Genomic DNA, 211,508 nt, shown 5'->3' on the forward strand with positions numbered 1-211,508 from the left:
TGAAGATCTAATCTTAACATGATTTACACCTCCTGCTTGATTTCTTTTATGCGAATATATTTGCCATAGTCCATTTCGATTGTTTGTAAAGAAACGAGCATCCCTTCTAAAAGAAGCTGTGCTTTCTCAAATGAATTGTTCTCCAAATCACTTGGGAGCTCATACTTCAGAAAGCCGCCGTCCTTTCCAAGCTCGATGGTTGCCACTGCGCCTGTGAGCGCCTCCACTGCGTTAATCGAACCGAACACAACAGCTGAAGCGCCGGCACAAACAAGATCTTGTCCATGCGGTGCATAATTGGCATGTCCCTTCATCGTAAATGAACCAATAGCGTTTGTTTTTTCGCGATGTATCGTAACCTGTATCATATCTTATGCGTTGATTTTTTCAATCACAAGCTTCGTGTATGGTTGACGATGACCTTGCTTTTTGCGTTGGTTCTTTTTCGCTTTGTATTTGAAAACGATGATTTTTTTCGCGCGGCCTTCTTTCTCAACCTTCGCTGTTACAGTTGCGCCAGCTACTACTGGGCTTCCAACCTTCACGTTTTCACCACCAACAAAAAGAACTTTGTCGAAAGTAACTGTTTCACCAGCTTCAACGCCAAGCTTTTCTACGTAGATTGCTTGACCTTCTTCAACTTTGATTTGTTTTCCACCTGTTTCGATGATTGCGTACATAATTGCACCTCCTCATAAGTATACTCAGACTCGCCGCAATCGGTAGACATCTGTCTTTGAAAACCTAATGCGTGCGGTTGTAGCATATAGCCATAGGTGCTATAAACTATAACAAAAGAATCCTATCATAGATAGAAGCACTCTGTCAACATGGATTTTACAATCTTCGCTGCATAACCTCTTGTCTTGTTCCCATATGACGAATATGGCACACAGACGATGCACTATCTATAAAATATACCTCTACCGTCAAGGCCTCCTGCAGCCGACTGTCTCGGAAGATTGCCTGCACCTCTGGGCTGCACTCGACAAGGACCGCTTCGTAATCCGTCCCCTTGTAAGCAAGCAGCTCACGTTGTAAACGATACGCCTCCGTTTCAGAAGAAGAAACGAAGCCGCGACCATTACAACTTCCACATGAAGACTCAAGCATATCACGCAGCGGCTTTCTCTTCCGCTTTCTTGTTACCTCTAAAATGCCAAGTGCGGTGAATCCGAACACCCTTGTTGGCGTATGATCTCGCTTTAAAGCAGATATCAATAGATTACGCACGGTTTCTTTATCATGCTCATTCTTCATATTAATAAAATCAATTAAAATCATGCCGCCAATATCACGAAGCCGCAACTGCCTTGCAATTTCTATAGCAGCCGCCTCATTCGTTTTTCTCACCGTATCCTGCAGCGTTTGCTTACCTGTAAATTTTCCTGTATTTACATCAATAACTGTCATCGTTTCTGTTTGCTCAATTAGAAGATATGAACCATTTTCAAGCCACACAATTTTTTTTAATGCCTTCTCGATTTCATGCTCGACGCCGTAGGAGTGGAATATGTTTTCTTTTCCGGTATACAAAGTAACGCGCTCCTTACTGACTCTTTCAGCGAGCTCACGTACGCTCAAGCGATCATCAACAATGATATGGGAAACGGTTTCTGTTGGAATCTCCCGGAACAGACGGGCAAACAACGATTGTGAGGAGTAGAGAAGAAATGGTATCTTCTCTTGACTGCTTTCCTGAAGCTCCTCAGCTGTGTGACGAAGCTCCTCCATCTCAGCTTGCACATGTGCAATAGGAGCCGTTTCGCAGGCGGAACGAAACACAAAGCCTCCCTGTTTTCCGAGCTGCAGTAATTCATTTCGCTTTCCTTCGTTTCGAATTTTTTTGGATACCGCAGAATATGAGTCAGATGGGATATAAACAACATATTTTCCTGGGAACTCTATCTTAGTTGTAACCTTCGGACCCTTTGTATCCATAGCTTCCTTCACAACCTGCACAATAATTTGCTGTCCTTGATGCACTAGCTGGCTGATGGATGCCCCCTCTGTAAAGGATAGAAGATCCTCGCGGCGGAGATATGCGTGCTTTTCCATTCCAATATCCACAAACGCAGCCTGCATGCCCGGCAATACATTGACAACACGCCCCCGATATATATTCCCGACAATCTCTTCCTTGTTAGGGCGATGTAAAAAAAGCTCTGCCAGCTTGCCGTCCTCTTCTACCGCAATACGTTTTTCTTCTCCAAGCAGATTCATATATAGCGTTCTCACTTTTTTACCTCTTTTCTTCTTGTCTAGCGGATGTGAACAGACTGTATCCGCTTTTCCTTTGACACTTTAAAAGTATACATTTTGCCCAAGGGCAGGGCCCGCCAATCGGCGAGTTTTCTTTACACTGTAAGAACATATAAATTTCTAGCTGGAAGATCATTCGACGTAGCGAGAAATTTTAGGAATACAGTATAAGAGCAACTACGCCTCTGTCTTCGCCCAAGGGCAGGGCCCGCCAATCGGCGAGTTTTCTTTACACTGTAAGAACATATAAATTTCTAACTGGAAGATCATTCGACGTAGCGAGAAATTTTAGGAATACAGTATAAGGGCAACTACGCCTCTGTCTTCGCTCAAGGGCAGGGCTCGCTAATCGGCGAGTTTTCTTTACCATACAAAAAGGCTAGTGTCTGCGTCAACACTAGCTAATAAGTTCTCCTATTGAGGAGCTGATTCGCTTTTCTGTGAAATATGCGTATAGCAGCTCATTTTCGTCTAACGTATATTGCTGCCGTTCCTTCCCTTTAATAACAACCGAATGCTTATATCCCCGGCGGAATTGCATGAATACGGTATAAAGCGGATCATTTGCATTAGCGTTAATGAGAGTGAGCTTTTCAATATCCCGTTTTTTCCCATAGTAACGCTCTAATAAAAAACGAACGAAGATATATTGTCGTTGCTTCCATTCTAAGTATAGAGACACGGCTAAAAAAATGACAACAATCCACATCGTTACATTAGAAGCATTCCAAAGGAGAGCGGCAACCGTTAGGCCTAGGAAACAAGCTCCAGACGTAAGAAGCGTTAAGCGATGTGCCTGCAAAAATGGAACGAAGGCCGAGTAAATATTTAATACAAGCTTTCCGCCATCAAGCGGCCAAATTGGGAGAAGATTAAAAAAGAAAATAGTCATATTATTCCACATAAAAAAAGAGTAGGATGCTTCTGAAATCCAACCTCCAGTGTATAAACCATAAACCGCTAAGCCCATCCAAATATGCTGAAGAGGCCCCGCTAACACAACAATGCATTCTTCCTTTAAAGGCTTGTTGCCGTGCTCCTCAAGCTCTGCCACTCCACCGAACGGCAACAGCTGAATTCTTTTAATCCGCCAGCGGAAATGAGCAGCTGCTAGACCATGTCCTAGCTCATGCACTAATACAATTCCAAATAACACAAGCAGCTCCTTAAAATGAGCAGTCAATACTCCGATTGCTATCAAAGCCCAAAACAATGGATGAATCGTCACCTTTGTGAATGTCTCTATATATCTATTCAAATGATATCACCTGAATCGGATCAATAAATTGGTTCTCCTTCTTCAAAGCAAAATAAAAGGTACCTGATTTTCCGTCTTCACTGTTTGCGACTACACCGATTTTTTGCTTTTGTTTTACATAATCATAAAGTGCGACTGTTGCTTCTGATAAATTGCCGTACCATGATTCTGTTCCGTCAGCATGCTGAATGATAATTGTATTTCCGAGTCCTTCTTTCTTCCCCACAAATACAGCCACCCCTTCATTCATAGCATCTACCGGGGCATTAATGTTTGTTTGTACAAACACGCCTTGCCCGTTCGCTTTAAAGCTTTGCAACACCTTTCCAGACGCAGGCACAGCATAGTTCTTCTCCTTCTGCGTTGATTGCGTCTGAGAAGTTGGCAGCAAAGTAAGCGGCTTGCCAAATTGCTGCTCATACCAATTAGAAACGGTAGCAAATTGAAATTCCTCTTGCATGGCCTTTTGGACAACTGTACGAGCCTGTTCTAAAGACGGATTATTACTTTTAAACACAATACCTGTCCCTAGCACAAGAGCAACGGAACAGAGCAGCTGCATGAGAAACACTTCCTTTCGAAATAACGAACGTGTCTCCTCCTTTGGTTCCTCAAACACAACATGTCCAAACTCATCTCCAAACTCATCTCCAAACTCTGCTTCCCCTTCACCTAGTTCTGGAAACAGTTCTTCTACTTGTTCAAAGGGTGCATAACGCTGCTGCTCCACATGTCGCTGTTGTTCCGCTTTTCGCTTAGCAATTCTCTTACGAATGTCTTCAATTTTCCTTTTCCGCATGCTGTCCCCTTCCTCATTTACATAGTTTGTACATATGTATGAGTTGTCCAGAGGAGATATTCGTCTCAGCATAGACCTTTTTTAAAGCGAACATGTCCTAGTTGCACTTATACTGTATTCCTAAAATTTCCGACTACGTTGAATTCACTTCCAACTGGAAATTTATACTTATTTAAAGTATAAAAGAAAAACATCCCGCGCTTGTCCGCGAGATGTTTAGCGAATACCAAAAAATTTCTTCACTTTTGTTAAAACTGTCCCTTTTTCTTGCTCCAATGATTGAAGAGGGACAGACTCTCCAAGCAATCTGCGAGCAATATTGCGATATGCTATAGAAGCTTTGCCATTCGGAATAAGAGCTACTGGTTCTCCCTTATTTGTAGCCTTGATAACTTCTTCATCGTCCTCAACGATCCCAATTAACTCAATAGAAAGGGTTCGCACAATTTCATCTACATCGAGCATCTCTTGATTTTTCAGCATATGACTGCGAACGCGGTTAATAATAAGCTTAGGAGGCTCAATTTCTTCATTTTTTTCTAACAGTCCGATGATACGGTCTGCATCGCGCATAGAAGAAACCTCAGGTGTTGTGACAACGATCGCCTTGTCAGCTCCTGCAACAGCATTCTTAAAGCCTTGCTCAATTCCGGCTGGACAGTCGATTAATACGTAATCAAAATCTTGGCGGAGCTGACGAATAATATCAATCATCTGCTCTGGTGTGACCGCTGACTTATCGCTCGTTTGGGCAGCAGGCAACAAGTATAATTCTTCAAATCGTTTGTCCTTAATCAAAGCCTGCGGCAAACGGCAGCGGCCTTCCACTACGTCTACAAGGTCAAACACAATACGGTTTTCTAGTCCCATCACGACATCCAAGTTGCGGAGTCCGATGTCTGTATCGACAAGGCAGACCTTTTTGCCGGATAAAGCGAGGGCTGTTCCAAGATTTGCAGAGCTCGTTGTTTTCCCGACTCCGCCTTTTCCAGATGTAATAACAATTGCCTCTCCCACAGCTATATGATTCCCCTTTCTAACCTTGTTAAATTAGGTCTGAGGTGAGTAAGAATTTGAATGCGGTCGACCATAATTTGGTTGTTTTGGTTAACATATGCGCATTCCATTTCGTTCTCTTTCCCTTTATAATCGGGGGTTCGATTCGTCACATCACTAATTCGGAGCTGTAACGGATTCATGATTGACGCTGCGATAACAGCTTGCTTATCACCGGAATATCCAGCATGGGCAATACCTCGTAAAGCCCCGATAATAAAGATATTACCGCCAGCAATGACGGTTCCTCCCGGATTCACATCCCCGATTAATAGTAAGTCCCCTTTTACATGAAGAACTTGACCGGAGCGAATAATTCTCGTAACAGATGCAATCTCTGTCTCCCGTTTCCACTCTAATGCCTGTTCCTTTGTGACTACGTTACTTTCCACTTCGTTGACTACAAGATTCTTTTTATTTCGAACAAGAGTACGCAGAGCTTCCTCCTGCTTTCCTGTCAAATAGCGGTTGCCCACCTTTACATGCACTTCAATCAGTGAGCGTTCACCGCTATCATATAACGCTGTAGACAACCGCTCCTCAAGCTCTTGTAATAACTCGTCAAAAGAACAGGTATCATCAAGATGTAACGTTAAACCGTCCTTTGTTCCTTTAATTGTTACATATGGTTGCTTTCGTTCCTTCACTAACGCTCACCCCACCGATTCATTTCGACACAAAGTCAGAAAATCCTTTTTATTTTTCTTCTCTCGCCTCAGCAAGACGCAAGAAATATTTTTTCAGCGGGACACAAAACAGCAGTAAAAATATACCGTTTAAAACGAGAGTAGCAAGGATTCGCTTTTCAAAAAATATGCCCGGCGTCAAATCCACTTGCCCAAGTAGCAGCAGCAATCCATACACCGCGTATTCTAAAGCTGTAACTCCTACTAATACCAGTACTGAGACTATGAATACATTGACCTGCAAAATTCTCATTGCATTAATAACCAGATAAGTCAATACAGGATAAAGAAATAAGTAAATACCAATAAGTTCCGTATTTACAACATCAAACAAAAAACCGAACAATAAAGAAAAATATACAGCCTGTAACGAATGATAATATATAGCTATAAAGAATAGCACGATAATCAAAAAGTGAGGAACCGCTATGCTCCCTTTCCATAGGAAATCTGCAGGAAAACTAAAGGAAAATACATTCTCAAGCAAAAAGACAGCGACAAGAAACAGGGAAAGAATCCATTTTTGCATTTGTTTCTCCCCCTACTCTTGCAGCTCTGCTTCTGCTGTAGGCATCGTCCGTTTTACTACTATAACATGATCGATATCATTTAAATCAGCAGCAGGTTTGACATAAGCAGTTTGTGTTAAGCCATACTCATCCGGCGTTACATCAGTAATTTGCCCGATAACAAGCCCTCTTGGAAAAATGCCGCCAAGACCAGATGTTTCAACGTACTGCCCCTTCTTTACCTGTGCATCTGATGGAATTTTTGTAAAGATGAGCATCTGCTTTTCTGTATCATATCCTTCAATTAAGCCAAATACTTTTTCATCGCCCTGCGCAACGGCGGAAATACGATTTGTACGATTTAAGGAACTAAGTAGCTCAACCGTAGAGGTAAACTGCGATACACTCTTTATCTTGCCTATGAGCCCTTTTTCTGTAATAACCGCCATATCCTTTTTCACACCTTGCTGCTCTCCCTTATCAATTGCAACTAAATCATACCATTTATCAGGGTTCCGTCCAATGATTGTGGCTTGCAATGGGTTATAATCATCAAGAGAATCTTTTTTCCCTAAAATAGCCCGCAGCTCTTCGTTATCCTGCTGTAAATTCTTAACATCCACTGAAAGCTTCGCATACTTATCCAACTTTTCCTTTAGCAGTTGGTTTTCTTCATATGTATGTTTGATATCTTCAATACTCTCGAAAAAACCCGCCACAGCGTGCGCAGGTTTTTCCAAGACCCGTTCCATTACTCCAACTGTATCCTGTATAAATTGCTCCGGCCAAGTTAACCGTTGCCTCTCTTTTAAGGAAATACCGATTAGTGCTACAAGAAGGATAATGCTTACTAATAAAACGATCAACCGTTTGTTTAAGAAAAACTGCGGCACACTTACACCCTCTTAATCAGCTTAGTTTTGTTTTAAACAAATCGATATTATCAAGCGCTTTTCCTGTTCCGATTGCCACGCAGTCAAGAGGATTTTCTGCTACAAGCACAGGCATTTTTGTTTCGTCACTAATGACCTTGTCCAAATTGCGAAGCAGCGCTCCTCCACCTGTTAATACAATACCGCGATCCATAATGTCTGCTGCCAACTCAGGAGGTGTCTTCTCAAGTGTATTCTTTACAGATTCAACGATGGCCGCCACCGTATCCTTCAACGCATCTGCGATTTCCTCTGCTCGAATCAATACTGTCTTCGGCAATCCTGTAATCAGGTCACGTCCACGGATTTCTATCGGTTCAATGCCCTCTCCAGTACCAGCAGAACCAACTTCCAGCTTCAACGTTTCAGCTGTCCGCTCACCAATCATCAAATTATAATTCTTCTTAATATACTGGATAATTGCTTCATCCATCTCATCACCTGCTACGCGAATCGATTGACTCGTTACAATTCCGCCGAGCGAGATAATCGCTACTTCTGTTGTACCGCCACCGATATCTACGACCATGCTGCCAGTCGGTTCCCATACAGGTAAATTTGCACCAATTGCTGCCGCAAACGGCTCTTCAATCGGATACGCATCACGTGCACCAGCCTGACGTGTCGCATCAATTACAGCTCTCTTCTCTACAGCTGTAATTCCAGATGGCACACAAACCATCACATATGGTTTGCGCGAAAAGAAACCGTTCGATTTTTGTGCTTGTCTAATATAATATTTCATCATCGTTGCTGTTGTTTCATAATCTGCAATTACACCGTCTCGCATCGGGCGAAGTGCCACAACATTTCCTGGTGTACGTCCGATCATTTGCTTAGCATCGTTACCGACTGCCACGATTTGCTTTGTATCCGTCTGCATCGCGACAACGGAAGGCTCGCGCACAACAACACCTTTTCCCTTCACGTATACTAATGTATTTGCAGTTCCTAAGTCTATTCCGAGATCACGAGTAAAGCCACCTAATCCTAACATATGTGTATCTTCCTTTCCAAAACGAAAATACTTTCCTTATTTTTATTTATATATTTAAAAACAACACGTTTCTATCTATATCTTTCTTTATTGTTCGCTAAACCCTATAAAAAACTCATAAAATACATTATAAAACAAAACAAAAAAAATGGATAGACTTAAATATAACCTTTTTCCTTTAAACTAACAAAGCGATGCTCTCCGATGATAATATGATCAAGCAAATCAACACCCATGATCTTTCCGCATTCTGCTAATCTTTTTGTCACTTCGATATCTTCACGGCTCGGGGCCGGATCGCCTGAGGGGTGGTTATGAAGGCATATAATAGAGGCAGCAGAGCGGCGAAACGCTTCGCGAAAGACCTCGCGTGGATGTACTATGGAGGCATTTAAACTGCCGATAAACACCGTTTGCCTGTGCATTACTTGATTTTTTGTATTTAAATATAAACAGACGAAATGCTCCTGCTGCAGAAAGCGCATCTCCTCCATCATATAGTTTGCACAATCCTCCGGGCTGCGGATGCTATAGCGCTCCTTGTATTCAATCCGTACCATTCTGCGCCCCAGCTCAAAGGCTGCAATGAGCTGCGCTGCTTTTGCAATCCCGATGCCATTTATATTTGTCAGCTCCTCCACTGTTGCGTCTTTTAGCATCCGAAGACCATCAAAATGATGTAAAATACGACCTGCAAGCGCTAAAACAGACTCCTCCTTTGTTCCCGTTCTTAATAAAACAGCAAGCAGCTCTGTATTAGACAAGCTGCTTACCCCCTCTATCAATAAACGTTCCCTTGGCTGATCATCCTTTACTACATCACGAATCTGGTTTATACGCATCGTTCCCCTCCCATATAAAAGATCGGAGCTCACGTACAATACGTGCCACTGGAAGACCGACAACCGAGTAATAATCACCATTAATTTTCTTAACTAGCGTGGCGCCCTTTCCTTGAATGCCGTAGCTCCCTGCCTTATCAAGAGGCTCTCCTGTTTCGACATATGCTTGTATTTCCTCTTCAGATAATTTCCAAAATGTTACCTCTGTTCGTTCATAAAAAGTAAAGGTTTCACCCTCGGAAATGAGCGCTACTCCAGTATACACCTCATGTATGTTGCCTGATAAAAGGCGCAGCATTTCCACGGCTTCTTCCTTACTGTTTGGTTTTCCTAGCATCCGTGCGCCGTATGTTACAATTGTGTCTGCTCCTAACACAACAGCATGAGGATAATGCCGTGCAACATCGGCTGCCTTTTGCGCCGCTAGGGACATCACAACCTCTGCCGGAGACGCGGTTTCTTCAATCTTTTCCTCTACCTCGCTCACATGAATTTCAAATGGAATTTGCACAAGCTCTAGCAGCTCCTTACGTCTTGGGGATGCCGAAGCTAAGATAAGGGGTTTTGTCATCCTATCACCTTTCCTATGTTGTTTTAGAAGGAAGATACGCTTGTATCGTATCAAATATACAACTTCCTCTCAATTTTACAAAATGTCACTTTATTCATCGATTTCTGCGAATCTCGTCTTAGAAAACAAAAAAGGAAAGAAGGATTCTTTCTTCTTCCCGTTCGTTATGAGTCCTTTCCTGTGAGAACTGTCTCATAGGAAACAAGTCCGTCCAACAAAAGCTGCTGCAGCTTTACAAACGTCTTTTCATCTTTTGTTTCCTTATATTCCTGCAGAGCATCGCAGGAAAGAGACACGTACGTAAGCAGCTTTTTCACTTCAGCCTTCTCGACAGACTTCCCCTCCTTGGTAAGCTCCTTCACACTTTTATCCAGCTCACTCCACTGCTCATTGCTGATTTTCCCTGCCGTATACACAGTTGAAGTTTGCTCAATAAGAGTACGAAGTGACTTCTCAGTTTTGCCTATCAGTCCCTCATATTTTTTGAATGCTGCCGGTACCTGTTTATCTGTGAGAACCCGCCGCTTTTCCAGTACAGCAAAACCCTTCGCTTTATAGGAGGCGGTGAGTTTCTTCGCTCCTTTTTCATCATTCGCTATGCCGATAAACAAAAAGGTTTTTCCATCAGAGTTGATGAGAGCCCCCGGCATTCCCTTTTTCTTCATATCATCTAGTGCTGCTTGTCCCCTTTCCGCTGTGGAAAACACATTTCCTTGTATAACATACACAGCAAGCTCCTCTAATGCTGCAGATTGCTGCGTTTGTTGCTCCGAGGATTTCGTTTGCTTCTCTGCAGGAGCAGTTGTTGTTGTAGAAGTTACACTAGCCGCTGCTGGCATGCTTTTTTCTTCCTTCGTACCATCTAACACATGTAATACTCCAAAGCCAAAGCCTGTCCCAAGCAAAATTGCCGTTCCAACAGTGAGAATCATCTGCTTACGGCGCCCTTTCCTTTTTTTCGGCTCTACTGAAAGTTCATTCCCTGCACGAAATGGTACTACATTATGCTGTAAAATTTGCTCGGAAGGAAGCATCCATTGGAACTCCTCCTGCGGGGGAGCATCTTGCTTTGTCGGCTCCTCCTTATAGTTTGTTTCGGTACCGTTCACTTTAATTAAGATTTTTGGAGAACGCTTGTCCATGGCTTCATCCCCTTCTTATTGCTTTTTAGAATGGTAGCACAGTTCTTCTAAAAAAGAACATGAGATTTGTCAGGAGAAGGAAAATCATTTTCGTCAATTTGTTTCATATTTCTATGTTTATTCTCACATAACGCTTAGCAGAACAAAGAAAAAGAAAAGATTAAGCATTATTCCTAAAATTTCTCGCTACGTCGAATTGGCTTCCAGCTAGAAATTTATACTTTCTTACAATGCAAAAAAGCAGACAGCTTGCGCTATCTGCTTTCTGTTATATATTTACGAACACCGGAAATAAAATAGAGTGAACCTGTAATCAGAAACAAATCCTCCTCTGTAAGAATCGGTTTAATTTTGTCTATAGCTTCTTTCCAATCCTGATATATCTCCTTTTGTTCCATGCTGCAATGCTTGGCTAACAGCTCTGGTGAAATAGCACGAGGAAAATCGAAGGTTGTAAATACCATACGATCCGCGATTGTCTCAAGTCCTGCTACCATTTCAGCTATTTTTTTATCCCCAAGTGCACTGAACAATACCGTTATACGTTTATCAGCATAATGAGACTGTACCGTTTGCACAAGGCTAGTGATTCCTTCCGGGTTATGAGCACCATCGATTACGATCCGAGGGTGATCAGACAGCTGCTCAAAACGGCCCAGCCAAAAGGCTTTCTTTAATCCATGATGAATGTCCTCATCCTTCACCAAAAATGATTGATATGTTTTTAAATAATACACCGCCATTAATGCAAGCGCAGCATTTTGTACCTGATGTGTTCCCTTCATCGTAATGCTTAAGTTTTCCATAATACCAAACGGGCTTTCGAAAGTGAATGTTTCTCCATCCGCTGTCGATTGCGTATGCCCTGCAGAAAACTCTTTACCGAGCGTATACACCTTCGCGCGTCTTTTCTGTGCCTCTTCCGCAATCACCGCAAGAGCCTCCTGTTGGGAAACGCCAGTTATAACAGGTACGCCGGATTTAATGATGCCTGCCTTTTCTGATGTGATTTCTTCAAGTGTTTCTCCCAACACATGCATATGATCATATCCAATTGTTGTGATGATAGATAGGACAGGATATATAACATTCGTCGAATCAAGACGTCCCCCAAGCCCTGTTTCCAGTAGGACAATATCACACGGATTGATCTTGCCGAAGTAATAAAAGGCCATAACAGTTAAAATTTCAAATTCGGTTGCCGCTCCGAATTCCGTTTCATCCAAAGCTTCTGCAATAGGCTTCACGATACGTACAAGTTCTGCAATGTCCTCGTTTGGAATTGGCGTTCCGTTTATGCTAATACGTTCATTAAAACTTTCAATATACGGTGAAGTAAACGTACCAACCTTATATTCTGCTTGCTCTAAGATCGAGCGTATATATGTAAGTGTGGAGCCTTTTCCATTTGTACCGGCAAGATGAACGCATGTAATTCTTCTCTCTGGGTTGTCCAATTGCTGAAGCATCCAGTTCATCCGTTCTAATCCTGGCTTAATGCCGAACTTTAATCGGTTGTGGATCCAACTTACCGCTTCTTCATATGTCATCCTAGTCTCCTTTCTGAAAAAAGCGAACCCGGGCTTCACATCTGTCTTGCCGGGTTCGCATATCAGCTTATTTTTTTAATTCTGCCAAACGCTGACGAACCGCCTCACGTTTTTCTGTATAATCCTGCTGCTTCTTGCGTTCTTCTTCAATTACCTGAGCAGGTGCCTTTTTCACGAAGCCTTCATTGCTAAGCTTCTTCTGCACACGCTCTACTTCACTGTCTAAGCGTTTCAGCTCTTTTTCAAGACGGGCGATTTCCTCGTCTAAGTTAATTAAATCCTCAAGAGGCAGGAATAGCTCCGCTCCTGTGATAACTGCTGTCATACATTGCTCTGGCGCTTGTACATCTGTTTCAATCACGAGCTCGCTCGGGTTACAGAAACGCTCAATGTAGGAGCTGTTTTTCTGAAGACTTGCAAGAGTTGCCTCGTCCTTCGCCTTAATGTACAATTGAACCTTTTTACTAAGCGGCGTATTTACTTCCGCGCGAATATTGCGTACAGAACGAATGATTTCCACAAGCTGACGCATTTGCTCCGCCGCTTCCTTATCCGCTAAATCCTCACGAATTGTCGGCCACTGCGCTACCGTAATCGATTCGCCTTCATGCGGAAGGTGCTGCCAAATTGTTTCTGTTACAAACGGCATGAACGGATGAAGCAGCTTCATCGTTCCTTCAAGTACATATGCAAGTACGGAACGAGTTGTTTTCTTTGCGGCTTCCTCTTCACCGTAAAGCGGAAGCTTCGCCATTTCAATGTACCAGTCACAGAAGTCATCCCAAATAAAGTTGTACAGCGCACGGCCGACTTCGCCGAGCTCATACTTATCAAGATTTTTCGTCACGCTCTCAATTGTTTCATTAAAGCGCGTTAAAATCCATTTATCCGCAACGGACATCTCACCCGTTAAATCTAGTTCCTGATATGTCATGCCGTTCATGTTCATTAACACGAAGCGGGATGCATTCCAAATCTTATTAATAAAGTTCCAAGTAGATTCTACCTTTTCGATACTAAAGCGTAAGTCTTGACCTGGTGCACTTCCTGTAGATAGGAAGAATCGAAGTGAGTCAGCACCATACTGCTCAATCACATCCATCGGGTCTACCCCGTTTCCAAGCGATTTGCTCATCTTGCGACCTTGCGCGTCACGAACTAAGCCATGGATCAGTACATCGTTGAACGGACGTTGACCTGTAAACTCAAGACCTTGGAAAATCATGCGTGATACCCAGAAGAAAATAATATCATAGCCTGTTACCAGAACATCAGTTGAGTAATAACGCTTAAAGTCTTCAGAGTCTTTATCAGGCCAGCCAAGCGTTGAAAACGGCCAAAGCGCTGAGCTGAACCAAGTATCAAGAACATCATTATCCTGCTCCCAATTCTCAGAATCAGCAGGCGGGTTTGTATCTACATACACTTCCCCTGTTTCTTTATGATACCAAGCCGGAATACGGTGTCCCCACCAAAGCTGACGGGAAATACACCAATCACGGATGTTTTCCATCCAGTGCAAGTATGTTTTCTCAAAGCGCTCCGGCACAAAGTTTACCTTTTCCTCCTGCTGCTGAAGCTTGATCGCCTCATCCGCTAACGGCTGCATTTTCACAAACCATTGTGTTGATAAATACGGCTCTACAACAACACCGCTGCGCTCACTATGACCAACGGAATGTGTATGCTCTTCAATTTTGACAAGTACACCCTGCTCTTGTAAATCTTTCACAAGCTGCTTGCGGCATTCAAAGCGGTCCATTCCTTGATATACTCCAGCATTTGCGTTCATTGTGCCGTCCTCATTCATGACAAGGATACGCGGCAAGTTATGACGATTTCCAATTTCAAAATCGTTCGGGTCATGAGCTGGCGTAATTTTTACAGCGCCAGAGCCAAATTCCATATCTACATAATCATCGCCGACAATCCGGATTTCACGGCCAACGATTGGAAGCACTGCTGTTTTACCAATTAAATGCTGGTAGCGTTCATCTTCCGGATGAACCGCAATCGCTGTATCACCGAGCATCGTTTCTGGACGAGTCGTTGCAACTTCAATGTAGCCAGATCCATCAGAAAGCGGGTAACGCATATGATAGAATGCCCCTTGTACATCCTTATAAATAACCTCAATATCAGACAAGGCCGTGCGTGTTGCCGGATCCCAGTTAATGATATATTCACCTCGGTAAATGAGACCCTTTTTATATAAAGTAACAAATACATGGCGTACTGCTTCGGATAATCCTTCATCCAGCGTAAAGCGTTCGCGGGAATAATCAAGACCTAGGCCAACCTTCGCCCATTGTGCGCGAATATGGGATGCATATTCTTCCTTCCACTCCCATGCCTTTTCCAAGAACTTTTCACGTCCAAGGTCATAGCGCGTTACTCCTTCCTCACGCAGCTTCGCTTCTACCTTTGCCTGTGTCGCAATACCGGCATGATCCATACCAGGAAGCCATAGCACATCATAACCTTGTAATCTCTTTGCACGCGTTAAAATGTCCTGCAGCGTTGTATCCCAGGCGTGCCCTAAATGAAGCTTACCCGTTACGTTTGGCGGTGGAATTACAATTGTGTATGGCTGTTTCTCAGCTTCGCCCTTTGCTTCAAAATATTTTCCTGCAAGCCACCATTCATAGCGGCCTTCTTCTACGGATTTATGGTCGTATTTCGTTGGTAAATTATTGTCCGTATTTGTCATATAAATTCCTCCTTCTCAAAATAAAAAACCCCACTCATCCAGAAAAGGACGAATGGAGTTATATTCGCGGTACCACCTTTTTTTGCAAGCGAAGGCTTGCACACTTTATCTGGTAACGGGTTACACCCGGCTTCCTCTACTGTAATATTCAAAGAAGCAGCTCAAGGGCGACCTTCCGACGCTGTCATCTAAGAAATCTCCCAGCTGCTGATTTCTCTCTCTGAAAGATGCAAACACATCGTACTCTTCCCTATCTAAGCATTTTGTTATTATTTTATACAAACTATAGTCTAAAAAAAGAAAGTGCAATCGTCAATAAGCTTTGCCAAGTTTTTTGTAATATATGCAGAAAATCGAAAAAAGTGCACGAAATGCACACTAGGTGTTTACCCCGCATAGGGTACTATAAACCCGTTATTTTCGGAGGAATGCAGAATGCGACGACTTAAACGTACTTATAATTTCGCAACACCCGGCTGGATGCGGAATATTCAAACCCTGCTATATGACTTCATCATTCCGCTCACAGTCTTTCAAGGTATTCGAACATTGCTGTTCCCTACGTTTTTGGATTTTATCTTATTGATTGTTTTTATTGGCTTGACGATTAAAATGCATTTCCAAGCATAAGCACGGCAGCATAGATTCCTGAATCTGTACTTAGCAAACATACAGAAAGCTCGCCGACTGGCGATCCCTGCTCCCCGAGCAAAGACAGAGGCGTAGTTGTACTTATACTTTATTCCTAAAATTTCTCGCTACGTCGAATTGTCTTCCTGTTCGAAATTTATATCTTTTAAAGTGTAAAACCTCTCCGGCTGGAGAGGTTTTATGTTTGCTGCTGACTTTGCTCAGCTTGATGCTCTGCTGCTTGAATTTGGGATACAAAGTATTCAGTATTACTTACCAGCCAATGGGTTTGCTGAAGATTCTTCACAAATTGCAATTCATTTCGTTTATCCCGCTGTTCCCCATTTTTCACATAGCGGGCAATTTGCCTGATAAAGTTTTGTGGATACGCCAGATAAGCAAGCATCAGCTTTTTTTCTTCTTTTGTATAGGGAAAGTGCTTCTGATACACTTGATACCATTCATAGCGGTCATTTCTTGCAATGGGGTATGTGTTAAACGAACGCTGATAAAATTGTACAAGATCCTGTATCGGTGTGGAAAACTGTGAATTTTCCAAGCTAATAAAATAACCGTTTCGCTCATGATCAAACAAAAAATGACTTTGAGACACGTTTCCATGAATTAAAGAGATTCGTGTCGTTTCCTTTTCCTTCATGAGCTCTTGCCATTCCTCCAGCTGCTTTGCAGCAAACTCATGTGCACGTAAAACATGGTGATAATACGTACAATATTGCAGCTCTAACGGAGACATATACCACTTCGCTTCAGATTGCGTCAGAAACGTATCAAGCATATCGCGATCCTGCTCCCAACGTCCTGACAGCGCGTTATAATGACTGTCAATGGTTTCCTCTGTAATACTTTCTTCCTTCACTGTCTTTTGATGCATAGCAGCAAGGGTTTGAAACATCTGATGGTAATGGTCGTTCTCCTCACCCTTTTGTTCTGCGCTGTCAAGCCAAGGCATTAAATAGTACTGATGTTGTCCGTCCGATAAGAAATACTCTCCGTCGCTTGCATGATATACAGGCGCGTAATTTGTAAATCCCTTCTCAGAAAGAAGGCGAAGATGGTGTACAAAATTGCTCCGTTCAAGTCGGCTCGGACTCAGCCTCTTTAACGCATAAGGACCCTGGTTTGTATAAACCTTTAACACACTTCCATGCTCTTCTAAATGTTCCGGATTCAAACGATACATTTGTAAAAGAGGTTCATATTGCTCTCTCACTGCTGTTTCCATATAATGATGACCCCTTCTAACAGGATGGGCGTAAAGAAAAACTGGGGCGTCTTAATTAGCTACCAACATAAGCATCATGATGATTTAGACTTTGTTTTTGATACTGGAACATATAAGACCTGACCTTGTGAAACATATAGGTCATCTAGCTGATTGATACGCGCCAGATGCTGGAGATTTGTATCGTACCGCTCTGCAATCGATTCGACTGTATCGCCCGGTTGCACAAAATACATGCGCAGCTTCGTAAATTGCTCTTCCTGATTCCTTCCGAATAATCTTGTTAGATATAGTGCATTTTCATCACGGCTGGAATACGCAAATTCCTCCTTACCCTCTTCAGAAGCAGGCGGCTGCTTTGTCTCCTCAGCACGACCAAACAACTCAACCTGCATAACAGGTTCTTCCCTTTCTACTTCTTCTAGCACAGGCTCTTTACGCACTTCAAATTCAAAAGGCTCAAAAACATCCTCTTCCTCCTGTACAAAGGCAGGAGCGGCATACTGATCTTCCAATTCCTCCAATAATTCTTCCTGTTCTTCTACTCGTCCCTCGATTTGCTCCTCCGCAGTTGCTTGGTCGGTTAGCCCATAGATTGCAATATCAGCAAGAAGCTGTAAACAGCCCTGTTCTGGAAGTTCATAATCAAACATTTCAATCTCTACATATAAATCATCCGCCTGCTTCACACGAGAGCGCGGAATCGAAATTTCTAAAGGAAACGAGTGCGATAATTCATTTACGCCATCCTCTCGTACATGTACATAATCGACCGTACGTACAGGAGATAGTTCACGCAATGAGAAGGATGCTTCCTCACTGTCCTGCGGAATATATTCTCCAGTTAGCTGTAATTGCCCCTTTACAACAATTTCATAATCTCTATCCTGTACCACAATGTCTGGATCAAGCGCGATGGAAAGCAATTGCTCAACTTCCTGTCCCTTTTGGAACCATACCGATTCTTTTAAGGAAAAGCTAAGTGATGTTTGATGATCTGCTGCCATTTTGAGTTCCCCCTCTCAAACGTATATGACATTACAGGTTTATGTGCAAAATGGAGGTTTTATGATAAAGAAAATCAACAATGTTCCTTAACAGAGACTCATAAAAAAAGAGCTAACCTAATCCGTCTTCCTCAGACGATTATTAGATTAGCTCTTTTTATCAACCCTTCAGCTTAGAAAAGGCAATTTCTGCTGCCTGAATTGTTTGTTCAATATCCTCATCACTGTGTGCAGTCGATAAGAATAATCCTTCAAACTGGGACGGAGGAAGGAAGACACCTTGCTCAATCATTTCACGGTAATACGCTGAGAAATACTCCAGATTCGATGTTTTGGCTGTTTCGTAATCAACAACTTTTTCATTTGTAAAGAAGAAGCCAACCATTGAGCCCACTCGGTTTATGCAATACGGGATATCATATGTTTCTGCCGCTGCCTGCAAACCGCGCTCGAGCAATTCCGCTTTTCGTTCAAACTCTCGGTAAGAGTCTGGCGTTAACTGGATCAACGTTTCGTAGCCTGCTGTCATCGCAAGCGGGTTCCCTGATAAGGTTCCTGCCTGATAAATCGGACCGCTTGGCGCAATGCGCTCCATAATGTCCGCTCTGCCTCCGTATGCTCCGACCGGCAGACCACCCCCAATTACCTTTCCAAGACATGTAAGATCTGGCGTTACACCGAAATAGCCCTGACCGCAATGATAGCCAACGCGGAAGCCCGTCATGACCTCATCAAATATCAGCAACGCTCCATGATCCTTTGTGATACTGCGTAGTCCCTCTAAAAAGCCAGGAAGCGGCGGAACAACCCCCATGTTTCCTGCTACAGGCTCGACAATCACAGCTGCAATATCATCGCCATATTGCTTAAATGCCACGCGCAAGCTCTCCAAATCATTATATGGGACTGTAATTGTATTGCTAGCCACTCCCTCTGGTACACCAGGGCTGTCTGGCAACCCGAGCGTAGCTACACCAGATCCGGCTTTAATCAATAAGGAATCTCCATGACCATGATAGCAGCCTTCAAATTTTACGATTTTATTTCTGCCTGTATAGCCGCGCGCAAGACGCAACGCACTCATGGTCGCCTCTGTTCCGGAGTTTACCATCCTCACAATTTCCACAGAGGGAACACGCTCGATAACAAGCTTTGCAAGTTCATTTTCAATGGCAGTCGGCGCTCCAAAGCTTGTACCCTTTTCAGCAACGCACTTTAGCGCTTCTACCACTCTATCGTTTGCATGTCCATGAATAAGAGGTCCCCATGATAGCACGTAGTCAATATACTCATTTCCATCAAGATCATAGACCCTCGATCCTTTGCCGCTCTCCATAAAAATCGGATTCATACCGACCGATTTAAAGGCGCGCACTGGGCTATTTACACCTCCGGGCATCAGACGTTTTGCCTCTTGAAAGGCTGCAATTGACTTACCAAAACTTCTCATTTGCTAACGTCTCCTTCCTTCAACCATTTTGCTGCATCCTTTGCAAAATATGTAAGAATTAAATCAGCTCCTGCACGCTTCATGCTAACAAGCTGCTCAAGTACAATTTCACGTTCATTAATCCACCCGTTTTGTGCAGCCGCTTTGACCATTGAATACTCACCGCTTACATTGTAAGCAACTATTGGCAAATTAAAGTTATTTTTCACATCGCGAATAATATCCAAATAAGAAAGGGCCGGCTTCACCATCAGGAAGTCTGCTCCCTCTAGCACATCTGATTCCGCCTCACGCAATGCTTCTAAACGGTTAGCCGGATCCATTTGGTACGCCTTTCGATCCCCGAACTTCGGTGAGCTATGAGCTGCATCGCGGAACGGACCATAGTGAGCGGAAGAAAATTTTACAGCATAAGACATAATCGGCACATGTGAAAATCCATTTTCATCAAGAGCATGGCGAATCGCCGCGACAAATCCATCCATCATATTGGATGGTGCGATAATATCAGCCCCTGCTTTCGCTTGGCTAACAGCTGTTTTAGCTAACAGCTCTAATGATTCGTCATTTACGATTACACCATTCTCAATGACGCCGCAATGACCGTGGCTTGTAAATTGACATAGGCACGTATCCGCAATGACAACAAGCTCTGGAAATTGCTCCTTCACCTGGGAAATTGCCTTTTGTACGATGCCATGGTCACAGTATGCAGAAGAACCCACCTCGTCCTTTTCATGTGGGATACCAAACACGATAATAGACTTGATGCCTAAATCTACAGCTTCCTGGATTTCCGCATTCAGAAGGTCTAACGACACCTGCTCCACACCTGGCATAGAAGCAACTGGATTACGCTTGTTTTCCCCTTCCACAACAAAAATCGGATAAATAAAATCTTCTGTATGCAAGTGCGTTTCTCTAACAAGCGCACGCATATTTGCTGTTTGCCGCAGGCGGCGGTGACGCTGAAATTGCAAATGCTTCATCGTTTTCCATCTCCCATTCATTTTCAGTTTCTCTTCCTATTGTATCCCGTTTGCAAAATGTTTCTCTAATCTTCGGAGTAAACCGTCAATCGTATATGTATCCGGGACGAGAACAGAAGGAAAATACGCTAGAGCCTCTCTCTCCGTAACTGGCCCTATACAAGCAATTGTACAACGTTTCGTCCATTCTCTCCAATTTGTTTCCTCAAGCAAAGCGGCAAAGTGGACAACAGTGGAGGGACTCGTGAAAGTCAAAACATCTGCTTGTTCAGAACGAAGCACCTCCATCAATAGCTCTTTAGCTGCTTCATTCCGTCTCGTTTCGTATACTACAATCTCATCAAGAAGAATGTGATTTGCCCGCAGTTCATTCGGAAGGATATCTCGCGCTAGATTCCCTTTTGGAAATAAAACACGCGCTCCCGGCTGAACAAATGAGAGAAACTCTCTTGCAAACACCTCAGCGACGAATTTCTCTGGCATAAAGTGGACCTGAAAACCATACGCTTCAAGCTCCTGTTTGGTTTTCTCCCCGACAGCCGCAAGCTTGACAGCAGACGGAATGTTGCCCATTCCGATTCCTTCCAGAAAAAAACGAACACCGTTTGTGCTTGTAAATATAATCCAATCGTATTCTTGCAAAGGTCTTGCCAGTTGCATGGCAGAAGGCTCAATCTGCAGCAGCGGTATTTCAATTGGAATGCCGCCGCGGTTGCGCACAGCCGCGGCCATTTCTTTCGCCTGTGTCTCCGCCCTCATAATTAGAACGGAGATATGGGAAAGAGGAGCAAGATGATTCATCCTACTCCTGCTCCTTTGATTGCTGCACTAACTTATCCGCGCCGCGGGCAATTAACAATCGAGCCACTTCTTCTCCTGCCTGCTGCGGATTTTGATTTGTTACTGTCTCTTTTAAAAGGACGGATCCATCCTTTGCACCAACAAGGGCTGTAAGCGTAAGCCCACTCTGTTCATTTATCGTCGCATATCCACCAATCGGAACTTGGCAGCCTCCCTCAAGCTTATGAAGAAACACACGTTCCGCTGCTACTGTACGTTCCGTTTCCTCATCGTTAAAAAGCTGCAATGCCTCCAATAATTCCTTGTCATCCGAGCGACATTCAATCGCAAGTGCCCCCTGCCCGACTGCCGGGATGCATGTAACGGGTTCCAGGTACTCAGTAATTACATCTTCAGCCCAGCCCATTCGCTTCAATCCTGCAGCAGCAAGCACGATTGCATCGTATTCTTCCTCCTGCAGCTTTTTAAGACGTGTATCGATATTACCGCGAATCCACTTTACCTGTAAGTCAGGGCGGGCAGCCAATAGCTGCGAGCTGCGTCGCAAGCTGCTTGTACCAACAACTGACCCAGCCGGCAGATTTGCAAATGAAACATGTTGTTTGGAAATGATAACATCACGAGGATCCTCTCTCTTTGGTACACAACCAATAGTTAATCCCTCTGGCAGCACAGCCGGCATATCCTTCATACTATGTACCGCCATGTCAATTTCCTGATCAAGCATCGCCTGCTCAATTTCCTTCACAAATAAGCCTTTGCCGCCTACCTTTGAGAGGGTAACATCTACAATAACGTCTCCCTTTGTAACAAATTCCTTTACCTCAAACTCAAATGGCAGACCGAGCTGCTTTAATTGTTCAATAACCCAATTTGTTTGTGTTAATGCAAGCTTGCTTCTTCTAGAACCTACAATAATTTTGCGCATATACTTTCTCTCCTACCGTTATGAGTACCAAAAATGAAATGATGACAAGCTGCTAAACAGAAAGATATTAATTAACATAATCAGAAAGGCACCAACATTCCAGTGCGCTACACTTCTTCCTTGCAGTTTATCAGATACCCTCAAATAAATGCCAATACAATATACGAACAATACGATAAATGACCCAATTACCTTCGGGTCATACCAATGGAAGTGATCAAGTTTCGCGTACGCCCAAATACATCCTAACAAAAGGGCGAGAAAGAAAAATGGAATAGAAAATAGGTTTAATATGTACGATAACGAGTCAAGCTTCGTTAAATTGCCAAGTCTCTGCAAACGAGCATTCCATTTTTTCTGCTTTAACAGCCGGTATTGCAGTAAATACATCACCGAAAAAATAAAAGATACTGTAAATGTCGCATATGAAACGACAGCCATGCCGACATGAACATACAGCAATTCTGAAACTAATTGATTTGCTAACACGGGCGGTGTTCTTCCCATCGGTGTAAAGATGGAGAATGCGCTCACACCAGCAGCGATAACATTTGTAAAAAATACGAGAAAATCAATACGCAATAGGCGATTTATCATCAAAGATAAAGAAATTAACAACCAAACGTAAAAATAAATACCTGAAAACAATGTAAGCATCGGGTTTGCATTCGTTTCTATCGTCCGCATCACCATAAATACTGTATGCAACACCCAAACAATGGAAAGTAACCAAAAGGCGGTCCGATTTGCCTTTTGGTTACTTTGCAAATAATCTATGAAATACAAGCTCACGCTGCAAGCATACAAGATAATAGCAACGTGATAAATCATGCTCCCGCCGAGAATACTCATTCCTTTATCCTCTCCGGACTATACAAGATGCTGAGCGGACAACGCCCATTTCTGCTCTTGCTTAACCTGCTCTTGTCTGCTTTCCTGCTGCGGAAACGATGCTACATTGAAAATTTTCGCAAACAGTTCTAACTTTTCCTCTGCATCATGTTCAGCCGCTAGTTCTTTTGCAACTAGAATCGGATCCTTCAGCATCTGGTTAATAATGCTCTTTGTATGCTTGTTAATGACCTTGCGCTCTCGCTCTGTCAATGTGGGAATTTTACGCTCGATGCTTTGCATCGTCTCGCTTTGAATCGCGAGCGCTTTTTCACGAAGCGCAGAAATAAGCGGTACAACACCAAGTGTATTCATCCAAGTTTTGAAAATCACAATTTCCTCTTCAAGCATAAGCTGAATTTTTTCCGCTTCCTTCAGACGCTCCTCTTTATTTGCCTCTACAACACCCTGCAAGTCATCGATATCATATAAAAATGCGCTCTCCAGCTCGCTAATGGCTGGATCTAAGTCACGTGGAACAGCAATATCCACCATGAAAATCGGACGGCCACGTCTTGTTTTTTCCACCTTTGCCATCATGTCCTTCGTAACAACATAATGCGCTGCTCCTGTTGAGCTAATTAAAATATCTGCTTTCTCTAATACACGCTGCAGGTCCGTTAATGGCATTGCCTGTCCCGCGTACTTTCTAGCCATCAATTCTGCCTTCTCAAACGTACGGTTCATTACTGTTACTCTGCCGACGCCGCTTCCGTACAAGTTTTGCAGAGCAAGCTCTCCCATTTTACCTGCTCCAAGAATCAGAACATGGCACTCTCGTAAATCCCCAAAGATTTTTTTTGCGAGCTCTACCGCTGCGTAGCTAACAGAAACAGCATTGCTGCCAATCGTTGTCTCTGAGTGTGCACGCTTGGCAGTAGTAACTGCTTGCTTAAACAATTCATTGAAAATTGTACCCGTCGTTTTCATATTCTGCGCCTGTAAAAAACTTGAGCGAACCTGCCCAAGAATTTGTGTTTCTCCAACTACCATCGAATCTAGTCCACAGGACACGCGGAACAAATGCTCAATTGCACTATCTTCCTCACGAATAAACAAATAAGGAGAAACTTCCTCAAGCGGAAGACCAAACCAATCAGATAAAAATTTCTTTACATAATAACGCCCTGTGTGAAGTTGATCAACAATTGCATAAATTTCCGTACGATTACAGGTTGATACAATCACATTCTCTAGTATACTCTTTTGCTGCTGTAGTTGAGTCATCGCCTTTTCCAGGTCTGAATCTTGAAACGACAGCTTTTCACGAATTTCTACAGGCGCCGTACGATAATTTACACCAACAGTCAGAACGTGCATGATTTGTCCCCCCTTTTCATCTGATTTTTCATCTATTTCCTATCATAATACAACTTGACCTGTTCAAACCTGACAAATATGTGAACATTATTTATTTCAGATCACAATTACACATTTCCGCAAAGCGTAACAAAATAAAATCATTCTATCTTGTACGTTATCAAAAAATGCCGGCATAATCAAGCAATGGAAACGATTCTACAGAAAAGAGAGCTGCTCCAAATAATGCTTGTCTAGCATACAAATATTTTTTTCAACCTCACCCTTTTTATTCCACTTTAAGAAAGCTGAAATTAAAGAAAACTCGCCGACTGGCAAGCCCTGCTCTTGGGCGAAGACAGAGGCGTAGTTGCACTTATACTTTGTTCCTAAAATTTCTCACGACGTCGAATGGTCTTCCTGCTAGAGAAATTTATACTTTCTTAAAGTGTAAAGAAAACTCACCGACTGGCGAGCCCTGCCCCTGGGCAAAGACAGAGGTGTAGCCCTACTTATACTGTATTCCTAAAATTTCCGACTACGTCGAATTCACTTTTAGCTGGAAATTTATACTTTTCTACAGCGTGAAAAAACGTGTGATGAATCCATCACACGTTCTCCTCTTCGCGTTCATGTATATGTGTAAATGTATGAATTGCTTTCCAAGCTTCCTCTTTACCAAGCCCTGTTTCGGAAGAAAATAACACAACAATATCTCCCTTTTCAATGTCCAGCGTCTCCTTGACAACCTTCAAATGCTTTTGCCATTTTCCCTTTGGGATTTTATCAGCCTTCGTTGCGATCACAATAACAGGAATCTCATAATGCTTTAAGAAGTCATACATCATAACATCGTCATTTGTAGGGGGATGACGTAAATCCACAATCTGAACAACTGCCTTAAGCTGCTCACGTCCGGTAAAATACGTTTCAATCATTTTACCCCACGTCTCTTTTTCTGACTTTGATACCTTGGCATAACCGTAACCAGGCACGTCTACAAAATACATGACATCGTTAATAATATAAAAATTCAATGTTTGTGTTTTTCCAGGCTTAGAAGAAATACGGGCTAGGCTTTTTCGGTTAATCATCCTGTTAATAAAGGACGATTTTCCGACATTAGAGCGCCCTGCCAAAGCAATTTCCGGAAGATCACCTTCTGGATATTGCGCGGGCTTCACAGCGCTGATGACAATTTCTGATTTCGTTACTTTCATTGCTTCACTCCTACTAACGCATGCTTTAGCACCTCATCAAGATGTGATACCGGCACAAAGGTTAGGTTTTCCTTTACACTCTCTGGAATATCATCGAGATCCTTTTCATTGTCTGCCGGGATAATCACCTTTTTCAGTCCAGCGCGGTGCGCACTCAGTGATTTTTCCTTTAGACCGCCAATCGGTAATACACGTCCGCGCAGAGTAATTTCTCCTGTCATGCCAACCTCTCTGCTAACAGGCCTGCCTGTGAGGGCTGAGATAAGTGCCGTTGCCATCGTAATCCCGGCAGACGGTCCATCCTTTGGCACGGCTCCTTCTGGTACATGGATGTGAATATCATTTTTCTCATGGAAATCAGGGTCGATATGCAGCTCAGCCGCACGGGAACGAATATAGCTGAATGCCGCCTGTGCTGATTCCTTCATAACATCGCCAAGCTTTCCTGTCAAAATTAACTTTCCTTTTCCAGGATATAGCGACACTTCAATTGCAAGCGTATCTCCGCCCGCTGCCGTGTAAGCAAGACCAGTTGCTACACCAACCTGATCCTGATGCTCTGCTTCTCCATAGCGGAATCTCTTTTTGCCAAGAAACTCTACCACACTCTTCTCTGTTACAACAATGCGCTTTCTATCTTCCGTAACAAGAATTTTAGCTGCTTTGCGACACACTGTTGCGAGCTGACGTTCAAGTGTCCGAACACCGGCCTCACGTGTGTAATAACGAATAATATCTAATAGGGCATCTTCTCGAACCTGCAGTTTTCCTTTACTAAGGCCATGCTCCTGCACCTGCTTTGGAAGCAAGTGGTCGCTTGCGATATGCACTTTCTCTAGTTCCGTATATCCGGCAATCGAGATAACCTCCATCCGATCCAACAGCGGGCCTGGAATGCTAGAGAGCGTATTAGCGGTAGCAATAAACATCACCTTCGATAAATTGTACGGCTCTTCAATGTAATGATCGCTAAAATTATGATTTTGTTCCGGGTCCAACACCTCCAGCAAGGCTGCAGACGGATCTCCTCGGAAATCACTTGACATTTTGTCGATCTCATCTAATAGAAACACTGGATTAATCGTTTTCGCTTTCTTCATCCCTTGAATAATGCGGCCAGGCATTGCTCCAACGTACGTTCTTCGGTGACCTCGAATCTCTGATTCGTCACGCACACCGCCTAGGGAAATACGAACAAAATTACGGTTTAATGATCTTGCAATCGAACGGGCAAGCGATGTTTTCCCGACGCCTGGAGGACCAACAAGACAGAGAATAGGTCCCTTTAAGGAGCGGGTGAGCTGTTGTACGGCAAGATACTCTAGTACACGCTCTTTTACCTTCTCGAGTCCAAAGTGATCTTCATCCAAAATTCCTTCAGCACGCTCAATGTCCAAAATGTCTTCTGTTGCTTCCGTCCAAGGAAGCGACAACAACCAATCAATATAATTACGAATAACTCCGCTCTCAGCAGAGCTAGCTGGCAGCTTTTCGTAACGATCCAGCTCGCGAAGCGCCGCTTGCTTTGTCTCGTTTGGCATGCCGGAGTTCTCAATTTTATCCCGCAGCTCTTCTACTTCCCCGCCTTTTCCTTCCTTGTCGCCAAGCTCCTTTTGGATTGCCTTCATCTGTTCACGAAGAAAATACTCTCTTTGTGTTCGTTCCATTGAACGCTTTACACGCTGCCCAATCTTCTTTTCAAGATTTAACAGCTCCTGCTCGTCTTGAATGAGAGCAATAAGCGTCTGCAGCCGTTCTTTAATATTAGTAATAGCCAATATTTCCTGCTTTTCCTTTGTTTTCAACGGCAGATGAGAGGAAATTAAATCAGCTAAACGTCCAGGCTCATCTATATCTGCAACAGTCGCAAATACCTCGTTGGAGATTTTCTTAGATAACTTGATGTATTCGTCAAATTGTTCAAGCAATGAACGCATCAATGCTTTCTCCTCTAAGTCTCCTGCTTCCTCATCCTCTAAGATGCGAACAGCAGCATTCGTAACATCTTCTTCCTCCAAAAGTTCCTGTATTTCTGCCCTATGTAAACCTTCTACAAGCACACGTACCGTATTATTCGGCAGCTTTAGCATTTGCTTCACCTTTGCCAGCGTACCGATCGGATACAAATCATCTTTATGCGGCTCGTCAATATTTACATCTTTTTGCATCACTAAAAACACAATATTGTCGTCTATCGCTGCATTTTCGAGCGCTTGTATCGATTTTTCTCGTCCTACATCAAGATGTAGAACCATCGTTGGATACACAAGAATGCCTCTCAATGGCAGGAGGGGAATAACCCTTTCGTTATCCTTCATGTTGTAATAGCACCTCCGATTTATAAATTCCCTGTTCAATTATTGTATATTACAACAGAACTGTTATGCAATTTCTGAGACATAAGAAAAGCAGATACGGTTTATTTTGCTGCGGGAGCCAAACAAACCGTGGACAAAGACAGGGGTGTAGTTGCCCTTATACTTTATTCCTAAAATTTCTCGCTACGTCGAATGATCTCCCAGCTAGAAATTTATACTTTCTTAAAGTGTTAAAAAGGACGAAAAACGAAAAATGGACTTCGCTTCAGCAGCAAGGCCTAAACGAAGTCAAACACAAGTAACCAGCTGGGCAGCCGATTGCTGTTTCTTAAAGCTAGCCCTGCCCTTGGGCGAAGACAGAGGCGTAGCTGCACTTACACTATATTCCTAAAATTTCTGACTACATCGAATAACTTCTAGCTAGAAATTTATACGTTTCTACAGCGTAAAGAAAACTCGTCGATTGGCGAGACCTGCCCAATTATATAGATTGAATATCCCCCTCATTAAAGGAAGACTGAATAGCTTCGATACTAGTACGCGTAGAGGAAGGAGCAGAAACAATCGCTCGTGCCAGTACCTCCTTCATATGCCGAACGGGTACAATTTCAATACCTTTAATGGAATATAAGATTGGCTGCATATTTTCTGCAGGAATGAGAACCATTTTGGCTCCTGCTTTTTTTGCCGCTTTAATCTTCGCATACACACCGCCTACCGGCTTTACTTCTCCATGAATGCTTATTTCACCAGTCATTGCAATTTCATTTTTCACATATACGCCGTGTACCGCAGAGTATACACCAACCGCCATTGCAATACCCGCAGATGGACCATCTACCGGTACTCCTCCTGGAAAGTTAATATGTACATCATACCCTTGCGGAAGTAATTCAAGTGAGCGAAGAACTGTCGTGACATTGTCAACAGACCCTTTGGCCATACTTTTACGACGAATCGACTTTGTCTGGCTTCCGATACTTTCCTCTTCTACAATTCCTGTAATCATAAGCGACCCTTTTCCATCCGTCGGTATCGCTGTTACTTCAATTTCTAAAAGAGCTCCCATGTTCGGACCATATACGGCCAAGCCGTTTACCAGACCGATTCTCGGAATTGGATAAATACGTTTTTCATGCTTTGGTGTAAGCTGGCTAGAGTGGATAACCCACTCAATATCTTCATCCTGAATATACGAACGATTTTCATTAATCGCCATCCCAGCTGCAATTTGCACAAGATTAATGGCTTCACGACCGTTTCGGGCATATTGCCCAATCATAGTCAGCCCTTTCCGCCCGATTTCTAGATTTACTTTAGATGCCGCATTTAAAGCAACCGCTTCAACCTCTTCCGTATCAAGCTCCCGGAAAAAAACTTCCAGACAGCGGGAACGAATTGCCGGAGGGATTTCCTCTGGTGATCTAGTTGTTGCGCCGACGAGACGAAAATCAGCTGGTAAACCATTTTGAAAAATGTCGTGAATATATGTAGGAATCATTGTGTTTTCTTCGCTATAATATGCACTTTCTAAAAAGACCTTTCGATCCTCAAGCACCTTAAGCATTTTGTTCATTTGAACCGGATGCAGTTCCCCAATTTCATCAATAAAGAGGATACCGCCGTGTGCATCAGTTACTGCTCCCTTTTTCGGCTGCGGAATTCCGGCCTGCCCCATCGCTCCGGCTCCCTGATAAATCGGGTCATGCACTGAACCAATCAGGGGATCTGCAATTCCTCTTTCATCAAAACGTGCTGTTGTTGCATCAAGCTCAACGAAGACAGATGCTGCACGAAATGGAGATTTCGCATTTTTTTTCGCTTCCTCTAGCACAAGCCTAGCAGCAGCTGTTTTGCCGACTCCCGGAGGGCCGTATATAATGACGTGCTGCGGATTTGGTCCGCACAGCGCTGCTTTTAGCGCTTTAATGCCATCCTCTTGACCAATAATATCAGCAAACGAAGATGGCCTCACTCGTTCAGCAAGCGGCTCTGTCAAGGAAACCATCCTCATTTTTCGGAGCTGCTCCATCTCTTTTCGTGACTCTTTATCAATTGAAACCTTTTGCGTGCGCTGACTTCTAAGCAAATGCCAAAAGTAGAGACCAACAATTACACCAAGCGCCAACTGAATGAGCAAAATGATGTTCGTCCAGCTCATCACAATCCCTCCCAAACCCTACTATTTTCTTCTAGTATCTCCGAGTAAGGTGTAGGATAAACATAAGAAGAAACAGCAATTGTGGACAATTGCTGTTTCTCTCTATACATTACGCTGATGTTTTTGTGCCTTGCTCTAATATCGTACCGTCATGAAGCACAAGCTTTGGCGGTGCTCCATCAGCAACGGTTTCTTGTGAAATAATGCATTTCTCAATATCATCGCGGGATGGAAGTTCAAACATCACATCAAGCATAATGCCTTCAATGATGGAACGTAATCCACGTGCACCCGTTTTGCGCTCAATCGCCTTTTTAGCAATTTCAAGCAGCGCTCCTTCTTCAAACTCTAATTCAACATCATCGAGTTCTAGAAGCTTTTGATATTGCTTCACAAGCGCATTCTTCGGCTTTGTCAAAATTTCAACAAGTGCATCCTCATCCAATTGCTCCAAGTTTGCAATTACTGGAAGACGACCGATGAATTCAGGAATCAAACCAAACTTCAACAAATCCTCTGGAAGCACATGTGATAGAACTTTTTCGTCATCTACATGTTTCTTTGCCGTACCTGTCTCAAAGCCAATAACCTTTTTGCCTAGGCGGCGCTTAATGATTTGTTCGATGCCATCAAATGCTCCACCGCAAATAAAGAGAATATTTGTTGTATCAATTTGAATAAACTCCTGATGCGGATGCTTGCGGCCTCCTTGTGGCGGAACGCTGGCAACCGTACCTTCTAAAATTTTCAAAAGTGCCTGCTGCACACCTTCTCCTGACACATCGCGTGTAATTGAAGGATTTTCAGACTTACGTGCTACTTTATCAATTTCGTCTATGTAGATAATCCCTTTTTCTGCTTTCTCTACATCGTAATCAGCTGCCTGAATCAGCTTTAACAAAATATTTTCTACATCTTCTCCGACATACCCGGCTTCTGTTAAAGAAGTCGCATCGGCAATTGCAAACGGAACGTTCAAAATACGTGCCAAGGTTTGTGCCAATAACGTTTTACCGCTTCCTGTCGGTCCAATTAGGGCGATATTGCTTTTCGACAATTCAACATCATCAATCTTGCTGTTAGAGTTAATACGTTTATAGTGGTTGTATACTGCAACTGCCAAAGCTTTTTTTGCCTTATTTTGTCCGATTACATATTCAGCCAAAATCTCGCGGATCTCTGCTGGTTTTGGAACATCCTTGAATTCTACTTCATCGTCCTTAGATAACTCCTCTTGAACGATTTCAGTACAAAGTTCAATACACTCATCGCAAATATAAACTCCTGGTCCTGCTACAAGCTTACGCACTTGCGTTTGCGTTTTACCGCAAAAAGAACATTTTAATTGCCCTTTTTCATCATTAAATTTAAACATACCTTCACACCCCTTAAAAAGTGCTAGAAACAGTACCCACTATATGTAGAATGAAATTACTACCGTATGTAAATACATATTATGTCACTATGTGCTTAGAAATACAAATTATATGGTTTCATATGTACAGGGCAAATTTTTTACAACCTTTAAAAAATATATATTCTGTGTCACTTAAGCGTTTTCCTGCAATCCAAGAAAAATGGTTATAAAGAAAACTCGCTGTTTGCGAGCCCTGTCCCTGGGCGAAAACAGAGGCGTAGTTGTACTTACACTGTACTCCTAAAATTTCCAACCACATCAAATTTGCTTTCGGCTGGAAATTTATACTTTCTTACAGTGTAAAGAAAAGCAGCCACAGTCCAGTTTGCTCCTGCAGTAAACTATTCCCCTCTATCAGAAAAGCTTTTCGATCCTTATATGTATGGCGAGTCTTATATCACTGATCGAAACAAAGTTCTCTTCTCAAAAAAGGCTTTCCTTATAAAACAGGGCACGATCAAACATCGCGCCCTGTTTATATATAATTTACGCAGTAACTTTGCTGCTTTCCACTAGGAAATCAACTGCCTTGCGAATTTTCAAGTCTTCTTTTAGTCCTTCAAGACTTCCAAGAGCTTGTGTTACAGCCTCAGCTGTCATGTTGTACATTTCAGCCATTTTTTGTACTTCTTCATTTACCGCTTCGTCTGCTGCTTCGATACCCTCTGCCTCAATAATCGTTTCAAGCACAAGGTTTGTTTTTACGCGGGATTGCGCATCTTCTTGCATTTGCCCTTTCAGAGCAGCCTCGTCTGTACCTGTGAATTGGTAGTACAATTCTAGGTTCATGCCTTGATATTGAAGGCGTTGCTCGAATTCACGAAGCATGCGGCCTAGTTCTGTTTCAATCATCGCTGCTGGAATTTCAACTTCTGCATTTGCAACAGCTTTAGCTACCGCATCGTCACGAAGTTTGTTTTCCGCATCGCGTTTTTTGCTTTCTTCTAGGTCAGCACGAAGCTTCGCTTTTAATTCATCAAGCGTTTCAACTTCCTCGTTTACGTCTTTCGCGAACTCATCGTCTAAAGCAGGAAGCTCTTGTGCTTTAATTTCGTGTACTTTTACTTTGAATACAGCAGGCTTGCCAGCTAAATCAGCAGCATGGTATTCTTCAGGGAACGCTACTTCTACATCCTTCTCTTCGCCTGTTTTTAAGCCAACTAATTGCTCTTCAAAGCCTGGGATGAATGTACCGGAACCGATTGTAAGAGAATAGTTCTCGCCTTTTCCGCCCTCGAATGCTGCACCGTCAACAAAGCCTTCGAAATCAATTACAGCTGTATCGCCGTTTTCAACTGCGCCGTCTTCTTTCACAACAAGCTCAGCTTGCTTCTCTTGCAGCTTTGTCAATTCGTTTGCTACATCTTCATCTGTTACAGTTTCGTCTTCTTTTGTAAGCTCTAAGCCTTTGTATTCGCCCAATTTCACTTCAGGCTTTACTGTTACCTTCGCAGTAAAGATTAGATTTTTTCCCTTTTCTAATTGCTCGACGTCAATTTCAGGGTGCGCAACAGGGAAGATTCCTGTCTCATCCACTGCACTTGAATATGCTTGTGGTAAAATAATGTCTAACGCATCTTGATATAAAGACTCTACGCCAAAGCGTTGCTCGAACAATGGACGAGGCATTTTCCCTTTACGGAAACCAGGTACATTAATTGTTTTTACAACCTTCTTGAATGCTGCATCTAACGCTTGGTTTACTTCTGCAACGTCAACCTCTACTGTTAGTACGCCAACGCTACCTTCTAATTTTTCCCACTTTGCAACCATTTATTCTTTCCCTCCAACAACGATATTAATAAACTATTATGACTCGGTATGTATGTCCGAGAACAATACGAAACTGAGTAAAGTGCTGTTGCTTTACTTGCTTCACGAAAAAGGCAGGAATCTGCCTCCTGCAACCATTACATTATAACATAGAATATTATCGTTTCAACATCACCGTACGTTCTTTTTCTTTACACTGTAAGAAAGTATAAATTTCCAACTGGAAGTCATGCGACGTAGTTGGGAATTTTAAGAATACAGTGTAAGTACAAATATGCCCCTATCTCCGCCAATCGGCGAGTTTTCTTTACAGCGGCAGCAGCCCTTCCTGCTCAATCTTCAAAAGCTGTGAATAAGCTTCTTCCATGTCAGCTTGGGAGATGCCGTAACGGGAAACAATTTGTTCATCAATCGGTGACAGCATAAAACGCTCATTTCCAATTTTCTCAAGAACAGCTGCCCAAACTCGAACATCAAGAGGAAGAAGAGAAAATGGAAAAACAAGGAACATGATTTCATACCAATACTCCGCTAAGGCCTGGATCATCGTGGGGTTTTGTCCGCCTGTTCCTCTCTCCGCCTCAAGCAGTACACCGGTAACAAAAGTATCTTCCTTTATATCGGGAAGTTCACAAGGAACAACAGACATGGTTCTGCCAAACTTCGTCACGGAAACCTCATCACGAACACCGCTTTCCATCAAGAGCTGCAACAAAACGGACTTTACATACGGATGATTCGTTTCATCCTCAAGAAAGCGTGCAACGAATGGACCGGCTGGCATAGAACCGCGCTGCCTCAAACTATATAGAGCTTGCAGCTGCTTAGCTACATCACGTGTCCCTAACGCTGTCTCTACCTCTTCCTCCTCAGGTGATTTCGGAATCTCACTTTCTAATCCTTCCATTTTTTCGGCAAACGAAAGCAACGGATATAGCTTTTCTCTTTGTTCATTAGAAAGCTCACGATCTGCTAAAGCAAAATGAACTACTTCTGCAACCGCTTGATAGTCATGCTGCTGCAGCAAAACGGAAAGATACATCTCGAGTACCTCAAAAAATAGTCTGTCACTCCTCTTTAATAGCGCTCCGCACCGCTTTCTCGCTTCCTTTAAATCATGAAGCTCTATTAGACAGACAACTGCAGCAAACTCTGACTCCTCATCCTCAAACCCATATTCACCTAACTGGTTAAAACAGTCTAGCGCCTCAGAAAATTGTTTGTTATGTAAAGAATCAAAACCTTTTTCCCGCAAACGGTCACTCAGGTTCGGAAACATAATGACCGTTTTCTCTTTTTCCTCCATACCTTCGCCTCTTTTTAAGGTTTTCTACACTTAAAGGTACTATAGCAGAAGAAGGTTTGAAACACAATATATGGCATATTTCGCATAGAAATTTATGGTTTCTTCCTTGTAATGATGGTTCTATCTAAACTATGCGTAAAGCCTTGTAGTTTGTATCCCACAAGGCACGCAAGCAACAAGACTTCTTATTTATCTGCTATCTCAAATACTCAACTCAACGCCTAGCCTTTCCTGTATGAAATCCACTCTCCGCCGAAAGATAGCCATTACAATTGATTTCTTCCAACACCTTTTATGCCACATCACTTTAAAGAAAACTCGCCGATTGGCGAGCCCTGCCTTTGGGCAAAGCCAGAGGCGTAGCCCTACTTATACTGTATTCCTAAAATTTCTCACTACGTCGAATTGGCTTCTAGCTAGAAATTTATACTTTTTTAAAGTGTAAAAAAACCCCGAATGTAGGTTCTTATACTATCGCTTTTCTAATATCTTTGCAATTTATAGGAATAAAAACAATTATCTTTACTAAGCATTTCATTTTCTAGCTATAAATGGGCATCCTATCAAAGTAAAATGGGGGGTGAATCCACTGAAAGAATCCTATCCAAGCTTTAAAGAAATACAAGACCTCCAACATAAATTACAGAAGATGCTTACAGACTACTGGCTTCATCACGATTTATTTACTTTTCAATGGTGGTTGCTTTTATGTATCTGGATTGTTCCCTGGATAATATGGTGGAGGTATGTACAACGAAAGAGAATCAAGGAAATTTTATTGTTTGGGTCTCTGTTAATCGTACTGTGAACGGAGATATTTCCTCCGTGTTTATGTATAGTTGTAAACACTTGAGTTAGAGTTAGACCCAGACCTGTCCCTTCGCTTTTAGTAGAAAAAAATGGTGTTCCCAGCATTTTCACTTTATCTTCAGGGATTCCTACTCCTGTATCACTCACTTTTATATGAATCCATTCATTTTGATAGTAATGTTCAATTTTAATTTTTCCTGTGTCCTGAATAGCCTCAATCGCGTTCTTTATTAGATTAAAAAATGCTTTTAGAAATAAGTTTCTTTTTCCAATGATTTTTCTCTCCGAATCCCTTAAATCCATTTCTAGTTTCACGTTATAAAGTCTTTCTTGGAATAAAAACAATAGAGACTCTAACTCCTGACATAGATCAATTGGAACAAGCGATTCCTCATGCAAATTAGGTTTGGATACCTGTAACAGATTTTGGAGAGTCGTCAACGCTTTTTCTAATTCAGATTCCATCCAATTGTAAAATGCAAGTTTTATTTCACCCTTCCCCACTACACTATGTAAACATTATTCCGCTTGCGTTATAATGCTTCGGTCGAAGAACAGACTATCATTTTTGCATAAACTCTTAGTGCAATACGCTGTTTATCTCGGAAAAAATTACAACAAATAGGAAACTCTTCCTATTTCAAATTCACAAAACTGTAAAAACATTGGGTTATTTTACCGTTATGTTATTTTTATACTGCAATGACTTTATACCACTTAGTCAAAACAAAAGACCTTCTATATCATTCAATGTTGAAGTCAATAACAGGTGTAATTTCTTACATGACCGTTAAGCCCTACACTATCTAATACCACACGAAACTGACTGTTTTGACACTTCTGCGAAAGTTTTTTTTCGAGCGGTGGAGCATACTATCGGTGGAGGTGATAAACATGGGAAACAATCAAGATCCGCATGTAAAAAAGAAAAAGCACGCTGATGGTCAGTATCAGGAGCAAACTGCTGTTGTAAATACAGAAGGTTATTTCGCTCCTAAGAATTCCAATACCGAAGCTCTTAATGCTGTAAAAAAACAATAAAAAAACTGAGCACGGGAAAATCACCCGTGCTCAGTTTTTTTATTCCAGCTAATTTTACTGTCTATTCTAATAAACGTGCCAAAAACGCCCACAGAAGCGTTCGACAGCTACATCAAAAAACAACAAAAAAGGCTGGTATACATCGGACAGTTCTAGTTATGACTAACCATGAACATCCTTGACATACCAACCTTTTCTCTTATAAAGCGTCCCAGGAGAGATTCGAACTCCCGACCGACGGCTTAGAAGGCCGTTGCTCTATCCTGCTGAGCTACTGGGACATATAAAATTATTGGAGCGGGTGATGGGAATCGAACCCACGCTATCAGCTTGGAAGGCTGAAGTTCTACCATTAAACTACACCCGCACTTAGTATTAAGTGCTGTCGTCCTATCGACAATTCTTATTATATTCACATTCAAAGTGAAAGTCAACACCTTTTCAGGTGGTTAGAGAATTTTTTTCTCTAACCAAGCTGAAAAGTTTGCTGCGCAGCAAGTCTTCCATTCAAATCATAAAAAGCAACAGAAGCATCATGACCTTCCACTTCTACAATTGCATATGTTTTTTCTCTGCGCAAGCGCGGCAGTAATATGCTTCCCGGATTGATGAGAAGAACGCCGTCTACAACTTCTGCACCCATAATATGCGAGTGTCCGAAGCACGCGAGATGCGCTCCAGCTTCTTTTGCCCGGTACAGCAGGTTTTGCATTGTAGCCTTTACATTGTACAAATGACCGTGTGTGACAAAGAAGCGAATACCTTGTACATCCTGTATGATTTCATTCGGATACGAACTGCCGAAATCACAATTTCCATTTACGACCTGATAACCGTGCAGTTCTGTCTGCTGCGGCGAAAGCTCAGAATCACCGCAATGAATCATGATATCTACCGTATTCTCGTACTTTTGCTTCAATTCTTGCAATTCCCCAGTTAAACCATGACTATCACTTACAATTAAAGCCTTCATTCTTCTCCCCCATTACAAATCATCAAAATCGTCGGACTTCTCTCCTAAAAACCACACCGGAATTTTTTGCTCAAGTTTGCGAAGCGCACGACCACGGTGGCTTACTTTATTTTTTTCTTCGGGGGATAATTCTGCCATCGATCGTTTAAACTCTTCTACGTAAAAAATAGGATCGTAGCCGAATCCTTTGTCACCGCGCTTTTGCTCTAGGATTTTCCCTTCGCATGTCCCATTTACAATCACTGTTTTTTTGTCTTCTTCTGGAAACGCAACGGCAAGGGCACAGTAAAAACGGGCTGTCCGCTTTTCTTCCTGGACATTCTTCAATCCTTGCAGCACCTTCTGCATGTTTGCTTCATCATTCTTATCTTCACCCGCATAACGCGCAGAGCGAACACCCGGCTTACCATTTAAGGCGTCCACGATGAGACCAGAGTCGTCGGCAATTACAATTTGTTGGATTTGCTTGCTTAAGGCTTCTGCTTTAATAATAGCATTCTCTTCAAATGTATCGCCTGTCTCCTCTGCCTCTTCAACATCCGCGTAATCATAGAGAGATTTCACCTCTAGATCAAATTTCTCAAATAATCGTTCGAATTCACGAACCTTACCTGCATTTTTTGTTGCTATGACCACTTGCTTCATATTCGCCCCAACCTTTACCCAATTTTTTGTGCAATTTCACCTAACGCTTCTTTTTGCAGCTCAATTAGCTGTTGAATGCCGAATTCTGCCGTTTCTAAAAGCTGATGCAACTCTTCTTTGCTGAATGTCGCTTCCTCACCTGTTCCTTGCAATTCCACGAACTGTCCTTTCCCTGTCATTACAATGTTCATATCAACCTGTGCCTTGGAATCCTCGGCATAATTTAAATCAAGCACAACCCCCGCATCCTCTATCATTCCTACAGATGTTGCGGCTAGGTAATCCTTAACAGGAACAGCTGGGAGCTTTCCTATTTCAACAAGCTTTTGAAATGCCAGCACCATCGCGACAAATGCTCCTGTAATAGAAGCGGTTCTTGTGCCGCCGTCCGCTTGAATGACATCACAATCAATCCATACCGTCTTCTCCCCAAGCGTATCCAAGTCCACAACTGCTCGAAGTGCGCGGCCGATCAAACGCTGAATTTCCATTGTGCGTCCTGATACCTTGCCTTTACTGGATTCGCGAATCGTGCGCTGTTCTGTCGCGCGAGGCAGCATCGCATACTCTGCCGTAATCCAACCCTTCCCTTTTCCCCTCATAAAAGGCGGAACACGATCATCAATACTTGCTGTACAAATTACCTTTGTATCCCCAACTTCAATGAGGACAGAGCCCTCAGCATGCTTTATGTAATGCGTTTGCATATGTATAGGGCGCAATTCATCCTTTTGGCGTCCATCCACTCTCATAAAAATACCTCCTTGCCATCCTACTCTATCTGTAGTATAGCCTATTTACACTTATGTATGATAAAGAAAACTCGCCGACTGGCGAGCCCTGCCTTTGGGCGAAGACAGAGGCGTAGTTGCACTTATACTGTACTCTTAAAATTTCCGACTACGTCGAATTCACTTCTAGCTGGAAATTTATACGTTCTTACAGTGTAAAGAAAACTCGCCGACTGGCGAGCCCTGCCTTTGGGCGAAGACAGAGGCGTAGTTGCACTTATACTGTATTCTTAAAATTTCCGACTACGTCGAATTCACTTCTAGCTGGAAATTTATACGTTCTTACAGTGTAAAGAAAACTCGCCGACTGGCGAGCCCTGCCTTTGGGCGAAGACAGAGGCGTAGTTGCACTTATACTGTATTCTTAAAATTTCCGACTACGTCGAATTCACTTCTAGCTGGAAATTTATACGTTCTTACAGTGTAAAGAAAACTCGCCGACTGGCGAGCCCTGCCTTTGGGCGAAGACAGAGGCGTAGTTGCACTTATACTGTATTCTTAAAATTTCCGACTACGTCGAATTCACTTCTAGCTGGAAATTTATACGTTCTTACAGTGTAAAGAAAACTCGCCGACTGGCGAGCCCTGCCTTTGGGCGAAGACAGAGGCGTAGTTGCACTTATACTGTATTCTTAAAATTTCCGACTACGTCGAATTCACTTCTAGCTGGAAATTTATACGTTCTTACAGTGTAAAGAAAACTCGCCGACTGGCGAGCCCTGCTCCCGGGCGAAGACAGAGGCGTAGTTGCACTTATACTGTATTCCTAAAATTTCTCCTTACGTCGAATGATCTCCCAGCTAGAAATTTATACGTTCTTACAGTGTAAAGAAAGCTCGCCGACTGGCGAGCCCTGCTCTCGGGCGAAGACAGAGGCATAATTGCACTTATACTGTATTCCTAAAATTTCTCCTTACGTCGAATGATCTCCCAGCTAGAAATTTATACGTTCTTACAGTGTAAAGAAAACTCGCCGACTGACAAGCCCTGCCTTTGGGCGAAGACAGAGGCGTAATTGCACTTATACTGTATTCTTAAAATTTCCGACTACGTCGAATGACTTTCAGCTGAAAATTTATAGTTTTCTACAGTGAAAAAGAAGAAGGAGAGTCACTCTCTCCTTCTTCACAAGTATATCAAATTCTATTCCTTAAAAACTACCTGTATTCACATTTTGTGGTCGTGTCACCGGCTTTGTCAGCTTCTGCCCTTGTTCATTTGCAATATCAGACTTGCCATTCACCTCGATAGATACACTGTCAACGCCTTTTTGTTCAGTCAACGATAGCACAAGTGAATTTAGTACGTATGTCGAAATAATATTTTTATCTGGGCTGCCATAAATATTCTCATTAAAATTCAACGTGACTTTGCCGCCTTCATACTTCGGCTCCCCTAGCAGCTTTACATCAGGATTCAAGTCGCTTGAAAGCATAGACTCCGGAGATGGTCCCTTAACCAATTCCTTGACAACCGCTGTTAGCTCATTCTTCTCACTGTTTGCGATGCGGCGTGTAACCGGAACATAATAATATGTTTGCTTATTTGTTTGTGCTAGGAAATAGAGTGTCACCGGTTTCGTATTCGTAACATCCGCTACCTGCTCATCATCAAAGTTGATGCCGTCTGCACGGCTCACGCCATTGCCAATTGGTGTTTTATTCACTGGCATCGCCGTAAGATCTTTTCCATTTATACGGAACTTCACCTGCTTCACTTCTTTGAATTGTGTCAGCGTCCATGTAACAGCTTCTACAATACGACGTTCCTCGTCCTTTTTATAATTTTTAAACTCCTCAGAGAAATCAGCTATTGCTACACCATCTTTTACATCTACACCGTTAATTTCTGTATCAGCTGGCAGCACTGCCTTAAATCCGTTAGGCAGCATTCCTGTGACAGGACCCTCCTTGACTAAATATTGCAGCGCTTGTTTGATAACAGCATTATCCTGCGGAGTAGGAATTGCCAACGTTTGCGGAACAACATAGCCGTTTTTATCTACTAAATAAAGCTCTCGATTGACCGCTTGTTTCTTTTCCCCTTGTTTAGCTGTTGGCTCTGTTTTCGTGCTTGCTCCTTCTTGATCCTTATATGTTACTTCCTTTGGCGGGTCAATTTGTTCCGTTGATGTTTTGTTTCCACCTATCCCACAGCCTGCCAGTACAGCAGTGCATATAATGGTGCACACAACCCATTTTCGCATGCCATTCCCCTCCTCATACGGTTTGTACTATATGTATACGAGCCCTTTTTTCGTTTAGACCAGAAGCTCTGAAATTTCTTGTCCACATAAAAATCCGGCTGGACGTTTATGTTTGCAAAGGGAATTTTATACTTTCCTACAGAAAAAAACACACGGTGCTCAGTAAAGCTTACCGTGTGTCACTATAAAAGCCGTTTTTCTTTTCGAATTAGTCTCTTGAAGAACTTTCCCTATTCTCCTAGGGATATATGGTGGACATTTTCAATCGGTTGTCCGAACCAGCTGGATGCAATTTCTTTAAATTTCTCTGTTGGGCCAGTTGTTAAAAATAGATGATCCGCCTGTTCATCCTCTTGATGTAATAAACCGCTGTGATACAAAATGGTACTCACCTCTCGGGCAGTTTCATCCCCAGAACTGATTAGCTGAACATCATTTCCCATGACTCGTTGAATCACAGGCCCAAGGATTGGATAATGCGTACATCCAAGAATTAACGTATCAATATTCGTATTCCTTAGCGGCTCAAGTGTGCATTCAACAATTTCCAGTGCCTCTTCTTCTCCAAACATTCCATTTTCCACTAAGGGAACGAACGGTGGACAAGCGAGACTTTCTACTGTAACACCATTATGGATTGCATACAACGCATGCTCGTATGCCCTGCTCTCAATGGTCCCTACCGTACCAATAACACCTACGTTATGATTTTCAGTCACCTTCAGCGCTGTACGCGCTCCTGGATGAATTACACCGATAACCGGAATAGACAGCTCTGCCTGCATTTCTTCGAGCACAACAGACGTTGCTGTATTACATGCGATAACAAGCATTTTAATATCATACGCTAGCAGGTAGTTGGTTAACTCCCAAGTAAATTTCCGTACCTCCCCGCGCGGACGCGGACCGTATGGACATCTTGCCGTATCTCCTAAATAAATGATGCGCTCCTTCGGCAGCTGACGGATGATTTCTCTCGCTACCGTTAGTCCGCCAACACCGGAATCGATAACACCGATTGCTCTATTCAAAAAATCGCCCCATTTTCTATCTGTATACTGTTGTCAGCAGGTATAATCCTCCCCCTGGCAAACCATTGTCTATTTTCCGCTGTTTCCAATAAAATTGCAAGGCTTTATGTACAGAGAAAAACCGGCCTTCCTGTGGCGGAAAGAAAGCCGGTCGGTTCCTATAATTCCAGCTCCCCCATGCGGAGAAGCTCTACAACTGCTTGAGAGCGCCCCTTCACTCCAAGCTTTTGCATAGCATTTGAAATATGATTGCGGACAGTTTTTTCACTGATGAACAGCTCTCCTGCAATCTCCTTTGTTGTCTTATCTTGAACGAGCAACTCGAATACCTCTCGTTCCCGCTTAGTAAGTAATGGTTTGGATACAAAGTCTTTTTCCGTCAAGTCCTATAACCCTCCTTGCTTAAACAGCACTCCACATGTTTGGGATGGGTATCTATTTAGTCATAGCATTGTATGAGATGAGTGCTTGCAACGTGCATGAAAAAAGAGGTTTTTTCTAAAGCGGTTACGAAAAAATTCTTTTGATGATGAAGAAGCTTATACGCTTTCTTTATTCGACATTGATTGTAATCACGAAATACTTTTTATCTTGAACTAACCGATATAAATCCTCGTAAAGCTTGCTGGGCACACACCAGCACTTCGATAAAGAAAACTCGCCGATTGGCGAGCCCCACTTATACTATATTCCTAAAATTTCTCGCTACATCGAATAGGCTTCCTGCTAGAAGTTTATACTTTCCTACAGTGTTAAAAAATAAATTGCACCAAAATCATGTAAACAATAGTACCTCCTGATATAGATAGGAACATGTTTTTCTTCCAGAAGTGAAGAAATGCAACCACCGTTATGATGTCAGATTTTCGAAAGTTGGAATTAGCGGCGGTCATCCGTAAGCATCGTTTAATTTTGATTGAGGATGATATCCATGCATTTCTGACGGCAGGTATTATCCCCGATTATCAGCAACCCATGTTCAATTTACTTCCAGAACAAAGTGTTTATATTTGCGGCACCTCTAAGTCCATCTGTTCTGGATTAAGAGTGGCCTATATGGTCTATGGGGATGCATTGCGTGAGAAAATTTTGCAGGCTATTTTTAACATCAATGTAAAAACCTCCTCCTTAGATGCGGAGATTATCACAGAGAGTATCTTATCAGGAAAAGCTCATGAAATTGTTTCTCAAAAGCAACAGCTTGCACAGTCTGCAAATGATATGTATTTAGAATATTTCCCGCTTAACAAGCCTGTTGGGCATCCCCTTAGTTTCTATCGTTGGCTTCCCATTGAAGGGCATAATGATGCCTTAAAATTGGAAATGGATTTAAAAAGGAGCGGTATTCGAGTTTTTCATTCTGAACGTTTTCTCAGTGGGCAGACCACACCTGATAAGTATTTGCGTATTTCGCTTTCTTCTACAAGCTCATTAGATGAGTTGAAAATGGGATTAGAAATCCTAAAACAGTATCTCGGTTAATTCGGGATAAGCAAAAATCCAATCTTTAAGCCTTGTAAAAAGTTGATTGCTAACATTACTGAACCTGATTTTATCAAAGGATAAAGTTTTTATAATTCGATGCAGAAACGGTGACACTATGGCAGAAAGGAGCTGATACAAGTGGCAAACAAACAACAGGATGATTTACAAACACAAAGCAGCAATATCTCAGACAAGCAGTATGATCCTACGGACTACAAAAAAAATGATAGCTTATCTCAATCGTTCGCTGTTACGCATGAACAAGTAAGTGATACGTACACAGAAGGAACTGTTGATGGAGCTATAGAGAATGTGGCAGGGAAGGATGTTAAGCTTGAGAGAAAAGGCTATGACCTCAAAAAAATGTAGGTTGTATAAGAAGGAGACAAAAGTGCGCCCTTGAGTAGACAATGATTTGTACTTATGTTTCCCGCGTACTTGCCGCACATTATCAAAGGTTGCAGATAAAACTATACACGAATTAGGAGGGATTACAATGTTTCGACGAAATGGAATGGGAACTTTCTCTACTTTAACAGCTGTTGGAATTGGGATTGGAATTGGCGTAGCTGCGTCCCGCATGATGAGAAACGGCGGTATCCAGTTAACAGATATGATGTCCATGAACAAACAAAATCAGTCACAGCACAGAAACAATCAAAGTCAACAATAATAGCAGATAAGCTCACCCCTTTCGTAAAAGGGGTGAGCTTATTCATTCCCGCCACTACCGCAACAACAGCTAACACGCTTCCCCTCAACGTTACGGTATCCATTCGCTGTTTCCTTAGCCATAACTATTATGCTGGTTTTCTTATCAAATTTAATTGGCACCTAGTTAAGGAATTGTATTTGTAAAAAAACTCGCCGATTGGCAAGCCCTGCCTTTGGACGAAGACAGAGACGCAGCCCTACTTATACTGTATTCCTAAAATTTCCGATTACGTCGAATTGACTTCTAGCTGGAAATTTATACTTTCTTCCAGTGTAAAATAATGAATGATTTCCCATTATTTGTTTATCCTATAGCTTGGGTGATGAAATATGCTGTTAAAACTTCGAGAACACCGCGCTGTTTTACTGGCATGCGTGATAATTGCTCTGTTTCTTCTCCCTCTATACGTACTGGGAGAGAATGCGCATATTCGTATGCACGATAATTTAGATTCTAATATCGCTTGGTACAAGGTGCTCCGGGAAAGCGGACAGCTTTTTGGGGCAATTGATGCAACCATTCCCCAGGTTATCAATGGGCTGCCACGCAATTCATTTGGAACAGAATTTAGCCTTCTCGTTTGGCTTCATATGCTGTTCCCTTCGATGATTGCTTATGCGATTAGTCAAACAATTGTCCGCTTCGTGGCTTTTTTTGGAATGTATTATCTGCTTCAGGATCATATTATTCCTCAAAGGGAAACGAGCTGGATTTCTGTTGGGGCTGCCTTGGCCTTTTCCTTAACTCCTTTTTGGCCATCCGGCATGTTAAGTACGTTGGGGCACCCGCTTGCTCTATGGGCATTTTTGCATATTCGCCGTCACACAGCCTCTTGGAAGCACTGGCTGGTCATCCTTCTATTGCCGCTGTATTCAAGCTTCGTGTTAGGCTTTTTCTTTTTTCTCGCTGCAATGGGAGTGCTATGGTTGGTTGACGTACTGCGAACTCGACGCATCAATCCTGTATTTGCGGCAAGTATCGTTACGATGACAGCTTTATATTTACTTATTGACTATCGACTTGTCTACTCTCTTTTATTCCCGCAGGGGCCGACAAGCCGAAATGAGTTTGTCTCGTCTATCCTCCCATTTTGGAAAACCATTCGGCTCGTGGGAAAGAACTTCGCAATTGGGCATACACACGTACTAACTGTTCACACATACGTTCTTCTCCCGCTTCAGCTGTTTACACTTGTTATATTGGTTTTTCAGCGCAAAAAGGATATGCTTAAGCGCAGCTTTTTAGGTTGGTTTGCTCTTAACATTTGTTTATCCGTTTGGTATGCCTTTTGGTTTTATGTTGGCTGGCAGCCTCTCAAGGAACGTTTTGCATTTCTGAACACTTTCAACTTTGCACGCTTCCACTTTTTGCGGCCGCTTGTCTTATATGTCCTGTTCGCCCTTTCTCTCGCATTTCTTTGGCAGCTTGGAAAGAGATGGAGGAGCCTTGTAAAGCTGGCTGTTATCGCACAATGTCTTATCTTATTTTATTGTAACGAAGAGTGGTATTACAGACGCGTACATGCTCCGTCCTTCAAGGAGTTCTATGCAGTTTCCCTATTCGAGAATATCGCGGATTATATCGGGAAGCCAAAACAGAACTATCGCGTTGCAACCATTGGGCTTCACCCAGCTATTGCACAATATAATGGCTTTTACACATTAGATACATACAATAACTTTTATCCGCTATCCTATAAGCGGCAATTCCGAAAAATCATTGCAGCTGAGCTCAAGAAAAATAAACGTTTAAAACGGTATTTTGATCATTGGGGCGGACGCTGCTACCTATTCTCTGCCGAACTTGGAAAATGGTATGACTATCGGAAAACATCCAAGAAAAAAATTCGTCATCTGCAGTTAAACACAGCGGCCTTTTCCTCATTAGGGGGACGCTATATTTTCTCAGCTGTTCCGATTCAAAACGCAGCTTCCAATCATCTTCGTTTCAAACGATCCTTTGAACATCCAGAAGCTCTTTGGCGCATTTATCTATATGAAGTGGAAACACAAGGAGAGTGACATCATGACAGAACCTATTTTAACAATTGTGGTACCTTGTTATAACGAAGAGAAAGTAATGAAAGAAACCATTGGACAGCTTTCAGTTGTACTGGCAAAGCTAATCCGAGAGGAGCTTATCCACGCAAGGAGCAAGCTTCTATTTGTAGATGATGGAAGCAAGGATGCGACATGGAATCTTATAGAGGAAGTTAGCAGGATAAATCCATTTTTAACGGGTATTAAGCTAGCGCGCAACGTCGGTCATCAACGTGCGCTCCTTGCCGGCATTTTATTGGCAAGGGAATATTCTGACTGCGTCATTTCCATTGATGCTGATTTACAAGACGATATTGCCGTTATTCGCGATTTTATTCTAAAATATCAAGAAGGCAATGATATTGTATATGGTGTACGAAGCAAACGGGATACAGATACATTTTTTAAGAGAACAAGCGCTGTTTGGTTTTACCGCTTCTTACATAAGGCAGGCGTGAATATTGTACATAATCATGCCGATTATCGCTTGCTTAGCAAACGTGCCCTTGATGAACTAAGCCTGTATGAAGAGCGCAATATATTTTTGCGCGGCATTATGCCGCTTCTTGGCTTCCGTTCCACTTTTGTTACATATGAGAGAAAAGCACGTTTTGCGGGCGAATCGAAGTATCCGTTAAAAAAAATGCTGTCATTTGCCTTTGATGGCATTACATCCTTTAGCATAACGCCAATTCGCTGGATTACGATTATCGGAATGTGCGTCTTCTTGCTAAGCCTGGTTTGCGGGGTCTATGCGCTCGGTCAGCGTTTCCTTGGTTTTACAACGCCAGGATGGACATCCATCGTCATTTCAATCTGGTTATTAGGCGGTATTCAGCTTATGAGCATCGGATTAATTGGAGAATATATCGGAAAAATGTATGTAGAGGTGAAACAACGACCTCGTTACACAATTGAGACTGATCTGTACTCTAGACAAATTCAAACACAGGACTGGTCCGTATCCTCCTCTCAAGAGGAACAAGAAAAAACATCCTGAATCTCTTCATAAGAAAAACGGACACAGGCAGCAAAACACCCCACACAAAGGGAAGATGATTTTCCGTTGTGTGGGGTTGTACTAAAAACAGAAACTAGACAATGTCCCAAACCGAAATTCCTCGCTTCATCAAATCTTTTTCTTCTACTTATATAGGGTGGTAGAGGAACTATTTTTCAGAGAATGAAGAGAGGTCTTTTATATGAATTATCTCTCAAGCAATTTCACTTTCCATTCGTCAGACCACGGCAAACCTTTTCCTGTTGTTCTCGAAACCTGCACAATAGTCCCTCTTGCTGCAAGACAGATTTCTCCGGCTTCATTTTTCACCATATAATGCAAGTCAGCAGAAGAGGTTCCCACAGACTGTATCTTTGCATACACCCGTAGCTGTTCATCAAAATACACCTGCTTCAAATAATCGCATTGCTGGTTTGCCACAACAATCATTGCTTCCGTCTTTTTATCCATCCACTTTTGCATAAAACCAAGCTCCTTAAAAAATTCAATCCGTGCCTCTTCAAAGTATGTAAATGGAGCTTTATTATTAAGGTGACCAAACATATCCGTTTCTGAAAAACGAACTTTTACCGGTATAAAAAAGCTAAATTCCTTTTCCCATTCCAGAGCATTTTCAACATATGATATGTGTTTCATTCCAGCGCCCCCTAATCATTTCACAAGGTGAAGCATTATATAAGAAACCTTTTTTACTGCTTGCAGCTAGAGCATCTTGCATTGTAAGAAAGTATAAATTTCTAACTAGAAATCAATTCGATGTAGTGAGAAATTTTAGGAATACAGTATAAGTAGGGCTACGCCTCTGTCTTCGCCCAAAGGCAGGGCTCGCCACTCGGCGAGTTTTCTTTACACTGTAAGAAAGTATAAATTTCTAGCTAGAAGTCAATTCGACGTGGTGAGAAATTTTAGGAATACAGTATAAGCGCAACTACGCCTCTGTCTTCGCCACTCGGCGAGTTTTCTTTATGAAAATCGCCTCTTCTGTAGGAAGAGGCGATAGCTGACAGATTAATAGTTATTGTCACTGCCAAAGAAATCCTTGAACGATTGGAATGTTGTATCGCGGTTCAAGGCAGCGATTGATGTTGTGAGCGGAATTCCTTTTGGACAGGATTGTACGCAGTTTTGCGAATTTCCGCAGTTTGCAAGTCCACCATCGCCCATCAGGGTACGCAGACGCTCTGCTTTATGCAGAGAACCTGTTGGATGTGCATTGAACAGACGCGCTTGCGATAATGGAGCCGGCCCAATAAAGGAAGATTTCTCGTTTACGTTCGGGCAAGCCTCTAAGCAAACGCCGCAGGTCATACATTTTGATAACTCATACGCCCATTGACGTTTCTTCTCTGGCATACGTGGTCCTGGACCAAGATCGTACGTACCGTCGATTGGCACCCATGCTTTTACGCGTTTTAAGGCGTTGAACATGCGGCTACGGTCAATTTGCAAATCACGTACAACCGGGAATGTTTTCATTGGCTGCAAACGGATTGGCTGTTCAAGCTTATCAACAAGCGCAGTACAGGATTGACGCGGTTTGCCGTTAATAACCATAGAACATGCGCCGCATACTTCCTCCAAACAGTTCATATCCCAAGCAACTGGTGTTGTTTGGTTTCCCTTTGTATCAACCGGGTTACGACGAATTTCCATCAATGCCGAGATAACGTTCATATTCGGACGATAAGGAATTGCAAACTCTTGTTCATACGGTTGTGCGTCCGGCGAGTCTTGTCTTGTAATAATGAGGCGGATTTGTTTATCAGACATGTTGCTTATCCCCCTTCTGTTCTGCCGTTTCATTTTTCTTCTTCTTATCTGTAGTATAGTCGCGTTTACGCGGTGCGATTAAATCTACATCTACATCTTTATAAGAGAATACTGGCTCCTTCGTCTTTGCATCGAAGCTTGCCATTGTATGCTTCATAAACTGTTCATCGTTACGCTCTGGGAATTCTGGTTTATAATGCGCTCCGCGGCTTTCATTACGGTTATATGCGCCAAGCGTGATGACACGAGCTAAGTGCAGCATGTTTTCTAACTGACGAGTAAAGGAAGCTCCTTGGTTGCTCCATTTTGCTGTATCATTAATGTTGATGCGCTGATAACGTTCCAGCAGTTCCTGGATCTTATTATCCGTTTGCAGAAGCTTTTCGTTGTAACGTACAACCGTTACATTGTCCGTCATCCATTCTCCAAGCTCTTTATGAAGCACATACGCATTCTCAGTTCCGTTCATAGCCAAAATGTTGTTGTATCTTTCAATTTCCGCAAGCTCGTTTTGCTCATAAACAGAAACAGATAGAGCATCAGCCGACTTTTCAAGACCCTTCATGTACTCAATCGCATTTGGTCCTGCTACCATACCGCCGTAAATAGCGGATAATAAGGAGTTTGCTCCTAAACGGTTTGCTCCGTGCATAGAGAAATCACACTCACCTGCCGCGAACAACCCTGGAATATTTGTCATTTGGTTGTAATCTACCCATAATCCGCCCATCGAATAGTGAACAGCCGGGAAGATTTTCATCGGCAGCTTGCGCGGATCGTCGCCCGTGAACTTCTCATAAATTTCAATAATACCGCCCAGTTTGATATCAAGCTCTTTTGGATCCTTATGAGATAAATCTAGATACACCATGTTTTCGCCGTTCACACCAAGCTTTTGATTTACGCACACGTCAAAGATTTCACGAGTTGCAATATCACGCGGTACAAGGTTTCCGTACGCTGGATATTTCTCCTCCAAGAAATACCAAGGCTTGCCATCTTTATATGTCCAAACACGTCCGCCCTCACCGCGTGCAGATTCACTCATGAGACGAAGCTTATCGTCTCCAGGAATTGCTGTGGGATGAATTTGGATAAACTCACCATTTGCATAGATTGCGCCTTGCTGATAGACAGCAGAAGCCGCTGTACCCGTGTTAATAATTGAGTTTGTAGATTTTCCGAAAATAATACCAGGGCCGCCTGTCGCCATAATAACAGCATCAGCTTGGAAGCTTTTAATTTCAGATGATTGTAAGTTTTGAGCCACAATTCCACGACAAACACCCTCATCATCTACAACAACACGTAAAAACTCCCAGCCTTCAAATTTTTCAACAAGACCGGCCACCTCATGACGGCGCACCTGCTCATCTAATGCATATAACAGCTGCTGACCAGTCGTCGCGCCTGCAAACGCTGTGCGGTGGTGCTTCGTACCTCCAAAGCGGCGGAAGTCAAGAAGACCTTCATCCGTACGGTTAAACATAACACCCATACGATCCATTAAGTGAATAACTCCAGGAGCCGCATCGCACATCGCCTTAACAGGAGGCTGATCCGCTAAGAAGTCGCCGCCGTATACCGTGTCATCAAAATGCTCCCATGGAGAATCCCCTTCACCCTTTGTGTTAACAGCGCCGTTAATACCGCCCTGCGCACAAACAGAGTGAGAACGTTTTACTGGAACAAGCGAGAACAGGTCAACCTTAACTCCTGCTTCCGCTCCTTTAATTGTTGCCATTAAGCCGGCCAAGCCGCCGCCAACTACGATTAGTTTCCCTTTCATGCTCTCCACTCCTTACATATTTGCTAACTGAGGATCCACGAATGCGAACAAAGCACGAATTCCTACTATAGATAGTGCAAAGAAAATCGCCAATGTTACATAAGTAGATATGCGCTGTGAACGCGGTGAAACTGTAATGCCCCAACTAATGAAAAATGACCATAATCCATTAGCAAGGTGGAATACTGCTGATAACACGCCTATTGTATAAAATATAAACATACCAGGATTGCTTAAAATATTTTCCATCATTTCGTAATCCACTTCTTGTCCTAATGCAGCGGCAATACGTGTCTGCCAAACGTGCCAAGCGATAAAAACAACGAGGAATACGCCCGTAAAACGCTGAATCGAAAACATCCAGTTACGGAAATAGCTGTAAGCATTAACATTATGCTTAGCAGTGAATGCAATATAAATTCCATATACCGCGTGATACAACAATGGTAAAAAAATCACAAACGTTTCTAAGAAAATTCGGAATGGTAGGTGTTCCATAAATCCGGAAGCTTTGTTGAACGCTTCTGCGCCCGCCGTAGCAAAATGGTTTACTACTAAGTGTTGTGTCAAAAAAATACCGACAGGAATGACTCCTAATAAAGAGTGCCATTTACGGTAAGCAAATTCTTGCCCTTTCATCTTCCCATTACCCCCCTTGAATGTTTAGCTCACATCATAAATTATTATTTTCAGACAATAGCATTTCTTTCATTCTCTGAAAAAGATTGTAAAAACTATTCAAAATATTACAGTATAATTTATGACAAATCCATTTTACTCCTAACTTCCTAAGAGCGTCAAGAAAACGGATACACAATATCTGTATAAAATTTCAAGAAGTGCATTAATACCTGTTAAAACATCGTAATGCTTTTGTAACATTCTAGCGAAATTATGTGTTTCTTTTATCAAAATGTTATATAATAACGACAGAAAAGAAAGAGGGGAAATCTCGTGAGCAACAAAACAAATATAGAACAATTACTAACAATTCCAATAAATGCTTTCGCCTACGAGTTAATTCGTGAAGAGCTTCTTCCAGATATTATTGGCAAAGAATTAGATCGGATACTATATTGGGCAGGAAAAAACCTTGCCAGGAAGTACACACTAGAAACCTTTGAAGATATTATCGTTTTTTTCCGGCAAGCCGGCTGGGGTGACTTAAGCATCGTTGAGCAAAACCGACGTGAGCTGCAATTACAACTAACGAGTCCTCTTATTGGGGAACGCTACAAGAATAAACAAAATACAACCTATCAATTAGAAGCGGGTTTTCTTGCACAGCAAACGCAGCAGCAGCGCCAAGTAATTGCTGAAGCATATGAAGACCCGAAAAAACGCTCTGAAAAAGTACTATTTACCGTGAAATGGGATGCAAAGGATCCTCTTAATACATAAGCCGGCTTTTGCTGGCTTTTTATGTTTTATACGGTAGACGAAGCAAGCAACTGCTCAATTGTTTCGTCTACCTATTGTAACAGTTGCAAATTTCCGTGCCAACACGGGAAACACTTCCGTTTTTTCCATCTGCTCATCATTTCTTCCTTGTCCTGCACACAAGCCCTTCGCGCCAAGCTATCAGCTGAAAATGAAATAAGCATCTATTACCATTATAGCATCATGGAAGTTATAACCGACTAGCGAGTCATTAGGCAAAGACAGAAGCGAAGTTTCGCTTCTACTTTACTCCTGTCAAATGACTTCTAGCTGGAAATTTATACTCTCCTATAGTGCTAGAAGGAAGCTTGTTCAAAGTGACTTCGTACTGCTTCAGCTACATTCTTCGGCACACCGGCTGCTGTAATTTCCTCGATTGATGCTTCCTTTAGCTTTTTAACAGAACCAAAATGCTTCAAAAGCTGCTTTCTTCGTTTTTCTCCTACACCTGGGATCTCGTCAAGTACAGATTGAATGGCTGACTTACCGTGCAAATGACGATGAAACGTGATCGCAAAACGGTGTACCTCATCTTGGATCCGCTGCAGCAGATAAAACTCCTGACTGCTTCGTTCCAGTTCTATTGGTCGCGCGGACTCTCCTATAATAAGCTGCGATGTACGATGCTTTTCATCCTTCATCAGACCGGCAACAGGAATAGACAAGCCAAGTTCATTCTCCAATACATCTATCGCTGCGCCAAGCTGTCCCTTTCCCCCATCAATAATAATAAGATCCGGAAGCGGAAGATGCTCGCGCAGCACACGAGAATAACGGCGCCGTACAACCTCACGCATCGATTCATAATCGTCAGGTCCTTGCACCGTTTTAATTTTATATTTCCGATACTCTTTTTTATCCGGCTTGCCATCGACAAACACAATCATTGCAGAAACAGGATTTGTTCCTTGAATATTCGAATTGTCAAACGCCTCAATTCGGCTCAGTGTTGGAATCCCCAGTGCCTTCCCTAAATTCTCCACAGCTTTAATCGTGCGCTCCTCATCACGTTCAATAAGAGAAAACTTTTCCCTCAAAGCAATATCTGCATTCTTGGAGGCTAAATCAACAAGCTCCTTCCGCTTGCCCGTTTTTGGCTGTGATACGTCCACCTCTAGAAATTGCTGTGCCAGCTCTTGGTCGATAGCATTTGGGAGTACAATCTCCTTTGGCTTAAAATGATTATCCTGTGCGTAAAATTGTCCAATGAAGGTGAGAAATTCCTCCTCAGGCTCATCATAGATTGGGAACATGGAAACATCGCGTTCAATTAGCTTTCCTTGGCGAACAAAAAATACCTGTACACACATCCAGCCTTTATCTATCACATAGCCAAATATATCCCGATCAAGTAAATCGCCCATAATCATTTTTTGCTTCTCCATGAGCGCATCCATATGAGCCATTTGATCCCGCAGTTCCTTTGCACGTTCAAACTCTAGCTTTTCAGCCGCTTCGTACATTTTAACCTCAAGCTCCGAGCGAATATCCTTATGACCGCCATTTAAAAAACGGGTAATTTGGTCAACAATTTCCCTATTTTGCTCTTCCGTCACATCCTTGATACAGGGAGCTAAGCATTGTCCCATATGATAATACAAGCATACCTTGTCTGGAATGTTTGTGCATTTGCGCAATGGATACATGCGATCAAGCAGCTTTTTCGTTTCATGGGCTGCCTGTGAATTTGGATATGGTCCAAAATATCTTCCTTTATCCTTCTTGACGGTTCTCGTGATAACGAGACGCGGCTGCTTTTCCGCCGTAATTTTCAAAAACGGATAGCTTTTGTCATCCTTAAGCATAATATTGTATTTTGGATCATGTTTTTTTATTAAATTTAATTCTAAAATAAGCGCCTCTAAATTTGAGGACGTAACAATATACTCAAAGTCAGCAATCTCATTGACCAGACGATACGTTTTCCCGTCGTGCGTTCCTGTAAAATAAGAACGCACACGATTTTTGAGCACCTTTGCTTTGCCTACATAAATAATCGTGCCGTGCTTGTCCTTCATTAAATAACAGCCCGGCTGATCTGGCAAAACCGCCAGCTTTTCACGTAGCTTCTCTTGCATACCTCTCCCCCTCTAGTTGCTTCTCCATTCATATAAAATAATTTCACTGTAAACTGGGTCGAATAAAGGATTCGATCGGAACTCTGCCACCTTTTTCAGATTCCCTTCTACCCGCGCCCCTTGCTTGCGAAATCCATCTATGAGGTGGTTCGTAACGTATATTGTATCATTTTGCCGATATTTTTTGTCTTGTAAATAATAGTCATATGTGTAAAAGCGCTCATGTTCATATGATACACGCAAATAATCCATCACTCTCGTTTCCTCCCATGTGTATACAATAAGCGGCTGTTTCCGCTCCTCTAGGTAGCGTGCAAGTTGATAGGTAGCCGGTTCCTGTGAAGCCTGCTCTTTCACAAAAGCCAGCCCGGTCACCAGCTGTGCGATAGAAAACATCAAAAGCAGCCACTGACTCACGGGACGTGCCTTTACAGAGGAAACGGCGAACAAAAACAAGAAGAGCATAACAATTGGATAGGAATGTCTCGGTTTATCAATATTTTGTGCAAGTAAATTCCAGAGAAAATAAACTGCTGTTATCGCAACAAGCAGCTGCGTCTCCCATTTCATCTCCCTATGAAAGTGCCTCTTCTTAGGAACCACCAAGAAAGCAACGAGCAAAGCAAGGATAACACCTGAAACAAGCGATTTGGAAAGAACGCCAACGTATACAATATTGGTAACAACAAGACGATACAGCCTCGACACAATCGGTTCTTTTGTTTCTGTCACAGCCCCGCCCCACTCTGTAAAGTGCCCCTCTACAAATCCGAAGGCTAGCTTTAAAAGTCCGTCTATTCCTCCCACATTCCAGACAAGCGCACTTACCCAAATCAACTGCAGCAAAGCAGCAAGCAAAATGAGGGAAACAACCCGCATTGTATTTCGATTGTGCCTGCAAAATAAAAGAAACATAATGCCAATCCCAAACGGAGCATACGATAAGCGGATTCCCATGAGAAGCGCAAACAATACAAGCGGCAGGACTTGAAAACGAAATCCCCTCTGTTCAAAAGCAATTATGAGCACCCACATATACCACCAAACAATTGACAGCGCAGCTCCCTCTGACATAGATTGCGTGACGAGAATCGAAAAATAGCTGCTTGTTTGCAATAACGCAACAACAATGAAAGATTGTGTAACTGTTACATAACGGCGTGCCAGTTTGTACATGGGAAAAATCGCGGTTACTGCCAACGCGGCATTCAGGATAGCGAGTGCCTGCGTAGGGTTGCCAATCCAATGATGGATCGCCATTCCTCCCAAAATAAAAAACGGATATCCAGGAAAATGCGGCTGCATATTCGCTATATCATACTCATCAAGCGCGAGAGCAAAATCCACTTCATCCCACGTTGAAGCAAATGGACTTGCATATAAAAAGCGGATAATGGCTGCTGCTATAATCAAAACAATTGCTGCTCTCCTTACAAAATGCATAATAACTCCCCCTTACTTACCTGCTAAAAAAAGTACAAGGCGCATGCCTTGTACTTTTAATTCATTGATTATTTGCTTGTAATACTTTTTTCGCCGGTTCCGCTTTGATCTTTGTGCTTGGCTGCTTCGATGAAACGAACAAATAAATTACAACATAGTAGCCAAGATACACAATCACCTCTTCAATCGACGGCATCGAAGAATAACCGAGAAACGCTTTTAGGAAAATACCGATATCACCAGATAACAGCGGTGCAGTTCCTGTATCGCGTAAATAATGATCATAATCAATTGGATGCTCCGGAAGCAGCCATGTAATATCATATAAATGAGGGATTACGCTGCCCAAAAGCTTGATATCCTGTAAAATGCCTACTCCCTGCACAAGTAAACCAGCTGCAATAAGAACGATAAACACTCCTGTCGTTTTGAAAAAAGCCTTTAGTGAAATACGCATCGTTCCTTTAAAGAACATATAGCTCACCAGTGCAGCTGCAACTGCACCGGAGATTGCTCCCCATCCTTGCATCGCCTGACCAATGTTGCCGCCCGTAATCGCCGCAAAGAAAAAGACTGTTTCAACACCTTCACGTACTACAACAAGGAAGGAGTGCATAACCATACCAATAACGTTTCCAGCTGTAATGAACTGCCCCATTTTTCCTTCCACGCTAGACTTTATGTCCTTACTATGCTCTGCCATCCAAAACACCATTTGTGTGAGCAAAATGGCTGAAACAAACATAATCCCAATCTTCAAATAAATCTCGCTGCCCATGGCCGCAAAGCCCGTGAATACAACTTGAAAAAGAAGGGCGATGAAATAGCTCGCTGCAACCGCAAGACCTGCCCCCATCCAAACATATTTCACAAACTTCTTATTGTCTGTTCGTTTTAAGTACGTTGTAATAATGCCAACGATTAGCAAAGCCTCCAGCACTTCGCGAAACGTAATGAGAAACGCCTGCAGTTGCATTGCTCTTCCTCCCCTTCATAGTCCTTCATTATTTCCCTCTTTTTCGTACTGCATATACAATAACACCAACAAGCACAATCACAATGATGACAATTGGCAGCCAGTTCTTCAAGCTGCTGAGATCTGTCCACTCTGTCTTTTTCGCTGCTGATGTCGTTTCCTCACCAGCCGCTGTAAAGTGACCAGACTTTAAGCTTTCGACTTTAAATTCCGTCTGCAAATTGCTTAAAATGATTTTTTTGCTTTCTACGAACTGATCCTTGTTTGCTTCCTTTTTTCCAACTCCGAACAATCCTGGATTTCCAAGTGCTTCAAGTGCCTTGTTAAATTCACCGCGCAGCTTTGTATCAAGCTCTTTATCCTTGCTTGCGATTATTGGCGAAAGTGTTTCATAGGTTGCAAATCCCTTTGCCAGCAATCGCTTGCCCGTATCATAATCGGTGAAGTTTTCCTCAATACTCGACAAACGGCGGTTAATATTGAGGACAAGGAGCTTTTGCATATTTTGTGTAAGCTCATCTTTTTGCTTTTTTTCAAAGTTTTGCATAATTGCTTTAGAAGGCTCTGGTCCCATATGCATATCAATTTCTTCACGAACCGTTTCATAAATCTTTTTTGCTTCTGTATAGTTTGGCGGATTCTCATCAAGCTTCGTGGCCATTTGCTTATAAGCCTCAGCAATGGCTTCCTCGTTCGGATTTCCGTACGAATACGCAAAGATGCTCGTATGTATAGAAAATATTGCAAAAATTGCGACTAAAAAGGATAAAATAAACTTTTTCATAACTAGTTCCCTCCCGCGTTTAATGATAATGATTATCAATTTTATTGTCAAGAGAAGAAATACTCATTAGGAGCATTTCTTCTCACTTGTTAACAAATGTGCCTCATAATCAATGGGCACCTGCCGTACAGGGCGGCTTATTTCTCGAAAAATAGCTGGCAGCACATTGAACAGATACTTTCGAAATTTAATGAAGGACTCCCCGGTTTCTCGTACCTTATACGTAATGGGAACCTCTTGAACACGAAATCCTTTTCTTACCAAATTCAAGGTTAGCACCTGCGCATAATTGTAATCATGCACAATTTCCCCATGCTCCATCGCCTGGCGAGAAAAGGCACGCATACCAGACTGTCCGTCATAGATCCATTTTCTAAGAAGCAGAGATTGTAAAAGTGTAAAGCAATAGTTCCCAAGCCTTCGATGCAGCTTCATGCCGCGAATCGTTCCTAAAAAACGCGATCCCATCGTATAATCAGCTTTCCCTTCAAAAATGGGCAGCAAAATATCAGGAATTTCATCCGCCGGATATTCGTTATCGGCATCAATCATGACTCCAATGTGAGCCCCGAGCTTACAGCACTCCCCAAGTGCAGTCCGTACCGCTGCACCAAGACCCTCATTTACAGGCTTTGATACGATATAATCGGCTCCTGCTTCTCTTGCAGCTCGTACTGTTCCATCGGTTGATCCATCGTCAACAACTAGCACCTCTACGAAAACATCCGGATGAAAATAACGCGGCACATTGCGAATCACCTCACCAATAGCCTCTTCTTCATTATGTGCCGGTAAAAATACAATCACATGCTGCTTCATCCTTTTTTTCTCTCCTCAACAGCATCCAACAAAACAGGGCCGCGGCTGTGTGACGGATACGGAGCCCCAAGCAAATACGCGATTGTCGAAGCAACGGATACTAAACTTTGTTTTTCTTCAATCCGAACGCCTTCCTTAATACTTGGACCGTACATAAAAAACGGTACAATCCGCTCTCCCTCATCTAAATGGCCATGTCCGCCGATGCCATCCGCTTGTCCATGATCCGCACAAATGATAAAAGTCGTATTTTCTGCTTTTCCTGTTTTCTCCAGATGCCCAATAAAATCTTTTACATGCTGATCCGCTTCATATATTTTTTGAAGATACTCATCATATAATACCCCGCGACTGTGACCAGTTTGGTCTGTTGAAATAAGCTGTACAATGAACAAATCCGGGTTCTGTTCATCCATAATTTTTTTGGCTTTTTTCATAATTTGCGAATCTACAATATCATTCTTCATCACAGCTGTGTATGTTTCTACATCATCGCCAAATGCATCAACAAGGTGGGCTACTGCAAGCATTTTCCCCTTTTTCCCAATCTTGCGAAGCGAGTCAAAAATACTTTCCACATTTACGCCGTGCTTCCAAACCATATTAGATTTAATTCCATGCTCAAATGAGTACGTACCGGTAAACATGGACGAGAAACAAACGACTGTCCGAGCTGGATACACTGTTTCCATATTTGTAAACTCCGTACCATTTTTTCGAAGAGAGTCCAAATACGGTGTATGCGCAACATCAAAACGGTCCTTTCTCATACCGTCAATGACAATGACCACAACCTTATCGCTAATAGCTTCTGTTGGAACAGGCGCATTGTTCGTATATGTCGCAATCGCCTTTGGCTTCCAATCAAATAAATTACGATGCAAAATGATTGTATATAGCAATAATCCGCCGTAAAACATAAGAAGCAACGAAATATCAACAGAGGCAAAGCCGCCCGCAGAGAGTGCATTAAAACCATATTGCCAAAGTGACAGCACAAGCAAAAACTTAGGCAGCTGTTCTTGCGCGTTGCCGCTTGTAGAATCGCTGTTTTTTAAGACAAGCTTCCAAAAACGCGTGAAATTGAGCCACGACGTGCCAATGCGTAAATGATAATAAAACGTTCCCCAAAAAAAGACGGTAAAAAAGAAGTACAACCCGATTGCCAGCAGCAAAAGAGATAATGTAAACTGTCCAAACATCATCAAATAAGCAATGAACGGAATCCATAAATAGTTTCGCAGAAATAATGGAAAATCAAATATATAGTATAAAACAAGGAGCGGCAGCACAAGAAGAAGGCTGCCGAGCATATTCCCCCAAAAGCTTCCCGTTCCAACTTCTGCGATATGGAACAAAAGGAATGTTCCAATAACAAATATCGGCGTAAACGGTTTTCCTTCATTTAATAAATTCCAACAACGTGCCGCCACTTTCTCAAACTTTGATGCTTTTTTTACTTCCTCCACTCGTTAGTCTCTCCCTTCTTTTTATAGCGCAGATACGAGGCAAGCTGAATTGGATATATAAGAAAGACAAGCAATCCCGCTCCATATGAAAACAAAAATTTAAAGCCGTGACTAAGAAGCGCCCATTCATACGCCTTTTGCACGGGCACACCAACAGCCCTAAGCGCAAATGTCATCACAGTTTCATATGTACCGACCCCGCCCGGTGTTAGCTGAAATACTTGACCGGCAATGGTAACGCTATTTACCCATACAGCCTCCCAGAAGGAAACATTGCTGCTTATGCCAAAAATAACGAAAGCTTCAAAAATCCAGCTCACCGCAACGAGCAAAACGATAGCTGCGCCGCGCCCTCCTTGCAAAGCACTGCTTAGCTGCTGGAGCTGCTTCTGAAGAAAGCTAGGGGCTTTATGGCGCAAAAATAAGGCGATGATTAACATCAGGACACTGCCCAACACAAACAGCAGCACACGGACACTCAGCTGCTGAAACAGGAGCAGCGTCCCAAAGGCGCCGAACAAGCCAAGTATTAACAAATCGAGCAGGCGCATCACAATAACAGATTGCGCTGCTTCCGCCCAGGAAACACGCCCCCGTTTCGTCACAGCAGCAATGCGGACAGCATCACCGATTTTCAGTGGTGACAAATGATTTACAAGCAGACTATACAACAAACCGTACAATCCTTCACGCAACGTAATCTTCTCATGCAAATATAAACGCCAGGCATAAGTCTTCAGCAAAAATGAAGCTCCATACAAGCCGACGAGCAAAGCAAGTAAAATGGGACGATGCAACAGAGATCGCATCTGCATGAAAAGGGACTGTAAATCCAACACATGAAAGGACAACCCAACAAACAAAAACAAGCAAGCAACACCAACAATCCTAAAGAAGATGCGCATGCTTTCTTGCCCAGACAACTGTCCGTTCTAAACCTTCCTCAAACGAAACACTCGGTTGATAGCCTAGCTTCGTTTGTGCCTTTGTAATATCCGCCCATGTTGACGTCACATCACCCATTCTCCCTTCTTCTTGCTTTACGCGCATAGCTGGGAAATAACGGCGGAGCTCATCTAATAGCTCCGTCATCAGTACAGGAGCATGAGAGCCGAGATTGTACACATCGCTATGTTTAGATTCTAGCGTAAGCACGATGCCGTTTACAATATCATCAATGTATGTATAATCGCGGCCGGTTCCTGTGCCATACACGCTAATCCCCTCTTGCCGAAGCAGCTTGCGCAAAAAAATCCCAATCGCCATATCAGGTCGGCTCCAAGGTCCGTATACCGTAAAAAAGCGCAATATGTTTACTTGAAAGCCGTACATATATTGAAACGCATAGCAAAGCGACTCTGCGCCAAACTTGGAAGCGGCGTACGGAGACAATACTTTTCCATTAGCCATATGCTCGGCAAGCGGCATTCCCACTTGCTCTCCATACACAGAAGAGGAAGAAGCGAATACCACCTTCTTAACTCCCTCTTCTCCTGCACATGAGAGAATATTAGTTGTTCCTTTTACATTTACATCTATATATAAGGACGGCATTTCCAAAGAAGGACGTACACCGGGCAAGGCAGCTAAGTGAACAACTGTATCAATTTTTTCCTGCTGTATGACAGCCCTTAGATCTTCTTTATGCAGCACATCGCACTCATAAAAAGATACTGCTCCATGCTGCTGCACCTGTTCAATATGATATTGCTTGCGCTCCCTTGAATAGTGCGGATGAAAGCTATCTAATAACACAACTTTCTTTCCATCCTGCAAAAGACGAAGCGCCAAATGGCTGCCGATAAACCCAGCGCCTCCCGTAATAAGAATGTTCACGTGCAGTTCCTCCATTTCTATAAAGAAAACTTGCCGACTGGCGAGCCCTGCCTTTGGGCGAAGACAAAGGCGTAGTTGCACTTATACTTTATTCCTAAAATTTCTCGCTGCGTCGAATTAGCATCCAGCTAGAAATTTATACTTTCTTAAAGTGTAAGAAAAGCGTAAGCGCCCTAGTTAACGCCGACAGACAAACAACCTGCGCACAAAACGCATGATTCGGACGGAACAAATACACAGAATTATTGCTTGTGTTCTTCACCATGAAAAGCGATTTTTTTTCCTTCTGCGGTGAAGATTATTTGACTGCGAGGGTCTGAGCGCTGGAGCTAGACAGCAATTTAAAAACTCTGCTTTCTTACTGTTGTAACAAAAAGAAGCAACCTTGCTTTCCAACAAGGTTGTCCTTTCATCTTAGTATAAACGATTTTTGTAAAAGCGCGTCCGATTTCTGCTTATTTTGTCGCTTGTACGACTTTATCAAGCACAGACTTGATTTCAGCTAAAGCCTTATCAGCTGCTGCTTTGTCCTTCGCTTTCGCAGCATCAAGGTACGCTTGTGTAGATGCTGTTAAAGCTGCTGTTTCCTGCTCGCCGATTAATGTCTTCAAGTCGCTCTCAATCATGTTGATGAACAATGCGCCTTCCATGGCTGTAATGGCACCTTTATCTTCATTGAACATTTCTTGGCTTTCTTTATACTCAGAAAGCGCCACATTCACCCAGCCACGTACAAATGTTTTGTTCACCAATGCTGGATCTAATGTTTTCACATCTGTTTGCAGATCAAATTGCTTTAAGATTGCATCGCCCTCTTCAGGAGAGTTCTTTTTCAAGTATGGATAGATTGCCTGGTAGAAAGCCCAGCCTTCTGCCTGCTCAATCTTTGCTGCTGTTGCATCAGTTTTTGCCTCCTCAGCTGCTTTTGTTGCATAACCGTTCGGCAGAGCACCTGTTGCAAAGTAGAATGTTTTCATAATTGTTTTATCAACCACCTGCTTGCCAAGTTGGAATGCAAGCTTATCTCCTTTGTCAATCGCTGCCTTCATTTCGCTGAAGCCGCCATTGATTGTATCTACCATCTTCGTTCCGTACGCTGCATCACGCTTTGTTACTGTGCCTTCAAGCACTTTATAGAACGTTAATGCTTCCTCATACTCTTCCTTTACTTCCTCTGTCTTGCCCCAATTTTCATCAATTTCTTTAAACTCATGACGCAATGTTTGGAACAATTCCTTTTGCATCAATTTATCAAATAGCTGACGCGTGATAATTGGATCCATTTCTTTCTTTTTGCCCGCTTCTAGCGCTGCTGTAATCGTTTGGTCAATTTGCTCTGTAAATTCAGCATCACGTGCTTGTACAAGAGTTTGCAGGTTTTCTTTGTATAAAGTTGTTACCTTATCAAAATCAACTTCTTGTCCTGCCTTTGCTTTGTCTAGCTCTGTAACTGCATCCTTATACGCCTGCACGATTGCTTCTTTTGTTACTTCTGCTGTTGTCTCTTCTTTTTTCTCTGCTTGCTCTGTCTTTGTCTTTGTCTCTGTTGAGCCTGCAGTCTCCTGCTTAGCACATCCCGCAAATAAAATGGATGTTACCGCTGCTGCTGATAATACCTTTAACTTCCAATTCATGTCTTGCTCCCCCTATTTCTGTACGTGATAACGATTTTCACTTTAACTATCGTCATTATAGGAGAGAATAATTATCATTGTCAATGAGTTTTTCTTAGAAATGTTTACATTTAAACTTAGCAAGATTAACAATATTCGTATAATACATATATTTTATGTATAACAACATACTTAAAAATCATTTTATTATGTTATCAAGAGTCGATTATTCATATTCGCGAGATTTGTGACAACGAAAAATCTACAGTCTCCTTAACAAGATAAAACAAACTATAGTAAGTTGACCCAAAGGTCACTGAAAACGTGACCTTTTGGGAATTAGCGTTACCCTTGAGGATCGGACGCGTCTACTTCATCCAATGACAGCTTGAAAACCTTCGTATACTCGCCTCGTTCTACCTCTTCCGGCGTTGCGCTTCGCTCAAGCTCCTGCCCACGGTCCAATCCAGGAGCAAGAACCGGTTCAGCTTCATTTGTGTTTTTTCGTTTCATAAGCCTGCACCCCTTTCATGTTATCCGTTCCCTTTTAATATAAGGAGTATACATGATAGCTTAACAACAGGACATGCCCCACTATGTTTTTAACCAAGTTGTCCACCTGGTCATTTACTTCATATAATGAAGGAATAAAAAAAGAAATCACCTTTTCTAACCCCTTGCTTCAAATCTGTCCATAAAGAAAACTCGCCAATTGGTAAGCCATTAGGCGAAGACAGAGGCGTAGTTGCACTTATACTGTATTCCTAAAATTTCCTGCAATATAAAAAACCTGGCACTAAAGCTCACCTTTAGTGCCAGATTTTTTATGAACCGCATTTGAAATTAGAAGTGCTTGGATACTAGCTCCACTAATGCTTCCTTCGGCTTATAGCCTAATGCTTTATCAACGATTTGGCCATCTTTCATAACAAATAAAGATGGAATGCTCATTACTTCGAATTTTGCTGCTGTTTCTTGGTTTTCATCTACGTCTACTTTTACAACCTTCACTTTTCCGCCTAATTCTTCGTCAATTTCAACTAATACAGGAGCGATCATTTTGCAAGGTCCGCACCACGGTGCCCAAAAGTCAACTAGTACTAGACCTTCTCCTGTTTCATTCGTGAAAGTTTGATCAGTTGCGTTTACAATTGCCATTTTAAGTTCCTCCTTATAGCGAATCTAACCAAAAGTATATCACTATCTTTTCAGCGTGGCGAATATTATGTACCGTTATGTATTGTCTCAATTTGCTTTTTATTTATTCATGACTTGCATTCAAAAAGCAAAGCCTGAAAGAGATTATCCCATAGGCAAATGCAAAAAGCGAGAAGATCATCCCCTCTCGCCCTTTAGATCATCCTATGAACGAACCGTCAGCTTTTTGAACTCCTCTGTGAGAAGCGGTACAACCTCAAATAAATCACCAACAATGCCATAGTCTGCTACTTTAAAAATATTCGCTTCCGGATCCTTGTTAATTGCTACAATTACCTTTGAGTTGGACATGCCAGCCAAATGTTGAATGGCTCCGGAAATACCGCAAGCAATGTATAGATCAGGGGTTACGACCTTTCCTGTTTGCCCGATTTGCAGCGAATAATCACAATAGTCAGCATCGCATGCGCCGCGAGAGGCTCCTACTGCCCCTCCGAGCACCTTTGCAAGCTCCTGCAGCGGCTTAAAGCCTTCCGCGCTTTTCACACCGCGTCCGCCAGCAATAATTACCTTCGCTTCTGATAAATCTACACCCTCTGCTGTTTTGCGGACAACCTCCTTAATCGTCGTACGCAAATCCTTAATCGTAACCGCAAGAGACTTCGTTTCACCTGTGCGGGACTCATCTAATGCAAGAGGTGCAATATTATTTGGCCGTACGGTCGCAAGAAGCAGGCCAGCTGTTATGATTTTCTTTTCAAATGCTTTACCGGAATAAATCGGGCGTGTAAATACAACATTTCCTCCTGCAACCTCTAGGGCTGTTACGTCAGAAATGAGACCTGCGCCTAGCTTTGCGGCAATCCTTGGCGACAGATCCTTTCCAAGTGCTGTGTGCCCCATTACAAGACCTTCTGGCTGCTCTGCTTCCACCGCTGCTAAAACTGCCTGCGCATAACCATCAGATGTATAAGACTTCAGCTTTGCATCTTCTACTGTTATCACGCGGTCGGCACCGTATTGAATCAGCTGAAGAGCCAAGGAAGCCACACTCTCACCGATCAGAAGACCGATGACATCACCGCCCTCCGCCATTGTTTTTGCTGCGGACACGGCCTCAAATGACACATTTCTCAACGAACCGTCACGTACCTCTCCTAAGACCAGTACCTTACGAGCCATCTCATCCACCTCCGAGATATGTTTGGCGCTCTTCACAAACTTAGACGACCTTTGCCTCCGTATGCAGCAGAGACACTAGCTCCTTCACTTGCTGAGCAAGATCACCCTGCAGCACCTTTCCTGCAGCTTTTTTTGGCGGTACGTACACCTCAATCGTCTTCGTTTTCGCTTCTACATCATCCTCTTCTAAATCAAGGTCATCAAGATCCATTCGGGCAAGCGGCTTTTTCTTTGCCTTCATAATTCCCGGTAAGGATGGATAGCGCGGTTCGTTTAAACCTTGCTGCGCAGTTACGAGAAGGGGAAGCGTTGTTTCCACCACTTCCGTATCTCCCTCTACATCGCGTTCGATGCGGACGTTCACGCCATCAATCTCCAGCTTTGTAATTGTCGTTACATATGGAATGCCAAGTGCCTCTGCGACACGCGGACCAACCTGGCCGGATGCACCGTCAATTGCCACATTGCCCGCTAAAATTAAATCGGCAGCTTTATCTTTTAAATACTCTGACAATACTTTCGCCGTTGTATACTGATCACAGATTTCTACATCATCTTCAATATTTATGAGTGCAGCCTTATCACAGCCCATCGCAAGCGCTGTACGCAGCTCCTTCTCCGCATCCTCGCCGCCAACTGTTACAACGGTCACCTCACCGCCCTTTGCGTCACGGACACGGATCGCTTCTTCAATCGCATACTCATCGTATGGATTTATAATAAACTCAGCTTCCCCATCATAAATACTGCCATTTTTAATAACAATCTTCTCTTCTGTATCGAACGTTCGCTTCATCAGTACGTAAATGTTCATTCCACATTCCCCTTCCGAAATGTAAAACATACAATGAATTACAAATATTCAGTTTATTTTTTTCGAAAAAATATAGGGAATTATTTACCGCTGAACATAGGCTTACGTTTTTGTATAAATGCTTCGACTCCTTCTCGGCCATCCGGTGAAGTGAAGACGTTACCAAACAACTGGGCTTCGCGCTGCACGCCCTCATAATACTCAGACGTTTTCACTGTCTGAAGGAGCTCCAATACGGCACGAACAGAGGCTGTGCTCTTGCTTGCAGCCTTCTTCGCGAGCTTCATTGCTGCCTCCAGGTATTCCTCTTCTGGGTACGCAGCATTCGCAAGTCCCCACTGCACTGCCTGCGTTCCTGTAATCGGTTCGCCCGTTAGCATCATTTCAAGCGCCTTTGCTTTACCGACATAACGAGGTAAACGCTGTGTTCCCGCAAAGCCTGGAATAATACCAAGGTTTAATTCTGGTAAGCCGAGCTTTGCATTTTCGCTTACGATACGCATATGACACGCCATTGCCATCTCTAAGCCGCCGCCCAGTGCTGCACCATGAATTGCCGCAATAACAGGCTTTTGATACTTCTCCAAACGCTCAAACACAATCTGACCGTTTTGCGCCAATTCCTCTGCATCCTTTGCCTCTTCAACGACTGTGAACTCTTTAATATCAGCGCCAGCAGAGAAAAAACGACCTTCGCCATGAATCACAATCGCTCGTACGCTATCGTTTTGCTCCAGTTCATCAAGCACTTCAGACAATCTGCGAATAATTGCCGCCGCCATCGCATTTGCAGGCGGATTTTGAATTGTAAGGACAGCCACATACTCTTCCACTTTTACAGTAAGGAACCCCATATGTATTACCCCCTTTTATTTTCGGCAGCCGCAAGCGTTTGCTAAAAGTTCATGCACCGTAGGAATCAAGGAAACCAAATCATATTTCCGCTCGCTCATCACCCAGTTGGTCACCACTTCATCCAGCGTTCCGAATATCATTTGCCGTGCAATACGAACATTCAAATCGCTCTGAAACTCTCCTTTTTCAACACCCAGCATCACAATCTCATCAATCACCCGTAGATATCCCTTTAGCACCTCATTAATACGCCAGCGAATTTCCTTATTCGACTGACGAAGCTCAAGCTGCGTCACAACGGCAAGATGATGATTTTCCGCAAGCAAGGATAAATGGCTCTCAACTAACATAAATAACTTCTCTGCAGCACTCTCAATTCCTGCTGTCCGCTCTTTGATTATTTCGACAAACTCTCCCATCTTCTCCTCGAACAAAGACACTAGAATATCTTCTTTATTTTTAAAATAAAGATAAATCGTACCATCTGCAACGCCCGCCTGCTTGGCGATTTTTGAAATCTGCGCCTGATAGTATCCATTCTCTGCAATCACAATTACAGCTGCATCAAGAATTTGAGAATATTTTGGCTTATTTTTCTTCACATTTAACTTCTCCTCTAACAAAAAATGAATGACTATTCATTCATGTTATCATCATACTGATAATCCCTTTTATTGTCAATATGATCCTACCAAAGGAATACATGGAAGCCATCCTCCCAAAAGAAAAGGCTTCCATAATTCCAACTAATCTACCTTATCATTTGTATCCTCCTCTGCTAATACACGCCGCAAAACTTTTCCAACTATTGACTTTGGCAGCTCCTTCCGAAATTCATACACCCTCGGAACCTTATACGCTGTAAGCAGCTTACGAGCAAACTGATCCAGCTCCTCCTCCGTGCATATCACATCGTCCTTTAATACAATAAACGCCTTCACCGTTTCTCCCCGATATGAATCCGGTACCCCTACGACAACAGCTTCCTTTACCTTCTCGTGCTCATACAGCACTTCCTCAACCTCACGCGGGTACACATTAAATCCGCTTGAAATAATCATATCTTTCTTCCGATCCACAATATAGAAAAACCCTTCTTCGTCCATATAACCAAGATCACCCGTATATAACCAGCCTTCCTTCAATACAGCAGCTGTTTCCTGCTCATTCTTCCAATATCCCCTCATCACCTGAGGACCTTTCACAATCAACTCGCCAATTTCTCTAGGAGACAATCTCTCTCCTGTTTCAAGCGAAACAATATGTGCATCCGTATTCGGCCATGGTACCCCAATACTCCCCTTCACCCGCTCTGACCAAAGAAAATTAGCATGCGTAATCGGCGATGATTCGGTTAAACCATAGCCCTCAACCAATTTTCCGCCTGTGAGTGACTCAAACTGCTCCTGCACTTCAATAGGCAGCGCAGCCGATCCGCTAAGACAAGCACGTATAGAAGATACATCAAAATCTGTCAGCCTTGGATGATTCAGCAGGGCAATGTACATCGTCGGTGCACCTGGAAATAACGTTACACGCTGCTCCTTAATCTCCTTTAACATCATATCAATATCAAACTTTGGAATCAGTACCATTTTATATGCCTGCATAATGGAAAGATTCATTACCGCTGTCATGCCATACACATGAAAAAACGGCAGCGCTCCAAGTATAACCTCCTTCCCCTTCTCACAGTTATACAGCCAGTGAATGGCCATTACAGTGTTAGAAACAAGATTCTCGTGCGTAAGCATCACGCCTTTTGGAGCCCCGGTCGTTCCACCCGTATATTGCAACAGTGCTAAATCATTTGCAGGATCACATGGTACATCCGTGTGCTTTGGCGATGTATGCATAACTGTTTTCCACAAACGGACCGTCTCTGTTTCTCGTATATTTACAATCAGCTTCGTCTGCTTCTTTTGAACGAACGGATACAGCACATTCTTCGGAAACGGCAAGTAATCACCAATACTTGTCACAATAATATTCTGTAAATATGTTGAAGGCACAACAGCTGATACCTTCGGATATACAAGATTCAAACATAAAATAAAGGTAGCGCCGGAATTCCGCATCTGGTACTCTAGCTCTCGCTCCGTATATAATGGATTTGTCTGCACAACAATGCCGCCTGCAAGAAGTACACCATAATACCCGATCACTGCCTGCGGACAATTCGGCAGCATAATTGCCACCCTATCTCCCTTCCGAAGCCCATTCACCTGTAAAAACAACGCAAAACGCCTTGCCTTTTCATATATCTCTGAAAACGTCACATCTTTTCCTAAAAAATGAATAGCCTTCTTATTTGGATACTGAGAAGCAGTTTCCTCCAAATACGAATGCAGCGGCCGAAGATCATACTTTATAACAGGAGGAATTTCCTTGGGGTAGTGACGCAGCCATGGTTTCTCCATTTTGAATCTCCCCTTATATGGCTCTTTTATATAAGGTATTCAGCGGCTGCAAAAAACAAAACGGAAATATGCATATCTGTATAAAGAAAACTCGCCGATTGGCGAGCCCTGCTCTTGGGCGAAGACAGAGGCGCAGTTGCACTTATACTGTATTCCTAAAATTTCCGACTACGTCGAATTCACTTCTAGCTAGAAATTTATACTTTTTACAGTGTAAAGAAAACTCGCTGATTGGTGAGCCCTGACCTTGGGCGAAGACAGAGGCGCAGTTGCACTTACACAGTGTTCCTAAAGTGTAAAAAGAAAAATGTCAGCTTAGGAATCCCATATATCCCCAAACTGACATTTGTTTACTCAATAATTTCAAACATTCCAAAGCCTTGCGAATTTCTACCGCCAATTCCGGTATCGTACGCAAAAGTCAGCTGCTCGGGCGATGTATCTACCTCAAATGTCCCAAGCCAGCCAGTGATAATATAACCCTTAAACGTTGTAACAACCTTGGACAATTCCCCCTCTGCAAGGGGGGATACTTTAAACTCATGCTCAGGCACTGTCCCATAGTATGCTTCATACTTATTCACAAAATTTGCCTGTACTAAGTGAGGAAATGCAGGATCCGGCGGCTGAAAATAATGTGTTTTCTTCCGTTCCTCCTGCTCGTATGTACTATACACTGTCACTGGTGACAACATCTTAATTTTATAACATCCTTCTTGCATGCTCGTCTTGCGCACTTCAACCTTGCTAATATACAATGTTTGTCCGTTTAGCTGCACTGTTTCAGACATAAGAAAATGCTCCCTGAGCTGTTGAATCAAATCCTCCAGCACGCTGCTTACATGCCATGTAATAGTGTCAGTAAACTCAATCTGTTTCTGCTTCGTATAGATTCTATGTGGTCCGAACAACCGGCTAAACGTAAATAGCTTAAATGTCCGTTTTCCCTTTTGGAAACCGACCTCATGGAGGAAGCTAGCAAAGCTTGTCTCTGTTAATGAACGGTACAGAAACCCTTGCAGGGCATACTGATAATTAAGAGGCAGCCTTAAAGAATTGTTAACAGGCCGCATCGTTACCGTTAACCTCACGATTCACTCTCCTTTGTGATAAGATTTTTTCTCTCTTCTGATAATTCAAAATTTGGTAAATACTCTCTCTCCTATAAATAAAGGCTTACGCCCACTACATTTTAATTTAACTTAGCTTACAAACTATTATGTATTATATTGTTTTTTGGATTAATGCTAGCTATTAAATTCATTTAGCATCTGAAAACTGTATCTAGCCAATGTACCCTTTCTGACATATCCATTCAACAAATCTATTCTCATTATTGATACGCCAATACATCAGAATGGATTTATATAGTAATTTTTAATTATATCGTATCAAATACATCTAATATTGTAAATGTACGAAATTGACAATTCTTGCATACTTATAGGGTTTGGATGGAAGGGGTTTCAAATTTCTGCTTGCATTGTTTAAAAAGGAGATTTCTTAATATAGGAAAAAGATGTCTGAAGGTATAAAAAATCCCACCTTCTCCCATTCCGAGAGCCAAGCGGGATTTCTATCTCACCTTACGCAAAAAACATCCAATACACAACCCCAACAGCCATAAATCCCCCGCAAAGCACAAGCAAAACCTTCGCCAATTTCTCCATAAACATACGCCGATACCCCTTTTTGCGAAGAATATTACTTAGATTCTACCACAGTTACGAGTTGTCTAGCAGGGATTTTAATACACATGCAGTGAATATTATTTAAATTCTACCACCGTCACACCGAGACCACCTTCTCCTGCATCACCGTAACGGAAGCTTTTCACAGCGCGGTGCTTCTTCAAGTATTCCTGTACGCCCTGCCGGAGCGCACCTGTTCCTTTGCCGTGGATGATCGAGATGCGAGGGTAGTTCGCAAGTAAAGCATCATCTATATATTTCTCTACCCGATGCAGCGCTTCTTCATAACGCTCCCCGCGCAGGTCCAGTTCAAGGCCAACATGATAGTCTTTTCCTTTGACGGTTGCAAGCGTGCGCTTTTCTGTTTGCTTTGGGCTGCTGATGTATTGCATATCCTTTTCTTTTACCTTCATTTTTAAGATACCGATTTGCACAGACCATTCCTTGTCACTGACCTTTTCCAGCAGCTGTCCTTTTTGGCCGAATGTGAGCACCTTTACTTCATCACCAGGTCGAAGTGCTTTCTGCGGTGCTGTTTGCACTTGCTGTTTCTGCTTCTTCGTCACAAGCTGCGGCACAGCCCCCTCTAGGCGGCTTTTTGCTTCAATAAGTTCATGCTCTTTCACATTAGCTAACTGCTCTTTGCGAAGATGGCGAAGCTCGCGAATAATTGTTTCTGCTTCCTTCTTTGCTTCTTCTACTTTCTCTGCCGCTTCGTTTTGCGCCTTTAGCAGCATATTGTCGCGCTGCTCGTTGAACTCAATAATTTGATTCTGCAGTTCCTTATGCAGCTTTTCAGATTGCTTGCGGAAATCCTCTGCCTCTTCCCAGGCGCGTTCCGCATTTTTTTGACTTTCCTCTAGCTTGCTGATCATATTGTCGATTGTGTTCGTTTCCGTGCTCACATGTCCGCGGGCACGCTCAATTACACGTTCGATCAAGCCAAGGCGTTTGGAAATTTCAAATGCGTTGCTTCGTCCTGGTACGCCAATTAATAGCTTATATGTTGGGCTAAGCGTATTAATATCAAATTCCACACTCGCGTTAATAACCTTTTCACGGTTATAGCCGTATGCCTTCAATTCTGGATAGTGCGTTGTTGCCACAACTCGGCAGCCTCGATTATAGACTTCATCTAAGATCGAGATTGCAAGCGCCGCCCCTTCTTGCGGGTCTGTTCCCGCACCTAGTTCATCAAATAATACTAGGCTTTCGAAATCAGCTTCCTCGAGGATATCAACAATGTTAACCATGTGCGAAGAAAAGGTACTTAAGCTTTGCTCAATTGATTGCTCATCGCCGATATCAGCGAATACATTGCGGAAAACGCAAATCTCCGAGCCATCGAGCACCGGAATTTGCAAGCCGGATTGCGCCATGAGTACGCACAAGCCAACCGTTTTAAGTGTAACTGTTTTACCGCCTGTATTTGGACCAGTGATAACAATCGATGTAAAATCGCCGCCCAGTTCAACATCATTTGGTACAACAACCTCTTGTGCAATGAGCGGATGACGCGCCTTTTTCAGCATCATATAGCGCTCATTGTTGATCTCCGGCCTTGATGCCTTCAATTTCTTTGCATAATGTGCCTTTGCAAAAATAAAATCAAGCTCCGCCAAAACTTCCACATTTTCAAGAATAAGCTCGGCATCGTTCGCAACCTCAACGGTTAACATCTGTAAAATGCGTTCGATCTCCTGCTTTTCTTTTCCGCGTGCTTCCTGCAGTGTGTTGTTTAAGTCCACTACAACCTGAGGCTCAATAAACAAGGTTTGCCCTGAAGCAGATTGATCATGTACAATCCCGCCGTAATGTCCGCGGTACTCCTGCTTAACCGGGATAACATATCGGTCATTACGGATTGTAATAATCGCGTCCGAGAGCATTTTGGATGCATTGGAGGAGCGCACCATCCCTTCCAGCTTTTCGCGGATACGACTTTCGGCAGAGCGGATTTGCTGGCGAATTGTGCGCAGCTTGTCACTTGCGCTATCAAGTACCTCGCCGCCTTCACCGATACAGTTATTAATCGTACGCTCTAGGTTTTGCAAAGACAAAATGCGCTCCACGTAGGTTAAAAGAATTGGCAGCTCCGGCCCGTTCTCTGCCAAATCCTCAATAAAGTTTTTCATTTGCCGGCTCGCACGCATCGTACTTGAAATATCAAGCAGCTCATGCGGCCCCAGTACGCTGCCGATTTTTGCGCGCTTTATGTTCGCCCGAATATCAAATACGCCCCCAAGCGGCGCATTTCCGCGCAGGCGTACGACAGTTGCGGCTTCATCTGTTGTTTCCTGCAGCCGGACAACTTCATCGTAATCCGTGCTTGGCTGCAAGGCTCTGACCTTATCCCGTCCAAGTGAGGACGCAACATGCTCCATGAGCTGTTCTTTTACTTTATCGTACTCTAATACACGTAATGTTCGTTCTAACACAGCTTTAAAGCCCTCCCTATTTATTGCGGCGAATATATGCTAGCAATTTGTCTGTCTCCCAAGCGTTCAGGACCGTATCCTTTTGAATCCAGCCTTTTCTTGCCGCCGCTACCCCAATTTCTATATGCTCCAGCATATCCAATGTATGCGCATCCGTGTTAATTGCAATTTTCACACCCGCATCCTGTGCTTTTTTAAGCAGTTCAGCGCTTAAATCCAATCGATTCGGATTGGCATTAAGCTCAAGTACCGTTCCGGTTTCCTTTGCCAGCTCAATAAGCAGATCCGTATCCACATCATATCCTTCCCGTCTGCCGATTAAACGACCGGTCGGATGGGCAATCATTGTAACATGATTGTTCTCAATGGCAGCACGAAGACGCTTCATAATCGTCTCCCGATCCTGCGAAAAGCTAGAATGAATAGCACCAATTACAAAGTCCAGCTGTGCCAACACTTCATCATCAAAATCTAACGCAGCATCGGGCAAGATATCCATCTCTATGCCGCGCAGAATCGTAATGTCTCTATATTTTGCCCGCAGCTTCTCAATTTCTTCCCCCTGCTGAAGCAAGCGTTCCTTCGTGAGGCCATTTGCGACCTTCAAATATTGCGAATGATCTGTAATGGCCATATATTGATATCCTCTTGCAATACAAGCTTGTACCATTTCTTCTATTGAAAAAGCACCATCGCTCCACGTTGTATGCATATGCAGATCGCCTTTTATATCCTCTAGCTGGATAAAGTTTGGATATTGCTCGATCCAGTCGATTTCCCGTCCATCCTCGCGTACCTCAGGCGGGATATAGGGCAATCCAAAATGAGCAAAAAAATCCTCCTCACTCTCGAATGTTACAATCTCGCCTGTTTCAAGATTCTCTACACCATATTCACTAATTTTTTTATTTTGTGCTTTGGCAATCTGTCTCATTTTTACGTTATGATCCTTCGATCCCGTAAAATGATGCAATGTTGTAATAAATTCCACCGGCTGAACAAGACGAAAATCAACTGAAATCTCATATTCATATTGAAGGCGAAGTGAAACCTTTGTATCGCCGCTTGCAATCACTTCTTCAATACGAGGAAATTGCAGCAGCGCATCCCGCACCGCAGAAGGATTGTTCGTAGCAATAATAAAATCTAAATCCTTTACTGTTTCTCGTACGCGCCGCAAACTCCCCGCACGTGAAAATCGCTCCACTTCTAAGATCTCCGACAATCTTCGTTCAATTTCCGAGGCAATAGGAAGAACATCAGCAATCGGCAGCCGTTCCGGACGAGTTCCAAACTGGGCAATTGCTTCTAATATTTTCTCTTCCGTTTTCTTTCCAAAACCAGCAAGGGCCTGAACACGCTGCTCTTCGCACGCTTGTTGTAAAGAAGCAATGTCTGTTACACCAAGCTCCTTGTATAGCTTAGCCAGCTTTTTGCCGCCAAGACCCGGCAGCTTTAATAAAGGAATGAGCGTACTCGGAACCTCCTTTTCCAGCTCCTCTAAAACGGATGATTCTCCTGCTTCTATGTACTCGATAATGACAGCGGCCGTTCCTTTACCAATACCGCCAATTTTTGTGAAATCTTCAATTTCAGATAAACTGCGGTCATCTGTCTCCAAAGCAGCCGCCGCTTTACGAAATGCGGAAATTTTAAACGGATTTTCCCCTTTTAGCTCCATATATAACGCAATTGTTTCAAGCAGCTTAATAACCTGTTTTTTATTTACACTCACCATTACCCCGCCTTTCCTGCCATCATTCTCCTCTAATCATAGAAAAAAACTTCTCCTTATGCAAAAGAGAAGTTATACACTATCTTCTTGAACCCATAATTCCTTCATCTTGTCCGACAAAACTGGTGTATCGTCTATAATTGTCTGGCAAAGCACAGAAGCATTCAAAGAGGATTGAAGCGGCTGAATCGGTACAAGCGTTCCGATTAAAATTACAATAAACAGCACGATATACACCTCAACAAACCCGAGCACACCGCCGCCAAGCGAGTTTAACTGCTTTAGTATTGGAATTTGCGCAATCATATTAAGGAGTTGTCCCAAGAGAGAAAACGCAAATTTTGTAACAAAAAACAGCAGGATGAAGGCAATCACACTGTAAAACATGCTTTCCACATCCGTGCTTTTTAACCAATCTGGCACATCGGCATGCTCCTGAAGCGGATACGGAATAGCAGTATGTAGCACCGCCGCCAAACGTTTGTAATACAAATATGCCACAATATATGCCAAAACGTAGCCTACTAGACGTATAACCTGAAGAATGAGCCCCCGTTTCAAGCCGATAAAAAATCCTATAAGCAGCAGGATAATAATAACAATATCGATCATGATTCACTCATTCCTTTTGATTCAATTTTTCTTGCAGCCTTTCGTGTTCGTCTTTCAGTTTTATATAATCGTGCACAACGTTCACCGCAGTTAGCACTGCTAGCCTGTTTATATCAAGGGAAGGATTCTTAGCATGTATCTCACGCATCTTATCATCCACAATTGCGGCGACCATGCGAATATGACTTGTACTTTCGTCGCCAACAACAGAATATTGCTGGCCGTAGATATCCACTGTAATTCGCGTTCTATTGTCTTTTTGCTGTGACAACTTACTGTCCTCCAATCAACTTTCAGAATCCTAAACTTTATCATACCATGAAGTAGACTTAGATGGAAACACTATCACATATGAGGTATGATAAAATTGTAAGTAAACGGAAAAGGAGAGAACAATTTGTCTAATCAAGTTATTCAAGTGAGCGCTGCAACAATCGAGCAAATGAAACAGCATTACGCAAGCATGCTAATTCCAAAGGTACCCCAAGGCGGCATCTTTTCCGCTAAAGCTCCTTCATGTAACATTACAGCCTATAAGTCTGGAAAGGTACTGTTCCAAGGAGCACGGGCCGAAGCAGAAGCAGCTCGTTGGCAAGAAAGCGCTAAATCTTCTGCATCATTGAAAACAAGTACGAATAAGCAAACGCCATACTCTCCTCCTTCCTCCATCAGCACCATGTCTATTATCGGCTCAGACGAGGTCGGCACCGGGGACTATTTCGGACCGGTTACAGTCGTAGCTGCTTACGTCTCTAAAGAACAAATTCCTCTTCTCAAGGAATTAGGCGTAAGGGACTCGAAGGATTTAACAGATGACCAAATCACAAAAATTGCAAAGGATTTGCTCTCGATCCTCACATACAGCTCGCTCGTCTTACATAATGAAAAATATAACGAGCTACAGCAGCGTGGAATGAACCAAGGTGAAATCAAAGCATGGCTTCATAACCAGGCAATCGGTAAAGTATTAGAAAAACTGAAGCCAACGAAACCGGAAGGCATCCTAATAGATCAGTTTGTCCAGCCTGCTACATATTATAAGTATTTAGCTAAACAAAAAACGGTTCACCGTGAAAATGTGTATTTTTCCACAAAGGGCGAGAGCGTGCATCTTGCAGTTGCGGCAGCTTCCATGCTCGCACGCTATAGCTTCGTAAAGCAATTTAATGAGCTTAGTAAAAAAGCGGGCTTTACCTTGCCAAAAGGGGCGGGAGCACAGGTGGATGCGGCGGCGGCAAAATTGATACGCACACATGGAAAAGAAAAATTGAAGGAATTTGCGAAGCTGCATTTTGCGAATACGGAAAAGGCATTAGGATTACTGAAGTAGGATAAAGAAAACTCGCCGATTGGCGAGCCCTGCTCTTGGGAGAAGACAGGGGCGTAGCCCTACTTATACTGTATCCCTAAAATTTCTCGCTACGTCGAGCTTGCTTCCAACTAGAAATTTATACTTTCTTAAAGTGCAACAAAAAAATTGTTCTAGTGCCATAAACACTAGAACAATTCATTATTTTATACTTCCACTTTTTCGAAAAAATTAGGTAAATGCTCCTTATGCGCTTCTAGCATCTCATCCAAGATCGCTTTACCAACTTTATCAGAAGGAACAAGCGGATTAATTGTCATTGCAAGTAAAGCTGTATCATAGTTGCCTGTTACAGCGGCCTCAGCGCCCACACGTTCAAATGATTTGATTTGCTGTACTAATCCTCGAACGGCAACTGGAAGATCTCCGTTGATGATTGGTTTTGGACCTTCTTTTGTAATCACACAGCTTACTTCAACAGCAGAGTCATACGGAATACTTGCAATAGCCCCATTGTTAATTGTGTTAACCGGCTGAATATCACGTTTATCATTATAGATAGACGAAATAAGACGAACCGCTGCATCACTATAATACGCTCCTCCACGTTGCTCTAATTGAGGCGGTTTAATTGCTAAATTAGGATCCTTGTATAGCTCGAATAGTTCCTCTTCCAGTTTCTGAACTACTTCAGCTCTCGTTGTGCCCTCTTTAAAGTTTTTCAGTTCTTTTTGCAGCATTTCATCTTTCTTATAATAGTATAGGTGATATGGACAAGTTAAGACGTTTAATGCTCGAATAAATTCTGGCTCCCAGCCTTGTCCTTCTATATTTTTAACAAAGCTGCTATTCTCCGGATTTGATAACAGATCAATTACCTTATCTTTTACACTAACTCCGTCTACATACACATCTAATCCATATACCATATGATTCAGACCGGCAAAATCAATACGAATGCGGGAGTGGTCAACATCCAATAGCTTCGCAACCCCCATCTCAATGCCGATCGGAACATTACATAAGCCAACGATTTTCTTATGGTCAGTGTAACGAAGAACAGCTTCTGTCACCATGCCAGCAGGATTTGTAAAATTGATTAACCAAGCATCTGGACATAATTCTTTAATGTCTTTTACAATATCTAAAATAATTGGAATGGTACGCAAACCCTTAAACAATCCGCCTGGTCCATTTGTTTCTTGTCCTAACACCCCGTGGCTTAAAGGAATTCTTTCATCTTTAGCACGAGCATCCAGTAACCCTACCCGAAATTGAGTCGTAACAAAATCAGCATCCTTTAAAGCTGCTCTTCGATCAAGTGTTAGATGAACCTTGGTGGGAAGACCTGCTTTTTCAATCATTCTTTTTGCAAGGTTTCCAACAATCTCTAATTTTTCTTTTCCTGCTTCAATGTCTACTAACCATAGCTCTCTAACCGGTAATTCATGATAGCGTTTTATGAATCCTTCTACTAATTCAGGCGTATAACTAGATCCCCCGCCAATCGTTACAATTTTAATACCTTGTGTCATACTCTATACACCCCCGGGTAATTTAATGAATAAATAGCCATTACGATTTGAAGAATCCTACCGAAAAAATGGTAATGGAAAGTATCTTTTTAACTTTCTCTTATTTAATAAAAGAAAATTAAATTACCTATGACTGAATTGTATCTGTATTGCGTAAGACAGTAAATAAGCTAGGAACATCTAGTTTTTAATAACACAAGAAGTCACTTGTTACACAGATGTAACAGCCTGTAACTTACGAAGAAGATGTGTTAAGATTGGGCTATAAGAGGAGATATAACAATTCACAACGGAGTTAAAGAAAACTCGCCGATTGGCGAGCCCTGCCCTTGGGCGAAGACAGAGGCGTAGCTGCACTTATACTGTATTCCTAAAATTTCCGACTACGTGGAATTTGCTTCCAACTGGAAATTTATACTTTCCTACAGTGAAAAATATACTTTTTATAGAAGGAGAACTCTGCACAAATGTTTACACACGATATCATTGCTTCATTTAATGAGTTAGAAACTTCTTTATACAATTATATTTGCCAAAATAGTGAGAAAGTTGCTTATATGCGAATCCGTGAATTGGCAGATGAAACCCACGTATCAACAGCTACTATTTTACGCTTTTGCAGAAAATTAAATTGTGAGGGTTTTTCAGAATTTAAAGTAATGCTTAAAATGCATTTAGGGGAAAATAAAAAGACTATTTTAAAAAGTTCCGAGCATTCCGTAGCCGAATTTTTTGAGAGGACGTTAAAAGGCGATATCGAGGAAAAAATTAGGCAGGCTGCAAGTCTAGTTAACCAAGCAGAAAGTGTAATTTTTATTGGAATCGGGAGCTCAGGCATTCTTGCCGAATATGGGGCAAGATACTTCTCAAGCTTAGGTACATTTTCAATGTATATTAAAGATCCCCTCTTTCCGATTCACTCCCAGCTTCGTCATAATAGCGTAACAATTGCTTTATCCGTCTCGGGAGAAAATAATTTTACAGTCACTCATCTTCATCAGCTTAAACAAGAAGGAAGCAAAATTATTAGTATTACAAACAATAAACACTCGACCATTGCAAAAATCTCTGATATAAACATTCCATATTATGTGACTGAAGAGTGGTTTGAAAATGCTAATATTACTACACAAGTACCCGTTTTGTATATTCTAGAATCAATGGCTCGTGAAATATATAAACGTAAGAAATAGGAGAATGGAAAAAAGGTTATTGCTTTCTAATGGCGTTAACCTGTTTTCTTTATTTCCCATTACTGCCATTCATTTCTCCTTGTGTACAAAAACTCATCAATTTCTGTACACAAGGAGAAGAAGATCTATTTATCAAAATAGTTGATTCCTCGTTATAATGTTTGGAAGGAAACTAACCCATACTGCTTTGCCTTCATCAACGCTTCCGTTCTAGAACGGGCCCCGAGCTGTCCAAACAGCTTTGTTAACGCATATTCTACTGCCCGTTGGCTCATGTATAAAGCTTCGGAAATTTCGCGGTTTGTCAATCCTTCTGCAATCAGCTTTAAAAGATTCTGTTCCTTCTCAGTTAGCTGAATCGATTCTTTCTCTCCTGCTCCCTTCATATGAGAGCCTTCTACTTTTTTTGTTAGCTGCCGCAATATGCTGACCGGAAGTATCGACAATCCTCTTGCAGCCGCTGTAATACTCATCATAATATCTTCAGTGGAAGACGCCTTGCTGATAAAACCATATACTCCCGCTTCGATTAAAAGATTCATATGAGATGCCAAATCAAAGCCTGTCCAAACGACAATTTTGCTCTCTGGCTTTTCATGCAAAATGCTTTGCGCAAGCTCCATTCCATTTAGTTCCGGCATATGTAAATCAAGTAAAATTACATCGAAATCTGCTGCTTTCACCAGCTTCATCGTCTCTAAGGCAGAAGAAAGCACCGTTACTATCATGTCCGCTTTATGCTCTAGCACCGCTTTCATCCCCTGGCTTACCGCAACGTGGTCATCAACAATCAAAACTCGGATTGCCATAATTGTTTTCCTCCGTGTTCTCTTTTTTTGGCAACGGAAGTTCTATTCGAATGAGCATTCCCTCATTTGGCGCAGATGAAATAGAAAGCTCCCCGTTCATTGCTTGGGTTCGCTCCTTTATTCCCACCAAGCCAAAATGCTGCTTTGGTTTGGTATTTGCAAGACAACTCATCTCCATGCCCACGCCATCATCCTCATAAACAAGCAATAATCGGTTTTCCTTCTTGTACAGGGAAATAAAGATGCAATTTGCCTCAGCATGCTTTCTTGCATTGTGAAGCAATTCCTGCATAATTCGATATAAATGTACGGTGTACCATTCACCAAGTCGTTCGGCTGTATCTAGATTGGAAGCAAACTCAATCAAAACTTGCTCTTTCATCCTATGATTTTCTATTAATGTCTGCAGTCCATCAACAATCCCCATTTGCAACAAAAATGGCGGCCGTAGCCGATAGCATTCCTCACGAATATACTGAATTTGTTGAATTAGCTGGTCTCTTGCAGCATCTATAGCCATTCCTTGCCCAAGCTCCTGATAGATGAGGATCAGCTCCTGCAGCAGCGTATCATGAATATCTCGCGACAGACTTTCCTTCTCTTGTTCAGAAACCATAAATAACAGCTTTGACAACAGCAGGGAGGAAGCCCCCTGTTCATCACGTGTACGTTCAAACTCCCGTAATATCTCCTGCACATGAACAAAGCTTTGTAATAAAACATTCGTATGCAGTGCAATAGTATGTAGCCAGACAAGGTCATCGTGATTAAAACGAACCCGATCTTTTTTATAGCTGATGAACATACAAGTATATATCTCTGGAGTTTCACCTACCAATAGAAAATACCCGCTTTTTCCACGCATCACCGTCCCTATGACCATTTCTTCACGAATTAGGGTTTCCCGCAAAGAAACTAAATCGATTTCACAATCGTCCTCTGATAGACAAAAACGTTGCCCAGTCTTTAAAAATTCCAGCTTAAAAACCCGCTTCACAAACAATACCTTTTTCATCTCGTTTATTAAGTTATCTATTATGCTATTCGCGCTTGTACTGCTCATCCCGGCTTTAGAAAATCGTAATAAGCTAGCTTCATATCTTGCTTTATTAAACACTAGCCTGCTTTCAATCCCTACATCAGCCTCCTCCTTTATAAATAAAAGAGACGCCATAATCGCCCAGCATAAAAGATAGATTCTCAAGTAAGACAGCCATTCAAAAGAGGCTGGATGCAGAACATAAAACCCTAATATAAGTGCTAAAGCGGGAAAACATGAGAGAAGCGCATAATAGAACATTCTTTTTAGCATATAATCTATATCATGCAGTTCCTTGTTCATGACAATATATAAGGCTGCAAACGGCAAAAACGCTAAAAAGCAGGCTGTATATTCAGCAGAAACAATTACAATTCCTGTCAAAACTTTAGGAAGTGCATAAAATAAACAAAATGGAAGAAACGCAAAAAGGATTGTATAAAAAACCAGTTTTAACTTAGCAGGATTGAGCACATGTTTATAGCCTCGGCAATTCTTGTAAATAAGAGCGGCCACGGCTGCACTCATAAGTAAAAATAGGAATAGGTATATTTCCTCTGAAATATGAAAGGAACAAACAAGGATATAGCTAATGGTTGAAAGCAACACAGCACATATATATAAGGTATAGAGAACTATTCTAGAAAATAGCGTAATAGAATGCTCACGGTATATCTGATACATAAAATGACTCACTACAACAGGGCACATTATTAGAGATAGACCCATTACATACACACCGATTCGATCAAACCGAGCGGAAACCTCGCTGCTGACATAACACATGCTTACAATTAAAAGAAAGACAGAAAGAAGGAGAACACTTTCTGTCTCTTTAAATCTTCGATAGACATACAAAACAATAGCTAAAGTAAGCACGAACAATACAAGCGGAAAAAAGGTATAAAACAAGTATGAAATAGGGGCTCGTTCATAATTGATAAAAAAGGAGCTGTATATTCCTTTTCTTTCTATAAGTAAAGCACGTATTTTCTCTACCCTGCCATGTGTGCGTATCGTATCTACACGATCGTCCGAAATCACAATATGATCCCCTGCTCGAATGCCGTGTATGTAAGCCCAGCCGTTCGGATACACATCTGTCACGGTATAATGGTGTTCCTTTATTTGCTGCGCCTTCATTCCCATTAAAGGATAGGTGCTAATAACATACGTAAAATAAGTGGCAATACATGCAATCAAAGCGATGAAGATCATATACAACGTTGGCTTCTTCATAGATTCTAAAAAAGGATTAAGCCCAATAATATAGTTTCTCTTGGTTTCCTTCAAAGGATTTCAAAATAGCTCTTTGTTCTTCTACCGATACACCTAGCAAGTTAGACTGACCATTTTTCACACTTTCCAAAGCTTCTAGATTTTCCGTTAAATATAAAACCATTTCTTGCATAATTTGCACACTCCCCATTTATAATTTTTGCAAAAAGATCTCTTTTAAAGCCTGTTTGCTTTTCCTATTAACCTGCAAACTATCAATTGCAGCGATAGCTTGATTCTGATGGAGCTCTCTTACAGCGTTGGCATATACAAGTGCTCCCGAGGATTTCACAATATGTACAAGTTCCTCTTCCCTCTCTGCCAATTCCTCAAAGGAAATAGTCCCTGCAAAATAATCACGAACAAGCTGGCCTTTTTCTACCTTTGGATGCAGTAAATATAAAATAGGCAATGTTCGTTTTTTCTTTCTCCAATCACTTTTCCCTGTTATATTAACGGCATCTCTCATATCATTGGCGATTTGTGCCGCTACTCCCATATCGCTCGCATATGAAGCAATGCAAGCGGGCACATTATCCGTTGCAAGCAAGCTGCCAAGTAAGCTGGCTAACGTAAGCAGGGAACCGGACTTCTTACGGCACATGATGATATATTGTTCTTCATTGCTAATTGCATTTTCGATATCTAAGTATTGTCCTTCTATAGAGATGTTAAGGCATTGATGCATGCAGCGTGCAGCTGCATTCTGATTTTGGAAGGATGAGGCTATAATGTGATTCATAGAGGAATTCAAGAATAATAAAGCGATATTCAAGGCTTGTGCCTTCTCGATTTTCATCCAAGGAGCTGCTTCGGCAAGATCTTCATCCTGCCAATCATCTATAATATCAAGCGATAAAATAAGCTGTTCTACCGCATCAGCAATTTGCTGGATATCGGGAGATGTTCCTCCAAAGACCTTGTAATGCTGCAAGGTTATTAACCGAAATGGCGAGCCTTGCTTCTTCTTATAAGCAAAACAATCTGCATACAGCTGCTGGAGCTGCTTTTCTTGAATAAGATGCTCTGTAGTAATCATGTTTTTCTACATTCCCCCTTTCTAAAACATTATCCAAAACAAAATTACCATTTATAAGGGTTTTTTATAAATTTTTGATAAATTTTTTATAAATTTATCACTAAAGCAGTTATTTTTCCTAGTGCTTCTTGAGCTGCCATTATTTCTATTGTACTGTTTGAATGAGCACCTACGCTCTCCAGCAACTCCAGCGCATCGTAGGTCAGGCAAGAAGGATTAATCAATGAAATGGACCAAGCTGCCCAAAAACGACCGCTTTTATTTTCTGAAGCCAGCTCTTTCATTAGGTATGGTACACTCTTCCCTCCAATCCTTACTAATGCTAAAGCACTTGCCATTCTTGTTTGCTCCTTTGTATGAAGCAGTAATGGAGTAATTACAGGTATGGCATCTGAAAATTCCTCACCTAGCTGCTCCATCATCCTTACCGCCAGCATTTTTATAGCATCATGCTCGTCTTGCAAGGCATCTACGATAAATTGAATGACTTGTTCCTTTTGCAAGCTTTGAATCACCTTCCATGTCTCCGGAATGCTGGAACTTTCGAATTGTAGCATTTGAAGATCCACCGGAGCCTTGCTCATTCACAGATTCACCTCACTTCGTTTAGTTTGTTCATTGCATACTTGGGCAGGAATTAAAAGCTCTCCAAGGAAATCATGAGCAGCGGAAGAACTTTCACTTGGATTACCTTTATATTAACAGAACTACGCTTGCGGGTTTCCGCAAACCTCTCTTCGGAAAACCGCAATTTTTTTGTAGGTTTCCGAAATCAGACTGCCATAAAAGGCGGGCCTTAGGAGAGGGCAGAGGCGTAGCCCTACTTATGCTGTATCCCTAAAATTTCTCACTACGTCGAACTGTCTTCCAGTTAGAAATTTATCCTTTTTTACATTGGAACAAAGCATGTATTGTATGGTATCCTTCCTCCTAAATAATCATAATATTTTGAATACAACCGCTTTTCAGATGGTATATAATAGCAGTAATCATCATAGGAAGGTCATGTATGCTTTTTTTAATGAAAGGAGACGATGTATGGAACATGTAAAGGGAAAGGTCGTCATCATTTCTGGAGCTGGGAGCGGTTTAGGGAAGGAAACAGCACTCGCCTTCGCAAAAGCTGGGGCGAATCTTGTGATTTGCGGTCGTAATTATGCTAAGCTCGAACAGGTGGAGGACTTAATTACAAGTCAGTATAATGTTACAGTGCTGCCAATCCGCGCAGATGTATCATCTGAGTCTGATGTAAAAATGCTTGTGCAGGCTGCATTGGCTAAGTTTCAAAAAATTAATGTGTTAATTAATAACGCAGCCGTTTTCCAGCAATATCCTCTTATTGATAGTCCGCTAGATTCATGGGAGTACCAAATCCATAATAATGCTACGAGTGTGTTTTTAATGATGCGGGAATGCATTCCGATTATGCGAAATCAAAAATCCGGTCATATTATTAATATTACGTCCGGGTTGGTCCGCGAAGGTGCAGCGGGCTTTGGCGCATATGCTGCGAGTAAAGCGGCAATTGAAGCATTAACGTATTCTGTTCAGGATGAAGAGCATAAAAATGGGATTCATGTGCATGTCTTTAACCCAGGTGTAATGAAAACAAATTTAGCTAATATAGGTGATGATCCTGCCAATGTTGCACCGTACGTTGTTGCATTAGCGGAGGTCCATTCTACTGGTGAAAGGCGCGTTATTCAATTAGAAGATTTTCAACTAGCAAGAGATTAATGCATTTTCTTATAAAGAAAACTCGCCGACTGGCGAGCCCTGCTCTTGGGTGAAGACAGAGGCGGAGTTGCCCTTACACTGTATTCCTAAAATTCCCCACTACGTCGAATGAACTTCCAGCTGGGAATTTATACTTTCCTACAGTGTAAAGAAAACTCGCCGACTGGCGAGCCCTGTCCTTGGGCGAAGACAGAGGCGGAGTTGCACTTATACTTTCTTCCTAAAATTGCTCGCTACGTCGAATTCACTTCTAACTGGAAATTTATCTTTTCTTAAAGTATAAAACACAAGGACAATGCCTCTGCATTGTCCCTGCTCATTTATTACATATTACTTCCGAAGCTCCGCCCCGAATGTTTCCTCCACAGCCTGCAACACACGGCTATGTGCTTCTGTTACTTCTTCGTCCGTTAGCGTACGCTCTGGATTGTAGTAACGAAGTGAGAATGCTAACGATTTTTTGCCTGCTTCCATTTTTTCACCTTGATATAGGTCAAATAAAGCAACTTCTTTTAACAATTCGCCGCCAGCTTCCACAATCGTGCGATGTACATCCCCAGCAAGAACGTCTGCTTTAACAACAAGCGCCATGTCACGTGTCATAGATGGGAAACGAGGAATGCTTTCATAGCTCACCTCGGCAACATCCGCACCAAACAATGCGGCAAGAGACAATTCAAAAACATATGTTTCCTTCACGTCTAATTGCTTTTGCATTTCTGGATGCACTTGACCGATATAGCCAATTTCCTCGCCATCTAACAAGATGCTTGCTGTACGTCCTGGGTGCAGATCAGCACGTTTAGCCGCAGCATATGAAATCTTTTCTGTTACACCAAGCACATCAAATAAGCCTTCGAGCACACCTTTCACAACATAAAAATCAACTGCTTTTTTCTCGCCCTGCCACGGGTGATTCAGCACAAGTCCAGTCATGACACCGGCAAGATGCTGCTCTTCTTTTGGCTGCTCGTCTTGTCCCGCCGGCAAGAAAACAGAGCCGATTTCATACAGTGCCACGTTTTCAATTTTACGTGCATTGTTATAAGAAGCTGCCTCTAACAAATGCGGCACCAAACTTAAACGAAGCTGGCTGCGCTCTTCGCTCATCGGAAGCGCAAGACGAATCGGCTCAAGAGCTGTTTCCTTTAATGCATATTGCTTCGCCTTTTCCGCGCTTGTTAAGGAATACGTAATTGCTTCGTATAATCCTGCTCCCTCTAAATAACGGCGTGTTTTACGACGCTTTGCCTGCTTTTCGGATAGCTTGCCGCGTGTTGTTTCCGCCACTGGAAGCGTAGCTGGAATATGGTCATAACCATATAAACGGCCTACTTCTTCTACTAGGTCCTCTTCGATTGTAATATCAGGTCTTCTTGTTGGCACTTCTACTTGGAATGTTCCGTTCTCTTGTGAAAATGGGAATTTTAAGTTTGTGAAAATCGCTGCTACCTCTTCAGCTGTAATGGCAGTTCCTAGCACACTGTTAATTTTCTCAACAGAGACAGAAACCGTATTTTGCTCGAGCTTCAGGTTATTCACCTCGACAGCACCTTCTAACACTTCGCCGCCTGCGTATTGTGCCATTAACGCTGCCGCACGCTGCGCTGCTTCGAATGTACGCTGCGGGTCAATGCCCTTTTCATAGCGTGCGCTTGCTTCACTGCGAAGACCTAAGTCTTTGGACGCTTTACGAATTGCAGAGCCTGTGAAGTAAGCAGATTCAATTAACACGTTAACTGTGTTTTCATCTACCTCTGAATTTGCACCGCCCATTACACCAGCAATCGCAACACCTTTTGATCCGTTTGTGATTAACAAATGATCATTTTTCAATGTACGCTCTGTGCCATCAAGTGTTTCCACCTTCTCGCCTTCCTCTGCAAGACGAACAACGATTTCCTTGGAGCCAAGCTTATCATAATCGAATGCATGAAGCGGCTGACCGTATTCCATCAGAATATAGTTCGTAATATCTACTACATTGTTAAGAGGACGAACACCAGCTGCCATGAGGCGTGTTTGCATCCAAATAGGAGATGGGCCAATTTTTACGTTTTTCACCACTTTTGCAATATACAGCGGGTTTTGCTCCGGTGCATCTACACGAATGGAAATATAGTCAGATGCTTTTTCATTTGTTTCTTGCAGTTCAATACTTGGCATTTTCACTTCCTTGCCAAGAATCGCTGCTACCTCATATGCTACACCAAGCATGTTCAAGCAGTCAGCACGGTTTGGCGTTAAGCCAAGCTCTAGCACTTGGTCATCCAAGTTCAGTTGCTCAATCGCATCCGCTCCAACCTCTGCGTCCGCAGGAAATACGAAAATACCCTCTGAATATTCCTTCGGGACAAGCTTTCCTTCAATGCCAAGCTCTTGCAGGGAACAAATCATCCCGTGTGATGCTTCACCGCGAAGCTTCGCCTTTTTGATTTTAAGACCGCCCGGTAAACGCGCACCAACCTTTGCGACTGCTACCTTTTGTCCTTGTGCTACATTTTTCGCGCCGCAAATAATTTGCACTGGCTCGTCTTCCCCAACATCTACAAGGCATTTGCTTAATTTATCTGCTTCCGGATGCTTTTCGCGCTCCATCACATAGCCGACAACGACATTTGTTGCCCCTTGATTTAAAAGCTCTACGCCTTCTACTTCAATGCCGGCCTTTGTAATTTTATCAGCTAATTGCTCAGCCGTTAGACCATCAATATCTACATATTGCTGTAACCATTTATAAGATACGAACATGTTTATGCCCTCCCCTTTTACGCTCGTTTAAATTGCTGTAAGAATCGTACATCGTTTGTATAGAAATGGCGGATGTCATCTACGCCATATTTCAACATTGCAATACGCTCAGGTCCCATACCGAAAGCAAAGCCCTGATATTCCTTCGGGTCGTAGCCAGCCATGCGAAGCACATTTGGATGAACCATACCCGCACCCAAAATTTCAATCCAGCCTGTTCCTTTACAAGTTCCGCAGCCCTTACCACCGCACATCATACAGGAAATATCCATCTCAACAGATGGCTCTGTGAACGGGAAGAAGCTTGGGCGCAGACGGATTTCGCGCTCTTCACCAAATAATTTCTTCGCAAATGCTTGCAGCGTGCCTTTTAAATCGCTCATGCGAATATTTTTATCGATTACAAGACCCTCAATTTGCATGAACTGATGGGAGTGTGTCGCATCGTCATCATCACGTCGGTATACTTTACCTGGGCAAATGATTTTGATTGGACCTTTTTCTTCATTTTTCTCCATTGTTCTTGCCTGCACCGGAGATGTATGCGTACGAAGAAGAATTTCATCTGTAATATAGAAAGAATCCTGCATATCACGAGCTGGGTGGCCCTTTGGCAAGTTCAATGCTTCAAAGTTGTAGTAATCGCGCTCCACTTCTGGGCCTTCTGCAATTTCGTAGCCCATACCAATAAATAAGTCTTCAATTTCTTCGATAACAGCTGTAAGCGGATGGTGAGAGCCAACACTCACAGGACGACCTGGCAATGTTACATCAATTGTTTCAGATTCTAATTGCTTCGCGATTGCCGCCTGCTCAAGCTGCGCCACTTTTTCATCTAGACGAGTTTGGATCGCTTCGCGCACATCATTCACAAGTGCTCCCATACGAGGACGCTCCTCTGCGGACAATTTGCCCATACCGCGCAAAACCTCCGTAATCGGTCCTTTCTTTCCTAAATACGCCACGCGCACATCATTTAACTCTTTCAGTTCAGATGCCGCTTCAATTTTCTCAAGCGCTTCTTGCTGCAGCTCTTTCAAACGTGCTTCCATGAAAAAAACCTCCTATATATATTAATGAAGTGAAAATTTTACAAATAAAAAAAGCCTCATCCCTATGAAGGGACGAGACTTAGTCTCGCGGTACCACCCTAATTGGCAGAAATATATCTGCCCGCTTCATTTCGGTAACGGCATTATGCCGGAACGCCTTTACATGATATCCATGGTCCCAGCGCCAACTCCAGAGGTGAATTCACAAATCCCTACCATAAAAATGCTTCCAGTCTTAGGCATTTTCTCCCTGTATGGCGCTCTATTTGCTACTCTTCTCTATCATCATTTTTTGTGATATGTATTTTTAGCTTTATAACAATTTATTCAAGACTTAATTATAAGTGTCTTTTTTCTAATTATCAACCTTGCTTTGTAAATAATAGGCCAAAATGCCTGTCGCAACAGATACATTTAACGACTCTGCCTGCCCATAAATGGGAATGTACAAATTCTGATCGCACTTCTCTAACAATTCCGGACGTACACCGCTTCCCTCATTCCCGACGATGAGCGCGAATCTTCCAGGAGCTTTGACCTCCGTATAAGGCACCGCATGCTGCAAAGCTGTTCCATAGATTGGAATGCTAAGCTGCTGCAGCTTATCCATCCATTCTCCCAGACTTCCTTTTATAATCGGTAAATGAAACACAGATCCCTGTGTTGAGCGAAGCACCTTGCTGTTATATACATCAACGCAGCCTTCTCCGAGAATCACGGCAGTAATGCCCGCCGCGTCAGCTGTACGAATGATCGTCCCTAAATTTCCAGGATCTTGAATCCCATCAAGCAGTAGAAACTTCCCATTTTCAAGCTGAACGTTACTTTCTATTTTCTCACATACCGCAAATACGCCCTGCGGCGTCTCTGTTTCGCTGATCGCCTTACTAATAGCCTCTGTTACAACAAATACATCTGTGTTGTCCACGCTCCAATTTGCCGGCAAATCTGCCTGCTCACTTAGAATAATCTGCTGCACGACATTGGCTTTCAGCGCTTCTTCCACAAGGTGAAAACCTTCTACAATAAACGTCCCTGTTTTATCACGCTCTTTTTTTGTTTGCAGCTTCTTCCACTGCTTAATGCGCGGATTTTGTAATGAATCAATTCTATTCATGGATGATATCCCTCACTTCCCTATACATTATAAACCATTTTGCATATTTCTAATAAAACAACAAACAATAATTACAGTGGTTTTTATATTACATAAAAGAGGTGTGCTGAATGAATTTTAATCTACGCGGTGCAGTACTTGCAAACATTTCCGGGAACTCTCAAGCGCAGTTGGAAGACACGATTGTTGATGCTATTCAAAGCGGTGAAGAAAAAATGCTGCCTGGTCTTGGTGTGTTATTTGAGGTCATTTGGAATCATGCAAGCGAGCAAGAGAAGCATCAAATGCTATCTACATTAGAGACTGGTGTAAAGAACGATAATCAGTAAAAGAGGTTATATGAAAAAACGGGTGATGTAGAGATAACTTTACACCACCCGTTTTTTCCATATAACCATACCCGAAACTCCGCAAGAAGAAGAGTAGCTTTAAAACGCTTGCCTTATGATAAACTGATAACAAACGGCCAACAGTTAATTTCTTTAAAACTGCTTTTTAGCTAAAAACTCACTCGTCCAACGCAATAACTTCAGGTCTTGGTGACGGTTAGCAATGAACGATAACCCTATCGGGAGCCCGTTCACTTTTGTTAATGGAAGCGTGATCTGCGGTAACCCAGCTAAACCTGTGATACAAGACAGCTGCATTGTTTTCGCTCGATATTGCTCCGCTTTTTCTCCTTGCAACTTGAGCAATGGCGCTGCTCCAGGAGCAGTTGGAATGACTAATAACCCTGCTTCTCCTAAAAGATTTGACATCGATCGGCGAATCTTTTCTCTTAATTCATATTGAGGAAGACTCTCACTCTTTTTCAATGTACTTGTCCACTGAAATCTTTCAGCAATCCCAGGTCCAAAGTTCGGATTTTCCCTGCGGATCCATTCGCCGTGTTCACTCCAAATCTCTAGTCCTTGAAGAATACGAAACGTATTCGACCACTCTGCTAGCCCCTCTTCAGAAATTTTTATCCACTCACTATGATTCATTATTTCTTTTAATGGGGGCTGAAAAGCTAACAGTGCCTCTTTGTCGTTTGTATTCAACGCTCCCCATGCCTCTTCCGCCCAAAAGATGTTATGAAATTGCCCTTCCGCACTTTGACCATCTATCAGGATATAGGCGATCTCAAGTAGTAATTCAGGATTCTTGGCCATCCAGCCAACTGTATCAAAGCTTTTGGCTAATGGAATCACCCCGTCAACCAAAACAGCACCGTGTGTAGGTCGGAAACCATAGATCCCACAGTAGGAGGAGGGAATCCGAACAGATCCTCCGGTATCAGTCCCTAACGCGAAGTCTACTAATCCGGCAGCTACCGCAACTGCTGATCCACTGGAGGATCCCCCTGGAATTCGATCAACAGCCTTTGGATTTACGGGTGTACCGTAATGAAAATTTTCACCGTTCAAACTATACATCAATTCATCTGTTTGTACGGTGCCCTTTAATTTCGCCCCATGTTTCAGAAGGCGCTCAATAGCGGGTGCATGTTGAGCTGCGGGCATATGTGTACGGAGCCAATCCGGATTTCCGGCTCCATTCGTATAGCCTTGAATCGCAAACACATCCTTCACTGCAAACGTTAAACCATTTAACCGCCCTGCCCCTGTTGCTTCAATATTTATATCTTCATCTACAAATGCATTCCACTGATCATTCATCGTGGATCCCTCCAATCTAATGCCATTTTTTAGTCATTTCAAATGAGACCTTTTCTACAATGAATTGTCACATCGATTTACATAGTGAGTAATCTACAATGATTGTAAAATAACCACTAGGTAAAAACACTCATAAAAATGTAAAACATTTAGTTGTTTTATTGTTTATATTAACTAAATCAACAAAGAAGAAAAACATGAAGTGAATTATTAGACTTTCCTGTTTTCTAAGGAACCACCTTAATGGAGGGAAAACAAAGGATTGAACGTAAGGTGAATACAGTAAACATGATGGATGCACTGGAACAGCGGTGCCTGTAATATCCCCATTCAGCAACAAACGGTATGTTACATTAAATAACACCAATTCAAACTTCTAATAATATTATTATACATAATAACCAACTGTTTTTTTGAGTTTTAGTTAAAACATCCAATGCAAAAACCGATCGGCTAGGTTAATATATACATATTACATAACGTGTTACTTTTTATAACATCAAGTATCTTGGAAATCTCATTAAGAATTATGCAAACATGAAAGGAGAAAATGTATGAAGCAGAAAAAAGTAAAGCCCCCCTTTTACAAAGGACTGTTTTTTCAGATTATACTATCAATTCTTGCAGGTATCTTAGTCGGTTATTTATTCCCCAAACTTGGATTAGCATTAAAACCGCTTGGCGATGGCTTTGTTAAATTAATTAAAATGATTATTGCACCTCTTGTTTTCGGTGTTGTTGTTGTGGGGATTGCAAAGGTTGGCAACATTAAAACCGTTGGTAGAATAGGCGGGAAAACACTCCTTTATTTCGAAATCATTACTACACTTGCATTAATTATCGGTATGGTTGTAGCGAATGTAACCAACCCCGGCAAGGGCATGAATATCGACCCTTCTACTCTCACAACAACAGAAATAGAAGCAAAAACCCAAGGTGCAGAACTCCCGAGTGAAGCCGAGTTTTTACTTAATATTATTCCAGATAGTGCCGTTGGAGCATTTATAAATAACTCTATGCTGCAGGTTCTGCTAATTTCTTGCTTGTTCGGCTTTGCGCTTGTACATGTAGGTGGCCATACATCGGAGACTATCCTCGACCTTTTAGAGAAGGTTAATAAGGTCTTGTTTAAAATCATGGATTATATTATGAAACTAACGGCAATTGCTACATTCGGCGCAATGGCGTTCGCTGTTAGTCAGTATGGAATGGACACACTTGTATCGTTTGGTAAACTTTTTATAGCTATGACTATTGCATGCCTGGCATTTCTTCTTGTATTGGCTATCATCACGCGGGTCTTCCTCGGTCTTAGTCTCTGGAAATTAGTTCTCTATATCCGGGAAGAGATTATGCTTGCGTTTGCAACAGGATCATCGGAAGCAGTCATGCCCCAGCTGATGGACAAGTTCGAGCATGCTGGTTGTAGCCGCGCTGTTGTCGGTCTAGTGGTTCCAACTGGATATTCATTCAACCTGGATGGGGCTTCTCTTTATTTATCACTTGCGTTGGTCTTTCTTGCACAAGCGACTGGTATTGATTTAAGCCTTGTTGACCAAATCATGATTTTAGGAGTTCTCTTATTAACCTCAAAAGGGATGGCAGGTATTCCAGGTTCAGCTTTTGTTGCACTGTCAGCAACCGCAGCAGCAACCGGCTCCATTCCTATAGCAGCAATTGCTCTCATGCTTGCTCCAGATCGTTTTATGGGCAATTACCGCACAACTGTGAACATTATCGGTTATGCTGTTGCCACGTTCATCATTGCACGATGGGAAAGATTACTGGATATTAACCGAGCGAAAGACACTCTTGATGGTCGCATTACCTACCTCCCTAACAACACAGAGGTGAATGCTTCTAATCTAACCGATTCAAATGTATCCTAAGGATCCTTGCGTTAAGCTACCCACTTCTAGCTGAAAATTTATACTTTCCTACAGTGCAAAAAAAAGCGAACCATCCTCAAAGAGTGGTTCGCCTTTTCTTTACTATACCTTCTTATTTCTTAGCTGTCTGCCGCTTACCAGAATGTAAGAAAAATGATAGTACAAGGGCAAGTCCCGATAAAACCGTTGCCACCCAGAACGCATCATTAATTCCATTAATGGTAGATAGCTTCATAACCTGACTATATAGCAGGGTTGTTTCAAGTGCGGATCCCGTCTGCGCTGGAACATGCGCAAGCGCAGCTACACCTTGTCCTGCCTGGGCAAAGCTTGTGCTTAGCACAGGGTTCGTTGCCGTCACCTGATTGGTATAATCAGCCGCATGGAAGGTGGTTTGCCGCGTCATAACTGTAACAAGAATAGCTGTTCCAATTGCACCAGCTACCGACCGCAGCGTATTTTGTGAAGCAGTACCGTGTGAAATTTTATTCATCGGCAGTGCGTTCATCCCAGCAGTCATAATAGGCATCATAATAAACGCCATCCCAAAGGAGCGCAGAATATAGATACTCATAATATGCCCGTATGACGTATCGAGCGAAAGATGTGTATATTCATATGTTCCATACGTCATCAGAATCATACCGAAAATCGCTAACGGTCTTATGCCGTATTTATCAAATAGCTTTCCAGCGAACGGTCCCATAAGTCCCATAATTAATGATCCCGGAAGGAGCAATAATCCGGACTCAATCGGAGTGAAGCCCCGAATGTTTTGCAGATAAACCGGAAGCAACAGCATTCCGCCAAACAAAGCCATTGTAATAATCATATTAATAAACAACGTGAAGGAAAAAGCTGGAATTGAAAAAATTGTTAAATCCAATAACTTTGTCTCGGCCTTCAATTCCCAACGTACAAAGAAGACGAGTCCAATCACCCCGATTATAAACATGATAATAACCTCTGCGCTATCCCAACCCTTATTCCCAGCTTCACTAAAGCCATACAATAATGTACCGAGACCAATGGTTGAGGAAATCGCGCCAACCAAGTCAAACTTTGGTTTTGATAACGGCTGTACCAACGTAAACAACCGAAGAGCAAGTAAAAAGATGACAAGTCCAATCACAAACATACCGTAAAACATAAGATTCCACGTATAGTTTTCGACGAGCCAGCCCGCAATTGTCGGCCCAATCGCCGGAGCTAAAATCATCGCAACACCGAGCAAGCCCATTGCCGCCCCGCGCTTTGCTGGCGGGAAGAGTGTCATGAAGATATTCATCCCAACTGGCATTAAAATACCAGCACCGACAGCCTGAATAACACGCCCTGCCATCATAATAGGAAAGTTCACTGCTATCGCACAAACAATAGAGCCAACCGTAAAGAATATCATCGCAGCTAAAAAGAGCTTTCGATACGTAAAGGTTTGAATTAAATACGCGCTAATCGGAACTAAAATCCCGTTTACAAGCATAAATCCTGTTGACAACCACTGACCGGTTGACGTGGAAATATTAAATTCATTCATTAATGCAGGTAAGGCAACATTAATAACTGTTTGATTTAAAATAGAGATAAACATTCCCAGCACAAGAACGGTTAAAACAGCAGCAATACTAAAAGCTGGTTTTTCCGATTGCGGCTGCTCCGATTGTGGCTGCTGCGCCGCTTGCTCCGGTGTGGGAACTGGAATTTCTTCTTCGACCGCTGTTGCTGCGGCCTGCAAAACTTCCTCTGAAGAGGCACGCCCTTCTTCCTGAGAAGGTTCTGTTGCCTCTGCCCGATACACTGTTTCTTCATCATGTTCGTGTTTTACCGTACCACTGTATTCTTGAACCGCTGACTCCGCATTCTTTCTGCGACGGAGCACTAGGTTCACAGCGGCAAATATAATAACGCAAAACACAGCGTATACAGCAATAATTGTTGAGGACATACAATCTCCTCCTTACTTGTGAATGCGGACTGACACGTTCATCCCAGGCACAATGTTCACAGATTTCGTATGATCTAAAGTAATTTTCACTGGTACGACCTGCGTTACCTTTGTATAATTGGCTGTCGTGTTTCCAGATGGAAGCAAGGAGAATGTATTAGCTGTCGTTAAACCAACTTGGTCCACCACTCCTGTTAAGGTTGTATTTGGATATGCGTCAACATACACATCTACATCCTGTCCTTCTTTCACATCATCAATGTCAGTCTCTTTAATATTTGCTGTTACCCATAAATTGTTCATGTCGTATGCATATGCCAATGGAGAACCTGCAGCGATAAACGTATTTTCTGTTGCGTTAGATTGAACTACTGTGGAACCGACAGGAACTGTAATATCAAGCTGTTGCACACCTGCAGCACTGCTTGCTTGAACAGTACCCACCTTTTCACCGGCACTGTATGCTCTTCCTGTTGTCGCTGTCCATTCAGTAAGCTGTCCAGCTGCAGGAGAAGCAATTGAAATTGCCTTTCCATCAACTTTGGCATTGTCCGTTGTTAAATAATTTTGTGCTTGATTGTAATAATAATAGCCAAGAAAACCTCCTCCTATCAATACAAGCAAAGTGATAATATTGACTGCTACGAGTCGGCGAAACTGATTCATTTATTTTCTTCCCTTCCTTTTTATCGTCTCTTAACTATAATGTGAAAAACAGCCGACCTGGATTCCTATTTTTTATTAAACAAAACAAATTGTTAACAATGTTAATTAAATGGCAAAAGCATACGAATCCACTATGCCAGTCTCATTTTTCCTTTCAGTAAGAGCATACTTTCATATTATAAAGAGTTTTTTCGAAGATAGAAACTAATTTGTTTTAAAAAATCTCACATAAAGTAAAGAAATTTTCGCCGTTTGGAAAATATCCCCTTTAGATGAAGACAGAGGCGCAGCTCTACTGATACTGTATTCCTAAAATTTCCCGCTCCGTCGAATTCGCTTCTAGCTGAAAATTTATACATTCCTATAGTACAAAAAAGCGAAAGGTTATCCCCCTTCGCCTTTTTCCCTCTTAGTCAAAGGTAATACGATGTACAGTCATCCCATCCAATCGTTTAATCACTTCTACAAGTAGCTTTACTGCATTTTCATAGTCATCTCGATGAAGCATTGCAGCATTGGAATGAATATAACGCGTAGCAATTGTAATGGACATAGCAGGTACACCATTAAGCGTCACATGAATAGCACCAGCATCCGTTCCACCGCCCGCCATTGAGTCGTATTGATATGGAATGTTTAATTCATCCGCTACCCCAACAACAAAATCGCGTAGACCCTTATGTGATACGATAGACGCATCATATAAAATAATTTGCGGGCCTTTTCCAAGCTTTCCTTGCGCTTCTTTTTCGGTTACGCCTGGCGTGTCTCCTGCAATGCCAACATCAACCGCAAATGCAATATCTGGATCGACAAGGTGTGCAGATGTTTTTGCACCGCGCAGACCAACCTCTTCCTGTACAGTCGCGACCCCATACACTGTATTCGGATGCGATTGATTCTTGAGCTGCTTTAACACATCGATCGCAATCGCACAGCCAATACGGTTATCCCATGCTTTTGCAAGAAGCATTTTTTCATTTTTCATCACTTGAAATTCAAAATACGGCACAACTTGATCACCTGGACGAACTCCCCACTCTGAAGCTTCATCCTTGCTGGAAGCACCGATATCAATAAACATATCTTTAATTTCCACCGGCTTTTTGCGTGCTTCAACCGGCAAAATATGAGGAGGCTTTGAACCGATAACACCTGTGATATTTCCGCTTCTTGTCACAACCGTTACACGCTGCGCTAACATCACCTGCCCCCACCAGCCGCCAACTGTTTGGAAGCGGAGAAAGCCCTTGTCATCGATTTGTGTTACCATGAAACCAACCTCGTCCAAATGTCCAGCCACCATAATTTTTGGACCACTCGCATCACCTGTTTTTTTGGCAATTAAGCTTCCAAGATTATCTGTCATGATTTCATCCGCATAGGGTGCTATGTATGTTTTCATTACCTCGCGTACTTCACGTTCATTTCCAGCAACGCCATTCGCATCTGTTAATTCCTTAAGCATCTTTAATGTAGGATCTAGATTTTGCATCATCATACCCTCCTTTTTGTCTATCTCTTCCATTATACAGGAGGGTATGATGATGTTCAAAGCATGCCCTTAGTAGCCTTGCGTTTGACGCTGATGATTGACCTCGTTCTTAGCCAGATAGGCCCTCTCAATATCCTCCTGCGAAAAATCAAGCGCTTGTCCAAGTCGCAGATAGCTTGTAAATAATTCAATATAGTTTGTAATAGACGGCTGATCGTGGAAGCGAATCACCCTTGCATATACATCTAAAAAGGTTTGCACAGTTGTCTTATTCGCGTGTGCACACTTATAAAATAAAAAGTTTTTATCCACACCTAAATCGATCCCAACCGATAAAATAAAATGAAACCCGTCTACATATTCCTCTAAAATAACCTCCCGCTCTGAGGACGGCCTTGTACTCCAATATTTAAAGCAGCGCGTTTCGTTAGCCAATTCTCCTATTTCCACAAGCAGTGCAAGTGTTTTTTCCTTTAATAGCTTCTTTGGCTCTAAATTATGTTCCTTCAGGATACGCTCATCTAATTCTTTTTGCAGCTTAAACAAATGTAATAAGTCCACGTTTGTATTCCCCCTAGCTTTCTCAAGCTTCATTATATCAGTGCGCTTTTATTGAGGAAAGACGATTTATTAACAGGTGCTATCTCATATTTTATGTACTAGATGAAAAACAAAAAGGCCAGAGGTAAGATTACCCGGCCTTCAATTAAAGATTCAATTAAAACTATAATAGCTTGCACCTATATTATTTCTTGAATATCCCAAATGGCTTGCCAACTGGAAGAACAACTCGTCCAAAATGTGTGTTCAACACTGCGGCAGCCGAAGCATAAAACGAAAATAGCGCAATGAATAACTCCGCAAATGCCGCAATTTCATGAGTAAATTCAGGAGCAACACCTAACGTACTTAATGACAAACCGATAAATAAGAAATCAATAAGAACAAAAATGATAAATAGTACTTTATGTGTTTCCATTGCTCCAATTGTCATAAAAATGCTAAAAATTAAATAACCAATAAATGCAATGCCCAGTTGCTTTGGGTCAGCAGCTTTCGCCAATGCCTCTCCAAACACTCCTAGATTAATCAGCCACGATGTACCAACACCGAACCAAAACAAAGCAAATGCGCCAAAAGCTGTTGTTCCGAACGTGTTATTGTGCTTTGCATCGTGAATACATGCAAACAATTGAGCAAAGCCACCTAAGAAAATGGCCCATGGCAGAACAAGAGAAACTCCTTCGGTCCAACCGAGCTTTTGTGAAGACGCGACAAGCGTCACCATCGCAAGACCGAATAACCCAAGTGCAGATGGATCTGCCGTTGTAATTTTAACTTGCTGTACTTGACTGTTCATGTGATCCTCCCTTATTTTTTAAAACATACTTGAAAACGATACAAAATTCGACAAGATCTGTCAAGAGCATCAGCAGTATAGCTCTATACGTGTTTTTAGATACAAGACTGCAAATAACACGAAGAAAGACAATTTCCAACACAAGGATACGCTTACATGAATATTTTATCTTTTAATAATTTTATCTACCCTGTAAAGAAAACTCACTGATTGGCGAACCATTCGATAAAGACAAAGGCGTAGTTACACTTATACTGTATTCTTAAAATTTCCAACTACGTCGAATTGGCTTCCAGCTAGAAATTTATACTTTCTTAAAGTGTAAAAAGTAAAAATCCCTTCAGGACGTGTCCTAAAGGGATTCAATAAATTACTTATTTAAGCTGCTTTTCGCAGCTTCCGCTAATTGTGCAAAGCCTTGTGCATCAGTTACAGCAAGGTCAGCAAGCATTTTGCGGTTTACTTCGATGCCAGCTAATTTTAAGCCGTGCATGAATTTGCTGTAGGAAAGACCGTTGATACGAGCAGCCGCATTGATACGAGTAACCCAAAGTTTGCGGAAGTCACGTTTCTTTTGGCGACGGTCGCGGAATGCATACATTAAAGATTTCATAACCTGTTGGTTAGCAACTTTAAATAATGTATGTTTAGAACCGTAGAAACCTTTAGCTAATTTTAAAACTTTTTTACGACGTTTACGAGTAACTGTACCGCCTTTTACTCTTGGCATATTTCTTACCTCCTAAGATATCTATGTTAACCGAAGTCTGATTAAATGTTGTCAAGCATTTGGCGAATACGTTTGAAATCGCCTGCGCTTACTACTCCAGCTTTACGAAGCTTGCGTTTTGCTTTTGTAGATTTGTTAGCGAATAAGTGGCTTGTGTAAGCATGGGAACGCTTAAGCTTACCAGTTCCAGTCTTTTTGAAACGCTTTGCAGCGCCACGGTGAGTTTTTTGTTTAGGCATGTGGGTTTCCTCCTCTATTACTTGCTATCGTTTTTAGGTGCTAAAACTAAGAACATGCTGCGACCGTCCATACGCGGAGCGGATTCCACTGTACTTACCTCTGCACAAGCTTCAGAGAAACGATCTAATACGCGTTGACCGATTTCTTTATGAGTAATCGCGCGTCCTTTAAAGCGAATAGATGCTTTAACCTTATCGCCTTTCTCTAAAAACTTAATGGCATTGCGAAGCTTCGTGTTGAAGTCATGCTCATCAATTGTCGGGCTTAAACGAATTTCTTTAATACTAATAATTTTTTGGTTTTTACGCTGATCTTTCTCTTTCTTTTGCTGCTCAAAGCGGAATTTTCCGTAGTCCATAATGCGGCACACAGGTGGTTTCGCAGTTGGAGCAACCATAACAAGATCGAGATTCACATTGGCAGCGATTTCCATCGCTTCTTGACGGGATTTAATTCCAAGCTGATCGCCAGTCGGTCCAACTAAACGTACCTCACGAGCACGAATTTGCTCATTGATCATCATGTCCTTGCTAATAGTAAGCCACCTCCAAGGTTTTATGAGAATACTTCTGCGGCAGAATGTTTGCGCCCAATAAAAAAGTGCGGGCATATACAATACACCCACACTGTAACTGTTTATATCCGTTACATACAACATATGTTGTAACCTGTTAACTGCCTTCTAGCGTCAATCAGGTGAGAAGCGGGTGCTCCTGCTTGTTCACAAATTAAGTATTCTTTTTCCTCAGAAACTATACCATATTTGGTAATCCTATGTCAAGAAGTCACATGTAAAAGTAACAACAAAAAGTATTGTAGCAGAGAAACGGAAATGATGCAATATTTTTTTAAAGGAGTATGTTTAGAACACAGTCCTTTTGACTAGACTATAGTGTTTCTTTTTACGATGCTAACAAATTAAGGCGGAATAGAGAAAACTCACTGACTGGCGAGGACAGCGGCGTAGTTGCCCTTATACTGTATTCCTAAAACTTCCGACTACGTCGAATTCACTTCTAGCTGGAAATTTATATTTTCCTACAGTGCAAAAAGGTGCCGTTCATGATGCGGCACCTTTTTACAAGAAGCAAGCCTTCTTATCGTTTTCCTTCTTTTCGAATCATATCTACAAACGCTGCAAGCGGCATTGTTTCTGACTTTTGCTCACCGTACTTACGCACATTAACACCAGTTTCCTGTACCTCGTTATCACCAACTACGAGCATGTACGGAATTTTTTGCATTTGTGCCTCGCGGATTTTGTAGCCGATTTTCTCGTCGCGTGTATCCAGCTCAACCCGGATCCCTGCAAGCTGAAGCTCCTCTTGTACCTTCTTCGCATAATCCAGATGTACTTGAGGAGAAACAGGAATCACCTGCACCTGTACCGGTGCAAGCCATGTTGGGAACGCACCTTTGTATTCCTCAATTAAGAACGCAACAAAACGTTCCATTGTAGAAACAACGCCGCGGTGGATGACAACAGGGCGGTGATGCTTGCCATCTTCACCGATATATGTTAAATCAAAGCGCTCTGGAAGCAAGAAATCAAGCTGTACAGTAGACAATGTTTCATCCTTGCCAAGCGCTGTGCGCACCTGCACATCCAGCTTTGGACCGTAGAATGCAGCTTCACCCTCTGCCTCATAGTAGTCGTAGCCCATTTCATCCATAGCTTCCTTCAGCATGCTTTGTGCTTTATTCCACATTTCGTCATCATTGAAATATTTCTCTGTATCTTCTGGGTCACGATACGATAGACGGAAGGAATAGTCTTCTAAACCAAAGTCCTTATACACCTCTAAAATCAAGCGAACAACACGGATAAACTCTTCTTTAATTTGATCTGGACGAACAAAGATATGAGCATCATTCAAAGTCATGCCGCGTACGCGTTGCAAACCTGTTAACGCCCCGGACATCTCATAACGATGCATTGTGCCAAGCTCTGCAATCCGAATCGGCAGCTCGCGGTAGCTATGGATATCATGCTTATATACCATCATATGGTGCGGACAGTTCATCGGACGAAGCACAAGCTGTTCATTGTCCATTTCCATTGGAGGGAACATGCCATCCTGATAGTGATCCCAGTGACCAGATGTTTTGTACAATTCAACGCTTCCCATAACTGGTGTATAAACGTGATCATAACCGAGTGCTACTTCCTTATCGACAATATAACGCTCGATAATGCGGCGGATTGTCGCGCCCTTTGGCAGCCAAAGCGGCAAGCCTTGCCCAACCTTTTGCGAGTTTGTAAATAGCTTTAATTCCTTGCCAAGCTTGCGGTGGTCGCGCTCCTTCGCTTCCTCTAGCAGGCGAAGATGCTCCGTAAGCTCTTCCTTCTTTGCAAACGCAGTACCATAGATGCGCTGAAGCATTTTGTTTTTGCTATCACCGCGCCAGTAAGCACCCGCCACGCTTAATAGCTTAAATGCTTTGATTTTTCCTGTAGACGGAAGATGGATGCCGCGGCATAGGTCAAAAAATTCACCTTGCTCATAAATAGACAATGTTTGATCCGCAGGAATGTCATTAATCAGTTCTAACTTTAGATAATCACCAATTTCTTCATAACGGCGCAGCGCCTCCTCACGGCTCACCTCTTGGCGCACAATCTCAATATTTTCCTTTACGATGCGCTCCATTTCCTTCTCAATCTTCGGGAGATCTTCTGCTGTAATTGGCTCTTCTAAATCGATATCGTAGTAAAAACCATTTTCAATAACTGGTCCGATGCCAAGCTTCACATCTTTATACAAACGCTTTAATGCCTGTGCAAGCAAATGGGCTGTAGAGTGACGCAAAATCTCTGCGCCTTCCTTAGTATCCAATGTAACAATGGCGATGCTGCCATCCTCTTGAATAGGTGTCTTCAAGTCAAGCAATGTATCATTCAACTTTCCTGCCACAGCCTTTTTCTTTAAGCCAGGGCTAATGGAAGCAGCGATGTCTTCTGTTGTTGTCCCGTGCGGAAACTCCTTTACAGCTCCATCTGGGAATGTAATTTTAATACTTTCTGCCATGTCATTCAGCTCCTTCATAAAAATAAAAAACACCCGTCCCCAAAAAGGGACGAGTGTTGATTTCTCGTGGTTCCACCCTTGTTCCGATTCACATCTATGAATCGCTCAAGTATTATAACGGTGTTTACCGTCAGCAATTACTATCAATTCATCGCTGAAGTTCAGAGGTGGTAAACAACTTTTTCGTATTAGGAAGCTCACAGCCTAAGGCCTCCCTCTCTGAGAATCGTAAAAAGAAATTCATGTCCTCATCATTACTTATGTTATATTCACATTATGTACGTAATTATATTCGCAACGCAAAAGAAAAGCAAGGGAGCATTACTGTTTTCTTACCTGCTTGCCCATCATTTTTTCAAACTCTCCGATAGTATGAACAATTACACGTTCTTGAAACACATTTCGAATTGTAATAATCATATTGTCATCTATATGAGCGGTATATAGATAAATCGTTTTCGGCGCAATCGATAACAGCGGCGCAATAATATTAGGATCGATATACGACTCTTGATTGTACACAATACCCTCGTCTATATATTGGACCAACCTCTCCTGATTTAAACAAGAGCCACGTTCATCGTAAAAAGTGAAACTTCCGTTATAGACGAGATGAAGGCAAGACAGCCGAGGTTTTCGTGTATACACATGCTGCCGAAGCAGTTCCACAAAGGACTGATACTCCTGCTCAAGCTTATATTCATCAATCGCAAGCTCTGTTAATCGAACCAAATACGCCATATAGTACCTCAAACGAAACTTCACATAGGAATCAAAGGAAAAGGAAATAGGGTTTTGTACAAATTCCGCCAGAGACGCCTCTAGCAAACTTCTCCTTTCTTTCTGCAGACCCTTATATGGTATATCCTGCAATTTCCCGTCTAATAGCGAATGAACAATATGTAGAATTTGCATCCGTTCGTCCTGATCGCGATATAAAAAGGCCTGTTCTAAAATCGATAAAATCCATTTTTCTTCCTTCACATCTGTAATAAAACGAATAATTGCCGGAATCAATACTTCATCTGCACACCATACGTCCCCAGGCGGAATATGAACGACCACTGTTGATTCCTCCAAAAGCACGCTCATACTTTCATGCGCAGTTTCCGCACCTTTCAGCAAATGCTCGTACATCATGCGCGCATCATGCTCTTCTTCAAAGCGGATTTCGATCACTTTTGTCCCCCCTTTAAGATCATCACCTATTTTATGTATATTAAAAGGGGGAGCAAAAAATGATACAAGAAACTCTTGACAAAAAAAAGAAAAGCGGAATCCAATCGCTTTTCTCCTGTAGTAAAACAACCTTTGCATAAACCTACGTATATACATCAAAAGACAAAGGAAGCAAGCTGTCCTTACTCCCCTTGATTACTCCCTTGATGGCGGCGATTCTCACCTTTGACTTGCACTGGCTTCGCCAAATATTTAATTCGTTCCATAATACGAGCCGCCTTCATCCGCTCCTCTTCTCCGCGCTGCGAATAGGTTAAATGATGCTCAAGTTCCTGCATGTTGAAATTAGAAGTAAAGAAGGTTGGCAGATTTTCCAGCATCCGAAATTGCAAAATAGCTCCTAACACATCATCCCGAACAAAGCTTGACATCGCTTCTGCCCCAATGTCATCAAGCATCAGAACCGGTACTCGCTTCACCGCGTCAATTTTATCACTGATTGTATTATCCTGAATGGAGCTTTTGATTTCACGCAGGAATTCTGGTAAGTATACAAGCATAGAAGAGATTTTCCGTTCGGCTAATTCATTAGCAATCGCACCTAAAATATATGTCTTTCCTACCCCAAATGGTCCATATAGATATAAACCCTTAACCTTCTTGCCAAGCTCATATTCCTTTAGAAATTCGCTAGCGGCACGAATTGCTTGTACTCTTTCTAATTGCGAAAGATCTAGTCCTCCCATAGATGCTTCTAATATGTCCCTTGGAACATACAAGCTTTGAATAAGAGACTCCTGCTTTTTACGCTCATCGTACGCCACCTTACGCGGACAGCGGTCATATTGAATATCAATCCGTTTCCCTTGAATCACAAGATGGGGATGGTAGCCCTGCAGCATATTTTTACATTGTTCCAATGTTTGACATTCATCACAGTTCATACTTTGACCTATATATTCATACAGCTTCACAAGGCTGCCTTCAAGCATAGAAGTGGTTACCTCCCCCTCTTGCTCAAGCAGAAATCGTTGAATACGCGGATGTGACAGCACCTGCTCCTTCAACGAAGCATATCGTTTCTTGAAATCCTCATTTTTCATGAGATTGGCGAAGGAGTTTTGAACATGTTCCATCTTTTCACCTCCAAAGGACACAAATTCCTTTATTCCTTCTTATACATTTTTAACTCTTCCTCTAAGCGACGTCGTTCTTCTTCCAAATCGATTGCACTCTCTGTTTGACTCTGAGAAGTTGCTGACTGTTGCTTTTGTTCCTCCAGCCATTCCGGCAGCTGCTCCTTGCGCGTTGTTGCGCGCTTCTTCGGCGTCTTTTTCGAGGTAGCCCATTCTTGATATTGACGGTTTTCTTCTTTTGCGAGCATCATGGCGTCCTGTACGGTTGTTACTTTCTTACGTGCCCAATGCCCCGCTATTTTCTCAACATATGTTTTGGAGAGCTTCATATCTGTTCTCAGCATAACGTAATAAATGAGTACATTTACCACACCTGGCAACAGCTTTTGTGACAGCATAACGTCCTCTATAATCTTTAAGTCTGCCGCAGTCGGCTCTGTACCGCCTGAGATTTCCTTTAACAGCTCCCGCGGTGAAATTTGCTCAAGCTGCTGAATAAGCAGTTCCTCCTGACTAGACGGTTCTTTATGCTGCATCGTTCTTGCATCAAGCGGCTGCACACGTTCGCTGAATACGGGCACAGCACTTCCATTTTCAAATTGATACCAGTCTCGTGCACCTTTGCGCAGCTTTTCCATATCAATCGTATGATGCTCCGTTACTGCGCCAAGCACGACATTTTGCATCGCCAATGCATTCATACCGTATACATAAGCAAGCTTCACAATAGCTTCCTTTACATGTGCCGTAAGGGCCTTTTTCGGAACAAGTGCTGAAAGCCCTTCTGCAAACAGCTCGAAGTCAAAGAAATCATTCCAAATACTCGGTGCCTTGCCAGCTGTCCGGCCCGGTGCCGCAAATCCTGAAGGCACACTCACTTCCTCCTGTAAAGAGGCGATTTGTGAAGGAGAAAACGATTGGAACACATCATTAAAAGAATGCGTTACTTCGCTGTAAGCCGAAGCATCAGATTCCTGCTCCAAAAAGGATTGCTTCAGCTTGTTGTACTTTGTTTTACCAAGACGATTATATAAAAAGATATTTAACACAACATCATCAAAAAACTGCTTAGGCGACAAGGGCGGCTGTAATTCATACAAAAATGAACGGATGTCCTGTTCTTTTTTTACATACACCTTTAATAGCCCCAACGCCTCTAGCTTCATGCGTTCTTCATAAATTTCAGGAAGCGGCATGTACATATGAATCATCAGTGCATGATGATTGCTTTCTTCACCACCCGAAACGTACTGTTTCAGTTCACCCCACAATGTATTGTATAAGCCGATTGCTTTACTGCCAATCAACGGCTGATACAGCATCGTTAACATATGACGGTCATGCTCATGCAGCAGTCCGCTGGCACATACACGATACCGATCCACCGGCAGCAGCTCTCTCCATGACTGTCTTTCCATCTTAATTGATTCCTTTCACTGTATATTGATGCGGATAAAAAAGAGCCGATAGCACTTATGCCTCAAGCTCTTCTTACTTCCCGCCTTTTTGCAGAATATCCTTTAATTCCTCAATAAACACATTTAAGTCTTTAAATTGTCGATAAACTGAGGCGAAGCGCACGTAAGCCACCTCATCAATATCCCTGAGCGCTTCCATTACCATTTCCCCTACTTTATCGCTTTCCACCTCAGATACCCCGATGTTGCGCAGCTCTCGTTCTACATGCTGTGTAACATCTTCAAGCTGCTTCAAGGAAACAGGCCGTTTTTCACAGGCCTTAATCAGCCCTCGTAACATTTTTTCTTTGCTAAACTGCTCACGTGTTCCGTCCTTCTTGACAACAATCAGCGGCGTCTCTTCCACACGCTCAAATGTTGTAAAACGATATAGACAGCTTTCGCATTCTCTGCGTCTGCGAATAGATCGTCCATCATCAACCGGACGAGAATCGAGCACTCTTGTACCATTATGAGAACAATTCGGACAACGCATCGTCATCACTCCTCATTTATTTCTTTTCCTTTGCTCGTTATAGCTTTGCGCCTAATCCCGATCCAATAAACACGAGCTGCTTGTCCAATTGGTTATACAGCTCCATAATAACCTTCTTACTAAATCCGAAATCACTCGGCAACGGCGTTTCAGTCGTAACGGAGAAATCAATTGCCGTCTCAAATGGACGAATTGTAATGACAGTCACAACAACAAATGCTTTCCTAGATCCAGCAATATTCACACTCATTTCCCCGCGTTCAGGAGAAACGGATGTAACTGTATAGCCTTTTAAACCACGAATAACATCTTCAACAGCCTTTAACGCATTTTGTGTATTTGTTTTATAATAACGGCTGCGCAGCTGTTCGTCCGAGTGTGAATCCATTGTTTCAGCATGTGTGGAAAAAACCTGCTTCACCTTCTGCATGATGCTCATAAAACTCTCCTCCTACACAACAACAAGTTATAGTTCTATCACCAATGATATTTTCTACAGTGTAAAGAAAACTCGCCGATTGGCGAGCCTGCCCTTGGGCGAAGACAGGGGCGTAGCCCTACTTATACTGTATTCTTAAACTTTCCAGCTGCAGCGAATTGTCTTGCAGCTAAAAATTTAGCCTTTTCTTAAAGTGTAAACTAAAAAAGAGGTGCGTTCTACACCTCTTTACATTTTAAAGCAAATATATTGTTTTTTAAAGAGCTTTTGCATCTCGTTAGTTAATTTCAAAGCCTTCAGTTCCACGCGGAGGTTCGATGCTTTCGCGTGTTGTCGCATCAAGGCTTTCTGCAATATCGTCAACTGTTACATGCAGGTTAATACGATCACCACATGTATAAACATCAATACTTCCTCTGCAGACGTTCATTATCTATTCTGTTTAGGCGGGCTGCGCCTTCCCTCTCGCTGCGAACTGCTCAGTAACCATTCCTACAAGATCTACAACACGTTTAGAGTATCCCCATTCATTATCGTACCACGCCAGTATCTTTACTTTACGTGTTCCCATCACCATCGTGGATAACCCATCAATAATCGCGGAGCTGGCGTTTGTATTAAAATCCACTGATACGAGCGGTTCGTCGCAAACTTCAATAATTCCCATCATGGAGCTTCTGGCAGCAGCCCGAAACGCATCGTTAATTTCCTCCGCGGTAACATCTCGTTTTACATCAACAACAAGATCAATAAGCGATACATTTATTGTTGGTACACGAAGGGCCATACCATGAAGCTTGCCTGACAGATGAGGGAGAACCTTGGATAACGCTTTGGCCGCTCCTGTTGTTGTCGGAATAATAGACTGTGCACAAGCTCGTGCTCTTCGTAAATCCTTGTGTGGGTTGTCAATGTTTTTTTGGTCATTTGTATATGCGTGAACGGTCGTCATCAAACCGTTTTCAATACCGAACTGCTCATCAAGAATTTTTACAACAGGCGCTAGGCAGTTTGTCGTACAAGAGGCATTCGAAATGATAGTATGCTGTGCAATATCAAGCTGCTGTTCATTAACCCCCACTACAACTGTAATATCCTCACCTTTGCCTGGCGCTGTTAAAATAACCTTTTTTGCTCCTGCTTCAACATGGTCCATTGCTTTTTCCTTCGCATTGAATTTCCCCGTTGCTTCGATCACGATATCAATGCCGAGCTCTTTCCAAGGTAGCTTCCTTGGATCGCGTTCATTTAATAAGCGCACCTTTTTTCCATCGACTAACAAATGATCCTCAGACGCTTCCACTGTTCCATCAAATTTCCCATGAACCGTATCATATTTGATTAAATGAGCTAATGTCTCAGCGGGATAGCTGGCATTAATCGCTGTAATTTCAAATGCACTTTCTTTAATTGCCTGACGGAACACCATTCTACCAATACGACCAAACCCATTAATCGCCACACGCACCATTTTCCAGCCCCCTATTTATGTTATACTTTTAACTCATAAACCCCATAAATAGTATAACATAAATGGATATATAGTCACCAATAAATTCATATTATGGGTATTTCGTTATAATTCGAGTGACCATTTTTCTAAAATGCTGACTAATTGAGTTTTTGTATGTTCTATTGTGCCATTATTATTAATCACTTCATCTGCTAATGTTATCTTTTTCCTTAAAGGCATTTGCGAGGCTATACGCGCCCTCGCCTCCTCTGCTGTTAAATGGTTACGCTGCATGAGCCTATGTAATTGTACCTCCTCGCCTACGTATACAAGCAGCACCTTATGGACAAGCGAAGTTAGTTTGCTTTCAAAGAGAAGCGGAATATCCAGAACAATTGCTTTCTCACCCTGTTCAATATACATGTCTTTTTGCCGGTTCATTTCCATACGAATAGCAGGGTGGACAATACGATTCAAAAGAAGGCGTTTTTCCTCATTATGAAATACAATGCTTCCGAGCTTCTGACGGTCAATCTCTCCATTTGTTTGTAAGATTTCTTGTCCAAAGGCATCAATAATTCCTTTATATGCTTCCTTTCCAGGTTCCACCACTTCCCTTGCAATGATATCTGCATCAATTATGGGAATATGGAAATCACGCAGCATAGCGGCAACAGTACTTTTGCCGCTTGCGATACCTCCTGTTAACCCAATTACAATTGTCATATAGCATCTCTCCTGTCATTTTATCCCTATTATTATACTTCATCCTTCCGGCAAACTTTTCAAAAAGCTACGCTGTCTGAATTCTCAAAACTAAGAAAGAGGTGACTCACAAGAGAAAAAAACCTCCTCTTGGGAATCACCTCATACGTGTAAGTATAGAAAATACATTTAAGCTGACACAGATTTCTTACAGCAGCTCCCCTACATCTTCCAAATACCAATAATAATAAGCAAAATACCGGGCAGGAATGTCAATCGCTGCAGCCATGAAACACCAGAAAACCACATACCGACCTTCATGCCCACTGTTAAAAATATAGAGCTCATCACTGCAACCAATATAGCAAGAAGCACCGGAGAAAACCCAAGCAACGAGGCTCCAATCCCGGCCCCAAAAGAGTCTAGCGATAGCGCTAACCCTAACATAAGGGCTTCAATGCCGGAAATTATACCAGATTTATCAAAATCGGCCATCGTCGGCTTCCTCAAGATCTGAATAACAATACCAAGAGAACGGATTTCCAGATTCCACACTGTTGTTTCCTCTACTGGCGGCTCTTCCTTTTTGTCTGCTTGAAAAAATTGATATAACACCCATGCACCTATCCCAATAAGAACAGCCCCCCCAATCTTTGTTGCGAGAGCGGGTGAAAAAACTTGCGCAACGAGATGACCAATCCCCATAGAAAGGATCATGACAACTGCTGAACAAAGGGATATTACAATAATTGATTTTGCCGGAATCCTCACCTTTCTCAGTCCATACGTAAGGCCTACGCTGCAGCTGTCAAGGCTTAGCGTCAATGCCAAAAGAAACAAAGCAACATAATGGTGCATCGTTGGGCTCCCTTCCATATGTCCGCCTTTCCCTTTAGATTTAGGGGAAAGCTTCGTTTATGTTCATATGGTGTATATATATGACAAAAGCCTATCCGATGTTATTGTCCTTTTTAGTTTTGGCAAATTGGGCAATAGTGCGTACCTCGTCCGCCAACAACTGTTTTCTCAATTGGCGTCCCACATGACGGGCAAGATTCACCCTTTCGGCCATAGACATATAAACTTTTCTGGAACGTCCCAATTTTTCCTTGGGAATTGATATATGTCCGGATCGTGCTTCCACCTTTTTCTACCGCCTCTGTTAGCGTTGCGACAATTTCCTTCTGCATTGCTTCAATTTCAGAAAGCTGTAAGGAAGAAGCCTCCCGTTCTGGGTGAATATGAGAACGAAATAGTACTTCATCTACATAAATATTTCCCAGTCCAACAAGTATACGCTGATCCAACAGAACAGCCTTAATTTTCCGCTGCGTTTTCTTCAGCTTTTCCATCAAATATACCGCAGTCAACTCGTCTGAAAAAGGCTCTGGCCCTAAATCGGCAAGAGACGGACAAAGATGCTCTTCTCCTTTTTTATACATATGCATCGTCCCAAATTTACGAACGTCATTGTAGTGCAGCTCGGTTCCATCGGTAAACTGAAAGCGTACATGTGTATGCTTGTCCACAGGCTCACTCGCATCCTGCAGACGGTATTTCCCTTCCATGCGCAAGTGAGAGACAAGCGTATAGTGCGTCAAATCAATTAATAAAAACTTCCCTCTGCGCCGTATTCCTTCAATGACTTCACCCTTTAGCATCTCCTGGAATAATTTGACATCGTCGGGTTCTTTGACAAGTTTTCCATATGTCACAATTACATCTTCAATTTGCTTTCCTTCGACAAGTATCTCTAGCGTTCGTCTCACCGTTTCTACCTCTGGCAGTTCAGGCATATCTATCACATCCTTACATTGTTATCATGAAGCTTCTAGCTGCTGAAAACTCGCCGGCCCTTAGGCGAAGACAGAGGTGTAGCTGCACTTATCCTGTATTCTTAACATTTCCGACCACGTCGAATTCGCCTCCAGCTGGAAGTTTATACCTTATCACAGGGCAAACAAAACTCCCTCGCAATTAGAGGGAGTTTTGTCACAGTCCTTTATTTTGCATCATACCATGTTGGACCATAGGAGTAGTCCACCTTTAATGGCACAGATAACTCAACCGCATGCTCCATCACTTCTGGAACAAGCTTCTCCAATTTTTCGATTTCTTCCTTCGGAGCCTCGAAAATCAATTCGTCATGTACCTGAAGCAAGAGGCGCGCAGTTAATTTTTCCTCCTGCAAACGCTCAAACATTACAATCATCGCCTGCTTAATAATATCAGCCGCACTTCCTTGGATAGGTGTATTCATCGCAGTACGCTCGGCAAAGCTTCGCAAATTAAAATTACGACTCGTAATTTCAGGAATGTAGCGACGGCGATTTAATAGCGTTGTTACATACCCTGCTTGCTTCGCTTCCTGCACAATGCTATCCATATACTCCTTTACACCAGGAAAGCTTCGGAAGTATGTTTCAATAAAGTCAGCAGCAGCTTTTCTTGTAATCCCAAGGTTTTGCGATAAGCCATAATCGCTAATTCCATATACAATTCCGAAGTTTACCGCCTTTGCTTGACGTCTCATATTAGATGTTACTTCATCCTGATTTACGCCAAATACGTCCATCGCGGTTTTCGTATGAACATCCATATCCTGCAAAAACGCATCCATTAAGCCTTTATCCTTGGCAATGTGAGCAAGAACGCGCAGCTCGATTTGCGAATAATCTGCCGCAAATATAACCCATCCTTCCTGCGATGGGATGAACGCTTCGCGAATTTTCCGGCCTTCTTCAAGTCGAATCGGAATGTTTTGCAGGTTCGGCTCCGTCGAGCTTAAGCGTCCTGTTTGGGTTAGCGCCTGCTGAAAGCGTGTATGGATTTTGGAGGAATCACTATGCACAACCTTAAGCAGCCCCTCAATGTACGTTGAATATAATTTTCCAAGCTGGCGATAATGCAGGATTTTTGGGACGATTTCATGATGGTCAATTAGCTTCTCAAGCACATCTGCTGAAGTTGAATAACCTGTTTTTGTTTTTTTGAATACCGGCAAGTTTAGCTTATCAAATAAAATAACCCCAAGCTGCTTTGGTGAGTTAATATTAAATTCACTGCCTGCTAGCTCATGAATATCTTTTTCAATCGCCTGCAACTGTACGGACAAATCCTCTCCCATACGCAGCAAACGATTCGTGTCTACTTTCACGCCCAGATACTCCATTTCCCCGAGCACTCGAGATAATGGCAGCTCTAAATCTGTAAACAGTCCATACTGCTCATTCTTTTTCAATTCTAAGACAAATGATTCTTTCACCTCATACAGCACCCGAGATTTGCGTGCCACGTGCTCCGATAAGACCTCTTGATTTGGAACGGCCCGCTTCGCACCTTTGCCATACACCTCTTCATCGGATTTCACTGCATGAGCATCCTTCATCTTCGCAACAGCGCGAAAATCCTTATCTGTCTCGGATGGATCAAGCAAATAAGCAGCAAGCAGCAAGTCGAAATCAATTCCTCTTAGCTCTAGACCCTTCCACTTTAAAGCGACGATTGCCCGCTTCACATCGAATATGCTTTTTTTCACACTATCATCAGCAAGCCATTCTCGAAAGCGTTCTGAGTTCAGTCCGGCTTCCGCAGGAATAAAATAGCTGCCCGTCTCATTGGTAATACCGAAGCCCTGCACCTCAGCACCATGATAGTTTTCTTCCTGCACCTCAACAATTATCGAACTTCCGCTTCGCAGTATATTCTCATTTACTTCCTCCACAACGGTAAACGATAGCTCATCTAGCACCGTTTCCGCTACTTCTCCTGGAAGCTGGAACTTATCCAGCAAGGAATTGAAGCCTAGCTGCTTGAAAAGAGGGATAACAGCTCCCTGCTCGTACCCTTTGTATTCAATATCCTGTAAATGAAGTGTAATTGGCGCTTCCCTATAAATGGTTGCCAACTCCTTGCTCATCAAGGCCTGCTGTTCATGTTCCTCGAGCTTTTCCTTTAGCTTCTTTCCGCTGACGCTGCCTAAGTTTTCATACAGTTTTTCTATTGTCCCAAACTCCTTGAGCAGCTTAATTGCCGTCTTTTCCCCTACACCAGGTACGCCCGGAATGTTATCGGACGGATCGCCCATTAGACCTTTCATATCAATAATTTGATCCGGCTGGAGCGACAGCTTTTCAAATAAGGTTTCTGGCGTGTATTCATCAACTTCTGTAATACCTTTTCTCGTAATTAGTACACTCGTATGCTCCGACACAAGCTGAATAAGGTCGCGATCTCCTGAAATAACTCTCACTTCAGCACCGTCTACATCCGCTTCTTTCGCTAATGTGCCGATAATATCGTCAGCTTCATAATTTTCAAGCTCATAACGGGAAATTTGAAGATTGTCCAGAAGCTCACGAATAAATGGAAATTGCTCTGACAGTTCTGGCGGTGTTTTTTGACGCCCCCCCTTGTATTCCCCGAAGGTTTTATGACGGAATGTCGTTTTCCCCGCATCAAATGCAACGAGCATATGCGTTGGTTTCTCTTCCTCAAGAATCCGCATCAGCATCATTGTAAAGCCGTACACGGCATTTGTATGTATTCCCTTATCATTATTGAGCAGCGGCAACGCAAAAAAGGCGCGGTATGCGATGCTATTGCCGTCAATTAATACTACTTTTTTCTTCAAGATATGCAAGCCTCCCCACTATATAGCATAAATCAGAGAAAGAAAACTCGACGATTGGCAAGCCCTGCCTTCGGGCGAAGACAGAGGCGTAGTTGTACTTATACTTACTCCTAAAATTTCTCACTACGTCGAATAGTCTCCCAGCTAGAAATTTATACTTTCTTAAAGTATAAAACAAAAAACCGTTTCTTCCCTCCTCTATATTAGCATGACCTAACGAGAGAAGGAAAATAACGGCTTAATAAAAGTATATACACAGGATTTTGCAAGAGAGCTCTCACCAATTCAGGAACTGTTCGGCGAGGACAAAGATGCAGATACACTTAGATCTTACATGTATCCATTTCCACTACAGTCAGTTGCCTTCATGCTACATTTCACCTGTTGTTACAAGATAAAAAGGCAGGCGGAAACGGAAAATCATGTTTCCGCCTTGAACTACTCCTTGGATGAAGGGGTTTTCGTTAACTAGAATAACAAATCTTTATTAATATAAAATAAATATATTGTTAATATACTGTAAATTTGTCTAAGTCTGTTTCTGACGAAGCATCACTGTAAAAGTAGTACCGACCCCTACATCACTTTCTACCGTAATAAGTCCGCGATGCGCTTCAACAAGATGCTTTACGATGGACAGACCAAGGCCTGTACCGCCCGTATTACGGCTGCGTGCTTTGTCCACGCGGTAAAAGCGTTCAAAAATCCGTGGAATTTCAGCTTTCTCAATACCAATCCCTGTATCTGATACTTTTACGCTCACCCAATGATGAGATGTCTCTAGGGAGACAACAACCCTTCCTCCTGCCGGTGTATACACAATTGCATTACTAATTAGGTTAAGAAAAATTTGCTTCATTCGATGCGGATCTCCAGGAATGGTGACATCCTGAGCTGCTTGCAGCTGCAAATCAATTGTTTTATTAGCTGCTTTTCCTCTTAGCATCACTTCAATTTCCTCAAGCAGCATCTTTAAATTCACATTTCCCATTTGCAGCTTAAAGCCTTGTTGCTCAATTTTAGATAAATCTAATAAATCGGCAATCAAGTTTTGCATTCGATCGCTTTCTTTCAAAATAATAGTTAAAAAATATTCCCGAAGCTTTCGATCCTCCATCGCCCCGTCAAGCAGCGTTTCAGAAAAGCCCTTAATAGAAGTAATCGGCGTCTTCAGCTCATGCGATACATTCGCTAAAAAGTCCTTTCGCATTTGCTCTAACCTTTTCAGCTCAGTAATATCATGGAATACAAGAATAATTCCCTTCCACTCATGATTTGTCCCAATAATCGGTGCACCGTATACTTCAAAATGCTTACGCTCAATTCCAAGAGGCAGCAGCATTTGCTTACGTACCTTTACCTCCGTCATGAAAATCTCTTCGACAAGTTCAATGATTTCCTGATGATCAAATGCCTCATAATAAAGACGATCTAAATATCGCTCATTTGTCGCATGAAACGTTTCTTTGTATGAGCGATTTACAAGACTAATATATCCGCGGCTATCAATTAAAATCATGCCGCTTCCCATGTTCTCAATAAGCGTATGCAAACGGTCCTGCTGCATCTCCTGTGCTAATGTCATCTCCTGCAAGTTCCGTGCTAAAATATTGATTGCCTGACTCAGCATGCCCGTTTCATCAGCACGATTTTCATACGCACGAGCCTTATAATTTCCCTTCGCAAGCTCAATCGCAACTCTTGTCGCCGATTCAATCGGTTTTGTATACTGGGCAATAATTCTAAGTCCTAATAAAAGGATGACAATAAATGCGATAAAAAAGCTGCTAATAAGCAAGCCCCATACTTTTTGCTGCATATATGAAAATGAGCTCATCGACAAATGTACGATTAAATACGCTTCATCATAGCGCCTGTCACTCAATAATACCCCATAATAATACGTATCGTTGCCCGTATACCTCATCTCTACATTTTGAGGATTGTCCTTTAAATCTGACAAAAGCTTTTGCACTGCTTCCGCATTATCCTGGTCCTTCTTCTCCTCTGAACCGTATAACAGTTTCCCTTTTAAATCTAATAGGGTAATGTTTACCTTCAACTTCTCTTGTATCTGAATAAGAGTCTCCGGACGAAGCAATGTTTCATGAATTCCTGTTTTCTCCAAAACAGAAGCGGTATAGCGAAGCTCTCTTTCCATTCGTTCATTGAAGTTCTCAATATAAAAGCCTTTAAAAAGCTGACCCAGCAGCAGCCCTAATCCAACAAGGACCGCAACAATCAATGAAATCAAGGCTAGAATAAGTTTCGAGCGAAACTTATTCATTGATTTTCGGCTCTTCCAGCTTATACCCTAAACCGCGAATTGTTTTAATATAAACTGGCTTTTTTGTATTGCTCTCGATTTTATCGCGCAAATGACTAATATGAACATCCACAATACGAGTATCTCCGGCAAAGTCATAGTTCCAAACGGCACTTAACAGTTGATCACGCGTTAGTACACGCCCCTTATGCTTAGCCAAATAGACAAGAAGTTCAAATTCCTTTGGTGTTAGCTCCAGCTTCTCCCCGCGGTAGTACGCTTCGTAATACTCCGGCATAATTTTCAAATCAGCAATCATAATACGGCTCGTATCTTGCTCTTCCTGTGCGTTATCCTCACTCATTCTCGTCCGGCGCAAAATCGCTTTAACTCGCGCAATAACCTCTCTAGGGCTGAACGGCTTTGTCATATAATCATCTGCGCCTAATTCAAGACCGAGTACCTTATCAAATTCATCATCTTTAGCGGTTAGCATTAAAATCGGCGTCATGATACGACGCAGCCGAAGCTCCTTACATACTTCCATTCCATCCATTTTCGGCAGCATTAAATCTAGTATAACTAAATCCGGATTTTCTTCTGTTGCTTTACGAAGACCCTCTGCTCCATCCATAGCGGTGATGACTTCAAATCCAGCTTGCTGTAAATTAAATTCTATTAACGTTAAGATAAATTCCTCATCATCCACTACTAAAATACGATTGCTCATTCTACGCCTCCAGATTAAAAAGTAAAACCCTTCCTCATCCAATGAATATTTGTCTATTTTATTAGTTGTATCATACTAGAAAACAAATAATTGCTCAACCTAAAGCCCCACACTGCCCCAAGCAGGGCATATTGTTGAAGGAGGTTTCCTTCCGATAGGTATAGCTGCTTTATTTCGGAACGCTTTGTGTAATAGTCGGCGATGGCTGAGAATTATACACTTGTGAAAACGGCGGAACAGAATGAGTGAGCCAAACATTGCCCCCGATGGTAGAATCATGCCCTACTACTGTATCTCCTCCAAGAATTGTAGCACCAGCATAAATCACAACTCCCTCCTCGATTTCAGGGTGCCTCTTGATTCCTTTTATCGGATTCCCATTCTCATCAAGCGGAAAACTTTTTGCTCCAAGTGTCACACCTTGATATATTTTTACATTCTTCCCAATAATACATGTTTCACCGATTACAACGCCTGTCCCGTGATCAATAAAGAAGCTTTCTCCGATTTCAGCGCCCGGATGAATATCAATTCCCGTTAGCTGATGAGCATATTCCGACATCATTCTCGGTATGAGAGGTACATGCATCGCGTATAATACGTGCGCAATTCTGTATATACTAATAGCCTCGATAGAAGGATAGCTAAGCAAGATTTCTTCCGTATTTAATGCTGCTGGGTCCCCATTATAGGCAGCCTCAATATCTGTATTTAACGTTTCGCGTATTTCAGGCAGCTTATTAATCAAATGGATCGTAATTTCATTTGCACGATCCCGTCGTTCCACCAATGTTTTATACTTCATCGCACACTCATTCTTAAAGGCCTTCTCGATTAAGTTACTCAAATCTACAGCCGCATTTCGGATTCGATTCCCGATTAGAATGTTCGCTCTCGTCTCATCAATAGGGTAGTTTTCGTACACCCCAGGAAACAATGCAGAGCGCAAGTGAAACAATACCTTGTAGACAATCTCTTTACCAGCAAACCCGATTGTCTTTTCCTTGAAAAAATGATCCATATTAATCTTTTCCAACTTTTGTGCTACCTCAGGCATATCCCGATTTAACCAGTTGTTCAGCTCCATTGCAGTGCTCCTTTTGATCGAAATATTTCTTTATACAAACAGCTCTTTGTAAAGAAAACTCGCCGACTGGCAAGCCGCTAGGCGAAGACAGAGGCGTAGTTGCACTTATACTTTGTTCTTAAAATTTCCGACTGCGTCGAATTCGCTTCTCGCTGGAAATTTATGCTTTCCCAAAGTGTAAAGAGAGATTCACTCTTCTTTATGCTAAAGGTTTCATCATTCTTATTCAACTAAAAAATATGAAAATTGAAAACCCCTTTCCGGATCCCCTGTTTGTTTAAAAAAGGAATAGTACATAAAAACTTACATCCTTGAAAAAGTCACCGATTGGCGAAGACAGAGGGGTAGTTGCACTTATGTTGTACTCCTAAAATTTCCGATTACGTCGAATTCACTCCTAGCTGGAAATTTATACTTTCTTACAATGTAAAAAAAGATTCGAGGAGTCCCCCGAATCTTTTTTCTAAATTTATTAAGCAAGTACTTTCATTACGTTGCGTACAGCTTCGACAGAACGGTCAAGTGCCGCTTTTTCTTCGTCAAGAAGATCCAGCTCGATAACCTTTTCAATTCCGTTTCCGCCAAGAATAACAGGAACACCTAAGTATAAATCGCTGTAGCCATACTCACCTTCTAAATAAGCAATAGCAGGCAATACGCGACGCTGATCTTTTAGGATTGCTTCTGTCATTTCAACAAGGGAAGCAGCCGGAGCGTAGTATGCACTGCCGTTTCCTAAAAGGTTTACGATTTCACCGCCGCCTTTACGTGTACGCTCGACAATCGCATCTAAACGGTCCTTTGGAATTAATGTCTCCAGTGGAATACCGCCAGCATAGGAATAACGTACAAGCGGAACCATATCGTCACCGTGACCGCCTAATACGAAGCCTGTCACATCCTTTACAGACAGGTTTAATTCCTGCGCTACAAACGTACGGAAGCGAGCCGTATCAAGTACGCCGGACTGCCCAATTACACGCTCTTTTGGAAGGCCAGACTCCTTAAAGATTGTATAAGTCATCGCATCAACAGGATTCGTTAACACAACAATTGTTGTGTTTGGAGAATACTTTACGATTTCTTTAGCTACACTCTTCATAATTTTGGAGTTTGTTGCCACAAGATCATCACGGCTCATACCAGGCTTACGTGCAATTCCTGCAGTAACTACAACCACATCGGAATCAGCAGTGTCAGCATAGTCAGCAGTACCGATAATATTTGCATCAAAGCCTTGTACTGGGCTTGCTTCAAGCATGTCCAGCGCTTTTCCCTTAGTCGGGTTTTCTAATGGTGCAATATCAACTAATACTACATCAGCTAATTCCCTTTGCGCTAGTAAGAATGCTGTTGTTGCTCCCGTAAACCCTGCACCGATAACAGAAACCTTTTTACGTTTGATTGTCATGAGAATTCCCCCTGCTCCTGTTACGCGTTTACTTGAAACGCGCTCCATGTTTTTAATTAACTTATCGCCAAACCCAGAGCATTTCCTTCTGTTGCTCCGTCCATTAAACGTGCGAAATCGTATGTTAACACTTTAGAAGCAATTGTTTTCTTCATAGACCCTATCCAATCAGGTTTGCAGCTTCGTTTCAGCCAAGATGTTCAAGCGTTAATACACCTGAAACCTGCTTACGCGTTTACTTGAACCGTGTCCATGTTCTTAATTAACTCGTCGCCAAACTCAGAGCATTTTACTTCTGTTGCTCCGTCCATTAAACGTGCGAAATCGTATGTTACTACTTTAGAAGCAATTGTTTTCTCCATAGATCCTACAATTAGGTTTGCTGCTTCGTTCCAGCCAAGATGCTCAAGCATTAATACGCCTGAAAGGATAACAGAAGACGGATTCACTTTATCAAGTCCTGCATACTTCGGAGCTGTACCGTGTGTCGCTTCGAAAATAGCATGTCCTGTTACGTAGTTGATGTTAGCGCCAGGTGCAATACCAATGCCACCTACTTGTGCTGCTAATGCATCAGAAATATAGTCGCCGTTTAAGTTCATTGTTGCCACTACGTCGAACTCTTTTGGACGAGTTAAAATTTGTTGCAAGAAAATATCTGCAATAGAATCCTTCACGATGATTTTGCCAGCTGCTTCTGCTGCTGCTTGCGCTTCATTCGCTGCTTGCTTGCCTTGCTCTTCTACAAGACGATCGTATTGCGCCCAAGTGAACACTTGATCGCTGAACTCTTGCTCAGCCACTTCGTAACCCCAGTTCTTGAACGCACCTTCTGTAAACTTCATAATATTTCCTTTGTGAACAAGCGTTACAGATTTACGGCCATGATCAACTGCATATTGGATAGCTGCGCGAACCAAACGCTTTGTTCCCTCTTCAGAAACAGGCTTAATACCGATACCAGATGTTTCAGGGAAGCGGATTTTCTTTACGCCCATTTCAGTTTGCAGGAATTCAAGCACCTTTTGGACTTCTGCAGAGCCTTTTTGATATTCAATACCTGCATAGATGTCCTCAGTATTTTCACGGAAAATTACCATATCAGTGTCTTCTGGACGCTTTACTGGTGACGGAACTCCTTCAAAATAGCGAACAGGACGTACACATACATACAAGTCAAGTTCTTGACGCAATGCCACGTTTAGAGAACGAATACCGCCGCCTACTGGAGTTGTTAAAGGACCTTTGATCGCAAGCAAGTACTCATCAATTAAATTAAGTGTTTCTTGAGGAAGCCACTCACCTGTTTGGTTGAAGGCTTTCTCACCCGCAAGTACTTCCTTCCAAGCGATTTTCTTCTCGCCTTTGTATGCTTTTTCAACTGCTGCGTCTAATACACGTACAGAAGCTGCCCAAATATCCGGACCTGTTCCATCTCCTTCGATGAAAGGAATGATTGGGTTGTTTGGTACGTTCAATACACCGTTCGTTACTGTAATTTTTTCACCTGTAGTCAATGTAATTACCCCCATGCTTATAAAATATGTATGAAACAGACTAGAGACCCGCAAGCGGGTCCTAATCAACCTCAATAACTAGTTGTCATATTGCCACTATTCAGTCTACCCGAAACAGGCAAACTTTCAAACAAAATTATCCTCTTTTCTCAACAGGCACATACGTTTGATGTGTAGGACCTGTATAATCCGCACGCGGACGGATTAGGCGATTGTTTTCGTACTGCTCAAGAATGTGCGCAAGCCAGCCAGACATGCGGCTAATCGCAAAAATTGGTGTAAATAAATCATGATCAATTCCTAAACAATGGTACATAGAAGCAGAATAGAAATCTACATTTGGCGGTAAATTTTTGGAAGATGTTACGATTTCCTCAATTTGCAAGGACATTTCATACCATTTCGTTTCGCCTGTAACTTCACCAATTTTCTTGGACATTTCCTTTAAGTGCTTTGCGCGTGGATCTCCACCTCTATATACACGATGTCCAAAGCCCATAATCTTTACTTTGTTGTTCAACGCATTTAAGATGTATGGCTCTACATTTTCTACATCGCCAATCTCCATAAGCATCTTCATCACATTTTCATTTGCACCACCATGAAGAGGGCCTTTTAACGCTCCAATTGCAGCTGTAATACCAGAATACACATCCGAAAGCGTCGCTACGCACACACGCGCCGTAAATGTCGATGCATTCAGCTCATGGTCAGCATGAAGAACGAGCGCTTTGTCAAATGCTTGAATCTCAATTTCATTCGGCTCTCTATTATTCAGCATGTACAAAAAGTTAGCTGCGAAGCTGAGTTTTGTATTGGGAGCAACTGGTTCCAAGCCTTTGCGGATACGGGAATATGCGGCTACAATTGTTGAGACCTGTGCTTGCAGTTTAACCGCTTTCAAATAATTAGATTTTCCTTCCATCGATTCTGCGCTTTCATCATATAAGGATAGCATGGAAATAACTGTACGAAGGACAGACATTGGATGGGCTGTATTTAAGTTTGTTGCTTTTAGATATGCGATAATTTCTGCAGGAATTTGCGCGTTTTCAGCTAGCTGAGATTTTAGCTCCTCTAGTTCTGTTTTGTTTGGAAGCTTGCGGTGCCACAATAAATACACAACCTCTTCAAACGAAGCGTGCTCTGCCAAGTCATCGATTGTGTAGCCTACATATGTTAAAGTGTCATCAATAATAGAACTAATCGATGAGGTTGTGGCTACTACCCCTTCAAGACCTCGAGTAACTGCCATAGTAATCTCTCCTTTTCCACAAATTTCTCCCCAACCCTAAAGCGCCGAGACGAAAAATAACACGACATAAAACAATGCACCTTGGCATTGTTTTATGTTGGTGCTACTTTTCCACCACACAATTCTCGTTGTTGATCTATCCCAGGCACTCCCTTACGTACCATTATAAACAATTATCTGACTTTTGTGAATGAAAAGAATTCAGATAATTTATATCAAGATAAAAATGCTCTACTTTAATATTTGTACCACATGCAGTACCATATATGCAATACCCGCCCCAACAAGAGGCCCAACCGCCACCCCATTAAAAAGCGCAACTGCTATCACTGTTCCAAGAACAAGTGCAGTTGTAATATGAGGATCACTGGCAAGCAGGCTTAGCCCTCCCTTAGCCAGCAGCGCAACAGCAATACCAGATGCCAACGCAATCCAAGCATAATAGGATTTGATCGCTTCCGTCAACTGTCTAAAGCCGATTTCTCCCGAGGCAATCGGGACAAGAACAGCAATTGTAATAATTGTTACACCAAAGTTAATTCCCTTCTGTTGTAAGTATGAAAACAATTTTTCGTTAAGGGGTGTCCATTTTATAAGGAGAAGCACCAGTACAGCAAATGTAAGCGATTGATTTTTAGCCAGTAAGCCAATAGCAAGCAAAATGAATAAAAATAAAACAGATTGATTAAACATAACTTGTTTATCCTTTCCTATAAAAATAATATTTCGTAAATACCCAAGAAAAAGCAGGAAAATATTGCCTAATAACGGCTTTTTTTTCTCCTTAATACGATGTAAAATAAGAGATGGGAAAAACTTCACCTTCCCCATAATATAAAAAAAAATACACTCCGAACAGGAGGAATGTTCCATTTTAAATCGAGATTACCTGTACATGGGGCTTCGGCTTATTTTTGTGGCAGCGTTAATTATAATTGGCCTGTACATTCTTTTTTATATCTCAGGTCTAGTATATCCATTTATTATTGCTCTTTGTTTGGCATATGCGATGCATCCAATCGTCGATCTACTCGAGAAAAAACTTCTCTTCCCGCGCCCGCTTGCGGTGTTTGTAACGCTCATCCTTGTATTTGGGGCAATAGTAGGGCTTGTTATTCTTCTCGTAACAGAGACCATCGCTGCCGCTACGTACTTGCTTGAGATTTTGCCAAATCAATTTCCGAAACTTGTTGTATATGTACAGAATATTATTGTTCATAATATCATGCCGTTATATGAAGATTTAGCTACAAAATTTAATCGTCTTGGAGAGACGCAGCAAAATACAATCTCCTCTAATATTCAAAATCTTGGTTCAGACCTCACACAAAAGGCGCAAGATTTACTTACATCCATTTTGAGCGGATTGACCAATTTTTTACGCGTTCTTCCAACCACAGCAACCGTTCTGATTTTCATTTTGCTTGCCACGTTTTTCATTAGCAATGATTGGTACAAAATGGGGCAACGTCTAAAGCGCATACTGCCAACACGTATTCATCTATATAGTGAAACGATTTTTGGAAATTTGCGTAAAGCGCTCCTTGGCTTCATTAAAGCGCAATTTACGCTTGTCTCAATGACAACCATTATCGTACTTGTCGGATTGCTTGTTTTGCGTGTGCCATATGCTATTACAATTGCTATCGTGACTGGAATTGTTGATCTATTACCGTATCTTGGAACAGGAGCAGTATTTGTACCGTGGATTTTATACGCCTACTTCACAGGCAGTACTCCGCTCGCTGTTGGACTTCTTGTTTTATATATCGTCGTCATTGTACAGCGACAAATTATGGAACCGAAAGTACTATCCTCCAATATCGGTCTCGACCCGCTTCCAACACTTATTGCGCTTTTTGTTGGGTTCAAGCTATACGGTTTTCTTGGTCTGATTATCGGTCCAGCAACGCTTGTTCTTCTTAAAACATTGTATGACGCAAAGGTATTTCGTGATCTTTGGCGTTTTATTAAAGATGCTAAATAGCCTGCAGGGCGAAGACAGAGGCATAGTTGCACTTACACTTTGCTCTTAAAATTTTCTGACACGTCAAACTCCTTTCCTCCTGGAAATTTTCACTTTCCTAAGGTGATAAAAAGCGATTCGGACTGTGACCGAATCGCTTTTTATTTCCAAATGATTGTTTGGTTATTTTTCTTTATTTTCTTCTCGATCCATTTCAAGAACCAATATGTAACGATCTTTCTTGTAATAGGAAACAGAAGTAAAAAACCGATAATATCGGTAGCATAGCCTGGTGTAAGCAGCAATATTCCGCCAATCAAAATACAACCTCCATCTAGAAGAGATTCTGTCGGCATTTGCCCGCGGCTCAGACGATACTGCACCTCTCGCAACACTGCTATTCCTTGCTTCTTTGCTAAATATGCGCCAATGATTCCGGTTGCTATAATCATCAAAAATGTCGGCCAAATACCAATCCAATGACTCGACGCCACAAGCAGTGTAACCTCTAAAGCAGGTACAATAATAAACAAGAGGATAAGAAGCTTCACCATTATTTTCCCCTCCTATTAAGAATAAATTTCCATAATCCAGCCTTTTCACCGAAAAACATTCTGGAGAGCTGAAGCAGACAATGTGAGCTAGACACCCATCAAAATTTTTCCTAGTCGAATAAAGAAAACTCGTCGATTGGCAAGCCCCGCTCTTGGGCGAAGACAGAGGCGTAGTTGCACTTATACTGTATTCCTAAAATTTCTAACTATGTCGAATTGTCTTCCAGCTGGAAATTTATACTCTCTTAAATGTGAGAAAAAGGGAGAGATTCACTCTCTCCCTTCCTTATCCCTTATAGAACTATTGCATGTCCGTTATAAACAATCCCTCGTGCTGCATCAACTGTTACTTCCTGATCATCCTTTAGAATAGAAGTAGCGTTATTTACACCTACGATAACTGGAATACCGATAGATACCCCTACAACAGCAGCATGACTTGTTAAACCGCCTTCTTCAATTACAAGCGCGCTTGCTTGTTCAACTGCCGGCATCATATCCTTGTCTGTGCTAGTTGTAACTAAAATAGCTCCTGGGTGCATCTTTGCAAGTGCTTCTTCAGCCGTTTTCGCAACAACAACTCGCCCTTTGCTGCTTTTGCGGCCAATACCTTGCCCTTTAACAATTTGCTCGCCTACAACATGAACCTTCATTAAGTTTGTTGTTCCTGTTTCACCAATAGGCACACCTGCTGCGATTACAACTGTATCTCCTGATTTTACAATGCCTGTGTCTTTAGATGCTTGAATAGCGCCCTCAAGCATTTCATCCGTAGAATATACAGGATCTTGTGCTAAATATGCTTGTACACCCCATACAAGTGCAAGCTTACGACATACACGATCATCTGCAGAAACCGCAATAATTGGAGACTTTGGACGATATTTAGAGATCATTTTTGCTGTATGACCACTCTCTGTAGGCGCCACAATTGCTACCACATCTAAAGAAAGAGCTGTATGCGCAACTGATTGACAGATTGCATCTGCAATACTTGGGCGTACTTCTTCAATACGCTTGCGGAAGATATCTTGATATACTAGAGATCTTTCTACGCGAGTAGCAATAGTCGCCATCATTTTAACTGACTCTACAGGATATTGTCCCGCAGCAGTTTCACCAGAAAGCATAATTGCATCTGTACCGTCAAAAATTGCGTTGGCTACGTCACTTGCTTCAGCGCGTGTCGGACGAGGGTTGCGTTGCATGCTATCAAGCATTTGTGTTGCTGTAATAACAGGCTTTCCTTGAAGATTACACTTGTTAATTAGGCTCTTTTGTACGAGTGGTACTTCTTCTGGCGGGATTTCTACACCCAGGTCACCACGAGCAACCATAAGACCGTTGGAAACCTCTAGAATGGCATCAATATTGTCAATACCCTCTTGGTTTTCGATTTTTGGAATGATTTGAATGTGTTTCGCGCCTTTTTCTGCTAACAGCTCACGAATTTCTAAAACGTCAGATGCTTTACGCACAAAGGAAGCCGCGATAAAGTCTACGCCCTGCTCAACACCAAAAAGAATATCCTGCACGTCTTTTTCAGTGATACCAGGCAACTTGATACTTACATTTGGTACGTTTACACCCTTTTTATTTTTAACAAGACCGCTATTTAATACTTTGGTACGAATTTCACCATTTGCTTTACCAATAACCTCTAATTCAATCAAACCGTCATCAATTAAAATGCGTGATCCTGTATCAACATCATCATACAAGCCTGTATAGGATACTGAGAATTTTTCCGCTGTTCCTAAAACCTGCTCCATGGAAATAATAACTTCCTGACCTGTTTTTAATTCCGCTTGTCCATTCTCAAAATCGTGCGTACGAATTTCAGGGCCCTTTGTATCAAGCAAAATTGCAATTGTTTTTCCTGTTTGCTTTGCCGCTTCACGAATATTAGTAATACGTGCTGCATGCTCCTCGTGACTGCCATGTGAGAAATTCAAACGAGCAACATTCATACCTGCTTCCATGAGTTGCGTTAGCTTCTCAATACTTTCACTTGCCGGTCCAATAGTACATACTATTTTCGTCTTACGCATACAATACCTCCGCTTTTTTATGGAAACGTTCCCAATTTTGACGTACCAAATTTCAATTATGTCCTACTAAATGGATAATTCCTGAGATAATCGATACATATCTTCATCAATTGTGTGCTTCTGTGCTAATGCTTCAATGATATCATGGTCTACAAGCTTGTTGTTTTGAATCCCAACACAACGGCCGCCTTGTCCTTCTAAAAGAAGTTCAACCGCTCTTGCCCCTAAACGGCTAGCTAATACGCGGTCAAATGCACTTGGAGAACCACCGCGTTGTACGTGACCTAACACTGTTACGCGCGTATCCAGACTCGTTGCCTCTTCAATGTTCTTACCGATCTCAATCGCACTGCCTACCCCTTCAGCTACTACAATAATACTGTGCTTCTTGCCGCGTTCGTGACCTCGTTTTAAACGTGCAATGATATCTTGCATGTCAAAGTCTACTTCCGGAACCAAAATTGTTTCCGCACCATCCGCCAAGCCAGCCCACAGCGCAATATCCCCAGCATGTCGACCCATAACTTCAATTACATATGTACGTTCGTGGGAAGTTGCTGTATCACGAATTTTATCGATTGCATCGATTACTGTGTTCAGTGCTGTATCAAAACCAATTGTAAAATCAGTACCCGGAATATCGTTATCAATTGTTCCAGGAACGCCTATACAAGGATAACCATGTTCTGTTAGCTTTTTCGCTCCTTGATAAGAACCGTCGCCGCCAATGACAACTAGGCCTTCAATACCGAATTTTTTCAATTGCTCAATGCCTTGCATTTGTCCTTCTAATGTTCTAAACTCCGGACATCTTGCTGAATACAGCTTTGTTCCTCCGCGATGAATAATGTCACCAACAGAACCAAGCTCTAGCTTTTCGATATGACCTGAAATAAGACCGGAGTATCCATGATACACACCGTATACTTCCACGTCATGATAAATTGCTTTGCGGACAACAGCGCGCACAGCAGCATTCATTCCCGGCGAATCTCCGCCGCTTGTTAAAACTCCAATACGTTTCATCTGCAATCACCTCGAAAGTTTATTTGCCCTCTAATAAAATACCATGAAAAATTACGGAAGCACAATGGGAAGATGCATATTTGAGAAGAAAAAACGTGCATTCTGAGAAAGGAATGCACGTTTTTTTCTATTAAGTAAGGGTGTATAGCTTTTGGAATATCGTCTAGCGTATGCGATCTACTTCAGTCCCCAAATTGTTCTCACACATAAAAGTTCCTGAACCGCATAGAACATATGAAAAGATTCCATACTCGGCTTCACTACAGAGACACGCTTGTTTGCCTGTCGACTAAACAAAACAGGGAGCTTACGCTTTTATTGTGCCCCAATTGATTCCTCAGCAAACGAAACCTGCCCCATTTTCATATACTTCTCATATCTTTGCTCAAGAAGCTCTTCTTCGGTCATCTGTCTTAGCTTCTCTAGTGACTGCCTCAGCACTTCATCCATGAGTTTCGCCTGCTGCTTCACATCACGATGTGCTCCTCCCCGCACCTCAGGAATGATTTCATCAATAATGCCCAGACGCTTCAAATCCGCTGCCGTAATGCCCATCGCCTCTGCTGCTTCCTTTGCTTTGCTTGCATCTTTCCAAAGAATAGTTGCGGCCCCTTCTGGAGAAATAACAGAATACGTTGAATTCTCCAGCATATGCACATAATTCCCGACACCGAGTCCTAATGCGCCGCCGCTTCCTCCTTCACCAATGACAATACAGACAATCGGAACGGCTAGGCCTGCCATTTCAAACAAGTTACGCGCAATTGCCTCACTTTGTCCGCGCTCCTCCGCTGCCATTCCCGGATATGCGCCCTTCGTATCAATAAAACAAACAATCGGACGCTTAAATTTTTCAGCCTGTTTCATTAAACGAAGTGCCTTTCGGTAGCCTTCAGGATGGGGCATACCAAAGTTACGGCGAATATTCTCCTTCGTATCCTTCCCACGCTGATGTCCAATTACCGTTATGGGAGTGCCTTTGTACTTGGCGATCCCTCCAACAATAGCAGCATCATCTCCAAAAGCACGGTCACCGTGGCACTCGAAAAAGTCTGTAAACAGATGTTCAATATAATCTAGAGTTGTCGGTCGCTCCGCATGACGGGCTATTTGTACCCGATCCCACACCTTCATGCTGCCGTATACTTCGTTCTCCAAATTCTCGAGTTTCGCCTCTAGAATACGAATCTCCTCACTAAAGTCCATTTGGCTGTTATTCGTATATTCTTTCAGTTCGCGAATTTTATTTCGCAGCTGGACAATGGGCTTTTCAAATTCTAATTCTGCCACTGCTCCGTCCCCCCTACATGATGAATCCCTACAATCGTACTCAATGTTTCCTTCATTTCAAGACGGTTCACCACTGCATCTAGCTGCCCATGCTGGAGCAAAAACTCCGCAGTCTGAAAATCCTCTGGCAGCTCCTCGCGCACCGTTTGTTGAATGACACGTCGTCCTGCAAACCCAATTAGAGCACCAGGTTCCGCTAGGTTATAGTCTCCAAGTGATGCAAAGCTTGCTGAAACACCGCCCGTAGTTGGGTGAGTCATAACAGAAATAATAAGACCTCCGTTTGTACTAAAACGTTTTAGCGCAGCACTTGTTTTTGCCATTTGCATTAGACTCAATACACCTTCTTGCATTCTTGCACCGCCTGATGCTGTGAAAATGAGGAACGGCACTTGCAGTTCCCCTGCTTTCTCAATCGCGCGCGCAATCTTCTCTCCGACGACTGAACCCATGCTCCCCATACGAAAACGCGAATCCATTACCGCGACAACAACAAGCATCTCATCAATTGTTCCCTCGCCCGTTACAACTGCTTCATTGAGCTTTGTTCGCTTGCGGTCTCCCTCTAACTTTTCCTCGTAGCCTTCAAACTGGAGCGGATTTGCCGAAATCATCTCTTGATCATATTCTACAAACGACTGTTCATCCAGTAAGCTGTCTAGTCGCTCCCATGCATTCATCGGATGATGATAGCCGCAGTTCGCACACACCTTTAGGTTTTTTAGAAGCTCCTTTGTATACATAATTTTTTTACACTCTGGACACTTGGTCATTAGGCCGTCCGGAACATCTCTTCTCATTTGCTCTGAAGGAATTGCTGCATATTTCTTTTTCTTAATAAACAAATCTCTTAGCACATTACCCCTCCTTTATAATAGATACAGCTTTATCCATATCGAAAACAAGCTGACCTTTCTCTTTACCTTATATGTTGCTAAATAGGATTGATGTCGTTTCGGTATGTTCTAAAACTTACATGTGCACCAGGATTACTTTTGAAGCCTCCTCGTAGCAATGCATTATCTGTTCCATATCCTTGTTTTCTATTGCTCTATAAATGTTCTTATAAGAGGTTATATCTTCCAATGGCACTTCGGCTTTATAGGAAAATGTTGCTGCATACTCGCTCACAATAAGCCAAATACGGTATAACAGATGATTATCTGTAAGCTCAACAGCCTGCTTAAAAAATGCTTGATGAAAAAGGAGTAACGATGTTTCATTGGAGGAAAGAAGCTCCGAAAGCGGCAAAAGCTGTTCTTTTGTTTTGCCAAGCAAAAGGCTCAATATATTTCGTTCGAGCAGCATCTTCACCTGCAGTAAATCTTGCTTTGTCTTTTCATCTTGCAGCAAAAAGGCTGCAATTAACTGGACAAGACCGTTCTCGTAAAAGCGCTTCACAAACGTCCCTTCCCCGCGGCGTGTTTCAATTAACCCTACAAGCTCTAGTGCGCGAAGCGCCTCACGTACAGAGGAACGCCCCACATTCAGACGTGCACTCAGCTCCCTTTCTGAAGGGAGACGGTCGCCGGCCTTGAGACCATCTCCCTCCATAATGGAACGAATTTGATGAACGATTTCTAGATATATCTTCGATTGTACTGCTGTCAATGAACATTCCCCACTTATTGTTTTCCTATAGTCGCCAATCTTCTTGTTTTCTCAGCTACTTCGTCTGGATTCACCTTCCGGCGCGCTACACCCGTCTCCATCGCTGCCTTTGCTACATATGCCGCGACCTGAGGAGCAACACGTGGATCAAATGGTGCCGGGATAATATAATCAGCCTGTAGCTCCTCATCTGATATGAGTCCTGCAATCGCCTGTACAGCAGCAACCTTCATCTCTTCATTAATTTGCGTCGCATGCACATCAAGTGCCCCGCGAAAAATTCCTGGAAACGCTAATACATTGTTCACCTGATTTGGGAAATCAGATCGTCCCGTTCCGATAACTGCTGCACCCGCTGCTTTCGCATCTGCCGGCATAATCTCCGGCACAGGATTCGCCATCGCAAAAATGATTGGCTGACGATTCATCGTTTGCACCATCTCTTTCGTGAGAGCTCCCTCTGCCGATACACCAATAAATACGTCTGCACCTTGAATAACATCAGCAAGCGATCCTTGCTTACGATCACGATTCGTATATTTTGCTATCTCATTTTTTACTGTGTTCATGCCAATTGGACGCCCTTCGTAAATAGCACCTTTTGTATCACACATAATAATATCGCGAACACCATAGTGATATAACAACTTCATAATCGCAATCCCAGCGGCGCCCGCTCCATTTGCGACAACTTTAACTTCAGACATCTTTTTACCTACTAATTTCAAAGCATTCACAAGTCCTGCCACCGTAACAATTGCAGTCCCGTGCTGATCATCGTGAAACACAGGAATGTTTATTTCCTTCTTCAAGCGTTCTTCTATAACAAAACAGTTTGGTGCTGCGATATCCTCAAGGTTCACGCCGCCAAATGTTGGTTCCATTAACTTAACAGTTTCAATAATTTTTTCTACATCGTTTGTATTTAAAGCAATTGGAAATGCATCAACACCAGCAAAGCTTTTAAACAACACCGCTTTTCCTTCCATAACAGGCAGCGCCGCCTCTGGACCTATATTCCCTAAACCCAATACAGCTGTGCCATCCGTTACAACAGCGACCAAGTTCCCCTTCACTGTATATTCGTACACCTTGCTTTTATCGTCATAGATAGCTTTGCACGGCTCTGCCACGCCTGGTGAATACGCAAGACTTAAATCCTTTGCATTTGCCACCTTAACCTTTGAAACTGTTTCAAGCTTTCCTTGGTGTACTCGGTGCATATGTAAAGCTTCATCGCGAAGTGTTGACAAAACGCTCACTCTCCTCATATTGGATTGCTGCTTCGTTTTTCTGCTCTCCAAAGTGGTCTGACCACGAGCTTCATTATTACTATAATGGACAAGATACAAAAAAGTCTATCACATTTTTAATGCAACGTTATCCGCACCTGAAATTTCCTTTAGCACTTTTATACACTCTTCATTAGGATGTACAGAAAAAGGACGGGATAACTGTACCATTTTATGTTCTTTTTCATAGTAAATAAATACTTGGGCAAGTCCCGGATAATGCAATAAAGTTTTCGTGATTTTTGCAAACAGACCTTTGTCATATTGAGACGGGAGTTTGATATACAAACGTTTATTCTGTTCCGCTTCGTATTCCTCTATGCGTTCGAGTGGATATATACCACTAACTACCCACTGCTTTCGGCCATTACGTACACTCATCGCCCCTTCAAGCAGCAATGTGCTATCCTCTTGCACAATAGAACGGAACTGCGCATACGTATCTGGAAATACGACTGCCTCCCATTCTTCCTCTTTATCACAGATAGTCAAAAAGGCCATATTTTGCATTGCTTTTGTCCGAATTACTTTCACCTCTACTATAAATACAATCGAACGAATACTTTTACTTTGGCTTTGAACTGCCTCCGAAAGTGTCGGAATTTGCAACTCCTGTATAAAGGATTCATATTCCTGCGTCGGATAACCAGATACATATAAACCTAGCGTTTCTTTTTCTAAGCGAAGCCGTGCCGCAAATTGCATCGGGGGTGCTTCTGCATACGACGGTTTCGGTACAAGATCCTCATCCAAAAACATCTCAGCTTGGTTTGCATCATCCGGTCTAACAAGTGCGGCATATTCTAATGCCGTATCTATGCTTGCAAGCAAGGAAGCCCGTTCTACTCCAAAACAGTCAAAGCAGCCTGCTCCAATCAGCAATTCTAGATGCTTTCGATTTGCTGTTCGCGACGGCAAACGGACACAGAATTGAAACAGGTCTGTAAATGCCCCTTTGCGCCGCTCCTGCAAAATATCTCTTACCGTTGCGCTGCCGATACCGCGAATGCCAAGCAAGCTATATCGAATTCCCTCTTCCTCCGGGTAAAATCGGTAATCACTAGTTTGAATAGAGGGAGGAAAGATTTGTACATTCTTTCGCTTTGCTTCACGTACATACTGCATCATGCGTTCTTCATTGCCGATCGCGCTTGTTAAAAGGGCTGCCATAAAGGCAATGGGGTAATTCGCTTTTAAATACGCAAGCTGATAGGCAATCATACTATAGGCGACAGCATGACTTCTATTAAAGCCATAATTAGCGAAACGGACAATTAAATCATATACAGCCTGAGCCGTCGCTTCGTCATAACCCTTATCTAAACAGCCGCTTACAAACGGCTTCCTCTCTCGATCCAAAATCTCATGCTTTTTCTTGCTCACTGCTCGGCGCAGCAAATCTGCTTCACCAAGAGAAAAACCTGCCATCTTAGAAGCAATTTCCATAATTTGCTCTTGATATACTACAACGCCATATGTTTTTTTCAAAATCGGCTCTAGGTCCGGATGCGGGTATTCCACAGTTCTCTTTCCGTGCTTCGCTTCAATAAAAGCAGGAATTTGTTCCATTGGTCCAGGTCTATACAGAGCATTGACAGCGACAATATCCTCGAACACAGTAGGCTGAAGCGCCTTCAAGACATTGCGCATCCCTGATGATTCAAGCTGAAACACCCCTGTCGTATCCCCTTGTCCAAGCAATGAAAAGGTTGCTTCATCATCAAGAGGCAGGCGCTGCAAATCAACTACTTCCCCGCTCGTTTCAGTAATAAGGCTGCAAATATTCTCTAAAATCGTAAGATTACGCAAGCCAAGAAAATCGATTTTAAGTAATCCAAGCTCTTCTAATACCTCTGCAGGGTACTGTGTAATATAGACATCATTATGCCCCTGCTGCACTGCTACACTATTTGTAAGCGGAGCAGCGCTTAAAATCACGCCTGCTGCATGGATAGATGTATGCCGCGGCATTCCCTCTACACGCTTAGCAACTGAAAACACACGCTCGTATCTTGGATTGCTTGCCGTATACTCCCGCAAAGCTGCGGAATCCTCATATGCCTGCTCCAAAGTAATCCCGACGCGCGAGGGAATAAGGCGTGAAAACTGCTCCATTTCGCGCTGTGACAGCCCCATCACACGCCCGATATCACGTACTGCAGCTTTTGCAGCCAGCGTACCAAATGTAATAATTTGTGCTGCATGCAGCTGACCATATTTCTGCGCAACATACGAAATAATTTCGTCGCGGCGGACATCAGGAAAATCAATATCAATATCAGGCATTGTTACACGCTCTGGATTTAAAAATCTCTCAAATAATAGCCTATATTGAATAGGATCAATATTTGTGATTTCCAATACATACGCAACAAGCGAGCCAGCAGCCGACCCACGGCCCGGTCCCGTTAACATACGCAGATTATGTGCATACTTCATAAAATCCCATACAATCAAAAAGTAATCACTAAAGCCCATGCGACTAATAACATGCAGCTCATGCTGCAGCCGCCCTCTATGTACATCCGTTATATGCTCATAGCGCTTACGGAGCCCTTCCTCACAAATGCGCCGCAAAAACTCATCTGACGTTTCGCCCGTATCGATTGGAAACTCTGGCAAACGGCTCTCATGAAAGGTCACTTCAACGCGACATCGCTGTGCAATCTGCACTGTATGATCGAGCGCTTCTGGAAGAAAAGAAAATAACCCCTCCATTTGTTCTACTGATTTTAAATCATATTCCTCCGTCTTAAGACGAGGCCTGTTTGTGTCCTCTACCTTTACACCGTGCTCGATGCATAGCAAGCAATCTTGAACAAAGGCATCTGTTTTATCCACATAATGAACGTCATTAGCTGCTACAAGCGGCACATGCATGTCCTCACTCAACTGCAGCAAACGTGCTTGCAGCAACCTTTCCTCAGGTAAGCCGTGATTTTGTATACTAAGATAAAAGGACGAAAACATCTCCAGATAGTCGGCAATCACTGTCCGCGCCTGCTCATCCTCCTGCTGAAGCAGCAGCTGCTCCACTTCTCCATTTAACCCCGGTGAAATAGCGATTAATCCTTCAGCGTAACGAGCGAGCCATTTCTTAGGAATCCCGTCCCTAGTTTTCGTCATAATCGTACTTGAAATCTTAAGTAAATTCTGATATCCCGTCTCAGTTTCAGCCAACAATACGAGCGGATATGACGAAGATGCTCCTTCCTCCAATACGGAGGCTGTTAACCCGATAATTGGATGTATACCCGCTGCCTTGCATGCTTTATAAAACGGAATCACACCATACATGACGTTTTGATCCGTAATGGCAAGTGCCTGAAATCCTAGTTCCTTCGCACGGCGTACAAGCGGTTCGATTTTGCATGCGCTTTGCAACAAGCTATACACAGTTTGACATTGCAAATGCACGAATGTCACTTGCTGCACCCCATTTCCTCACATATTCACATTCTTTCATTATAGTTGATGGTTTGTTGTGAAATCAAAACATACTCTCCAGCTACTGTCCATATACATAGTGATAAAGAAAACTCGCCGACTGGCGAGCCCCACTCTTGGGCGAAGACAGAGGCGTAGTTGCACTTATACTGGATTCCTAAAATTCCCCACTACGTCGAATGAACTTCTAGCTGGGCATTTATACTTTCTTACAGTGTAAAGAAAACTCGCCGACTGGCGAGCCCCACTCTTGGGTGAAGACCGAGGCGTAGTTGCACTTATACTGGATTCCTAAAATTCCCCACTACGTCGAATGAACTTCTAGCTGGGCATTTATACTTTCTTACAGTGTAAAGAAAACTCGCCGACTGGCGAGCCCCACTCTTGGGCGAAGACAGAGGCGTAGTTGCACTTATACTGGATTCCTAAAATTCCCCACTACGTCAAATGAACTTCCAGCTGGGCATTTATACTTTCTTACAGTGTAAAGAAAACTCGCCGACTGGTGAGCCCTGCCCCCGGGCGAAGATAGAAGCGTACACAGAGCAGGGATAATTCCTGAAGAATACCGTATGTTCCTTACCACGAAACGCAATGTGTACCTGTTCTTATTGTCAGGGGAAGTATTAGCGTACATCGGACAATAGAGAAGCAAACACAGATTGATTTGCTTTCAGAAGAGAAGGCTCCTAGCCCGCAGAAAGCACTTGTCACAGCGGGTATTGTTACGAAAGAGCAATGTGCAATGTGCACCAAACGAATACATTCTGATTTCTTGTAAAGGGGTGGTCGCCTTGGAAGTAAAGCAAACATTTTTGTCTCTTCTCATTACGAGTTACTTCATTGCCTTTGGCGTTATGCTCGGAGGATCACTGCTTGGAGGCCTCGGATCATTTTTGGCGGGAGAACCGCCGCTTACTATGATTAAGCGATTCTCAGATAGCCTGCGTATTTGGGCGCTCGTGGCGGCAATCGGCGGAACATTTGATACCTTTTACAGCTTTGAACGCGGTATTTTTCAGGGCGAGACGAGAGATATCATCAAACAGGTGCTGTTGATTTTATTTGCTATGGGCGGTATGCAGACTGGGCTTACGATCATTAAATGGCTGACACAGGAGCACGTATGAGAATCCCTCCATTATATAAAACGAGAACATGGCAAATGTTTTTTGCGGGAGCAGCGATTGGGGGCGTACTAAGCTGGATTATTTTTTTGTATATGTACGGAATTTATCATGAAGAACAAACATCCACAATTGCAAAGCAACAACTGAAAATACAAGCGTTAGAGCAAGACAAGCATTTGCTGATCGAAGACCAAAAAAAGCAGAATGAGCAAAATAAACGTATCTTAACGATTCAAGACATTAAAATTACCATCACCAACCATGATGCCTATGATTTAGACGGTCTGGCTGTTCACACACTCACCACTGCTGTACGGAATGACCTGCGGGAGTTGCTTACACAGGACATTCAAAGCGTTGCAAAAAATAAAGCACTTCTAAAAAAGGCAATTGAAAACAAAACATATGAGCGAGATGAGCGGCAATATAGATTCAAGGTCGACTCCATCTATTTCGACACGGTATTGGAAATCTCCTTGAAAATTGCAGATAAATAGAAAAAAGCCAATTGTCCCAACCGCACGGGGTAATTGGCTTTTTCGCACTGTAAGAAATTATAAATTTTCAGCTAGAAGTCATGCTGCACAGGCGGAAATGTTAGGAGTACAGTGTAAGGATAAGGGCAACTACGCTTCTTTCTTCGCCTACCAGCTCGCCAATCAGCAAGTTTTCTATAAAAATCCTCTATTATTGTCTGCAAAGTGCGCGTAAATCTTCAATAAGCGCATCTGCTTCCTCCCATGAATGGACTGTTGCACCAGATGCTAACGGATGCCCTCCGCCATTATATTGAGCCGCTAGCTTATTAATCACAAGACCCTTGGAACGAAGACGAACACGAATGGATTCCTTCTCCTCAAGGAACAAGACCCATGCACGTATACCCGCGATGCTTCCAAGTGTTCCAACGACCGATGAAGCCTCCGCTGTTGTAACGCCAAACTTCTCCATCGTCTCACGGGAAATTTTAATATAGGATGCCCCTTCCTCCGTGAGCTCAAAATTTTGCAAAATATAGCCATTTAAACGCGACAGACTAACGCTCGTCTTGTACATTTCATTATACAGTTCTGGAAAATCAATGCCCATTGCCACAAGCTGCGCCGCATATTCAAATGTTTTGGGCGACGTGTTGCGGAATAAGAAGCGGCCTGTATCACCAACAATACCGCCAAAGATAAGGCGTGCTGATTCCTCTGTTAACACAAGGCCTTTGTCTTGTCCGTATAAATAAAACTCATAAATCATCTCGCTGCATGAGCTTGCCGTCGTATCAACCCACAACAAATCTCCGTACGGCGTTGCATTCGGATGATGGTCAATTTTAATTAACATTTTTCCATTTTTATAACGTTGGTCACAAATGCGATCCTCGTTGGCTGTATCACATACAATAACCAATGCATTTTCATATGTACTGTCATCTACATTATCCATGATACGCATATAAGAAAGTGTTGGTTCATTCGCCCCGGTCATATAGATGTTTTTCTCCGGGAACGATGCTTGCAGCATGGTACCAAGTCCGCATTGTGATCCTAATGCATCCGGATCTGGACGAATATGACGATGAACAATAATCGTATCAAATTGCTTAATAGCCTCTAAAATTTGTTCTTTCATAGCTTTATAAATCTCCTTTTCTTCGTAGCTCCTGCTCTTATCATACACGAAAACACTTCAAGCAGCAGGAAAATTCAGCTAAAATAAAAATAAATGCATATTAACTGGAGGGTTGTGGGTCATGCCTGTATTAGCTGTTTTCATCGTCGTTTCATTTATGTTTTACCTGTTTTACAAAACCAAGTATTTTCGTACACACCGACCAATGGAGAAGAGATGGCTTTCTGGAAAATCAAGCATGGCACTTGGACTATTTGTTCTGTTGTTCGGATTAAATCAATTTTTTGTCCACCTCTCTACAGTAAGCATCATTGTAGGAGTATTGTTTATCCTGATAGGAGGCGCAAGTGCCTATAACGGCTTTCGCCAATACAAACATTTTCTTCCTCTTGCTATAGAAGAAGCTGAAAAATTAAGTTAACAGAGATAAAGCTATCTACCCATGGATAGCTTTTTCCTTTCTTTGTATCATACGCACAAATCTTCTAAAGAAAACTCGCCGATTGGCGAGCTCTGCTCCTGGGCGAAGACAGAGGCGTAGTTGCCCTTATACTGTATTCCTAAAATTTCCGACTATGTCGAATTGGCTTTCAGCTGGAAATTTATACTTTCTTACAGTGTAAAAAATAACGGGCATAGAGAGCTAAAATGAAACTCTATTTTACTAGCGATCGATTAGCTGCACCATTAAAAGTGCTTTTCCGACAACCGCCCCTTCCTGATACACCTCTACATCTACTTTTCCGAACTTTCTTCCAACTTCCATCACCTTTGGATGCACTTCGATAATCGTATCAATTTGCACTGGCTTAACAAAGTAAATTGTTAAGTTTTCTACGACAAGATCTCCCTTTTTATGTACGCGCAGCACCCGATTCGTCGCCTCTGTCACGATCGTTGTAAATACACCATATGATAAGGTTCCAATAGAGTTTGTCATTTGCGGTGTAACAGAAAAGCGGTACATACTCTCGTTCTTCGTTTCCTTTGTATCGATAAATTGATTAGTCACAATGTCCTCGATGGTCTCTCCGACCTGCGGCTGACGTTGAATCATCTGCAGCGCCTGCAAAACGTCCTGCCGGCTTAGAATCCCCTGCAGTCTGTTCTGCTCATCAACAACCGGGAGAAGTTCAATGCCTTCCCACACCATCATCCGTGCTGCCGAAGCAACAGATACCTTGCCATTTACCGTAATGGGGTTTTTTGTCATTACCTTTTCTACAGGTGTTTCAATCGATACTCCGATAATGTCCTTTGCCGTAATAATTCCGAGCACCTTTAAATTCTCGTCGATAATCGGATAACGACCATGGAGCGTTTCTTGACTATATTCATGCCACTTGGCAACTAAATCTGTCGGTCTAAATGAAATGGTTTTTTCGATTGGCGTTAAGATATCCTCTACAAGCACAATTTCTTTTTTGATCAGTTGGTCATAAATCGCACGGTTAATAAGTGTTGCAACTGTAAAGGTATCATAGCTGCTTGAAATAATTGGCAGCTTCAATTCATCTGCTAATTTTTTCACATGATCCTCTGTATCAAATCCGCCTGTAATCAGCACGGCTGCCCCGGCTTCTAACGCAAGCTGATGTGCCTGCGTGCGGTTTCCGACAATCAGCAGGTTTCCTGCATCCGTGTATCTCATCATAGCTTCAAGCTTCATCGCACCGATTACAAATTTATTTAAAGTCTTATGTAAGCCTTCCCGGCCACCAAGAACTTGTCCGTCTACAATGTTAATAACCTCGGCATATGTCAGTCTTTCAATGTTTTCCTTTTTCTTTTTCTCAATCCGGATCGTTCCAACACGTTCAATCGTGCTCACATAACCTTTATTCTCCGCATCTTTAATTGCTCGGTATGCCGTCCCTTCACTTACGTTCAAGTCCTTTGCAATTTGCCGCACCGAGATTTTGTGCCCTACCGGCAAGCTATTAATATGCTCTAAAATCTGATTGTGTTTCGTAGCCAAGCAGCTTCACCATACTTTCCTTCCAGCGTTATAATAACAATTATACTACAAAATGAATACTGTTACACTGGAAGTAAGGAGAGCTGTATTCATTTTTTTATAACACATTAAAAGGAGGCGTAGCCCTACTGATACTGTATACCTAAAATTCCCTCCTACGTCGAATGGACTTCTGGCTGACAATGTAAAAAAGAAGCGCCCCACCTCTAGGCACCTCTTTCCTTTGTTCTACAATTCAATTGCTTCCCCCGGCTGTAATACTTTCCCAACGCTGCCTTGCAGCATTTCCACAAAGTGATATGGATCCTGCTGAATCGGCGGGAATGTATTATAGTGCATTGGCACGACAACTTTTGCACCAAGCCATTGGGCTGCAAGCGCTGCATCCTCAGGCCCCATTGTGAAATTATCACCAATCGGCAAAAATGCTACGTCAATGGCATGACGGGAGCCAATCAGCTTCATGTCCGAAAACAGCGCTGTATCGCCTGCGTGATAAATCGTTTTTCCTTCTGCCGTAAACAAAATGCCAGCCGGCATGCCTGTATAGGTAATCGTCTTTGTTTGCTCGTCTATGTAAGCAGAACCGTGAAACGCTTGTGTAAGCTTTACCATCCCGAAGTCAAATTCACGAGAGCCCCCGATATGCATGCTGTGAGTTTTTACTCCCTGCCATCCCAAAAATGCTGCCAATTCGGCAGTTGCTACAACCAAAGCATCATTCTGTTTTGCAATCGCCACTGTGTCGCCAACGTGGTCACCATGACCATGCGTAAGTAAAATAGCATCAGCTTTTACCTCATCGGGCTTCAAGTCTGTCTGTGGATTTCCTGTTAAAAACGGGTCAATGAGAATTGTAAAATCATTTGTTTCAATTTTGACGACAGAATGACCGTGATAAGATACCTTCATTTCGTTTTCCTCCTTAAAATCTTTCTTCACCCCTTCTATTCTATAAACAAATTCTCTAGGTTTCAAAACAAATCCTTTAAATCTTTTATCCCTTTTAACACTTCCTCTCTTGTCATCGCAACAGAGAAACAGTAAAGTTATAATAACGAAACAAGGGAGGGTTGAGATATGAACCAACGGCTGCAAAATTTGATGCATTGGCTGCAGGAACGCGATATCGATGTAGCATTTCTTACCTCTACACCGAACGTATTTTACCTGAGCAAGTTTTATTGTGAGCCGCATGAGCGGCTGCTGGGACTGTTTATCTTTCCCGAAAGTGAGCCAATTTTAATTTGTCCTAAAATGGAAGAGCACCAAGTACGGCATGCAGGCTGGATGCACGAAGTGATTGGATACAGCGATACTGACAATATATGGTCGCTCATCTCAAAGACAATCGAAAAAAGAGGGCTTCGTGTTCACACAGCAGCAATCGAAAAGGAGCATTTAAACGTAGAACGGTATGAAAATCTTCAAAATCTGTTTCAAAATGCTCATTTTATTGCTGCAGAAGCAAAACTGCATGAGCTTCGCCTCATAAAGGATGAACAGGAGCTTACTATTTTACGCCAAGCTGCCTATATGGCAGACTATGCAATTGAAATAGGCGTAGGTGAAATCGCGGAAGGAAAAACAGAGCTGACAATTTTGGCAGCAATCGAAACAGAACTGAAGAAAAAAGGGATTCAACAGATGGCCTTTAATACGATGGTGCTAACTGGCACAAACTCAGCCTTGCCGCATGGCGCCCCAGGTGCGAACCGCATTCAGCGTGGGGACTTTGTGTTATTTGATTTAGGTGTAATTATCGATGGCTACTGTTCCGACATTACACGCACTGTTGCATTCGGAAATGTGACAGAAGAACAAAAACGCATATATGATACTGTACGCGATGCACAGCAAAAAGCAATTGATATGTGCAAGCCTGGTGTACCATTCGATACAATTGACCGCGCTGCACGCTCACATATTGAGCAAGCTGGATATGGAAATTATTTTCCGCACCGTCTCGGACACGGCTTAGGAATTAGCGTGCATGAGTATCCATCTGTTACGGATGCCAACACAACCCCCTTGCAAGAGGGAATGGTGTTCACAATTGAGCCTGGCATATACGTCCCTGCTATTGGTGGAGTGCGTATTGAGGATGATGTGTATGTAACAAAAAAGGGTACAGAAATCTTGACGAAATATCCAAAGGAATTACAAATTATTAAAAAATAATTATCTTTTTACAGTGGATTTTGTATATTTCGATACATTACTAGAAGGAATTTCTCTTCTCTATAGCGAAATGTACGAAATGCATTTATGGAAGGGGATCAAACATCATGGAATTCGAAGGAGCTCTAATTCAAGAAGAAGGTGTGACATTTGCAATTGCCGTTGTAGAAAACGGTCTATTTTATAATTCAGACGACTATATTAATCAAGTCCGGGATAAATTTGTACCATATTTTCCAAATGTTCCTATAGTTCTAGTAAGCAAGGATCGGAAAGGCAGACCAGTATATCATGGCAGAACAGAACTCACTTTATTTCTTGCCGGACTTGATTATCGAAAAATTGACTGGAAACGTTATAACGCCAGCTAATCTTATATAACAACATACACAAAAGGACCTATGATAAAATGGGTCCTTTGCGCTGTTACGAAAGAAGCGTAACTGCGTCTACATAGGGTAAGTCATGCGCTTGTGCAACAGCCTGATATGTGACATGACCATTTAATGTGTTGATCCCCTTTAGCAATGCTTCATTATCAAGACAGGCTCTCTTGTAGCCTTTTCTGGCAATTTGCACTGCATACGGTACCGTTACATTTGTGAGGGCAATGGTTGAGGTACGCGGCACAGCTCCCGGCATATTCGCCACAGCATAATGAACAACGCCATGCTTGATATAGGTTGGATTGTCGTGTGTTGTAAGATGATCCGTCGTTTCAAAAATACCACCTTGGTCAATGGCAACATCAACAATTACTGAGCCGGGCTCCATCGACTGAATGATGTCTGTACTTACAAGTTTCGGGGCCTTTGCGCCTGGAATGAGCACAGCTCCAATTACTAAATCACTTTCTCTCACCGTATGAGCAATATTATATGGGTTTGACATGAGGGTTGTAATGCGATGACCGAAAATATCATCCAACTCACGAAGACGCTGTGGATTTACATCAATCATCGTCACATTTGCACCTAAACCTACCGCAATTTTCGCTGCGTTTGTACCTGCCACCCCTCCGCCAATAATGGTTACCTGACCGCGTTTCACCCCCGGAACCCCACCAAGTAAAATTCCTTTTCCTCCTTTGGGCTTTTCAAGAAACTGGGCTCCTATTTGCGTAGCCATTCGACCTGCAACTTCACTCATCGGTGTCAGCAATGGTAATGATTGGTTTGTTAACTGTACTGTCTCGTAGGCTATACCAACTACCTTTTTCTCGCTCAGCGCTTTTGTTAGCTCGGGCTCCGCTGCAAGATGCAAATAGGTAAATAAAATTAATCCTTCCCGAAAATAAATGTACTCGCTTTGAATCGGCTCCTTGACTTTCATCACCATATCCATTGACCATGCCTCTTGCGCCGTACGTACAATAACAGCACCAGCTTTTTCATACTCCTTGTCTGTAAATCCGGAGCCAAGCCCTGCTTCCGTCTCAATATATACCTCATGTCCACCTCCAACGAGATGAATAACCCCCGCTGGCGTCATAGCTACACGGTTTTCGTTATTTTTAACTTCCTTTGGTATACCGATTCGCACTGCGCCTTCCCCCTTAAGATAATAAAAGCTCGTCTTCTGCTAGCATATGCAACAAAACGAAAAAATATTTAAGGCCCGTTCCCTATTTTGGATCTTTGTTTACAACTTCACAATCTTAATGAAATGCAGTAAAGAGCTTTCTAATCGGCAATGTATCTGAACATATTATTCGCTATGCAAAATATGATTTCCTTGCCGTTCGCAGCAAAGAAAAGGAAAAGAGTGAGCTGTAAGTGAATTATATAGATAAAGAAAACTCGTCGATTGGCGAGCCCTGCCCTTGGGCGAAGACAGAGGCGTAGTTGCACTTATACTTTATTCCTAAAATTTCTCACTACGTCGAATTCGCTTCTAGCTGGAAATTTATACTTTCTTACAATGAAAACAAGCCAAGGCATATGCCTTGGCTTGTTTCCTATCCTATTATCCCAATACTGCATTTGCTTTCTCAAGCGCTTGACGCACTTGATCAAAGCCAGTACCGCCTTCACTATTACGACGCTTTACTGCTGCATACGGGTCCAATACATCATACAAATCCGCCTCAAACAACGGACATACCTCTTGATACGTCTCAAGTGGCAAATCTAATAAGTAAATGCCCTTTTCAATACACATGAGCACTAAACGTCCTACTACCTCATGCGCCTGACGGAACGGAAGACCTTTTGCTGCCAAGTAATCCGCAATTTCAGTTGCATTAGAGAAGTCTTGCTTTACTGCCTGTCCGAGCTTATCAGTATTTACTTTCATTGTGTCAATCATGCCTGCCATTACAAGAAGAGAAGTTTTAATTGTTTTCACCGTATCAAACATACCTTCCTTGTCCTCTTGCAAGTCTTTATTATAGGCAAGCGGCAGACCCTTCATAACCGTAAGCAGGCTAAATAGGTTTCCGTATACGCGTCCTGTTTTACCACGGATTAACTCCGCCATATCCGGGTTTTTCTTTTGCGGCATAATGCTGCTTCCTGTAGAGTATTTGTCACTCATTTCAATGAATTGAAACTCCTGACTGCTCCACAAAATAAGCTCCTCGCAAAAACGCGACAAGTGCATCATCAAGATAGAAGAGCCGCTTAAAAACTCTAGAATAAAGTCACGGTCACTTACCGCATCCATGCTGTTTTCATAAATGCCGTCAAATCCAAGCAATGACGCGCTGTAGCTGCGGTCAATCGGGAATGTTGTACCAGCAAGAGCACCAGCTCCAAGCGGAGAAAGATTGATGCGTTTTAAGGAATCCTCATAACGCTCAACATCACGCTGCAGCATCCAAAAGTATGCAAGAAGATGATGCGCAAACGACACTGGCTGTGCACGCTGCAAATGCGTGTAGCCTGGCATAATCGTTTCCACATGCTGCTCCGCCTTCTTCACGAGCACCTCTTGCAGCCCTTTCAGCTTAGCAATAATATCGCGAACTTCTTTACGTAAGTACAAATGCATATCCGTCGCAACTTGGTCATTACGGCTACGGGCAGTATGCAGTTTACCGCCCACTTCGCCGATTTGTTCAATTAGCATTTTTTCTAGGTTTAAATGAACATCCTCATTTTCAACAGAAAATGTCAATTCATTGTTGTTTGCTTTCTCAAGAAGAACTTGCAGTCCTTCCTTAATCTTTGCCGCATCTTCTTCTGGAAGGATGCCGGATTTCGCAAGCATCGTAACATGTGCGATACTTCCTTCAAGATCCTCAAGCACAAGCTCTTGATCGAAGAAAATGGATGCTCCGAATTCTTCTACCCACGCTTCGGCTCCTTCTGTGAAGCGGCCGCCCCAAAGTTTTTTCACACTTCCACCTTCTTCTGATTATGCAGCTGGCTGTAAACCTTAGTTGGTAATCCGAACAATTCGATAAAGCCGACTGCTGCTTGATGGTTAAACTCATCTGCTTTCGTATATGTTGCAAGCTTTTCATCATATAGAGAGTTTTCAGATTTTCTGCCCTCTACAATAGCATGCCCTTTAAATAGCTTCACGCGCACTGTACCTGTTACATTCTTTTGTGTGCTTTCGATGAACGCAAGCAACGCTTTATGCAAAGGAGAGAACCATAGGCCGTTGTAGATAAGCTCTGTTAATTTATGAGCGATGATTGGCTTGAAGTGTGCTACATCCTTCGTTAATGTTAAATCTTCTAGCTCTTTGTGCGCCTTGATTAAAGTAAGAGCAGCTGGGCACTCATATACTTCACGAGACTTAATACCTACAAGACGATTCTCAACATGGTCAATGCGGCCAACGCCGTGCTTACCGGCAAGATCATTTAACTCTATAATTAATTCATGAAGCTCGTATGCTTTTCCGTTCAATGCAACCGGCACACCTTGCTTAAACTCGATTTCAACGATATCTGCTTGATCTGGAGTTGCTTCAAGAGGTGCTGTCATATCGTATGCACCCTCTGGAGGAGCAGCCCATGGATCTTCTAACACACCGCACTCACATGCTCTTCCCCAAAGGTTTGCATCGATAGAGTATGGATTATCTAAATTGATTGGAATTGGAATGTTGTTTTCTTTCGCGTATTCGATTTCTTCTTCACGTGACCAACTCCACTCACGTACAGGAGCTACTACTTTTAAATCTGGATTTAAAGCCATGATAGAAACTTCAAAACGAACTTGGTCGTTTCCTTTTCCTGTGCAGCCATGAGCAACTGCAACCGCTCCTACTTGCTCTGCAATCTCAACAAGCTTTTTTGAAATTAACGGACGTGACAAAGCCGATACAAGTGGATATTTTTCTTCATATAATGCATGGCTTTGCAGCACTGGAAGAACGTACTCTTCAGCAAATTCTTTTCTTGCATCAATGGAATAAGATTCTACTGCGCCGACCTGTAATGCTTTTTGCTTGATAAACTCAACGTCTTTTCCTTCGCCTACATCTAATCCTACCGCTACTACATCATAACCTTGTTGTTGTAACCATTTAATTGCAACGGAAGTGTCTAAGCCTCCGGAATATGCCAACACTAATTTTTGCTTGCCCATCTGACATCCTCCTATATATTAAAAGAATAAATATTCATCTAAATTCATTTTCATTCATAGTGATACTTTACCAACTTTTTGCCCACCACGCAAGAATTATTTTTCGCTTTTCTTTTTTCAGACAATTCCTTCGAATTCGCCTAGCCTTTCGTATAGAATATAGGTAAACGGAGGGGAAATCATGAAACATTATTTTATATTAGATGAACGATTAGGCATTGAAGTTCCTGATTCACAAGAAGATTGGGATGAAATACCAAAGCAAGATCAACAGCACATTTTACTGAAATGGGAAAGCATACGCGGACATATTCCCGATCGTATTCAAGAACTGGAACAAACAATTAACCAAAAGCAGCATCAGCTTGATCATGAAGCAGATTTTGGGATTTCCTGCAGATTAAATTCAGAAATTGCTAATCTTGCTTCTGTTATTAATGATTTATGGCTGTGGTATCGTATACATCAGGATATATCTGCCGAAAAAACACACTCATAATACATCAGTGCCCACATTTCATTCTCATTAGATGCTGCTTACAGAGGGTAGAAAGCTGTAAGTATCTTCATTGTTCCCTATGCATTATTTCCTAATTTAATACAGAAAACTCACTGATTGGCGGGCTCGAAGACCGAGCTGCAGCTGCACTTATCCTTTGTTTTTTGAACATAAAAAATAAGCTTCTGCTGGGGCAGAAGCTTATTTTTGTTTCTCAAGCAAATACCGCATCTGATAGAAGCGATGGGTAAACTCTGTGACCGTGCGGGTTAATCGATAGTTTACCGTCGATCCAACCGCAATTCCAAGAAGCGGGATCCCTTGAACGAGCTTGCGGCGAAGCATATAAATAATATACGTTTTAAGCGTCTGCTTCAAAAGCGCCTGACAGGACTCTGCACCTACAATTTTGTCTTCTCCTGAATAAAAAAATGGCATATCTCCTGCCTCATTAATTTCATCCAGTAATCCATGCCAAGCATAGCGCTGTAATCTCGCTGGCAAGATGGCTGCATGAAATACCTTTAAAGCAAGCATCATCTCATAAGGTTTATTCACATCATATCCATACGTAGTTGCGATCAGCTGAACAGCCTTCAAATTTAAAGTGAGCATGAGTGGAAGATCAGCACTCAGCAATAAGAAACCTCCAGCTCCCGTCGCCCCACCCTGTAAGAAAGAATAGACACGATGACGGGCAATTTGATGCTCTGCAATATAAATAAGCTGATCAATAGATAATGTACGAAGCTCTTCAAGGTGCTCAATATGCTCATTAAATAAACGTGCCTCTGATAAAATACGCCCTCTCGCATCTAACTGCGATTGTGAGCTTTGAATAAACGCATGTAAATGAAACAGCCATTGATCCACTTTTGCAAAAGCCTCCAGCCTCTTGCCAGCCGGTATTCCATTTACAGCCGCATTCACCCATTTGTCATACAGCATTTGAAAGTCGGTTGATTCCTGCTGCGATAATTGGTACTCCCAGCTTTGAATTTCATTCCAAACCTTTTGCTCCCGTTCTGTTAATGGCATAGTATCAGCTCCTTATCTGAGAAAGCGTTGCTTGGCCCAGGCTTGCCCTGCACCATCCTTTTTTTACCACATAGTTCCTAATATTATATCATACTTACCCTAAAGAACATGGCTGTAACTGCCATTCCTTTTTGTACTGGAAATTATTCGAGAGAAGGCAGCCTGTGGATCTAAGCAATGATCCGAAACGTTATACTTTATTCCTAAAACTTCTCACTCCGTCGAATTTGCTTCCGGCTGGAAATTTATACTTTCCTACAGCGCAAATGAAAAAAGACGGGATATCCCGTCTTTTTTCTTATACATTAGCCATGCGTACAACGTCGCGTGCAATCATTACTTCTTCGTTTGTAGGAATAATCAATACTTTAACAGGTGAATGCGGATAGCTGATAAATGTTTCTTCCCCACGTACGTTGTTACGTGCTGGATCCCAGTACACACCCATGAACTCTAATCCTTCCAACACACGAGCGCGGATAGTATCACTGTTCTCTCCGATACCTGCCGTAAAGATAATAGCGTCAACACCCTTCATACGTGCTGCGTAAGAACCGACATATTTATGGATACGGCTTGCAAACACACGAAGAGCTACCTGTGCACGATATTCTCCCTCAGCGCTCTCCTGCTCAATATCACGTAAATCACTAGAGAAGCCAGTAATCCCTAACATTCCGCTCTTTTTATTTAAAACATCTAATACTTCTTCTACAGTCTTTCCTGTTTTCTCCATAATGTATGGGATTAATGCCGGATCAATGTTACCAGAGCGCGTCCCCATTGTTACGCCTGCAAGTGGTGTAAAGCCCATAGAAGTGTCAATAGATTTTCCACCCTCAACAGCCGCAATACTTGCTCCGTTTCCTAAGTGACAAGAGATAAGACGAAGCTGCTCTATTGGACGACCAAGCATTGCCGCAGCGCGTTCTGTAACATATTTATGGGATGTACCGTGAAAGCCATACTTACGGATGCCGTACTTTTTGTAATAATCATACGGTAAACTGTATAAAAATGATTCTTCCGGCATTGTTTGATGAAACGCCGTATCAAACACTGCAACAGCAGGAACGTTTGGAAGTACCTCTTGAAACGCTCGAATACCAACGATATTAGCAGGATTATGTAGCGGTGCTAAATCGCTCAATTCCTCAATTTCTTGTAGTATCTCTTCCGTAAGCAATACTGAATCATTAAATTTTTCCCCGCCATGTACAACGCGGTGTCCAATACCGCCAATTTCATCTAAAGATTGGATGATGCCTGTAGAAGTTAACTTTTCAAGCAACATTTTTACAGCCACTGCATGGTTTGGAATATCTAATATATCTGTTTGCTTTTCATCATTCACTGTAATCGTGAATACGCTATCGTTTAAACCAATACGTTCTACTAATCCTTTTGTTAAAACCGTCTCGCTTGGCATTTCAAACAATTGAAATTTTAAAGATGAACTGCCTGCATTAATGGCAATCACTTTTGTCATCTGGTTTTTCGCCCCTTTATATCTTGTTAACGATGTAGAATTTTCGCAAGTTTTGTCATTTTTTATCACACTACTAATTTAAACACCGTACTCGTTATATTTCAAGAGAAAAAAATGAAACACTTCATTTTTTTTTATATTACAGATTTATAAAAAAACGAAATTCCTGACTTAAATAGTGTAAAAAATTACAATCTTTTCTAACTGTATTATAAAATTGTTTCTATCTGTTATATACCTTTATTCATTGAAAACCATTGGTTGAGCTGCAACATTATGTTTTCTGTAGCCTTAAGATTTGAGAATGCTGGGAGTTCTACGATCAGCGCCTGCTTCGGCGGTTGTATCCCCAGCCCCTTCTTTTGGAGAACAAATATACTTTTTGCATTTTTTTCATTTTTAAACATGGAAACTGCTAACTGTAGTACTCCTTGAATATGACACTGTTTCCTGATAAACTCTTGCAGCTTTGGTGCCTGATCACTCGTAAACAAGAAGTTCGGAATCAAGAAGAACAAATAGCCACCTTCCTTTGTATGCTTGATGCTTTGCTCTATAAAAAGATGATGTGCGTATGACAAGCCGTTTTCTGCATGTAGCGCATACTCCTTCGCTCGCTCCTCATTTGGATAATAGCCAACCGGCAAGTCGCATACCACGGCATCAACCGGGTCAATATAGAGCGGTGCTAGACCGTCTTGATGAAACAGTTCAACTTTATGCTTTTGCAAATTTGCATTCATAAAGGCAAGGCGAAGCAGCACATCATCAACCTCTACACCGAATCCGCTTATCTGTACGCCCTTTTCTCGATGGTTAAACAAGGTTGTTAGTAGGTTCCCCGTACCAACAGCCGGATCAAGAACAGTTAAATCTGTTCGGCCCATTGTAAATTTATTAAATAAATAGCTCACAAACATGCCAACTGCATCAGGTGTCATTTCATGCGTAGCCTGTATCCCTTCCTTCATTCCCTTCAGCAGGCATAGCTGAACTGCTTTACGAATATCTTCACTTGTATATGTTCCCTCATGGAATTTTCCATATTCCCGTTGCAGGCGTTCTTTAGCAGACTGCCGCAATTCTTCCTGCAAAACAGCTCCCTCGAATATATTATCGCCTGATTCTGCAAGTGCTTCTAAATATGTAAAATCCAGCTCATTTCGTAAAATGTTCGTGGATGTATCTAGAATGGAAAATAACACCTCTATTTTAGAACTCATTTTCTACACTCCTCTCAAAAATCACAAAACAAACATAGTGTACCACACTGTTTCATATTATTCAGTATTGGCGTACTGCAAGAAAAGCAGACACGATATCTTTCCTGCTGATTAGCACTCCCTTGAATGAAGACAGCGGCGTAAGTTACCCTTATACTTTATTCCTAAAATTTCTTACTACGTCGAATGGCCTCCTGGATAGAAATTTAGACTTTCTTACAGTACAAAAAAGACCCCCCTTTGCGGGAGGTCTCGTAGCTTATACCACTGCTTACTTCGCAGCTTTTGCAGCTTCAAGCGCTGCTTCGTAGTTTGGATGATTAGTTGCTTCACTTACATATTCTACGTATGTTACTTGGTCTTCACTGTTGATTACGAACACAGCGCGAGTTAATAAACGAAGCTCCTCAATTGCAACACCATATGCTTTACCGAAGGAAAGATCACGGTGATCCGAAAGCGTAACAGCATTCTCAAGACCTTCTGTCGCACAGTAACGCTTTTGGGCAAATGGAAGATCAACGCTAACTGTTAATACTTTCACATTATCAAGACCTGCAGCTTCTTCATTGAATTTACGTGTTTGCGCAGCACATACGCCTGTATCTACTGAAGGCACTACGCTAATCAACTTCACTGCACCTTTGTAAGTATCTAATGTTACAGGAGATAAATCGTTAGCTAACACCGTAAAATTTGGCGCTTGTTCTCCTACCTTCACTTCGTTGCCAAGCAATGTAACAGGATTTCCTTTAAATGTAACGTTTGCCATTGTAAATCCTCCTTTTTTTTACCAAAAAGTATGTACAGTGTCCATGATAGAGGGAACAGAAATGGAATGCAACAAAAAGGCTTTCATTTGTCGAAAAATATTGAATTACACCCTACCTTCTTTCCCACAAGGAGGAATTCCGTTAGTCAAAGGTGGGGATTTTGTACTTTCTTCCTAGGAAGCGAAACACAGAGCCAGGCAACGGGCCTCTCATAGGGCAAATAGAGAGAGCTCACACTTTTTTGTAAGCAGTGATAGCTGCCTCTCTTTTTTACCCTATCCACGCTGCAGCATGTGCTTGAAGCAGGGGCCTTCTGTCGGAAAATGAGAAAGTCCTCCTCTACCATTCCGTTTCTTTTTCATGAATCCGCAAAGAGAGCTGATGTCGAGCGACATCAGCCCTTTGTACTAATAAGAATGCGTTTGATCCGCCTCTTGTTTGCTTTTCTTGAGCATATCCTGTATTTTCTCAACTGCCTGTGGAGCCATGTCAATCACTTTATCAAGTAAATGTGTATTTTCATCAAGATGAAGCACTTTGATCCCTTTCCCGTTCACAACAAGAAACGCGATAGGGGTAATTGACACACCTCCACCGCTTCCGCCCCCAAACGGCCGCTTTCCTCCACTATCTTTACCGAATTCACTTCCGCCAGCTGCGAAGCCAAAGCCTACTTTAGAAACAGTTAAAATCACGCTGCCGTCTGGAGATTGAATAGGTTCTCCAATAATTGTATTTACATCAACGAGCGCCTTTAGATTTTCCATAGCTGTTGTCATTAAGCTTTGAATCGGGTGCTCTGCCATAATCTGGACCTCCTCCAGCTTTTATTTACCATTTATTCCTATCGTTTTATCACACCGACAGTTCCTATTGATGCAGCTGCTCTGTTTGACCAATCAAGACAGAACGATGTTTCTTGATATACCGAAGCAGCTTAATTGCCGTAAAAATAACTGGACCGCTTCGAAATGAAACAGCGCACTCAAGACGAGTGGCTGCCGCTGTTCCTTGAAACACAGGATGCACCTCTAGCTGAGGCTGCCCTACGACACGCATATAATGACTGATCAGTCCAATTGCTATTCCTTTTACAGACCAAACCTGTCCAGCCAGTATCCCAGTGGCTGCCGCATCGCCTGTGCCAATATGAGAGCTCCATGAAAACTTCTTTACCTTGATTTTCTGAAGAAAACCCTTAAGTATAGTATGGATATCTCCGGCGCTTTTTATCAAATTCGGCATTCTTTCAAGCCATTCTGATACAGAATCCTCCGAGGCCTCCTCCTGCTTCGGCTCCTTATTCTGCTTCTCCTTCCGTTTTTGCAACAGTTTCAGCACATCAATCGTAAAGGGAATAAACCATACACGTACACGAAGGACTACTTGCCTTTCTAGTGGTGTATACAAAATAATTGCCTTTATGGAAATTTTCGTTATGAAAATGACTAAACATAATAAAATCAAAATCGCAGGGACTATAGTGTACCAAGTCATACGCGTTCATCCTTTCATTCCGTAACCAGTATGGACGGAAAAAAAAGGAAATAAACCTTCAAAAAGCAGAAAACCGGACAAGCCTCTATGTCCGGTTTTTAGCGTTTATATACAGCGGTTCCCGATAGGTATTTCGGTCACATCCGAAAATACGTGAGATAAAGAAAACTCGCCGATTGGCGAGCCCTGCCCTTGGGCGAAGACAGAGGCGTAGTTGCACTTATACTTTATTCCTAAAATTTCTCGCTACGTCGAATTGGCTTCCTGCTAGAAATTTATACTCTCTTAAAGTGTAAAGAAAACTCGCCGATTGGCGAGCCCTGCCCTTGGGCGAAGACAGAGGCGTAGCCCTACTTGTACTTTATTCCTAAAATTTCTCGCTACGTCGAATTGGCTTCCTGCTAGAAATTTATACTCTCTTAAAGTGTAAAGAAAACTCGCCGATTGGCGAGCCCTGCCCTTGGGCGAAGACAGAGGCGTAGCCCTACTTGTACTTTATTCCTAAAATTTCTCGCTACGTCGAATTGGCTTCCTGCTAGAAATTTATACTCTCTTAAAGTGTAAAGAAAACTCGCCGATTGGCGAGCCCTGCCCTTGGGCGAAGACAGAGGCGTAGCCCTACTTGTACTTTATTCCTAAAATTTCTCGCTACGTCGAATTGGCTTCCTGCTAGAAATTTATACTCTCTTAAAGTGTAAAGAAAACTCGCCGATTGGCGAGCCCTGCCCTTGGGCGAAGACAGAGGCGTAGCCCTACTTGTACTTTATTCCTAAAATTTCTCGCTACGTCGAATTGGCTTCCTGCTAGAAATTTATACTCTCTTAAAGTGTAAAGAAAACTCGCCGATTGGCGAGCCCTGCCCTTGGGCGAAGACAGAGGCGTAGCCCTACTTATACTTTATTCCTAAAATTTCTCGCTACGTCGAATTGGCTTCCTGCTAGAAATTTATACTTTCTTAAAGTGAAACAGAAGCTCTCTGTCTTCTCACGCACTTTTAGTTATACAATAGCTACTGTTCGCGCTGACGTAATTCTACACGTCGGATTTTCCCAGATGCTGTTTTTGGAAGCTCACTGACGAACTCTATTTTACGTGGATATTTATACGGTGCCGTGAATGTTTTTGTATGCTGCTGCAAAAGAGGAATAAGAGCAGCATCTGCCTCTATCCCTTCCTGTAATACAATAAACGCTTTTACAACATTCCCCCGTATTTCATCAGGACTTGCTACTACTGCACATTCTTTTACATATGGGTGCTTTACAAGCGCATCTTCTACTTCAAACGGTCCGATCGTATAACCGGAACTGATAATAATATCATCATTTCTTCCCTCGAACCAGAAATAACCGTCTTCGTCCTGCCTTGCTCTGTCACCTGTTACATAGTAGTCGCCTCTAAATTGCTTTTCCGTACGTTCAGGATCCTTATAGTATTTTTGAAAGAGGGCTGGTGTACTTCTATGCACCGCAATATCTCCCACTTCACCCACTTCAAGAGGATTGCCGCTTTCATCGATAATTTGCACTGCATTTCCGGGAGTTGGCTTTCCCATAGAGCCTGGCTTAATATCCATCCCCTTCATTACACCAACAAGCAAAGTATTTTCTGTCTGACCATAGCCATCGCGCACCGTAATATTAAAATAACGAAGGAACGTATCGATTACCTCGCGATTTAGCGGCTCCCCAGCCGACACAGCGCTATGAAGCGCGGATAAATTGTATTGCTCTAAATTCTCCACCTTTGCCATCAAACGATATTCTGTCGGCGTACAGCAGAGCACCTGAACACCATAATCACTTAACAGCTGTAAGTATGTACGCGGCTCAAACTTTCCGTGGTACACAAAACCTGTTGCACCAGAACCGAGCGTCGCTAAAAATGGGCTCCAAATCCACTTTTGCCAACCTGGACCTGCTGTTGCCCATACAAGGTCTCCTTCTCTAATACCGAGCCAATTCGGGGCACTTGTACGCAAATGAGCATAGGCCCAGCCATGTGTATGCACAACACCCTTTGGATTTCCGGTCGTACCGGATGTATAGGATAAAAACGCCATATCATCGCGTTTTGTCGGCGCTGTCTCAAGCACATCACTTTCCGTGTGCAATCGCTCTGTGAGATTGACCCATCCATCGATAGCTACTTCACTAATTATAAATCTTACAAGTGAATGAATTGCAGCAATTCCATCAAACTGGCCAACGTAAGGAGCACAGCTAACAATTGCTTTTACATCCCCATGGCTAATTCGATATTCAATATCTTTTTTACGAAGCATTTCCGAACTGGGAATGACAACTAAGCCCGCTTTAATAGCACCAAGGTATGTCATGTACGCTTCAAGAATTCTCGGTACCATAATCAGCACCTTATCTCCCTGTTGCAAACCTTCACGCAAGAAGGCATTCCCAATCCTATTTGCGCCTCTTATCAGCTGATCATATGTAATTTCTCGTCTATCGCCACTTTCATTTTGCCAGATGAGCGCAAGCTTTTCTTTGTCTGCAGCATAACGCTCCATCTCCTGCACAAGATTATAAGATTCCGGTGCAATTAACTCTTCATGATCCATTTTTTGTTCCTCCTCTATCTCGGTGATACTTCCCTTATTTATCATAAAGAATTTACATTATTTTTAAACACTCTTTCATCCGAGAAATTTGTTTATTTCCTGACGAACTGGTAACAATAGTAGAGGTTTTCCAGCAGCACTTGTCTCTATGATTATAAATTATATTACAAAGAACCTCTATTTCTGTGCTCTCGTTATGTCAGCATTTCCCCCAACAATTAAAAGAGAGCGGGGGAGAAGTCCCGCTCTCAAAGCCAAGTTATATATGATTATCGACCAAAACCACCTAATTGTTGCTCAGCCATTGCGACTAAACGCTTTGTAATCTCGCCACCGACAGAACCGTTCGCACGAGATGTAGAGTCAGCACCAAGCTGTACACCAAACTCTTGTGCGATTTCGTATTTCATTTGGTCTAATGCAGATTGAACGCCTGCAACTAGCAATTGATTGCTGTTGTTGTTTGCCATGTGTGTTTCACCTCCTTGTGAGTATAGAGTGTGAAAAAACACATAACTTCATTCAAAAAATATATTGGTAATTTATGGTTTTAAAAGAGTTCTTTAAATTCCTCGACCACTTTATCCTCTGCTGCCTGTATAAGTATCGTTTCTGTTTGTTCGATTGCTTCCTGTAGCAATGGTTCAAAATCCCCGAACCCTTCAAATCGGCTCGCCTTCTCGCGCTTTGGCTTCGTGGAAGGATTCGGCGGTGTAAAGATTGTGCAGCAATCCTCATAAGGAAGAATTGAAATATTATAGGTGTCGATATGATTTGCAACCTTCATAATTTCCAGTTTATCCATTGTAATAAGTGGACGAAGAATAGGATAATTCGTAACCTCATTAATCGTATGCATGCTGTCGAGCGTTTGGCTTGCCACCTGCCCAAGACTCTCTCCTGTCACAAGTGCCAATGCACCGCGCTGCTGTGCAATACGCTCTGCAATACGCAGCATCATCCGTCTCATAACGGTCATCGTATAGCTATCAGGAATTTGCTTATGAATAGCCTTTTGCAATTCCGTAAAAGGAACGACGTGCAAGCTAATTCTTCTGCAATACTTCGTAAGCTCTTGCGTCAAATCAATAACCTTTTGCTTTGCCCGTTCGCTCGTAAACGGCGGACTATGGAAGTGAATAGCTTCAAGCGTTACACCGCGCTTCATCGCCAAATATCCTGCTACCGGGCTATCAATGCCACCTGACAAAAGCAGCATAACCTTACCGCCAGCACCGACTGGCAAACCGCCAGCTCCCGATTGCTCATCGCACATAATGTACGTAAAATCAGAGCGAACTTCTACGCGCACATTTACATCAGGAGTATGAACATCCACTGTAATATTGTCCGTATTTTGTAAAACGTATCCACCAATTTCACGGTTCAATTCATTTGTTTGCAGCGGAAAGTGCTTATACGCACGATGTACAGACACTTTAAAAGTACGCACGTCCTTCTTCTTCTGGGTTTCTAAAAATGCAGCAAGAGCGCCCTGCTTCATTGCCTCAAGCTCAGTGTCCACTTTTAAGGATAGGCTAAAGGAGTGAATGCCAAACACTTCCTTCAGTCGCTCTGCAACTGCCTCATGGTCTTCCCCGTTCAATTGAATATACATGCGGTCCCGCGTTGCCTCATATTGCAAGCTTGTAAACTTCTTAAGTCTGTATTTAATATTTTCCTTTAGAATACTAATAAATTTCGAACGATTTTTCCCTTTTGTCGTCAGTTCTCCGCCATAACGAATCAATAAATAATCATACTTCATTTCTTTACCTCGTCACTTCATATAATTTTGGAATTACTTCTTGGACAATCTGTTGAAACTGCTGAATTTCAGACATAGTATTTTCTACAGATAAACTAATCCGAATCGCACTTTCTGCCGCCTCACGCCCTCTTCCCATCTCGAGCAAAACATGACTCACTTCCTTTGCCTTTGATGAACAAGCAGACTTTGTCGATACAAATATGTCTCGTTCCTCAAGCGCATGCACAATTACCTCTGGCTTTAAACCTGGAAAAGAAACATTCACAATATGGGGGGCAGAAGCGTTAGGCGTATTCAATATAACATTTGTCATACTGCCAAAAAAAGAAAGCAATGCCTGCTTCATTTCATTCAAATGCCGTATTTTGTTTTCCTGCTTTTCAAGCGTCATCCGCAACGCCTTTGCCATCGCAACAATGCCAGGTAAATTCTCCGTTCCAGCTCGGTACTGGCTCTCCTGCTGTCCTCCTGATAAAATCGGATCAAGCAACACGCCCTCCCTCACATATAAAATTCCTGTTCCCTTCACTCCATGGAATTTGTGCCCAGAGATTGTGCAAAGATCAATATTTGCGTCATAAAAAGCAAGAGGGACTTTTCCAACACCTTGCACATGGTCTGTATGAAAGCGCACCTTTGGGTGTTTACGCAACAGCCTGCCGATTTCTGCAATTGGCTGTACGGCTCCTGTTTCATTATTAACATGTATAATAGATACGAGAACGGTATCATGACGCAATGCCTGCTCAATGCTCTGTACTGAAACAGCTCCATTTTCATCAACAGGTACATATGTTACTTCAAAGCCGAGCGTCTCTAATTGCTTAAACGCCTCGGACACAGATGCATGTTCCACAGCTGTCGTAATAATGTGGCGACCTCGGGAACGAAGGGCAATTGCCGTTCCTTTAATTGCCAAATTATTCCCCTCTGTGCCACCAGATGTAAAGACGATTTCTGTATGCTTTACACCAAGTAATCCCGCGATAACAGAACGAGATTGCGATAGCAGCCGCTCCGCTTCCCCCCCGAGCGCATGAAGTGAGGACGGATTGCCAAAGTAGTTTTGTGCAACCGTTATATAAGACTGCAGCACATCATCATACGGCTTTGTCGTAGCGCTATTATCTAGATAAATCATTAAAGCTTCCCCCTAATTCATTTTACAGGCTGTGTGCGGCATCTCTTGCTGTTTTCCATACGGTTACACAACCAACTATACACTTACTAAGAACAGATGATTCCGTCCTGCCCTACATTTAGTTTTGGTCGCCCATCAAGAGGGCATACATGGGAGACTCGAAAAGCAGCCGCAGGAGCTAGACAACTTGCATCAGCCTTTCCTATCTATCCACAACAAAAGGAGGTGATTCCATTGAACCACCTCGCGAAATAGACCGTCATGCAAAATCCTATAACATAAAGGACTTCCGTGACGGTCTGTTTCACATACCTTTTTGTATATTACTCTGTTTTGATGAACTCCTCAATCTTTTGGACCACACCCGGCTCCAATTGCTCTAACAGCCCAGCTGCTTGTTCAAGTGCTGCTTCATATTCAAATTGTCGAAAACGTTTCTCTGCCTGTTCTAATTCCTCAGCAATACGCATATCCTGGCTTCGATATCGGTTCCCATATTGAATCACCTTTTCTACCAAGCAGGCCTTTTCAATGAGTGCAGCTGTATCTGCATAAGTACTATTCACAAGCGAAAGCGCTTCTTCCAAAGCCCCATTTACTGCTTTCATATTTAAAGGCTTGTGCTCTAGCTGCTCGTATACCCTCTGCACAGAAAGCTGGGCCTGCTGCACACCGCCTAAAAAATGCTCCGGTAAACCTGGCAGATTCGATCGCTGTAAAAGACGTTTCGTTTCCATCATCGTGCCGCGCATATGCTGTAACGCTTCACGCGCCTGAAACTCTTCTTTTCGCAGCGTTTGCAGCATTTCTTTATAGTGTTGATGTGCGCGTTTAACCGCCTCAACTTGCTCATGAATATCCTCAATTTCCTCACGAATGACGGAAAATGCAATATCCTGCTGTGCAATCCGAAGATGTAGTGCATCATATCGTTTGAGCAACACATTGATCTGCTTTTCAATATATTTTTGCATCTCTACATCTTCATCCCTTAATTCGTAGCTTTGCTTTACGAATTGGGTTTCTTCCTTCGTCTCTGCTGCCTTTTCGCGCACATCCTCCAGCATATCGTGCAAAATATATGATTCCTTATCGACATAATGCTTGGACGTAGCCTCGACCTCTAATTGATCATATAATGTATCCAGCTTCTCCTTTAAAAAGGCGATACGCTCCTGTACTTTCACAGTTTCCACATTTTGAAGATCTATAGTACACTTTTGCAGCTCTTCTCTCAATTCTTGTACTTCCCGCGGAATTTCAAGATGCTCCAGCATATATCCTTGTCTGCTCATCTCTTCATATCCATTTAGCAAATCATCCAATTGACTAGGAAGCGCTGATTGACATTCAACTTGTAAATCTGGAATTTCAGTGATTAAAAACTGCATATACGAAATACTTTCCTCCAAGCCCAGCACAATGTCACGCGCCTCCAAATAGTTCCCTTTGCCGGTCTCTTCTTCAAAGGTTTGAAACTTCTGCAAAGCTTCATCTAACAGCTCCTCTAGTTTATATTCTGCTATGCTGAACATGTGGCGATACGCGAGAACATTTTTCTTCATCTCCCGGTAGGCCTCGCGAAGCTGTTCGATTTGGTTGCTATTTTTCTGCTGGCTTTCAAGCAGATTATGTAACTCATGTAAAATCTGATCCGTCCGCTGATCTGCATCCTCCAGCAAGCCAAGAACTTCATTGAGCACAGCACGCCCTTTTTTAAAGGAAAATTGGGCTGTGTGGCTCTCAGCCTTCTGCAGCTTTCGTTCTGCCTCAGGAATCGTTACAGTCAAAATCTCATCCCAGTCATGGCGCCATTTCTCAAAAAACGCCTCTGTTTGACCGGTTATATTCAAATCTTTTACCTTTTTCAGTTCATCGGCTATCGGCTTTTCTTTCAGTTCTTGCTTATACTGCTTCCCCTCTTGCAAATCTTTATGTAAACGATTTCTTATCACAAGCTCTATCGTAAGCAGTATAAGGATAAAGCTCACTACAGTGATAATGATCGTCAGGATAGAACCCATCCATTTTCCTCCCCTTTTGCTCTTATCTCTTGTATGAGGACTTCCTTGATAACTATTGTCAAAATAACTAAAACGGCCCTGCGATGCAATGTTTATCCTATTTCGAAATCAATAATATTTCTTGTTTATATGTATCAATACTTGGAAAATGTCAATGTACTAATGATACCATGTTATATACTGTTTTTGACCTCATTTTTTATATTTTTTTCAGGATTCGTCTTTCGCTGTACAAGCCTGTTGATCCGTTTCTTACATACAGTGTAAAGAAAACTCGCTGATTGGCGAGGACAGAGGCGTAGTTGCACTTATACTTTATTCCTAAAATTTCTCGCTACGTCGAATTGGCATCCAGCTAGAAATTTATACATTAAGTGTAAAAAAGAGCCAATGTAAGAGCAGCAAAGACGCTTTTACATGGCCCCTTTCATTAAAAGCACAGGGAGGATTCCAACATTTTAAGTTGGTCCTTCCTTCTGCAGAATAATCGGGTGGTATTTACACTTTTTATATTTGTGGGCGTAAAACCACGATACCTTTAGATTCGTGGTAGTTCACTAAAACTGAGCGGCTGCGGGCATTGGCACTATTGATGGTTTGTACAGTGCATGAGCTAACCAGCTTTCAACCTCCTTTGCATAACGATCTGCAAAATAGGGCTCCGTCGGAAACGCGTACAGTACCTCCGCAATATATTGCGCATGTAAATATGGACTTTGCAGCATCCCTTTTAGCTGTACCATAAATACAGGAAATGAAACCTTTTGAAATTCGCCCTGCTGAATCCCCTTATGAATGATCGTTTGGAAATAATATTTTTCTCTTACTAAATATGTTGTCATAATCTCTCGAATTAGTACGCTATCTAAAGAAATTTCACGATAAAAAAAGCGGGTGAGCTGACGGTGATTTGACTGATAATGAAGAATTTGGCGGACAATAACAAGCAGCATCTCCTTTGGCGATAAACCATCTTGTGTAAACGTACTCTCCAGGATCCGAATATACTCTTCCAAAAAATTGGTGACTACATACTCCAATAATCCCTGCTTTCCAGAAAAATAATAGGAGATATTTGCTACGTTCACATTCGCTTCCTTGGCAATCTCTCTTACCGTAGTGCCATCATAGCCTTTCGTATTGAACAACATAATCGCCGCATCGATAATTTTCTTCTTCGTATTCATCTGTGTCACGTCAATTCACCCTTTCGTCGACACTCTCTGCATTCTAACTTCTTGACTTTTAAGACAAATTCCTTTAACTTTCTATCGACAAAGTTAAAGCGAAATACACGCTTTTTGCCAAGACTCTACACATTCCGTGACGAAGGGAGACATTTTGATGTTTCATACAGAGACATACAGCGGATCACGAGAAAAAAATTACGACACATTGATTCGACAATTAGAAGCATTAATTGCAGGAGAGACGAACGCAGTAGCTAACATGGCCAACGCTTCCGCTCTCTTGCATCAATTTCTTCAAGATATTAACTGGGTGGGCTTTTATGTAACAGAGGGTAATGAGCTTGTGCTCGGACCTTTCCAAGGCCTTCCTGCTTGCGTACGTATTCCATTTGGCAGAGGGGTCTGTGGAACAGCTGCGGCAACGAAAACAACGCAGCTCGTGGCGGACGTACATCAATTTCCTGGTCATATCGCGTGCGACGCAGCTTCGAATTCCGAAATCGTCGTGCCGTTAATCAAAAACGGTGAAGTAATTGGTGTACTTGATATCGACAGCCCTAGTAAAAGTCGTTTTGACGAGTTGGATCAAACATATTTAGAGAAATTCGCACAGTCTTTAGTAAAGGGTCTGTAACAACAGTTATAGCACCTATAAACACACGCTTATTTCTCCTAAAATCTCCTGCTACGACGAATTCGCTTCTAGCTGGAAATTTATACTTTCTTACAGTGCAAGGAAACTGCCTTGACTCTATTTACAGAAAAGGATATAATAGCGTTTGTGTAAAATAAAAAGGCAGCCTTTGAGAATATATTTATGTTTGTATTTTATTCCTCCGAGGAGGTGTATCGTGTAACTCCCTGCTGCTGGAGCGATGGTACATGAAAATAAAATGCGCATAAACGGAAGTCTCACGTCTGTTTTTATTTTACGTAAAATAAAAACATTGAAGGAGGAGCTATTTATGGCTCGTTATACAGGTCCATCTTGGAAACTTTCTCGTCGTCTTGGAATCTCTCTAAGCGGCACAGGTAAAGAATTAGAAAAACGCCCTTACGCACCAGGTCCACACGGCCCAGGTCAACGTAAAAAATTGTCTGAATACGGTTTACAATTACAAGAGAAACAAAAACTTCGCCATATGTACGGCGTAAATGAGCGTCAATTCCGCCGCACATTTGATATCGCTGGCAAACAGTCCGGTAAACACGGTGAAAACTTCATGATTCTTCTTGAATCCCGTTTAGACAACCTAGTTTACCGTATGGGTCTTGCTCGCACTCGTCGTGCAGCTCGCCAATTAGTAAACCATGGTCACATTACTGTTGACGGCGCTCGCGTAGACATCCCGTCTTTCCGCGTAAAGACTGGCCAAACAATCGGCGTACGTGAAAAATCTCTTAACCTAACTGTTGTTAAGGAAGCTCTAGAAGTAAACAACTTCGTTCCTGAATACCTAACTTTCGATGCTGACAAGTTAGAAGCTACATTCACTCGCTTACCAGAGCGTTCTGAATTACCAGCTGAAATCAACGAAGCATTAATCGTAGAGTTCTACTCTCGTTAATAATAAAAATACCGACACCTGCGTGTCGGTATTTTTATTTTGACTTTATGTTTAGCCTTAGCAACAAATCAGCAACGGAAATTAAATACCCTTATCTACATTTAGTATAGAAATGGAACAAGAAGCGGTGCAACAATAGAGGTGAAAATGGCAGCAATCCCCATCGCAACGCCCGCTATTGCTCCTTGCAACTCTCCTTCAGTCGCTGCACCGGCTGTACCTTGTCCATGTGAAATCGTCCCTAAAGACAGACCTCTTGATAATGGATGGGAAATTCCCGTCTTGTTCATGAGCCATGGTCCAATCATTGTGCCTGAAATTCCTGTACCAACAACAAATGCAGCCGTTAAAGCAGGGTCCCCGCCAATAATTTTTGCTGCTTCGATTGCAACTGGAACAGTTACAGATTTTACACTAATGGAGGCAAGGATTGTTTTGGATAAATGGAACAGTTTGGCTATCAACACAGCCGATAGTATTGTGGCAAAAGATCCAACAACTAGTCCTATCCCGGCAGGAGCCAGGTTTTTCAAAATTATATTTTTGTTTTTATAAAGAGGAACCGCTAAAGCAACTGTCGCGGGACCAAGTAAAAAGGTCATAATGTCTTTAGCAGGCTCATATTCAGCATATGTCACATTACTAAGAAGCAGTATGGTTATAATAATCGTTGTACTGAAGAAAACGGGTGTGGTAAATGGAGATGGATATCTCCTTGCGGCTTGGCGTGAAATAAGATACGCTCCAACAGTAAGGGTGATACTACATAGCGTTACGATGGTGTTCACCAACACTCTCCCCCTTTTTTGACGCCAGCTTTTGAGATGTGAATCCTGTAATAAGCATCCCAATGGCAGCGCTTCCTATTATAGCTGTAATAAAGGCAACACCGTTTTGCAAGAAAAGGTCTCCGAAATTCATAAGGCCAACCGCAATTGGGATGAAAAAAAAGGCAAGATGCTTAATCAATAGCCCGGAGGCCTGCTCAATCCAACGTAACGGAATGGTTTTAGTTGCCAGCAAAGCAAAAAGAAGCAGCATTCCCATGACATTCCCTGGAAGAGGAAGCTGAAGGGTTTCTACAATCCAATAACCCGCTTCATTGAGGAGCCATAAGCCGAGAAGTTGGAGAATGAGAAAGACAAAATTTTTCATATTCGCAGCTCCTAGTCTAGTAAAATTTTATAAGGTTAATAATAAACCTTATTTTATATTGTTTCAATCTCTTCCTACTCGTAAGGGAAGACTTTCTTTATATTTCTTCATAATCTGAGAACAAGCCGATGCAGTTGCATCGGCTTGTTCTAGATTAGGATCCCCTGCCTTGCTTAGCTAGAGATTCTCCTTCCTTCATTGCGGTTCCCCTTGCTTTTCCACCGCATCACTCCCTTTTGGGGATGATTCTGCCCCCTTCTCTAATGATTCTAGAGGCTTAATAGGCGCCTGAACTGCCGCAGACTGTGAGGGAGATGGTGTTGGAGTTGTCGGCGTTGCTGAAGCTTCACTATTCTTCTCTAGCTCCCTTCCACCCAATGTATAATTTGCAACCTTTGTAATTGTGCTATTTGGAAAGAAATAAATCTCACCGTCCAACGCCTTCAGCTTTGTCGTGCGTAGCCCAACCTCTTCCACTGTTCCACCCACGTCATTAATTTTAACCTGATCTCCAACAGAAAATTGATCCTCGAAAATAATTAAGAAACCCGTTACAATGTCCTTCACTAAGTTTTGTGCACCAAAGCCAATCGCAAGCCCAGCAATACTAACACCTGCCAACAATGCAGTGATATCAACGCCAAGAGCTTTGATTGCAGTAATAATCGCAATAAAATACGTAGCATAAGTAAGGATATTTTGGCAAAGCTTAACAAGCGTCGCTTCCCGCCGCTCACTTTGACGCAATGGTCCTTTTAAACGAATCTTAAACATTTTCTCTACAGTCATGTTGGCAAAATATAAGAAAATGCGGGCTGCAACAAAAATAAAGATAATCTCCACAATCGCTCCGCCAAATGCTACGAGCTTATCTGGATTGAATACGTACTTCTGAAACCAATGCTGTATGTTTACCACTCTACTCTCTCCCCCTCTAATAAATAAAATAAAAGGCGTAAGAAAATCTTACGCCTTTATTATTGTTAGTACTTAATCAAGAAATATTTCTTTTTACCACGGCGAATGATTGTAAACTGTCCTTCGATTCGGTCTGCAGCCGTAATAATACGGTTTACATCCTGTTCACGCACTCCATTTACTGATACAGCGCCGTTCGATACGTCTTCACGTGCCTGGCGCTTGGAGGAAACAATTTTACTTGCAACAAGCAAATCAACTAAAGAAATCTCTTCCCCTGTATGCTCATAAGATGGAACATCCTTAAAGCCCTGCTGAATTTCCTCTGCTGTAAGTTCTGCTACAGAGCCGCTGAAGAGTGCCGCTGAAATTTTGATCGCTTGCTCTAATGCTGCTTCCCCGTGCACAAGCTTCGTCATTTCTGCTCCTAATGCTTTTTGTGCCGCACGTTGCTCTGGCGCTTCTTGCATTTGCTTTTCTAATTCGTTAATTTCTTCATGGGACAGGAATGTGAAGTATTTTAAATATTTTACAACATCACGGTCATCCGTATTAATCCAGAATTGATAGAACTCATATGGCGTCGTTTTTTCCGGATCAAGCCAAATCGCTCCACCTTCAGTTTTACCGAATTTTGTACCGTCTGATTTTGTTACAAGCGGCACTGTTAAACCAAATACCTTCGCATCTTCCTCTGATTTACGAATTAATTCCATGCCGGCTGTAATATTGCCCCATTGATCACTGCCGCCAACTTGCAGTCTGCAGCCATGTGTTTGATATAAATTTAAAAAGTCATAAGATTGTAAAATCATGTAGCTAAACTCTGTAAAGGAAATACCTGTTTCTAAACGAGCAGAGACAGACTCCTTCGCAAGCATATAGTTTAATCCAAAGTTTTTTCCGATATCACGCAGGAACGTAATAACATCAAGCTTTCCAATCCAATCATAGTTATTGGCAACAGTTGCTGGATTCTCTTCTTTTTCAAAATCTAAGAAACGGGATAGCTGCTCCTTAATACGCTGACTGAACATTGCTACTGTTTCTTTTTCATTAAGCTGACGCTCTGCCTTCTTTCCACTCGGGTCACCAATTAAACCCGTGCCGCCGCCGACAAGCGCAATTGGCTGATGTCCAGCCTGCTGAAAGCGGCGTAAAATAAGAATAGGCAGCATATGACCAATATGCAGACTATCTGCTGTCGGGTCAAAACCGCAATACAGCTTTACTACTTCTTTGTTTAATAACTCACGCAGTCCTTCCGCATCTGTCTGTTGGTTAATCAATCCTCGAAACTCTAAGTCCTGTAAAATATCCATTGTCTTCTCTCCTCCATTCAAATAAAGAAAACTTGGCGATCGCCTAGTTGTGCTTATACTTTCTCCTTAAAAACTCCTACTACATAGCCTCTTAGCCGGAAATTTATAATTCTTTAAAGTATAAAAAAAATCGCCCCTTCTTAAAAAGAAGGGACGATTGAATATATAATCGCGGTACCACCCTAGTTGTGACATATTGTCACCGCTCCATTTTGATAACGGCTCGTGCCGTCCTTCCCCTCTTGCGTAATAATTCAATCGAAGAAGAATGCTCCAGGGTGTAATTCGTAATCATTTATGTGCTGATTCACACCGACCATCAGCTCTCTGTGACAGGGAAATGATTGCTACTAAATCCTTTCAACGCGCAAATATTCATGATTTACTATCTTTATACCATTGATAGCGGTATCATGTCAAATACAGCTTTCTACAGTATAAAGAAAACTTGCCGATTGGCGAGCCCTGTTCTTGGGCAAAGACAGAGGCTTAGTTGCCCTTATATTGTATTCCTAAAATTTCTTGCTGCGTCAAATGGCCTCCCGGCTAGAAATTTATACTTTCTTAAAGCGCAAGAAAAACCAAGCCGAACAGGATGCTCAGACTTGGTTTATTTACAATAGTATTAATCTTCTAAAGTAGAGAGGTCGCCTGTTGGCAAGTTTAACTCCCAAGCCTTCAAGACACGGCGCATAATTTTACCGCTGCGCGTCTTCGGCAGCTTATCACGGAATTCAATTTGACGCGGAGCCGCGTGGGCAGCCAGACCTTTCTTTACAAACAAACGAATGTCCTCAATGAGCTCCTCGGAAGGCTTGTAGCCTGCGCGAAGCGCGATAAACGCCTTAATAATTTCGCCGCGGACCGGGTCAGGGATACCGATCACACCAGCTTCAGCAACAGCCGGATGCTCAACAAGCTTGCTTTCGACTTCAAACGGGCCTACACGTTCTCCCGCTGTCATAATCACATCGTCAATACGACCTTGAAACCAAAAATAGCCATCTTCATCCATATAAGCAGAATCACCCGATACATACCAATCGCCTGGCATGAAGTAGGATTCATATTTCGCCGGGTTGTTCCAGACGGCCCGCATCATAGACGGCCAGCCGCTCTTAATTGCGAGATTTCCCATTGTATACGGCGGAACCTCTTTGCCCTCATTATCAACAATAGCAGCTTGTACACCTGGTATCGGCTTACCCATGGAGCCGGGACGGATTTCCATACACGGATAGTTACAAATGAGTTGCGCACCCGTTTCTGTCATCCACCACGTATCATGAATCCGAAGATTAAATACCTTAACGCCCCAGCGTACAACCTCGGGATTTAAAGGCTCACCTACACTTAAAATATGACGAAGAGAGGATAAATCATATTTTTTAATCACATCCTCGCCGGCACCCATTAACATCCGGAATGCGGTCGGTGCGCTGTACCATACGGTTACACCGTATTCCTGCAGCGTTTCATACCATGTGTCAGGGCTGAAACGCCCGCCTAAAATAACATTGGATGTTCCTGTTAGCCAAGGGCCAAAAATACCGTAGGATGTTCCGGTTACCCAGCCTGGGTCAGCAGTACACCAGTATACATCATCTTCTTTTAAATCAAGAACCCATTTGGCTGTTTGATGATGTTGAATCATTGCATTTTGTACGTGAAGAACACCCTTTGGCTTTCCAGTAGATCCAGATGTATAATGAAGAATTAAACCATCCTCACGGCTGAGCCATGTGATGTCGAGCTTTTTAGCGGCCTGTTCGAATAGTGGGTTGAACGCGATAATTTTACCGCCTTCTTCTATGTTGTCACCTATCACAAATACTGTTTTTAACGCAGGAAGATCATTGAGCGGAACGCGTGAAAGAAGCTCTGGTGTTGTAACAAGTACCTTTGCTTCACTGTCCTCTAAACGATCGCGCACGGCTACCTCCATAAAGGCTTCAAATAACGGTCCAACAATTGCACCGAGCTTCATCGCGCCGAGCACTGTAAAATACAATTCCGGAGAGCGGGGCATAAAGATAAAAACACGGTCACCTTTTTCGATCTCACCGTAAGTTTTTAACACGTTCCCAGCCTTGTTGGATTGCTCCATCATTTCCTTAAATGTGTATTTTTCCTTACGATTTGCATCTTGATAGTAAAGGGCAATCTTATTTTTCCGGTGGGATGCAGCATGTTTATCAATTGCTTCATACGCCATATTTACTTGTCCCGTTTCGTACCAAGAAAAATCCTTCTCTGCTTCTACCCAGTCAAAGCTGTTATACGTGTCTTCATAACTAAGTAGATTGCTATCTCCTTTCATTACAGGAAGCGCTTCCACCTTCATTGTTAAATCCCCCTTCGTTATGGAATCTAATGCTTATTATAATATAAACTATTCCGAACTTTCAGTATTTTTCTTACAAAATTTTATATTTTTTTACAATATCCTAAATTACTGCAGAATATTTTACATAATTCTGACGATATTTATAGTTCACTTCAAAGTTGTTTTACGCTACTATGAAAAGAAGATACAGTTAGATTGTTTGCTTCCTCTCCAAAAAGGTGGTGAGATTAATTGATTCACAACAAGGTGTATCATTCACAAACGCTACAGGCCTCAAAAGGTAACCTCATCATAGAAGGACCAGTCCCTGCTCTTACTTTAGAAAATTGTGAATTTCACGAGGATTTAAAGGCTTTTCGACCCGCACATCAGCAGCATCAAGCCATCATTGAAATTTCAACCCTCCCGGAAGCACGTGTTATTATCGCACGGCATGAACATACGATTGTAGGGTATGTCACATATTTGTATCCTGACCCGCTTGAACGCTGGTCAGAGTCAAACATGGACAATTTAGTAGAATTGGGGGCCATCGAAGTAATTCCGGAGTTTCGCGGATGTCATGTCGGTCAAAATATGCTCCAAGTCTCCATGATGGACGATTACATGGAAGACTACGTTATTATCACAACCGAATATTATTGGCACTGGGATTTAAAAGGAACAGGCTTAAATGTGTGGGAGTATAGAAAGATAATGGAGAAAATGATGAACGCTGGCGGGCTTATTTGGATGGCAACGGATGATCCTGAAATTTGCTCACATCCAGCTAATTGCTTAATGGTACGAATCGGAAAACGTGTTAACCAGCAATCTATTGAAATGTTTGACAGAATTCGTTTTCAAAATCGTTTTATGTACTAGAGGGGGAAAGTCTATGATGGTCGAAGAAACTATGAATACAACATCTGCAACGCTCCGCTCGACAAGCAGAACTGAAACAATGCATCCCCTAAAAATCAGCGAGTATTTACACAAAAAAGACTGTAAGGTACTATGGTCCGACTTGGTGGGAACATCATCATGAAGAATGTCTTTGTTTACTCCGATGCGTTTCAGACCTATCGATTTAGCCTTGAGCATCCATTTAATCAGTTACGTGTAAAACTTTCCTATGATTTACTGCAAAAAGGGGGATTCATTCGTGAAGAGCAAATCGTTGTGCCACGTATTGCGACTGAGGAAGAAATCGCTCTTATCCATGATCAAAACTATATAGAGGCAATAAAAAAGGCTGGCGAAGGGAAACTCGATAAACAAACAGCTCTGCAATATGGACTTGGCACCGATGATGTGCCCATGTTTGCAGGCATGCATGAAGCGAGTGCACTGTTAGTAGGAGGAACGTTAACAGCGGTCGATTATGTATTAGAGGGAAAAGCAGAGCACGCCTTAAATTTAGGCGGAGGACTGCATCATGGCTTTCATAATAAAGCCTCCGGTTTCTGTATTTACAATGACAGCGCTATCGCCATCAAATATATACAGAAAAAATACGGACTGCGTGTCATGTACATTGATACAGATGCCCATCATGGGGATGGTGTGCAAGCATCATTTTATGATGACCCAAATGTGTGCACTGTATCTATCCATGAAACAGGCCGATACTTGTTTCCGGGAACTGGAGATGTCAATGAGCGCGGGCAAGGTGCCGGCTATGGATATTCCTTCAATGTCCCTTTAGATGCATTCACAGAGGATGAATCTTTTCTTTACACATATCGTACGCTAATTCGGGAAATTGCGGCCTACTTCGAGCCAGATGTTATTCTCACGCAAAACGGTGTAGACGCCCATTACTACGACCCTCTTACCCACCTTTGCGCTACTATCAATGTCTATCAGGAAATTCCAAAAATCGCTCACGAAATTGCTCACGAATACTGCAATGGGCGGTGGATTGCGGTAGGAGGCGGTGGATACGATATTTGGCGTGTTGTACCTCGTGCATGGTCGCTTATATGGCTTGAAATGAATCATATGCGCAATGTTGCATCAGGACTCTTGCCTCTTGAGTGGGTGAATGCATGGAAACAGCAAGCGCCTGTACAGCTTCCCTTGCATTGGGAGGATCCAGAGAATATGTACAAGTCCATTCCACGCAAACAGGAGATTGAAGAAAAAAACTATCTATCCTTAACAAAATGTCTCGAGCCGCTCCGAACAAACCTGAAAAATATGATTATGTAGCTAAAGAAAAGCGAGCCCTGCCCTTGGGCGAAGACAGAGGCGTGCGTAGTTGCACCTTATACTGGATTCCTAAAATTTCTCACTACGTCGAATCGTCTTCTAGCTAGAAATTTATACTTTCTTAAAGTGTAAGAAAAAAGCGGATGCAGTTTTACTTGCATCCGCTTTTTTACTTAAGAAAGTGTAGCCACGCTTCTATCTTCGCCTAACAGCGAGCTTTCTTCCCTATTCCCTTGTAGAGTTACGGAACTGGATACGGTGTGGCAGGATTACATTATGATCTCCTACCGATTCCTTGTTCATATACTTAGTGAGCAAACGCATCGCAACCGCACCAATATCATACATTGGCTGTACGACAGTTGTTAATTGCGGACGCACCATTGTTGCAAGACGTGTATTATCAAAGCCAATTACTTCTAATTCACTAGGAATATGAACACCTTGGTCCTGTGCTGCATGAATAACACCAAGTGCCATTTCATCTGAAGATACAAATACAGCTGTTGGCTTGCTTTCAAGCTCTGCTAATTTCTCATATGCCTCCATTCCGGAGTCATATGTGTAATCTCCTTCGGCTACAAGCGCTTCATCATAAGGAATACCAGCCTCTGCAAGCGCCTTTTGGTACCCGAGCTGCTTTTTATGGTTAAGGGCCGCTTCTGCATATGGACCGGAAACAAAGCCAATTCGAGTATGTCCTTTATCAAGAAGATGCTTAATTGCATCATAAGCTGCCTGCTCATAATCAATGTTTACGGATGGCGTGATGTTTTCTCCGTCAAAAGAAGCCGCAAGTACGATAGGTACCGGTGATTTTTCAAACTCTTCTACGTGCTCCTTCGTGATGTTTTCACCCATAAATACAATGCCATCTACTTGCTTTCCAAGCATCGTATTTAACAAGTGCATCTCTTTTTCCTTGTTTTGGTCAGAGTTACTTAAAATAATATTGTATTTATACATCGTTGCAATATCTTCAATACCGCGTGCCAGCTCAGCATAAAAAATATTAGAAATATCAGGAATAATTACGCCGACTGTTGTTGTTCTCTTGCTCGCCAATCCTCTTGCTACTGCATTTGGACGGTATCCAAGACGATCAATCGCTTCAAGTACTTTTTTTCTTGTTGTAGGTTTCACATTAGGGTTACCATTTACAACACGCGAAACAGTTGCCATGGATACATTCGCTTCACGTGCCACATCATATATTGTAACATTCATCAGGTCATACGCTCCTTTTATAAACTTGCTCTATGTAAAATTGTTCTTTATCCGTTTACATAATGAGATGTATTTAAACATACTAAAAATATTATACATACATCTTTAATCATACGATATAAATACTTATTCAGACAATATTTTCCCTCAAATGTACAAAAAAAATTCTTAAATTTTGCGTAAAAAGTATAAAAACCAACAAAAACATCCATTCTTTTTTGTGCAATTTCACCAAAAAGAAAATTTTTGACCTTCCTGAAGCTGTAAATACTTCAAGCAGCTGAAATTTTATTCTCATACACTTTGTTCTTGAAAATTTCTGTTACCTCGAATTCACCCCTATCTGGAATATATCTCTAATGGGATACAAAAAAGCCGAGGAACAGCTGAATTATATCCAACCACTCCCCGGCCCTTTTTAAGAAGATAAGAAAGCATTGTTCTAGCCACGCTAGTGCCTGGCCTTTCGCAATCAAATAAGCTGCCTGTTGCTGCTAAACGGTGTCACTTATACTTTCCTTGTTTGCACATTTATGTTTTTAAATGCCTTTAGTTCATCCATAAATGAATGGAATTGCGGAATATTCATTTGCTGAGCAGAATCGGACAATGCCACGGCTGGATCTGGATGCACCTCTGCCATGACAGCGTCCGCACCAATTGCGATTGCTGCCTTTGCTGTTGGAAGCAGCAAGTCCCTGCGTCCCGTCGAATGTGTAACGTCAACTACAACAGGTAAATGCGTTTCCTGTTTCAAAATTGGTACAGCGGAGATATCAAGCGTATTTCGCGTTGCACGCTCATATGTACGAATGCCGCGCTCACAAAGAATGATTTCACCATTTCCCTGCGCGATAATGTACTCAGCTGCGTAAATAAACTCTTCAATCGTAGCAGAAAGACCTCGTTTTAATAGGATCGGCTTCTTCACATCACCCGCAGCTCTCAACAAATCAAAGTTTTGCATATTGCGCGCGCCGATTTGAATCACGTCGACATAATCCAATGCCATTTCAATGTCCTTTGGATTTAAAATCTCGCTTACGATAGCAAGACCATATTCATCACCGACCTGGCGGAGGATCTTCAAGCCCTCCACGCCTAGCCCTTGAAAATCATACGGAGATGTACGAGGCTTGAAGGCACCACCTCGCATGAGTTTTAATCCCTGCTTCTGCAGCGCCTGACCAACGCTCCTTACCTGCTCATAGCTTTCCACTGCGCATGGTCCCATAATGAAATGAACCTGACCGTCACCGATCTTCTCACCATTGATTTCAACAATTGTATCTTCCGGTTTCTTCTTACGAGAGACAAGCAGTGCCTTTCGATTGTCATCTTCCTGCAGCTCAAGACTCATTTGGAAAACTTGCTTAAAAATATGTTGCAGTGTAGACGTCTCAAATGGTCCATTATTATTCTCTGAAATCATATCGAGCATTTTACGTTCACGCACAGGATCAAACCGCTTTACACCTTGCACTTCCCTTAGCTTATTAATTTCCTGTACAACCTTGCCGCGATCATTTAACAGCTGTAAAATCTTTAAATTGATTTCATCCACTTGCAAGCGTAATGTTTCCAAATCTTTTGATGACAAGGTAAAGACCCCCTTCAGAAATGGTATACCAAACATTATGAATAGCTGTTCTAGCCTAGCAAAAAGGGAAATTACTGTCTGCAGTCTCTTGTATACATCCCTTACACTATCACGCTGCAACTTCACACACAGAAATTCCATTTTTTCCATTTAATACTATAAATGTAGAGCTCGTCAATGTATTTTTCTGAAAATTTACAAATCTTTTCATAAAAATCATTTTTCAAGTAATGGGCTTGCTCTAATTATTCATTTATTCACCGCGTACCCGCACCGGAGGCCTCTCCTGTTTGCGCTCCCGTTGCTCGTCCTTTTCAAGTTTTCGTTTTCGAAGACGGCCATATACCTCAATCGCTGCCGTACTCCACTGCATGACCTGTGCGACCTTATCTGCATTTTGCTCTACCTGATGGGTAACAGAGTTCGTCGCCTGAGCCAGCTTACCGTTAATAGAATCAATTGTTGTGCCAATGCCTTCTACTGACTTTACTACCTTATTCAGTGACTGGGATTTCTGCTGAATGTCTTCAGCTAATGCATTTGTTTTGTGAAGCAGCTGCTCTGTTTCATATGTAACACCCTGTAATTGCTTCTCCAGCGCAGCTGTTGTACGCGCAAGACTTAGCAGCGTTTTGCGCATTGCCACGAGTGTATTGCCAAGGTACGCCGCCAGCACCGCAAATGCAATAGCTGCAATTAGCGCACTTACATATAAAATGATTTCCATACGGTTCACCCCTTCGGCTCTATTGTTAGTATTATACAACGATTTTTGTTGCTATTCTAATCTTCTCATAAGATGACCCGAAACGATACAAACATTTCATTTTTTTGGAAAATAGCTAGCATCTTAGTAAACAAACGAGAAAAAGTGGGTTACAATAGTTTTGATATCTCAATTTAGGAGGGGTACACATATGAAAGATCCACGTATTGAAACGTTAGCGAACAACCTCATTCATTATTCTGTAAAACTAAAAAAAGGTGAAAAAGTTTTAATTGAAAATTTCGGGCTTGAGCGTGAGCTAGTCAGTGCACTTATTAAGGAAGCATACGCAGCAGGAGGCTATCCATTCGTATCCTTAAAAGATAACCAGGTGAACCGTGCATTAATGATGGATGCCTCAGAAGAGCATTTTTCGCAAATTGCAGACTTTGAAGCAGAAGTCATGAAAAGCATGGATGCTTACATCGGACTTCGCTCCGGCAGCAATGTTAATGAACTGGCAGATGTTCCAAGTGACAAGATGAAGATTTACAACCAAACAGTCGGTCAAAAGGTACACCGTGAGATTCGTGTCCCGAAAACAAAATGGGTCGTCCTTCGCTATCCGACAGCTTCTATGGCACAGCTTGCAAAAATGAGCACTGAAGCATTTGAGGACTTCTATTTCGATGTCTGCAACCTTGACTACGGCAAAATGAATGAAGCGATGGACGGACTCGTTGAGCTGATGAATCGTACAAACAAAGTACGAATTACGGGCCCTGGTACTGACTTAACATTCTCCATTCAGGACATCCCGGCCATTAAATGTGCGGGCGAAATGAACATTCCAGATGGTGAGGTGTTTACAGCTCCAGTAAAAGACTCCGTAAACGGAACCATTACATATAACACACCGTCTCCTTATAACGGTTACACATTTGAAAACGTAAAGCTTACATTTAAAGATGGTAAAATCGTGGAAGCAATGGCAAATGATACTTCAAGAATTAATGACATTTTTGATACAGATGAAGGTGCTCGTTTTATCGGGGAATTCGCTATTGGTGTTAATCCTTACATTCTCCATCCAATGGGCGATATTTTATTTGACGAAAAAATTGACGGCAGCTTCCACTTCACACCAGGCCAAGCATATGACGAAGCCTATAACGGAAACAACTCTAATATCCACTGGGATTTAGTTTGCATTCAGCGTCCAGAATACGGAGGCGGCGAAATATACTTCGATGATGTACTCATTCGAAAAGACGGCCGTTTTGTAATTGCTGAGCTAGAAGCATTAAACCCTGAGAATTTAAAGTAGACTCGCTGATTGGCGAGTCGCCAGATGAAGACAGAGGCGTAGTTGCACTTACACTGCACTCCTAAATTTTCCAACTACGTCGAATTCACTTCTAGCTGGAAATTTATCCTTTCCCAGGGTGTAAAGAAAAGAGGAAGCGGAATTTCCGCCTCCTCTTTTCTACTTCACTTCGACTGCCTTCTCGTAGGCTTTTTGGAACTTCTGAATATCTCCTGCACCCATAAAGATCAGCACAGCATCATGATGCTTTTTCAATACATCTGTTGTCATGACGCTAATAAGCTCAGAGCCATCAATCCTTTGCTGCAGGTCACGGATGGAAAGTTCTCCTTGATCCTCTCGTGCAGAACCGAAAATGTCACATAAATAGACTTGATCTGCTTTCTGCAAGCTTGCTGCAAATTCATCTAGAAACTTTTTCGTACGCGTAAATGTATGCGGCTGGAATACTGCAACAATTTCGCGCGTTGGATATTTTTGCCTCGCTGCTTCAATCGTAGCATTTATCTCTGTAGGGTGATGGGCATAATCATCAATGATAATTTGTGTGCTAAACTTCTTCTCGCTAAAACGACGCTTTACGCCCCCAAAGGTTGTTAACTGCTCCTTCACAATATCTATAGATATATTTTCATAGTGACATAGTGCAATAACTGCCAGTGCGTTTAAAACACTATGGTTGCCATATCCCGTAATCTGAAATGTTCCATAGTGCGTATTTCGTACAAACACATCAAAACGTGTTCCATCTGTTCCCTTTTGGATGTTGCGCGCTTGAAAATCGTTATGCTCGTCAAAGCCGTAGAAGATGACAGGTACCTTGGCCTGCATTCGCTGTAGCTGCTCATCGTCACCGCAGGCAATAATCCCTTTGTTCACTTGCAGCGCCATTTCCTGAAACGCGCTGAACACATCGTTAATGTCCGCAAAATAATCCGGATGATCAAAGTCGATGTTCGTCATTATTGCATAATCTGGGTGATAAGACAAAAAGTGTCTCCGATATTCACATGCCTCAAACACAAAATATTTGCTGTCTTCTACGCCTTTTCCCGTTCCGTCACCAATTAAATACGACGTTGGATATGCGCCCTGTATCACATGGGAAAGCAGACCGGTCGTAGATGTTTTACCATGTGCACCGGAAACAGCAACGCTCGTATAACGGCTCATTAGATCACCAAGGAAATGATGATAACGATAAATCGGCAAATCCAGCTCCTTCGCACGCTCAATTTCTTCATGCGTATCTGGAAATGCATTACCAGCAATAATCACTTGCCCCTCTTGAATATTATTTTTATCAAAAGGCAAAATTGCGATTCCACGTTTTTCAAGCTCTGTTTGGGTGAAAAAATGCTTATCCACATCAGATCCTTGAACGGCATAGTTCATATCATGCAGGATTTGCGCCAACGCACTCATACCTGTTCCTTTGATGCCTACAAAGTGATAAACTGTCATTTTAAAGAACCTCCAACATCTATAACTAATACAACGGCCTATCTGTAAGACAGTATATGATGGTGTTTTCGTTTTTGGGAATGACAATAAAAATTCTTCCTGTATTGTTATCTCGAAACACGAAACAAACACATAACGTAGCCATTATAGACAATTCCCCAAGCTGCATAGGACTAAGAAACAATGCTGCAACCGGTTCGGCCGAGAAAAACACAACTGCTTCTTAACAATCTGGGGGCGTGCTGCAGGCACAAAAAACTGTACCCTGCAGCACGCCCAAGCACATCTGAAATCATAACAAGCACAATCAGTGTTAGAATTCATATACCTCTTGTTTTTCTAATAACTCAACACGTTCTAACCGCGGGTTCGGACGATATTTTCGTCCAGCCTTCGCTTGCGGCTCTCCATTAAGCTCCACATTATCCCCTGTAAAGCCAATATTCATTTTAAGCAAGCTGCTTCCCACCCCGTACATATCCACCGGGACATCCTGTGACTCAAATGCACGGATTCTCTTCTCATCAAATCCGCCGGTTACTACAATTTTCACGTGCTCATAGCCCTCTACGTCAAGCGCCTGACGAAGCGCAAAAACAAGCTGCGGGTTCACACCACGCGGGTCGAAAGTGCCGAGCACCTCTGGATGCCGAATGAAATATTGGTCAATCATTGTACGAGATGTATCAAGGCGCACACCTTTTAAGTCTTGACCAAATTCCCTCGCCACGCGAAGCGCATCAGTAATCACATCGTTATTATAATCAATCAGCACGATTAAGTCATCCTCTGGAAATTGTTGATAGTAGGCTTTTGTCGCCTCAACAACATCTCCGCCAAACATTTGAATAAGCGCATGAGGCATTGTACCCATACCGCTTTTTCCCCACCATTCGTTCATCGCATGAGTTGCCTGAGCACTTGTTCCCCCAATATAGGCTGCATACCCATCTCCTGCCTGCTGTGTAAAATGGTCGTCACGATCCCCCATAAAAATGATTGGCTTTTCTCTGCTGCCGCTGCGCGCTGCTTGCACAACGTTGTACACATTCGTTGCCACTGATGTACGTCTAGCCAAAATACCGTCAATAACACCTTCTAAATATCCAAAGTATTCATAAGGTCCACGAATGGTTAGTACTGTTTCAAACGGACTAATTTTATCGCCATCCTTTAAAGAATGGACTTCCAGCTTCTCCGGATGCACCGCAAAAGTTTGCAATAACGCAATCGCTTCATCCGTACCGCATAAAACCGCATGCTCCCGCTGGAAAAACTGCATAGTTACTACTGTTCCCGGACGAGTATGCTGAATAATCTCACGAGTCTTCAAAAAGTAAACCGCAGAAAACCAGCCTTCTCCAACGCGCTCATCAAACTTAAAGGTTTGATTTGTAAGACGCTTAATTTTGCCTTGTAGCTTCCATTCTATTTCTTTCATCATGATTGATTCCCTACCCATCCATCTCATCAGTTCTTTTAGTATAACCCGTCTAATCCAGCTTCCGTGTGTTTATAAACAGGAAGAGGAGGTCAATGCCCTTATCCTTGTCCATTCATATCCTGCATAGCAGCCAGCTCTCCCTCTGTGATGAGAACATCACGCGGCTTTGTTCCGCGAGCCTCCGAAATAATGCCTTGTGCTTCCATTTCTTCAATAAGACGTGCAGCACGATTATAACCAATTCGGAAGCGACGTTGCACAGATGAGGCAGATGCGCCGCCCTGCTCCAATACAAACTGACAAGCATCATAAAATAGCTCATCCTCTGCTGCGTGCTGCTCTGCCTTCGCCAGCAAATCATCCTGCTGAAACATATAGCATGGCTTCATTTGCTGTTTTACATGCTGCACGGTACGCTCAATTTCCTCATCTGATACATATACCCCCTGCAGACGAACCGTTTTTGATGTGCCATTTTCTAAAAATAACATATCCCCGCGTCCAAGTAATTTTTCTGCCCCTGCAGTATCGATAATGGTCCGAGAGTCAACCTGAGACGATACAGTAAAAGCAATACGTGTCGGTATATTTGACTTAATGAGCCCAGTAATTACATCCACAGACGGGCGCTGCGTCGCGACAAGCAAATGAATTCCACATGCACGCGCCTTTTGCGCAATACGGCAAATAGCTTCTTCTACATCAGCAGCTGCTACCATCATTAAATCTGCCAACTCATCAATTACGATGACAATGTAAGGCAGCTGCTGTCCTGGCGCTTGCTTTTGCTCAACAAGATCATTATACCTTGTTAAATCACGGGCACCTGCATGTGCAAATGACTCGTATCGACGGTCCATTTCTTCTACAGCCCACTTCAACGCAGCCGTAGCTGCTTTTGCATCTGTAATCACTGGAGATACAAGATGAGGCACTTCATTATACGGTGCCAACTCGACCATTTTCGGGTCAATCAACATAAGCTTCACCTCATGAGGCATAGCTTTATATAAGATACTTGTCAAAATTGCGTTGATACACACACTCTTTCCGGATCCGGTCGAGCCTGCAATCAACCCATGCGGCATTTTGCGGATATCAGTTACAATCGGTGCACCGGAAATATCCAAACCAAGCGCAACCGTTAGAGGCGAATCACTTTTTGCAAACTCAGGACTACGCAAAATTTCTCGCAAAAACACTGGCTTGCTTTCCTTATTCGGCACCTCAATGCCAACTGCATTCTTGCCCGGAATCGGCGCTTCAATACGAATATCGCGTGCAGCTAAATTTAGCTTAATATCATCGGATAAATTAGTAATTTTATTAACCTTGACTCCTGGGTCAGGCTGTACTTCAAAACGCGTAACAGAAGGTCCTTGTGTCAGATTCACAACCTTGGCACCTACATTAAAATTAAAGAATGTTGTATTGAGCAATTCCATTTGCTCCTGCAGCCACTCGTCATCATTCACTTCTAAACGCGATGGAACATGCAATAAATGTATAGGCGGTAGCGTATATAGTGGCATTTCTTGCTTCTTTTGCTCCAAGCGAAGCCTGTCCTGCTTAAGCATCATTACGTTATACGGCACAAACCGCTTTCTCTCACGCCCCTCGACCTTTACAGACTGAGGGTTTTCAAGAGGCCCCTTTTCTTCCGCTGCCTCTACCACCTTAGAAGTCTCTTGTCCCTGCTGCTCTTTAGCTTCCTCTTCCCCCAATAGCTCACTTGTTTCTACTGCCTCTGTCTCTTCAGAAGATTCTTGCTCCTGCTGCTCTTTAGCTTCCTCTTCCTCCAGCAGCTCACTTGTTTCTACTGCCTCTGCCTCTTCAGAAGATTCTTGCTCCTGCTGCTCTTTAGCTTCCTCTTCCTCCAATAGCTCACTTGTTTCTACTGCCTCTGCCTCTTCAGAAGATTCTTGCTCCTGCTGCTCCTTAGCTTCCTCTTCCTTCAGTAGCTCACTCGCTACTTCTGTCTCTTCAGAAGATTCTTGCTCCTGCTGCTCTTTAGCTTCCTCTTCCTTCAGTAGCTCACTCGCTTTTACTGCTTTTACTGCTTCTGCCTCTTCAGAGGGTCCTTGCTCCTGCTGTTCTCCTTCTGATGCAAAATCCTCCAGCTCAGGTAGCCCCACTGTTTTTAGTTCTGTTAGTGCTTCGTTCTGCACAACTTGCACTACCTCTGGCTTTTCATAAGCCTTTTCCACATACTCCTTACTTAAGAGTGTTTGCTCTTCAGTATCTCCGTATGCCTTTTCGATGTGTATCGCTTCCGTCTTCTCAAAAACTGATACGTATCCATTTTTCTCAAGCCATGCATCCACTACTGATTTTCTTTCATTTGACAGTACGATATCCTCATCCTCAACAGGCGGACGCTTTTCTTCCACCTGCCCTGGACGTGTATAACCAAAAACAGGCGATGGGACTTCAGTCGGACGAAAAGGAACACGGCTAGACTCTGGCAATTGTGGACGAGTAAAGACCTGCTCCTCAGGCTGCTGCAATGTAGGTTCCGTTACATGCTGCGGCACAGAAGGCCGTGCTTGTTCAGGCTGCTCCCACTGCAATGAACGAGGGCGGGGTCTGCTTCTATCCTGTTCTATAGAAGGCTGCCTTTTTACCTGATCAGTTCGAACAGGCTCACGTCTCTCAAGCGGTTCATTAATATCTAGCGGAAACCGAAATTTCCCCTTTGGGTATTGATAAGTCACTCTAGCCTCTATTTCTTTTTGTAACGGTTCATATTTGTCTATAACAGGCGAATGATCTGTTTGAGGAGCTTCAGGTACACTCTCCTCCTTCTTCAACAGTTTTTTCATCCAATCTAACATGCAGTACCACTCTTTCTGCAAAATAATAACATCTTTTATTGTAACAGCATTATAGCGAATGTGGGAAAAAAAATTATAGGAGACAAAATCCCCTAGCAACACTACATAATATGTAAAGAAAACTCGCCGATTGGCGAGCCAGCCCTTGGGCGAAGACAGAGGCGTAGTTGCACTCATATTACATTCCTAAAATTTCCAACTACACCGAATTCATTTCTACCTGGAAATTTGCGCCTGCTTAGAAGCGCAAAAAAGCAAAAACCACCTAGATAGCGGCTTTTGCTTTTGAATCCATTTATTAGATGCTACTGCCTTATCGTCGCTGTAGGATAAAGAAAACTTACTAATTGGCAAGCCGTTAGAAAAAAGTAGCAGCGTAGTTACACTTACACCTTGTTCCTAAAATTTCTGGCTACGTCGAATTCACTTCTACCTGGAAATTTATACTTTCTTAAGTGCAAAAGCAGTAATTACCTAAGAAAACATAATGGATTCACAGACTTTTTACTCTTGCTCATTATCCTTCTGCCGACGTTTTTTCCCTAAAATAAAAATTGGCTCTAGTTCCTTATTTTCATACATAAAAGAAAGAGCGGTAATTGGAACGCGACCTTCAAAGAAAAATTTCATCGTCATTTGCGCAATAATATCGTAGCCAATCTCGTTTCGAAGATCTGCAATGATTAACACATCCTGATGCGGCACCGCAACGACCATATCTCCTTCAATCTGCCCCTTCATATCTATTAAAAGGGAATCATCTAGCACTCGGCTGGCATCATAACCATCATTTTGATTAAAAAAGTAAAATACATTGCCCGCTACTTCGTCAGACTTTACCTTACGCGGCAGGGAGCGAAGGTGAAACAGGGCCATCTCCTTTACCTGCTGTTCATCAAGACCTAGATTTTGAAGGAGACGTTGATCGATGAGACGATATGTTTTTTCAGAATCAAGAGCATAATAAATCCTTGTTTCTGCTGTGTGCTCTGTTGTAACAAACGGATTTCCTTCCTCTTGCTCCATAGGAAAGGAAGTAGAGCGGATAACAGGTAAAATCCGCTCTGCCTGTGTCCCTTCTCTATGCATCGCGAGCAGTGCTTCTTCTACGTAATACACGATTTCCTCTACAGCCTTCTCTTGCTTTTGCTCCCATTTCGCAACGATACCTGGCAAGGAAACTGTAATACCTTTTTTAGTTTCCTTATCCTCGATCCGTAGCGTCTCTTTTTCCCTGTCATATTGAAACTGCCATTCTGGCCGTTCCAGCCTCCTGATCAGCTCATCCTTCACTTTCTTGCTTGTTATTTTCATTGCTTGCGAAGTCCTTCCAAAAATGCCTCAATTTGCTCTTGCGTTTTTCGATCCTTATTCACAAATCTCCCAATTTCTGCTCCCTTGCTATAAACAACAAAGCTCGGAATTCCAAATACATCTAGTTCGCGGCAAAGGTCAATAAACTTGTCACGATCAACAAAAACGAATGTAAAATCACTATATGCCTCTTCCACCTCCGGCATAAATGGCTTAATGAATACACAATCCGGACACCAATCTGCTGAAAATAAAAATACAACGTTCTGTTCTTGTTGTAATGTCTGGAACTGTTCCACGCTTTCAAGTACTTTCATATGTACACTCTCCTTCTTTCTTCTGCTGTTTACTTTACTCGTCCCAGCGGGCCTTTTGCAACTGTTATGCTTTTGAATACATATATTGCCCAACGAGCAGTTTTGCTACATGGGTAAACATCTCTTCCCGATCTATATACCCATTCGTAAAAATACCAATTGCGCCCTCACTGCTGCGAATATCTCGACGTTTCGTATAATTATCCATAATTTCACTTAGCTCTTTTCCAGAAAGAAGCGGATGCAAAAATTCATCAGGTAATTGTATACGTGCTCCTCCCGCATAAAACATTTCCCCGTGACGAGTCACAAGCGCTCCCCAGTTGCATAAAAACAGACCTCGTCCTGTTTCAAGCACACCGCCTTCTAGGCCGATTGCAACATCAGCATCTGTTTGTTCCAAGGCATTTCTAGCCCGATTCACAGCACCCTGTAATGTCTCCTCATCAGAAAATGGTTGATCAGCTACACCAGACAAAGCAGGAACGGAGACAAGTGTTGCTTCTGGAAACGCATTCCGTACCGCACCCGTTTTTGTTTTATTTGTAGAACCTACTGCTACCTTCATCCATCGTTCCTCCGTTTTTAAAACATCAGTAATGCTTACTCTTCTATTACTTGCTCCGAATCGTTTCAAGTGTTGTACGATCAGTTGCTTTCACAAGCTTTACAAGCAGCTCCTTTGCTGCGGCGTAGTCATCTACGTGCATGATTGATGCATGTGTGTGGATATAACGAGCACATACACCAATTACACCAGACGGAACACCAGAATTGCTAGTATGAACGCGCCCCGCATCTGTTCCACCTTGCGAAACAAAATATTGGTACGGAATCTGATTTGTTTCCGCCGTATCCAAAATAAACTCAACCATTCCTTTGTGCGTAACCATGGAGCGATCAAAAATACGTAAAAGCGCTCCTTTCCCCAACTGCCCAAACTCCTTCTTATCACCGGCTGCATCATTTGCCGGACTTGCGTCAAGGGCAAAGAAAATATCAGGCTGGATCATATTTGCCGCTGTTTGCGCACCGCGAAGACCAACCTCCTCCTGCACAGTCGCACCAGAATACAGCACATTTGGCAACTTATCATTCTGTACCTCTTTTAAAAGCTCGATCGCTAAGCCGCATCCATAACGATTATCCCATGCTTTTGCAAGAATTTTCTTGTCGTTTGCCATTGGCGTAAACGGGCATATCGGCACAATTTGCTGTCCTGGCTTGACCCCGAGAGCCAGCGCATGCTCACGATCATCGGCTCCAATGTCGATGAGCATATTTTTTATATCCATTGGCTTAGCACGCATCTCATCACTTAAGATGTGAGGCGGAATGGAGGCAATTACGCCAATAATCGGCTTGTCATCGGTTATAATTTGTACACGCTGCGCAAGTAATACCTGACTCCACCAACCACCGAGCGGTTGAAAGCGAAGCATGCCATTTTTCGTGATTTGCGTCACCATGAAGCCAACTTCATCCATATGACCGGCTACCATCACACGAGGACCATTTTCATCGCCCTTTTTCACGCCGAAAACACTGCCCAGACGATCCTGAAGGATTTCATCGGAATATTTCTTAAGCTCTTCCTTCATAAAGCGGCGAACACTGTGTTCAAACCCCGATGCGCCGGGAAGCTCCGTTAATGTACGAAATAGATTCAACGTTTCTTGATTCATCAAATGACCTCCTCTTTTTGATTAGGGTGAAGAAAACTCGCCGATTAGCGAGCTATTAGAAGCGTAGCGTAGTTGCACTACACTTTATTTCTAAAATTCCTTGCTGCGTTGAACTCGCTTCTAGCTGAAAATTTATACCTTCTTAAAGTGCAAGAAAGCAAAACGAGACGATTCCACTTTTCCCATAGGATACTTTTTCCTATATACTCTGATTCTTATTGTAGCGAAATTCTACAAATGTCGCTAGTTTCTTCTTTTTTTGAGGATTTTCGATTATACTTGATAAAGAATACTCGCCGACTGATGAGCCGTTAGGCGAAGACAGAGGCGTAGTTGCACTTACACTGTATTCCGACAATTTCCGACTACGTCGAATTGACTTCTAGCCGGAAATGTATACTTTCCTACAGTGAAATAAAAACCATTCTGTTCAATAGAGGTGGAAGCGATGAATTGGAAAAGCTTGCTCATCGGTATGGGCTTAGGTGTAACTGCCGGATATTTCGCAGCAGTAAAATTGCAGCAAGGCAGTCATCTTTCGTCCGAAAAAGCATTGCACATGGCAAAAAAATCATTTGAAGATAAAGGTGAAATTACAGGCTCTTGGATTCACATGGTACCAGAGGTGTTAGAACGCTACAATTTAACATACGACGTGTATCGCGGTGGCATTACAGCTCTCATCGACGGTATGCAGGAACGATTTGAATTTTTAGTAGATGCCAAGACAGGAACAATTTTAGAAGTAATTGAAGACTAAAAAACTTGCCAACTGGCGAGCCCTGCCCTTGGGCGAAGACGAAGACGTAGTCGCACTTATACCGTATTCTTAAAATTTCCGACTACGTCGAATTCGTCTCTAGGTGGAAATGTATACTTTCTTACAGTGAAGTAAAGTCCTTCTTATAGGGGCTTTTTATTTCCCTCTGCTTCCACCTTTTCCGTTAGCACTCCTTCTCTATCCCACTTAACCGCACGGTAATAATAATCGTGATAAAACGTAAACCAAGCTTTCTGTTCTACACCATATGATATCCATTGTTGTTTCTGCGAAATGGATGTCATTGGATAATCATCATACGCCATAACCCAAAGAACATTTTGATGCGCATGCGTTGGCAATAAGTCCCCAAGATGCAGTAATATTTCTCCCTTGTCCTGCACCAGCACAATTGCATGTCCATCACTATGACCTCCTGTATGCACCATACGTACCTGCTCTGTAATCCTAATATCCTTTTGAAATGTTTGCACCTGATGCACAATTGGTTCCCAGTTCTCTCTCCAATATGTATTTCGTGAACGAATATTCGGACCGCGCATTTCGTTCCATTCAACCTCTGATACATAAATCCTTGCATTCGGAAATACTGACGTTAATTGTCCATTTTCCTTCTTTGTTAAACCGGAGGCATGATCAAAGTGCAAATGTGTCATGAGAACAATATGAATATCCTGAGGTGTTAATCCAAGCTTTGAAAGGGATTCACTAACAGCAGACTCTGCGGTTACCCCTTGATTCCGCTTCATTTTGTCGCTCATTTTATCATTTCCAATTCCCGAGTCAATCAACATATTCCCGTCTTTTGTTTGTAACAAAATTGGATCTGTGCGAAGCGGAATTTGATTTTGTTCATTATATTCGTACTTGCGTGACCAAAGCGGCTTTGGCACCACCCCAAACATCGCTCCACCATCTAAGTTGCTCCGCCCGCCTGTAAGCCATGTGACACTGATTTCTCCTATCTGCATTGTATCCATGTTACCACTCCCCTTTTCCAGTAATTGTAACATACCTAAAAGAAGTTATTACACAACAAAGCAAAAAACCTGTGCTTCATAGCACAGGTTCATTACGAAATCTTGCTTCTACGCGATAAATACGATTTCCTTTACTTGAGAATTTCTCTTCATACTCCGTCATAATATTACCTTCAAAATCGCTGTTATGCAGATCAAGACTAATATAGTGCAGCAGCATGCCATACTCCGCAAGACTCATAAGAGAATATTCAAACAATCCTTGGTTATCCGTTTTAAAGTGAATTTCTCCATCCTTTACCAGCACTTGCTCATAATTTCGCAAAAACGATTTATGCGTTAAACGCCGTTTTTCATGTCGAGCCTTTGGCCATGGATCAGAAAAATTCAAATAGACACGATCAATTTCTTCACTTGCGAAAAATACAGTTAAATCCTTCGCATCCTTATTAATCAGTTTCAAATTCGGCACTTCTTCATCAATCAGCTTTTGTAAGGCATCAACAACCACACTTGAAAATTTCTCAATACCGATATAATTAATATGGGGATGTGCTTTTGCCATTTCATAAATAAAACGACCACGCCCTGTCCCAACTTCGATGTGAATCGGATTATCATTTCCAAAGAGTTTTCCCCAGCTGCCTTTATAAGCCTCTGGATCGGCAATTACAAATTGCGGATAAGTTTCAATCATTTCCATTGCATATGGTTTATGTCTAAGACGCATCAGTATTCTTCCCTTCTTAATCCAACAAATAAAGAAAACTCGCCGACTAGCGAGCCCTGCCTTTGGGCGAAGACAGAGGCGTAGCCCTACTTATACTGTATTCCTAAAATTTTCGACTACGTCGAATTCACTTCTAGCTGGAAATTTATACTTTCTTACAGTGTAAAAAACCAAGTACACGCGCACTCGGTCTTTCTCTCGTATAAAACAAACAGCAATCACGGAAACTACAAAGGAACAACAAGCAAAGCAGACACAGCTGAAGTTTCTCCCACAGTAAACGGTTCTTCCCACAGAAAGACACTTTTTCTGTTTATAGAGAAGATGCTTTTACAAAAAGGGGCTAGACCGAGTCCGCTAGACAAAGCCCCAAATGTTCTACTTTCTTATTCTTTTACAAAAGGATGTGTTGATATGCCTCTCAACCATGAGCATCAAATGACTGTATTAAAAGACATTCTAACAAATCATCAGTGTGACTGCTGCGGAACTATAGCCGAATGCGAACAAATGGAACGCATTATCAAGTCACTCATGACAAACGACAATGTAGCTGACGATACAAGAACTATGCTGAACGACGTCTATTATTATAGCCAATCAGGAAAATATTCTCCTGATTTAGATCAGCATATTTCGAATCACCAGAATGAACTTTCTCAATGGATTTCTGGAATAGATAGCCTATCCTAAAAGGAGCGGGAGGCTAGGAGGCTTTCTAAGTAATCATGCCAATAGGAAGCTTCCTCCTGCTTCCCCTTTGTTGTATACCACTGCAGAGATATAATAGACTGAGCAATAACGTACCATTCCATACGGCGTAAAAGTGAGTTCGTCATCTCAATGTCATAATGCTTCAGCCATGATTTCCATTCACTTTGCGGTACATACCAGTATAACAGCATCCCAATGTCTAAAGCAGGGTCTGCAATAACTGCTCCGTCCCAATCAATTAAATACAACTCATCATCATCAGATAATATCCAATTGTTATGGTTGACATCACAATGACAAACAGCAAGCTCCTCATGTGCAACCTCCGCAAGCGAACTACGCAAATATTGAAGCCCTTTTTGTACAGCGCCCTTCTGGCTCACCTTCTCCTCTAATATAGAGAGGAGCTCGTTTAAAATATCGTTAGCAAGAAAAGGCCTCTTTCCAAGCTTTTGAATCATTTGCAGCAATGCTTGAGACGAGTGAATTTTTTGTAACAAAAGCGCTACACTCTCGTTCTTCATTTCTGCAGACTCCAACTTTCTCCCATTTAGCCACGCTTGGGCGGATATTACATCTCCATTTGTCATTCTCTTTGTCCAAAGTAACTTTGGAACAATGCCTTCAGCCGAAAGCACGGCAAGAAAAGGTGACGAGTTCCGCTTTAAAAACAGCTTTCGTTCCCCCTGCTGAGCAATATATGCATCACCTGTCGCTCCGCCGGCCGGTGTCACCTTCCAATCTTCTCCTAACCATTGTTCCAACCATTTCATGTTCATTACCCGCTAACAATTCCTTTTGTTGTAGTGAATTTCCGATCCATCTCTTCCTTACTGTCTCTATCACGTTTATTATTTCACACCCTGTATACGGTACAAAATATAATTGATGATCAGTACTCGTACAGGATTGCAATTTCAAAAATATAGCAGACAGCTCTACTCCTAAGTAAAGATTCCCTTGTCATTCTATGATGCTTTACAGTCCATAAATGAAGCAAGCATACAAAATAAAGAGACGCCCGAGCTGCTCTTTCCTCTATAAAAAAAGAGAGAGCTATTATGGTATTATGACCAAAATAGCTACCTTCATCAATTCTACCTGTATTACATTCTTATCGTCAAGTAGCGATACTACATTTTCGCCAAGACATAGGCGCTAACTGGTGCAACTGCAAATTCTTCTCCCTCATGACTAGTAATAGGAAGAGAACCTGATTCGGTCTCATTGACAAGCACCTGCCATTCTCCCGTACTCGGCAATTTCACTACCTTTGGATCCACACCCGTATTAAATAACACGAGAATCTCTTTCCACTGACCAAAGGCAGCCACATCATGTAAGTGATATAAGATAATAGGTGCAGGAGCAGCTAAGAAAGAACAATGCTTTTGAATAAGCTTGGTTGATGCAAAACGAAATGCGCCGTGTGACCTGCGTAAACGAATTAGTCCTTTTACATATTCAACTGCCGCACTATTTTGATCTTTTCGTTTCCAATCAATCTGATTAATATGATCTGGAGAGTTATAGCTGTTTTCAATCCCTTGCTTTGTGCGATAAAACTCCTGACCGGCGTGTAAAAATGGAATGCCTTGCGATAAAAGGGTAATGGCAGTTGCAAGAAGATGACGGTGCTTGCGCAGCGCTTCTGACTCCTCTCCATTACTTTGAGACAGTTTATCCCACATCGTATGGTTATCATGTGATTCCACATAATTAACAGTTTGTTCAGGCTCAGCAAACAAATCCGTGTCGTGCGGCTGCAATGGGACACTTCCTCTAATTACTCGCTTAACCTCATCTAGATGATTGCAATTACCAAATGCATAGCCCTGGTCAAAGATCGAAAAAGTACTCCCCTTGATGTAATCCCGAAATCGATCATTAAAATGCGCAATTCGCGGCATATATTTGGCATTTCCCAAGGTTGCCTTTTGATCAGCAGGAAGCGGTGTATTTAAGTCCCAACCTTCCCCAAGAATTAAAACATCGGGTCGAATGGCATCAACAACGCGGCGGACTTCGTTCATTGTCCCCCAATCCAAAATTCCCATTAAGTCAAAGCGAAAACCGTCTACGCCGTATTCCTGCAACCAGTACTGCACAGAATCCAAAATAAATTTACGAACCATACGCCGTTCAGATGCAATATCATTCCCCACCCCTGTTCCGTTTGAGGGCATGCCATTTGCATCATGACGGAAGTAATATCCTGGTACAAGCTTCTCAAATGATGATTCCTCGCGTATATATACATGATTGTATACAACGTCCATAATGACCCCAATACCGCTTGCGTGCAGAGCTTCAATCATTTGTTTTAATTCAATGATGCGGCTGTACGGATCAGCTGGATTTGTTGCATAGCTTCCTTCTGGCGCATTAAAGTGGAGAGGATTGTACCCCCAATTATATGTTGCCTTAGGATTTTGCTCATCCACTTCTCCAAAGTGGTTAAACGGCAGCAGCTCTAAATGCGTAATTCCAAGCTCCTTCAAATAGGAAAGACCTGTTGTTGTCCCTTTTGTGCTCATCGTTTGCGTCTCAGTCATGCCTAAATATCTTCCTTTTTGCAGGACTCCGCTATCTGGATGAACTGTAAGGTCTCGAATATGTGCTTCATAAATAATAGCATCTGTAAAATTAACAAGGGACGGGCAACCTATTGTTTGCTTCTCTCTTGTTCTTTCCATATTTATAACGACTCCATGCTCTCCATTAGCTGTGATTGCTTTTGCATATGGGTCCGTTACCTCGCGCCACACAAGGTTAACACACACGACAAAAGTATATCGCGCACCCTCCCAGTCCCCGGAAAGTCTATAGCTCCAAACCCCATTTTCTCTGCGAGTCATATCATGATCAATGTACCCATCCTCTTTATACACACGCAGTTTCATCAAAGAAGCTGGAGGAGACCACACCTTAAATATACTTTCTTGTGCTGTATAGGTAACCCCTAGATCATCTCCGTCATAATAATACGCCTCATCAAACTCCTTCGTACGAATAACAGCGCCAATTTGCAAGTCTGTCTCATTTTCCCGATCATCAATTACAAGGTAAGGCGTTCCAATCTCGATATACTCGCTTGCTTTGCATTCATACTTGGTAAAGCCGGGAAGATTGTGTACGTGTATTACTTGAAGCTGCCATTCCTGCTTTCCCTTCCGTAGGAGAAATTGGCTAGAAACACCGTACGAGTGCGGCAGTAATACAACAATATAGTCCATACCGTCTAAATACGCCTCAAATAGACGTTCAATCTTCAGCATACCGTGCTCACCATCCTTCCCTTCGTTCTCCAAATTTATATTACTTCTTCAGTCTGCCAACTTCTATGCAATACCAATACAAAAAAAGAGAAAAAATTTCCCTCCGGGGTGAGGAACACCCAGAAGGCTTCCATGAATCAGCTTCGCTAAAGCCGCATGTTTTGTAAGCAAGTCATTGTACTCTTGGAACAAAACGAGTCGTGTTCCACTTTCTTATTTGTAACAGTATATTCACATTTTAAGTAAACGGTTTCAAGATTCAGACAGAAGGATACTAAAAATCTCCTCATACTTTGGCGTCCGTTGCAAATGACTTTTGTATAATGTAATTTTCTCAACCAAAAATGATAGCTCATGGTTTTTTCGCTGCTGCAAGTCTGTTAATGGATATTCGCCGCGCCATCTTCTCGCTAGTGTAATATGGGGACGATACGGACGTGTTTCAAGTGAAAAGCCAAGAGCTTCACAAAAATTGTACACTTGTTTTTGCAAAGCAAACAGCTCAGGCGGATGCGTAATCCCAGCCCATAAAACCCGAGGACGTTCAGCTAACCCGAAGGCTCCAATTCCTTGTACAGTAATAGAAAATCTTCGATTGATAGAAAGCTGCTGCATCTCCTCCTGTATACGAGATAACAAGAGGGATGACACCTCTCCTAAAAATACGAGTGTAATATGATAATCGTCATGGTGCACCCATGACTGAAATGGAAGCTCCTTTTGGTGCTGCTGCCTCCATGCCTCTAAAGCATCCTTCACCGTTTCCGGCAACGAAACAGCAAGAAAGTAATGTGACTTCATCATGCACTCTCCTTTCTTTCTAGCCCTTCCTCTATTTGTTTTGTTCGCGCCGCTTCTAGCAGAAATACTAATAGACCGCCCATTGTTAAAATGAAGTAAGCTAAGTATACGCTTTGGATTCCAAATCGGTCTAGCAGGAAACCGCCGATAAACGTACAAAACCACGCCCCAACCCCTCCGCCAGCTGTGGCATATAATGATACAGCTGTGGATTGCATGGAAGGCGGAGTCATATCCCGAACATACTGTAAGGCAGTTGGAATAAATAAACCGACCGATATCCCTTGCGAAATTGTCGTTGCATATATAATTGCTAAAGGAGGCTCAAAAAAGTATAATAACCAGCGCAGCGCGGAGACTGAAGCAGCAAGAATAAGGATTCGATTCATGCCCGCCTTCTGAATCCAATACGCTGCCATTCTCATAAACGGAGCTTCACTGCCAGCGGCCAACAAAAATGCAAAACCGATACCGGTCATCGTCCCCCCTAGCTCTGAGATAAGCAAACCAAGGTATGTATTGCTTGCTTGAGATGGGCCGAAAATTAGAAATGTACACACTAAAAACACAGCAAACTCACGCTTCTTCAGCAACGTTTTCGCACCCTCTATAATATTGGCGCGAAGGGGTGTTCCCTGCTTTGGCAAAAGCCCTGTTAATAACGCTGCCATAACCCAAACAAAAGTAAATATGTAGAAAATTACATGAACACCGAAATAATCCGTTGCTTTCCCTGAGATTAATACGGCTGCTGCATAACCAAGCGCTCCATACAAGCGAATGGCTCCATAATTGCCGCCCACCCTTTGTACGTAACTGAGCGTAATGCTATCTGAAACAGGTATAACACCGCTTTGTCCAAATGCAAGCAAAACAGCAATGAGAAGCAGTAGTGGATATACTACGGTCATGGAATACAAAAAAGCCATCCCTGCAGTCACAAGCAGCGTTAAAAGCAGAATTTGCCGGGGCCTTTGCGTATAATCACATAGCATTCCCCAGAGTGGCTGAGCAAAAATCATAATCACCGGACCAATGGACATAATATTTCCGACTTGTACACCCGATAAATGCACATATTCCTTTAAGTATACCCCAAGTAACGGAAACAATGCTCCTAGACCAAAGAAAACAACAAAATAATATAAACGAAATACGTTTCCGACATTTCGCTTTTCCATCTGTGTAGAGATATTCATATTTCTTCCTCCTTATCAGAAAAGCGGACACATCCCTAAAAAATGTCCCTTTCCCACGCTATAAAGCAAAAAGAAGCCCGCTCCCCTTCCCGGAGAGCGGTATGCTTATCCTTTAAAAAAGCATAAATTTCTAGCTAGAAGACAGTTCGACGTAGTAAGAAATTTTAGGAATACAGTATAAGGGCAACTACGCCTCTGTCTTCGCCTAACGGCTCGCCAGTCAGCGAGTTTTCTTTATTTCGCCAATTCATAAATCGCTTGTGCATAAATAGCAGTTGCCCTTAGCAAATCTTCAATCTCGATATACTCATCTTTTTGATGCGCAAGTTCTTCCTTTCCCGGAAATAGCGGTCCAAACGCTACACCTGCTTGTAGTGAGCGAGCATACGTCCCTCCACCGATTGCCAACAGCTCAGCCTTTTCTCCCGTTTGTTCTTCGTATACCCGCTGAAGTGTCCGCACCAACACATGCTCTTTATCTACATGATGCGGTTTAGAATCAGAGATATCTCGTACTCCAAAGCCTTGAGCTCCTACAGAGTTACGTAAAACTTGCAAGGTATCCTTTAAATCTGTCGTAACTGGATAGCGAATATTAAGACCGCATGTACCTCCTTCCTCCTTTCTATAGGAAAGAAGACCAACGTTAACAGTTAAGTCACCAGTAATATCATCGTTATACTGTATGCCTAAATGTATACCTCTAGTATCACTTCCAAAAGATCGGGAAACAAAACGTACGAAAGCAGCACCTTGCTTATCCAATTCGTGTTCTGCTAAAAATCCTGCTAAACGCACACCTGCATTCTCACCTTTTTCTGGAGTTGATCCATGTGCGGAACGCCCGGTTAACTCAAGCTCTACCTCATCGCTGCTCATATTTGCTTTCCCTCTGTATCCCGCAGACTGCAGCCACGCTTCATATACAGCAGCAAGCTGCTGCGCTTGTTTTGTTTGTACTATTGCCTTCGCATAATCTGGTACCATATTCAGTCGTCTGCCTGATTGGAACGATAAAAGTACATTTTCCCCATCAGTAGGGGAGGGCTGCTGCGCTAGATAGAGATCGCAAATACCTTTTTCCGCATTAATGATTGGAAAATCCGCATCCGGGGCAAATCCCATCGTCGGCATTTCCTCATGACGAAAATAATGCTCTACGCAGCGCCAATGGCTTTCCTCATCTGTACCCAAAATCATTCGAATGCGCTTTCGCAAAGGAAGTCCCAGCTCCTTCACAATCTTCATCGCATAATAAGCAGCCATCGTTGGACCTTTATCGTCAATTGCACCACGCGCATAAATATTACCGTTCCGAATGTCAGCGGCGTATGGATCACTTTTCCATCCATCTCCCTCAGGTACTACATCTACATGACATAATACACCGATTAACTCCTCGCCTTGCCCCATTTCGATATGACCTGCATAACCATCCAAATCCTTTGTTACAAAACCATCCTGCTTTCCCTTCTCAAGCATAAATGAAAGAGCCTGAGCGATACCTTCTCCAAAGGGAGCACCATCACCCTTGGTTGTTTCGTCAAGAACACTTTTCACGCGTAAAAACTGCTGTGTATCGTCAATTAAACTCTGCTGCTGCTTTTGCACCTCTTCTAACCAATTGATACTCGACATCCTACTCACCTCTTCATTAATCTAAAACTATTAACTAAATATATTCCTTTTACGAAATCAAACAAAATACCGTAGAAATATATAAAGAGATCAAATTATTTACAGTCCAATATTCCCCAAAGAAAATAAAGGATTTCCTCATTTTTTGTAGAATTTTTGCTTATATGTATGGAAAATCATAAAAAATATTCTGTGAGCATTACACAACATACCTTTTCCATTTTCGATAGACATGTTAAAATCATGTTAAAATTACATTAGTAAGAGCATGAATTTTAGTAAATAGAGTACAATGGAAATAAATAGTTCTCTTTCTCTGTTGGTCAATAAAAAATTCGTAGAGGAGTGGTTTTTTGAAACTCACAACTTCTCGTATGCTAACAAGGATTAAGTCAATTTACATGTACATTAATGAAAAAGGTACTGTTACCACACAAGACCTTGTGGATGAATTCGGTATTACCCCTAGAACGGTACAGCGCGACTTAAACGTGCTGGAGTTCAACGAGCTCGTATACAGCCCGACTCGGGGGAAATGGACAACAACAGGAAAGAGAGTCAAATTAACATCTTAGCAAATAACGCGGTATATACATACCCCTTTCTATAAAATAAATAGAAAGGGGCCTTCTTTGTGAGGATAGGAACATATATCTTTTGACAACCATTGCCTAGCCCTCGACTACTCCTGTCTTCAGAACAAGCTATACCTCTACGCGGTATTCCTTTAGCTGCTGCACTTCCTCATCCGTCAGCTCACGATATTCTCCAAGCTCTAAATCGCCAAGCGTAAGCGGGCCCATCTCAGTACGCTTCAAATATGTTACCTTTTTTCCGACTGCTTCAAACATACGCTTTACTTGATGAAACTTCCCTTCTGTGAGGATAAGTTCAATTTCCGACGTTTCCCCACGCCGCAAAATCGTGAGTTCTGCTGGCTTTGTTTCGTAACCATCATCAAGCACAACTCCTTTTCGAAACGCCTCGATATCCTCCTCTGTTACCCGACCGTGCACGTGCGCATAATACTTTTTCGGAACATGTTTTTTGGGAGAAAGGAGCTGGTGCGATAAATGCCCATCATTTGTGAGCAGCAACAAGCCTTCCGTATCAATATCCAAACGTCCAACAGGAAATGGTTCAAAAATCAAATCCCCGTGCTCAAGCAAATCAATCACGGTCTCATGAACATCATCCTCTGTTGCTGAAATCACACCTGGCGGCTTATGCATCAGCAAGTAAACAAATTCTTTATATTCGACAACTTCACCGTGTACCGTAACCTCTTGCTCATTTACATCAACATGCTGCTTCGCATCCTTTACCGGTACACCGTCTACCTGTACCGCCCCATCCTTTAACAGCTTTTTTACTTCTTTACGGCTGCCATAGCCCATATTAGATAAAATTTTATCAATTCTCATTCTGTCACCTTCTTTATGCTTATCAATATGAAAAACGGATCTAGCCTGCTTTGCTCCTATAATAAAGAAAACTCGCCGATTGGCGAGCCCTGCTCTTGAGCGAAGCCAGAGGCGTAGTTGCCCTTATACTGTATTCCTAAAATTTCCGACTACGTCGAATTCACTTCTAGTTGGAAATTTATACTTTCCTACAGTGTAAAATATTCCCCAGCATCAAAAGCATTTTTGCCTTTTTATGTTGAGGAATATCTTACAGAAAGAGGCTGGTTTAAAGAAAACAGAGGCGTAGTTGCCCTTATACTGTATTCTTAACATTTCCGACTATGTCGGATTCACTTCTAACTGAAAGTTTATACTCTTACAGTGCAAAAAGAAAGCTTATGCCCCTTTTGCCTTTATCTTAAATCTTCTTCCAAATCTCTGTTTTAGTCTATCCAAAAGCTCGTCCCCAAATATCCGCTGCAGCATGCCCGTCCGAATCGCCAGGAAACCATAGACAGCTACACCAATGATTGCCCCCGCTGCAACAACAACAGCAGCTGCAAGCTGACTTTTGGAATTTCCAAACAGCGGTGACAATCCCCATTGCACAAGCTTTACAACAATTGTCATTACGCCACTTAGAATAGCTATCTGGAATATCCGTTTATACACGAGCGTAAAATCAAAGTTTGCATACTTACGAATCTGTACATTTGTATACAAAATGGAGACCAAAAAGCCGATGCCCGTACTGAGAACAGCACCAACAGTTTCGAAATATCGAATCAATACAAGATTCCCAATCAGCTTTAACGAGATACCAATCGCAAGTGCGATAATAGCATGCCTCTGCTGATTGATTCCTTGCAAAATAGCAGCTGTTACAGAAAATAAAGCAAACAGCATCGCCACTGGTGCATACCACATCAAAATCTGACCGCCAAGCTCACTCGCACCATAAAACGCACTATAAATAGGATACGCTAGCGCTGAGATACCAACCACGGCAGGAAACGTGACAAACGCATTGATTTGAAAAGTTTGCGAAATTTGTTTTTGCAGCAAGGCAGCATTGCGCTCTGTAAACGATTTGGTAATCGTTGGGACAAGCGTTAAGCTAAAAGCAGTTGCGAGTGAAACAGGAATCATAATGAGCTTGTGCGTCCACATCGTGAAAATACTGTAGGCCGCTTCAGCAATTTTCCCTTCACCAATTGCCAGCATCATGCGGTTAAAGGTTACAGTATCCACAGCCTGATATAATGGAATCGTCAAACCAACCACCACATATGGAAGTGCATAGGCAAACAATTCCTTAAAAAGCTGGCCTGTGCTCACGCTAGACGGCTGCACTGTCTGAGATTCCAGCAATCGGTCTAAGTGCGGCTTTCGCTTCTTCCAATACACTAGCAATACGCCAAGTGCCCCAAGCGCTGAAATAAAGGCAGCGAACGTCGACACACCAATGGCAGTAGCGACAGTACCGTGCAAAATTTTAATTACAACAAAGCTGCCGCCAAGAAGGATTACGATACGGATAATTTGTTCAATAATTTGCGACACAGTCGTCGGTCCCATAGACTGATGACCTTGAAAAAATCCGCGAATCAAGCTGGCCGCAGGAACAACAAGAAGTGCAAAGCTGACAAGACGAATAATTAGCGTTACTTCCTCCACTGTATTCTCCAGGTTCCCATTGCCAAGAAACGCCTTAGCAAACAGCGGAGCCGTTATGTAGAGAACAGCAAATGAAAGAATTCCCATCACGATCATCAGCTTCATACCAGAACGAAACATTCTCCTGCTTGTTGCGTAGTCGCCAAGTGCATTATATTTCGAGATGAATTTGGCAACCGCAAGCGGTACACCCGCCGTTGCAACGCTTAAAAAAATAGTATACGGGACATACCCATAATTATATAGGGCGCCGCCATTTGTGTGTACTAAAGCGTGAAACGGAAATACATAAATCATACCTAAAAACTTTACTAAAAACGTTCCAAGCGTCACAATAAGCGTGCCGCGCAAAAACTTCGAATCGGACATCAAAAAAGCCCCCTCATGCATTCTAACCCTAGTATTGTATCACAATTGCTGTTAGTTTCTAAAGACAGGCCTCGTTTTTCTTTCATTGTAGGAAATTTTCGAAATACAGTATAAGGGCAACTACGCCTCTGGCTTCGTCCAAGAGCAGGGCGTCAGGCGGCGAGTTTTCTTTAAGAAATTTACATGTCCCGTATCATAATTTTTTTGTTGCATAATAAAATAAAGCAAATCACTCTCTTTTGAAGGGAGGGGGAAGGTGTGGAGAAAACACTGAAGATTGATATTACTGAAAAAGTAACAGCGAAATTTAAAGGAGAATATTTGGAGTTATATTCTCATAAATTTAGAATTGGCAAGTTTTATATACATGCAGACAAGAAATATGATTTAGAAGAAGGATATATATACGAAAACGGAAGATTTTATCGATTGATTCAGACGCGTCGTGATAGAAATCATTCAGAAGAAAGCAGTGTAGGATGGTGCTGAGATGATTCGGGTGAAGATATTTGACGAAGGTCATGAAAAAGATTTAGAAGAATCAGTGAATGTATTTTTAAAGAAAATAGATGAGGAGAATGTAGTAGATATTAAATATCAGGTTGCAGTTTGCAATAATGATGAGGAGAATCAAATCTACTGTTTTTCTGCTATGATTGTATACAGAGCCTAACAATCCGTTAGGCTCTCTTTTCATATTTTAAGAAAATATAAAATTCCAGATCAAAGCAAATTCGACGTAGCGAGAAATTTTAGGAACAAAGTATAAGAGCAACTACGCCTCTGTCTTCGCCCAAGGGCAGGGCTCGCCAATCGACGAGTTTTCTTTACAAGATAAGAAAGTATAACTTTTCGGGGGGATGTCTAGCCCCCAAGACCCGCCTTTCTTATTTGGCATACCGCGCTGCAGATGTACCTGCAATTCGTCCTGTTACGAGTGCTGCGGTAATGTTGTAGCCTCCTGTGTAGCCGTGAATATCAAGAATTTCCCCGCAAAAATATAAGCCATTCATCAGCTTAGAGGCCATTTCTTTTGGAGAAATTTCTTTGACTGACACGCCTCCTCCTGTAACAAATGCTTTTTCTAAGGACTGTGTACCATTTACAGTGAACGAAAAACCTTTCAAGTCCTTTATAATGCTGCGAATACTTTCAGTTGACAGCTGTCCGGCAGCATGTGCTGGATCAATATTGTTTTTCTCAAGCAAAAAGAGAAGATATCTTTCAGGCACGTGGCCCTTTAACACATTTTTGATTCCCTTTTTCGGTTCGTTCTTAATTTGCTGGATAATGCGCTGGAATAACGGTTCTTCTTTTTCCTCCGGCAGTGCATCAATCCGCATCATTACTGTCTTTGTTTGAAATTTTTTCATGGTTTTTACTACATATTGGCTGCAGCGGAGAGCCGCTGGACCAGAAATACCGAAATGTGTGAAAATCATATCCATCACATGTGTTTTGACAAGTTTGCCTTTCGGATCTACTACGCTTAGAGCAACATTTCGGAGGGAAAGTCCTTGCAGACTGCGATCTTGAATAAACGGTTCGCTGGACGTAATCGGCACTTCTGTCGGAAACAGCTCCGTAATCGTGTGTCCCGCTGCTTCCGCCCAAGCATAGCCGTCTCCAGTAGAGCCTGTATGAGGCACTGATTTACCGCCGACGGCAATGACAACGTGCTTCACAGGGATTACTTCGCCTGTTTGCAGTATAACTGCTGCTGTTTGTCCATTTTCATACTGTACAGTTTGGACAGGCGTATTTATACGAATCTCAACCTGCAGTTCCTTTAACCTGCGCAGCAGTGCATCTACAACAGACTGCGCTTTATCGGAAACAGGAAACATCCGCCCGTGATCCTCTTCCTTTAGATGCACACCAAGCTTTTCAAAAAATGAGATGATATCTTCATTATTAAAAATAGAAAATGCGCTATACAAAAACCGGCCATTGCCGGGAATATGCTTAACAATTTCATCGACAGGAAGACGATTTGTGACATTGCAGCGACCACCGCCGGAAATGGCGAGCTTTCGTCCGAGCTTGTCCCCCTTATCAAGAAGGAGCACCTTCCCCCCTTCCTCAGCCGCGCCAATTGCTGCCATTAAGCCAGACGGTCCGCCGCCGATTACAATTACATCATAGTTCATACGATCACCCTTCATAAGAATTACTGTAAACTAAGCATAGCAGAAAGGAAGGAATAAAGAAAACTCGCCGATTGGCGAGCCCCGCTCTTGGACGAAGACAGAGGCGTAGTTGCACTTATACTGTATTCCTAAAATTTCCGACTACGTCGAATGACTTCTAGCTGGAAATTTATGCTTTCCTACAGTGTAAAGAAAACTCGCCGATTGGCGAGCCCTGCTCTTAGGCGAAGACAGAGGCGTAGTTGCACTTACACTTAATTCCTAAAATTCACACCTACTTCAAGTACAAAAAGAAACGAGCACGCGTCAGCGATACCCGTTTTCTACTAAAAACTCAGCCCGCTGGACAGATCAGACATTTCCCCTTCCTCACTTGATTCCGCCTCAACCTGAGGGGCTTCGTTCAACCTTTCCCTTTCTAAATTACGTACACGTCTTCCGTTCACAAAATCAGCGACAGTCGGACCTAATGCTCCATTATTGGCTTTTGAAGCTGAAAAAGACACATCTCTTTGGCCATCTCTAAATTCAATTGTTCCGTAATTGTTTACAACAATAAACTTTTCAATATATACTCCCATACTTCCTCCTAGTACTCAAAACTCGGGAAGATTCTCCTGCTCCTGCTGAAGATCTATATCTTCCATCTCGTTCTGCGATGTTCCAACAGCTGGGTTCTCTGTACGCCGGCCATTGACAATAACGCCTGTACTATCACCTCCCGAGCCGTTATACTCCTTCGAAACAGAAAAAGGTGCAAAATAGCCCTGGTTTCCAAAATTAATTGAGCCATTGTTATTAACAACCTTTACCTTACGGATTCGCGGTGCCATTCTCATCGCCCTTTCTTTGATCTATCATATTGTATGTCAACAAAACAAACATGGTCCATCCTTCTTACCTAAGGATGGACCACAGACAGAAAAGCAATTTTATCTAAAGAAAACTCGTCGACTGGCAAGCCGTTAGGCGAAGACAGAGGCGTAGTTGCACTTATACTTTATTCCTAAAATTTCCCACCACGTCGAACTCGCTTCTAGCTGGAAACTTATCAGCCCTCTTAAAGTCTAAAAAAAGAAAAACGGAACCTGCTCGTTCCGCTTACTCTGTTTCTCCCTCATATGACAGCATGCCGCCAATCATGTTTACCGTTTTATAGCCAAGATGATCTAAATAACGGCAAACGTTCTCGCTTCGAACACCTGACCTGCAAATGAAAATATATTCATGATCCTTATCAAAAGAATCAAGCTTATTCGGAATCTCTCCCATCGGAATATGGACAGCTTCTGGAATCTTCCCGTACGCAACCTCTTCATGTTCGCGAACGTCTACAAGAAACAAGGTTTCTCCCTTCTTTAGCCGTTGTTCCACTTCTGCCGGTGTGATTGTTTTAACATTCTCCATCTATTTTGCCTCCTTTTGCATCCTACCATCCCATTCTAGCAAGCTAAAGCACTATTGGCAAAGTACAGCACCATATAAATATGCTCTGGCATATACTTGTCCCTATATAACATATCCTTTAGCTGTAAAACACCAAGAAAACTCACCGAATGGTCTCCCAGCTAGAAACTGATTACTTAAAGCACAAAATAACCCATCACCGCAGCGTGATGGGCCCTTCTCACCAATTATTTGTTTTTAGCCTGCTTTTTAATTTGTGTTTGTTTGTTGCTTGAAAAATTTGAAGAATCATCAAAGTTTGGTTGCTTTTGACCACTGTTGTTTTTCTTGCTCATGCGAATCCCTCCTTCTTGTAGGTTCATATGTATGATTTGCAGACAAGGCCTCTTATATGTAGATAAGCAAGATAAGTTCTTCAAATGTAAAAAGCGGTTCCCTGTTATAGAGAACCGCTTCATCCACTAAGCATAGTTATGAAAGCACTTATTTGCTTTTATAAAAAATTATGCATACTTGTTACAGACATAAACGAATTAATTTCCATTTTTCTTAGTTTGCAACAATATTAACTAGCTTGCCCGGAACCGCAATAATTTTGCGGATTGTTTTGCCCTCGATTTGTGTTTGGACTTCGCCAAGTGCAGCCTCTTCCATTTGCTGCTTTGTTGCATCCTTTGCGAGCGTTACCTTGCCACGCAGCTTACCATTCACTTGGACGATGACTTCAATTTCATCATCAACAAGCTTACCTTCATCATAGGCCGGCCATGTTGCGTACGTAATGGATTCCCCATGTCCAAGCTTCTCCCACAGCTCCTCAGCCAAATGCGGTGCAACTGGAGATAATAGCTTCGCAAAGCCCTCAGCATACGCCTTTGGCAGTGTTTCTGCTTTGTAAGCTTCATTAATAAACACCATCATTTGTGAAATCGCCGTGTTAAAGCGAATGCCTTCGTAATCCTCTGTAACCTTTTTCACTGTTTGGTGATATATACGATCCATCGCTTTATTTTGTTCTGTTGTAACCTTCTCGCTTAGTGCCCCATCCTCTTGAACGAATAAACGCCATACGCGATCCAAAAAGCGGCGTGCGCCGTCAAGACCTGTTTCTGACCAAGCAATGGACGCTTCCAAAGGTCCCATGAACATTTCATACAAACGAAGCGTATCAGCTCCATGACTTGTTACGATATCATCCGGGTTTACAACGTTGCCCTTCGATTTACTCATTTTTTCATTGTTTGAACCAAGAATCATACCTTGGTTGAATAACTTTTGGAACGGCTCCTTCGTTGGTACAACGCCAAGATCATACAAAAATTTATGCCAGAAACGAGCATACAATAAATGAAGAACCGCATGCTCCGCCCCACCGATATAAATATCAACAGGCAGCCACTGCTTCAACTTTTCTGGATCAGCCAATTGCTCACTATTATGCGGATCGATATAACGTAAGTAGTACCAACAGCTTCCGCCCCATTGCGGCATCGTGTTTGTTTCACGGCGGCCTTTCTTGCCTGTCACCGGATCTACAACGTTCATCCACTCTTCAATATTCGCAAGCGGTGATTCGCCTGTTCCAGACGGACGGATATTTTCTGTTTTTGGCAGTACAAGCGGCAGCTCTTCCTCTGGTACTGCTGTCATTGTCCCGTCCTCCCAATGAATCACTGGAATCGGCTCACCCCAATAACGTTGGCGGCTAAATAACCAATCGCGTAGACGATACGTTACCTTCTTCGTACCAATGCCTTTTTCCTCAAGCCATGCGATCATCGCTGTAATCGCTTCTTCCTTATTCAGACCATCTAAGAAATCGGAATTAATATGCTTGCCGTCTCCTGTATATGCTTCTTGTGATACATCTCCGCCTTCCACAACTGCTCGGATTGGCAGATTGAACTTCTTCGCAAATTCGTAGTCACGTTCGTCATGCGCCGGCACTGCCATAATAGCGCCTGTTCCGTAGCTCACAAGCACGTAGTCAGCAATCCAAATCGGCATCTTTTCGCCATTTACCGGATTTACCGCATAAGCACCTGTAAATACACCCGTTTTATCCTTTGCAAGATCAGTACGTTCTAAATCACTCTTCGCCTTCACTGCATCTAAGTACGCTGCAACCGCTTCTTTTTGTTCAGCTGTTGTAATCTTCTCCACTAGTACGTGCTCTGGTGCCAATACCGCATAGGTTGCACCAAACAATGTATCAGGGCGAGTAGTAAATACCGTAAATTGTTCCTCAGCTCCATCTACTCCGAAGTTCACCTCAGCCCCTTCAGAACGTCCGATCCAGTTACGCTGCATATCTTTTAAGCTTTCTGGCCAATCCAATTCCTCTAAATCCTCAAGCAACCGGTCCGCATAAGCTGTAATTTTCAGGATCCACTGTTTCATCGGACGACGCTCGACCGGATGACCGCCACGTTCACTTTTTCCATCAATAACCTCTTCATTGGCTAAAACAGTTCCAAGTGCCGGACACCAGTTTACAGCAACCTCATCCACATAAGCCAATCCCTTTTCAAACATCTTCAGGAAAATCCATTGTGTCCATTTATAATACTCAGGATCCGTCGTATTTACTTCACGATCCCAGTCATAAGAAAAGCCAAGAGACTTAATTTGGCGGCGAAACGTGTTGATATTTTTCTCTGTAAATTCCGCTGGGCTATTTCCTGTATCAAGCGCGTATTGCTCAGCAGGAAGACCAAATGCATCCCATCCCATCGGATGCAGTACATTATAGCCCTGCATACGCTTCATACGGGATAAAATATCCGTTGCCGTATATCCTTCAGGGTGACCGACATGCAGGCCAGCTCCAGACGGATACGGAAACATATCAAGTGCGTAAAATTTTGGTTTGTCTGTCTCATCCGGCGTACGGAATGTTTTTTGTTCCTCCCAATACGCCTGCCACTTCTGTTCTATTTCTTTATGGTTAAAGCTCACAAATACATCCTCCAATCGTTTATTCCATTATAACAAAAAAAATGCAAAAAACCCCTCATCCCCAAAGGGACGAGAGGTTGTATTCCCGCGGTACCACCCTAATTAATGTAAAAACATTCACTTAGCTCCTTAACGCGGAGGAACGACAGCCGCTACTTTCTTCACAGCTGCAACTCAAAGGCGAGTTCATAATACCACATAGGATTGACTTGCACCAACCGTCAACTCTCTGTACCTGTATGCATTACTACTGCTCCTTGTCAATGTTGTTGGGTATTTTACATACATCCTATTCTAAAACATCTATGTTGTTCCGTCAAACAGTTCTCATAATGTTACATGGAAATCGCTTCTGCTCACTTTTCTTAACTAAGCATTGTGTATAGCAGCTATCATTATCGATATAAACAGCATAGCCAACAAGCATAGGAATAATACCTGTATTCTAAACAGTTCGAGGACAGTTCCACTTAACTAAAGATCGGTTTTTTTTCGCTTAGACAAAGCGTCTGCGCTGTTAAAGTATGAATTTCGTCCCGAAGCTCTGGATTTTCTATTAGTGACGCACCATAAGAAGGAATCATTTCTTTAATTTTCGGTTCCCACTCTTTCATATGTTCAGGGAAGCATTTTGTTATGAGTTCAAGCATGACGGAAACGGCGGTAGAAGCACCCGGAGAAGCTCCGAGCAATGCTGCTATCGAACCATTAGCGGCACTAACAACTTCCGTCCCAAATTGAAGCGTTCCTTTGCCGTCAGCTTCAGTATCTTTGATCACTTGCACACGTTGGCCCGCTACTACTACATCCCAATCCTCGCTTTTGGCGTTCGGGATAAACTCACGTAACTCTTCCATGCGCTTTTCTTTTGATAACATAACTTGCTGGATCAGGTATTTTGTCAATGACATGTTTTTTGCACCTGCCGACAACATAGTCAAGAGATTATCCGCTTTTACGGAAGTTACCAAATCAAACATTGAACCTGTTTTTAAAAACTTTGGTGAGAAGCCGGCAAACGGTCCAAATAGCAATGACTTTTTATTGTTGATAAATCGTGTGTCAAGATGCGGAACAGACATTGGAGGAGCACCAACCTTAGCTTTGCCGTATACTTTTGCGTGATGCTGCGCTACAATATCCGAATTATTACACACCATAAATATTCCGCTTATCGGGAATCCTCCAATATGTTTTCCTTCAGGAATACCGGATTTTTGCAGCAAATGCAGGCTTCCTCCCCCGCCTCCGATAAAGACGAATTTTGCAGTATGGCGTTCGACAGTACCGCTATCGAGATTCCGCACTTTCAATTCCCATAAACCGTCGCTAGTACGTTTCACATCATTAACACTATGTTTGTAATTTATATCAACATTTTTACTCTCTAAGTGGTCAAACAACATACGCGTTAAAGCGCCAAAGTTGACATCCGTTCCAGAGTCGATTTTTGTTGCCGCTATAGATTCGTTCGATACGCGGTCTTGCATAATAAGCGGAACCCATTCCATCAGTTTTTCCGGGTCATCGGAAAATTCCATCCCTTGGAATAGGGGGGTATTGGACAGCGCTTCAAAACGTTTCTTTAAAAACGTTACATTTTGTTCTCCTTGTACTAGACTTATATGAGGCAATGGTATGATAAAGTCCTGTGGATTACGTATCATCTTGTTGTTTACAAGATAAGACCAAAACTGCATTGAAACCTGAAACTGTTCATTAATTTTTATAGCTTTGCTAATATCTACAGACCCATCCGGTTTTTCAACCGTGTAGTTAAGCTCGCACAGTGCCGCATGCCCCGTTCCCGCATTATTCCATTCGTTAGAGCTTTCCTCTCCTGCGTTTGAGAGTTTCTCAAACACCGTAATTTTCCAGTCTGGTACTAATTCTTTCAGAATTATCCCCAAAGTCGCACTCATGATTCCGGCACCAATTAAGATAACGTCTGTTCTAGTATGTCTATCGCTCATTTTTATCGTCCTTATACCCTAAGATTTGCAGAAAGGGTGTAATCTCCTTGAAAGCTGAACAGTTGGCTCCGCTTTTCGTTACACTGTCAGAAAATATAAATTTCCAGCTAGAAGAAGATTCTACGTAGCCGGAAATTTCAGGAATATAGTATAAGTAGGGCTTGCCAATCGGCGAGTTTTCTTTATACCAAAGGTCCGCCCAGCTCAACAATCTCTTCAGATACGCTTGTGAACTTTTTGAAGTTTTCTTTGAACTTGCTGGCAAGATCGAATGCTTTTGCTCGATAAGCTTCTTTGTCAGTCCAGGTTTGTTCTGGCATTAATACGCCATCAGGAACACCTGGAACATGGAGCGGAATTTCCAGACCGAAGATGTCATCCTTTCCGGTTTCCACATTATCTAATTCGCCGTTAAGTGCTGCTTTCACCATTGCACGTGTGTAGGAAAGATTCATACGCTGACCTACGCCGTATTCGCCGCCGGTCCAGCCTGTGTTCACTAAGAATACGTTTGCATTGTGCTTTTCAATTTTTTCTCCGAGCATTTCTGCATAACGAGATGCGTTAAGCGGTAAGAATGGCGAACCGAAGCATGTCGAAAATGTTACTTGCGGAGAGGTAATCCCCCGCTCTGTTCCGGCTAGCTTACTCGTGTAACCGCTTAAGAAGTGGTACATGGCTTGCTCTTTGGATAACTTGCTGATTGGAGGCAATACGCCGAATGCATCAGCTGTTAAGAACACAATGGTATTTGGGTGTCCGGCAACGCTTGGAAGCATAATATTATCGATTGCGTCAATGGGATACGCGGCACGTGTATTTTCAGTTAGCGATACATCGTTGTAATTGGCAAGTCTAGTATTCTCGTCAATCGTAACATTTTCTAATACAGAACCGAATGTAATCGCATCAAAGATTTGCGGCTCCTTCTCGCGAGATAGATTCACGCATTTTGCATAGCAGCCGCCTTCAATATTAAACACACCGTCATCAGACCAGCCATGCTCGTCATCACCGATTAACTTGCGGTCTGGATCTGCAGATAGCGTTGTCTTTCCTGTACCGGATAAGCCGAAAAATAGTGCCACATCGCCCTCTTCACCTACATTTGCAGAACAGTGCATGGATAAAATATCTTGTTCTGGCAACAAGTAGTTCATCACAGAGAAAATGGATTTCTTCATTTCACCTGCATACTCAGTACCACCGATCAGTACAATGCGCTTTTCAAACGAAACGATGATAAACGTTTCAGAATTTGTGCCGTCAAGAATTGGATCTGCTTTAAATGTCGGAGCAGATACGATTGTAAATTGTGCATCGTGTTTAGAGAGCTCCGCCTCTGTCGGACGAATAAACAATTGATGGGCAAATAAGTTATGCCAAGCATATTCATTGATCACTTGAATGGGAAGACGGCAGCTGTGATCCGCTCCGGCAAAACCTTTAAATACGAAGAGTTCTTCTTTTTCTTGTAAGTGCTCTAATACCTTTGTGTAGAGATGATCAAAGTGTTGTTGGGAAATCGGTTGGTTTACGGTGCCCCAATCCATTTTGTCTGCAGTGGATGCTTCTTTTACAATAAATTTATCTTTAGGAGAACGACCTGTGTATTTACCGGTTGAAACAGAGACAGCACCAGTAGAAGTTAATATTCCTTCTTCTCTCATCAATACTTTTTCCACTAGCTGCGGAACACTTAATTGAACCTGTACATTGCTTCCATGTAATAACTCATGTAATCCAATTTGGGCAGTCATCGTACTCATATCTATACCATCCTTTGTCTTTTTTATAAAAACTCCTATAAATAGTTATCAGGTTATCCCTTTAAATAAGTTGCATATGTTTCTGGCTAGTCAAACGATCTGCCACTAGCTTTACGAGATCAACTACGCGGCAAGAGTAGCCCCACTCGTTATCGTACCAGGCAAGAACCTTGATCTTACGGGTTCCCATCACGATTGTCGATAAACCATCAATAATGGCCGAACTTGGATTTGTATTAAAATCTACAGACACAAGCGGTGCATCGCAGAATTCTAT

General features: G+C 42.4%; 184 protein-coding genes, 2 tRNA genes, 6 pseudogenes and 7 other annotated features (1 of these 199 only partly in view). Of the genes and pseudogenes, 31 read left to right on the forward strand and 161 right to left on the reverse strand.

What is annotated here, in order from left to right:
- From rpmA to EP737_RS09425, 16 genes are all read right to left on the reverse strand, one after another.
- Positions 1 to 20 carry the 5' portion of a 50S ribosomal protein L27 gene (gene rpmA / locus EP737_RS09350; RefSeq protein WP_129727707.1) on the reverse strand. It extends 271 nt beyond the left edge of the window, so 20 of the gene's 291 nt are visible here — the first part of the coding sequence; the start codon lies at positions 18 to 20; the stop codon falls past the left edge of the window.
- A gap of 3 nt (positions 21 to 23) precedes the next feature.
- Entirely contained in the window at positions 24 to 368 is a 345-nt protein-coding gene (locus EP737_RS09355) for a ribosomal-processing cysteine protease Prp (RefSeq protein ID WP_129727708.1), read from the reverse strand.
- Positions 369 to 371: 3 nt separating this feature from the next.
- Positions 372 to 680 carry a 50S ribosomal protein L21 gene (gene rplU / locus EP737_RS09360; protein WP_129727709.1) on the reverse strand — a complete coding sequence of 103 codons (309 nt, stop codon included), beginning with the start codon at positions 678 to 680 and terminating at the stop codon, positions 372 to 374.
- Between the two features lie 16 nt (positions 681 to 696).
- Positions 697 to 769 (reverse strand) — a sequence feature (ribosomal protein L21 leader region).
- A 68-nt stretch (positions 770 to 837) separates the two neighbouring features.
- The gene (locus EP737_RS09365; RefSeq protein ID WP_129727710.1) at positions 838 to 2,238 is read right to left on the reverse strand and encodes an Rne/Rng family ribonuclease; all 1,401 of its coding nucleotides are present in this window, start codon (positions 2,236 to 2,238) and stop codon (positions 838 to 840) included.
- A 421-nt stretch (positions 2,239 to 2,659) separates the two neighbouring features.
- Positions 2,660 to 3,520: a M50 family metallopeptidase gene (locus tag EP737_RS09370; RefSeq protein WP_129727711.1), complete on the reverse strand. Its 861-nt coding sequence runs from the start codon at positions 3,518 to 3,520 to the stop codon at positions 2,660 to 2,662.
- Positions 3,513 to 4,319, reverse strand: coding sequence for a M23 family metallopeptidase (locus EP737_RS09375; protein WP_129727712.1), 807 nt, complete (start codon positions 4,317 to 4,319; stop codon positions 3,513 to 3,515). Before EP737_RS09375 ends, EP737_RS09370 begins: the two co-directional genes overlap by 8 nt.
- A gap of 216 nt (positions 4,320 to 4,535) precedes the next feature.
- Complete coding sequence (gene minD, locus EP737_RS09380) at positions 4,536 to 5,336, reverse strand: septum site-determining protein MinD (RefSeq protein WP_129727713.1); 801 nt, start codon at positions 5,334 to 5,336, stop codon at positions 4,536 to 4,538.
- Positions 5,337 to 5,338: 2 nt separating this feature from the next.
- A complete protein-coding gene (minC, locus tag EP737_RS09385) occupies positions 5,339 to 6,022 on the reverse strand; it encodes a septum site-determining protein MinC (protein WP_129727714.1) in 684 nt (227 codons plus the stop codon).
- Between the two features lie 49 nt (positions 6,023 to 6,071).
- The gene (gene mreD, locus EP737_RS09390) at positions 6,072 to 6,590 is read right to left on the reverse strand and encodes a rod shape-determining protein MreD (RefSeq protein WP_129727715.1); all 519 of its coding nucleotides are present in this window, start codon (positions 6,588 to 6,590) and stop codon (positions 6,072 to 6,074) included.
- Between the two features lie 12 nt (positions 6,591 to 6,602).
- A complete protein-coding gene (gene mreC, locus EP737_RS09395) occupies positions 6,603 to 7,463 on the reverse strand; it encodes a rod shape-determining protein MreC (protein ID WP_129727716.1) in 861 nt (286 codons plus the stop codon).
- 16 nt (positions 7,464 to 7,479) lie between these two features.
- Positions 7,480 to 8,499: a rod shape-determining protein gene (locus EP737_RS09400; RefSeq protein WP_129727717.1), complete on the reverse strand. Its 1,020-nt coding sequence runs from the start codon at positions 8,497 to 8,499 to the stop codon at positions 7,480 to 7,482.
- Positions 8,500 to 8,657: 158 nt separating this feature from the next.
- Complete coding sequence (gene radC / locus EP737_RS09405) at positions 8,658 to 9,335, reverse strand: RadC family protein (RefSeq protein WP_129727880.1); 678 nt, start codon at positions 9,333 to 9,335, stop codon at positions 8,658 to 8,660.
- On the reverse strand, positions 9,319 to 9,912 hold the full coding sequence (locus EP737_RS09410; protein WP_129727718.1) for a Maf family protein: 594 nt from the start codon (positions 9,910 to 9,912) through the stop codon (positions 9,319 to 9,321). Before EP737_RS09410 ends, radC begins: the two co-directional genes overlap by 17 nt.
- Before the next feature lie 164 nt (positions 9,913 to 10,076).
- Entirely contained in the window at positions 10,077 to 11,054 is a 978-nt protein-coding gene (locus EP737_RS09415; RefSeq protein WP_129727719.1) for a hypothetical protein, read from the reverse strand.
- Positions 11,055 to 11,308: 254 nt separating this feature from the next.
- Complete coding sequence (locus tag EP737_RS09420) at positions 11,309 to 12,604, reverse strand: bifunctional folylpolyglutamate synthase/dihydrofolate synthase (RefSeq protein ID WP_129727720.1); 1,296 nt, start codon at positions 12,602 to 12,604, stop codon at positions 11,309 to 11,311.
- A gap of 67 nt (positions 12,605 to 12,671) precedes the next feature.
- Positions 12,672 to 15,314, reverse strand: coding sequence for a valine--tRNA ligase (locus tag EP737_RS09425; RefSeq protein ID WP_129727721.1), 2,643 nt, complete (start codon positions 15,312 to 15,314; stop codon positions 12,672 to 12,674).
- A gap of 41 nt (positions 15,315 to 15,355) precedes the next feature.
- Positions 15,356 to 15,580, reverse strand: a binding site (T-box leader).
- 169 nt (positions 15,581 to 15,749) lie between these two features.
- Between EP737_RS09425 and EP737_RS09430 the strand changes: the two genes are divergently transcribed.
- Positions 15,750 to 15,944 carry a hypothetical protein gene (locus EP737_RS09430; protein ID WP_129727722.1) on the forward strand — a complete coding sequence of 65 codons (195 nt, stop codon included), beginning with the start codon at positions 15,750 to 15,752 and terminating at the stop codon, positions 15,942 to 15,944.
- Between the two features lie 199 nt (positions 15,945 to 16,143).
- Here EP737_RS09430 and ysxE read toward each other — a convergent pair whose 3' ends face one another.
- The 15 genes from ysxE to EP737_RS09505 form a co-directional block, all read right to left on the reverse strand.
- Positions 16,144 to 17,187, reverse strand: a complete 1,044-nt coding sequence (gene ysxE, locus EP737_RS09435; protein WP_129727723.1) for a spore coat protein YsxE — start codon at positions 17,185 to 17,187, stop codon at positions 16,144 to 16,146.
- A gap of 74 nt (positions 17,188 to 17,261) precedes the next feature.
- Positions 17,262 to 18,194 carry a stage VI sporulation protein D gene (gene spoVID / locus EP737_RS09440; RefSeq protein WP_129727724.1) on the reverse strand — a complete coding sequence of 311 codons (933 nt, stop codon included), beginning with the start codon at positions 18,192 to 18,194 and terminating at the stop codon, positions 17,262 to 17,264.
- Between the two features lie 160 nt (positions 18,195 to 18,354).
- Positions 18,355 to 19,644 carry a glutamate-1-semialdehyde 2,1-aminomutase gene (gene hemL, locus EP737_RS09445; RefSeq protein WP_129727725.1) on the reverse strand — a complete coding sequence of 430 codons (1,290 nt, stop codon included), beginning with the start codon at positions 19,642 to 19,644 and terminating at the stop codon, positions 18,355 to 18,357.
- Positions 19,641 to 20,633 (reverse strand): porphobilinogen synthase, encoded by a 993-nt coding sequence (gene hemB, locus EP737_RS09450; RefSeq protein WP_129727881.1) that lies wholly within the window; start codon positions 20,631 to 20,633, stop codon positions 19,641 to 19,643. The genes hemL and hemB overlap by 4 nt, the downstream gene beginning before the upstream one ends.
- Before the next feature lie 36 nt (positions 20,634 to 20,669).
- Positions 20,670 to 21,434, reverse strand: a complete 765-nt coding sequence (locus tag EP737_RS09455) for a uroporphyrinogen-III synthase (RefSeq protein WP_129727726.1) — start codon at positions 21,432 to 21,434, stop codon at positions 20,670 to 20,672.
- Between the two features lies 1 nt (position 21,435).
- A complete protein-coding gene (gene hemC / locus EP737_RS09460; RefSeq protein WP_129727727.1) occupies positions 21,436 to 22,362 on the reverse strand; it encodes a hydroxymethylbilane synthase in 927 nt (308 codons plus the stop codon).
- Positions 22,363 to 22,380: 18 nt separating this feature from the next.
- The gene (locus EP737_RS09465) at positions 22,381 to 23,214 is read right to left on the reverse strand and encodes a cytochrome C assembly family protein (RefSeq protein ID WP_129727728.1); all 834 of its coding nucleotides are present in this window, start codon (positions 23,212 to 23,214) and stop codon (positions 22,381 to 22,383) included.
- An 18-nt stretch (positions 23,215 to 23,232) separates the two neighbouring features.
- Complete coding sequence (hemA, locus tag EP737_RS09470; protein ID WP_129727729.1) at positions 23,233 to 24,573, reverse strand: glutamyl-tRNA reductase; 1,341 nt, start codon at positions 24,571 to 24,573, stop codon at positions 23,233 to 23,235.
- Between the two features lie 587 nt (positions 24,574 to 25,160).
- On the reverse strand, positions 25,161 to 25,772 hold the full coding sequence (gene yihA, locus EP737_RS09475; RefSeq protein ID WP_129727730.1) for a ribosome biogenesis GTP-binding protein YihA/YsxC: 612 nt from the start codon (positions 25,770 to 25,772) through the stop codon (positions 25,161 to 25,163).
- Positions 25,769 to 28,090, reverse strand: coding sequence for an endopeptidase La (lon, locus tag EP737_RS09480; RefSeq protein ID WP_129727731.1), 2,322 nt, complete (start codon positions 28,088 to 28,090; stop codon positions 25,769 to 25,771). The genes yihA and lon overlap by 4 nt, the downstream gene beginning before the upstream one ends.
- A gap of 481 nt (positions 28,091 to 28,571) precedes the next feature.
- Positions 28,572 to 30,251, reverse strand: a complete 1,680-nt coding sequence (gene lonB, locus EP737_RS09485) for an ATP-dependent protease LonB (protein WP_129727732.1) — start codon at positions 30,249 to 30,251, stop codon at positions 28,572 to 28,574.
- Between the two features lie 109 nt (positions 30,252 to 30,360).
- Entirely contained in the window at positions 30,361 to 31,626 is a 1,266-nt protein-coding gene (gene clpX / locus EP737_RS09490) for an ATP-dependent protease ATP-binding subunit ClpX (protein ID WP_129727733.1), read from the reverse strand.
- A gap of 528 nt (positions 31,627 to 32,154) precedes the next feature.
- Positions 32,155 to 33,441 carry a trigger factor gene (gene tig, locus EP737_RS09495; RefSeq protein WP_129727734.1) on the reverse strand — a complete coding sequence of 429 codons (1,287 nt, stop codon included), beginning with the start codon at positions 33,439 to 33,441 and terminating at the stop codon, positions 32,155 to 32,157.
- 307 nt (positions 33,442 to 33,748) lie between these two features.
- The gene (locus EP737_RS09500) at positions 33,749 to 34,747 is read right to left on the reverse strand and encodes a hypothetical protein (RefSeq protein ID WP_129727735.1); all 999 of its coding nucleotides are present in this window, start codon (positions 34,745 to 34,747) and stop codon (positions 33,749 to 33,751) included.
- Between the two features lie 690 nt (positions 34,748 to 35,437).
- Positions 35,438 to 36,022: an ATP-binding protein gene (locus EP737_RS09505; RefSeq protein WP_129727736.1), complete on the reverse strand. Its 585-nt coding sequence runs from the start codon at positions 36,020 to 36,022 to the stop codon at positions 35,438 to 35,440.
- A 429-nt stretch (positions 36,023 to 36,451) separates the two neighbouring features.
- Between EP737_RS09505 and EP737_RS25505 the strand changes: the two genes are divergently transcribed.
- Positions 36,452 to 36,598, forward strand: a complete 147-nt coding sequence (locus EP737_RS25505) for a hypothetical protein (RefSeq protein WP_165350736.1) — start codon at positions 36,452 to 36,454, stop codon at positions 36,596 to 36,598.
- Between the two features lie 207 nt (positions 36,599 to 36,805).
- Here EP737_RS25505 and EP737_RS09510 read toward each other — a convergent pair.
- From EP737_RS09510 to EP737_RS09550, 9 genes and pseudogenes are all read right to left on the reverse strand, one after another.
- Positions 36,806 to 36,879: transfer RNA gene (locus EP737_RS09510), tRNA-Arg, on the reverse strand.
- 12 nt (positions 36,880 to 36,891) lie between these two features.
- Positions 36,892 to 36,965, reverse strand: a tRNA-Gly gene (locus tag EP737_RS09515).
- A gap of 99 nt (positions 36,966 to 37,064) precedes the next feature.
- Positions 37,065 to 37,571, reverse strand: a complete 507-nt coding sequence (locus tag EP737_RS09520; RefSeq protein WP_129727737.1) for a metallophosphoesterase — start codon at positions 37,569 to 37,571, stop codon at positions 37,065 to 37,067.
- A gap of 12 nt (positions 37,572 to 37,583) precedes the next feature.
- Positions 37,584 to 38,216, reverse strand: coding sequence for an XTP/dITP diphosphatase (locus EP737_RS09525; RefSeq protein WP_129727738.1), 633 nt, complete (start codon positions 38,214 to 38,216; stop codon positions 37,584 to 37,586).
- Between the two features lie 14 nt (positions 38,217 to 38,230).
- A complete protein-coding gene (gene rph / locus EP737_RS09530; protein ID WP_129727739.1) occupies positions 38,231 to 38,968 on the reverse strand; it encodes a ribonuclease PH in 738 nt (245 codons plus the stop codon).
- Positions 38,969 to 40,157: 1,189 nt separating this feature from the next.
- Positions 40,158 to 41,213 (reverse strand): GerMN domain-containing protein, encoded by a 1,056-nt coding sequence (locus EP737_RS09535; protein WP_129727740.1) that lies wholly within the window; start codon positions 41,211 to 41,213, stop codon positions 40,158 to 40,160.
- Positions 41,214 to 41,443: 230 nt separating this feature from the next.
- Entirely contained in the window at positions 41,444 to 42,244 is an 801-nt protein-coding gene (gene racE, locus EP737_RS09540; RefSeq protein ID WP_129727741.1) for a glutamate racemase, read from the reverse strand.
- 158 nt (positions 42,245 to 42,402) lie between these two features.
- The gene (gerE, locus tag EP737_RS09545; protein ID WP_129727742.1) at positions 42,403 to 42,627 is read right to left on the reverse strand and encodes a spore germination transcription factor GerE; all 225 of its coding nucleotides are present in this window, start codon (positions 42,625 to 42,627) and stop codon (positions 42,403 to 42,405) included.
- Positions 42,628 to 42,996: 369 nt separating this feature from the next.
- Positions 42,997 to 43,089 (reverse strand): annotated as a pseudogene (locus EP737_RS09550) (AzlD domain-containing protein); the annotation flags it as partial.
- Between EP737_RS09550 and EP737_RS09555 the strand changes: the two are divergent.
- From EP737_RS09555 to EP737_RS09570, 5 genes and pseudogenes are all read left to right on the forward strand, one after another.
- Positions 43,082 to 43,726, forward strand: a pseudogene (locus EP737_RS09555) (aminotransferase class I/II-fold pyridoxal phosphate-dependent enzyme); the annotation flags it as partial. The pseudogenes EP737_RS09550 and EP737_RS09555 sit on opposite strands and share 8 nt — an antisense overlap.
- 141 nt (positions 43,727 to 43,867) lie before the next feature.
- Positions 43,868 to 44,098 (forward strand): YozQ family protein, encoded by a 231-nt coding sequence (locus EP737_RS09560; RefSeq protein ID WP_129727743.1) that lies wholly within the window; start codon positions 43,868 to 43,870, stop codon positions 44,096 to 44,098.
- A 127-nt stretch (positions 44,099 to 44,225) separates the two neighbouring features.
- On the forward strand, positions 44,226 to 44,402 hold the full coding sequence (locus tag EP737_RS25510) for a hypothetical protein (RefSeq protein WP_165350737.1): 177 nt from the start codon (positions 44,226 to 44,228) through the stop codon (positions 44,400 to 44,402).
- A gap of 371 nt (positions 44,403 to 44,773) precedes the next feature.
- Positions 44,774 to 46,465, forward strand: coding sequence for a DUF6044 family protein (locus EP737_RS09565; protein WP_129727744.1), 1,692 nt, complete (start codon positions 44,774 to 44,776; stop codon positions 46,463 to 46,465).
- Positions 46,466 to 46,469: 4 nt separating this feature from the next.
- Entirely contained in the window at positions 46,470 to 47,483 is a 1,014-nt protein-coding gene (locus EP737_RS09570; RefSeq protein WP_129727745.1) for a glycosyltransferase family 2 protein, read from the forward strand.
- A gap of 207 nt (positions 47,484 to 47,690) precedes the next feature.
- On the opposite strand, the gene EP737_RS09575 is transcribed toward EP737_RS09570, so the two are convergent.
- From EP737_RS09575 to EP737_RS09590, 4 genes are all read right to left on the reverse strand, one after another.
- On the reverse strand, positions 47,691 to 48,140 hold the full coding sequence (locus EP737_RS09575; protein ID WP_129727746.1) for an acyl-CoA thioesterase: 450 nt from the start codon (positions 48,138 to 48,140) through the stop codon (positions 47,691 to 47,693).
- Positions 48,141 to 48,512: 372 nt separating this feature from the next.
- Positions 48,513 to 49,274, reverse strand: coding sequence for a succinate dehydrogenase iron-sulfur subunit (sdhB, locus tag EP737_RS09580; protein WP_129727747.1), 762 nt, complete (start codon positions 49,272 to 49,274; stop codon positions 48,513 to 48,515).
- Positions 49,267 to 51,063, reverse strand: a complete 1,797-nt coding sequence (gene sdhA / locus EP737_RS09585) for a succinate dehydrogenase flavoprotein subunit (protein WP_129727748.1) — start codon at positions 51,061 to 51,063, stop codon at positions 49,267 to 49,269. The genes sdhB and sdhA overlap by 8 nt, the downstream gene beginning before the upstream one ends.
- Positions 51,064 to 51,075: 12 nt before the next feature.
- Positions 51,076 to 51,702, reverse strand: a complete 627-nt coding sequence (locus EP737_RS09590) for a succinate dehydrogenase cytochrome b558 subunit (protein ID WP_129727749.1) — start codon at positions 51,700 to 51,702, stop codon at positions 51,076 to 51,078.
- A 315-nt stretch (positions 51,703 to 52,017) separates the two neighbouring features.
- Here EP737_RS09590 and EP737_RS09595 point away from each other — a divergent pair, with 315 nt between their 5' ends.
- Complete coding sequence (locus tag EP737_RS09595; protein ID WP_129727750.1) at positions 52,018 to 52,464, forward strand: YslB family protein; 447 nt, start codon at positions 52,018 to 52,020, stop codon at positions 52,462 to 52,464.
- Positions 52,465 to 52,799: 335 nt separating this feature from the next.
- On the opposite strand, the gene uvrC is transcribed toward EP737_RS09595, so the two are convergent.
- From uvrC to zapA, 21 genes are all read right to left on the reverse strand, one after another.
- Complete coding sequence (gene uvrC / locus EP737_RS09600; protein WP_129727751.1) at positions 52,800 to 54,581, reverse strand: excinuclease ABC subunit UvrC; 1,782 nt, start codon at positions 54,579 to 54,581, stop codon at positions 52,800 to 52,802.
- 12 nt (positions 54,582 to 54,593) lie between these two features.
- Entirely contained in the window at positions 54,594 to 56,024 is a 1,431-nt protein-coding gene (locus EP737_RS09605) for a glycosyltransferase family 39 protein (RefSeq protein WP_129727752.1), read from the reverse strand.
- A 61-nt stretch (positions 56,025 to 56,085) separates the two neighbouring features.
- On the reverse strand, positions 56,086 to 57,000 hold the full coding sequence (locus EP737_RS09610) for an FTR1 family iron permease (RefSeq protein WP_129727753.1): 915 nt from the start codon (positions 56,998 to 57,000) through the stop codon (positions 56,086 to 56,088).
- 28 nt (positions 57,001 to 57,028) lie between these two features.
- Entirely contained in the window at positions 57,029 to 57,784 is a 756-nt protein-coding gene (locus EP737_RS09615; protein WP_129727754.1) for a hypothetical protein, read from the reverse strand.
- A 66-nt stretch (positions 57,785 to 57,850) separates the two neighbouring features.
- The gene (locus tag EP737_RS09620) at positions 57,851 to 58,603 is read right to left on the reverse strand and encodes a glycosyltransferase family 2 protein (RefSeq protein WP_129727755.1); all 753 of its coding nucleotides are present in this window, start codon (positions 58,601 to 58,603) and stop codon (positions 57,851 to 57,853) included.
- Positions 58,600 to 60,072: an alkaline phosphatase family protein gene (locus EP737_RS09625; RefSeq protein ID WP_129727756.1), complete on the reverse strand. Its 1,473-nt coding sequence runs from the start codon at positions 60,070 to 60,072 to the stop codon at positions 58,600 to 58,602. Before EP737_RS09625 ends, EP737_RS09620 begins: the two co-directional genes overlap by 4 nt.
- On the reverse strand, positions 60,060 to 60,995 hold the full coding sequence (locus EP737_RS09630; RefSeq protein ID WP_246040214.1) for a lysylphosphatidylglycerol synthase transmembrane domain-containing protein: 936 nt from the start codon (positions 60,993 to 60,995) through the stop codon (positions 60,060 to 60,062). The genes EP737_RS09625 and EP737_RS09630 overlap by 13 nt, the downstream gene beginning before the upstream one ends.
- Complete coding sequence (locus EP737_RS09635; protein WP_129727758.1) at positions 60,961 to 61,908, reverse strand: SDR family NAD(P)-dependent oxidoreductase; 948 nt, start codon at positions 61,906 to 61,908, stop codon at positions 60,961 to 60,963. The genes EP737_RS09630 and EP737_RS09635 overlap by 35 nt, the downstream gene beginning before the upstream one ends.
- A 455-nt stretch (positions 61,909 to 62,363) precedes the next feature.
- Positions 62,364 to 63,542, reverse strand: a complete 1,179-nt coding sequence (locus EP737_RS09640; RefSeq protein ID WP_129727759.1) for a hypothetical protein — start codon at positions 63,540 to 63,542, stop codon at positions 62,364 to 62,366.
- Between the two features lie 324 nt (positions 63,543 to 63,866).
- Positions 63,867 to 64,034: a hypothetical protein gene (locus EP737_RS25515; protein WP_165350738.1), complete on the reverse strand. Its 168-nt coding sequence runs from the start codon at positions 64,032 to 64,034 to the stop codon at positions 63,867 to 63,869.
- A 330-nt stretch (positions 64,035 to 64,364) separates the two neighbouring features.
- The gene (trxA, locus tag EP737_RS09645) at positions 64,365 to 64,679 is read right to left on the reverse strand and encodes a thioredoxin (RefSeq protein ID WP_129727760.1); all 315 of its coding nucleotides are present in this window, start codon (positions 64,677 to 64,679) and stop codon (positions 64,365 to 64,367) included.
- Between the two features lie 204 nt (positions 64,680 to 64,883).
- Positions 64,884 to 65,861, reverse strand: coding sequence for an electron transfer flavoprotein subunit alpha/FixB family protein (locus EP737_RS09650; RefSeq protein ID WP_129727761.1), 978 nt, complete (start codon positions 65,859 to 65,861; stop codon positions 64,884 to 64,886).
- Between the two features lie 40 nt (positions 65,862 to 65,901).
- The gene (locus tag EP737_RS09655; RefSeq protein ID WP_129727762.1) at positions 65,902 to 66,675 is read right to left on the reverse strand and encodes an electron transfer flavoprotein subunit beta/FixA family protein; all 774 of its coding nucleotides are present in this window, start codon (positions 66,673 to 66,675) and stop codon (positions 65,902 to 65,904) included.
- Between the two features lie 80 nt (positions 66,676 to 66,755).
- On the reverse strand, positions 66,756 to 67,529 hold the full coding sequence (locus EP737_RS09660) for an enoyl-CoA hydratase (RefSeq protein ID WP_129727763.1): 774 nt from the start codon (positions 67,527 to 67,529) through the stop codon (positions 66,756 to 66,758).
- A gap of 15 nt (positions 67,530 to 67,544) precedes the next feature.
- Positions 67,545 to 68,132, reverse strand: a complete 588-nt coding sequence (locus tag EP737_RS09665; RefSeq protein ID WP_129727764.1) for a fatty acid metabolism transcriptional regulator FadR — start codon at positions 68,130 to 68,132, stop codon at positions 67,545 to 67,547.
- 144 nt (positions 68,133 to 68,276) lie between these two features.
- A complete protein-coding gene (locus EP737_RS09670; protein ID WP_129727765.1) occupies positions 68,277 to 69,950 on the reverse strand; it encodes an AMP-binding protein in 1,674 nt (557 codons plus the stop codon).
- 350 nt (positions 69,951 to 70,300) lie between these two features.
- Complete coding sequence (gene cas6, locus EP737_RS09675; protein ID WP_129727766.1) at positions 70,301 to 71,041, reverse strand: CRISPR-associated endoribonuclease Cas6; 741 nt, start codon at positions 71,039 to 71,041, stop codon at positions 70,301 to 70,303.
- A gap of 677 nt (positions 71,042 to 71,718) precedes the next feature.
- Positions 71,719 to 74,079, reverse strand: a complete 2,361-nt coding sequence (locus EP737_RS09680) for an endonuclease MutS2 (RefSeq protein ID WP_129727767.1) — start codon at positions 74,077 to 74,079, stop codon at positions 71,719 to 71,721.
- Between the two features lie 16 nt (positions 74,080 to 74,095).
- The gene (gene polX / locus EP737_RS09685) at positions 74,096 to 75,814 is read right to left on the reverse strand and encodes a DNA polymerase/3'-5' exonuclease PolX (protein ID WP_129727768.1); all 1,719 of its coding nucleotides are present in this window, start codon (positions 75,812 to 75,814) and stop codon (positions 74,096 to 74,098) included.
- A gap of 72 nt (positions 75,815 to 75,886) precedes the next feature.
- Complete coding sequence (locus tag EP737_RS09690) at positions 75,887 to 76,426, reverse strand: CvpA family protein (RefSeq protein ID WP_129727769.1); 540 nt, start codon at positions 76,424 to 76,426, stop codon at positions 75,887 to 75,889.
- Between the two features lie 7 nt (positions 76,427 to 76,433).
- Entirely contained in the window at positions 76,434 to 76,697 is a 264-nt protein-coding gene (gene zapA, locus EP737_RS09695; protein ID WP_129727770.1) for a cell division protein ZapA, read from the reverse strand.
- A 126-nt stretch (positions 76,698 to 76,823) separates the two neighbouring features.
- Between zapA and rnhC the strand changes: the two genes are divergently transcribed.
- Positions 76,824 to 77,756 carry a ribonuclease HIII gene (rnhC, locus tag EP737_RS09700; RefSeq protein ID WP_129727771.1) on the forward strand — a complete coding sequence of 311 codons (933 nt, stop codon included), beginning with the start codon at positions 76,824 to 76,826 and terminating at the stop codon, positions 77,754 to 77,756.
- Positions 77,757 to 77,941: 185 nt separating this feature from the next.
- On the opposite strand, the gene EP737_RS09705 is transcribed toward rnhC, so the two are convergent.
- Positions 77,942 to 79,270 carry a 6-phospho-beta-glucosidase gene (locus tag EP737_RS09705; protein ID WP_129727772.1) on the reverse strand — a complete coding sequence of 443 codons (1,329 nt, stop codon included), beginning with the start codon at positions 79,268 to 79,270 and terminating at the stop codon, positions 77,942 to 77,944.
- 467 nt (positions 79,271 to 79,737) lie between these two features.
- On the opposite strand from EP737_RS09705, the gene EP737_RS09710 reads away from it, so the two are divergent.
- Complete coding sequence (locus tag EP737_RS09710; protein ID WP_129727773.1) at positions 79,738 to 80,463, forward strand: MurR/RpiR family transcriptional regulator; 726 nt, start codon at positions 79,738 to 79,740, stop codon at positions 80,461 to 80,463.
- Positions 80,464 to 80,615: 152 nt separating this feature from the next.
- Here EP737_RS09710 and EP737_RS09715 read toward each other — a convergent pair whose 3' ends face one another.
- The 5 genes from EP737_RS09715 to EP737_RS09735 form a co-directional block, all read right to left on the reverse strand.
- Positions 80,616 to 81,272 carry a response regulator transcription factor gene (locus tag EP737_RS09715; protein ID WP_129727774.1) on the reverse strand — a complete coding sequence of 219 codons (657 nt, stop codon included), beginning with the start codon at positions 81,270 to 81,272 and terminating at the stop codon, positions 80,616 to 80,618.
- On the reverse strand, positions 81,247 to 83,550 hold the full coding sequence (locus tag EP737_RS09720) for a sensor histidine kinase (protein WP_129727775.1): 2,304 nt from the start codon (positions 83,548 to 83,550) through the stop codon (positions 81,247 to 81,249). The genes EP737_RS09715 and EP737_RS09720 overlap by 26 nt, the downstream gene beginning before the upstream one ends.
- Before the next feature lie 16 nt (positions 83,551 to 83,566).
- Positions 83,567 to 83,722: a competence pheromone ComX gene (comX, locus tag EP737_RS09725; RefSeq protein ID WP_165350740.1), complete on the reverse strand. Its 156-nt coding sequence runs from the start codon at positions 83,720 to 83,722 to the stop codon at positions 83,567 to 83,569.
- Between the two features lie 18 nt (positions 83,723 to 83,740).
- Positions 83,741 to 84,628: a polyprenyl synthetase family protein gene (locus tag EP737_RS09730; RefSeq protein ID WP_129727777.1), complete on the reverse strand. Its 888-nt coding sequence runs from the start codon at positions 84,626 to 84,628 to the stop codon at positions 83,741 to 83,743.
- Between the two features lie 86 nt (positions 84,629 to 84,714).
- Positions 84,715 to 85,212, reverse strand: coding sequence for a HEAT repeat domain-containing protein (locus EP737_RS09735; RefSeq protein ID WP_129727778.1), 498 nt, complete (start codon positions 85,210 to 85,212; stop codon positions 84,715 to 84,717).
- Between the two features lie 454 nt (positions 85,213 to 85,666).
- Between EP737_RS09735 and EP737_RS09740 the strand changes: the two genes are divergently transcribed.
- A complete protein-coding gene (locus tag EP737_RS09740; protein ID WP_129727779.1) occupies positions 85,667 to 86,365 on the forward strand; it encodes an SDR family NAD(P)-dependent oxidoreductase in 699 nt (232 codons plus the stop codon).
- Between the two features lie 330 nt (positions 86,366 to 86,695).
- Here the strand turns inward: EP737_RS09740 and pheT are convergent, their stop codons facing one another.
- From pheT to EP737_RS09755, 3 genes are all read right to left on the reverse strand, one after another.
- Positions 86,696 to 89,116 carry a phenylalanine--tRNA ligase subunit beta gene (gene pheT, locus EP737_RS09745; RefSeq protein ID WP_129727780.1) on the reverse strand — a complete coding sequence of 807 codons (2,421 nt, stop codon included), beginning with the start codon at positions 89,114 to 89,116 and terminating at the stop codon, positions 86,696 to 86,698.
- A 17-nt stretch (positions 89,117 to 89,133) separates the two neighbouring features.
- Entirely contained in the window at positions 89,134 to 90,168 is a 1,035-nt protein-coding gene (gene pheS / locus EP737_RS09750; RefSeq protein ID WP_129727781.1) for a phenylalanine--tRNA ligase subunit alpha, read from the reverse strand.
- Between the two features lie 65 nt (positions 90,169 to 90,233).
- Positions 90,234 to 90,463, reverse strand: a binding site (T-box leader).
- 60 nt (positions 90,464 to 90,523) lie between these two features.
- Positions 90,524 to 91,285 carry a TrmH family RNA methyltransferase gene (locus tag EP737_RS09755; RefSeq protein ID WP_129727782.1) on the reverse strand — a complete coding sequence of 254 codons (762 nt, stop codon included), beginning with the start codon at positions 91,283 to 91,285 and terminating at the stop codon, positions 90,524 to 90,526.
- A gap of 110 nt (positions 91,286 to 91,395) precedes the next feature.
- Here EP737_RS09755 and sspI point away from each other — a divergent pair, with 110 nt between their 5' ends.
- Positions 91,396 to 91,614 carry a small acid-soluble spore protein SspI gene (sspI, locus tag EP737_RS09760; RefSeq protein ID WP_129727783.1) on the forward strand — a complete coding sequence of 73 codons (219 nt, stop codon included), beginning with the start codon at positions 91,396 to 91,398 and terminating at the stop codon, positions 91,612 to 91,614.
- Between the two features lie 153 nt (positions 91,615 to 91,767).
- On the opposite strand, the gene EP737_RS09765 is transcribed toward sspI, so the two are convergent.
- Positions 91,768 to 92,946, reverse strand: coding sequence for an amidase (locus EP737_RS09765; RefSeq protein WP_129727784.1), 1,179 nt, complete (start codon positions 92,944 to 92,946; stop codon positions 91,768 to 91,770).
- 554 nt (positions 92,947 to 93,500) lie between these two features.
- Between EP737_RS09765 and dctA the strand changes: the two genes are divergently transcribed.
- Complete coding sequence (dctA, locus tag EP737_RS09770) at positions 93,501 to 94,835, forward strand: C4-dicarboxylate transporter DctA (protein ID WP_129727785.1); 1,335 nt, start codon at positions 93,501 to 93,503, stop codon at positions 94,833 to 94,835.
- Between the two features lie 112 nt (positions 94,836 to 94,947).
- On the opposite strand, the gene EP737_RS09775 is transcribed toward dctA, so the two are convergent.
- The 28 genes and pseudogenes from EP737_RS09775 to EP737_RS09905 all read right to left on the reverse strand — a co-directional run bounded on the left by EP737_RS09775 (position 94,948) and on the right by EP737_RS09905 (position 124,757).
- Positions 94,948 to 96,780 (reverse strand): DHA2 family efflux MFS transporter permease subunit, encoded by a 1,833-nt coding sequence (locus EP737_RS09775; protein WP_129727786.1) that lies wholly within the window; start codon positions 96,778 to 96,780, stop codon positions 94,948 to 94,950.
- 12 nt (positions 96,781 to 96,792) lie between these two features.
- Positions 96,793 to 97,446, reverse strand: a complete 654-nt coding sequence (locus tag EP737_RS09780) for an HlyD family secretion protein (RefSeq protein ID WP_129727787.1) — start codon at positions 97,444 to 97,446, stop codon at positions 96,793 to 96,795.
- 409 nt (positions 97,447 to 97,855) lie between these two features.
- Complete coding sequence (locus EP737_RS09785; RefSeq protein WP_129727788.1) at positions 97,856 to 98,941, reverse strand: M42 family metallopeptidase; 1,086 nt, start codon at positions 98,939 to 98,941, stop codon at positions 97,856 to 97,858.
- A 69-nt stretch (positions 98,942 to 99,010) separates the two neighbouring features.
- A complete protein-coding gene (locus EP737_RS09790; RefSeq protein WP_129727789.1) occupies positions 99,011 to 99,502 on the reverse strand; it encodes a dUTP diphosphatase in 492 nt (163 codons plus the stop codon).
- A 184-nt stretch (positions 99,503 to 99,686) separates the two neighbouring features.
- Complete coding sequence (locus EP737_RS09795; RefSeq protein WP_129727790.1) at positions 99,687 to 100,301, reverse strand: acetate uptake transporter; 615 nt, start codon at positions 100,299 to 100,301, stop codon at positions 99,687 to 99,689.
- A gap of 370 nt (positions 100,302 to 100,671) precedes the next feature.
- The gene (gene rplT, locus EP737_RS09800) at positions 100,672 to 101,031 is read right to left on the reverse strand and encodes a 50S ribosomal protein L20 (protein ID WP_129727791.1); all 360 of its coding nucleotides are present in this window, start codon (positions 101,029 to 101,031) and stop codon (positions 100,672 to 100,674) included.
- A gap of 41 nt (positions 101,032 to 101,072) precedes the next feature.
- Positions 101,073 to 101,270, reverse strand: a complete 198-nt coding sequence (gene rpmI / locus EP737_RS09805) for a 50S ribosomal protein L35 (RefSeq protein WP_129727792.1) — start codon at positions 101,268 to 101,270, stop codon at positions 101,073 to 101,075.
- Between the two features lie 17 nt (positions 101,271 to 101,287).
- Positions 101,288 to 101,794, reverse strand: a complete 507-nt coding sequence (gene infC / locus EP737_RS09810) for a translation initiation factor IF-3 (RefSeq protein ID WP_129727882.1) — start codon at positions 101,792 to 101,794, stop codon at positions 101,288 to 101,290.
- A gap of 65 nt (positions 101,795 to 101,859) precedes the next feature.
- Positions 101,860 to 101,996: a sequence feature (ribosomal protein L20 leader region), on the reverse strand.
- A 372-nt stretch (positions 101,997 to 102,368) separates the two neighbouring features.
- Positions 102,369 to 104,300, reverse strand: a complete 1,932-nt coding sequence (gene thrS, locus EP737_RS09815) for a threonine--tRNA ligase (protein ID WP_129727793.1) — start codon at positions 104,298 to 104,300, stop codon at positions 102,369 to 102,371.
- A gap of 42 nt (positions 104,301 to 104,342) precedes the next feature.
- Positions 104,343 to 104,564: a binding site (T-box leader), on the reverse strand.
- A gap of 57 nt (positions 104,565 to 104,621) precedes the next feature.
- Complete coding sequence (gene ytxC, locus EP737_RS09820; protein ID WP_129727794.1) at positions 104,622 to 105,479, reverse strand: putative sporulation protein YtxC; 858 nt, start codon at positions 105,477 to 105,479, stop codon at positions 104,622 to 104,624.
- 182 nt (positions 105,480 to 105,661) lie between these two features.
- A complete protein-coding gene (dnaI, locus tag EP737_RS09825; RefSeq protein WP_129727795.1) occupies positions 105,662 to 106,615 on the reverse strand; it encodes a primosomal protein DnaI in 954 nt (317 codons plus the stop codon).
- 29 nt (positions 106,616 to 106,644) lie between these two features.
- Positions 106,645 to 108,033: a replication initiation and membrane attachment family protein gene (locus EP737_RS09830; RefSeq protein WP_129727796.1), complete on the reverse strand. Its 1,389-nt coding sequence runs from the start codon at positions 108,031 to 108,033 to the stop codon at positions 106,645 to 106,647.
- Between the two features lie 73 nt (positions 108,034 to 108,106).
- Positions 108,107 to 108,568, reverse strand: coding sequence for a transcriptional regulator NrdR (nrdR, locus tag EP737_RS09835; RefSeq protein WP_129727797.1), 462 nt, complete (start codon positions 108,566 to 108,568; stop codon positions 108,107 to 108,109).
- Between the two features lie 37 nt (positions 108,569 to 108,605).
- Positions 108,606 to 109,007, reverse strand: a complete 402-nt coding sequence (locus tag EP737_RS09840) for a cytosolic protein (RefSeq protein WP_129727798.1) — start codon at positions 109,005 to 109,007, stop codon at positions 108,606 to 108,608.
- A gap of 277 nt (positions 109,008 to 109,284) precedes the next feature.
- Positions 109,285 to 109,419: pseudogene (locus tag EP737_RS25520) on the reverse strand (adenosylmethionine decarboxylase); the annotation flags it as partial.
- Positions 109,420 to 109,449: 30 nt separating this feature from the next.
- Entirely contained in the window at positions 109,450 to 110,478 is a 1,029-nt protein-coding gene (locus tag EP737_RS09845; protein WP_129727799.1) for a glyceraldehyde-3-phosphate dehydrogenase, read from the reverse strand.
- A gap of 105 nt (positions 110,479 to 110,583) precedes the next feature.
- Positions 110,584 to 111,186, reverse strand: coding sequence for a dephospho-CoA kinase (gene coaE / locus EP737_RS09850; RefSeq protein WP_129727800.1), 603 nt, complete (start codon positions 111,184 to 111,186; stop codon positions 110,584 to 110,586).
- Between the two features lie 201 nt (positions 111,187 to 111,387).
- Positions 111,388 to 112,023 (reverse strand): sporulation membrane protein YtaF, encoded by a 636-nt coding sequence (gene ytaF, locus EP737_RS09855; RefSeq protein ID WP_129727801.1) that lies wholly within the window; start codon positions 112,021 to 112,023, stop codon positions 111,388 to 111,390.
- A 113-nt stretch (positions 112,024 to 112,136) separates the two neighbouring features.
- Positions 112,137 to 112,961 carry a DNA-formamidopyrimidine glycosylase gene (mutM, locus tag EP737_RS09860; protein ID WP_129727802.1) on the reverse strand — a complete coding sequence of 275 codons (825 nt, stop codon included), beginning with the start codon at positions 112,959 to 112,961 and terminating at the stop codon, positions 112,137 to 112,139.
- A gap of 206 nt (positions 112,962 to 113,167) precedes the next feature.
- On the reverse strand, positions 113,168 to 115,798 hold the full coding sequence (gene polA, locus EP737_RS09865) for a DNA polymerase I (RefSeq protein ID WP_129727803.1): 2,631 nt from the start codon (positions 115,796 to 115,798) through the stop codon (positions 113,168 to 113,170).
- Positions 115,799 to 116,327: 529 nt separating this feature from the next.
- The gene (gene pnpS / locus EP737_RS09870) at positions 116,328 to 118,085 is read right to left on the reverse strand and encodes a two-component system histidine kinase PnpS (protein ID WP_129727804.1); all 1,758 of its coding nucleotides are present in this window, start codon (positions 118,083 to 118,085) and stop codon (positions 116,328 to 116,330) included.
- Positions 118,078 to 118,794 (reverse strand): response regulator transcription factor, encoded by a 717-nt coding sequence (locus EP737_RS09875; RefSeq protein WP_129727805.1) that lies wholly within the window; start codon positions 118,792 to 118,794, stop codon positions 118,078 to 118,080. The genes pnpS and EP737_RS09875 overlap by 8 nt, the downstream gene beginning before the upstream one ends.
- A gap of 169 nt (positions 118,795 to 118,963) precedes the next feature.
- Complete coding sequence (epsC, locus tag EP737_RS09880) at positions 118,964 to 119,881, reverse strand: serine O-acetyltransferase EpsC (protein ID WP_129727806.1); 918 nt, start codon at positions 119,879 to 119,881, stop codon at positions 118,964 to 118,966.
- A gap of 472 nt (positions 119,882 to 120,353) precedes the next feature.
- Positions 120,354 to 121,292: a malate dehydrogenase gene (mdh, locus tag EP737_RS09885; protein ID WP_129727883.1), complete on the reverse strand. Its 939-nt coding sequence runs from the start codon at positions 121,290 to 121,292 to the stop codon at positions 120,354 to 120,356.
- A 42-nt stretch (positions 121,293 to 121,334) separates the two neighbouring features.
- A pseudogene (locus tag EP737_RS09890) lies at positions 121,335 to 121,515 on the reverse strand (isocitrate/isopropylmalate family dehydrogenase); the annotation flags it as partial.
- A gap of 4 nt (positions 121,516 to 121,519) precedes the next feature.
- Complete coding sequence (gene icd, locus EP737_RS09895) at positions 121,520 to 122,809, reverse strand: NADP-dependent isocitrate dehydrogenase (protein WP_129727807.1); 1,290 nt, start codon at positions 122,807 to 122,809, stop codon at positions 121,520 to 121,522.
- A 136-nt stretch (positions 122,810 to 122,945) separates the two neighbouring features.
- Positions 122,946 to 124,064, reverse strand: a complete 1,119-nt coding sequence (gene citZ, locus EP737_RS09900) for a citrate synthase (protein ID WP_129727808.1) — start codon at positions 124,062 to 124,064, stop codon at positions 122,946 to 122,948.
- A 231-nt stretch (positions 124,065 to 124,295) separates the two neighbouring features.
- Positions 124,296 to 124,757: a DUF441 domain-containing protein gene (locus EP737_RS09905; RefSeq protein ID WP_129727809.1), complete on the reverse strand. Its 462-nt coding sequence runs from the start codon at positions 124,755 to 124,757 to the stop codon at positions 124,296 to 124,298.
- A gap of 202 nt (positions 124,758 to 124,959) precedes the next feature.
- Between EP737_RS09905 and ytvI the strand changes: the two genes are divergently transcribed.
- Positions 124,960 to 126,051 carry a sporulation integral membrane protein YtvI gene (gene ytvI, locus EP737_RS09910; protein ID WP_129727810.1) on the forward strand — a complete coding sequence of 364 codons (1,092 nt, stop codon included), beginning with the start codon at positions 124,960 to 124,962 and terminating at the stop codon, positions 126,049 to 126,051.
- Between the two features lie 140 nt (positions 126,052 to 126,191).
- On the opposite strand, the gene EP737_RS09915 is transcribed toward ytvI, so the two are convergent.
- The 8 genes from EP737_RS09915 to EP737_RS09950 all read right to left on the reverse strand — a co-directional run bounded on the left by EP737_RS09915 (position 126,192) and on the right by EP737_RS09950 (position 137,280).
- Complete coding sequence (locus EP737_RS09915; RefSeq protein ID WP_129727884.1) at positions 126,192 to 126,581, reverse strand: FxsA family protein; 390 nt, start codon at positions 126,579 to 126,581, stop codon at positions 126,192 to 126,194.
- A gap of 296 nt (positions 126,582 to 126,877) precedes the next feature.
- On the reverse strand, positions 126,878 to 128,635 hold the full coding sequence (pyk, locus tag EP737_RS09920; protein WP_129727811.1) for a pyruvate kinase: 1,758 nt from the start codon (positions 128,633 to 128,635) through the stop codon (positions 126,878 to 126,880).
- Positions 128,636 to 128,701: 66 nt separating this feature from the next.
- Positions 128,702 to 129,661 (reverse strand): 6-phosphofructokinase, encoded by a 960-nt coding sequence (gene pfkA, locus EP737_RS09925; RefSeq protein WP_129727812.1) that lies wholly within the window; start codon positions 129,659 to 129,661, stop codon positions 128,702 to 128,704.
- 315 nt (positions 129,662 to 129,976) lie between these two features.
- Positions 129,977 to 130,951, reverse strand: coding sequence for an acetyl-CoA carboxylase carboxyl transferase subunit alpha (accA, locus tag EP737_RS09930; RefSeq protein ID WP_129727813.1), 975 nt, complete (start codon positions 130,949 to 130,951; stop codon positions 129,977 to 129,979).
- On the reverse strand, positions 130,939 to 131,808 hold the full coding sequence (accD, locus tag EP737_RS09935) for an acetyl-CoA carboxylase, carboxyltransferase subunit beta (protein ID WP_129727814.1): 870 nt from the start codon (positions 131,806 to 131,808) through the stop codon (positions 130,939 to 130,941). Before accD ends, accA begins: the two co-directional genes overlap by 13 nt.
- A gap of 115 nt (positions 131,809 to 131,923) precedes the next feature.
- Positions 131,924 to 132,505, reverse strand: coding sequence for a FadR/GntR family transcriptional regulator (locus EP737_RS09940; RefSeq protein ID WP_425455877.1), 582 nt, complete (start codon positions 132,503 to 132,505; stop codon positions 131,924 to 131,926).
- Positions 132,506 to 132,576: 71 nt separating this feature from the next.
- A complete protein-coding gene (gene ystJ, locus EP737_RS09945) occupies positions 132,577 to 133,815 on the reverse strand; it encodes an NADP-dependent malic enzyme (RefSeq protein ID WP_129727816.1) in 1,239 nt (412 codons plus the stop codon).
- Positions 133,816 to 133,923: 108 nt separating this feature from the next.
- Positions 133,924 to 137,280 (reverse strand): DNA polymerase III subunit alpha, encoded by a 3,357-nt coding sequence (locus EP737_RS09950; RefSeq protein ID WP_129727817.1) that lies wholly within the window; start codon positions 137,278 to 137,280, stop codon positions 133,924 to 133,926.
- A 785-nt stretch (positions 137,281 to 138,065) separates the two neighbouring features.
- Here EP737_RS09950 and ytrH point away from each other — a divergent pair.
- On the forward strand, positions 138,066 to 138,431 hold the full coding sequence (gene ytrH, locus EP737_RS09955) for a sporulation membrane protein YtrH (RefSeq protein ID WP_342044733.1): 366 nt from the start codon (positions 138,066 to 138,068) through the stop codon (positions 138,429 to 138,431).
- On the forward strand, positions 138,428 to 138,928 hold the full coding sequence (gene ytrI / locus EP737_RS09960) for a sporulation membrane protein YtrI (RefSeq protein WP_129727819.1): 501 nt from the start codon (positions 138,428 to 138,430) through the stop codon (positions 138,926 to 138,928). The genes ytrH and ytrI overlap by 4 nt, the downstream gene beginning before the upstream one ends.
- Before the next feature lie 190 nt (positions 138,929 to 139,118).
- Here ytrI and EP737_RS09965 read toward each other — a convergent pair whose 3' ends face one another.
- Positions 139,119 to 140,054 (reverse strand): DHH family phosphoesterase, encoded by a 936-nt coding sequence (locus EP737_RS09965; RefSeq protein ID WP_129727820.1) that lies wholly within the window; start codon positions 140,052 to 140,054, stop codon positions 139,119 to 139,121.
- A gap of 121 nt (positions 140,055 to 140,175) precedes the next feature.
- Here EP737_RS09965 and EP737_RS09970 point away from each other — a divergent pair, with 121 nt between their 5' ends.
- Entirely contained in the window at positions 140,176 to 140,475 is a 300-nt protein-coding gene (locus tag EP737_RS09970; protein WP_129727821.1) for a YtpI family protein, read from the forward strand.
- Positions 140,476 to 140,718: 243 nt separating this feature from the next.
- Here the strand turns inward: EP737_RS09970 and EP737_RS09975 are convergent, their stop codons facing one another.
- Positions 140,719 to 142,032 carry a DRTGG domain-containing protein gene (locus tag EP737_RS09975; protein ID WP_129727822.1) on the reverse strand — a complete coding sequence of 438 codons (1,314 nt, stop codon included), beginning with the start codon at positions 142,030 to 142,032 and terminating at the stop codon, positions 140,719 to 140,721.
- Between the two features lie 228 nt (positions 142,033 to 142,260).
- Entirely contained in the window at positions 142,261 to 142,944 is a 684-nt protein-coding gene (locus EP737_RS09980) for a metal-dependent hydrolase (RefSeq protein ID WP_129727823.1), read from the reverse strand.
- A gap of 168 nt (positions 142,945 to 143,112) precedes the next feature.
- On the opposite strand from EP737_RS09980, the gene EP737_RS09985 reads away from it, so the two are divergent.
- Both EP737_RS09985 and EP737_RS09990 read left to right on the forward strand, forming a co-directional pair.
- Positions 143,113 to 144,213 carry a M24 family metallopeptidase gene (locus EP737_RS09985; RefSeq protein ID WP_129727824.1) on the forward strand — a complete coding sequence of 367 codons (1,101 nt, stop codon included), beginning with the start codon at positions 143,113 to 143,115 and terminating at the stop codon, positions 144,211 to 144,213.
- 107 nt (positions 144,214 to 144,320) lie between these two features.
- Positions 144,321 to 144,584: a hypothetical protein gene (locus tag EP737_RS09990; RefSeq protein WP_129727825.1), complete on the forward strand. Its 264-nt coding sequence runs from the start codon at positions 144,321 to 144,323 to the stop codon at positions 144,582 to 144,584.
- A 55-nt stretch (positions 144,585 to 144,639) separates the two neighbouring features.
- Here the strand turns inward: EP737_RS09990 and ald are convergent, their stop codons facing one another.
- The 3 genes from ald to EP737_RS10005 all read right to left on the reverse strand — a co-directional run bounded on the left by ald (position 144,640) and on the right by EP737_RS10005 (position 148,757).
- Positions 144,640 to 145,755, reverse strand: coding sequence for an alanine dehydrogenase (ald, locus tag EP737_RS09995; RefSeq protein ID WP_129727826.1), 1,116 nt, complete (start codon positions 145,753 to 145,755; stop codon positions 144,640 to 144,642).
- Between the two features lie 423 nt (positions 145,756 to 146,178).
- Positions 146,179 to 147,552 carry an argininosuccinate lyase gene (gene argH / locus EP737_RS10000; RefSeq protein WP_129727827.1) on the reverse strand — a complete coding sequence of 458 codons (1,374 nt, stop codon included), beginning with the start codon at positions 147,550 to 147,552 and terminating at the stop codon, positions 146,179 to 146,181.
- Positions 147,549 to 148,757 carry an argininosuccinate synthase gene (locus tag EP737_RS10005; protein WP_129727828.1) on the reverse strand — a complete coding sequence of 403 codons (1,209 nt, stop codon included), beginning with the start codon at positions 148,755 to 148,757 and terminating at the stop codon, positions 147,549 to 147,551. Before EP737_RS10005 ends, argH begins: the two co-directional genes overlap by 4 nt.
- A 181-nt stretch (positions 148,758 to 148,938) precedes the next feature.
- Between EP737_RS10005 and EP737_RS10010 the strand changes: the two genes are divergently transcribed.
- Positions 148,939 to 149,256: a radical SAM protein gene (locus tag EP737_RS10010; protein WP_129727829.1), complete on the forward strand. Its 318-nt coding sequence runs from the start codon at positions 148,939 to 148,941 to the stop codon at positions 149,254 to 149,256.
- Positions 149,257 to 149,457: 201 nt separating this feature from the next.
- Here EP737_RS10010 and EP737_RS10015 read toward each other — a convergent pair whose 3' ends face one another.
- From EP737_RS10015 to refZ, 12 genes are all read right to left on the reverse strand, one after another.
- Positions 149,458 to 150,294 (reverse strand): EcsC family protein, encoded by an 837-nt coding sequence (locus tag EP737_RS10015; protein ID WP_129727830.1) that lies wholly within the window; start codon positions 150,292 to 150,294, stop codon positions 149,458 to 149,460.
- Between the two features lie 298 nt (positions 150,295 to 150,592).
- Complete coding sequence (locus EP737_RS10020) at positions 150,593 to 151,783, reverse strand: acetate kinase (protein WP_129727831.1); 1,191 nt, start codon at positions 151,781 to 151,783, stop codon at positions 150,593 to 150,595.
- Positions 151,784 to 152,013: 230 nt separating this feature from the next.
- Positions 152,014 to 153,006 carry a class I SAM-dependent methyltransferase gene (locus tag EP737_RS10025; RefSeq protein ID WP_129727832.1) on the reverse strand — a complete coding sequence of 331 codons (993 nt, stop codon included), beginning with the start codon at positions 153,004 to 153,006 and terminating at the stop codon, positions 152,014 to 152,016.
- Between the two features lie 271 nt (positions 153,007 to 153,277).
- Positions 153,278 to 153,778, reverse strand: coding sequence for a thiol peroxidase (gene tpx, locus EP737_RS10030; RefSeq protein WP_129727833.1), 501 nt, complete (start codon positions 153,776 to 153,778; stop codon positions 153,278 to 153,280).
- Between the two features lie 408 nt (positions 153,779 to 154,186).
- The gene (gene ytfJ / locus EP737_RS10035; protein WP_129727834.1) at positions 154,187 to 154,585 is read right to left on the reverse strand and encodes a GerW family sporulation protein; all 399 of its coding nucleotides are present in this window, start codon (positions 154,583 to 154,585) and stop codon (positions 154,187 to 154,189) included.
- 64 nt (positions 154,586 to 154,649) lie between these two features.
- Positions 154,650 to 155,276, reverse strand: coding sequence for a DUF2953 domain-containing protein (locus EP737_RS10040; RefSeq protein ID WP_129727835.1), 627 nt, complete (start codon positions 155,274 to 155,276; stop codon positions 154,650 to 154,652).
- Positions 155,277 to 156,285: 1,009 nt separating this feature from the next.
- Positions 156,286 to 157,854, reverse strand: a complete 1,569-nt coding sequence (gene mbcS / locus EP737_RS10045; RefSeq protein WP_129727836.1) for an acyl-CoA synthetase MbcS — start codon at positions 157,852 to 157,854, stop codon at positions 156,286 to 156,288.
- A 269-nt stretch (positions 157,855 to 158,123) separates the two neighbouring features.
- Positions 158,124 to 158,324 carry an alpha/beta-type small acid-soluble spore protein gene (locus EP737_RS10050; RefSeq protein ID WP_129727837.1) on the reverse strand — a complete coding sequence of 67 codons (201 nt, stop codon included), beginning with the start codon at positions 158,322 to 158,324 and terminating at the stop codon, positions 158,124 to 158,126.
- An 80-nt stretch (positions 158,325 to 158,404) separates the two neighbouring features.
- On the reverse strand, positions 158,405 to 159,622 hold the full coding sequence (gene thiI / locus EP737_RS10055; protein ID WP_129727838.1) for a tRNA uracil 4-sulfurtransferase ThiI: 1,218 nt from the start codon (positions 159,620 to 159,622) through the stop codon (positions 158,405 to 158,407).
- A gap of 4 nt (positions 159,623 to 159,626) precedes the next feature.
- Positions 159,627 to 160,766 (reverse strand): cysteine desulfurase family protein, encoded by a 1,140-nt coding sequence (locus EP737_RS10060; RefSeq protein WP_129727839.1) that lies wholly within the window; start codon positions 160,764 to 160,766, stop codon positions 159,627 to 159,629.
- Between the two features lie 323 nt (positions 160,767 to 161,089).
- On the reverse strand, positions 161,090 to 162,790 hold the full coding sequence (gene ezrA, locus EP737_RS10065; RefSeq protein ID WP_129727840.1) for a septation ring formation regulator EzrA: 1,701 nt from the start codon (positions 162,788 to 162,790) through the stop codon (positions 161,090 to 161,092).
- A gap of 557 nt (positions 162,791 to 163,347) precedes the next feature.
- Positions 163,348 to 163,977 (reverse strand): forespore capture DNA-binding protein RefZ, encoded by a 630-nt coding sequence (gene refZ, locus EP737_RS10070; RefSeq protein WP_129727885.1) that lies wholly within the window; start codon positions 163,975 to 163,977, stop codon positions 163,348 to 163,350.
- A gap of 157 nt (positions 163,978 to 164,134) precedes the next feature.
- Here refZ and EP737_RS10075 point away from each other — a divergent pair, with 157 nt between their 5' ends.
- Together EP737_RS10075 and rpsD are read left to right on the forward strand one after the other, a co-directional pair.
- The gene (locus EP737_RS10075) at positions 164,135 to 164,614 is read left to right on the forward strand and encodes a GAF domain-containing protein (RefSeq protein ID WP_129727841.1); all 480 of its coding nucleotides are present in this window, start codon (positions 164,135 to 164,137) and stop codon (positions 164,612 to 164,614) included.
- 331 nt (positions 164,615 to 164,945) lie between these two features.
- The gene (gene rpsD, locus EP737_RS10080) at positions 164,946 to 165,548 is read left to right on the forward strand and encodes a 30S ribosomal protein S4 (protein ID WP_129727886.1); all 603 of its coding nucleotides are present in this window, start codon (positions 164,946 to 164,948) and stop codon (positions 165,546 to 165,548) included.
- Between the two features lie 101 nt (positions 165,549 to 165,649).
- Here rpsD and EP737_RS10085 read toward each other — a convergent pair whose 3' ends face one another.
- The 5 genes from EP737_RS10085 to acsA form a co-directional block, all read right to left on the reverse strand.
- The gene (locus EP737_RS10085; RefSeq protein WP_129727842.1) at positions 165,650 to 166,336 is read right to left on the reverse strand and encodes an LrgB family protein; all 687 of its coding nucleotides are present in this window, start codon (positions 166,334 to 166,336) and stop codon (positions 165,650 to 165,652) included.
- Positions 166,311 to 166,703, reverse strand: a complete 393-nt coding sequence (locus EP737_RS10090) for a CidA/LrgA family protein (protein ID WP_129727843.1) — start codon at positions 166,701 to 166,703, stop codon at positions 166,311 to 166,313. Before EP737_RS10090 ends, EP737_RS10085 begins: the two co-directional genes overlap by 26 nt.
- 195 nt (positions 166,704 to 166,898) lie before the next feature.
- Positions 166,899 to 167,621 (reverse strand): mechanosensitive ion channel family protein, encoded by a 723-nt coding sequence (locus EP737_RS10095; protein WP_129727844.1) that lies wholly within the window; start codon positions 167,619 to 167,621, stop codon positions 166,899 to 166,901.
- 65 nt (positions 167,622 to 167,686) lie between these two features.
- A complete protein-coding gene (gene tyrS / locus EP737_RS10100; RefSeq protein ID WP_129727845.1) occupies positions 167,687 to 168,943 on the reverse strand; it encodes a tyrosine--tRNA ligase in 1,257 nt (418 codons plus the stop codon).
- A gap of 146 nt (positions 168,944 to 169,089) precedes the next feature.
- Positions 169,090 to 169,316: a binding site (T-box leader), on the reverse strand.
- A gap of 252 nt (positions 169,317 to 169,568) precedes the next feature.
- A complete protein-coding gene (gene acsA, locus EP737_RS10105; protein WP_129727846.1) occupies positions 169,569 to 171,287 on the reverse strand; it encodes an acetate--CoA ligase in 1,719 nt (572 codons plus the stop codon).
- Between the two features lie 234 nt (positions 171,288 to 171,521).
- Here acsA and EP737_RS10110 point away from each other — a divergent pair, with 234 nt between their 5' ends.
- From EP737_RS10110 to EP737_RS10115, 3 genes are read left to right on the forward strand one after another with little or no spacing between them, the layout of a single operon-like run.
- Entirely contained in the window at positions 171,522 to 172,154 is a 633-nt protein-coding gene (locus EP737_RS10110; protein ID WP_129727847.1) for a GNAT family N-acetyltransferase, read from the forward strand.
- Positions 172,155 to 172,167: 13 nt separating this feature from the next.
- Positions 172,168 to 172,317: a hypothetical protein gene (locus EP737_RS25525; RefSeq protein ID WP_165350743.1), complete on the forward strand. Its 150-nt coding sequence runs from the start codon at positions 172,168 to 172,170 to the stop codon at positions 172,315 to 172,317.
- On the forward strand, positions 172,314 to 173,483 hold the full coding sequence (locus EP737_RS10115; protein ID WP_129727848.1) for an acetoin utilization protein AcuC: 1,170 nt from the start codon (positions 172,314 to 172,316) through the stop codon (positions 173,481 to 173,483). The genes EP737_RS25525 and EP737_RS10115 overlap by 4 nt, the downstream gene beginning before the upstream one ends.
- 225 nt (positions 173,484 to 173,708) lie before the next feature.
- On the opposite strand, the gene ccpA is transcribed toward EP737_RS10115, so the two are convergent.
- The 3 genes from ccpA to EP737_RS10130 form a co-directional block, all read right to left on the reverse strand.
- Entirely contained in the window at positions 173,709 to 174,710 is a 1,002-nt protein-coding gene (ccpA, locus tag EP737_RS10120; RefSeq protein WP_129727849.1) for a catabolite control protein A, read from the reverse strand.
- A gap of 508 nt (positions 174,711 to 175,218) precedes the next feature.
- Positions 175,219 to 176,310 carry a bifunctional 3-deoxy-7-phosphoheptulonate synthase/chorismate mutase gene (locus EP737_RS10125; protein ID WP_129727850.1) on the reverse strand — a complete coding sequence of 364 codons (1,092 nt, stop codon included), beginning with the start codon at positions 176,308 to 176,310 and terminating at the stop codon, positions 175,219 to 175,221.
- Between the two features lie 253 nt (positions 176,311 to 176,563).
- Positions 176,564 to 177,037, reverse strand: coding sequence for a DUF948 domain-containing protein (locus EP737_RS10130; protein WP_129727851.1), 474 nt, complete (start codon positions 177,035 to 177,037; stop codon positions 176,564 to 176,566).
- A gap of 190 nt (positions 177,038 to 177,227) precedes the next feature.
- Here EP737_RS10130 and EP737_RS10135 point away from each other — a divergent pair, with 190 nt between their 5' ends.
- Entirely contained in the window at positions 177,228 to 178,343 is a 1,116-nt protein-coding gene (locus tag EP737_RS10135; RefSeq protein WP_129727852.1) for an aminopeptidase, read from the forward strand.
- 159 nt (positions 178,344 to 178,502) lie between these two features.
- Here the strand turns inward: EP737_RS10135 and murC are convergent, their stop codons facing one another.
- The 7 genes and pseudogenes from murC to EP737_RS10170 form a co-directional block, all read right to left on the reverse strand.
- Complete coding sequence (murC, locus tag EP737_RS10140; RefSeq protein ID WP_129727853.1) at positions 178,503 to 179,807, reverse strand: UDP-N-acetylmuramate--L-alanine ligase; 1,305 nt, start codon at positions 179,805 to 179,807, stop codon at positions 178,503 to 178,505.
- Between the two features lie 313 nt (positions 179,808 to 180,120).
- The gene (locus EP737_RS10145; protein WP_129727887.1) at positions 180,121 to 181,248 is read right to left on the reverse strand and encodes a nicotinate phosphoribosyltransferase; all 1,128 of its coding nucleotides are present in this window, start codon (positions 181,246 to 181,248) and stop codon (positions 180,121 to 180,123) included.
- A 101-nt stretch (positions 181,249 to 181,349) separates the two neighbouring features.
- Positions 181,350 to 182,780 (reverse strand): annotated as a pseudogene (locus EP737_RS26865) (DNA translocase FtsK); the annotation flags it as partial.
- Between the two features lie 1,809 nt (positions 182,781 to 184,589).
- Positions 184,590 to 185,399 (reverse strand): DUF1444 domain-containing protein, encoded by an 810-nt coding sequence (locus tag EP737_RS10155; protein ID WP_129727855.1) that lies wholly within the window; start codon positions 185,397 to 185,399, stop codon positions 184,590 to 184,592.
- Positions 185,396 to 185,716: a thioredoxin family protein gene (locus EP737_RS10160; RefSeq protein WP_129727856.1), complete on the reverse strand. Its 321-nt coding sequence runs from the start codon at positions 185,714 to 185,716 to the stop codon at positions 185,396 to 185,398. Before EP737_RS10160 ends, EP737_RS10155 begins: the two co-directional genes overlap by 4 nt.
- 64 nt (positions 185,717 to 185,780) lie before the next feature.
- On the reverse strand, positions 185,781 to 186,284 hold the full coding sequence (locus EP737_RS10165) for a DUF84 family protein (protein WP_129727857.1): 504 nt from the start codon (positions 186,282 to 186,284) through the stop codon (positions 185,781 to 185,783).
- A gap of 46 nt (positions 186,285 to 186,330) precedes the next feature.
- Positions 186,331 to 187,401, reverse strand: a complete 1,071-nt coding sequence (locus EP737_RS10170; protein ID WP_129727858.1) for a M42 family metallopeptidase — start codon at positions 187,399 to 187,401, stop codon at positions 186,331 to 186,333.
- Positions 187,402 to 187,849: 448 nt separating this feature from the next.
- On the opposite strand from EP737_RS10170, the gene EP737_RS10175 reads away from it, so the two are divergent.
- Positions 187,850 to 188,161 carry a PepSY domain-containing protein gene (locus tag EP737_RS10175; protein WP_129727859.1) on the forward strand — a complete coding sequence of 104 codons (312 nt, stop codon included), beginning with the start codon at positions 187,850 to 187,852 and terminating at the stop codon, positions 188,159 to 188,161.
- Positions 188,162 to 188,304: 143 nt separating this feature from the next.
- Here EP737_RS10175 and EP737_RS10180 read toward each other — a convergent pair whose 3' ends face one another.
- Together EP737_RS10180 and trmB are read right to left on the reverse strand one after the other, a co-directional pair.
- Positions 188,305 to 189,162, reverse strand: a complete 858-nt coding sequence (locus EP737_RS10180) for a YtnP family quorum-quenching lactonase (RefSeq protein WP_129727860.1) — start codon at positions 189,160 to 189,162, stop codon at positions 188,305 to 188,307.
- A gap of 76 nt (positions 189,163 to 189,238) precedes the next feature.
- Positions 189,239 to 189,892, reverse strand: coding sequence for a tRNA (guanosine(46)-N7)-methyltransferase TrmB (gene trmB, locus EP737_RS10185; RefSeq protein ID WP_129727861.1), 654 nt, complete (start codon positions 189,890 to 189,892; stop codon positions 189,239 to 189,241).
- Positions 189,893 to 190,306: 414 nt separating this feature from the next.
- Here trmB and EP737_RS10190 point away from each other — a divergent pair, with 414 nt between their 5' ends.
- A complete protein-coding gene (locus tag EP737_RS10190) occupies positions 190,307 to 190,585 on the forward strand; it encodes a YtzH-like family protein (protein ID WP_129727862.1) in 279 nt (92 codons plus the stop codon).
- On the opposite strand, the gene EP737_RS10195 is transcribed toward EP737_RS10190, so the two are convergent.
- The 5 genes from EP737_RS10195 to pepV all read right to left on the reverse strand — a co-directional run bounded on the left by EP737_RS10195 (position 190,582) and on the right by pepV (position 197,522).
- A complete protein-coding gene (locus EP737_RS10195; RefSeq protein WP_129727863.1) occupies positions 190,582 to 191,385 on the reverse strand; it encodes a phosphotransferase family protein in 804 nt (267 codons plus the stop codon). The genes EP737_RS10190 and EP737_RS10195 overlap by 4 nt on opposite strands.
- Before the next feature lie 354 nt (positions 191,386 to 191,739).
- Positions 191,740 to 193,884 (reverse strand): type I pullulanase, encoded by a 2,145-nt coding sequence (gene pulA / locus EP737_RS10200; protein ID WP_129727888.1) that lies wholly within the window; start codon positions 193,882 to 193,884, stop codon positions 191,740 to 191,742.
- 252 nt (positions 193,885 to 194,136) lie between these two features.
- Positions 194,137 to 194,685, reverse strand: coding sequence for an RNA 2',3'-cyclic phosphodiesterase (thpR, locus tag EP737_RS10205; RefSeq protein WP_205650916.1), 549 nt, complete (start codon positions 194,683 to 194,685; stop codon positions 194,137 to 194,139).
- Entirely contained in the window at positions 194,685 to 195,884 is a 1,200-nt protein-coding gene (locus tag EP737_RS10210; protein WP_165350744.1) for an MFS transporter, read from the reverse strand. Before EP737_RS10210 ends, thpR begins: the two co-directional genes overlap by 1 nt.
- Before the next feature lie 234 nt (positions 195,885 to 196,118).
- Positions 196,119 to 197,522 (reverse strand): dipeptidase PepV, encoded by a 1,404-nt coding sequence (gene pepV / locus EP737_RS10215; RefSeq protein ID WP_129727865.1) that lies wholly within the window; start codon positions 197,520 to 197,522, stop codon positions 196,119 to 196,121.
- 353 nt (positions 197,523 to 197,875) lie between these two features.
- Here pepV and EP737_RS10220 point away from each other — a divergent pair, with 353 nt between their 5' ends.
- Complete coding sequence (locus tag EP737_RS10220; RefSeq protein ID WP_129727866.1) at positions 197,876 to 198,097, forward strand: DeoR family transcriptional regulator; 222 nt, start codon at positions 197,876 to 197,878, stop codon at positions 198,095 to 198,097.
- 129 nt (positions 198,098 to 198,226) lie between these two features.
- Here the strand turns inward: EP737_RS10220 and EP737_RS10225 are convergent, their stop codons facing one another.
- Positions 198,227 to 198,946, reverse strand: coding sequence for a pseudouridine synthase (locus EP737_RS10225; RefSeq protein WP_129727867.1), 720 nt, complete (start codon positions 198,944 to 198,946; stop codon positions 198,227 to 198,229).
- Positions 198,947 to 199,324: 378 nt separating this feature from the next.
- Positions 199,325 to 200,974, reverse strand: coding sequence for a putative polysaccharide biosynthesis protein (locus EP737_RS10230; RefSeq protein ID WP_129727868.1), 1,650 nt, complete (start codon positions 200,972 to 200,974; stop codon positions 199,325 to 199,327).
- A 258-nt stretch (positions 200,975 to 201,232) separates the two neighbouring features.
- Between EP737_RS10230 and EP737_RS10235 the strand changes: the two genes are divergently transcribed.
- Together EP737_RS10235 and EP737_RS10240 are read left to right on the forward strand one after the other, a co-directional pair.
- Complete coding sequence (locus EP737_RS10235; protein ID WP_129727869.1) at positions 201,233 to 201,463, forward strand: DUF2553 family protein; 231 nt, start codon at positions 201,233 to 201,235, stop codon at positions 201,461 to 201,463.
- Position 201,464: 1 nt separating this feature from the next.
- A complete protein-coding gene (locus tag EP737_RS10240; protein ID WP_129727870.1) occupies positions 201,465 to 201,647 on the forward strand; it encodes a sporulation protein Cse60 in 183 nt (60 codons plus the stop codon).
- A 214-nt stretch (positions 201,648 to 201,861) separates the two neighbouring features.
- On the opposite strand, the gene EP737_RS10245 is transcribed toward EP737_RS10240, so the two are convergent.
- From EP737_RS10245 to EP737_RS10280, 8 genes and pseudogenes are all read right to left on the reverse strand, one after another.
- Positions 201,862 to 203,124, reverse strand: a complete 1,263-nt coding sequence (locus tag EP737_RS10245; protein WP_129727871.1) for a BaiN/RdsA family NAD(P)/FAD-dependent oxidoreductase — start codon at positions 203,122 to 203,124, stop codon at positions 201,862 to 201,864.
- Positions 203,125 to 203,450: 326 nt separating this feature from the next.
- Entirely contained in the window at positions 203,451 to 203,705 is a 255-nt protein-coding gene (locus EP737_RS10250; protein WP_129727872.1) for a hypothetical protein, read from the reverse strand.
- Positions 203,706 to 203,720: 15 nt separating this feature from the next.
- On the reverse strand, positions 203,721 to 203,957 hold the full coding sequence (locus EP737_RS10255; RefSeq protein ID WP_165350745.1) for a spore germination protein: 237 nt from the start codon (positions 203,955 to 203,957) through the stop codon (positions 203,721 to 203,723).
- Between the two features lie 268 nt (positions 203,958 to 204,225).
- Positions 204,226 to 204,531 (reverse strand): rhodanese-like domain-containing protein, encoded by a 306-nt coding sequence (locus EP737_RS10260; protein WP_129727874.1) that lies wholly within the window; start codon positions 204,529 to 204,531, stop codon positions 204,226 to 204,228.
- A gap of 549 nt (positions 204,532 to 205,080) precedes the next feature.
- Positions 205,081 to 207,489 (reverse strand): leucine--tRNA ligase, encoded by a 2,409-nt coding sequence (gene leuS / locus EP737_RS10265; protein WP_129727875.1) that lies wholly within the window; start codon positions 207,487 to 207,489, stop codon positions 205,081 to 205,083.
- Between the two features lie 62 nt (positions 207,490 to 207,551).
- Positions 207,552 to 207,762: a binding site (T-box leader), on the reverse strand.
- A 197-nt stretch (positions 207,763 to 207,959) separates the two neighbouring features.
- Positions 207,960 to 209,462 carry a malate:quinone oxidoreductase gene (locus EP737_RS10270; protein WP_129727876.1) on the reverse strand — a complete coding sequence of 501 codons (1,503 nt, stop codon included), beginning with the start codon at positions 209,460 to 209,462 and terminating at the stop codon, positions 207,960 to 207,962.
- Positions 209,463 to 209,644: 182 nt separating this feature from the next.
- Positions 209,645 to 211,231 (reverse strand): phosphoenolpyruvate carboxykinase (ATP), encoded by a 1,587-nt coding sequence (pckA, locus tag EP737_RS10275; protein WP_129727877.1) that lies wholly within the window; start codon positions 211,229 to 211,231, stop codon positions 209,645 to 209,647.
- A gap of 61 nt (positions 211,232 to 211,292) precedes the next feature.
- A pseudogene (locus tag EP737_RS10280) lies at positions 211,293 to 211,508 on the reverse strand (type I glyceraldehyde-3-phosphate dehydrogenase); the annotation flags it as partial.

The sequence above is a fragment of the Ectobacillus funiculus genome, from assembly GCF_004138295.1.
Classification (GTDB): domain Bacteria; phylum Bacillota; class Bacilli; order Bacillales; family Bacillaceae_G; genus Ectobacillus; species Ectobacillus funiculus.

Excerpts from the sequence above, each read along its gene's own strand:
- EP737_RS09355 (WP_129727708.1), bottom strand. The coding sequence starts at position 368 with ATGATACAGGTTACGATACATCGCGAAAAAACAAACGCTATTGGTTCA.
- rplU (WP_129727709.1), bottom strand. The coding sequence starts at position 680 with ATGTACGCAATCATCGAAACAGGTGGAAAACAAATCAAAGTTGAAGAA.
- EP737_RS09375 (WP_129727712.1), bottom strand. The coding sequence starts at position 4,319 with ATGCGGAAAAGGAAAATTGAAGACATTCGTAAGAGAATTGCTAAGCGA.
- mreD (WP_129727715.1), bottom strand. The coding sequence starts at position 6,590 with ATGCAAAAATGGATTCTTTCCCTGTTTCTTGTCGCTGTCTTTTTGCTT.
- EP737_RS09400 (WP_129727717.1), bottom strand. The coding sequence starts at position 8,499 with ATGTTAGGATTAGGTGGCTTTACTCGTGATCTCGGAATAGACTTAGGA.
- EP737_RS09410 (WP_129727718.1), bottom strand. The coding sequence starts at position 9,912 with ATGACAAAACCCCTTATCTTAGCTTCGGCATCCCCAAGACGTAAGGAG.
- EP737_RS09415 (WP_129727719.1), bottom strand. The coding sequence starts at position 11,054 with ATGGACAAGCGTTCTCCAAAAATCTTAATTAAAGTGAACGGTACCGAA.
- EP737_RS09420 (WP_129727720.1), bottom strand. The coding sequence starts at position 12,604 with ATGACATATGAAGAAGCGGTAAGTTGGATCCACAACCGATTAAAGTTC.
- EP737_RS09425 (WP_129727721.1), bottom strand. The coding sequence starts at position 15,314 with ATGACAAATACGGACAATAATTTACCAACGAAATACGACCATAAATCC.
- EP737_RS09430 (WP_129727722.1), top strand. The coding sequence starts at position 15,750 with ATGCGACGACTTAAACGTACTTATAATTTCGCAACACCCGGCTGGATG.
- ysxE (WP_129727723.1), bottom strand. The coding sequence starts at position 17,187 with ATGGAAACAGCAGTGAGAGAGCAATATGAACCTCTTTTACAAATGTAT.
- spoVID (WP_129727724.1), bottom strand. The coding sequence starts at position 18,194 with ATGGCAGCAGATCATCAAACATCACTTAGCTTTTCCTTAAAAGAATCG.
- hemL (WP_129727725.1), bottom strand. The coding sequence starts at position 19,644 with ATGAGAAGTTTTGGTAAGTCAATTGCAGCCTTTCAAGAGGCAAAACGT.
- hemB (WP_129727881.1), bottom strand. The coding sequence starts at position 20,633 with ATGAAGCATTTGCAATTTCAGCGTCACCGCCGCCTGCGGCAAACAGCA.
- EP737_RS09455 (WP_129727726.1), bottom strand. The coding sequence starts at position 21,434 with ATGAATCATCTTGCTCCTCTTTCCCATATCTCCGTTCTAATTATGAGG.
- hemC (WP_129727727.1), bottom strand. The coding sequence starts at position 22,362 with ATGCGCAAAATTATTGTAGGTTCTAGAAGAAGCAAGCTTGCATTAACA.
- EP737_RS09465 (WP_129727728.1), bottom strand. The coding sequence starts at position 23,214 with ATGAGTATTCTCGGCGGGAGCATGATTTATCACGTTGCTATTATCTTG.
- hemA (WP_129727729.1), bottom strand. The coding sequence starts at position 24,573 with ATGCACGTTCTGACTGTTGGTGTAAATTATCGTACGGCGCCTGTAGAA.
- yihA (WP_129727730.1), bottom strand. The coding sequence starts at position 25,772 with ATGAAAGTAACGAAATCAGAAATTGTCATCAGCGCTGTGAAGCCCGCG.
- lon (WP_129727731.1), bottom strand. The coding sequence starts at position 28,090 with ATGAAGGATAACGAAAGGGTTATTCCCCTCCTGCCATTGAGAGGCATT.
- lonB (WP_129727732.1), bottom strand. The coding sequence starts at position 30,251 with ATGAGCTGGACGAACATCATTTTGCTCATTCAGTTGGCGCTTGGTGTA.
- clpX (WP_129727733.1), bottom strand. The coding sequence starts at position 31,626 with ATGTTTAAATTTAATGATGAAAAAGGGCAATTAAAATGTTCTTTTTGC.
- tig (WP_129727734.1), bottom strand. The coding sequence starts at position 33,441 with ATGGTTGCAAAGTGGGAAAAATTAGAAGGTAGCGTTGGCGTACTAACA.
- EP737_RS09500 (WP_129727735.1), bottom strand. The coding sequence starts at position 34,747 with ATGGAGGAAAAAGAGAAAACGGTCATTATGTTTCCGAACCTGAGTGAC.
- EP737_RS09505 (WP_129727736.1), bottom strand. The coding sequence starts at position 36,022 with ATGGAATCTGAATTAGAAAAAGCGTTGACGACTCTCCAAAATCTGTTA.
- EP737_RS25505 (WP_165350736.1), top strand. The coding sequence starts at position 36,452 with ATGGGAAACAATCAAGATCCGCATGTAAAAAAGAAAAAGCACGCTGAT.
- EP737_RS09520 (WP_129727737.1), bottom strand. The coding sequence starts at position 37,571 with ATGAAGGCTTTAATTGTAAGTGATAGTCATGGTTTAACTGGGGAATTG.
- EP737_RS09525 (WP_129727738.1), bottom strand. The coding sequence starts at position 38,216 with ATGAAGCAAGTGGTCATAGCAACAAAAAATGCAGGTAAGGTTCGTGAA.
- rph (WP_129727739.1), bottom strand. The coding sequence starts at position 38,968 with ATGAGAGTGGATGGACGCCAAAAGGATGAATTGCGCCCTATACATATG.
- EP737_RS09535 (WP_129727740.1), bottom strand. The coding sequence starts at position 41,213 with ATGCGAAAATGGGTTGTGTGCACCATTATATGCACTGCTGTACTGGCA.
- EP737_RS25510 (WP_165350737.1), top strand. The coding sequence starts at position 44,226 with ATGTTTCGACGAAATGGAATGGGAACTTTCTCTACTTTAACAGCTGTT.
- EP737_RS09565 (WP_129727744.1), top strand. The coding sequence starts at position 44,774 with ATGCTGTTAAAACTTCGAGAACACCGCGCTGTTTTACTGGCATGCGTG.
- EP737_RS09570 (WP_129727745.1), top strand. The coding sequence starts at position 46,470 with ATGACAGAACCTATTTTAACAATTGTGGTACCTTGTTATAACGAAGAG.
- EP737_RS09575 (WP_129727746.1), bottom strand. The coding sequence starts at position 48,140 with ATGAAACACATATCATATGTTGAAAATGCTCTGGAATGGGAAAAGGAA.
- sdhB (WP_129727747.1), bottom strand. The coding sequence starts at position 49,274 with ATGTCTGATAAACAAATCCGCCTCATTATTACAAGACAAGACTCGCCG.
- sdhA (WP_129727748.1), bottom strand. The coding sequence starts at position 51,063 with ATGAAAGGGAAACTAATCGTAGTTGGCGGCGGCTTGGCCGGCTTAATG.
- EP737_RS09590 (WP_129727749.1), bottom strand. The coding sequence starts at position 51,702 with ATGAAAGGGCAAGAATTTGCTTACCGTAAATGGCACTCTTTATTAGGA.
- uvrC (WP_129727751.1), bottom strand. The coding sequence starts at position 54,581 with ATGCAAGAGAAGCTACGTGAAAAGCTGGCGGTTTTGCCAGATCAGCCG.
- EP737_RS09605 (WP_129727752.1), bottom strand. The coding sequence starts at position 56,024 with ATGCATTTTGTAAGGAGAGCAGCAATTGTTTTGATTATAGCAGCAGCC.
- EP737_RS09610 (WP_129727753.1), bottom strand. The coding sequence starts at position 57,000 with ATGCAACTGCAGGCGTTTCTCATTACGTTTCGCGAAGTGCTGGAGGCT.
- EP737_RS09615 (WP_129727754.1), bottom strand. The coding sequence starts at position 57,784 with ATGAAAAAGTTTATTTTATCCTTTTTAGTCGCAATTTTTGCAATATTT.
- EP737_RS09620 (WP_129727755.1), bottom strand. The coding sequence starts at position 58,603 with ATGAAGCAGCATGTGATTGTATTTTTACCGGCACATAATGAAGAAGAG.
- EP737_RS09640 (WP_129727759.1), bottom strand. The coding sequence starts at position 63,542 with ATGAATTGGAAGTTAAAGGTATTATCAGCAGCAGCGGTAACATCCATT.
- EP737_RS25515 (WP_165350738.1), bottom strand. The coding sequence starts at position 64,034 with ATGAAACGAAAAAACACAAATGAAGCTGAACCGGTTCTTGCTCCTGGA.
- trxA (WP_129727760.1), bottom strand. The coding sequence starts at position 64,679 with ATGGCAATTGTAAACGCAACTGATCAAACTTTCACGAATGAAACAGGA.
- EP737_RS09650 (WP_129727761.1), bottom strand. The coding sequence starts at position 65,861 with ATGGCTCGTAAGGTACTGGTCTTAGGAGAGGTACGTGACGGTTCGTTG.
- EP737_RS09655 (WP_129727762.1), bottom strand. The coding sequence starts at position 66,675 with ATGAACATTTACGTACTGATGAAGCGAACGTTCGATACAGAAGAGAAG.
- EP737_RS09660 (WP_129727763.1), bottom strand. The coding sequence starts at position 67,529 with ATGGGGTTCCTTACTGTAAAAGTGGAAGAGTATGTGGCTGTCCTTACA.
- EP737_RS09670 (WP_129727765.1), bottom strand. The coding sequence starts at position 69,950 with ATGGAGAAACCATGGCTGCGTCACTACCCCAAGGAAATTCCTCCTGTT.
- EP737_RS09690 (WP_129727769.1), bottom strand. The coding sequence starts at position 76,426 with ATGATCGATATTGTTATTATTATCCTGCTGCTTATAGGATTTTTTATC.
- EP737_RS09705 (WP_129727772.1), bottom strand. The coding sequence starts at position 79,270 with ATGACACAAGGTATTAAAATTGTAACGATTGGCGGGGGATCTAGTTAT.
- EP737_RS09710 (WP_129727773.1), top strand. The coding sequence starts at position 79,738 with ATGTTTACACACGATATCATTGCTTCATTTAATGAGTTAGAAACTTCT.
- EP737_RS09715 (WP_129727774.1), bottom strand. The coding sequence starts at position 81,272 with ATGGCAATCCGAGTTTTGATTGTTGATGACCACGTTGCGGTAAGCCAG.
- EP737_RS09720 (WP_129727775.1), bottom strand. The coding sequence starts at position 83,550 with ATGAAGAAGCCAACGTTGTATATGATCTTCATCGCTTTGATTGCATGT.
- comX (WP_165350740.1), bottom strand. The coding sequence starts at position 83,722 with ATGCAAGAAATGGTTTTATATTTAACGGAAAATCTAGAAGCTTTGGAA.
- EP737_RS09730 (WP_129727777.1), bottom strand. The coding sequence starts at position 84,628 with ATGATTACTACAGAGCATCTTATTCAAGAAAAGCAGCTCCAGCAGCTG.
- EP737_RS09735 (WP_129727778.1), bottom strand. The coding sequence starts at position 85,212 with ATGAGCAAGGCTCCGGTGGATCTTCAAATGCTACAATTCGAAAGTTCC.
- EP737_RS09740 (WP_129727779.1), top strand. The coding sequence starts at position 85,667 with ATGGAACATGTAAAGGGAAAGGTCGTCATCATTTCTGGAGCTGGGAGC.
- pheT (WP_129727780.1), bottom strand. The coding sequence starts at position 89,116 with ATGTTCGTATCTTATAAATGGTTACAGCAATATGTAGATATTGATGGT.
- pheS (WP_129727781.1), bottom strand. The coding sequence starts at position 90,168 with ATGGAAGCACGTTTGAAAGAGCTGCAGCAAGAAGCGCTTGAGAAAATT.
- EP737_RS09755 (WP_129727782.1), bottom strand. The coding sequence starts at position 91,285 with ATGAATAGAATTGATTCATTACAAAATCCGCGCATTAAGCAGTGGAAG.
- sspI (WP_129727783.1), top strand. The coding sequence starts at position 91,396 with ATGAATTTTAATCTACGCGGTGCAGTACTTGCAAACATTTCCGGGAAC.
- EP737_RS09765 (WP_129727784.1), bottom strand. The coding sequence starts at position 92,946 with ATGAATGATCAGTGGAATGCATTTGTAGATGAAGATATAAATATTGAA.
- dctA (WP_129727785.1), top strand. The coding sequence starts at position 93,501 with ATGAAGCAGAAAAAAGTAAAGCCCCCCTTTTACAAAGGACTGTTTTTT.
- EP737_RS09775 (WP_129727786.1), bottom strand. The coding sequence starts at position 96,780 with ATGTCCTCAACAATTATTGCTGTATACGCTGTGTTTTGCGTTATTATA.
- EP737_RS09780 (WP_129727787.1), bottom strand. The coding sequence starts at position 97,446 with ATGAATCAGTTTCGCCGACTCGTAGCAGTCAATATTATCACTTTGCTT.
- EP737_RS09785 (WP_129727788.1), bottom strand. The coding sequence starts at position 98,941 with ATGCAAAATCTAGATCCTACATTAAAGATGCTTAAGGAATTAACAGAT.
- EP737_RS09795 (WP_129727790.1), bottom strand. The coding sequence starts at position 100,301 with ATGAACAGTCAAGTACAGCAAGTTAAAATTACAACGGCAGATCCATCT.
- rplT (WP_129727791.1), bottom strand. The coding sequence starts at position 101,031 with ATGCCAAGAGTAAAAGGCGGTACAGTTACTCGTAAACGTCGTAAAAAA.
- rpmI (WP_129727792.1), bottom strand. The coding sequence starts at position 101,270 with ATGCCTAAACAAAAAACTCACCGTGGCGCTGCAAAGCGTTTCAAAAAG.
- infC (WP_129727882.1), bottom strand. The coding sequence starts at position 101,794 with ATGATGATCAATGAGCAAATTCGTGCTCGTGAGGTACGTTTAGTTGGA.
- thrS (WP_129727793.1), bottom strand. The coding sequence starts at position 104,300 with ATGGCAGAAAGTATTAAAATTACATTCCCAGATGGAGCTGTAAAGGAG.
- dnaI (WP_129727795.1), bottom strand. The coding sequence starts at position 106,615 with ATGGAACATGTTCAAAACTCCTTCGCCAATCTCATGAAAAATGAGGAT.
- EP737_RS09830 (WP_129727796.1), bottom strand. The coding sequence starts at position 108,033 with ATGGAAAGACAGTCATGGAGAGAGCTGCTGCCGGTGGATCGGTATCGT.
- nrdR (WP_129727797.1), bottom strand. The coding sequence starts at position 108,568 with ATGCGTTGTCCGAATTGTTCTCATAATGGTACAAGAGTGCTCGATTCT.
- EP737_RS09840 (WP_129727798.1), bottom strand. The coding sequence starts at position 109,007 with ATGAGCATCATGCAGAAGGTGAAGCAGGTTTTTTCCACACATGCTGAA.
- EP737_RS09845 (WP_129727799.1), bottom strand. The coding sequence starts at position 110,478 with ATGGTGCGTGTGGCGATTAATGGGTTTGGTCGTATTGGTAGAATGGTG.
- coaE (WP_129727800.1), bottom strand. The coding sequence starts at position 111,186 with ATGACAATTGTAATTGGGTTAACAGGAGGTATCGCAAGCGGCAAAAGT.
- ytaF (WP_129727801.1), bottom strand. The coding sequence starts at position 112,023 with ATGCACCATTATGTTGCTTTGTTTCTTTTGGCATTGACGCTAAGCCTT.
- mutM (WP_129727802.1), bottom strand. The coding sequence starts at position 112,961 with ATGCCTGAACTGCCAGAGGTAGAAACGGTGAGACGAACGCTAGAGATA.
- pnpS (WP_129727804.1), bottom strand. The coding sequence starts at position 118,085 with ATGAATAAGTTTCGCTCGAAACTTATTCTAGCCTTGATTTCATTGATT.
- EP737_RS09875 (WP_129727805.1), bottom strand. The coding sequence starts at position 118,794 with ATGAGCAATCGTATTTTAGTAGTGGATGATGAGGAATTTATCTTAACG.
- epsC (WP_129727806.1), bottom strand. The coding sequence starts at position 119,881 with ATGGAGCTGAACAACTGGTTAAATCGGGATATGCCTGAGGTAGCACAA.
- mdh (WP_129727883.1), bottom strand. The coding sequence starts at position 121,292 with ATGACAATCAAACGTAAAAAGGTTTCTGTTATCGGTGCAGGGTTTACG.
- citZ (WP_129727808.1), bottom strand. The coding sequence starts at position 124,064 with ATGGCAGTTACTCGAGGTCTTGAAGGGGTAGTAGCCACAACCTCATCG.
- EP737_RS09905 (WP_129727809.1), bottom strand. The coding sequence starts at position 124,757 with ATGTTTAATCAATCTGTTTTATTTTTATTCATTTTGCTTGCTATTGGC.
- ytvI (WP_129727810.1), top strand. The coding sequence starts at position 124,960 with ATGGGGCTTCGGCTTATTTTTGTGGCAGCGTTAATTATAATTGGCCTG.
- pyk (WP_129727811.1), bottom strand. The coding sequence starts at position 128,635 with ATGCGTAAGACGAAAATAGTATGTACTATTGGACCGGCAAGTGAAAGT.
- pfkA (WP_129727812.1), bottom strand. The coding sequence starts at position 129,661 with ATGAAACGTATTGGAGTTTTAACAAGCGGCGGAGATTCGCCGGGAATG.
- EP737_RS09940 (WP_425455877.1), bottom strand. The coding sequence starts at position 132,505 with ATGGAGGGAGATGGTCTCAAGGCCGGCGACCGTCTCCCTTCAGAAAGG.
- ytrI (WP_129727819.1), top strand. The coding sequence starts at position 138,428 with ATGAGAATCCCTCCATTATATAAAACGAGAACATGGCAAATGTTTTTT.
- EP737_RS09965 (WP_129727820.1), bottom strand. The coding sequence starts at position 140,054 with ATGAAAGAACAAATTTTAGAGGCTATTAAGCAATTTGATACGATTATT.
- EP737_RS09970 (WP_129727821.1), top strand. The coding sequence starts at position 140,176 with ATGCCTGTATTAGCTGTTTTCATCGTCGTTTCATTTATGTTTTACCTG.
- EP737_RS09980 (WP_129727823.1), bottom strand. The coding sequence starts at position 142,944 with ATGAAGGTATCTTATCACGGTCATTCTGTCGTCAAAATTGAAACAAAT.
- EP737_RS09985 (WP_129727824.1), top strand. The coding sequence starts at position 143,113 with ATGAACCAACGGCTGCAAAATTTGATGCATTGGCTGCAGGAACGCGAT.
- EP737_RS09990 (WP_129727825.1), top strand. The coding sequence starts at position 144,321 with ATGGAATTCGAAGGAGCTCTAATTCAAGAAGAAGGTGTGACATTTGCA.
- EP737_RS10005 (WP_129727828.1), bottom strand. The coding sequence starts at position 148,757 with ATGGGCAAGCAAAAATTAGTGTTGGCATATTCCGGAGGCTTAGACACT.
- EP737_RS10010 (WP_129727829.1), top strand. The coding sequence starts at position 148,939 with ATGAAACATTATTTTATATTAGATGAACGATTAGGCATTGAAGTTCCT.
- EP737_RS10015 (WP_129727830.1), bottom strand. The coding sequence starts at position 150,294 with ATGCCATTAACAGAACGGGAGCAAAAGGTTTGGAATGAAATTCAAAGC.
- EP737_RS10020 (WP_129727831.1), bottom strand. The coding sequence starts at position 151,783 with ATGACAAAAGTGATTGCCATTAATGCAGGCAGTTCATCTTTAAAATTT.
- EP737_RS10025 (WP_129727832.1), bottom strand. The coding sequence starts at position 153,006 with ATGAGTTCTAAAATAGAGGTGTTATTTTCCATTCTAGATACATCCACG.
- tpx (WP_129727833.1), bottom strand. The coding sequence starts at position 153,778 with ATGGCAAACGTTACATTTAAAGGAAATCCTGTTACATTGCTTGGCAAC.
- ytfJ (WP_129727834.1), bottom strand. The coding sequence starts at position 154,585 with ATGGCAGAGCACCCGATTCAAAGCTTAATGACAACAGCTATGGAAAAT.
- EP737_RS10040 (WP_129727835.1), bottom strand. The coding sequence starts at position 155,276 with ATGACTTGGTACACTATAGTCCCTGCGATTTTGATTTTATTATGTTTA.
- mbcS (WP_129727836.1), bottom strand. The coding sequence starts at position 157,854 with ATGGATCATGAAGAGTTAATTGCACCGGAATCTTATAATCTTGTGCAG.
- EP737_RS10050 (WP_129727837.1), bottom strand. The coding sequence starts at position 158,324 with ATGGCAAACAACAACAGCAATCAATTGCTAGTTGCAGGCGTTCAATCT.
- thiI (WP_129727838.1), bottom strand. The coding sequence starts at position 159,622 with ATGAAGTATGATTATTTATTGATTCGTTATGGCGGAGAACTGACGACA.
- EP737_RS10060 (WP_129727839.1), bottom strand. The coding sequence starts at position 160,766 with ATGATTTATCTAGATAATAGCGCTACGACAAAGCCGTATGATGATGTG.
- ezrA (WP_129727840.1), bottom strand. The coding sequence starts at position 162,790 with ATGGGTTCTATCCTGACGATCATTATCACTGTAGTGAGCTTTATCCTT.
- refZ (WP_129727885.1), bottom strand. The coding sequence starts at position 163,977 with ATGAATACGAAGAAGAAAATTATCGATGCGGCGATTATGTTGTTCAAT.
- EP737_RS10075 (WP_129727841.1), top strand. The coding sequence starts at position 164,135 with ATGTTTCATACAGAGACATACAGCGGATCACGAGAAAAAAATTACGAC.
- rpsD (WP_129727886.1), top strand. The coding sequence starts at position 164,946 with ATGGCTCGTTATACAGGTCCATCTTGGAAACTTTCTCGTCGTCTTGGA.
- EP737_RS10090 (WP_129727843.1), bottom strand. The coding sequence starts at position 166,703 with ATGAAAAATTTTGTCTTTCTCATTCTCCAACTTCTCGGCTTATGGCTC.
- tyrS (WP_129727845.1), bottom strand. The coding sequence starts at position 168,943 with ATGGATATTTTACAGGACTTAGAGTTTCGAGGATTGATTAACCAACAG.
- acsA (WP_129727846.1), bottom strand. The coding sequence starts at position 171,287 with ATGAAGGTGGAAGCGCTTCCTGTAATGAAAGGAGATAGCAATCTACTT.
- EP737_RS25525 (WP_165350743.1), top strand. The coding sequence starts at position 172,168 with ATGATGGTCGAAGAAACTATGAATACAACATCTGCAACGCTCCGCTCG.
- EP737_RS10115 (WP_129727848.1), top strand. The coding sequence starts at position 172,314 with ATGAAGAATGTCTTTGTTTACTCCGATGCGTTTCAGACCTATCGATTT.
- ccpA (WP_129727849.1), bottom strand. The coding sequence starts at position 174,710 with ATGAATGTTACAATATATGATGTGGCACGTGAAGCGAATGTATCCATG.
- EP737_RS10130 (WP_129727851.1), bottom strand. The coding sequence starts at position 177,037 with ATGGAAATCATTTTATATGTAAGTGCGCTAATTGCAGCTATTGCATTT.
- EP737_RS10135 (WP_129727852.1), top strand. The coding sequence starts at position 177,228 with ATGAAAGATCCACGTATTGAAACGTTAGCGAACAACCTCATTCATTAT.
- murC (WP_129727853.1), bottom strand. The coding sequence starts at position 179,807 with ATGACAGTTTATCACTTTGTAGGCATCAAAGGAACAGGTATGAGTGCG.
- EP737_RS10145 (WP_129727887.1), bottom strand. The coding sequence starts at position 181,248 with ATGAAAGAAATAGAATGGAAGCTACAAGGCAAAATTAAGCGTCTTACA.
- EP737_RS10155 (WP_129727855.1), bottom strand. The coding sequence starts at position 185,399 with ATGAAAATAACAAGCAAGAAAGTGAAGGATGAGCTGATCAGGAGGCTG.
- EP737_RS10160 (WP_129727856.1), bottom strand. The coding sequence starts at position 185,716 with ATGAAAGTACTTGAAAGCGTGGAACAGTTCCAGACATTACAACAAGAA.
- EP737_RS10165 (WP_129727857.1), bottom strand. The coding sequence starts at position 186,284 with ATGAAGGTAGCAGTAGGTTCTACAAATAAAACAAAAACGGGTGCGGTA.
- EP737_RS10170 (WP_129727858.1), bottom strand. The coding sequence starts at position 187,401 with ATGAATCAAGAAACGTTGAATCTATTTCGTACATTAACGGAGCTTCCC.
- EP737_RS10175 (WP_129727859.1), top strand. The coding sequence starts at position 187,850 with ATGAATTGGAAAAGCTTGCTCATCGGTATGGGCTTAGGTGTAACTGCC.
- EP737_RS10180 (WP_129727860.1), bottom strand. The coding sequence starts at position 189,162 with ATGGATACAATGCAGATAGGAGAAATCAGTGTCACATGGCTTACAGGC.
- trmB (WP_129727861.1), bottom strand. The coding sequence starts at position 189,892 with ATGCGTCTTAGACATAAACCATATGCAATGGAAATGATTGAAACTTAT.
- EP737_RS10190 (WP_129727862.1), top strand. The coding sequence starts at position 190,307 with ATGCCTCTCAACCATGAGCATCAAATGACTGTATTAAAAGACATTCTA.
- EP737_RS10195 (WP_129727863.1), bottom strand. The coding sequence starts at position 191,385 with ATGAACATGAAATGGTTGGAACAATGGTTAGGAGAAGATTGGAAGGTG.
- pulA (WP_129727888.1), bottom strand. The coding sequence starts at position 193,884 with ATGCTGAAGATTGAACGTCTATTTGAGGCGTATTTAGACGGTATGGAC.
- thpR (WP_205650916.1), bottom strand. The coding sequence starts at position 194,685 with ATGAAGTCACATTACTTTCTTGCTGTTTCGTTGCCGGAAACGGTGAAG.
- EP737_RS10210 (WP_165350744.1), bottom strand. The coding sequence starts at position 195,884 with ATGAATATCTCTACACAGATGGAAAAGCGAAATGTCGGAAACGTATTT.
- pepV (WP_129727865.1), bottom strand. The coding sequence starts at position 197,522 with ATGTCGAGTATCAATTGGTTAGAAGAGGTGCAAAAGCAGCAGCAGAGT.
- EP737_RS10225 (WP_129727867.1), bottom strand. The coding sequence starts at position 198,946 with ATGAGAATTGATAAAATTTTATCTAATATGGGCTATGGCAGCCGTAAA.
- EP737_RS10230 (WP_129727868.1), bottom strand. The coding sequence starts at position 200,974 with ATGTCCGATTCGAAGTTTTTGCGCGGCACGCTTATTGTGACGCTTGGA.
- EP737_RS10240 (WP_129727870.1), top strand. The coding sequence starts at position 201,465 with ATGATTCGGGTGAAGATATTTGACGAAGGTCATGAAAAAGATTTAGAA.
- EP737_RS10245 (WP_129727871.1), bottom strand. The coding sequence starts at position 203,124 with ATGAACTATGATGTAATTGTAATCGGCGGCGGACCGTCTGGCTTAATG.
- EP737_RS10250 (WP_129727872.1), bottom strand. The coding sequence starts at position 203,705 with ATGGGAGTATATATTGAAAAGTTTATTGTTGTAAACAATTACGGAACA.
- EP737_RS10255 (WP_165350745.1), bottom strand. The coding sequence starts at position 203,957 with ATGGCACCGCGAATCCGTAAGGTAAAGGTTGTTAATAACAATGGCTCA.
- EP737_RS10260 (WP_129727874.1), bottom strand. The coding sequence starts at position 204,531 with ATGGAGAATGTTAAAACAATCACACCGGCAGAAGTGGAACAACGGCTA.
- EP737_RS10270 (WP_129727876.1), bottom strand. The coding sequence starts at position 209,462 with ATGAGCGATAGACATACTAGAACAGACGTTATCTTAATTGGTGCCGGA.
- pckA (WP_129727877.1), bottom strand. The coding sequence starts at position 211,231 with ATGAGTACGATGACTGCCCAAATTGGATTACATGAGTTATTACATGGA.